Source organism: Hymenobacter arizonensis (assembly GCF_900115775.1).
Classification (GTDB): domain Bacteria; phylum Bacteroidota; class Bacteroidia; order Cytophagales; family Hymenobacteraceae; genus Hymenobacter; species Hymenobacter arizonensis.
The window spans coordinates 90111-256766 of the sequence record NZ_FOXS01000008.1 but is presented as its reverse complement, the minus strand read 5'-3'; the positions used below and the strand labels follow the sequence as shown (position 1 = coordinate 256766).

Annotated in this window: 132 protein-coding genes and 6 pseudogenes (1 of these 138 cut by a window edge); 49 read left to right on the top strand and 89 right to left on the bottom strand. The window is 55.4% G+C overall.

Going from position 1 to position 166656, the window contains the following annotated elements; translation table 11 throughout:
- The 3 genes from BMZ66_RS22455 to BMZ66_RS22445 all read right to left on the bottom strand — a co-directional run.
- Window positions 1-778, bottom strand: a 778-nt coding sequence (locus BMZ66_RS22455; protein ID WP_092678615.1) for a bestrophin family protein, incomplete at its 3' end; no start/stop codon positions are given.
- 71 nt (window positions 779-849) lie between these two features.
- Window positions 850-1461 carry a hypothetical protein gene (locus BMZ66_RS22450; RefSeq protein WP_092678614.1) on the bottom strand — a complete coding sequence of 204 codons (612 nt, stop codon included), beginning with the start codon at window positions 1459-1461 and terminating at the stop codon, window positions 850-852.
- Window positions 1462-1537: 76 nt separating this feature from the next.
- Window positions 1538-2068 (bottom strand): hypothetical protein, encoded by a 531-nt coding sequence (locus BMZ66_RS22445; protein ID WP_092678613.1) that lies wholly within the window; start codon window positions 2066-2068, stop codon window positions 1538-1540.
- A gap of 165 nt (window positions 2069-2233) precedes the next feature.
- Between BMZ66_RS22445 and BMZ66_RS22440 the strand changes: the two genes are divergently transcribed.
- The 4 genes from BMZ66_RS22440 (at window position 2234) to BMZ66_RS22425 (ending at window position 5727) form a co-directional block, all read left to right on the top strand.
- Window positions 2234-2473, top strand: coding sequence for a hypothetical protein (locus tag BMZ66_RS22440; protein WP_092678612.1), 240 nt, complete (start codon window positions 2234-2236; stop codon window positions 2471-2473).
- Complete coding sequence (locus BMZ66_RS22435) at window positions 2373-3167, top strand: BLUF domain-containing protein (protein WP_143080368.1); 795 nt, start codon at window positions 2373-2375, stop codon at window positions 3165-3167. Before BMZ66_RS22440 ends, BMZ66_RS22435 begins: the two co-directional genes overlap by 101 nt.
- A gap of 152 nt (window positions 3168-3319) precedes the next feature.
- Window positions 3320-4126 carry an AraC family transcriptional regulator gene (locus BMZ66_RS22430; protein WP_092678610.1) on the top strand — a complete coding sequence of 269 codons (807 nt, stop codon included), beginning with the start codon at window positions 3320-3322 and terminating at the stop codon, window positions 4124-4126.
- Between the two features lie 188 nt (window positions 4127-4314).
- The gene (locus BMZ66_RS22425; protein ID WP_092678609.1) at window positions 4315-5727 is read left to right on the top strand and encodes a C45 family peptidase; all 1413 of its coding nucleotides are present in this window, start codon (window positions 4315-4317) and stop codon (window positions 5725-5727) included.
- Window positions 5728-6132: 405 nt separating this feature from the next.
- On the opposite strand, the gene BMZ66_RS26505 is transcribed toward BMZ66_RS22425, so the two are convergent.
- The 4 genes from BMZ66_RS26505 to BMZ66_RS22410 all read right to left on the bottom strand — a co-directional run bounded on the left by BMZ66_RS26505 (window position 6133) and on the right by BMZ66_RS22410 (window position 9786).
- Window positions 6133-6390 (bottom strand): SDR family oxidoreductase, encoded by a 258-nt coding sequence (locus BMZ66_RS26505; protein WP_143080369.1) that lies wholly within the window; start codon window positions 6388-6390, stop codon window positions 6133-6135.
- A gap of 125 nt (window positions 6391-6515) precedes the next feature.
- A complete protein-coding gene (locus BMZ66_RS22420) occupies window positions 6516-7754 on the bottom strand; it encodes a family 1 glycosylhydrolase (RefSeq protein ID WP_092678608.1) in 1239 nt (412 codons plus the stop codon).
- 152 nt (window positions 7755-7906) lie between these two features.
- Window positions 7907-8815 (bottom strand): helix-turn-helix domain-containing protein, encoded by a 909-nt coding sequence (locus BMZ66_RS22415; RefSeq protein ID WP_092678607.1) that lies wholly within the window; start codon window positions 8813-8815, stop codon window positions 7907-7909.
- A complete protein-coding gene (locus BMZ66_RS22410) occupies window positions 8812-9786 on the bottom strand; it encodes an NADP-dependent oxidoreductase (RefSeq protein WP_092678606.1) in 975 nt (324 codons plus the stop codon). The genes BMZ66_RS22415 and BMZ66_RS22410 overlap by 4 nt, the downstream gene beginning before the upstream one ends.
- Before the next feature lie 188 nt (window positions 9787-9974).
- On the opposite strand from BMZ66_RS22410, the gene BMZ66_RS22405 reads away from it, so the two are divergent.
- A complete protein-coding gene (locus BMZ66_RS22405) occupies window positions 9975-10406 on the top strand; it encodes a (R)-mandelonitrile lyase (protein WP_092678605.1) in 432 nt (143 codons plus the stop codon).
- Window positions 10407-10557: 151 nt separating this feature from the next.
- Here the strand turns inward: BMZ66_RS22405 and BMZ66_RS22400 are convergent, their stop codons facing one another.
- Entirely contained in the window at window positions 10558-11163 is a 606-nt protein-coding gene (locus BMZ66_RS22400; protein WP_092678604.1) for an energy transducer TonB, read from the bottom strand.
- A 194-nt stretch (window positions 11164-11357) separates the two neighbouring features.
- Window positions 11358-11798: a contact-dependent growth inhibition system immunity protein gene (locus tag BMZ66_RS22395; protein ID WP_092678603.1), complete on the bottom strand. Its 441-nt coding sequence runs from the start codon at window positions 11796-11798 to the stop codon at window positions 11358-11360.
- Window positions 11799-11858: 60 nt separating this feature from the next.
- Here BMZ66_RS22395 and BMZ66_RS22390 point away from each other — a divergent pair, with 60 nt between their 5' ends.
- Window positions 11859-12386: a hypothetical protein gene (locus tag BMZ66_RS22390; protein ID WP_092678602.1), complete on the top strand. Its 528-nt coding sequence runs from the start codon at window positions 11859-11861 to the stop codon at window positions 12384-12386.
- Between the two features lie 529 nt (window positions 12387-12915).
- Here the strand turns inward: BMZ66_RS22390 and BMZ66_RS22380 are convergent.
- Entirely contained in the window at window positions 12916-14457 is a 1542-nt protein-coding gene (locus BMZ66_RS22380; protein WP_092678600.1) for a T9SS type A sorting domain-containing protein, read from the bottom strand.
- Between the two features lie 428 nt (window positions 14458-14885).
- On the opposite strand from BMZ66_RS22380, the gene BMZ66_RS25305 reads away from it, so the two are divergent.
- The 3 genes from BMZ66_RS25305 to BMZ66_RS22365 all read left to right on the top strand — a co-directional run bounded on the left by BMZ66_RS25305 (window position 14886) and on the right by BMZ66_RS22365 (window position 17246).
- Entirely contained in the window at window positions 14886-15257 is a 372-nt protein-coding gene (locus tag BMZ66_RS25305; protein WP_143080367.1) for a hypothetical protein, read from the top strand.
- A 117-nt stretch (window positions 15258-15374) separates the two neighbouring features.
- The gene (locus BMZ66_RS22370; RefSeq protein WP_143080366.1) at window positions 15375-16460 is read left to right on the top strand and encodes a PAS domain-containing sensor histidine kinase; all 1086 of its coding nucleotides are present in this window, start codon (window positions 15375-15377) and stop codon (window positions 16458-16460) included.
- Between the two features lie 372 nt (window positions 16461-16832).
- Complete coding sequence (locus tag BMZ66_RS22365; protein WP_092678597.1) at window positions 16833-17246, top strand: hypothetical protein; 414 nt, start codon at window positions 16833-16835, stop codon at window positions 17244-17246.
- 18 nt (window positions 17247-17264) lie between these two features.
- On the opposite strand, the gene BMZ66_RS22360 is transcribed toward BMZ66_RS22365, so the two are convergent.
- Window positions 17265-17504: a hypothetical protein gene (locus BMZ66_RS22360; RefSeq protein WP_143080365.1), complete on the bottom strand. Its 240-nt coding sequence runs from the start codon at window positions 17502-17504 to the stop codon at window positions 17265-17267.
- A 367-nt stretch (window positions 17505-17871) separates the two neighbouring features.
- On the opposite strand from BMZ66_RS22360, the gene BMZ66_RS22355 reads away from it, so the two are divergent.
- The 3 genes from BMZ66_RS22355 to BMZ66_RS22345 all read left to right on the top strand — a co-directional run bounded on the left by BMZ66_RS22355 (window position 17872) and on the right by BMZ66_RS22345 (window position 19692).
- Complete coding sequence (locus BMZ66_RS22355) at window positions 17872-18105, top strand: antitoxin VbhA family protein (RefSeq protein WP_092678595.1); 234 nt, start codon at window positions 17872-17874, stop codon at window positions 18103-18105.
- Window positions 18106-18381: 276 nt separating this feature from the next.
- Window positions 18382-18762, top strand: coding sequence for a hypothetical protein (locus BMZ66_RS22350; RefSeq protein WP_092678594.1), 381 nt, complete (start codon window positions 18382-18384; stop codon window positions 18760-18762).
- 96 nt (window positions 18763-18858) lie between these two features.
- Window positions 18859-19692, top strand: coding sequence for a DUF2971 domain-containing protein (locus BMZ66_RS22345; RefSeq protein ID WP_143080364.1), 834 nt, complete (start codon window positions 18859-18861; stop codon window positions 19690-19692).
- Window positions 19693-20165: 473 nt separating this feature from the next.
- On the opposite strand, the gene BMZ66_RS22340 is transcribed toward BMZ66_RS22345, so the two are convergent.
- The 4 genes from BMZ66_RS22340 to BMZ66_RS22320 form a co-directional block, all read right to left on the bottom strand.
- Window positions 20166-20558 (bottom strand): hypothetical protein, encoded by a 393-nt coding sequence (locus BMZ66_RS22340; RefSeq protein WP_092678592.1) that lies wholly within the window; start codon window positions 20556-20558, stop codon window positions 20166-20168.
- A 51-nt stretch (window positions 20559-20609) separates the two neighbouring features.
- On the bottom strand, window positions 20610-22007 hold the full coding sequence (locus BMZ66_RS22335) for a Fic family protein (RefSeq protein ID WP_092678591.1): 1398 nt from the start codon (window positions 22005-22007) through the stop codon (window positions 20610-20612).
- A 95-nt stretch (window positions 22008-22102) separates the two neighbouring features.
- Window positions 22103-22393 (bottom strand): antitoxin VbhA family protein, encoded by a 291-nt coding sequence (locus BMZ66_RS22330; protein ID WP_092678590.1) that lies wholly within the window; start codon window positions 22391-22393, stop codon window positions 22103-22105.
- An 880-nt stretch (window positions 22394-23273) separates the two neighbouring features.
- The gene (locus BMZ66_RS22320; RefSeq protein WP_092678588.1) at window positions 23274-23918 is read right to left on the bottom strand and encodes a hypothetical protein; all 645 of its coding nucleotides are present in this window, start codon (window positions 23916-23918) and stop codon (window positions 23274-23276) included.
- An 813-nt stretch (window positions 23919-24731) separates the two neighbouring features.
- Here BMZ66_RS22320 and BMZ66_RS22315 point away from each other — a divergent pair.
- Together BMZ66_RS22315 and BMZ66_RS22310 are read left to right on the top strand one after the other, a co-directional pair.
- Entirely contained in the window at window positions 24732-25211 is a 480-nt protein-coding gene (locus tag BMZ66_RS22315; protein WP_092678587.1) for a hypothetical protein, read from the top strand.
- 95 nt (window positions 25212-25306) lie between these two features.
- Window positions 25307-27523 (top strand): S8 family serine peptidase, encoded by a 2217-nt coding sequence (locus BMZ66_RS22310; protein ID WP_092678586.1) that lies wholly within the window; start codon window positions 25307-25309, stop codon window positions 27521-27523.
- 381 nt (window positions 27524-27904) lie between these two features.
- Here BMZ66_RS22310 and BMZ66_RS22305 read toward each other — a convergent pair whose 3' ends face one another.
- From BMZ66_RS22305 to BMZ66_RS22265, 9 genes and pseudogenes are all read right to left on the bottom strand, one after another.
- Entirely contained in the window at window positions 27905-28786 is an 882-nt protein-coding gene (locus BMZ66_RS22305; protein WP_092678585.1) for an IS3 family transposase, read from the bottom strand.
- Window positions 28783-29085, bottom strand: coding sequence for a transposase (locus BMZ66_RS22300; RefSeq protein ID WP_177204864.1), 303 nt, complete (start codon window positions 29083-29085; stop codon window positions 28783-28785). Before BMZ66_RS22300 ends, BMZ66_RS22305 begins: the two co-directional genes overlap by 4 nt.
- A 161-nt stretch (window positions 29086-29246) precedes the next feature.
- Window positions 29247-29921, bottom strand: coding sequence for an IS3 family transposase (locus BMZ66_RS22295; RefSeq protein ID WP_092678583.1), 675 nt, complete (start codon window positions 29919-29921; stop codon window positions 29247-29249).
- A pseudogene (locus BMZ66_RS26500) lies at window positions 29879-30010 on the bottom strand (IS3 family transposase); the annotation flags it as partial. The gene BMZ66_RS22295 and the pseudogene BMZ66_RS26500, both read right to left, overlap by 43 nt.
- 203 nt (window positions 30011-30213) lie before the next feature.
- Complete coding sequence (locus tag BMZ66_RS22285; RefSeq protein WP_092678582.1) at window positions 30214-30516, bottom strand: transposase; 303 nt, start codon at window positions 30514-30516, stop codon at window positions 30214-30216.
- 774 nt (window positions 30517-31290) lie between these two features.
- Window positions 31291-32034: a CRISPR-associated endonuclease Cas6 gene (locus BMZ66_RS22280; protein ID WP_177204862.1), complete on the bottom strand. Its 744-nt coding sequence runs from the start codon at window positions 32032-32034 to the stop codon at window positions 31291-31293.
- Window positions 32035-33822: 1788 nt separating this feature from the next.
- A complete protein-coding gene (gene cas5 / locus BMZ66_RS22275) occupies window positions 33823-34590 on the bottom strand; it encodes a CRISPR-associated protein Cas5 (RefSeq protein WP_092678580.1) in 768 nt (255 codons plus the stop codon).
- Complete coding sequence (cas7b, locus tag BMZ66_RS22270; RefSeq protein ID WP_092678579.1) at window positions 34590-35585, bottom strand: type I-B CRISPR-associated protein Cas7/Csh2; 996 nt, start codon at window positions 35583-35585, stop codon at window positions 34590-34592. Before cas7b ends, cas5 begins: the two co-directional genes overlap by 1 nt.
- The gene (locus tag BMZ66_RS22265) at window positions 35582-37570 is read right to left on the bottom strand and encodes a TM1802 family CRISPR-associated protein (protein ID WP_092678578.1); all 1989 of its coding nucleotides are present in this window, start codon (window positions 37568-37570) and stop codon (window positions 35582-35584) included. Before BMZ66_RS22265 ends, cas7b begins: the two co-directional genes overlap by 4 nt.
- Before the next feature lie 610 nt (window positions 37571-38180).
- On the opposite strand from BMZ66_RS22265, the pseudogene BMZ66_RS26495 reads away from it, so the two are divergent.
- The 5 genes and pseudogenes from BMZ66_RS26495 to BMZ66_RS26490 form a co-directional block, all read left to right on the top strand.
- Window positions 38181-38423, top strand: a pseudogene (locus tag BMZ66_RS26495) (transposase); the annotation flags it as partial.
- Between the two features lie 52 nt (window positions 38424-38475).
- Window positions 38476-39390 (top strand): annotated as a pseudogene (locus BMZ66_RS22255) (IS3 family transposase); the annotation flags it as partial.
- Window positions 39391-39751: 361 nt separating this feature from the next.
- Window positions 39752-42133 (top strand): alpha/beta hydrolase family protein, encoded by a 2382-nt coding sequence (locus BMZ66_RS22250; RefSeq protein WP_092678576.1) that lies wholly within the window; start codon window positions 39752-39754, stop codon window positions 42131-42133.
- Between the two features lie 903 nt (window positions 42134-43036).
- On the top strand, window positions 43037-45508 hold the full coding sequence (locus BMZ66_RS22245) for an outer membrane beta-barrel protein (RefSeq protein WP_177204861.1): 2472 nt from the start codon (window positions 43037-43039) through the stop codon (window positions 45506-45508).
- A gap of 310 nt (window positions 45509-45818) precedes the next feature.
- Window positions 45819-46697: an ABC transporter six-transmembrane domain-containing protein gene (locus tag BMZ66_RS26490; protein WP_092678574.1), complete on the top strand. Its 879-nt coding sequence runs from the start codon at window positions 45819-45821 to the stop codon at window positions 46695-46697.
- Window positions 46698-47962: 1265 nt separating this feature from the next.
- Here BMZ66_RS26490 and BMZ66_RS22235 read toward each other — a convergent pair.
- Together BMZ66_RS22235 and BMZ66_RS26565 are read right to left on the bottom strand one after the other, a co-directional pair.
- Entirely contained in the window at window positions 47963-50971 is a 3009-nt protein-coding gene (locus BMZ66_RS22235; RefSeq protein WP_092678573.1) for a glycosyltransferase family 117 protein, read from the bottom strand.
- A gap of 174 nt (window positions 50972-51145) precedes the next feature.
- Window positions 51146-51526: pseudogene (locus BMZ66_RS26565) on the bottom strand (transposase); the annotation flags it as partial.
- 1137 nt (window positions 51527-52663) lie between these two features.
- On the opposite strand from BMZ66_RS26565, the gene BMZ66_RS22225 reads away from it, so the two are divergent.
- From BMZ66_RS22225 to BMZ66_RS22215, 3 genes are all read left to right on the top strand, one after another.
- Complete coding sequence (locus tag BMZ66_RS22225; protein WP_092678571.1) at window positions 52664-53878, top strand: radical SAM protein; 1215 nt, start codon at window positions 52664-52666, stop codon at window positions 53876-53878.
- A gap of 52 nt (window positions 53879-53930) precedes the next feature.
- A complete protein-coding gene (locus tag BMZ66_RS22220) occupies window positions 53931-54800 on the top strand; it encodes a hypothetical protein (protein ID WP_092678570.1) in 870 nt (289 codons plus the stop codon).
- Between the two features lie 449 nt (window positions 54801-55249).
- Window positions 55250-55492, top strand: a complete 243-nt coding sequence (locus BMZ66_RS22215) for a hypothetical protein (RefSeq protein ID WP_092678569.1) — start codon at window positions 55250-55252, stop codon at window positions 55490-55492.
- Between the two features lie 107 nt (window positions 55493-55599).
- Here the strand turns inward: BMZ66_RS22215 and BMZ66_RS25295 are convergent, their stop codons facing one another.
- From BMZ66_RS25295 to BMZ66_RS22155, 12 genes are all read right to left on the bottom strand, one after another.
- A complete protein-coding gene (locus BMZ66_RS25295; RefSeq protein WP_143080362.1) occupies window positions 55600-55800 on the bottom strand; it encodes a Tn3 family transposase in 201 nt (66 codons plus the stop codon).
- Between the two features lie 27 nt (window positions 55801-55827).
- Window positions 55828-56808, bottom strand: coding sequence for a tyrosine-type recombinase/integrase (locus BMZ66_RS22205; RefSeq protein WP_234795206.1), 981 nt, complete (start codon window positions 56806-56808; stop codon window positions 55828-55830).
- A 778-nt stretch (window positions 56809-57586) separates the two neighbouring features.
- Window positions 57587-58285, bottom strand: a complete 699-nt coding sequence (locus BMZ66_RS22200; RefSeq protein WP_092678567.1) for a DUF2290 domain-containing protein — start codon at window positions 58283-58285, stop codon at window positions 57587-57589.
- 6 nt (window positions 58286-58291) lie between these two features.
- Window positions 58292-60412 carry a DEAD/DEAH box helicase gene (locus BMZ66_RS22195; RefSeq protein WP_092678565.1) on the bottom strand — a complete coding sequence of 707 codons (2121 nt, stop codon included), beginning with the start codon at window positions 60410-60412 and terminating at the stop codon, window positions 58292-58294.
- Window positions 60413-60609: 197 nt separating this feature from the next.
- Entirely contained in the window at window positions 60610-63393 is a 2784-nt protein-coding gene (locus BMZ66_RS22190) for an RNaseH domain-containing protein (RefSeq protein ID WP_092678563.1), read from the bottom strand.
- Between the two features lie 12 nt (window positions 63394-63405).
- A complete protein-coding gene (locus tag BMZ66_RS22185) occupies window positions 63406-66729 on the bottom strand; it encodes a pPIWI_RE_Z domain-containing protein (protein ID WP_092678561.1) in 3324 nt (1107 codons plus the stop codon).
- Entirely contained in the window at window positions 66722-67825 is a 1104-nt protein-coding gene (locus tag BMZ66_RS22180; RefSeq protein WP_143080361.1) for a restriction endonuclease-related protein, read from the bottom strand. Before BMZ66_RS22180 ends, BMZ66_RS22185 begins: the two co-directional genes overlap by 8 nt.
- A gap of 890 nt (window positions 67826-68715) precedes the next feature.
- Entirely contained in the window at window positions 68716-68991 is a 276-nt protein-coding gene (locus BMZ66_RS25290) for a hypothetical protein (RefSeq protein WP_143080360.1), read from the bottom strand.
- Between the two features lie 517 nt (window positions 68992-69508).
- Window positions 69509-69865: a hypothetical protein gene (locus BMZ66_RS25880; RefSeq protein ID WP_214607052.1), complete on the bottom strand. Its 357-nt coding sequence runs from the start codon at window positions 69863-69865 to the stop codon at window positions 69509-69511.
- Between the two features lie 12 nt (window positions 69866-69877).
- Window positions 69878-71224 carry an AAA family ATPase gene (locus BMZ66_RS26485; RefSeq protein ID WP_369407613.1) on the bottom strand — a complete coding sequence of 449 codons (1347 nt, stop codon included), beginning with the start codon at window positions 71222-71224 and terminating at the stop codon, window positions 69878-69880.
- A 398-nt stretch (window positions 71225-71622) separates the two neighbouring features.
- Window positions 71623-72114, bottom strand: a complete 492-nt coding sequence (locus tag BMZ66_RS22160; RefSeq protein WP_092678555.1) for a hypothetical protein — start codon at window positions 72112-72114, stop codon at window positions 71623-71625.
- A gap of 100 nt (window positions 72115-72214) precedes the next feature.
- Window positions 72215-73009: a hypothetical protein gene (locus tag BMZ66_RS22155; protein ID WP_143080359.1), complete on the bottom strand. Its 795-nt coding sequence runs from the start codon at window positions 73007-73009 to the stop codon at window positions 72215-72217.
- Between the two features lie 901 nt (window positions 73010-73910).
- Between BMZ66_RS22155 and BMZ66_RS22150 the strand changes: the two genes are divergently transcribed.
- On the top strand, window positions 73911-75458 hold the full coding sequence (locus BMZ66_RS22150) for a M6 family metalloprotease domain-containing protein (RefSeq protein WP_143080358.1): 1548 nt from the start codon (window positions 73911-73913) through the stop codon (window positions 75456-75458).
- A 1317-nt stretch (window positions 75459-76775) separates the two neighbouring features.
- Here BMZ66_RS22150 and BMZ66_RS22140 read toward each other — a convergent pair.
- The 13 genes from BMZ66_RS22140 to BMZ66_RS25640 form a co-directional block, all read right to left on the bottom strand.
- The gene (locus BMZ66_RS22140; RefSeq protein ID WP_143080357.1) at window positions 76776-78041 is read right to left on the bottom strand and encodes a hypothetical protein; all 1266 of its coding nucleotides are present in this window, start codon (window positions 78039-78041) and stop codon (window positions 76776-76778) included.
- A 14-nt stretch (window positions 78042-78055) separates the two neighbouring features.
- Window positions 78056-78949, bottom strand: a complete 894-nt coding sequence (locus BMZ66_RS22135) for a S1 family peptidase (protein WP_092678545.1) — start codon at window positions 78947-78949, stop codon at window positions 78056-78058.
- Between the two features lie 180 nt (window positions 78950-79129).
- Window positions 79130-79558 carry a hypothetical protein gene (locus BMZ66_RS22130; protein WP_092678542.1) on the bottom strand — a complete coding sequence of 143 codons (429 nt, stop codon included), beginning with the start codon at window positions 79556-79558 and terminating at the stop codon, window positions 79130-79132.
- Between the two features lie 707 nt (window positions 79559-80265).
- Window positions 80266-80754 carry a TIR domain-containing protein gene (locus BMZ66_RS22125; protein WP_092678540.1) on the bottom strand — a complete coding sequence of 163 codons (489 nt, stop codon included), beginning with the start codon at window positions 80752-80754 and terminating at the stop codon, window positions 80266-80268.
- A gap of 2 nt (window positions 80755-80756) precedes the next feature.
- Window positions 80757-82250, bottom strand: a complete 1494-nt coding sequence (locus BMZ66_RS22120; protein ID WP_092678538.1) for an SIR2 family protein — start codon at window positions 82248-82250, stop codon at window positions 80757-80759.
- 473 nt (window positions 82251-82723) lie between these two features.
- Complete coding sequence (locus BMZ66_RS22115; RefSeq protein WP_092678536.1) at window positions 82724-83365, bottom strand: Nmad2 family putative nucleotide modification protein; 642 nt, start codon at window positions 83363-83365, stop codon at window positions 82724-82726.
- The gene (locus BMZ66_RS22110) at window positions 83366-83860 is read right to left on the bottom strand and encodes a TIR domain-containing protein (RefSeq protein ID WP_092678534.1); all 495 of its coding nucleotides are present in this window, start codon (window positions 83858-83860) and stop codon (window positions 83366-83368) included.
- Window positions 83824-84828: a nucleotide kinase domain-containing protein gene (locus BMZ66_RS22105; RefSeq protein WP_177204858.1), complete on the bottom strand. Its 1005-nt coding sequence runs from the start codon at window positions 84826-84828 to the stop codon at window positions 83824-83826. Before BMZ66_RS22105 ends, BMZ66_RS22110 begins: the two co-directional genes overlap by 37 nt.
- A gap of 2 nt (window positions 84829-84830) precedes the next feature.
- Window positions 84831-85790 (bottom strand): nucleoside triphosphate pyrophosphohydrolase family protein, encoded by a 960-nt coding sequence (locus BMZ66_RS22100; protein WP_092678532.1) that lies wholly within the window; start codon window positions 85788-85790, stop codon window positions 84831-84833.
- On the bottom strand, window positions 85771-87204 hold the full coding sequence (locus BMZ66_RS22095) for an SNIPE associated domain-containing protein (protein ID WP_143080356.1): 1434 nt from the start codon (window positions 87202-87204) through the stop codon (window positions 85771-85773). Before BMZ66_RS22095 ends, BMZ66_RS22100 begins: the two co-directional genes overlap by 20 nt.
- 6 nt (window positions 87205-87210) lie before the next feature.
- A complete protein-coding gene (locus BMZ66_RS22090; protein ID WP_092678528.1) occupies window positions 87211-87645 on the bottom strand; it encodes an NINE protein in 435 nt (144 codons plus the stop codon).
- A gap of 1 nt (window position 87646) precedes the next feature.
- A complete protein-coding gene (locus tag BMZ66_RS22085) occupies window positions 87647-88090 on the bottom strand; it encodes a tellurite resistance TerB family protein (RefSeq protein WP_177204857.1) in 444 nt (147 codons plus the stop codon).
- A 409-nt stretch (window positions 88091-88499) separates the two neighbouring features.
- Window positions 88500-88667 carry a hypothetical protein gene (locus BMZ66_RS25640; protein ID WP_177204856.1) on the bottom strand — a complete coding sequence of 56 codons (168 nt, stop codon included), beginning with the start codon at window positions 88665-88667 and terminating at the stop codon, window positions 88500-88502.
- 367 nt (window positions 88668-89034) lie between these two features.
- Between BMZ66_RS25640 and BMZ66_RS22080 the strand changes: the two genes are divergently transcribed.
- The 4 genes from BMZ66_RS22080 to BMZ66_RS26480 all read left to right on the top strand — a co-directional run bounded on the left by BMZ66_RS22080 (window position 89035) and on the right by BMZ66_RS26480 (window position 93241).
- Window positions 89035-90597, top strand: coding sequence for a hypothetical protein (locus tag BMZ66_RS22080; RefSeq protein WP_092678524.1), 1563 nt, complete (start codon window positions 89035-89037; stop codon window positions 90595-90597).
- Window positions 90598-90778: 181 nt separating this feature from the next.
- Entirely contained in the window at window positions 90779-92500 is a 1722-nt protein-coding gene (locus tag BMZ66_RS22075; protein WP_177204855.1) for an ABC transporter substrate-binding protein, read from the top strand.
- Between the two features lie 137 nt (window positions 92501-92637).
- On the top strand, window positions 92638-92802 hold the full coding sequence (locus BMZ66_RS22070; protein ID WP_214607050.1) for a DUF3606 domain-containing protein: 165 nt from the start codon (window positions 92638-92640) through the stop codon (window positions 92800-92802).
- 253 nt (window positions 92803-93055) lie between these two features.
- Window positions 93056-93241 (top strand): DUF3606 domain-containing protein, encoded by a 186-nt coding sequence (locus BMZ66_RS26480; protein ID WP_092678518.1) that lies wholly within the window; start codon window positions 93056-93058, stop codon window positions 93239-93241.
- Window positions 93242-93422: 181 nt separating this feature from the next.
- Here the strand turns inward: BMZ66_RS26480 and BMZ66_RS22060 are convergent, their stop codons facing one another.
- Both BMZ66_RS22060 and BMZ66_RS22055 read right to left on the bottom strand, forming a co-directional pair.
- Window positions 93423-93857, bottom strand: coding sequence for a hypothetical protein (locus tag BMZ66_RS22060; RefSeq protein WP_143080354.1), 435 nt, complete (start codon window positions 93855-93857; stop codon window positions 93423-93425).
- A 183-nt stretch (window positions 93858-94040) separates the two neighbouring features.
- Entirely contained in the window at window positions 94041-94442 is a 402-nt protein-coding gene (locus BMZ66_RS22055; protein ID WP_092678514.1) for a helix-turn-helix domain-containing protein, read from the bottom strand.
- A gap of 974 nt (window positions 94443-95416) precedes the next feature.
- Here BMZ66_RS22055 and BMZ66_RS22050 point away from each other — a divergent pair.
- From BMZ66_RS22050 to BMZ66_RS22040, 3 genes are all read left to right on the top strand, one after another.
- A complete protein-coding gene (locus BMZ66_RS22050) occupies window positions 95417-95953 on the top strand; it encodes a hypothetical protein (protein WP_092678512.1) in 537 nt (178 codons plus the stop codon).
- Entirely contained in the window at window positions 95943-96869 is a 927-nt protein-coding gene (locus tag BMZ66_RS22045) for a hypothetical protein (protein ID WP_092678509.1), read from the top strand. Before BMZ66_RS22050 ends, BMZ66_RS22045 begins: the two co-directional genes overlap by 11 nt.
- A 602-nt stretch (window positions 96870-97471) precedes the next feature.
- The gene (locus tag BMZ66_RS22040; protein WP_092678507.1) at window positions 97472-97852 is read left to right on the top strand and encodes an IS5 family transposase; all 381 of its coding nucleotides are present in this window, start codon (window positions 97472-97474) and stop codon (window positions 97850-97852) included.
- Between the two features lie 10 nt (window positions 97853-97862).
- On the opposite strand, the gene BMZ66_RS22035 is transcribed toward BMZ66_RS22040, so the two are convergent.
- Both BMZ66_RS22035 and BMZ66_RS22030 read right to left on the bottom strand, forming a co-directional pair.
- Window positions 97863-100481: a relaxase/mobilization nuclease domain-containing protein gene (locus BMZ66_RS22035; RefSeq protein ID WP_092678505.1), complete on the bottom strand. Its 2619-nt coding sequence runs from the start codon at window positions 100479-100481 to the stop codon at window positions 97863-97865.
- Window positions 100478-100849 (bottom strand): hypothetical protein, encoded by a 372-nt coding sequence (locus BMZ66_RS22030; protein WP_092678503.1) that lies wholly within the window; start codon window positions 100847-100849, stop codon window positions 100478-100480. Before BMZ66_RS22030 ends, BMZ66_RS22035 begins: the two co-directional genes overlap by 4 nt.
- 1007 nt (window positions 100850-101856) lie before the next feature.
- Between BMZ66_RS22030 and BMZ66_RS22025 the strand changes: the two genes are divergently transcribed.
- Window positions 101857-102174: a hypothetical protein gene (locus BMZ66_RS22025; protein WP_092678501.1), complete on the top strand. Its 318-nt coding sequence runs from the start codon at window positions 101857-101859 to the stop codon at window positions 102172-102174.
- A 1243-nt stretch (window positions 102175-103417) separates the two neighbouring features.
- Window positions 103418-104602, top strand: coding sequence for a DEAD/DEAH box helicase (locus tag BMZ66_RS22020; protein WP_092678499.1), 1185 nt, complete (start codon window positions 103418-103420; stop codon window positions 104600-104602).
- Between the two features lie 593 nt (window positions 104603-105195).
- Here BMZ66_RS22020 and BMZ66_RS22015 read toward each other — a convergent pair.
- The 6 genes from BMZ66_RS22015 to BMZ66_RS21990 form a co-directional block, all read right to left on the bottom strand.
- Window positions 105196-105615 (bottom strand): hypothetical protein, encoded by a 420-nt coding sequence (locus BMZ66_RS22015; protein ID WP_092678497.1) that lies wholly within the window; start codon window positions 105613-105615, stop codon window positions 105196-105198.
- Window positions 105612-106376, bottom strand: coding sequence for a ParA family protein (locus BMZ66_RS22010; protein ID WP_092678495.1), 765 nt, complete (start codon window positions 106374-106376; stop codon window positions 105612-105614). Before BMZ66_RS22010 ends, BMZ66_RS22015 begins: the two co-directional genes overlap by 4 nt.
- A 768-nt stretch (window positions 106377-107144) precedes the next feature.
- On the bottom strand, window positions 107145-108359 hold the full coding sequence (locus BMZ66_RS22000) for a replication initiation protein (protein WP_143080353.1): 1215 nt from the start codon (window positions 108357-108359) through the stop codon (window positions 107145-107147).
- A 1356-nt stretch (window positions 108360-109715) separates the two neighbouring features.
- The gene (locus BMZ66_RS21995; RefSeq protein WP_234795205.1) at window positions 109716-110111 is read right to left on the bottom strand and encodes an integrase core domain-containing protein; all 396 of its coding nucleotides are present in this window, start codon (window positions 110109-110111) and stop codon (window positions 109716-109718) included.
- Window positions 110045-110500, bottom strand: a complete 456-nt coding sequence (locus BMZ66_RS25635; protein WP_177204844.1) for a hypothetical protein — start codon at window positions 110498-110500, stop codon at window positions 110045-110047. The genes BMZ66_RS21995 and BMZ66_RS25635 overlap by 67 nt, the downstream gene beginning before the upstream one ends.
- 36 nt (window positions 110501-110536) lie before the next feature.
- Entirely contained in the window at window positions 110537-111046 is a 510-nt protein-coding gene (locus tag BMZ66_RS21990) for a transposase (protein ID WP_092678487.1), read from the bottom strand.
- A 1006-nt stretch (window positions 111047-112052) separates the two neighbouring features.
- Between BMZ66_RS21990 and BMZ66_RS21985 the strand changes: the two genes are divergently transcribed.
- From BMZ66_RS21985 to BMZ66_RS21975, 3 genes are read left to right on the top strand one after another with little or no spacing between them, the layout of a single operon-like run.
- Entirely contained in the window at window positions 112053-114584 is a 2532-nt protein-coding gene (locus BMZ66_RS21985; RefSeq protein WP_092678485.1) for a hypothetical protein, read from the top strand.
- Between the two features lie 48 nt (window positions 114585-114632).
- Entirely contained in the window at window positions 114633-115229 is a 597-nt protein-coding gene (locus BMZ66_RS21980; protein ID WP_143080352.1) for a hypothetical protein, read from the top strand.
- A 52-nt stretch (window positions 115230-115281) separates the two neighbouring features.
- Window positions 115282-115677 carry a hypothetical protein gene (locus BMZ66_RS21975; protein WP_092678481.1) on the top strand — a complete coding sequence of 132 codons (396 nt, stop codon included), beginning with the start codon at window positions 115282-115284 and terminating at the stop codon, window positions 115675-115677.
- 360 nt (window positions 115678-116037) lie between these two features.
- Here the strand turns inward: BMZ66_RS21975 and BMZ66_RS21970 are convergent, their stop codons facing one another.
- From BMZ66_RS21970 to BMZ66_RS21960, 3 genes are read right to left on the bottom strand one after another with little or no spacing between them, the layout of a single operon-like run.
- Window positions 116038-116667, bottom strand: a complete 630-nt coding sequence (locus tag BMZ66_RS21970; protein ID WP_177204852.1) for an IS3 family transposase — start codon at window positions 116665-116667, stop codon at window positions 116038-116040.
- A gap of 12 nt (window positions 116668-116679) precedes the next feature.
- Window positions 116680-116919, bottom strand: a complete 240-nt coding sequence (locus tag BMZ66_RS21965) for a hypothetical protein (protein WP_092678477.1) — start codon at window positions 116917-116919, stop codon at window positions 116680-116682.
- Entirely contained in the window at window positions 116916-117218 is a 303-nt protein-coding gene (locus BMZ66_RS21960) for a transposase (protein ID WP_092678474.1), read from the bottom strand. The genes BMZ66_RS21965 and BMZ66_RS21960 overlap by 4 nt, the downstream gene beginning before the upstream one ends.
- 178 nt (window positions 117219-117396) lie before the next feature.
- Between BMZ66_RS21960 and BMZ66_RS21955 the strand changes: the two genes are divergently transcribed.
- Entirely contained in the window at window positions 117397-117591 is a 195-nt protein-coding gene (locus tag BMZ66_RS21955) for a hypothetical protein (protein WP_092678472.1), read from the top strand.
- Between the two features lie 232 nt (window positions 117592-117823).
- On the opposite strand, the gene BMZ66_RS21945 is transcribed toward BMZ66_RS21955, so the two are convergent.
- From BMZ66_RS21945 to BMZ66_RS21935, 3 genes are all read right to left on the bottom strand, one after another.
- Entirely contained in the window at window positions 117824-120064 is a 2241-nt protein-coding gene (locus BMZ66_RS21945) for a LysM peptidoglycan-binding domain-containing protein (protein ID WP_143080351.1), read from the bottom strand.
- Between the two features lie 952 nt (window positions 120065-121016).
- Entirely contained in the window at window positions 121017-121769 is a 753-nt protein-coding gene (locus tag BMZ66_RS21940) for a LytR/AlgR family response regulator transcription factor (protein WP_092678466.1), read from the bottom strand.
- Window positions 121769-122782, bottom strand: a complete 1014-nt coding sequence (locus BMZ66_RS21935) for a sensor histidine kinase (RefSeq protein WP_092678464.1) — start codon at window positions 122780-122782, stop codon at window positions 121769-121771. The genes BMZ66_RS21940 and BMZ66_RS21935 overlap by 1 nt, the downstream gene beginning before the upstream one ends.
- 457 nt (window positions 122783-123239) lie before the next feature.
- On the opposite strand from BMZ66_RS21935, the gene BMZ66_RS21930 reads away from it, so the two are divergent.
- From BMZ66_RS21930 to BMZ66_RS21890, 8 genes are all read left to right on the top strand, one after another.
- Window positions 123240-125774 (top strand): carboxypeptidase-like regulatory domain-containing protein, encoded by a 2535-nt coding sequence (locus BMZ66_RS21930; protein ID WP_177204851.1) that lies wholly within the window; start codon window positions 123240-123242, stop codon window positions 125772-125774.
- 86 nt (window positions 125775-125860) lie between these two features.
- Window positions 125861-126613, top strand: coding sequence for a GLPGLI family protein (locus tag BMZ66_RS21925; RefSeq protein ID WP_092678460.1), 753 nt, complete (start codon window positions 125861-125863; stop codon window positions 126611-126613).
- Window positions 126614-127706: 1093 nt separating this feature from the next.
- Window positions 127707-128600 (top strand): ABC transporter ATP-binding protein, encoded by an 894-nt coding sequence (locus BMZ66_RS21920; protein ID WP_234795204.1) that lies wholly within the window; start codon window positions 127707-127709, stop codon window positions 128598-128600.
- A gap of 16 nt (window positions 128601-128616) precedes the next feature.
- Window positions 128617-130182 (top strand): hypothetical protein, encoded by a 1566-nt coding sequence (locus tag BMZ66_RS21915; protein WP_143080349.1) that lies wholly within the window; start codon window positions 128617-128619, stop codon window positions 130180-130182.
- Window positions 130183-131122: 940 nt separating this feature from the next.
- Complete coding sequence (locus BMZ66_RS26475) at window positions 131123-131293, top strand: transposase (protein WP_092678451.1); 171 nt, start codon at window positions 131123-131125, stop codon at window positions 131291-131293.
- A 335-nt stretch (window positions 131294-131628) separates the two neighbouring features.
- Complete coding sequence (locus tag BMZ66_RS25870; RefSeq protein ID WP_214607049.1) at window positions 131629-131856, top strand: transposase; 228 nt, start codon at window positions 131629-131631, stop codon at window positions 131854-131856.
- Between the two features lie 583 nt (window positions 131857-132439).
- On the top strand, window positions 132440-133087 hold the full coding sequence (locus BMZ66_RS21895; RefSeq protein ID WP_143080348.1) for a hypothetical protein: 648 nt from the start codon (window positions 132440-132442) through the stop codon (window positions 133085-133087).
- A 92-nt stretch (window positions 133088-133179) separates the two neighbouring features.
- A complete protein-coding gene (locus tag BMZ66_RS21890; RefSeq protein WP_143080347.1) occupies window positions 133180-133965 on the top strand; it encodes an HTTM domain-containing protein in 786 nt (261 codons plus the stop codon).
- Window positions 133966-134266: 301 nt separating this feature from the next.
- On the opposite strand, the pseudogene BMZ66_RS21885 reads toward BMZ66_RS21890, so the two are convergent.
- From BMZ66_RS21885 to BMZ66_RS21825, 13 genes and pseudogenes are all read right to left on the bottom strand, one after another.
- A pseudogene (locus BMZ66_RS21885) lies at window positions 134267-134569 on the bottom strand (DDE-type integrase/transposase/recombinase); the annotation flags it as partial.
- A gap of 327 nt (window positions 134570-134896) precedes the next feature.
- The gene (locus BMZ66_RS21875; RefSeq protein ID WP_143080346.1) at window positions 134897-135130 is read right to left on the bottom strand and encodes a hypothetical protein; all 234 of its coding nucleotides are present in this window, start codon (window positions 135128-135130) and stop codon (window positions 134897-134899) included.
- A gap of 54 nt (window positions 135131-135184) precedes the next feature.
- A complete protein-coding gene (locus tag BMZ66_RS25630) occupies window positions 135185-135322 on the bottom strand; it encodes a hypothetical protein (protein ID WP_177204849.1) in 138 nt (45 codons plus the stop codon).
- Window positions 135323-136277: 955 nt separating this feature from the next.
- Entirely contained in the window at window positions 136278-136625 is a 348-nt protein-coding gene (locus BMZ66_RS21865; protein WP_092678435.1) for a hypothetical protein, read from the bottom strand.
- Window positions 136626-136851: 226 nt separating this feature from the next.
- Window positions 136852-137154: a hypothetical protein gene (locus BMZ66_RS25280; protein ID WP_143080345.1), complete on the bottom strand. Its 303-nt coding sequence runs from the start codon at window positions 137152-137154 to the stop codon at window positions 136852-136854.
- Window positions 137155-137630: 476 nt separating this feature from the next.
- On the bottom strand, window positions 137631-137879 hold the full coding sequence (locus BMZ66_RS21860; RefSeq protein WP_092678433.1) for a hypothetical protein: 249 nt from the start codon (window positions 137877-137879) through the stop codon (window positions 137631-137633).
- 434 nt (window positions 137880-138313) lie between these two features.
- Entirely contained in the window at window positions 138314-139063 is a 750-nt protein-coding gene (locus BMZ66_RS21855; protein WP_092678431.1) for an SDR family oxidoreductase, read from the bottom strand.
- A 123-nt stretch (window positions 139064-139186) separates the two neighbouring features.
- Entirely contained in the window at window positions 139187-139396 is a 210-nt protein-coding gene (locus BMZ66_RS21850; protein WP_369407612.1) for a GMC oxidoreductase, read from the bottom strand.
- A gap of 321 nt (window positions 139397-139717) precedes the next feature.
- Window positions 139718-140830, bottom strand: coding sequence for an aldehyde dehydrogenase family protein (locus BMZ66_RS21845; protein WP_234795203.1), 1113 nt, complete (start codon window positions 140828-140830; stop codon window positions 139718-139720).
- A 136-nt stretch (window positions 140831-140966) separates the two neighbouring features.
- Window positions 140967-141869, bottom strand: a complete 903-nt coding sequence (locus BMZ66_RS21840) for an IS3 family transposase (protein ID WP_092678427.1) — start codon at window positions 141867-141869, stop codon at window positions 140967-140969.
- Window positions 141869-142381 carry an IS630 transposase-related protein gene (locus BMZ66_RS21835; RefSeq protein ID WP_092678425.1) on the bottom strand — a complete coding sequence of 171 codons (513 nt, stop codon included), beginning with the start codon at window positions 142379-142381 and terminating at the stop codon, window positions 141869-141871. Before BMZ66_RS21835 ends, BMZ66_RS21840 begins: the two co-directional genes overlap by 1 nt.
- Window positions 142382-142445: 64 nt before the next feature.
- Window positions 142446-143966, bottom strand: coding sequence for a hypothetical protein (locus BMZ66_RS21830; protein WP_092678423.1), 1521 nt, complete (start codon window positions 143964-143966; stop codon window positions 142446-142448).
- A gap of 85 nt (window positions 143967-144051) precedes the next feature.
- Window positions 144052-146622 carry a hypothetical protein gene (locus BMZ66_RS21825; protein ID WP_092678421.1) on the bottom strand — a complete coding sequence of 857 codons (2571 nt, stop codon included), beginning with the start codon at window positions 146620-146622 and terminating at the stop codon, window positions 144052-144054.
- Window positions 146623-147076: 454 nt separating this feature from the next.
- On the opposite strand from BMZ66_RS21825, the pseudogene BMZ66_RS26470 reads away from it, so the two are divergent.
- Window positions 147077-147469: pseudogene (locus BMZ66_RS26470) on the top strand (restriction endonuclease); the annotation flags it as partial.
- A 12-nt stretch (window positions 147470-147481) separates the two neighbouring features.
- On the opposite strand, the gene BMZ66_RS26180 reads toward BMZ66_RS26470, so the two are convergent.
- Complete coding sequence (locus tag BMZ66_RS26180) at window positions 147482-147877, bottom strand: hypothetical protein (RefSeq protein ID WP_234795211.1); 396 nt, start codon at window positions 147875-147877, stop codon at window positions 147482-147484.
- Between BMZ66_RS26180 and BMZ66_RS21820 the strand changes: the two genes are divergently transcribed.
- The gene (locus BMZ66_RS21820; protein WP_234795209.1) at window positions 147785-151927 is read left to right on the top strand and encodes an NACHT domain-containing protein; all 4143 of its coding nucleotides are present in this window, start codon (window positions 147785-147787) and stop codon (window positions 151925-151927) included. The genes BMZ66_RS26180 and BMZ66_RS21820 overlap by 93 nt on opposite strands.
- Before the next feature lie 156 nt (window positions 151928-152083).
- On the opposite strand, the gene BMZ66_RS21815 is transcribed toward BMZ66_RS21820, so the two are convergent.
- Complete coding sequence (locus BMZ66_RS21815; RefSeq protein ID WP_092678417.1) at window positions 152084-156574, bottom strand: NACHT domain-containing protein; 4491 nt, start codon at window positions 156572-156574, stop codon at window positions 152084-152086.
- A 65-nt stretch (window positions 156575-156639) separates the two neighbouring features.
- Window positions 156640-157656 carry a metallophosphoesterase family protein gene (locus BMZ66_RS21810; protein WP_092678415.1) on the bottom strand — a complete coding sequence of 339 codons (1017 nt, stop codon included), beginning with the start codon at window positions 157654-157656 and terminating at the stop codon, window positions 156640-156642.
- 95 nt (window positions 157657-157751) lie between these two features.
- On the opposite strand from BMZ66_RS21810, the gene BMZ66_RS21805 reads away from it, so the two are divergent.
- The gene (locus BMZ66_RS21805; protein WP_092678413.1) at window positions 157752-158072 is read left to right on the top strand and encodes a helix-turn-helix domain-containing protein; all 321 of its coding nucleotides are present in this window, start codon (window positions 157752-157754) and stop codon (window positions 158070-158072) included.
- Between the two features lie 8 nt (window positions 158073-158080).
- Window positions 158081-159361, top strand: a complete 1281-nt coding sequence (locus tag BMZ66_RS21800; protein ID WP_214607048.1) for a type II toxin-antitoxin system HipA family toxin — start codon at window positions 158081-158083, stop codon at window positions 159359-159361.
- 272 nt (window positions 159362-159633) lie between these two features.
- Here the strand turns inward: BMZ66_RS21800 and BMZ66_RS26305 are convergent, their stop codons facing one another.
- From BMZ66_RS26305 to BMZ66_RS21790, 3 genes are all read right to left on the bottom strand, one after another.
- Entirely contained in the window at window positions 159634-159768 is a 135-nt protein-coding gene (locus BMZ66_RS26305; protein ID WP_262507614.1) for a hypothetical protein, read from the bottom strand.
- A gap of 15 nt (window positions 159769-159783) precedes the next feature.
- The gene (locus BMZ66_RS21795) at window positions 159784-160128 is read right to left on the bottom strand and encodes a hypothetical protein (protein ID WP_143080344.1); all 345 of its coding nucleotides are present in this window, start codon (window positions 160126-160128) and stop codon (window positions 159784-159786) included.
- A gap of 82 nt (window positions 160129-160210) precedes the next feature.
- Window positions 160211-160915, bottom strand: coding sequence for a recombinase family protein (locus BMZ66_RS21790; protein ID WP_092678409.1), 705 nt, complete (start codon window positions 160913-160915; stop codon window positions 160211-160213).
- Between the two features lie 143 nt (window positions 160916-161058).
- Here BMZ66_RS21790 and BMZ66_RS21785 point away from each other — a divergent pair, with 143 nt between their 5' ends.
- A complete protein-coding gene (locus tag BMZ66_RS21785) occupies window positions 161059-161742 on the top strand; it encodes a recombinase family protein (RefSeq protein ID WP_092678407.1) in 684 nt (227 codons plus the stop codon).
- A gap of 344 nt (window positions 161743-162086) precedes the next feature.
- Here the strand turns inward: BMZ66_RS21785 and BMZ66_RS21780 are convergent, their stop codons facing one another.
- From BMZ66_RS21780 to BMZ66_RS21770, 3 genes are all read right to left on the bottom strand, one after another.
- Window positions 162087-163232 (bottom strand): FG-GAP-like repeat-containing protein, encoded by a 1146-nt coding sequence (locus tag BMZ66_RS21780; protein ID WP_177204848.1) that lies wholly within the window; start codon window positions 163230-163232, stop codon window positions 162087-162089.
- 506 nt (window positions 163233-163738) lie between these two features.
- Complete coding sequence (locus BMZ66_RS21775; protein ID WP_143080343.1) at window positions 163739-164470, bottom strand: hypothetical protein; 732 nt, start codon at window positions 164468-164470, stop codon at window positions 163739-163741.
- Window positions 164471-164478: 8 nt separating this feature from the next.
- Window positions 164479-166656 carry the 3' end of a T6SS effector amidase Tae4 family protein gene (locus BMZ66_RS21770; RefSeq protein WP_092678401.1) on the bottom strand. The gene runs 3258 nt beyond the window's last position, so only the last 2178 of its 5436 coding nucleotides appear in the window; the start codon falls outside the window, past its right edge; its stop codon occupies window positions 164479-164481.

Sequence of the window (166656 nt, the reverse complement as noted above, 5' to 3'; positions counted from 1 at the left end):
TGCTGAAGGGGTCCTGCATGTAGCGGGCGGTGCGCTCGACCAGGAAGAAGGTGACGGCGAACATGAGCAGAATGGGCAGTTCCACCAGGCCGTTGATTTCGACCAGGCTCAGCGACAACGTCCCCAGAAACAGGTAGATCAGAAAATGCACCAGCCGCCGGTAGTTGGTGGGGAACACCGTGCTTTTGATGCGTTCGGCCCGCCCCATCGCGTCGCACAGGCGCACCAGCGTGGCGTCGAGCTGCACCTGCTGGAAGGGGTTGATGGCTTCTTGCTCGTACCAGCCCTGGATTTGCGCGGTGTGCAGCGCCAAAAGCGCCAACGGCTTATTGGCGTGGCGCTCGGCGTAGGCCCGCTCGTGCGCCGGCAGGTAGCGGGCCAGCGTGGCCAGCGGGTCCTGGCCCCGCAGGGCCTCGCCCAGGGCGTAGCACCACGCCATCTGCCGGTACGCCAGGCCGCGCAACGCCCCCGGCACCGCGTGCTCCTTCTTCACAAAGCTGCGCACCTGCAGCACCAGCGAGCGCGAATCGTTGACGATGGCGCCCCACACCTTGCGCGCCTCCCACCAGCGGTCGTACGACTGGCTGATGGTGAAGGCCAACAGCAGCGAAATCGAACTGCCCAGAATGGCCGGCAAGGACAGCGGAATGGGGGGCAAGTACTGCCCCACGAACACCTTGAGCACCTGAAAGACCACCGAGATGAGCAGCAACACCGCCACATCGGGCAGAATTTGTCGTAGAATAAAGCGAGCGGGCAGCTTGGCGTCAAGCAACATGGGCAGGGCGAAGAACGGTAAATCCTACCTGTACGTGCCCAAACGGGCAGCAGCCCAAACGAGGGTATGTTTTAAAAATCAAGCTTTTTAGGGTCATACCCGGGGCGTAGTATTGGTTTGCTTCCCCGGGGAGCATGCAAGTCAATAATATGTGGGGGAACCCTATTCCGTATTGCCCTGAATTTAGCCGTAGCCGGAGTAAAAAGCTCTCCCCCTTTGAAATAGCCCTTAAATTTCACAAAGTTTGGTTCTTTTTGGAAATTCCATCCCAAAAACTCTACGTAGTCGGCGAGGCGGCCTTGGTACATGAAGACCAGTAGATTATCATCATCGTCGACGTACGTATCACCGGGCCAAGGCGTGCCAATGGCGCGCGTAATACGCTCCGGCCCAGTGGTGCTCGTGAACATATAGAGCGTATCCCACGGAATGTCTACAATTCTAGCCATATCCACGGTGATGCTGTCGCCCACGGGCCGGTCCTCGACCGCGCGTATCGCTTGCACGACCTGCTGCTTTAGCCGCTGATTTTCCGGGGGAAGTCCGCCACAACCCGTTAGCAGGAACAACCCACACCCGGTGGCCATGCCCTGTCCCACCCTTCGGGGAGAGAAGTGAAAAGAGGCAACGGTACCGAACACCAAGGCAAGCAGGCAATAGGAGAGCACGTGTGGCAGGAGCATGGCTCAAAGAAAAAGGGAACCACCGACATCTGCGTGGCTGGGCTAACCACCGCATCAAGTTCACCTAAACGGTCGGTTAGCGGGGCCACTGGTTTCGGCGGCGGTGCCATTCGGTCCAGAAGAGCTCGTAGCCTTCCGCATCCTCGGCATCCGCGGGCACTTCCTTGGGCGCGCTGCGCTGGTAAAAGGCTTCGACTTCGTCGGCAAACGCAAGCACTTGCGCCCGATACGCCGCGAAGGGCAGCCGGACCGCCTCGCCCCCGGGGGCCGTGAGCTGGACCTGTTGGTCCCGGTGCTCGACCCACCAGTCGACGCCGCTCGGGCAGCCCAAAATCAGCACATTGTCGCTGGCGACGTCGGGCCACATGGTGAAGCCGCAACAGGGCAAGAGCTGGTCCCCAACCGGGAGCTCGGCCGTGTGGTCGCACGTCAGGGTGCGCAGCAGGAACAAGGCGGCCGCGCTCACCGTCCAGTTCGTGGTCTCATCGGAGAGCACGCGTTCGCCCAGCCGAGCCAGTACCGGACCGTGGGCGCACCGGTCTTCTGCGGCCGGCAGGGTATCGAGCCAGTGCAGGCCCAGCAGGCGCAATAAGAAAGGCTGTTCCATCAAGGCGGATAGCGGCTGCCAAAGGTTCGGATATAGTGGCGCAAGGTCGCCTTTTCATCCCGAACCACGGGTGCTTTAACGCACGTCGTTCAAAAAACGAGGGTTATTGACTTTTCCTTGTTTTATTCCCTCGGTAACGGCCCCTTTATGCTTACCTTGACGCCGATGACAAGCGCCCTCCAGCAACTGGTCCCGTTCCTGGGCGAGGAGTACCAGGCCACGGTGGTGCTGGGCGCCCCGAACGAAATCGCGGTGGTGCGCGGCGGGCGCTGCGTGGCCGCCATTGCGCTTACCGTGGCCGAGTTTGGGGTCCTCGTGCGGGCCGTGCCGGTCCCCCAGCAGTACCGGCCGGTCCGCGAGTTGCACCGGGCGCTGCACCTCGACCGGCTCCGCCACCGGCCCTGAGCCCCTGCCCGGGGGAGCGGGGCGGTTTAAGCGCCGGGCCCCCGGTGGCACCGGTCCCCTTTGCGTAGTTATTCGGGCCCATTTACGGGTAACTCGCCGGCCCCGGGCGCGCGTACACGTTCCCATGACCGACCCCGAGTCCCTCTCCGCCGCGCAACGCCGCCGCCTCGTGGCCATGGCCGTGGCCCTGACGGCGGGCACGCGCCTGGCGCCGGCCGCCTACGAACGCCGCTTGCTCGCCGACTTCGAGGCGGGGGAATTGACCTTCGCGCAGCTGGAGGACCTGCTGGACCGGCGCGTGCACCAGGTGCTTTACCACAGCCGGTTCGCGGCGCCGTGGGGGGAAGCCGACTTGGTGGCCCTGCTGGAATGGTCGCGGGCGCACAACGCCGCCCGCGGCATCACGGGGCTCTTGCTCTGCAGCGACGGCTGCTTCGTGCAGGTGCTCGAGGGCGCGGAAGCAGCGGTCAGTGACCTGTACGCCCGGATTCAGCGCGCCCCCCGCCACCGCGACGTGGTGACGGTGCGCCAGGGCTTGGGGCCCCGGCGCTTTGCCGGGTGGGACATGGGCTTCGGCTACGTGCAGTCCCCCGAAATGCAGCACGCCCTGGCCGCTCTGGACGCGCCGGGGCCGCGCCTCGCGCCCGGGGTGAGCGACCCGCAACTGCGGGCCCTGCTCGACGCGTTTGAGTAAGCCGGCGGAAGCCGGCCTGAGCCGTTTGAGACGGGGGACGGGCATACATTCCCTGCCCCAAACGGCTCGGGCCGGCGTTTAGCCAAACGGTGATTTAAGCAGGTTATGCAGCTGCCCGTTTGCCTATTGTACCCACCTTTTAACCAACGCCAATGTCCTTCATCTACCGCGAACAGTATGCCACGGCCCCGCTGACCGACGTGGTGCGCAAGGTCTGGGTCATGGACAACGCGCGTAATCCGCAGCCCTTTAGCAGTAAAACCGTACTTCCCAATGGCTGCTTTAACCTCGCGCTGGTGACCGGAGCCGGCCTGGACGTGCGCAACCGGCGGGGGCCCCTGGCCATGTCCGAAGGAATCTATTTTTGCGGACAGGCGCGGCTCAGCGTCGATACGACCATCCGGCCGTTTACCTCGGTGACGATGGTGCAGCTGCACCCGTGGGGCCCGGCCCGCCTCACCACGGCCTCGTTCGCCGATACGGCCGATGCGATTGTGCCATTGGCCGCTGTGTTGCCGGCGCTGCACGAGCTTCTGACAACCTGTTTGGGGCAACCGGAGACCGCGGTGCTGGCGTTCCTTCAAACCCACCTGCCACCCCTGATTGCCACCGACCTGCCCCTGCTGCGCCAAGCCTGCCTGCGTTGGCAGCACACCAACGGCACACTGGCTGTGCTAGAGCTAGCGCAAGAAGTGGGGTGCTCTATCCGGTCGCTCGAAAAGCAGTTTCGGCACGCGCTCGGCCTCACCCCAAAAGCGTTTGCGACGGTGCTGCGGGTGCGCGGGGTGGTGGACGCGCTGCAACGCCCGCACGCGTCCCCCTTGGCGCAACTGGCCTTGGAGTACGGGTTCTACGACCAAGCCCATTTTATTAACGCGTTTCGTAAAATGGTGCAACGCACCCCGGGGCAGTTCGTTCCGGCGGAGTACATGCTGCCGTTGATGGGCACTGGTTATTAAGGGGCACGCAATCGGTGCGCATTTTTCCAATCCTTCGGCCACCGAACCGACCTAGGTTTGTCGCGTCGTTACTTGTTGGTTGCCGCAGCGGTGGATGGCGGGGGTAACTAGCAGGCCAGTGGCACTGTTGAGCCATCACTCGTGACCCCGGCAAGGCGTTGACCATCCTTGCCTTCTTCAACCCTCCTATGAGAATACCCCTGCTGCTGCTGCTGCTCCTGCTCTTTTTGCCTGCAATCAGGGCCAGTGCCTGCACCATCGTTTCGGGAACAGACCGGAAGGGCCAGACGTGGGCCATGAACAACGAAGATTTCCTGCACACTTCGTCCACGTGCGTGAACGTCTTTCCCGCCAAGGAGAAGAACACGCTGGGCTACATCACCTTCACCTACGGCTCCCCGGAGAGCAGCGTGCAAGGGGGGGCGAATGCGGCCGGACTATTTTTCGACATCAACGCGTTGCCTCCGCCGCAGCAATACAAGCTGAGCACCGGCAAAAAGCCTTTTCCCCACGGCAACATGCTTGAATACATGCTCCAGCACTGTCAATCGGTGCCGGAGTTTTTGGCCCTGTGGGAAACGTACTACTTACCGGACCTGGGGGACCAAATTCATGTCGCCGATAAGTACGGCAACCTCGCCGTGATCGCCCCCGATACCATTGTCCGGGCGACCCAGCAGCTCACGTCGACGAATTTCAACGTGTGCGACACCGGCCCCCAAAAGCAGCGCTGCTGGCGCTACCCCATTGCGCAGCAGGTCTTGTCCACCGGCGGCATCAGCCACGCGAACCTGGTGAAGCTGGCGGACGCCACCTCCTGGCGAGAATTTACGACGACGGTCTACACCAACATTCACAATCTCTCCACGGGAGACATCTGGTTTTACCTGGCCGAAGACTTCCAAACGCCGTGGCGCACGAACATTCAGACCTTGCTCAAGGGCGGCAAACGCAGTATTTTATTGACGAGCCAGTTCCCGCAAAACGCGGGCGTGCGGCTCACCCAGGTGCTGACCAACCACGGCACCGCAAAGGCGGTGAGTGCTTTTCTGCAAGCGGGCCGGTTTAGCGAGGCGCAAAAAGAATCGATGCTCCGACTGACTTTTCTGCACCAGTTCTACATCGAGAAAGCGTTTGCGAAAGCCAGCCTGCTATTCCCCCTGTGGGAACGCTACCTGCCCACGAACAAGAAGGTGGACGGCACGGAGGTGCAGTTTACGAAAGCCGAGGTCTTGGCCACGCAGGGCAAGAAGGCCGAAGCGATCCGCGTGTTGGAAGCGGTACAAACGCCGAACTGGAAGACGGACGCGCTCTTGGCGAATTTACGCAATACGGCGCAGCCCAACGTGGTGCTCCACTTGAATGGCTTCTTGAACGCAAAGGCGGTCGTCGCGGAGGTCAAAGGCCACTACAACTTCTACTACTTCCTGCACAAGACACCGGCGGGATGGGCCCTGCGGTTAAAGTCCGACCAGACCGAACTGAAGTACTGCTTTTACGTCGACGGCAAGCGAACCGTCGACCCGGCCCAACCCGTCGTGGAAAAGCAAGAAACGGTCAAAGGCGATTTCGCGGCCTTTAACGTGTGGCGATTGAAATAGCCATTCGACTTGCCCAACACGCGTTGCCAAACCTCTTTTTTGGCACGCGGTGGCTTGGCCAGCGTTATCGGGGCCTTCCCTGGCCCAGGCAGCTGCGGTTGCAGGTGCCTGAGCTGCTTGTTTTATAGCAGCAGCAGTTCCTCAATTCGTTAAGAATGTTTATCCGACTCGCCTAGGAATCCGTGCCGTTTTCGGCTTCCGTCCGGGGCGCAGCCCGCGTGGTACCTTGCCGGGGACCACGTTCCGTTTGGGGTGTCTACGAAACTCATTCACGAGTTTCGGAAACGTTGCATCGCAGACAAGTTTTTAAACTTGCGCTGCGCTGGAACCTGGTGTTGAACAGTTGCTAGATGTTCAGCTAAAGGAGCCAAATACTAAACGATGTCGACCGACGGAACTTCTGCCTTAAGATTCGTTCTGCCGGAAGCGACGCTTTGCAGCGCGTAGCGGCAAGACAAGCCACCATGTCGAGGCGACCGAAGCGGGCCAGCGTGCTGGCGACGGTCGCCACCACGTCATCCTCCACGCCTCCGTCGCCCACACGTCGGGCGCGCCGGCCTGGGGCACCAGGTCGGCGGCGTGGGTGAGCTTGTCTTCGTGGCGTCCCACCAGCACGAGGCGGGCGCCTTCGGCCGCCAGGCGTTGGGCGATGGCTAAGCCAATGCCTCCGAGGCTCTACTGACAATGGCTACTTTACCTTGAAACTGCATGGGCAAGTGAGTGAAGGAGGTGAATGGATAAGCGGCCGCCCGCAGCGGGGGGTGCCCCGACGGCGGACGTTTTTACTTTTAGAAAGCACCAGCAGGCCTATCCGCGGGCGTCTCGTAGGGTTCTTGCGTGAAAAGACGCTGCGTTGGCAGCACGTGCTGCCAGTCCTGAATGATTTGCTTAAAAGCGGTGCCCACCGGCCGGATGTTACCGTCCAGGTCGTAGAGCCCCAGCGGATTTACGGTGCCGTTGTTTTCGCGCAGGGCCGAGTCCCAGTCGACCTGGTCGGTGAGCGAGTACCACGTAAAGCCGATGAGGGGCACGCCGTCGTAGCGGGTGCGCAGCACGTTGGCCCACTGCTTCCAAAGCCACTGCACGGCCTCGTCGCCGTTGGGGCCCTGGGCAAAGTTGGTTTCGGTGTGCATCACGGGCAAATAGTAGCGCTCGTGGTACTGCTTGGTGATGAGGTAGTAGCCGTACACCTCGCCCGAGGGCCGGATGGTGCCACCGGCGGCCACGCGGTGCTCGTTCGTGTTGTAGTAGTCGTTGCCCATCACGCAGCGCTCCTTGACCTTGTTGTGCAGGAAGAAGTGGTACTCCTCCCGGGTCATGCCGTTGTCGAGCAGGTACTCGTACATGCCCGAGTCCACGCGGTGGCCGTAATTTAAGTCCAGCGAGAGAAACCGTTTGTAGTTCAGGACTTCGGCCAACTTCACGGCCTGGATGTTCTCGGCGTGGTGGTACTCGCTGCTTTCGCTCTGGATGAAGATGGCGTCGGCCCGTACTTCCAAAATGGCGTGCATGGCCAGCACGTTGGCCTTGACCAAGTACTTGAGCGCCGTCACGAAGGCCTGGTCGTTGGTGAGTTGCTCGTTCCACCAGCCCAGTAGGGCCGAGAACTTGGCGCACACGTAAATCTCGTTGACCGGCGTGTAGAACTGAACCCAGGGAAAGCGCCGGGCGAAGGCGCGGGCGTAGTCGGCAAACAGGGCCGGGAAGTCGGGGTTCTGAAAGTTGCCCAGCCAGTCCGGTACCCCGAAGTGGCACAGGTCCACGATGGGAGCAATGCCACGCTGGCGCAGTTCGGCAAAGGTCTCGTCGGCAAACGACCAATCGTACTGGCCGGGTCCGCGCCACGTAGTGTGAATGGGTGGACCGTAGCGCAGAAACTGAATGCCCAGTTCCTGCACGCAGTCAAAATCCCGGCGCCAGTGCTGGTAGTGTCCGCACTTGGCCAGTTCGTCAACGCGCACCCGGCCCTGGTCGATAGTCGGATTGCTGTTCTCGATGCCCGTAGCAAATAAGAAAGGAAAGGCCATAAGAACAGGAAACGAGGTAAAAAGGAAGCGGAACCTTGGTCGTGCTGGGAGTCAGCTCATGCCGCCGTAAGGCTAGCCACCGAATGCTGGCACAAGCCCATCAGGCAATGGCGGGCAACCGGGTGGCTTCTTGGGAGTGGGGCCCTCTTTGGTCAATTAAAAGAGGCTCTGAATTCCTGCGGCGACAAGTTCGTCTTGGTTTTGAATAGCTTGCTGAACGAAGGCACGTGCTCAAACCCCAGCTGGTAGGCAATTTCGCTGACGGTCAGCGTGGTGGTCGATAATTTTTCCTTGGCTTTGGCGATGAGCCGGGCGTGGATGTGCTGCTGGGTGTTTTGCCCGGTGACCATGCGCAGCAGGTTGCTGAGGTACTTGGGCGACAGATGGAGGCACTCGGCCACGTACTGCACGGTCGGCAAGCCGGTTTCGAGGACATTATCGCGGTTGAAGTAGTCGTGCAGCAGCGTTTCTACCCGCTCGAGCACCTCGTGGTTGGCCTTTTCGCGGGTAAGGAACTGGCGATGGTAAAACCGGTCGGCGTACTGCAGCAGGCTTTCCAGGTGCGAGACGATAATCGGCTTGCTGAACCGGTCGATGTTGGACACATACTCCTGCTGCATGGCGAAAATGATGCTCAGGATGGTCGCTTCCTCTTTCGAGGAAAGGAACAGGCTCTCTTTGAGCGAATAATCCCAGAAGTCGTACTGCGGGATGGTCTTGGCCAGCGGCGTGTTCCAGATAAAATCCGGATGGAGGTAGACCACCCACCCGGATTTTTCTATTTTCTGGGCCGGGTCGGCCACGGCGAGGCTAAACACCTGGTTGGGGGCCATGAACGAGAGCACGCCTTCGTTGAAGTCAAACGGGTGCTGCCCGTACTGCCCGCGGACGTTGTGCAGGCGCTTGACCCCAATGGAGTAGAAATCAAAGACCATGCTCGTGGGCTCCTCGCCCTCCCGGGGCGGCAAAGTGCCTACGTCCACGACGCTGAGCAGCGGGTGCTCGGGCGGCGGCAGCTGCAAAAACGCGTGGAATTCGCCGATGGTGGTAAAGCGCCTCATGCCGGCTCGTCGTCTTTTCGTACTTCCAGCACCAATTTGCCCCGTACGGGCCCCGTCGGACTTTCGCGGTGGGCGTCGGCTACTTGCGCTAGCGGCAAAACCTGGCCGACCAACACCTGCACCCGGCCCGCGTCAATGAGCTGGGCCATTTCTTGCAGCCACGCTTGCCGGGGCTGGTTGGCCGATAGCTCGCCCGTGGCCTGCTGCTTCGCCAGCGCCGTGTGCACTGCCTCGTCGAAGGCAAAATCGGTGTTGACGCTGACAAAAATGCCACCCTGCTTCAACACACTGATGGCTTTCACCCGCTCGGCGTTGTCGCGCACCGAGGAGGCTTCCAGCACCATGTCCACGTCGCGCACCAGGTCTTCCACCGCTTGGCCCCGGTAGTCCAGCACCTCGTCGGCCCCCAGCTGCCGGACGTAGTCCAGCTCGCCGGCCGACGCGGTGCCGATGAGGTAGGCGCCCTTGGCTTTGGCAAACTGCACGGCCAGGCTGCCGACCCCGCCCGAGGCCCCCTGAATGAGCACGCGTTGACCGGCTTGCAGCTTCCCGAACTCAAAGAGGGCCGTCCAGGCCGTCAAGCCAGCCAGCGGTACGGCGGCCGCCTCGGTGAAGCCGAGGCTGGTGGGCTTTAAGGCAAACTGGCTGGCTTTGGCCGCGCAGAACTCCGCGTAGCTGCCGTTGCCGGGAAAGTTGGGCACCCCAAACACGGCATCGCCGGGTTGAAACCCGGTCACCTCGCGGCCCACCGCTTCCACCACGCCGGCCGCGTCCCAGCCCAGGGTCATCGGCAAGGTTAACATATATTTCAGGGCGGCGCTGCTGCCTTCCCGCACCACCCGGTCCACCGGGTTGACGCCGCTGGCGTACACCTTAACTAGGATTTCGTCGGCCGCCGGCACTGGCCGCGCTACTTCTTCCAGTTGCAGGACCTCGGGTCCGCCAAAGGCATGGATTCTAATTGCTTTCATAAGGAAGAAATTTCCGGGTTGATGACCCTGCAAAGGTCGCCCGGGCCGGGCCGGCAGAATTAGCCAAACTGCCAGTTGTGTTAGCCAAAACGCTTCGTCCTTTTGGCTAACACAACTGGCAGTTTGGCTAACGCTCGTTTTCACGGAAAGAAGACCTTTGTCTTATCAACTAACCGAAAACCATTCTAATGAAAGCACTTAGTATTTACCCACGGGGCAGCTTGCCGCCCCGCCAGGCCCCCGAGCAGAACTTCACCGGCGACGTCGCCATCACCGACTACTTTGAGCGCCCCGCGCCGAGCCGGTTGGTCAGCGCCACGGTCACTTTCGCCCCCGGCGCCCGTACGCCCTGGAAAGTCAACCCGCTCGGGCAGACGCTGCTGGTGACCCACGGCGTCGGGTGGGCGCAAGGCGAGGGCGAGGCAGTGGTCGAGATTCGCGCCGGCGACATCGTCTGGTGTCCGCCCGGGCAGCGGCACTGGGACGGCGCCACGCCCGAACATGCCCTGACCTACATCGCCCTGCAGGAGGCCCAGGACGGTCGGGGTGTCGTGTTTGGGGAACGGGTGACGGACGAAGAGTACCGCCAGGGGCCGTCCAGCGCCTCGTCGCAGCACTGACGGGCGCGCGAACGGCGGCGTTGCTGGCCGAATCAACGTAAAGCAACCCCTCCGCCGGGAGGGGCCTGACGAGTTCACAAAAACGGTATAAAAGCCAGACGCCTGTAACAGGTGCTACAGGCGTTTGGCTTGGTTAACAAGTGCTTCGGGCTTAGGATTTCACCTGCACCGGAATCGTCAGCTTCACGGGCACCGCCGTCCCCGCCACCTGGCCGGGGGACAGGCGCGGCAAGCGCTGAATGGCCGCCAGGACCGCGGCGTTAATCGCCGCGTCCGGGCCGTCCACTATTTTGGCGTGCTGCACCTTCCCGTCGGCATCAATGGTGAGCAGGGCGTACACACGCGTTTCCGAGCGGGGCGTCGCCTGCGTTCCCGGTGCGCTCGCCAGTTGCTGTTCGACGGCCTCAACGAGCGCCCCCATCCCGCCACCGGACGCCAGGGCGGGCAATTCCTCTACAGCACCTGCGGCCGAGGTTACGACGACGAAGCCGCGGTGGGGCGCCGCCGCATCAATTTTATCAATGCGCATCCGGTCCGGCTGGCGACCCGTTACCCGAGCGACGGAATCCGCTTCGCGCAGCTGCCTGGACACAACTTTCGCGAGCGTCGCACTCCGCCCGCCATCCAGGGCCGTTTGTAAAGGCGTTTGCGCCAAAGCAGTCCGGCTCGTGCACAGCAAGCCCGTGGCCACAAGAAGCCCGCAAAGGAACCGACGCGGCGATTTAACAACGGTGCGCTGGATGGCTATATAGATCATGATTACTAGCTTAAGTGTCGTTTTTTTGCTTTCTAATTTCCCAGGTAAAAAGCCTGCTGACTCTTCGTACCCAAGGTACTACGCCTCGTTGTTTTTTAGCTTCAAAAGATTAGAGAGATGCTTTTCGCCACCCGAACGCCGGTTTGGTTGGCTCTCAGTGACAAACTACTTCAGAGTTTAACTAAACGGTCCCATTAGTTGGCTCCTGATTTCGCAAAATCATTGAACCGGTTCGCCATTTCTACCCTCATATCTTCTGGCCACTCAAAAGTTTGAAGGCGTTCTTTTTGCTGGTTGTACAGGTCAATCAGGGTGCGCTTTTCGTGGGCATGGCTCGCCCAGTAAAGGGGGGAATCATTGATTTGCACGAGGGCGTTGAACAAATCCCCCTCGTAGTACTCGGCTTCGATAAACACATCGTTTTCGAGCACTTTCAGCGCCATCGGAACGAGGAATTCCAACGCCTCATTTTGGAGAATTAAAAATTTGAGCTCTTGGAGTTCCAGCTCCCCGATGGGTTTCTGGTGTAAGCGGTAATAGGTCCGGACGACGGTGGAATCCTCCGGGGTAGGGACGGGCTCGGTCCAGGTCCAGTCTCCCAGTTCACTGATGCTTTGGCGGAGAGGATTTTCCATGTGAGTAAACGGTCGAAAGGTAAACGCGGCAATTCAGTTTAAGGAGCGTTATTTTACGAGATGAAGCAACTGCTTTTTGTCTACATGTGCCTGGCGTGGTGCTTTGATGCGATGGCCCAATCTGCTGTCCCGCTGCCCTTGCGGCCCGCGTTCATCAATGTGAATGCAGCGGCCCACGGCCTCCCGGGGTATGATACGGTGGTCCGCTCCGGGGTACAGCAAATCCCCGGGCGCATGGCCTACGTGGGGCCGTACCGGGTGTGGGTGTCGGGGGCCGGTGAGGTGGCCACGCATGCCGTGGGAGTCCGAAATGCGCCGCACTTCGTGTATTCCCCTAGCAACGCGTTTGACTTTGCGGACTTTGCGCGTTGCTCCAGCGTGTACGGCAACAAAATCGTGTTTGTCAGCATCACCGACGGCTACGTGCAACCCCGGCGGTACCGGGTGGTGGAGATGTCGCTGGACCGCCAGGCCGTGGTCCGCCATTACCGCAGCCGCTCGCCGGTCTGCGCCACCTACTCTGCGGACGGCACCCAGATCGTGGTGGACGCGCAGGGGCGCCAACAGACAGTGCCTTCCGCCTATTAAACGCCCTTCGGCAAACCCCTGCTGCGACCCGACTACTCGAGCTCAGCCTCCTGTCCTTTGAGTCTACTGTAACGGTGCGTATAGCAAAACGAGGAGTTAGCTTCGCATGTCTTAACCAATGCAGCTATGCTACTGCCGGCTATCTTAATCTACTTATTGCCGCTGTTGCTTTTGGTGCTGGGTGTTAGGGCCTATAGGCGGACACATAATAGGTGGAAGCTCTATGCCATCCCTATTTATCTTAACATTTGCTTCTATGCCTTCTTTTTTGCCCCTATGTTTTTGGGAGGGTACTCAATGAATCGGAGCGAAATGCTTAAGTACGTTTATACTTGCTTATTCACTATGGCACTCACTACGGTTGTTTGGTGGGGGTTAATCCAATCTTTACGTGGAGCCGGGTGGATTTATAATCGATTGCGGCGCTGAGTCTGCAACCTATCTAAGTGTACAGCGAAAGGGTCCCAATCACCAAACGGGCTAACCGCGGCCGTTCCCGCCGGCGAGTGCCGGCCCCTGCAGCTTCGGCTTACCGCTTGAGGAGCTTGGCGCGGAAGGTTTGGGTGGCGAACGTCGCTTCGAGCTGGTAGAGCCCCGGGGCCAGGGAGGACACGTCGACGGGGGCGGAAAGCGCCTTGGCCACGTCCTGCTGGTGCACCCGGCGGCCGAGCGCGTCGTAGATCCGCAACCGGTAGGGTGCGAAGCAACTGCCCGGTACCTGCAGCTGAAACGCGCCGGCCGTGGGGTTGGGAAACGGCTGCAGCACCAGCGCTTCGCAGGGCTGCGGCTCCGGGCCGGTGCTTTCCAAGTTGTTGAAGGGGCTCTGCACCAGGTTGGGCAGGCCGCAACAGGTGTTGCCCCCGCCGGGAAACACGAACGCGCGGTACTGCACGTCGCAGGCAAAGCCCCGGCGGTTAGGGTAGTTGACGACGTAAAAGTTGCTTTGCCCGGGGGCCTGCGCCAGGGCCGGGTCGTCGTAGAGGCTGTTGGCGTAGAGCTTGCCGTCGGGCCCGAGCTGCAGGGGGTAAGCGCCCAGCGAGGTTTGCCGGTCGGTGCGAATGTTCGTGGCCGGGTTGTCCACGACGATGCTCATGCCCGAGGCGGCCACCGCCGCGTCGCTGCCCGCGGCCAGGTCGTACTGGCTGAGCACGTTGAACGCCCGCCCCCCCGGATGGCTGGGGCTCGGGGTGGTGCTGTAGTTTTCCACGTAGAGCTTGGAGTTGTCCGGCGAAAAGGACACCCCGCCCAGGCCGTTCAACGGGCCCAGCGGCCGGTAGTGGCTCAGCAGCCCCGTGCTGGCGTCGAAGTCGAAGAGGCTGAGCTGCGGCAAATCGGCCAGCGCGTAGGCGAGCCGCGCGCCGTTGGGGGACGCCTTCAAAAAGCCGTCGACGAACGGGAACCGCCCAGGGGCCCACGCGGGCTGGTCGGGCCCGATGCGCTGGGCGTGGGAAAAGGCCAGGCCCGCGCGCGTAAGCCGGTAGGCGTCGAACACGGGCGCGTCCCAGCGGCGGATGAGCACCCAGTAGTCCTGGCCGTTGGCGTGCGGCACGGCCGTGAACTGGTAGCCGTAGCCCCCGCCGGCGCGGCGGTTCTTCGTGCCGGCCACCACGTCCCCCAGGCCGTTTTGCAGGGCCAGGTCCACGAGCGAGTACGTGAGCTGGGTAGCGGGCGGGCCCACGGCCGGGTCGTCGCCCAGCGTGAAGACGTAGTACTGGCCGTCCTGGCCGGGGGCGGGCACGGCCAGGGCGGCCTGGGGCGCCCGGTTGAAGGCGCGGGGCGCCAGGGAATCGCCGTGGGGCATGGGCCGGTGGGCGCGGTTCCACAGGGTCGTGGCGTTGCCGTAGAAGCGCAGCTGCCCCGAGGCGGCGTCGGTGACCGTAAGGGCGGCGTGCCCATTGGCCGGCTGGGTGTTGCCGCTGTCTTCCACGGCCCGGACGGTGCCGTTGGCGAACACCAGCCCGGTGCGTTGCCCGAAGTACCACGTGCCGGACCCGGGTTGCGCCGTTGCCGCCAAGCTGCTCAGCCACAAGCCGGCCCCGAGAAAGGTTGCGACTAACCGTGGGACGTTCATAACGGGACGGGGTAACGACGAGGAAGACGTAGCGGTAACCGCCACGCGCGGCTTTTGGTTAGCGGGAGCGTCCGGCAGGCCCGGTCCGGATTCGGCGATGCCGCCGTTACCCCAGCGCTCAGTTCGCTGCAAGTTCAGTTAAACGGTGGGTTCGCCTAGTAAGCGTGCCGTTTCTTCGGGGAAGGACCGGGCTCGGATTCGGCCGTACCTTTCCGGCCATGAAAAAGTATGTGGTGTTAGCCGCGCTAGTCGTGGGGATGCCGGCCTGCGGGTTGCTCGGCAACGAATGCGGGACTCCCGGCCCCGACACGTACTACGACGTGCAGGGGCTCGAGGCCGGCCTGGCCCAGCAGCCCGTCGGCCAACCGCGGGAGATCGTGGCCGCCGGGGCCTCCGTGGCCAGCCGGGACCTGCGGCTCAGCCTGCGCTTGCATGAACGCCATTACACGCGCACCCCCGCGAACGGGCTGGTGTCGGCCGCTTATGCCTGCGACCAGGTGTTCGACCCCGGCAACAAGGGCTCGGCCGAGCGCGTGGACAGCCTGAGCATCACGAGCCGCTACGCCTACGACGTGCGGCACCCGGCGGGCACGTCCCTGGCCGACGTGGTGGAGCGGGAGGGGGGCACGCCCTGGCCCCAGCCGTCGCGGCAGGCCCCGCAAGCCCCGTTCCGCAGTGCGGAGCTGGTCTTCCGGGTTCCCCCGGCGGCGGCCGGCTCGCAGCAGTTTCGGGTCTATTACCGACAAACCAACGGGGAAGTGTACACCGCCGAAACCGTCGCGCTCACCCTGCGGCCGTAGGCAGGCACCTACTCCACTTGTCACCGCCCCAAGCGCGGGCTAGTCCGAACGTAGACGCTCTCCGTTCAAAATAAGGAGGCAAAAGGTGTACCTTTGCCAGGTATCTTATTGATTTTCATGTCGGACTTCGCCGCCTTGTTGATGGAACAGGCGGAAGCTAGTCCGCACGTGCAGTTTATTTATGATGCTGCCACGGCGCGCGTCGTGTTCGTGAATCCCGCCTATGAGCACGTACTGGGCGGGACCCCGGGGCAGGTCAACGAAGAGCTACCCGCTTTGCTCGCCCGCCTGCACCCCGACGACCGGCCGTACCTGGCCAAGTGCTGGCGGTTGTGGACGCGGGGCCAGCTCTCGGACGAAGTGGAGGTGCGCCTGCTGGTGGCCAACGAGCCGGACCAATGGTTTTGCCTGACGCCCTTTTGCCAGCAAAAGGGAACCGCCCCCGCGTTGCTGGCCGGCATGCTGCGCGACATTACCGTCAGCAAGCACTACCAGCAGAATACCGACACGTTCCTCGCGCGTAAGAACGCCATGCTCGAAATCCTCTCGCACGACCTGAGCGGGGGCTTCGCCCTGGTGCAGCAAATCGCGGAGTATTTACGGGAGGAAGTACAGGCCCCGGCCGACAGCCAGCTGCATAAGATGCTGGGCGTGCTCGAAACCACCAGCCGCGGCAGCCTGAAGATGATTCGCGACCTCGTCGACATCGAGTTCCTGAGCTCGGCCAACACGGACCTCAAACGCGAGCGGGTCGAAGTGGGCGCCGTGCTGCGCGAAACGCTGGAGCAGCTGCAGCAGGGGCAGCGCGTGTTGGGCTTCCGCTTGGACTACTCCTTGCCCAGGGAGCCCGTGTACGCCCACCTGGATGTGAACAAGTTTCAGCAGGTGCTCAACAACCTGGTCAGCAACGCCTTCAAATTTACGCCCGACGGCGGGCGGGTGGAAGTGGAGGTAGCGGCCTGCCCGGGCGGCGTGCAGGTGCACGTGCGCGACACCGGCATCGGCATTCCGGCGGCGCTGCAGCCGGTGCTGTTCGAGCGGTTCACCAAGGCCCGGCGGCCGGGGCTGCGGGGGGAGCCCACCACGGGGCTGGGGCTGGTGCTGTGCAAAACCATTACGGAGTGGCACCGCGGCACGCTTTCCTTTGTCAGCACGGAAGGCCAGGGCAGCACCTTCACCGTGGAGATACCCCAAGCCGTTTAGAAGTAAGCAGAAACGAGTACCCGTAAGCGGTCGTGACGTAAACGCGCGTTGTTTAAACGAAGAGTGTTACGCTTGGCTGGACCAACGCTTCTTTTTTGCCGCATCAATGTTCTTCCGTGTCAAACGCTACCTGTGCTCACCGAAGCCAAGCGCACGGCTACCTCGAAGGGCTTGGAGTAATTTCACCTGCTGCTGGGAGAAGGCCGAAAATGCTGGCCCTGCGCGCCAGCCGTTTCTTCAGGTTTCCTTGGCCGGAGTGGCCGCCCGGGCGTACCCCGGCGTCGCGTATTAACAGCCAATGAAATGTTCGAGCGGAATGCCGCGCTTGGGTGGGCAACAACCTAGCGTCGGCGGCGGACGTTTACCGCGCACATGAAGCGACTGACGGAGTATTTGGAGTGCGCGCACCGCCCCGAGACGGGCACGATGGTGTGCCGGTGGCTGCGCGAGGTAACCCCGGCCGAAATGCGGACGAGTTACGAGTACTTGCGGGTGGAGGCCCAGGGCTTGGGCGCCCGGCTCTGGCTGCTCGACATCCGGCGGCGCAACAACGAAGACCCGGAAACGGCGCAGTGGCTCCTGGACAACTACATGCCCCAACTGGCGGGCCTGTTTGGCGGGCCTTCCTTTCTGGCCTACCTACTCTCGCCCGCGCACCTGGTGCGCGTGGACGACCACGCCATGGACATCTTGCACGTCGCGCAGTTGCAGCGCTCGGTGCACGTCGCCCTGTTCATTGAGGAAGGCGGGGCCAACGCGTGGCTGGTCCAGCAAGCCGGCAAATAAGCCCCGACGACCCGATGCTTAGCCCGGCGCCGGTCCGGCATCGACAAGCTGCTGCAAGCGGGTCCGGGTTTGGGCGCCGACCCGGACGCTGATGGCGTAGAGGTCCACTTCCCCCTCAATGTAGCGGTGGTAGAGGGCCAGCAACTCGTCTTTGGCGTGTTGTTCCTCGGCCAGGGTAATGGCGAGGGCCCGGTCGGCAATTTCCTGGCGTTGCTGGCGGGTTTGCTCGGCCGGGCCGAAATTCAAAGGAGCTTGCACGGGGTGGCGGCTAAATGAATGTGTTTGATTACAGCCAACAAAGTACGTAACGGTTCCGCTTGTTTTGGCAGGGCTACCGGTAGGAGTCCGCCGAACGGGAAGAGGCCCCACCACCGGGAAAAGTCTACGCCGGGTGGCGCGGCCGGCCCAAAACCCTATTGATTCCCGGAAGGCGCTTATAAGTGTCCTGATGTTCAGGAAAACGGCCCGAAGGGAAACGCATCAGTTTGACGAAAGGAGCTAGGAGCTTTCGAAGGCGCTGCACTACGCCACGGACCGGAAGGGCACCGTGCGCGCAAAAAAAACATTTAAGCATTCAATTAGTTACTTATTTCAATGGTGGGCCTATCTCCGGTTACCAGTTCGAATGGAACCTTCTTTGCTACGTACCGAAGCCGGCCGCCAACGCGCCGTCGCGTTTGCGCTGGCCCTCACCGCCGGCACCCCTTTGTCTCCCGGCCCCGCCGAACGAGCGTTGTTGGACCAATTCGTGCGGGGCGACGTGGACCTGGACGCGATGCTGGCCCGCCTGAACGCGGTAGACGAAGGGGATGCCCGGCCGTGGAACCACGCGCCGGAGGTGTCCGCCGCGTGTCTGTGAGCGCTTCGCGGGAGGGGTTATCGATTCCGTACGAACCCGCCGCTCGCCCGGTACTTTAGGCCCCATAGCGGATTCCAATGCCGCACCGTGAACAGGAGGAACCGGCTGCTGTCGGTAAAAGCAGCGTTCAGTAAAACGGTCCGAAGGTAAACGAGGCCCGTTCAAAGTAAGGAGCGTATGTTTAACGCGCTATTAAGGACTTCTTCTAATGGGTCTTGCAACAAGTTAAGTGACGGGACGGTGCCCTGTCCGAGTGTGCCTCGACGCTTCTAACATATGATTGCCACCACTTTTTCCAAGCCAGCTTTATTCGTGGCTGTGCTGCTGCCCACTGTTTGGGCTGTGCACAAGCTGCACCGACGCCGGGGCGCTGCGGTCCAGTACTATGGCGTGATTGGGGGGGCGGGGCTACTGGCGCTCGTCGTCTGGAGCGTGCCGCATGACTTCTTGGACGACATGCCCGATTTGAGCTATGCTTTGCTTTTCGAATTCATCGTCCTTGCGCTTGTTTCATTTTGGCTCTCGATACGGGCGCTAGGTAACCCATCGCCCATCCCCTGGTGGATCGCGCTGCCCTGCGCGCTCGCGGCGCTCTTTTTCGTGCTGCTCATCTTTCTTATCTCAATCGGGATGGGCAGTAGCGGCATGGTTGGATAAGCTGACATCGCGAAACAGCTATTGGTAAAAGACGCCCAGGCAGACATCTTGAGTCAACGCGTGGGTATCTTTGAAATCAGCCGATTTCCTGCCCTAATGCACCCTGAAGCCGCTAAGCAATACCTTACCCGCCGTGTTCAGACGGGCGAATTTCCACGCTACCTCTATAAGTACCGGCCACTCTATGTAATTGACCGGGAACACCCTGAAGGATTTACGCTGGTTGATAACACAACCAAAATTATTACCACCGCAGCAATGTGGCACTCGGAACCGACAACTTTCAATGACCCGTTTGATTGCCAGATACCGTTGGATTCGCGGCGTTCAGCAGACATTGTACGCAGCGTGGCCAAACTGTACGAACGGTTGGAAAGCCACCGGCCTAGGCGGCGGGCAGACCGCCGACGTGGCTTGAACAATCTGCGTCAACACCCCAAGCTTACGGTTGAAAGGGCGCAAGTTTGGCTGAGGGACACAATGGCCCACATCGGCATCTGCTGTTACGGTACTCGCGGCGATAACCTACTGATGTGGTCTCACTACGCAGATTCCCACTGCGGCGTATGCCTAAAGTTCGACGTGCTGGCAGACCCAATCGCCTATTTCGATATGTGCCCGGTGACCTACAGCCGCGATTACCCGGTCTTAGCTCGCCTAGACGAGGAGTCGGTCAGCAAGGCCTTGTCGGTGAAAGCAGATGTGTGGGCCTATGAAGAAGAATGCCGGGTGTTTACCCGCTCCGGTCAAGGCAGCAAATCATTCGCTAAGAAATCGTTGGTAGAAATTAGCATTGGCGCCAAGGCCTGGTCAGCGCCGGTGGAAGCATTCATCGACCTATTAGATTCAGACGCAGATTACGAGCACGTGCACCTACGGCAAGCCCGGGTTAGCAACCGCTCTTTTTCCTTGGAGTTTACTGCCTACTAGGGTGTTGTTAAACAACCAAATAGATGAGATAGTCGCGGGGATTGCTTTCTCCTCTTGTTCTGTTATGGGCCTAAGCGGTCGAGTTTATCGCAAACTGCTTCAAGGTGGTCGAGGCCATACAGATAAGTCCGCTTCGGATACTCTCCCGTTATTACCGCAACTTGCCGGGGCCAACGTTACAGGCATGGCAACAAGCTCAGGTGATGCTATGTGCTGAGGCGTTGCTAGCGAGGATGATGAGGCAACCATTGCTAAATTAACTTAACTATCTGTTTGAATATTTTGAACCCGTAGCAGAAGTAAACCATACTTCTCTCCTTACTGAAGCAGGAACCGGACTACCCGAAGCCATTGCTTCTTATGCATCAAAAGCTGCAAGCGTATTGGATTTCACAGAGCGATTACAGCAAGAGAAGCATTAATAAAAAAGGCCCTGCTCGGACAAGCAGGGTCTTTTTATTGGTATCCGGGGGCTAAGGCAGAACGTAGCTGGCCACGGCCTGCGGATTAGGTCCGGGGCCGGATTTTGTATCAACCGTTTTTCCATCGAGTTGAATGACGCACGTTACGTTGGCCGTTGCATCGCCCTGAGCAGGGAAAGCGCCGACACTCAGAATGTCCGCCGATTTCAGGGTCCGCTTGAACGAGTAGGTTTTGGGTAGCGGTACGTTTTCCTCCGTAATCAAACTGCCGGTGTTATCGCGGTAGATGATGCGGGACTGCGCATAGTTTACGGCCGTAACCTGATAGGTCACCTGGTACTCTTTGGGCGTAGTATTCGGCTGGGGGTCCGAATCTTCTTGGTCACCGGAACAACTAGCCGCCCAGAAGGGCAACAGCAGCAGCGGAAGCAGTTTTTTTCTCATAGTCTGGTAGGGAGAAGGGGTAGTAAGGTATTAGCAAGGTAAGCGTCCGGGCTAACGTTTTGGCCCACGCCGCCTTTGTGGGGCGCTTGGCGCCTCCACCTGGGGAGTTGGGGCCTGCTGCACGGGCGGCTGTTGCTGCTGGGAAGTTTGAGGCCTTTGCTGCGCGGCGGCTTGTTCCATTCTCTCGCGCACGGCGGCCGGCAAGTACACCTCCACGCCCACGGCCCCGGCGGCATCGCGGTTTAGCTGGAGCTGCATGGGCACGTGCTGTGGCCCGCCCTGGGGGTTTGGCATCGGGAAGGGCAGGTGGTCGGTCCGCTGGCCCTGCAGAAGCTTCTCCATCTGGCCCAGCTTCCACAATTCCGCAACGGGCTTGCCTAGCCGGGTCAACTGGTCGGCGGGCACTTCCTGCTCCCGAAAGGCGGGGGTCAGCGCCTGGTTCCGGTCGAGCTCCGCACTGGCCTTTTTCACGTGGGCCAGGTGGGCCAAGGAGCCGCGGGTAATGCCGGGGTCGGCCTCTACTTGCTTCACCCGTTCGAGTAGCTGCTGGCGGAACGCGGGCCACGTCGCGGGCTCCCGCTGCACAGCCTGGGCACTGGCAACCAACGCGGCCTCCTGCGCCTTGGCCTGCTGCAGGTAGTCCGGCGACACCTTAAAATGATGCTTGGTGACGCGCTGCATCACCCGCTCCTCCGAAACCTCGCGGCTTCCCACGATGAGCGTGCGCAGGGCCTCGGCCTGCTGCATACCCGGGGAGGGCGCGGGCACCGGCCGGGCCAGGGCCGGGTGGCGCAGCTGCTCGGCCTGGGGGCCTTCAGCGGGCGTGGTGGCCAGGGCCAACAGTCGGCGCAACGGGGCAAGGTTTTCGTCCGGGTGGAGCCCGTTTTTGCGCAGAATGGCGGCATCGCGGGCCGGGTTGTACTCCTTGATCTGCTGCTCGGATATCCGCACGTCATACCCTGCTCGGCGGCCCACTTCGGCCAGTATTACTTGCAAGGTGCGGCCGTTGCCCTCGCGGAACGGATGCACGTAGTTGTACTGGTCGGCATAGTAAGTCAGCCGTTTGACAAACTGGTCCTCGTCGAGCCCTTTTAGCTGGTTTTCCTGCGTGAGCTGGTTGCCCAACAAATTCAGGCGCGCCTCAATCTGCTGGTAGGGAGCAAAGAACAAGCTGCCGTTGGGCAAGTGCTTCTGCCCTTGGAACTGGCCCCAGGCGCGGGTTTCTCCGGCCCACGGATAGATGTTGCCCAACAGCTCCTGGTGAATCTGTTTCAGATGGGCCGCGTCAAAGTCGCCGGGAATGGGTTTGATGCCTTCCACGAGCAGGGCCATTCGGCCCAGGTTCGCGCCTTCTGCCTCCCGGAGCTCCTGCTGCGTGGTAATGCCGAGCTTGTTTATCAATACTTCGTTATTCGGCCGACTGTGCAGAGGGTCTTGAAACAAATCCATCGGGGCTATCAATTCAGGCGGTAGTGGCCACCAAGTAAAAAGGCCTACTGATAACAGTAGGCCCTATAAGTAGTAGCTATCGGCAGTCGAAAGCATCAAGCGTGTACTGCTTGCTTTTGGTAAACGCTCATGGCCAGGTTAGTCGCCTGCTCTAGTGTGATTTCCCCGGCAATATAGCGGTTGTACGCGGCCTCGGTTTCAGCCGTAACAATGGCACCCTGCGCAATGCCCGCGGCAAAGGTCCGCTGCATGATGGCGCGGCGCTGGGCCTCGGTGGCTTCCTGGGGTAAGAAGGTGGGCTTTTCCATACCCGAAAAATACGTATTATTTCCAGTAAGGATGGGGCGCACCACCTGGTAGCGGTGCACGGTTGTGGAGGCGTGCATATTCGGACTAGGTGAGAGGCTAACGAGGGCACCAGACGACTACATCAGAATTTACCAAGGTGTGACCTGGCTCTTACTATATACGTTTAAGAGCAAGATTTGGCGCGATGAGTAAGCTATTCGTGCAAGGCTAATGAAGGAAATTCGGCATGTTCATTAAAAAGGCACTCTTGGTTGAACCGATAAAAGACATTTGCCACATGCGATTAACGGGTTCTTTCGTCCATTTGTAATGACGCTGGTAGAAGTCAATGTGGTACGTAGTGCTGGAAAATATCTTGTCAATACTTTGCTTATCCAAGGAAATGTCCATTTTAAAGCGACAGGTGGGAGGGGAATTGCAGGCCAACTTACTAGCACGTTTTTGGGCCTGTTAACCCAAATTGAGATTGATGTTTGAGTGACGCTTAATCAAGGCTAAAGCCGCTGCTAATTGTGAGCACCTTCACCGTCGGCCTCTGGTACCGGCCCGGCTTCGGGTTTGAGCAGATGGTAGTACTACACAATATTTCGGGAGAGCACTTGCGCATTTGCCATGCTGATGCCCAGCGCCGAACAGAGGATCCATCATGTCAGACTTCGCTTCATTGGCATGAGGGTTGATGGCGGCCAGAATTATATCATGGCTTTTCTTGCTGGTCGTAAATACATTACCTAGCCAATCCATCGCACAATTGCTTCAATGCGTGTTAACCCGTCTTCGTCACAGAGCAACAATAATCATGTAAAGCCTGTAATAAAGTAGCGCATCACAGTGGGTTCGCGCTGAATCGCTGGCACACATGCTGGCCAAGTCCACACCACCTGATACCAACCCAGCACACACGCCCCTCCGATGACAGAGGCGGAGCGGCGTATTTACAAATCCGCCGACTCGACGTCAGCCAGCCGGTCGGGGACCGTATTCGCGCGCCATCATGCCGCGGTCGTCCAATAGTAGCCAGTTTTTGCCCGTGTCGTCCAGTACGGCGTACAGCGCTTGCCTTTTCTGCTGGTTGCCATCAGCCAATTGTTGCGCAAGGGCATCGTTTTCTGCCGACTGGTAATTGGCGACCACTAGGCTTATCATTTGCTCTACGGCCTCCTCCCACTCCTGCTGCGAGAGTTGGTCGTCAAAAAGCACTTTCACTGTCTGGCCATTCTTTAGCTGCATCATCACCGAAATGACTTTGGACTGCCGATAGCCCGACTGTATCTTCTCTGTCGACTGACTAGCCGTTATCGTTCTCGACTTCAGTATCCTGGACTTTCCGACCAGTCCTTTCAGCCAGTTGCTCAATAGTTGGTAATGGTCTTTGCCTGCTTCCTGGAGGAATGATTCAAAATACGATTTTGAAACCCAGGCTACCACGCCTGTCATCAGCACCCACTCGATAGAAGCATGCGCCTCCGTGGGAACCCGCTCGACTAAAAGACCCACGGGACGCTCTTTGGGGCTTCCTAACATATCCTCCACAATCACGTCCGGGAAATAATCGGGGAACGCGCAGCCTATTTCCAAGGCTACTTTCGGCGAATCATTCATTTTAGCTTTAAAAAAAACCGGGTTATTTCTCGTTTAAGGCACCAATATACCACCCTGTTCAACGAGGAGGTTAATTGCTGATTGTTCCCGTGTCTGGGTGCCGCAGAAAAGGCCGATATGGCAGGCCTGTAACTCACCAGCAGCCATTGTAAAAACTCCTGGTTTATGGTTTACTGCTTAGCTCACACCCATCCTTTCTCCAATACAATCCGACTGATCGCTGATGTTTAGGCGGGCATCAACCCGGGTAAAGCGCGCTTAGTGTGTTGATTCGGCGCCTTAGTTGGGCCCATTATGGGGTTCCTATAATGTTTATTAAAAAGCAAATGGTATCATTAGCTTTAATAATTCTTTATTTGTTTGTTTACGCCAGCTTAGCCAACCTACTACCAAGGTGTTTGCCTTGCCTGGGGCCGTGGAACCCCAGAACCCCAATCGCTGCAGCCCCGGGCTGCGCACGTGCCGGGCACCCTGCTCTGCCAGGACGTTGCCGGTCCGCCTTGGTGGCACCCGCCGGTTTCCGGCCCATGCCATATCTACCCTTCGCGCTCCTAGCAGAAGCCTTCGCAAAGGATTCTTACTTTTTTTGGTTTCACCTCATCGGCCCCTTACTCCTGTCGCAGTGATGTAAAGGCGTGAAATTCGCGGAAACCGCTGCCTCGCTCAAATTAACTAAATAAAAATTAAATATTTAATTTTTATTTAGGGTTCTGACGGATTAAAGCCTTCGCGAAACACTGTGCCCGAACAAGGCATTTTAAATAGTACATTTTACCCTCTCGATTTCATTTTTCACACCAAACAACTCCTTTTATGAAAGCACTTCAAATCATCACGCTTGCGATGCTTGGTCTGTTGACCATGAGCAGCAGTTGTGAAAAAGAATCACAAAATGCTGTTGCGCCCGAGCCCTGCTCGCCCAGTATGGTCGCGATAACAGCCGTTCCCGGCTTAAGTGCCAGTCCTGCCTGTCTCGCGGATGCTACATTGGAAATCAGGCAATCAAGCAAGCAAATAATAACTTCGGCAGCTCAGTTTCGCACGGCGTACACCTGTCCCAATCCACCGGTGATCGACTTTGGTTCCTTTACGCTACTTACTGGGCAAACCAAGTTGCCGTCCGGTGGCCGCGTTATTTCGCAACAGATCACACGATCGTGTAAAGATTACAAATACACCGTGGTCGTTCAGCAAGGGACAGATGCTGCCGTAACCACAGCTAAATATCACGCATTAATACCACGAATTGCCACGGATGCGAAGGTAGAATTTGAAGTACAGATATTACCCTAAAGAGTCAACGGCACCTGTGGCGAGCGCCGGAATACGCACTCACCTCGGGTAACTGTACTTGGTAAATCACCGCACACTTTTAAACAAAAGAAACTATGTCTTCATCTACCCGTTTAATTCGTGGCATTTTCTTGTTTTTCTTTTTGCCAACAGCAACCTGCTTTGCCCAAGAATACGCCAGCTACCACAAAGGCAAAAAAGTGTACTATGAACCCAGCACTTCACAGGTACTGGTAAAATTTAAGGATGCCGCCACTTTGGCGAGGCGGGAAAAAGCCGCCCCTATGCTGGGAAGTAATGCAATGAGGTCTTTGGCAGCCTTGCCCGGCGTATCATTGCTAGATATAGCCCCTGGTAAAACCAAGGCCAGCATTCGAGATTTGGTGACACAATATCTGGCAGACCCCGATGTAACTCAAGCAGCTCCCATTCTGCTAGATGAGAAAGGCAAGCCTTTTGGAGCGGTTAATGACCAGTTTATTGTCAAACTGAAGCCTTCTACTTCAACGTCTGGTTTGCACCAGTTGCTGGCCCAAACAGGGACAGCTATTGACCATCAATCTGACTTTGATGCGAAAACTTACTACTTAAAGGTTGACAAGAAAAAGGGCGATGCCATGACACTGGCGAATCGTTTTCACGAAAGTGGTTTGTTTGAATACTCAGAACCAAATTTCGTGCTTTTCATTGAAAAAACTACGAATGACCCATTTTACGCGCAACAGTACGCGCTGAATAACACGGGCCAAATGGGGGGCTTTAACGATGCTGACATGGATGTGGCTGAAGCGTGGGGCATCACCACTGGCGATAATACCATTCGAATCGCGGTGCTTGACGACGGCGTAGAACTAAATCATCCTGACTTAAGGTCTAATCTCCTGGCTGGCTTTGACGCAACGGGACAAGGCACTGGCGGGGCACCCACCCAAAACGACAGCCATGGTACCGCGTGCGCTGGCATTGTAGGTGCGCAAGCCAACAACGGCATAGGAATCGCGGGGGTCGCTTACTCCAGCCGTATAGTACCCGTACGAGTGTTTACCGGGACCTCAACCATTTTTGACATTACCACTGCTGAATGGATGGCCTCGGGTATTGATTGGGCCTGGCAAAACAACCGTGCTGATGTACTAAGTCTTTCCTTCCGAGTTAGTGTCGGTCAGCAAGCTGTTATCGATGCACTTAACCGAGCGGTCACACAGGGACGAAACGGTTTAGGCTGTATTGTTCTGGCTGCTACCGGCAACCAGGACAGCCCTTTAGATTTTCCGGCTTCAGAACCCAGCGTGATCGCGGTTGGCGCTACAACCCATAGAGACCAACGTGCGAACTTTTCTAATTTCGGCACTGGCTTGGATCTCGTTGCCCCAGGCGAGAACATCTACACCAGTGACCGACAAGGAACTGCGGGTTATAGTACAACGGATTACCTATCAAATTTTACGGGTACTTCTGCCGCCTGTCCTAATGCGGCCGGCGTCGCCGCCCTGATTTTATCCGTTAATCCTAGTTTGACTCAATTACAGGCCCGCCAAATTTTAGAATCCTCGGCAGATAAAACCGGGGGTTATACCTACATCCCAGGCACTGGGGAAAACACTAGCTTGAGTTGGAACAGCGAAATGGGTTATGGCCGTGTTAATGCGTATAAAGCTACGCTTCAAGCACTATGCACTAACCCATCCCCTATTTCAGGCAATTGGCACTCCAGCACCAACCCTTACAATCAAACCACTCCTTTGCAAACTTCTCAAACCGTTCCGTCTGGCAACGTGACGGTACAGGTAGGTGCAAAGCCTAGTGTGGGCACCACGTACTCATTTAGTGCGCAACGAATTCTTTTCAACTCCCCTCCGCCCACTGTATACCAGAGTTCGCCCGGTTCTAACGTAGCCACGTTTGCCATTGGCCCTTCTGGAACCGCCAACGAACGGGTATACCTGGACGTGACTGCTACTAATCCCGATGCGTGCAGCAGTACGACCACCACGTTCTACTTTTTTGTGATACGGAATTACTACATGGTTTCGTCTAATCCCACCAGTTCGGATGTCATTCTGCAAAATACTGATCCTAACACCAGTCCGCAGATTGTGACAAGTTCATCACCAGCAACTAATGCAGACGTCCCGAACGATGAGTTGTTCGAGGCATGCTTGTACAATAGCTATGGTAAACTTGTCAAGACCGGAAAGAGCCAGAAGGGACGGGTAAAGTTCGACGTGCGCGACTTGCCGGAGGGCTTCTATATCTTGCGTGCTGGCAGTGGGAAGCAGACCTACACAGAGCACGTCCAGATCGCACATTGAGCCGTGCTCTTGTCCTTGGTTAACTTCTTTATCGCTTACTCGCCTGGCTTTAACCCTGTTGGGGGTAGAGAAGTTAGAACAGGCTTTGCCTTGTTTGATTTCAGCCGCTACAATACAGCGCCCCGAACCTGATGGACAGGTTATATCCTCGCGCCTAACGGTGAACCAATGAGTAAGGACTGCTCCTGCTATCGCTTAATTTAGGCCCTCGGTGCTTCGGCTCGGGGGCCTATTCTTGTGAGCAAGCGAGCGTGTGGGCAAATGATAAACCGAATTCTAGTATTATCAGGCCTATTGGACAGTTACTCGCTGCCTGTGGACAGACCCTGCGATATAAGTCTCCAGCGTCCATGCTCAGAACATTGTTTTGAGGTGGTCTAGCTAAGCCGGACAGAATTGAGACGTTGTTTTGAGTTGGTTTTCAAAGTGGTTGGGTGATTGGTAACCGAGGGCGGAATGCCTGCGTTCGGCATTGTAATAGGCGATGTGGTGGCTGATTTCGAGCTTGGCTTCGGCCAAGCCGGGAAAGTGGCCGCCGTCGAGCAGCTCGGCTTTGAAGCGGCTCCAAAACGATTCGGCGTGCGCGTTGTCGTAGCAGTTGCCCCGCCGGCTCATGCTCTGCTGAGCGCCGTTGCGGGCCAGTAAGTCCTTGAAACGGGTGGCCGTATACTGGCTGCCCTGGTCGGAGTGGACCACGAGCCCGGCCGGGGGCCGGCGCACGGCCAAGGCCCGGCGCAGGGCCTCGCTGACCAGGGCTTCGGGCATGGTGTCGCGCACGTCCCAGCCGACGATTTTGCGCGAGCAACGGTCGAGCCAGACGGCTAAGTACAGCCAGCCGCCGCCCTGGCGCGGCAGGTACGTGATGTCGCCGACCCACACCCGGTTGGGGGCGGTGGGGGCCGGCTGGCCGAGCAAGCGGTTGGGGGCCGCACGCACGGCCGGATCCGAGTCGGTGGTGCGGGGCACAAACGAGCGCGGCTGCTGGGCCCGCAGCCCGTGGGCTTTGAGCACGCGGCGGACGCGCCAGCGGCCCACCGCGTGACCCTGGGCCTGCACCTCGGCGCGCAGCCGGCGGGTGCCGTAACGCTGGCTGTGGTCCGCAAACGCTTCGCGTACGGCCACTTGCCAGGCCGGCTCGACCGCTGGCATCTGCCGGCGGCGCTGCCAGGCATAATACGCGGCCGGGGCCACGTGCAGCACGTGGCAAAGCTGGCGCACGGGCACCTGGGCCTGGCGTTGGGCAATGTGCTGATAGACGCTCACGGGGTCGGCTGGCCAAAGATGACCAAGGCTTTTTTTAAAATATCGAGTTCCTGCACCAGCCGTTTATTGGCCGCACGCAGGGCCCGTACTTCCGGGTCGCGGGCCACTTCCACGCTGCCGACTTCGGCCACGAGCTGCGCCTGCCGCCAGCGGTAAAGCAGCTTGGGGCTGATGCCCAGTTGCCGCGCCGCGGCCTGGGTGCTTCGGCTCTCGCCGGCCAGGCGCAGCGCCTCGGCCTTGAAGGCTTCGTCGTATTTACGCCGTTTGTCGGGCGACGCCCCGTTGGGTTTTGCTGCCATAACAGAAGAAATATACGTCCTTCTTCTGTCCGCCATTTCTAGACCACCTCATTTTGGTTAAAGGCATTAGCATTAAGCATCTTGGTTGCCCAATTCCGGCGATGCGGTGTTATCCATTTATTCCATGCCGAGGAAAAGCGGTTCACTATGAGGTGGTCCAACTAAGCCGGACAGAATTGAGACGTTGTTTGAAGTTGCGTTTCGAAGTGATTTGTGGCCAGGTAACCAAGCGCTGAGTGGCGGCGTTCGGCATTGTAGTAGGCGACGTGGTGGCTGATTTCGAGCCGGGCTTCTTCGAGTCCGGGAAAGAGGCCACCGTCGAGCAGTTCGGCTTTGAAGCGGCTCCAAAACGATTCGGCGTGGGTCGTACCCGGTAGGGCGTTGTCGTAGCAGTTGCCGCGCCGGCTCATGCTTTGCTGTGCCCCGTGGCGGGCCAGCAAGTCCTTGAATCGGGTGGCCGTGTACTGGCTGCCCTGGTCGGAGTGCACGACGAGCCCGGCCGGGGGGCGGCGCACGGCCAGGGCCCGGCGCAGCGCCTCGCTCACGAGGTCTTCGGGCATCGTGTCGCGCACGTCCCAGCCCACAATCTTGCGCGAGCAGCGGTCAAGCCACACGGCCAGGTACAGCCAGCCTCCGCCCTGCCGGGGTAGGTAGGTGATGTCGCCCACCCAGACCCGGTTCGGGGCGGTGGGGGCCGGCTGGCCCAGCAAGCGGTTGGGTGCGGCGCGCACGGCCGGGTCGGAATCGGTGGTGCGCGGCACGAACGAGCGGGGCTGCTGGGTCGTACCCGGAGGGCCCGCAGGCCGTGCGCTTTGAGCACGCGGCGGATGCGCCAACGGCCCACGGCGTGGCCCTGGGCCTGCACTTCGGCCCGCAGCCGGCGGATGCCATAACGCTGGCTGTGATAGGCAAACGCTTCGCGCACGGCCACCCGCAGCCGGCGGATGCCATAACGCTGGCTGTGATAGGCAAACGCTTCGCGCACGGCCACTTGCCACGCTGGTTCGGGCACGGGCTGGCCCTGCTGCCGACGCCAGGCATAGTACGCGCTGGGGGCGACGCGCAAGACGTAGCAGAGCTGGTGCACGGGCACGTTGGCGAACCGCTGAGCGATGTGTTGGTAGGTGCTCACCGGGTCGGCTGGCCGAAGATGACCAAGGCTTTTTTTAAAATATCAAGCTCTTGCTCGGCCCGTTTGAGCCGGGCGCGAAGCGCGCGATCTTCGGGGTCGCGGGCCACTTCTTCACTGCCCACTTCGGCCACGAGCTGGGCTTGCTGCCAGCGGTAAAGCAGCTTTGGGCTGATGCCTAATTGCCTCGTCGCGGCCTGCGTGCTGCGGCTCTCGCCGGCCAAGCGCAGGGCCTCGGCCTTGAAGGCCTCGTCGTATTTACGCCGTTTGTCGGGCGATGTCCCGCTGGATTTTGTTGCCATGACAGAAGAAATATACGTCCTTCTTCTGTCCGCCTTGCCTAGACCACCTCATAGCATTGTGGCGTTTACGCCAACGTGCCAAGTGCTCCAGTTGACGAGGTTTAGGCTAACCGAAAAGAAAAAATTATACACCATTCTTCTGTCCGCCTAGCTTAGACCATCCCACCACTACCTTTATTTTATTGGTAGTGCCGAAGCGTCGCCTCTTCAACTCTCGGGGATCAATCCAGACCAGAACGATCAGAACGTTTAGGCGGCCCTAGCCTTTGTAGGCAAATCGGTAATCCTGGTACCGATTTCAATCCGTCTTATTCTATTGGAATGCCTAGCCGGGTGAATCCGCCTTCACGTTAAAATAACCCAATAAGGTTGTTTGAGTTAGGGGTTCAGGATATTCATGCTTTGTTTCAATCCGCCTTTGCATCGGACTTAGTCAGCACGCCAGTGCATGATGCGCGTGCAATCTACGCATAAACATGTTCTGAGGCGCTTACGCATCGATGAGAAGTGCCCAAGGCAAGACTTCATTGATCTTTTAACTCTTTAAATTGTAGACCCTTGATCGTAACCCCTCATCAAAGAATGGAACAACAGCATATTACCCTTTAGCACCCAAGCTTTCCTCACAACGGCCCGCAATGAAGTTTGCATCATGCCTTTAAATCGCAGGAGCTTATCTGTGTACGGTTTATAAAAGAATCAGCCAGAAGAAAGAAAGGCAAGTGGAAAAGTCGAGGCCCGGGAGGCTGCCCAAAAAGCTTGTTGTTTCAAGTATCAGTCGAGCCGCTGCACGGACCCAAATCCCCGGGCTACGGACTTACCCAGCCCCAGGCCATCGGGCAGAACCACATTGGCTACAAATTCGCCCCCAAATCCCAACATGGGCTGGTTCTTGAACTGAGTTAACACCGGCTCGCTCAGGGCTAGGTGCACCATAAGGCGCGGCAACTGGGGTGCGTAAACGTTCGCCGCTTTGAGCAAGGCCAGTATGTTGTTTGTGAGAATGCGCGTGAGTTGCATCCGGCGGGCAGCGGGCTCCAAAGCCTGGTAATCCCGGTGGTTGCCCTGATTCAAGGGCAACCACCGAGTGACAAATCGATAGCGGTACAGTTCCGTGCCCAAGCCGATGGCTGCCGACTCGTGGCGGATGTGCTTGTCCAGTACCGGGTGTCGTTTCCCGGCCAGGTCTAGTTCCCGGATGTGCAAAAATAGCTGCACTAGGGGTGCCGCGCCTTCGTTTAGACCCACTAAGGTGGCCACTTCATTCAGAACTTTATACTGGACCAGCGGGTAGTGCTGGCGGTATGTACCGTCGTCGAAGTGGTTGTGCAGCAAAGGAGAATGATCCCGAAACAACCCGCCCAAATAGCCACGAAGCTTGTGCGCATCGCGCGGTTGTAAGCGAATGCCAGGGAAAGTAATGGTCGCCAAGCGTACCGAATCAGCGAGCAATGTGCTGTTTGAATTTGGCGTCAGGGTAGTAGCGGAGGACGAAGGAGAGATAGTGCGAGTATCCATATACTATTTGCAGTATTCAAATCATTAGTGGCCAGTACGCCATAGCTGGTAAACTTGTCTTGCTTTAACAACTCAAGCGGTATACTTAAGCTTCTGCTTGACATAACGTGATAGGGCACTAAAAAAATGGGCGGTCTCTAAGTGGATGTAATTCCTGTAGTAGTGGAATGATAGTCACAACTCAGTTATGCGGGCGGTTCGTTGGCAACCAAGTCCTCAAAAACTGCAGCAGCGACGGTCTGGCCAAGTCCGAAGCGGTTATGTAAATAAAGGAGAACCTCCGAGTCAGGGGCGCATGCTTTAATATTTCTAGCTTAAGGAATTGTTGTACAAGACTAAGGATGATGTTCCATCCTTAAACATAGCAAAACGTTCGTTTTTGCTATTCTATTTCCATAGCCTTAATGGGTACGCAAAATATCACTTTCGGCTACTATTACTGCACATTTGAGCCTTGTAGCAGTGTTAGAACTGTTTGGCTTCCCAGCCAGAAGTTTTACCATATCTGTTTAACAACACCCCAAGTACCAGTGCAAAGCGTGAGCAACTAGGGCTAGCCGTACCCGGCGGTCCTGGACGGGCGGCGCGTTACGTGCGGGTGGAAAAGCTCTAGGCCGAGCCCGACTCGCAGCCCTGCGTCGTGCGCGCCACGGGCATTTCGCGTATGAGCGTGATCAAGCTGGCAAAAAGCGCAGCAGTCCCCGCAGCCCTTGCCCCGCTTGCGGCCAAAAAGGGGCCATCGCCGCACGTGGAAGGCCTTCGAACTCGATGAAATTTGGAAGTTGGTGGGCTGCAAAGAACGGCAGGTTCGGCCCAGTCTGACTGTTGAGCGCGCCAGTCGGCGTGTCGTGGCCTGCGTGCTAAGCCACCGCGACGCGGCCAGCGCCAGGCGCTTATGGTAGGCCTTGACCCACCGTTATTACCGGCATTGCTGGTAGTTTACCGACTTGTTCCCGGCCTACGTGGGCTTGCTGCCGCGTTTGCAGCACTGCCGCGGTCCCAAAGACGACGGCGGCACAAACGTCATCAAAGCGGTGAAGTGTTCGTTGCGGCCTGCTCGTACGCAAGTCCTGCTCGTTCAGCAAATCGTTGACGAATCACTCTTTCAGCATTAAAATTATCATTGACAATTACAACCTCACCCTAATTTAGATAATCGCCAAAAAGTAAGTTAATGAGTCGCAACGTAAGCCATGGGCGCTTAGGTATCGCAGCGTCAACGGCAGTCAGCCCCTTGTTGACCCTCAGGAGCAAGTTAATGCCGCTGCTACCTGTGCACTGTAAGTGCTCAGCAACCGAAGCTCATTTCCAGAACGAGTAATGGTTGTTGTGCCCTGCGTCAGCTGCAGGGCTGTCGCGGACTCGTATATCCGACGCGATACGCGGCCTAACGGCGGTATATTATTCCTTCTGACGCTGGTAATGGCCGTGCGTTTGAGGAAGGCACAGAAGAACCTTGAACGGGTGATCGGGTAAGCCGGCCTCAATACTTTAACGCCTGTGCGTGGGACGATAGGGCGTGAAGCTGAACCGATGCGTTCTCTTAAATTGAGCTCAAACGGCATTTTCTCAAGAGGTTGAAGGAATAATTCTTGCCGCTGACGTCCACACTGGCCCCCATACCTTGATTATTACTTGCCCAGCTACTTTAAGACCAGCTTTTGATCTTATTTCTACTGGGACAAGCTTATTGCAAATACCTCACGCAGTATTAGTGCACTTGTGTAAACAAAGCACCGGCACTCATTGCTCCAAACAAAGACCACTGCACTGCGCAACGGAGTATCTTCATTCCATAAATACTAACCGCTGGATTTCATTGGTTCCGACCAGTTCAAAGTATTCGCCGCTTACCTGCGCCCGCAAGGGGTGGCCATTGGTGCTAAACAGTACCCGGTTCATGGCGACGAGTTCTCGATTCTGATTACTCAAGAAATCGGCCGGCATCAGTTCTTCGTCCAGCAACACGGCTGGCTCGCCCCAGACTGGTTCAGCTAGTCTTTTAACTCGTTCAGACGGTACCGCTGAATGAAATTCCAGTATTTCTTCACTGCTGGCGGCTTGCAACTGCGGGTATAAGCAAATATTCTCCAGTGTTGCCGAGAAATTAGCCGTGCCTAGTGATAAGGCAAAATGTGGTCCACTGCCCTCGGTCAGCCGCGTAACTAATTGGTCAAACATGACCTGATCAAGGGTTGCGGGGGCCACGTACACGCGGTAGCGAACAAAATCGCGGGTCAGATCATAGCCCGTTACGACCTCGAAAGGCAGTTGAATGTGCCCTCTGGAGCCGTCCAGATCACGGCCAGCTTCCACTTTTAAAAAATTGAGCCGATGAAAGCTCTTCTTGAGCGGAGTCTGCACCCCTACAGTTAACCGTAACCGTTGGCTTGAGAGGGCGTCGTAATAGCTGTCTCGCGGCATTCCCAAAATGGCGGCCAGCATTCCCATGAGCGTAGTACGGGGAGGTATACTAAAGCTCATGGCCGTGTTATTGGCGTAATATTTTCTGAAGTGCGCCATCTTTCCCACCAGTTCGAACGTCAGCATCTGCATCAGCCACGAGGTTTAGGGTTCGCAAACGTCAGTCCCACCCCAGTACGCACAACCGCATAATCTACTGCTTCGTTGGCCGAAATTGCCTCCGCCAAGGCCGAAAAATCTACGTTTAAGTCTTCCAGCCGGCGCACAGCTTTTTCGTCCGCAATGCTTGCGGCCCGCACGTAGCTGCGTAAGTCCCCTAGCTGCCCATTCGCGGCGCCATCTTTGTACACGACCTCCACATACAGCTTAGGGTATTGGTTAAGTTTGGAGCGGGTGGGTAGGGCCGGAATACTTTCCCATAGTGCCTTGCGGAACAACTCCACGTCCTCGTTCGTCAGGCCCGACGCTTGAGCAGCGAAGCGATTAATAGTGCCATTGAATGCCAACAGACTATAATGAACCCGGTGATCTTTGCCAAAGGTGCCGTTCTCGTCATTCATGGTGGAAGCAATTGTACTCGACTCCATCAGCTTTACCTGGTTAAGCGAATAACCCCAACTAAGTTGCACTGGCCCGGTGTAAGCCCGGTTGAATCCCTCCACGGCGAAGGCGCTGCCGAACAAACGGATGTCTATAAACTGCCGTTTCACCAGTTGCGCCAACAAGTATATGCTCAAGTCGCGGTTTTCCCTGCTTTGTAACTTCTTAAATATCTTGTCGGGATTCTGCTCGACCTCTGAGAGTTGTTGCAGTTGTCCCCTGAGTGACGGCTGTTCCGCAAACAAGCTATCCAATTGTGTTTCATCGGCTAATAGGCGGCCTACCACAGCTTGCAGTTTGGTGGTAGGACTAACTTTCGCGCCTGCTTCCCCATCCACAAAAATAGCGTGGCCAGTGGCTTTCAAATAGTCACGTACGTAGCGTTTTAGTCGCGTGTCCGTGACCAGATTGGTTTCGGTGTCATAGTCCATGCGGGGCTTGTTGTCATAATCGGGGTCGCCGTTGGGATTGCATTGCGTGGCTTCGTAGAGAAATAGAAAATCAGAACTTCGTTGAAGTAGGCTCATGGAATGAGAGAAGGAGTTGACTTCATTTTAGAAGTAAAAACATAACCTGATAAAATGAAAAATAAGGCCTCTTCGGGGGGCATACTCCATCCCGTACTTTTGAAATAGAGGGCAAAGCAATCAAGATCATTATCTGGATTGTTCTTCGACTCCGCGCTCAACCGAAACGAATGCCCCTTATCCGTCAACACTTTGCTCAGTTGTATGATAGCCTCTACATTCATGCCAGAATAGGTTAATTTATCCATTATCGGCTTTGACTTGAGTCCTTTTGCGTACTCTACCCGCGCTACTTTATTCAATGCGCGGCCCAAGTAAAACAGCGCCTTTTGGGGGCCCTGGTATTGCATTCGATCGAAGAACGCTCCCTTGGTTGACTGCGTTCGGAGGGTAGTAGACGTGTCAATAGCAGGTATATTCGATGGCTCTAAGCAATGGCGTTGGTGTAGAGGCAGCAAAAGCTGCAACTCAGTCAAAACAGTGAATAGGGCGAGGAACTGGTAGACCGCGCTGCGCACGGCAAAATCAAACGCTTGCGCCACCGAAAGCTGTCCGTCCGCGTTCTTGTCGTTCACGTTGCCATAAACGGCATAGTGTCTGTAGCGGTGGCACAGCACCAAATCGCGAAAATGCGCGCACCAAGTGCGACGCTCCGTGGGGCGGCGCTCCAATATCTGTTTGAAGAGCAGGAGCGCCGCATTGCGGTTTTTTTGGTCTTTCCGCACTGGAACCAAGCCGTACACGGTGAATAAGTTAAACCTCCGTGGCCCCATGATCTGCTGCCACGGCAAGTCGCCTGACTGCTGCCACGCGGCATCTAAATGCATGAATGAGGCCAGTAAAAGTGAAAAATACGGTTGGTGGACGTTGCCGATGTGGTTCGTTATTTTGAAAAAATTCCCATCCGATTCGAAGCCCAGAAAGCTAACCCACTGTGTCGCGGTGTTTACCTGATTTGGTTCGTATACGGGGCAAGTGGTTTTGTCTTGAAACTGAAACAGCAAATCAGCTTCCCGAAGCAAGCGTGGCAAATCAGTTTGCATCCCATTTTCACCAGCCGCTTCGCCGCCAAACGACCTAGGCAAGAGGACATGGTTGACACCCGCGATACGGATTTTGCAGTTATCCAACAATAATTTAGACCCACGTTCCAACAGAAGCTGAGCGGCATCACTTACTTGGTAGTTTTTTGCGAAACATTTTCTGGCAAACAAGGGTGCGTAATGCAAAGTCGATTTTACAAACGTGCCGTTAAGGCTATAGCGACTGGCAATGTCAAGCTCCATAACATCGGGGCACCGTTCACCAGTGGCATAGCACAAGCGAACCATACTGTCTCTTACCTGTGGTGGCTGAAACCGGGCCTGCACGAATTCTGCATAGCCGGAAATGGCTTGCATTTGGCTGGCTACTATCTGCACAAAAGGGGTGAATTCAGCGAGGCCTAATGCGGTGGCTTTTACTTGTGCGTAAACCAAGACCACTTGCCCGGCTAACTTGCGGTCCCCCGTGAGCTTACTTAATGTAATAATACCTTTCTCGTTAGCTGCTAGTGACAAATAAGCATTGCGCAACTCCGTAATTTGCTTTAGTACTTCGGCCAGCACGGTGTTGTTGAGTCCGGGATACTTACCTAGAGCAGCAAGCATTTCGCCTTGAACTTCCTTGGGATTTCGGCCAAAAAAAGTCTTGGTAAATTGCCCCATGTTCTTGCGGCCGTCCACGCACACATAAACACAGGGCGTGTTACCACTCGCTACCGCTAGGTTAAACCACCGGCGTGCGCTGTCCAAGCCCACATATTCCGATAACTTGCCTGTTGTCACCGTGCCGTTATCTAAATCGAAGCACACCGGCAGACAATAGTTCACCGGGAGCTCACCCTTTTTATTAAATTTTTTGACCCAGGGCACTTTTAGCAAATCATCCCATTTGCCGGAACTACCGCCAGCGGACTGACCCATCTTCAAGAGAGTCTGTAACATATCGGATAGCGTTTAGGGGAAAGCATGTTAACTGCTACAGTGGCCGCTGTACCCATGGTTGAGAACTTGCCTGAAGTGGATGCAGCGCGCGATTCGCCGCTACGCTTCGAGGCGTCATGATTATATGGTGCAAGAATCTTCGCTAATCTGCCGCTTTTGGCCCTAGCTAATGAACGCAGGGACGGCAGCATGAGGACGTGGTAGGCCGGAAAAACCTGAGCAGAAGGAAGAAATTCAAAAGAGGAACGAAGGAAACATCCTCTTGATTCAAGTAGAGAACGCGTAAAATTAGCTTTTAAAAGAATGTGGACTGCACCATCGGGGTAGGCCCGGGCGTAAGTGCTTACGTTTGGGCCGAGCCCTTTCCTTCGCGCTTTAGGATTAACGCCCGCCGCGGACTTGCATCCTCATGCGGAAGGCGTCAGCAGCTGAAGCGCTTTTAATGCGGCTACTTTGAGTTAGCTTGCAGGACGCAAATAGGAACAGTCCTGGCTTAGCAGTGGGAGCAGTTCAATGGGGATTCCCGTTACAAGGGGCGAAAAATTGCGGTAAGAATCCCTGAGGTGGTCTAGGAAAGACGGACAGAAGAAGGACGTATATTTCTTCTGCCATGGCAACCAAAACCAGCGGGACGTCGCCCGACCAACGACGCAAGTACGACGAGGCGTTTAAGGCCGAGGCCCTGCGTCTGGCCAGCGAGAGCCGCAGCACGCAGGCCGCGGCCCGGCAACTGGGCATCAGCCCCAAGCTGCTCTACCGCTGGCAGCAGGCGCAGCTCGTGACCGAGGTGGGAAGCGAAGAAGTGGCCCGCGACCCGGAGGTACGCGCCTTGCGCGCCCGCCTCAAGCGGGCGGAGCAGGAGCTCGGTATTTTAAAAAAGCCTTGGTCATCTTCGGCCAACCGACCCGGTGAGCACCTACCAGCACATTGCCCAGCGCCAGGCACAAGTGCCGGTACGCCAGCTCTGCCAGGTGCTGCGCGTAGCACCGTCCGCGTATTACGCCTGGCAGCGCGACCGGCGGCAGCCCACGGCCGAGCCGGCCTGGCAAGTAGCCGTGCGCGAAGCGTTTGCGTACCACAGCCAGCGCTATGGCACCCGTCGGTTACGCGCCGAAGTGCAGGCCCAGGGCCACGCCGTGGGCCGTTGGCGCATTCGCCGCGTGCTCAAAGCGCACGGCCTGCGCGCGCAGCAGCCCCGCTCGTTTGTACCGCGCACCACCGATTCCGACCCGGCCGTACGGGCTGCGCCCAACCGCTTGCTGGGCCAACCGGCCCCCACGGCCCCCAATCAGGTGTGGGTGGGCGACATCACCTACCTGCCCTACCGGGTACGACCCCGCCAGGGCGGCGGCTGGCTGTACCTGGCCGTCTGGCTCGACCGCTGCTCGCGCAAAATCGTGGGCTGGGACGTGCGCGACACGATGCCCGAAGACCTGGTCAGCGAGGCCCTGCGCCGCGCCCTGGTGGTGCGTCGGCCCCCGGCCGGGCTCGTCATCCACTCCGACCAGGGCAGCCAGTACACGGCCACGCGCTTCAAAGCCCTGGTTGCCAAACACGGTGCCCAGCAAAGCATGAGCCGGCGCGGCAACTGTTACGACAACGCCCTACCGGGTACGACCCACGCCGAATCGTTTTGGAGCCGCTTCAAAGCTGAACTGCTCGACGGCGGCAGCTTCCCGGGCTTGGCCGAAGCCAAGCTCGAAATCAGCCACCACATCGCCTACTACAACGCCGTACGACGGCATTCTTCGCTCGGCTATCTCGCCCCTAACCACTTCGAAACCCACCTTCAAACCACGTCCCAACTCTGTCCGGCTTAGCTAGACCACCTCAGGAGAAGGTGTACCTCTTTTTAAACGAGTTTTCGCCTACATTCACTCGTCTAATGCCCCGGTCAGAAGCAAGTAAGCGATTCGGCAGGAAAGAATGACATTAACGCCGGCCTGTATTAATTTGGACCCGGGTCGGTGACAAGCATATCTAATGCAGGTGATCTGGGCCGAAGAAGCTGTGGCTAATGTCGAAAAAACATGTTCCAGTATCTGTCAACCTGTTTGGTCTTTGAGTGACCTCGTTGCCGGTACGATCTTCTCGGCACCTCCAAGCGGGCTGCGTACTGCCTGCACTTGGGTTAATGGCTGACTGCACATATTGCGGTGGGCTTAAGATACGCAAAAGGTTATGCGTGAAAATAGCATTATTACAAATACTCAAAAAATGAATGAAATTCGTTACCAATTGCCTCCTATAGCAATAACTGAACTAGTCGACGCACCTGCACTGCCAATTGAAAGCGTATCTCACAACAAAAAATGGCTATTACTGAAATTTGTGCAGGGATTAAAGTCCCTTGCTGAATTAGCGCAGCCAGAAGTAAGAATTGCAGGTTTAAGAATAAATCCCCACACCAATGGTCCTAGTCGGGCAACGTTCTTTTCAACGCTCGTCCTTAAAAGCTTAGTGGGAGAAGACGAAATTGTGATTCAGGGCTTACCAGAACACGCCAAGATCGGTAGCGTGAGCTGGTCGCCCGACAGCCGTAAAATTGCTTTTACCATAGATAATGTTAGTGAAGGCCGTATTGAACTCTGGATGGTTGAACTAATAGTTGGAGTTGCTCAGCGCCTTTCGCATATTAAACTCAACGGAGTTTTTGGCCACCCATTTGAGTGGTTGGCAGACAGTGAAGGTTTACTCGTATTGGCCATTCCACCTAATCGCCAAATTCCACCAAGCAGATCCAGTATACCCCAAGGTCCAAACATCCAGGAAAATGAGGGAATAAAAGCTCCTTCGCGCACACATCAAGACCTTATAGCCGATGCTGATGACGAGGCACTGTTAGATTTTTACGCGACGTCTCATTTGATGCTGATAAAAACCGATGGGCAAACTCGGTCTTTAAGCGTTACTGATACGATACAAGAAATCGGGCCTTCTCCGGACGGGAACCACGTTTTGATCAAAACGAAGCACCGGCCTTATTCGCGTCAGTTGCCGGTTGATAATTTCCCCACCCGGATAGACATTCTTACCATCAGTGACGGCTCGATTAATAATGTAGCTAATTTGCCTTTGGACGAAAGCCTGCCTCTAAGTTTTGATGTTGTGCCGACTGGTCCGCGTAATCACGATTGGCGCCATGACGTCCCCGCGACGCTCTTCTGGGTTGAAGCTCAAGACGGAGGAGATCCCAAAAATTCGGTTGAGATTCGCGACATTGTATTCATTTTGGAGGCTCCATTTACGGCAACTCCCCAAGCGCTGGTGTCGCTGCCGTTACGCTATGGCGGAATCAGTTGGGGAACCAGTACCCTGGCGTTATTATGCGGGCTACGATGGGTCGACCGAAAAGAAATACTCTGGCGGTTCAATCCAACTCACCCCAATGAATTGATCAAATTGTCGGAGCGCTCCTTCGAGGACGTATACAGCGATCCTGGAATACCGGCGTTGGAGCGCAACATGTATGGCCGCGATATATTGCTTACCAACTCGTCTGGTGATTCGTTATATTGGATCGGAGCAGGAGCATCCAGCGAAGGCGAGAGGCCGTTTATTGACGAACTAAACTTAGTCAACGGCACGCGCTCCCGCTGGTGGCAATCGGCCGGCCCCTATTATGAGGTTCCTATTGCAATCATCGATGTTCAAGAGAAGGTGATTCTCACTTGCCGCGAATCCCAGCAAGATAATCCCAATTGTTTCTTGCGGAATCTTATCACCAACCAATTAGTTAAAGTTACCAATTTCCCCAATCCCTATCCATCGCTGTTTGGATTAAACAAAAAGATTATCCGATACAGACGAAGCGATGGGGTTGAATTATCGGCAAATCTTTATTTGCCAGTAGATTATAACCCGTCAGATGGGGCGTTGCCTACGCTACTAGAGGCTTACCCTTCCGAATTTAGGGATAGGGACAATGCCGGTCAATTACATGGGTCTCCTTATAAGTTTATAAATCTGTATTGGGGATCTTCCGTGTACTGGGTGACACAAGGGTACGCGGTCCTGGAGGACTTGAGTATTCCAATTGTGGGTGATGGAATCAGCGAGGCCAACGACACCTATATTGAACAACTGGTAGCAAGTGTTCAAGCCGCCATCGAAGAAGCCGTCCGGTTAGGGTTTGTGGACCCCGAACGGATCGGGATAATGGGCCATTCCTACGGCGCTTTCATGGTAGCTAATTTGCTGGCCCATAGCAGTATTTTTAAAGCCGGTATAGCTAGGAGCGGCGCGTATAATCGTACGTTGACCCCATTTGGATTTCAAAACGAGCATCGTAGTTACTGGGAGGCTCCTCACGTTTACAATCAGATGTCCCCTTTTAACTACGCTGACAAAATCAAGGCTCCCTTGCTGCTTATCCATGGGGAGGCCGACAATAATCCGGGCACCTTTCCGCTACAAAGCGTAAGATTTTACAATGCACTCAAGGGCCATGGGGCCACCGTGCGCCTAGTCATGCTCCCGTTAGAGTCGCATAGCTACACTGCGCGAGAATCAATAATGCACACCCTATGGGAAATGAACACCTGGTTAAATAAGTATGTGTAAAGTAAATAAATTGCGATCAGCCTTAGCATTAAGTCTACTGTAACTGCTCAGCCCGATCACTAACGGGCCCAGAAGGATCAAAGGAAGCCGGATCAAACAGGTTCTGAGGCGGAGCCATCGGCGAAGCATGGGCTCTGGACCTGAGCGGATGCGCCTGAAGCGCCAACCCTTACCTGGCGAATTTGTCACGTCTCCCGCACCTGTGTGTTGTAGCTTATGGGTGGTACGGGGGCGCCCAAAACTGGCTGCTTTACCGATACCCATGACGTGTCATACATGTGCTGCGGCGAATGATTCCACCAATATCCGTCTTTAAATACTTGACTTAGTATCTATCTAACTAAGTAGTTTGGAGTTAATACAGCAAACGGCCGAATGCCAACTGAAGGCCTAGACGATTTGGATGAGGCATTGTGGGGTCTGAGTGCGCCATGCTGCCCAAAAGAATGGACAAGACCAGCAAGCCTAGCCACAGGCAGGATCTTCTCAATATGCTCTAGGAGCACATCTGCCAATAGTTATTGTTGAACTGCTCATTAAATGGGAGCTCGGATATAAAGCGGATGTACTTTGCCCGGCCAATGCTAGGAGATGGCATTATCACTGCACCAAAAACCTACGTCCTACAAGTGCCAGTGCGAGCCCCCTTTTATCAACGGGAAGCCAAAAGCTTAATCAATGCATTCGTTTAGGCCCAAGTTTTACTCTTTGCCCAACAATGCCGCAGCTACTAACCCTGGGTTTCGGTTAGCAACCAAACTTTCATTGCGTAATTTTTAAGTTACTTTAGCTACTTTTTGTAACCACACTTTCTTTTTCTCTACATTCTACTAAGAGCCACTGAGGTTTATGACGAATAATTATTCTATAAATCGATTAGCCTCTAGCTGTAACGTATGGTGGGTGGTCTTCTTGCTCGTTGCGTCCACCACCTTGCGAGCGCAACCTATACAAAGTGGTCAATTACGCGGCACCGTCCTAGAAGCTTTAACTGCTAAGCCTGTGCCTTTTGCGGACATCCTGTTGCTTCGCCAATCAGATTCCACACTCGTAACGAGTGGTCAAACGGCAATTGATGGCACCTTTCTCATCACGGTGTCCACCTTGGGAACTTACCTGCTCAAAACTCAGGCGTTAAACTTCCGGTCTAACCGCAGGGTGATCAATTTGACCTTGGAAAATCCAAGTATATCCCTTGCTACGCTGTATTTAGAACCCTCTGCTACTCGATTGGATGAAGTGAAGGTGATCGCTCAAAAAGCTACCCTGGAGCGGCAGTTGGGCAAAGTGATCATCGATGTGGAAAAGGAGTTAAATAGTGTAGGGGGAATGGCCACGGACTTATTGCGTAATGTGCCATCGGTGGCAGTGGATGCATCCGGTGTGGTAAGCCTTCGGGGTTCATCCAGCCTGACGATCCTGATCGATGGAAAGCCGGCGGGGGTGAATAATGGAGGGATCGGCGGAACCCGACTTGACCAAATTCCAGCCTCGCAAATAGCTCGAATTGAACTGATAACCAACCCTTCGGCAAAGTATGACGCTCAAGGCAGCGGAGTTATTAATATCATCCTCAAAAATAATTCCAAACCTGGCGTAAACGGTCAAATCAATTTGACTGTTGGGACGCAAAGAAAATATTTTGGCGACCTCGCGTTGAATTTCCAACGTGGGCGGGCCAACTGGAATGTAAACTATAGCAGACAAGATCAGTCTTACAACGAGAGAACAGAGAACGGCCAGCGTAGCACGATGCCCACCGGCTTGGTGCAAACTACGCAAATAGGGGAGGGGGTCAGGCGTAGGCAACGCCACGATGTAAGAATAGGCCTCAATTATGCCTTAAACAAACAGCAAAGTTTCACTTTACAAGTAAATCCATCATGGGAACCAGAAAATAACGTCATCAATCAGCAGTTGACGACCTTGGAATCTGGTAAGCCCGAGCTCGCGCAGCAAAGCAAGCAGTGGTTCAACGCAAACCAAAAAGTCCTCCAAAACATAGCAACTTATCGTCATACCTGGGAAAAACATCAGGGCCGCGAACTAACTAGTGCCGCGGGATTGGTGCGTATTAACGCTGTGGCGCCCATAACTCTAGTACTAGACGGAGTCTCGCCCCTAGGCTGGCAACAAAACGTAGCGCTTCTGGCCAATATTTCCTTCATTCAGGTGGATTACGCACACCCTTTTGCCGCTTTAGAGGGCAAATTGGAGTCTGGTATCAAAATGCAACGCCAAAGCAGTACGGGTTCCTCCACTTTAAGCAACCAACTAGCGACTACTCCTGTCGAGTACGCGGTTGATTCAAGCCGCTCGTACACGTACCGCTACCGGCAGCTTGTCTCGGCTGCTTACGCTACTTACAGTTGCGGGAACACCGCTAAAGACTGGCAGCTTCAAGTGGGGTTGCGAACTGAGGACACCAACACCAAGGGCGAGGCCGGGGTGGCATCCGAAAAGCAAAATGCGTTTCAAATTAAATATTTAGAGCTTTTCCCGAGCCTCACCTTTGGCTATGGACTCGGCAGAGCAGATACGGCCAACGGCGGCATGAAGCCCCAACGACTTCAGGTGAGTTACGCCCGTCGCCTGTCGCGTCCGGAATTCTTACAACAGCTTGCCGTGCCATTCTATTCCGACCCCCGTTCATACCGGCTGGGCAATCCCGCACTGTTAGCCGAATTTTCACACAACTTGGAATTGAGTCACCAAGCAAGTTTACCGCATGGCTTTGACCTGACGACTAGCTTTTTTGCCATTTTTACCCAAAATGCAATCCAACGCCTCCGCTCAATTGATGTTTTGGCAACCAATTTAAATCCAGCTGCGGGGCTGGTAGTAGCTGAAACTTACCTCAACAATGGTAAAACGACGTCCCTGGGATTAGACTTATATATGAGGAAATCGCTAGCCGCGTGGTGGCAAGTTGAAGCTAGCGGATCCTTTTACAGATCTGAGGTGCGAACAAATTCACCAAGCATCGCTGGCCGTCGTCTTTGGACAGGTGATGCGCGCTTGAGTCAGAACTTTCGGGCGACCTCGAATCTTAATCTGCAACTGGTTGGGTCCGTGCGCTCGCGAGCGCTCACTGGTCAAGGTCAGTTACTGCCGTCAGGGGGAGTGGACTTGGCATTGCGTCAGCATCTGTTTGCCAATCAGGCCGATCTTACTTTTCGCCTGACTGATATTTTCAACACTCAGATCAGGCGCACCAATATCGAGACGCCCAGTCTAGCCGGTAAATATCTCAATAAGCAAGAGACCCGCGTGGCATGGCTGGGTTTCACTTGGTTTATTGGAGCCAATAAAGCCAAATCTGGAGAAATTGAAGCCTTGCCCAGTAGAGGCAAAGGGCTGGGAAGCGGGGATTAATTAGCTGTTATGCTTAAGTCCTTAGCACATGCTTTTCGGGGGGAGTAACGGAGTGAGTGCCGCTCGGGCAACGTCTCATTTCATTGTCGCGGGCCTACTTATAGCCTAACAGCAAATCTCATTTACTGATAAGCAACTCCGATTCTTTTTACTGCCCGCGCAAGGCAAGCAGTTCCTCCGTTCAATGAAAGACGACTGCTTACCTTGCTGTATTACTTTACTGGCGTATTCACGGTATCTCAAAAACGCTTACGAAGATCAATCATTAATACTCTTACCAAAGCAACATTCACTCCGCCTTTAGTTGATTATGGGTAACACACATATGTCATTGGAAACACACTGGTCTCCCGAAAAAATATTTAGTATTAATAGGTTAAAAATATTTTCCACATATGTTTTAACAATATTAGAAAACATATTTAATTTATTCTTTCCTTATGTAACTGGTCTCGCTATAAATGCAGCCATCGATCATGAATCATTTGGCCTACTATGCTTTGTAGGAGTATGGATTGCACACGCTTTGATCCGAGTAATTAGGTTACGTTATAACATTAGGATCTATTCTGCTATCTATAGAGATACGGCCACTGAGATTGTTTTGCAACAAAGGACTCTAAACGTCGATTCTTCCAAAATAATCGCTCGATCCAGTTTATCTCGAGAGTTTATAAACTTCTTTGAGCACGACATTCCAAGATCAATCACTGCTCTTTTCAGCTTTTTCGGGGCACTGTCTATGTTGTTTATTTATGACGTCCAAATAGCAGTTTATTGCTTTCTTATAGGCGTTCCCTTGTACATATTAAACAAACGTTACGCACGCCGGTCGCGTCAACTCAATAAAGGGCTAAATGACCAATATGAGCACGAAGTAGGCATCTTATCCAATCAGGGACGAGACGACGTTTGGGGCCACTACAATCATTTAGCTGATTGGAGAACAAAATTAATTGATGCTCAAGCAAATAACTGGGGAGTTATGGAGCTATTCGTAGTGATTTTAGTTGGTATCGTAATATTTCGAGCTGGCTCTTTACCAAATTCTAACACGGGTTCAATCTATTCTATTGTTTCGTACACTTGGAATTTTGTGTTTAGTTTGGACCAAGTACCCGCGTTAGTTCAACAGGTAGGCAGATTACAAGACATCAAACAAAGAGTTCTATCAACCATCAAAAACTAGCGCTAACTCCAATGATCAAGCCCTCTGATTCATAAAGTATCGATCCTGAAACAGAACAAATTTAATGCTCTCTATTGCTCCACTAAGGGCTTAGCAAATAGTAAGGGCATGGATATGCTGGTTATCCACATAACATCTTTGCGCTACTGACGTCGGTGGGCGCAGCTGGCGACGCAGCCTTGCCAAGTCAAAATAGGAAGCTTCTGGCAGTAGAACCCGCTATTAGATAGTGGCGGGATGGGCAATAGGTCAATGCCTGGTTGGTAAATTCGCTGGTAGAGAATAGTTCAAAGAGCAGAGTACGCCTTAGAAATATCCTGCGTGAGTGGGCGGCCAAATGTGCAAACAGAGATCGCGCAGCAAGACTACCCCCGTTCAGCCCCTAGCTCGGGGAAGGTCCAAAATCATTTAAAACCATAAAGCAAGGGTACCAGTGTCGGTTTAAAATGTAAGTTAGCGAGCCGCTCCATCTGCCCTAGCCGTGCGCACAAGGGCCCCTCGGGGCACCACGACGGCGCGCCTTTGTGCTGAAGCACTGCCTTTCATCGATTTGATCTCAAGGTTTCGGCCTTAATTCCCAATGACCATAACGCCATCCTTTGAAGAACTGACGGCACGAGCTTCAGTGCAGCCGCTAGGGCCGTGCTTAGGGAAGATGCCTCTTCCTTCAGTAGGTTTTTGATTCTTGTGCAGCAAAGGCAGTATACCATAAAGGTTTAAAGTGTTAGGGTTCTGTTTTAACCGGTGATACGCAGACTTGGTAGTCTCGGCAGAGGCCCCATGGTGAGCTTTACTCGCAGTTATCCATCGAGTTATAATGGTCAAGTTGACGTCGCACACACCAGTGTCATGGCTGAAAAATTGTGCTCCGTTGCCCACATAGGGTACCATTCAAGAAAGAGTTAAGGAACTCTGCGGATTTAGTAGGTTAAGAGCATCGACGACTCAAGCACGCACCAACCACCAAGCGATGTGTTCCTACGCCTATTTTGGGTTCCGCACAACATGCTTGATATCCCAGAATAATGTTGCTTATGAAGGGTGGTTGGCCTACTATATGGTTGCGTCCAGGTAGGAACGCTCGATTATTGATCTTAGCTATGCTCCTCGCTGGTTTAGGTTGTGCAGCAGTTGAATCTGACAACTTACGTTGCATTCTATAACCGGGAGACGTGCTCCTTAAGATGCTACGCCTCCCGGTATTAAGTCTAATCAGAGCGCTTACAAAGAAACTAGATTTAACGACCCAAGTCAGTCAGTTTACACTACCGCGGGTAGTAATGGTTCAGCAGTCCAATGGCCTTCTCGCTGCGGGCCTTATCGCCGCTGAGCTCGGCGGCGCGGTATACACTCTGTAGGCTAAGCAGGTAGCCGCGCTGGTCGTCCTCGAAGAGGCTGGCGTCAGGCCGGGTGGCGTAGTAGGCCAGCATTTGCTCTGAGCGACGGGTCATGGTGTCCATGAGCTCGTCAGCTTTTTGCTTTTCGCCGCCAGCCACCAACGCCGGCACCAGCTGAGGCGAATAGTAATCGTAAGGAATGGCTTGATTCGGCATCAGTTCGAGGCACTTAATGGCCAATTCTTTAGCTTTGGCCACGTTGCCTTCAGCCAAGTAGGCATTGGCTAGGCGGGCGAACTTTTCGCGGTAGTTGGCCGGGAATCGCAGGTTGTTCTCGTCGTAGAAAATGTTCGGGTTATTCAGGCCGCGGTACTTAAACGTGTTAACGAGAACGTTATAATTAAGCTCTTTTTCCACGTAGCCTTCGTCGCCGCGGGGGTCGTAGTTCGGGTCCTTCAGCGGGAGCAGGCGGTACGCCATGCCTTCGAGCTGGAAGTAGGGCTGCAGGTTCATGTAGTCGCTTTGCGCCACGGTGCTGCTGAAGTAGATGGGCCGCTCCCAGTTGTTGGTCGCAATCATGTCCAGTATCACCAGGTTTTTCTTCTCAATGGCACGCTTGCCCATGCTCCATTCCATGCGCGGTACCAGCTGCTTTTCGCGCTCTTTGGGGATGATGCCGAGCTTTTTCACCGCAGCCGTATCAATGGGCAGATAGAAGTTCGGGGTGGGGAACGACATCATGCCCGGGCCACCTTCCTGGTACTGCACCTGCAGCAGCGGGTTGTTGTCCTGCACCAGCTGAATAAACTCCTTCAGGTTCACGCTTTGCACCGAGGGGTTGGCCGCGAAAGGCAGCATGTCGTTGGTGCCCTGGGCGTACCGGTCGTCGCCCATGCTGATGGGGAACGGGGCCGACTTGTAGGAGCGGCGCTTCATCTGAGCAATGTACCAGTCGGTGTTCAGGTAGCTGAGCACGGCCACGCGCACGTCGGTGCGGATGCCCTCCACCTCCTGGGCATACCAGAGCGGGAAGGTGTCGTTGTCGCCGTTGGTGAACAAAATGGCGTTCTGGGCGCAGCTGTTGAGCAGGTTCTTGGCCGAATCCACAGAGTTGTAGCGGTCAGAACGGTCGTGGTCATCCCAGCCCTGGGCCACCATGATGCCGGGGATGAGCAGGCCCGCTGCCAGGGCCAGGCCGGCGCGCAGGCCGTCGGCTTTTACCACTTTGCCCAATAGCTCGGCTATGCCCAGCACGCCCAGGCCTATCCAGATGGCAAAGGCAAACGTGGCGCCGGTGAAAGTATAGTCACGCTCGCGGGGCTCGCGCGGCGGCTGGTTGAGGTAGAACACAATGGCCAGGCCGGTCATCAGGAACAGCAAGCCCGTTACCCAAGCGTCTTTGCCGTTGCGGCGGCTCTGGAAAAATAGGCCCACCAGGCCCAGAATGAGAGGCAGCGCCAGGAAGTTATTGTGCGCCGGGCTCTCGCCAATGCGAGCGGGTAGGGAAGAAGCATTGGGGCTAAATGGCCCCGCAACGCCCGCCTGCTGAATGTCGGACTCGCGCCCCACGTAGTTCCACATGAAGTAGCGCCAGAACATGTGCCCCATCTGGTAGCGGAACATGAAGCCCAGGTTTTGGCCCATGCTGGGCTTTGCGCCGTCCTGAATGTCAACCCACTTCTTGTAGTGAGCAACCTGGTCGGGCTCGTAGTTGTAGATGCGCGGCAGCAGCATCTTGTCGCTTTCGGGGTAGCCGGCCTGCTGCTGGCGGGGCAGAATTTCCTTGTAAGTGCCGGTTTTCTGGTCGCGGGCGTAGCGGGGGGCGCCTTCCTCGTAGTGGTCGGGCTGCGAGAACAGGTGTGGGCCGTAGAGCAGGGGCCGCGAGCCGTACTGCTCGCGCTTGAGGTAGCTCACAAACGAGAGTACATCCTCGGGAGCATTCTCGTTGATGGTAGGTCTAAACGAGCTGCGAATGGGAACAATGAGGTAGCTCGAATAGCCAATCATGATGAACACGAAGCACAGCATGGCCGTGTTCAGCAGCTGGCTGCGGTTCTTGTACGAAAGCCGGAACCCGAAGTAAATCAGGCCCGCGAAGAGCAGCAGGAAGATAATCAGACCCGAGTTGAACGGCAGGCCTATGGCATTCACAAAGAATACCTCGAAGCTGCCCGCCAGCGTGGGCAGGCCGGGAATGATGCCCACCATGATGGAGCCCACAATGAGCATGCTCACCGCCATCACAACGATGGCACCTTTGGTGGTGGGGTTGGCGGTGCGTCGGTAATAGTAGATAAAGCCCAGCGCGGGCAGTGTGAGCAGGTTGAGCAAGTGAACACCGATGCTCAGGCCAATAACGTAGGCAATGAGGATGAGCCACTTGTCGGAGTCGGGCTCGTGGGCCCGGGCTTCCCATTTCAGCATAATCCATACCACGGCGGCCGTGCACAGGGCCGACATGGCGTATACCTCGCCCTCTACGGCGTTGAACCAGAACGAATCGGAGAACGCAAAGGCCAGCGCGCCCACGGCACCGGCGCTCAGAATAAGCAGCGTTTGGGGGCTAGTGGGCTCGATGTATTCGGCCGACACGGCGCTGGCGGCTGCGTCGTAGCGCAATACCAGCTTGCGGGCCATGCGGGTGATAATCCAGAACAGAAACAGGACCGTGAAGGAACTGCTCAGGGCCGACAGCGCATTGATGAGCACGGCCACCTTGGTGACGTCGCCAAACGAGAACAGCGACATCAGGCGGCCCAGCAGCAGGAAAGTAGGCGCCCCGGGAGGGTGGGGCACCTGTAATTTAAAGGAGCAGGCTATGAACTCGCCGCAGTCCCAAAACGAAGCGGTGGGCTCCAGGGTGAGCAGATACGTGACGGTGGCAATCGCGAAAACGAGCCAGCCAACGAGGTTATTTAGACTTTTGAAGGAACGCATTGAAATTCTATATGATGCCGAGTTCAAGACCCGACGCAGCGAGCAGGAGGTTTGTGAACAAAAGTTGATGAGGCAGTCAAAGGTCAAAAGTAGGCATTTAAGGTTGCAGTGTACTGTCAGTTTAAATGATTTGAACCTTTTTAAGTAAGCGAACTGATCTGAAATCTACCACTGCCGCTTGGCCCCGTGATAGCCCGCCCGGTGCCCGCTTTCGGGCGTGCTCTGCAGCGTGCGCGAATCGAAAATCACGGCGCTCGGGTCGGTGGGCCGTGCCTCGTTCAAGCGCAGCACTTGGCGTAGGTCGTCGGTCAGAGCCTCAAACACGCGGGCATCGCGCCAGCGGGCTCACTGCTGGTAGCACGTAGCCCAGGGCTGCAAATCATGGGGCAAGTAGCGCCAGGTGCAGCCCGTGCGCACCACGTAGCGCAAGGCGTTGAATAACTCACGCAATCGGTACTGGCGCTCGCCCGCATATTCGCGTAGTAGCATCAAATACGGCAAGAGAAAGGCCCATTCGTCGTCGGTGACGTCGCTGGGATAGGCGCGGCGGGTAATTTACACACCCGCTAATTTCGCTCATAGGTGCATAACACCTTCTAGCTGTCAGAAAGCAATGTGGCATTTGCAAGAGGCTAATGCCTAAAGCTCACAACAGCTCTCGATCCGAACGGCGAGCTAACTAAGCGGCATGCTTGCCGGCAAACCCTTCCAGCGTCTCAGTTGATACATAATTAATTGTAGTGTCGGATGTTTCTTTTAGCTTGGTGCTTTGCTACACATGCCTTGTTGGTCTTAGATCATGTAAGTTTTGTTGACAAGGCTAGTTTATCCATTTTACTATTTTAACCCGCTCTGGCCCAGATAGCGCCAAGTATCCAGGCCTTTTTAGCATTCGCTTTATTATTTATTATAGGTGGTTCCACAATAAAGGATATTGATCAGGCCTTTCAACTCATGCCTGCAGTGCTTGTGCTGCCGGAACTCACGTCCAGTCTTGGCGCGTGTTAAGAGCAACGAATGGTAGCCGGTCAAAAAGCAACCTGAAGCAAACTACCGCTCTCGGTGGCCAGCTGAGCAGGATCCGCCCCCGCTTGGCAAGCCCAGCTTTAAGTACCAACACAGTTTTTTCAAATAATAGTACTTTTTCGCCGCAGCTCAACCTTGAATAATTAACTGAAGTTACATGATACGTTGGTGTCTAACTTGATTTGGCATGTACTTACTTCTTGCTACAAGTTCTTATAAAACAGAGTAATTGCAATAGAAAAGGCTCAGTTTAATTAAAAAAATTTATAACTTAACAGGTGTATATGTTGGGATAGGAAGTAATATTCATTATGTTTGTACAACCCTCAATAATGAGGACTTTCTAACCCACACACTACCATGCATACTAAAGCGAAAGAACAAGTACAAGTCGAAAACTCTTTGACTAGTAATGAAAAATTCAGCATTCTCTCCAAATTGCTGAACTCTGGCGAGGATTGCTACGGCATCTATCCTTATTCGCAAAGCACGTACGTACGTGGCCCTATTCGCACAGAGACTCGTACCCAGCGCTAAGCTGACGTAACAATAGCAAAAAATAAAGGGACATAAAATTTATGTCCCTTTATTTTTTGCTATTGTTACGTCAGCTTACCTTTTGTTTTGATTGATTGTTATCCACTCTTCCTTAAATCTACCTACTTTATGGAGCTCTCAGGCATTGTTTTAAAGATAGCCAGCCGTTGTAATCTGAATTGCTCGTATTGCTACATGTATAACAAAGGCGACCAGTCTTATAAGGCTCAACCAAAAGTGATGTCTAAGGAGACAATGGTTAAAGTCGTTGATAGAATAGAAGAGTATTGCCTAGCGAACAACAAGAGCGACTTTTTAATCATATTCCATGGGGGTGAGCCGCTGTTAGCGGACAAAGCCCTATTCAGGTACTTTGTTAATGAATGTCACAAGCGCACTTCCGTGGCCTTTGATTTCATACTTCAAACCAATGGAGTTTTAGTTGACGAGGAGTGGTGTTCCCTATTCAAAGAACTAAACATTGACGCCGGCTTCAGTTTGGATGGAACCCGGGCACTACACGATGTCTATCGCCTCTACCATTCCGGAAAAGGTTCCTACGATGATGTTATTCAGGGGTTGCAAACTTACAAGCGTCATTTCCCTGCCAATCTGACGGTTATAACCGTCATGAATGTTGACAATAATCCCATTGAGATATATGAGAGCTATAAATCATTGGGTATAAATAAGTGGAACATACTGCCACCTGACTTCACACACGATACCAAACCGGCTTGGTTAAAGAATCCTTACGAAACGCCATGGGCCGATAAAATCATCACCCTGTTTGAGCACTGGCTGGCGGACCAGAGCGACTCAAAGGTTCGAATTGACATTTTTGAGATTATGATCGCTTTGATCATTGGAATTGAGGAAGCGGGGAACGATCACTTCGGCATGCGAGAGAACGGAGTGCTAGTGATTGAAACCAATGGTGGTATCGAGGCAACCGATCCCATGAAAGCATGTGGTCATAATTTTACAAAGGAGGGCATGAGCGTGTACACTAACACGCTAGCTCAAGCTATGAAAACTCCTTTGGCGATAATGTACAGCGAAGGACACCAGCGCTTGTGCCAAGAATGCCAAGTATGTCCGGTCAAACAGGTTTGCGGAGGCGGCTATGTTGTGCACCGGTTCCGCCAGGAGAATTTATTCGATAACAGATCAGTCTATTGCTCGGATTTGCTGAAAATGATAACTTACATTCAAAATAGAATTCGGATCCTTGACCCATCACTAAGCGAACATTTGCCCGCGTTGGACTTTGAAGAGATTTTGGCCCGCATAAATAAAGATATGGTCCCGAACAACGATTCTTTCATATCCATTTTGAATTGACTCAGCAGGCAGCTGGATTTCTCAATCTATAACTTTCCCCAACTACTATCAAATGGCCTTGTTAGAAAGTGTAAAGCTTTACGCTCACGATAATGATTTTCTGGGAAGACTTGAGCTGAGTGTGGGCTCAGAGTTAATGCAGCACGTTGAATACCACAAAAATAGCTACGGCCCTATTAACAGCTGGGTCAAACCAAGTCCAGAAGACATTGCTATTTTGGCTGCCCCGGAAGATCATTTAAGCGATCAACTATACAACAAGACAATAGGAATATTTAAACTTCCTGATGAGATAATTGCTGTTTGTAAAAACATCGATTTTGACAGTGTGCTGTTTCGCAAAGACTTGCAGGAGAGATTCAGTAAAGAACCGACCGTTTTTCAAGCGTTTGAAAAGCAAATTGGAGAATACATTGAGCAGCTAAAAATAGAACAAGATTCGGATCACATTATTCATGCAATGCCGATCCTCGCGAATCCTCATATAACCATGACCAGGAAGTTTATCAGTGGTGTGGAGGATTACTTGTTTTGTGGTTTACACGTGGATGGTGATTCTGGCGATTCACTTGAGGAGTGTGCCAGCGCTGACAACCGGATATCAATTAATTTGACTAGTGAGCCCCGCGTCTTATTATTTATTAACATCAGCGTTGATGATATCCTCAATAAATATGCTCATACACTTCATTTGGATACCCTTCTGGCGGGCAATCGGGATGCATTGGTGCGCGCTTTTTTTGAGGCTAATCCCCATTACCCCGTGGTTAAGATTATTATCAAGCCTTACGAATTGTACGTGGCGCCAACGGATAACTTGATTCATGACGGCAGCATCGGGGGGCGCAAGCAGAAAGACGTAACGCTAGTGGCTTTAGGCCGATTCTCTCCCATATCTCCTGCATGGGCCAAAGCTAATTAGCCAAACTGGCTGGCCCGGTCACTGGGGATAGCGAGCACCTATAAACCACGTCGGCGGACACCCTTGCAGGAGGGCTTGGCTACATAGTTTAGGGCGAGGTTGATTAGCAGATCAAATGTGCCTTAAGCTCACTAAGATCAAGTTCTTAGGTGTAATCCTCCGCTAGACAGCGAACTGGGTAAAAAATACTGAGCCACTACGGTAATAAGCCTAACGGGCGGCAGTAACTCCTGCCGCCTGCTGACAATTCGCTTACCTTGGGCTAATGAGCCAGGTAAAGCCTGAACAAGCGAAATCACACGTTATCTGTGATCCAGATGTTCTAGTTTAGGCGGACAGAAGAAGGATCATCTCACTTCTGTTATGACAGCCAAAAAGTGCGGGGGATGCGCTGATATAGCGACCGGCCAAACCACCGCGGCAGTTGCAGAACTCAGGTTCGTAGAGGGATGATGCAAGGCAAGAAGCAATTTCTCGATGGCCAGTACAAAGCCGAAATTGCTGGCTTTACCTACGACGCTCCCACGGATGCCTACGTCTGCGCAGTAGGCAAGGTCCTGCCGTTTGGCAAATACGATACCACGCCCGACGGTAACTGGGGTTGCGTTAGTAACTGGACAAAGAATTACGGTAAGGGCCTCAATGTTCGCAGGCCATTGACCAGCACATCGGCTGGTAACTGGGAGGAATAGGGATCCAGGCGGTTTAAATGGGCAAAACTAGCGGGGGAGAGTTGGGCCAGGTGCTCGGGCAGCGCCGGCGCCCCCGCCGCCTGCTGGCGTTGCAAAGCCAACTGGGCTTAAACAGTGTTCCAGACGACGACGTTGGTCACCTCGTTGAGGCAGCGCATGACTTCCTGCTGGGGCTCTCCTTGCTTTCGGCGCAGCACGCCGTCGCCCCTAAACCAGAGCCAGTTGCGCAGCGCGTGCAACTGCTCGCCTTTATTGAGACGGCTTGCTGTAAAAAATTTATGACCACTGTAGGATACACGATTGGTCATCAGCGACTGCTTAAATTATGAGACCCCTCATAAACCCAGGTGCTGGGCGGCGTTGAACCGCTTCACGTCGTCGAGGCGGGCGTAGCGCTCGATCATGGCGTCGGTTTTCTGCTTGGTCTGGTTCTTAATCGCCTTGTTGGACTGCCCGGCCTCCACGGCCACCGTCACGAAGGCCGCCCGCAGGGAGTGGGCCGAGTAGGCCGGCCCGAGGTGGCGCTGCACCACGTCGTTGACGCTCTGGTCGGAGAGCCGCGCCTGCCCCGGGCGGCCGGTTTCGCCGGCCCGGCCGCGGTTCATGCGCGTGAACAGGGGCCCGCTGGGGCGGCCCAGCACCGCCAGCCAGTCCTGCACGGCCCGTACCGGGCAGTAGTCGGCCGTGGGCGAATAGAACACGGCCTTGTCCTCGGCCTCCCCGTACTGGTTGGTTTTGCTGCGCTGCAGGTGAATGACCAGGGCCTGCCGGGTCAGTTCCACGTCCTCCACGTTCAGGGCGACGAGCTCCGAGCGGCGGAAGGCCCCGGCGAACCCCAGCAGCAGCAACGCCCGGTCGCGCAGCCCAGTGGGGGTAGCCAAGTCCATCGCCCGCACGGCCTGCTTGAGCTCGGCGACGGAAAAGGCCGGGGCCTGGCGCTGGCGCTTGCCCAGCAGCCGGCCGATGCCGTCGAGCACGACGCCCAAGGCTTCGTGGGCCGTGGGCGACGGGTGGCCGCCGAGTTGGTGGAGCTTGGCGATGGCGGCCACGTGCCGGCGGATGGTGGCGAACTTCTTGCCCCGGTCGGCCAGCTGCGAGGCGTACCCGGCGACGGTGCTCACGTCGGCCGGCAGGTAACTCAATTGGTGGTGCTGGCAGTAATCTTCGAAGCTGCGCAAATCGGCGGCGTACCCGCGCTGGGTGTTGGCCGCGCCCTGCAACCCGGCTTCGGCGTAGCGCCCGACCGAAGCGGGCATCTCCACCAGCGAGTGGCTCCGGGTGGGGATAATCACCGGGAGTTGGGACGGGGTTTCCATGCAACGTATATATAAGGAGTAGACCGCCGAGTTTGGCGGGCGCCCAAAACTACAAACTCAGTACCGATAAATGTTAATTATCGGTAGTGAGTTATTTCAGCATCAACGGCAGCGGTTTTGAAGGAATTCCGGCAAGCCTGAGCTGATAGCCTACCCACCCGAGGACGTAGCCACGTTCACCGGCTTTCTTGAATCCAAGTAATGGAATGCCTGAGTGAGCACTAAGGGAAAAGAACGCTGTGCTGAACCTTGAATAGCAGATCACGCACCTCCAACGTCAAGGTCATGCATACCGACGCGGTATGCCAGTTCAATTACCGGGCCTTGTTAAGTGACTGGCAGAATAGGCGCGACATGCAGAATACCTTGAATGTTTAGCTAGCTCGCTCGGCTGCAGCATGTAGTGGAAGTTAGGCCTAGCAACAGAACGTCAAGCCCTGTCATGGGTTGGCAAAGTGTCATAACCCCCATCTGCAGCAGGAAGCCCAATGCCAAGTCGCAAAGCCGCAGCGGTGTTGCCTTTTTGCCGCAACCTGAGGGCAAGGCATCTTTAGAAAGAAAGATAATTTAATATTTATATAGTAACTGTACTTTAATAAAAGTAATTAAGTGGTTGATATTTGGAAGTATGAGCTTGGGCGAATTTAACGTTTATTAGATGAACGTAAAGTGATTAAGTTAATTCCACTTGTCACAAGAAACCACTGATAATCAGTAAATAACTAAAATAACACCTGGTATTAATGTATGTTGTAGACTTGCAGAATTTAGGCTGTTTTCATTTGCTATTTCGCCTATCTTTCCCTTGTTTTCTCTCATGAATTGCTTTTTCTACGAGAGCAGGAGATGAGGAATTGTTTTCGAAATTCAAATGCAAAACATTAAGCTCAGGCATTTGGATGGACTTTCTCATTTGCAAAGGGCAGACAATTGCCATATTAAAGCCTGTGGCTTCATAAAAGTCCATATAAAATGATCTTACAACAAAATCCACAAATCTATAGGGGCTTACGGGAGCACTGACAGGTATCCTGCACTTCTCATAATTCCCGAATGTTATGTGCGTATAAGGATGGCATATCTGCTTGTATTTCTTTGCGTCATAGTCGAAATCAAACCTTAAAGGAATAGTTAAATTGTTACTTTCGGAAACGCTTTCTTGGGCATGGCTCAAACTTGATATGCTAAAATGCGGGTAATAAGCTAGCCTATGACTGATCATTTCCTCTTTTTGAAAGGAATACATCATTTGCACAATACCACCGCCATTTAATATAAAATTGAAAGCCCCTCTCTCCAGCACCGTAGTGTAAATATCCTCGTAAGGTTGGTTCTTTAGAGCAAATGTTATATCCTGAAAACCCTCCCATGCAATCGAGCTGCCAACCAGAGTAGGATAATTAACTGAAGTAGCTAATCCGTTACTAATAAGATATCGTGTCACCTTTTTTATTTGCTCAAAAATTTCCTGTCGCATAACTTTTTAAACAAGATGTTTAAGGATTTCTTGTAATTCCAAAGGATAATCCTCGATGTGACTCTTTCCAATTTTGATTCGATTTATGATGTCTTTTATGTTGCTTAATGCATCCGAATCCTTCTTTATTATTTTCTGTTCATCAATTGACATGTCACGGTTGATAATATTCATTTTTTTGATAGCTTCTGCGGAAGGATATTCAAAATGAAGTTCAAATTTGTGCTCTTTAACTTTATTGTATTCATCAATTAACCCTGTCATGTTCGCACCTATACCGCATACTCGTACCCACGCTTTGCTGCGAGTTATTGCGGTAAATAATATATTGCGCTTTTTTATAAGCTCTTTGCCAGAAAAGCACTCATCAGCATTGATGATATATACCATAGGCACTTCGTTTCCTTTAGCCCTGTGAATACCTGTTAATGTGATTGAGTTGTATTCATAAAAAACATCTGCATTGCTTGCACCGGCGATATGAGAAGTTACCTGATTGTCGAAGAGCAAAGAGCGAATTATTGAAACATCTCTTTCTGTACTGAGAGTGCGGCAATTAATCACTACAATATCTTTGTGTAATAATTCATCTTCACTAATATTTTTCAAAATGTTGGCAGCGACCCACTCTGCCTGAGTGTTAGCGCTTGCAAATTTTTTGAAGATGAGCATGTCTTCAGAATCATTTCCAAGATAGCTTTCCAGGTAAGGAGGGCTTGAACGTTCTGTACGTCGAAGTTGCACATTTTCACCTGGACGCAATGCTCCAGCTTTAATTTCGTACCCTACGTCTTGCCACAGTTGAGGCTGGTCAAATAATTGAACGAGCTTATTAGGGTTTGGTATGTTTCGGTAGACACCAAACCCCAAAGCATGAGCAGTTACTAGAACTGGTTTGGAATTTCTGTAGCACTTATATAAAATAGTGTCGTGAAATTCACCTTCTTCAATTCCGAAGATTTTGGACGGGTTTCCTAATGAGCTGCTATCGTTGAGCCTTTGTAGTTCGTCGTATGCATATATTAGATTTTTAGGTGATTTAAGTATGGCATAACACATCCTCAAAAATGCTTCTGACAAATCTTGGGCTTCATCGATTAGGATAACATCGTATTTCTGTTTGATGGTGGCGGCGTCGGCTTCTTTTAAAGCTTTATCGCAAACAGCTTCAAATTCTGTCTTGTGCAGCATTTGTACAATATGGCTGCTCCGGTAATTCCTTGCAGCTGGGAAGTCATGATAGATTACGCCATTTTCCAAGCAGAAATCATAATAGATGCCTTCAGTTCTAGGACTACCCCAAGCATGGATAATATGAATGTTATCCCAGTCAGGCAAGCCACCTGTTTTTTCCGCGCAAAACCGCTCAATCAGTTCTTTAAATTGCTTTTTTAATGCTCTTGAATGGAAAGTGACAGCTATTTTTAAGTCAGGATTTTGTGCGTGTAGATATGCCGCTTTTAAAGCTATAACCACTGTTTTTCCTGATCCAGCCAGTCCTCTAATTCGTTGAACACCTTCGAAGTAATCTATTACGGCCTCTTCCTGAGTACTATCTAAATTTGCAATAGTATCTTCTAAACGCTTTAATTTTGAGCCTTTAGAATCGGCCTTAACAAGATTAACCCTTTTTACGCCTGAGCGAAGCTTGGTAATTGATTGAATTACTGAAACTACTTTGCTATAATGCGCAGAAGTGGACCAATCTTTTAGTTGCTGAATTAATAAAAGTAAATCGCTTTCATTTAGAGCATATTTAAATTCATTATCCTGTACTAAGAATTGGTTCCAAGCAGGAGCAAATGTGATGATTTCGATATCAACTGCTAAAGTTCTATTCTGCACTAACTCTTTATGGGGCATGAGCAACGCAGAGATCTTGCTAAACAAGTCATCTTGAATATCTTGCCTGTCGGAATAATCAGACTCTTCAATAACATCAAACACAATGACGCCATATTCTGGCGAAACCCATAGCGCATCTATAGTTGTGCTTTCACCGCCTGCATATATTATAGGATATCCGACATAGAATACCCCATTCAAAAAGTCGTTGCTTTCAAAGAAAGCTGTCAATTTCTGACTGGATGCATGCTTCCTAGAGATGCCTTTTCTAATTTGAACCATAATGCAGATTTAATAAAAAGTGTTTGCGGCGTAAAACTAGCTAAAATAAGGGGGCTTGCTTATTTACCCACGCTCCTTCCACACCTACCCTAACCCGCCGCTTAACTGCGATGGAATTGGTGCTGCTTCGGCTGATTCATGGCCAAGCTGTCCTCAGCGGCGTTACTGCTATTCACACCGCTAACTTGACGCAGAACTTAGCTTTCAACCGAATTACTGTTGTATTCATCAAGTTCGTAGTCAGGTACATACTCTTTCAGAAACGAAGCAAAATGTAGTGGTCCTGGCGCATTGGTCCAACTCCCATAATGCCCGTATTCGCTTCGTAGCGCTTCCACTAGGCGAGCCACATCGTCGGGATGGAAGCGTTGCCGCTGTGGATGCTGGGCCACCGTAATTTCGACTGCGTTAGGCGTGAGCCAGGTATCAGTCCAAGGGGCCTGCAACTTCTCCTCCCCCGTTTTCTCATTCACGTTGAGGATGGGCCGGTACACACTGGTGCCACCCACCGGCTTAAAAATGCGGCTGCCGAATGAGTAGTACGAAGGCAGTGCAGGACTGGTATTCGTGAGGCGAAACAAGTCGGCGTCACTGCGGCGCGCCGATGGCCGCACTTGACCCGCTATTTTTACCCGAGTCTGCGGGGTGTCCATGATTACCTTGGGCGCGTGGTCCTGCCGAATGCGGACAAAGGTGGCATTAGGAAAATCCTGCTCCGCATGATTTTCCTGGTTGAAGACAATGTTGCGCGGATCCAGGCGCTCATCCGCCAGCCAGGGCCAGACGCCTTTGAGCGTAACCGAATCCGCCAGCACCAGCACCTCGGGGTGCAGCTGGGTTCGCTCTACTAATGTTTCGTACAGGAACTGTTGCGTTCGGCGTTTGCGCTCTTCCCGAATACTGGTATCACTACCTTTATGAATTAAGTAACTGGGGCCGTTGATGGTGAGCAGTTGAATGGTCTGCGTCAGGTCCTGCATGGGAGTCGCCACCGGCGTGGCATTACCGGATTGCAGGAGCAGCGAGGCCTGGCACTTACCAGTTGTAGGATGCAGCTCGATGACGTAGGGAATAAAGCTGGCATCGTTCTGTAGCTGGCCGGTCCGGTTGGTACGGATGACGCCGAGTCCTAGGATGACGGGGACAGCGGCGCCAGCTGCCCGGTTTTGCAGGCTGCGCTCCAGCTTCTGGTCCAGGCTATGCATGGTGCCCAGGCTTTTCCACGCCATATCGCGCCACGCGTTCACAACGCGCATGCGAAAGCTTTCCTGCTGACGGGCATTGCTGATACCATCCAGCTTCTTTTCCATCGGCAGCAGGTACTGCACGACGACGCCCAACTCCCGGTTTAGGGTGATGCGGGCGGCTTGCTTATTCACGCTGTCGTCGGGGAATTTATCGTACCACTTATCCGCCAGCACCATTACCCCGCGCACCGGGTTCTGCTCGTGCTGCTGCGCGTGGGCGCGGATGGCGGCCAGGGCAGGTGCCCAGGCTTGTTCCCGTTGGGACGCCCGTTCCGGGGGCCGGGCGTCATTCGCCGGCAGCGTTCGCCGGGAACCGTGGACCCCCTCGGGCAGGGCCAGCAGGTGAATCACCAGCGATTCTTTCCCTAGCACATCCCAGAGAATGTCCCGGGCCCTGACGGCGTGTTGCTGTAACCCGTTGTAGTAGGCAATAACGAAATGATAGGCCCCGTTATAGTGCGCCTGCAGTCCGTCACGCGTTTTCTGCACCCAGGCCACGTAGCGCTCGTCCGGCTCCAGCAGTCCTTGCTCATCTTCCTCGGCGGGCGTATGGCGCCAGCCACTATCGGAATCCTGCTGCGCTTTATAGTGAGTAGGGATTTCCTCCAGAGTCTGCCAGGGAAAGAAGCCAACGGGAGCCAGCAAGTCGGTTAGCTGTTCGAAGGAAAGTTGCCGGTCCAAGTCGGTCACGCCTCGTCCCACCGTGTTCTTTTCCCCCTGCCCGTGGCGGTGCGTTATTACGACCGGGCACGCTTCAAAGGCCAATCCGGCGCTGCCATTTATTCCCAGATCGAGGGCCGTAATAGGTTCGCTGGTTTTAGGGTCGGCCAGTGGCAAGTCGTACTGCCGGGCAATGGCCTGGTACTGCACCGTCAGCAGCGCGTTGCGCTCTATTTCAAAGCGGAGGGCCCGGGCTTCCCCAGTCGGGAGCGCAAACCCGCTCAGCTTCTCGTATTTATTCGACGGTTCCCGTGCCCAGACGGACTTGCGGTGTTCAATGTGGACCACGGGGAGCGGCCGGCCAGGATAGGTTTCGACACTGACGGTCAGGCCCAGGCTGAACAGGGCGGTCTTGCCCGTGGGCAGCAGCACTTCGATGGGGTCGCTGAGCAGACGGGCTTCGTTTAATGTCATGTCGCTCGACACCTCCAACCGCATGGGGCCGGCCTCGGGGAAGACCTCCTGTCCCGCCAGCTTACTAGCAACGAAATCCGCTAAATCCGCGTACTGCGTACGAATGGTGTCGCTGGCTTTCACTGAATTGGTTTGCTGATTCTGCTCCCACTTGAAGACGGCCATAACCTGCTCTTTTGCTTCAACAGCCTCTCCGGCGAGCGCCAGTTCCCGCAGTCGCTGTCCCGCGGTCTGGTTAACAACGGCCAGCGTCAAGACCATCTCTTTCACCCACTCCGCCACCGCGGCATTAGCCGCCTGCGCCGCGACCGTTTCACTGCTGCTAGAAACCAGCAAGGTAGAGCCGCCCCACCGGCCCAGGTTCCTGTCGACCCGAATCACGCCTGCGTCGCGCACTTGTAGGCGCAGGCGCAAATCACGGACCGGTAGCTCCCGCTGGACCTTCAGGCTCTCATTCAGAACTCCTAGCAGCCCTTTGGCTTCGGACTTCCAGGCCACCCGGGTTACGGCGTATTGAGGATTTTCGAGGGCCTCGAAAGCAAAAGCCAGGGTTAGGGGATTGGAGCTGGCCGTGCGGGACTTGGGAATACGTTTCGTCATCGATTCAAGCGATTAGTCCAGGTCACCCGAATCATCGAGCGTACTGGAAGTGAAAAAATCAGGGTCTTCGTCATCCGGGAGGTCCGGCCCGTCCGTCTGCAGCGCGGCAATGTCCTCGAAAGCGCGCCCAAAAGGTCCGTAGAGCGCTTCCAGCACCGCCCGTCGGGCCGGGTCCGGGTCAGTCAGGTACTTGCGCAAGAGATTGCGCATGGTTACCAGCACGCTGGTTTTTTCATTGTCCGCCTCCCCCTGTGCGCTCTTAGGAGCCCAGGCCGCATCCACGAAGTAGACCTCGGCTGGCCGGCTTTTGCGGATTGCCCGGCCGATGGTTTGTAAAACCGGAATGAGTAGGTTGGCGCTGAAGGGCGCAAGAAAATCCGGGGGCAACAGGCTGGCGCTCTGGGGCCGCGTGAGCAGGCGCATCACGCGCGTGTGCAACGCGCGGCGGTCACGCAGGTACACGTCGTTGATTTCCCGCAGGCTGCTCGCGGGGTAAACCAGGCGGTCAAACGCCTCCGTCTCCTGAGCAATGCTTGACAACATCAGCTTCAAGTCACCGGCGACGGGGTGTGGACGGGTCAAGAAATAGACGCTGCCGATGGCGGCGGCCCCGTCGTCTTCGTCGTCGGTGCTGAAAACGATGTTGACACCCCGCCCCAGCGCCGTCATCGGGAACACGATAATCAACGCTTCGTCATCGTACCCTAACGTTTCTACCTGGCCGCGCAGCACGTAATGCTCCGCGGCCCCGGCCCCTTCGGGTGGTCGCTTGACTACGCCACGGGTCCGCGCCGCCAGGGCAGGGTTAGTCCGGACAATCTGGCGAACCACCAGTTGCACTTGGGCGTAGGAGTTGACGACTAGGGCGCACTTCCGGTCCCGGCCCGCTTCGGTGCGCAGTGCCCGGGCCGAGCGCTCCAGGGCCGAGTGGCCGGCGATTTTTTTAGTAGACAGCCATTCGGCCATCAGGCGTAGGTTTTCCAGTTGCAGCTTGCCGCCGCCACTGAACCGTAGGGCTTCGTCCCGCGTGGGCAGGCGGATAGGCGCGTAGGTGAGCTTAACATCAATGTCGGTTTGTGGGCGGGGGCTGAGCACGTACGTGGGGGTGACGTTGACGTGGTAAGCCGAGCTGTCCGGCATCCAGGAAGTCGCGCTGGCTAACAGAACGTTGGTGCCGAGTTCGTGCAGCCGGTGCAGCAGCAGCCGGGGCGTGCTGTCCAGCACCAGGTAGTCCATCACGATACCATCCCGGTCTTCGCGCTCCCGGTACCGCACGCTACTAAAAGTACCTAACAAACTGCGGGGCACCAGCCGCCGCAAGGCCTTACTGGCATCACTGCTAACGGCCGCATCGGGCAGAATCCCATAATGCGCCAGCGGACGGGTAATCCGCGCAAGTTTCTGGTAGGCAGCGACCGTAAAGCTCACCGCGACCAGTAGCCGCGCCCAAGGCGCTAACAGTTCGCGCTTGCCGGGAGCAATAAGGTGGGCAAAATGCGTGGTCAGCTCCTGCACGGCCCCCTCGACATCGTCCTCGTCGGCGAGGGCATGCAGGTAATTCCCGAACGCCTGTACCAACCGCTGCCACCGGTCCAGGGCCTCTGGCGCGCTTAATCCCAAGGGGGCCGCTAGTTCTTCTGCCTGCGCCCAAGGCTTTTTATCGCGAAAAAAAGCCGTGTAGAGGGCACTGTCCCAAAATGCGTAGAGGGCACTGCGGTACTCGCTTTTTAAGGTTGGCCTGGCTAGGAGCACCGCCTGCCGGATGAGGTAGTTGGTCGTCAGCAGACGGTTTTCCAGCTCCCGCCGCGTCTTGTCTTCCAGCGAATACACTTCCTCGTAGAAGCGAATCAGGTGGCGCTCGAAGGTATTGGCGGCGTAATTATGCGGATAGAGCAGCTGCTGGTCGCGGAAAGGCAGGGCCCCGGTGAGGGCTTGCCCCGTGACGCGCTGGGCCTGGATGTGAATACTTTCGGGGGTGCCGCCGAGTTCCAGCGTCAGCGCCCCGAGGTCGTCGAGCACCGCTTGGCTCTCGTCCACTTCGTCGACGATTACCAGGTCGAAAGTGGTGCCCAGCAATTCAAAATATTGCAGGCGCTCGGCGCTGGTGTGCGCGGGCACGGGCGTATCGGCGCTGCGCACGTGCCCCAGCCAGACATTGGCCGAAACCAGCGCGCGCTGGTTCTTGACCCGTCCGCACTGGCTCCACAAGGGACACAGACGGCGCGTTTTAGGCGAGTCTGACTCATAAAGGCTTTCGCAGGGCGCTTCCGTGGGCCGCCACTCGGCCCAGGCCGCCGCCTCATCGACGGCGAAAGCGGGCAACGGACACGTTTGGGCTAACAGGTCGGTGCCCGTACGAGTCTCACCAAGCCCGGCGTGGCCCTGCGTGGCAATCAGTTCCGCTAGCCCGTCGCTGTGCCGCCGGTGGGTTTCCGTGGAGCGGCCAACGAGCAGGGCCGTGCTGACGTGGTAGCGCGTGAGTTTCTCCAAGTATCCCCGGGCCGTTTCGATGCTGGTGAAGAAGACGGCAATCCGCTTATTCAAGCCAGCTAAATGGGCGCACACTAGCGAAATAAGCGTAGTCTTCCCGGCTCCGGGTAACCCGATTAGGTGCTTCAGGCCCGCTAAATCAAGTTGGGTCGAGTCGACCAGCCCCGTTGTCTGACTAAGCTGCAGGCGTATCTTATTCAAGCGAGAGACCCAGTTTTCGGCCTTCCAACGGCTGGTATTTTCCTGATCTAATTCGTCAAGCCGGGCTGCCGTCTGACGTAACTCTTCGAGGCTGACCGATAAGGCAGTATGGGGTTGACGTTGCAAGTCGTGCTGGCTCGGGGGCTCAACTGTGAAGCCGGTTAGGCGAAGCGACAGGTTGACTGGGTCCGTGTCTTCGTGCAGGCGCACGACCGCATCGCCCGGGACGGCCAGCCGCAAACCGTGCCGGGAACGAACGGAGGGAGCCCCCAGCCGGGTGTGGGCTTCAGCAATCCGAACATCCTGCCCCGGCGCGCGCTCGAAAGCCAAAGTCTGCGCATCGATGAGAAAACTCAGGTCGTAGCCTTGCTTGCTGGCTTGAGTCTGAAGGTCACGAACAGCTTTTTGCACGGCCCGCCGGGTGACCAGCGGTCCGACCAGCTGCCGGGCATTGTGGATTGCCCGCAGGTGTCCCGCCGTTTGATAACCCGTTTCGGGCGCGCGGGCGCCACTAAGCAGCAGGGTTAAAAATTCAAGGGTGGTTTCCCCCAGCATCTCCATGAGCACACAGCCCCACTGAATACTTTCCTGCCTACGCCAAACGGGGTAGCTGGTGGCGGTAATGGGCGCTTTTTTCTTACCCATGGCGTTGTTCCTCTTTTAGTATTTTCAACACTTGGTCCACGCTGAGTACTTGCAGGGTGCGGCGTAAGGGTGGTAAAAGCTGTTCCCGTAGCCGGTCCAGATACTGAGCTTGCCCCGCTCGACGGGTAGCCACGGCCAGAATTTTACGGGGATACAAGCGTAAGCCGCCGAGGCTATGGTTTAGCTTCCGGGCCAAACTCACCGGGTCCTGATAGTCCTTGACGTCGATACCGATGTCATCCCCAATGGCAACGTCACAGCGGTCTTGGTGGGGGTATAGCTGGACCGTATCGCCAAACAAGGTCCGGAGCCCGTTATAGAGCCGTAGCTCCTCTTGCGCGGGGTCACACCAGTATTTGCGGATTTCCGGGCGCGCCAGCAGGGCTTGCTTAGTGGGAACCGCTACTCCCTCCAAGGGATGCAGGTGGTGCATTTCGTGGCACGAAGCCAAGGTGCACGTGCCTTTGGCGGGCAGCAAGTTGCTATTGCAGTGGCCACAGCGTCGTACCCATTCGCCTTCCGCCTGGGCGGCGTGGGCGGGCTCGTACACCAAGTCAAAGAATTCTGCTACCTGCGCGGATAAGCGCGGACTATTACGCAATTCGCGGAGCTCCTCGCGGGTCACCAGGGGATGCTTGGCAATAAATTCCCGGACGAGTAAGTACGCAGCATCCCGTTCCGCTTCACCCAGCGACTCCAGTGCTTGCATCAACAGGCGGTAGAGTTGCTTCTCCACAACATCTTCCGCGTGGCTACCTAATTCCGCGATGGCCCCGCAGTCCTCGCTGGGCACCCGGTAAGCGGGGTCTAAGAGAACAGCGCTGGCAAACCGGTTGTCTTGCCGTACTACCGCAGGGGCCCATTCCGCCAGTGGCCGGGTACAACAAGCCAGTACCTCGTGGACACTGGCGAAGGTATCGGCTTGTCCTTGCTCGAAAGCAAAGCGGGCGAAATGCGCCTGGGCTTGTCGCAAGGGCAGGGGAATATCGGCGCTGATACCAACGGTTTTCCCCTCCCGAATTGCCTGGAACTGCCTCAGAACCCCGTGGGCCAATAGCACTACGGCTTTCTCCACCCGGATTGGGTCAACTTCCACTAGGGGAGCAGCCGGTGAAAGCAGCTGTTGGCAAAGATCGTTATCAGATAATCCACTCATCACCAAATTGATAGTACTTACACTCAGCTGAAGGGTGCGTTGATGAGCCACGTAGACTGCTTCTAAAATGTTGCGGCCGCTGAATTTATGACCGCTACGTGTGAGTAATCCCTCGCTACGCCAGTCGCGCATTACCCGTTCGGTGGGAGCAACTACGCTCGGGAACAGTTGATTCACTAGAATGGCTACTTCACGGCATGCCTCCTGAGGAGTGCCTTTCCAATGGCCGTATTCGGCGAGATTTATCAAAAATTCCATCTAAAGACAAATTTGCCATCTTGTTTTTTATAGTGGCAAACATAGACACTATTTTTAGTTTTCAACGCTTTGCTAATTGTAATTGCAAATTATACTTTCTAGCATCCTTTAAGCTGCTGATGACCGGCGCCGACGAGCTTCTTGCGGCATGGCCTTACAAAAAGGGCCCGACTATGCAGCCGGGCCCTTTTTGTAAGGCCATTATTAATCAGCCCTAACTGGTCAGTCATCCAGTCCTAGCACTTCTTCGGTAGGCACGTTAAGATGCTTATGGTTTTTCGTAGCTTGATGTCCCCATTGTTCCCTTCTCAATCTGCCATATTTAGCCTTTTCTTCGCCCTATGCCTAAAAGAACAGGTCTTTTCTAGTTGACGCAAATAGCGACTTCCGCTAGGGGAAACAGGCATACACTCCGCAACCCCTAACCACGGCATCGCTACCGGCGCGCAATGGGTATTTTCTTTGGGGCTTTCCAACAGTCAAAACACCTACCGTTTGAACTGCAGCACCTAGCAATAAAGGTTTATAGTATAATTACTTGACAGTTACTTGTGCTTTGGACTCCCGCTGCTCTACCAGCTTTCAGCACCTGGAACCAGTTGAAAAAGTGGGGTTGGTAGAGAGAGGCTAGTGGACTGGCGTTGCATTTCACGCCAGACAGTAATATGCTGTTTGCGAAGCAGTTCATCCCTCATTAGATGCAAATGCGGTAAGGAAACATTGTTTTGGCAAGCCAGATAATAGCTTTTCAAGCGGCCAGCAAAATCATGAAAAGCTCCTTTACGCGCTTTTAGTAAGGGGTCTTTATTTGTGTTTAGGACTTGAAGTGTGTAAAGAGCACGCGCCATTTCTTGAGGATTAAGGAATTGGCGCGGTTTGAACTCAAACGTGTTGGTTAGATCTAAAAAGAAAAAATTTAATGGCTCGTCGTGCCACGGATGCAGAAGCGCTTCTGGCCTGTTGGCGGAGGTACTGGCGGAGAGTTCCTTGCGCGATGTGCCAGTAGTAACTGTCCGAAGGAATTTACGGTAGCGTTGCTATTATTCTTAGGTCCATTGCAAGGCCCGCAAGCAAAGAGGTGGTTGGCCGCATCAAACGTTTGCTCAGGAAACCAACTTTTGGGTCGGATGTGTTCGATTTCATCCGCCATGGAGTCCTCGCAATAGCTACAACGTAAAGCTCCTAAACAAGTGCTTTCAAGTGCTTGCCTCACTCGTTGAAAGAGGGCGACCGGCTTGGTCTTCCATTTTTGAGCAGCTAGTTCAACTTGCGTAGCATAATCGGAGCCACTGTCAACTACCTGTTGAATGGTCTGAAGTGCTAGCTCGTCCGTGCTGTTTAAACCAAGGGGAGTTGTAAGCCGAATCATAAGTCACCTAAAAGCTTCTTAATGAATTCTTCGGAGTCACTTATTGGTAGCACTGCCCGCAATTCATCACGTGCTTGTTTTTCTTCGGCTGACAAGTGGTGATTCAACGCTTTTTCGTTCAACGCCGTTAATTGATGCGTTTTTTGTTGTCCCGATGCCGATTGGGTGGAAACGAGGCCAAAGACTTCGGTGCTATAGGCTTCTAATACATTTCCATAAATCAAGCGCTTCAATTCCGTACCCGATACCATGCCACCCTCGTCATCCGCTCCTGGGCGAGGCAACCGATAGACCGACCCGTATTCAGCAGCGTGGCAGACCAAGGGACTATGGGTGGTCACAAAGAACTGCATCAGCGGAAAGTGTTAGATTAGCCAGTAGCCCACTCGCTTTTGCCAGATGGGGTGCAAATGCGCATCAATTTCATCAATTAAGACAATTCCGGGTATTTGAACTCGAATTAAGTCCGGCTGTCCGGCCACGGGCACGGTTTCGAATACTTCCTCCTCGTATTGGCTCTCTAGCTGACGAAGCAACTCAAAGGCTAGGCTTAGGACCGACCGAAAGCCATCACTTAGCTCATCAAGACTAATTCGGGCATTATTAGCATCCTCGAAAAATACGCCTTTGGAGGAGACTTCAACCAGACGGGTACCATTTGGAAGAAAGTCAGGCTGGTTGATGAAAGCGATGAGCAGGTTAAGAAAAGTGGAACCGTGGGAATCCAAACTACTGAACTTGAGTTGCTTTAACCAGTTTAGCGCCTCGACCAAAGCAACATTTTCCCTAAAAAGCGATAAATGAGCAGCTAGCCGCTTGTGTTGCTCTCCATCGAATAGTTTGTGGTATTCTGCATCGCCATTAGTAAAGCGGCGAAAAGGTCCAAAGCCTGCAGAAAACCACCCTTTGTTGTTGGCCCAGGCAGTTTGGTACAATGTATCTTGTCCATCTTCCATGGGCAGTACTGAAAGGTCCTTTGCTTTACCGGTTGCCGCGGCAGAAAATACCAGTTGCAAATGATGTTTCTTATTGTCCTGCACATGAATAGGCGTAGCAGGCAGGTTGTCCATTAGCAACTGCGAGTTAGCATGGTCAACCTGTACGGATGCTGTAGAGGCGTCGAGAAACTCATCTTTTGCATTTGGAAAGCCTGATGCAATGATGGTCACTCGAATTGACGCGCCCAGCGTTTCATCAATACTGTGCCCGAAAATCGTTTCAGCGTCTTCCCCAGCTTTTTCTTGAATGAACTCCGTGATTTGCACCAACTCGTCCATGTCCAACTCAAGTTCGGGTCCTGACATGATGGAGAGTAAGATTCTTTGGGCTCCTTGAATATTGGTGTCATCCAGCAAGGGAGAATTGAGGGCTTCCTCAGCCGCACGTTGAGCACGGTTTTCGCCCGCAGTTACACTGCTGCCTATTACAGCGGCACCTCCTCCTTTCAAGACAAATTTCACATCTTCAAAGTCAACATGTACATCGCCTTTAGCCGCAATGATTCCGGTGATTGCCTGGGTCGCAATAGACATCACGGCATCGGCCTTGGCAAAGGCAGCACTCATCGTCAGGTTGCCATAAATTTCGGGCAGTCGGTCATTGAATATTACCAGAACTGTATCGCAATGCTTTTTTAACTCCTTGATGCCCTGCTCCGCTTGCAAACGCCTCTTTTTTCCTTCGAATAAGAACGGCATAGTCACAATGGCCATGGTCACGATGCCCCCAGGCGGTAGCGACGTAAAATTTGGATGGATTTGCTAAAGGGTAAATTAATCAGTAATACCATAGTGTACTTATTTGTGAAAAGCCGTCTGACAAGCCCTTTTTATAGTGGTGAGCATTTCACCAGCATTACTGAAATACCCGCTGGAAAGCTATTTGAGCCTTTTTTCTTTAAGGCTCCAACAAACAGGGACGTCCTGTCTCCTCCAGTCTATTCCACTTGCTAATGACCCGTCAAAGTCCTAAAACAGGAACTACCTGTTTACCTGCCTAATCTTCTTCATACTAGTTTACAAGTGCCATAAGCAAGAATTATCGGAACCTATCTGCGATGGCTTTCTCTAGCTCTGGGCAAGAGGGAGATGTTGTCCGCAACAGGAAAATTCTAAACCGCGAGCCCGATATCAACCGTGTCCAGATTGACTTGGGTTTGCTGCTGGGTGTCGGGCCGGTTAAGCGCTATATCGAAACGGCAGTCAAAATGGGTGGACCCCACGGGCAGTGCAATACGAAGAACCCGCATGAACCCATTCTGCCCCATTTCAGGCGGGTTTTGATCCCGAAAATCCTGAACCTCCTTGGCCCCATGTGCTGAGAAACGCACCCGCACGTACCCGCCTTTTGCCTGCAGCACAAAGAAGCGTAGGTCCAGCATAAGCGCAATGGGCTGGGTTAAGGGCTGCAGCAGCGGAATGTTCAGGGTACCCATCCAGGTGGTGACCAAGCCGGGTTTGCCGGATAGCAGCCCATACCCTGCAGAATCGAAGGAAATGGATTTCACCTCGCCAATGCCGGCTGAACCCAGGGGTACCTGCAGCCCGGTGCTGTGGTCAAGGAAGTGGGGGCTGCCCCAGATGGAAGGAAATACGGCGGGCATAGGGTCGAGACGTTATGGCCGGGGTGTTATATCTCCTGATGGCCGTTGAAAAATCAATTATTTTAACAGGAATTAGCTGACTCCTGAGCAGAGCCGTCGGTTAAGAAGCCAACCGGCGGGCCTCTAATCTGGCTTTTAATGCCGCACAAAGTTTATGGCGTCGAAGGCTGACGGGTCTTGATCCGTTGGCGCGATACAGATTTATCGCTCGGGCCAGACTGCCGGCCTGATAGGCCAGGTCGCACTGATTTTCCTCCGGGCAGTTGCAGGTGTGGCGCTGGCAGAAGGTATGCACCCGTTCGTGAATGATGGTCCCGGCAATGTTTCCCAGAGAGCGGTTCATGATCAGGTTTACGTTGATCTTTGGGTCGGCAACGCAGGTGGATGATCCGGTAACATCGGAGCCGGGGGCCCACCGGTAAGGCCTGAAATCTGTTATCGGGTTGAGCTGCTTCTGGATAAACTGTTCCATGATGTATGCCGTGGGGCGTGCCCACTGGTCCTGAGGCAATCGGCTATAGCGGCGCTTCGTGCCAGGAGCCCGCCAATCAATCTGGCCGCGATCCTGTAAATCCCGGAGGACCCCGGCGAACAGCGGGTCCTTGATGAGGCGGTTTGCCAGACGCAACGCTTCTGTTAACTTCTCTAACTGTTCCGGGGTGAAGCTGTCGGGCTTTGGCCACTCGGTTGTAAGGGCTGCTTGTCCATCTGCGCCATGACCCGTGTCGTCCGGATAAGGCAGGTGTGTCGTGTCCTCGGTGGCAGTCTCCTCCACAGATGGAACAACGCCCTGAACTGACCGGTCACGGTCCGGCTGCTTTACTTCCGATGACGGTTTTTCCTGTTGGCAAGCCGGCAGAAGTGCACAAGCTAACAAAGGGGACCAATATTTCATATGGCATCAGGGAATGGGCTGCGCATGATAAGCCAAAGCAATGGGCGCAGACAATGCCCCGCATCAGTGCCAGCACTGAATCCGGGGCAGATTCAGCAACCCCATTACCGTGGGCGACCGTTGGGCAGTTAGTCCCTTAAGCCTACTTGTTTATGGTTAGCCGTGAGGCAGAATGTGAGATCAGACTGAAATAGCAATCCCCGACGCAGCCTGCAACCGATTGATCCGACCACACCGCACGCTGAGGTCGCTAAGCCGGTAACGCTCCTCATTACGAGTAGGAGGGATTTTTGGGACATGCTCATCCTGCCGGAGAAGATTTTATTAATTCAGGTTATAATCGGCCCGAGTTGCAGAGCGAAGTTCTTTTCTGTCGAAGGACACTGGCCTACTCTAAGGTCTTATTCAGCGCTAATTCACGTGTCTTTCCGGTAACTATCCGTGGCACCAGAGACCACTAGATTGAAGCCGTTAATGGCCATGAGCCAGCTGCTCAGGTCGCAGGACGGCAGCTGCGAGTTGTTACATGGGCCGTACTAATTGTCGGTGCTGGCCCTTGTACCGTGCAATACTTTTGCTCCACTGCATAATATTCAGTGCCAGCACTGATGCACTAAAAATGATCTAAAGCAATTTTTGAACATTATTTCATTTTTAGGCCAAATCGCATGCCTATTCAATAGTACCTGATGCTTGCATCAATTTTATCAAAGCTTGGTGAAAGAATTCTGAATGGCAAAGGACTAAACATAGCCATTTCTTAACCTAGTCGACTGCATACTTCTCCTTGTTTGTCAATATGGGTTACTCCAAGGATCATCAAATATGTACTTGTCTCCTGGCACTATTGACAAGTGGCTAAAAAGCTAGTATTTAGTTTCAACAAACAGTTACTAACTATTTGGTCATATCCACCCCAAGATTCGGCTACCAGAGATTAACGAGCGGCTTTGTGATCATTTTGCTCTCCGAGCAGAGACGGTCGGCGCCGGGGAGACGCAAAGGCCAGTTTGTCTCCATCAAGCACTATACCCCCCGCAAAACCACAATGACAACCGCTGATTTACCCTTCGATTACCTGATCGGGCCAACCGCCTGCGTTGCGGCTCCGGACGTTGTTCGCAGCATCCGGCAAGAAGTCAAAGAGCAACGGGCGCTCTCCCTGGGCGACATTCGTCTCGCAACCGCGATGGGCCTCCTGTCCACGGACTCTTTGCGCACCATTGGCTTTAACGACGGCGTTTTTTATGCATTGGAGGAATCCGTTTCCCGGGCCCCGGCGAGCTTATCGGCGCCGACGGAAATGGTGCGGCTGGGAACTAAGAGCAAACAACGCACCATGCACGCCCTAGCGCTGATGGTTGATTTCAGCGACAACCCGGGCGTCCGGCCTAAGGCGGACTTCCAGGCCCTGCTCTTCGACGCCCAGAACCCCGATTCCATGGCGTCCTATTACGCCCAGCTCTCCGGCGGGGTGCTCACGGTGACCGGCGAGGTGATCGGGTATATCCGGGCCCCGCGCCCCTACAGCCATTACACCAATGGGCAAAGCGGCACGGGCGAGAACTTCCCCCAAAACACCCCGGGCTTGCTTAAGGACGTATTAGACGTCTACTGTCAAACCGATACGCTGAATCGATTTGACTTGAATCACGACGGCTACGTCGATGGCGTCTTTTTGATTCACGCCGGCGGAGGCGCAGAAGCCGAAGCCGACCCCAACCTGCGGCCGCACAAGATTTGGTCGCACAAGTGGGTGCTGCCGACCGCCTTTGAACACAACGGAATCAAGGTGTTCGCTTACTCCACTGAACCGGAGGACGGTCACGTTGGGGTTTTTGCCCACGAATTTGGCCACGTGTTGGGCTTACCGGATTTATACGACAGCAGCTACCGTTCCCATGGAATCGGGGACTGGTGCCTGATGGCGGGGGGCTCATGGGGCGGCCAGGGCGACCACCCCGTGCGCATGAGTTGCTGGTGCCTCGCCAAGCTGGGCTGGCTCAAACCGCAGCCGGTGCAGCACCCGATGGCGATCGAGTTGAGGCCCTTGGCCGAGGACCCTGCAGCCTGTTACCAAGTGTGGCCGAATAAAAAGAAAGGGCCAGAATATTTTTTGGTGGAGTGCCGTCAAAAAACCGGCCAGGACGCCGCCTTGCCCGGGGCCGGCCTGGCCATCTGGCACATCGACGAGACGCAATCCAGCAACAACAACCCCTTGGGCTACCAAGTCGCTTTGGTGCAAGCGGACGGCAAACGAGACCTTGAATACAACCGAAACAGCGGGGACGCCGGCGATTTGTTTCCCGGCACCAAAAAGGTCACCGCGATCGACGACAATACGGTGCCGTCCACGCGCGTGAACATGGGCGCGGCGTCGGGAATAAGCTTTCGGGGCATTGCTTACTCAGCGCGCCAGGGAAAGGCAACTTTCACCATTGAAGTCTGATCGCTGAAGTCTGATCTCGCTTACACGCGAGTGAGCGATTCCGCCACGGCGCGCCCCCCAAAAGGGCCCGCGGTGAGGTTGGCGTGGACTCGCAGGGACTCACCGACCTGAATTTTAGCCGGGTTAGCAGCGAATACGGTCACCACCGAGCCCGGAGCCGGACGTAAAAAATCCCGCTCCAAGATCGGCGACTCGTTCTTAGTCACGACCAAATCAATGTTCGCTCCCCAGCCGTCCTCCTCCGAGCGGATTGCTCGCACCCGGCCTTGAAAGACCGATTTATTTGGCTTTGCTAACATGGCATATTGATTCTAGGCTTTGCTGAATAAACCCCCGGTAACGCGTTTATGTTCACTATGTGTGAGCCGCTTACCGTAGCTTGGTTTCCCTTCTGGCAATATACGGAATCCGCCACAGAAAGGCAGGATCAGAGAGCATAGGCAGCCCGACCGGGCCGTACTGGTTGATTGAATAAGTCTGCAGGGCGCAGTGCCAGGCATTTCCCAACTGAAGACAAGCCGGGCGTAGGCACTTGACAACCCGCCCTAGGTTGATGAGCCCGGAACACTCAGTCCTGCTCTCTTTACCTCGGCGCCCAACCGCCGCCAAGCGGCCGTAACGAAACGGGGGATTTAGAGGTAGCTGAGCGACCAGTTCCTGAGGCCCTTGGCCGATGCTGCTTTGCATTAAGTACGGCGGCAAGTCCCTCCGGCTTCCGGAAAGAGGAAGTGACGCGCTTAATCGCCTTCTCTCCATCGCTGGGCTTAATGGCTTTTGCTAGGTCAAGGCGACTGTGCGCAAGCAACCCTAATCTCTTACCCCAGAATAGATTTAAGTGCGTCCTTTTCCAGGCGTGGACAATTAGCCCATAGTCCAACCATTGCAGAACCCTGCGACCGAGCCCGGAAACGAGCTCGGCCTGAGTACGCCGCTACGTGGTAACTCCTATCCGGCAAACCCCGTTTTGGGCTTTAGCTGGCGCCGTACGGCGGATGGCGGTCTAATCTAAATTCACCCGGGTTAGCTATCGCAGTTTTCAACGTCCCCTTTCAATACGCCAACCTTGGAAACAGGGCCGAGTTGTGCGATGCCGGATCAACCGGAGAACCACCGACTATAGTGGAAAATCCAGCCACGCTCACTGCCTTGTCCGCGGCGAAGCATCCCCGAACAGGGTTTGCTGATTGCCTAGACAGTCTTCTTGACCGGGCGCTTCTCCCCATAACAATGCCTCGTAGTGAGTTGCCTGCATTAGCCCGCACGCACAAGAGTTCCGCGTCCTACTAAGTCCACCTGAAAGGGAAAGGTGGCCCCTATTCACAGAGCGCTTATGTTCCCGAGGTCTGCTACTGAGTTTTTCGGGGGAATCCCATCTTTGTTGACGGTAAACTTCACAAAATTGGGCTTGAATTTCAGCTCTGCTTTGTCGCTGTTCAAAATGTGCAGGTAGATATCGCGGGCTTTGTCTGCGTACTGTTCATCCTTTATGATAATTGTAGTTGTGAACTCCCCGTTAGCATCAGTCACCACTTCGTTGCCGCTTAAATTTGTAATTGCGGTTCCGGAGTAAGTTGTCAAATCCGTTGGGTCAACGTGGGGGATGATGCTTAGCGGTTGTGCTTTGAGCACTGCGCCGGTTGCGTTCACCACCCGGCCTTTTACAATGGCGGAAAGATATTGAGTGCCTTCCGTTGCCGGGGCGCCGCCCTGTTTGCCGGTTTCCCACGGTTTTTTCTCGTGCCCCCCGTTGGCCCCGGGTTGGTTGCCGGTGCCGGTCCCGCTGCCGGTAACGATGAGAAGGCCAACCCGCCACACGGTGGGGCCTTGATCGGCCACGGCCATTTGGGCAAGTAGTCCCGTATTTCGGCCAATGGGTAAGACCCCGGTCAATTCCAAGCTGAACAGGTTTTTGTTGGTGAAGCCGGTGACCCGCTCGTAATCCTTGCGCTTCACCACCGTGACCACGGGCTCGACCGAGAAGCTGAGCGGCAGGTTCATCTCGTTGGCCTTTTCTTTCGGAAAAACGTCCACGCCCAGGCCCATCGAGAAGCGGCCTTGGTTCAAGTACACCAAGCTGGAATCTGCCGTTGCCCGGGCGGTATTGAGTTTGTAAACGCCGGAGCCGTATAAGGTGAACCGGGTAGCAATCTTTGATCCCTGATTCATTTCATAGCACGGGTAAAGCCCGAAATTGAGTCCCTGGCTAGTGGTTAGCAGCTCCGAGATGACTCGATCAGGATCGGTGTTCTTTGCGTTGGTTGTTAACTTAGAGATGTTGCCTATCAGGGGCAAACTTAGCCCTGCGGCCTGGCCAACAAAATCAAGGGCGTAAAACTGCGCCCTGCCGGAGGCAACCAAGCCATCGGCAAAATCGTCGTTTCCCGCGAATTTATACCCCAATTGGGCCCCGGCGACGATCCAGGGGCTGGTGGCCGGCAAGGACAAGGGGGCGCCGCCAGGGTCTTGAGTCTTGGTGCTGGGCGGTCGTAACCCAAGATGGGGAACCTGGGCAGCGCATTTTTGTGCCCAGGGGTTCATAATAAGCGTGAATCCGCAGGCGGCTCGCAGTAAAAGTGTTTTCATGGCCTTGGTAGCAATTAGGCGTGGGGTAGAAATTGGCTTATCCAGGCGAAATACCGGTCGACCCGCACGTACACCGTTCCGTCTCCGCACGGCCTGCTGGCATCTCCCACGTTTCTCGAGGTTACGCCGCTGAGCAACAAATTTCCTTGCGGATCCCTCGTGTAAAAAGGGCCGCCGCTGTCGCCGGTACACGCGTCTACCATACCTTGCGGGTGGATCGCCACCATTTCTTTGTTCCTGAAGCAGCGGTACTGCTGCGCATCGGCAATGCCATTCTTCACGCCCACGCAGCCGTTGGATACAATGGGAACGTGTCCCAGTCGCTTTTTCCCAAAGCCGGCCGTGCCCGCAACATCATTGTATCCAAAGCCGGCCACCAGCCCGGCGCTGGCGCCGTCGGTAAGGAAAGTGCTGGCGATGACTCTCGGCAGGACCGGCACGGGGTGTTCCAGTAACAGGACCATCAAATCATTTTCGTAGGTGTTCGGGTTAAACTGCTGATGGATACGCCGGTTAATTACCTTCATTACTTTCCCGCCACGATGGACATCGTCACCAAAAAAGACGAAGTCAGAATAGGCTGCCGCATGGGCTGCAGACAACACCACCCGGGGTGAAATCAGAACCCCGGAGGCCCCATATCCCCTAGTGTTAGACCCTAAGGCCACACAATCAGGAAGCGGATCAGGCGCAGGAATGTCCAGTCCGCCCATGACTTTAAAGGGCTGTTCCCCGAGCCGGGAGTCACGGGCGGACCGTCTAGCTGATGGGTTGGTTTCTAAATTGCTCAGTCCCGTTTCGTTTGGGTACTTAGTTTCAAAGCAACTCACTCGGTAGTAACGATTCCAATCGGGGATGGGCTTACGGTTGAGGCGTAACCGCTTTGCTTTACTGCCGGGAGTTTTCATTAGATGAAGTAATTAAATCCTAATTTTGAGTATATAAGTTACTTTTGAATTATGTATTCAAAGTACCTAAGTCGCCCTTCGTCAATTTGGGTTCGGGCTCGCCGATACGGCTTTGTACAGGGTTCATCCCCACGAATAATTCCAAAAAAAGAACGTCTAGTGAATGCAGCTACTGGGCAGTTAGAACCACGAGGACAAAAACTTCCGGTTGGGCCGCGCGGCTGCGGCAGTTGCCCCTGGCACGTTGAGGGGGCTGCGAGCGGCTCCCCCGCCGCTGGTATGCCCGGGATTGGGATTGCCAGGCAGACTGGTGATTCCACCGGCAGTGCTGTACACCAAAAAGCCGTTGAGCAAGGCCACTGTGCAGGCGGCGGCCGTAATAGGGCCACTCACCACCACCACCATCTCACAGACGGCAATCGCAATGGCCAAAGCCAACCACTTGGGGTTGTAGTCAAACGCCCGTTGGATGCCATTGGCGACCACAAACGTAATGGCCGTTGCGCCACCAAAAGTGGCAAAGCTTTCCGTGGTAAAGAAACTATTGACTACGGGAATGGCAGTAGCCGGAGTGGCTGCCTGTAACAACAAGGCCGACGCGTACATCATTAGTTCGAGGTTGAGGCGTTAACGATGGGCTATGAAAAGGCAGTAGTGCTTGCGCCAAACAGAATACTTGTTCGTGGAATAAATATAATAAAAAGGTATTACATGCAAAATTTATATCCGTTTTTTCGAAATCTCTGGTGTTAGACGCATCGAGCAGGTTACGCCAGTAAAGCGTGAGCATGACCACACCGCTTCTTTTATCTCTACTTATTGCGACAACTTCCTAATTGATGGTCCCTATTTTAATGTGCTAACTCCTGCTTAGCTAGAATTTGATACAAAAAAGCAAACAACTGATTGATTACCGCACTATTCCATTAAAGAACGAGCAGTCACGCGTAGAGATTTATCTGTTCGGAGGACACCTGAGGCACTCTCTGCAGGCGGAACGAGGCTGGGTGGTGCCCGGCAACGTGCGGCGATTCGCTCGGACACTCGTGGACGACGAGCAGTATCGTTTTTACAGAGTCGGAGGGGGCAACACCCGCGGCTGGTGGTCTCGATTCTGGGGGCCCGTAACGGGCGCTGACTGGCCAAACAAGCTATTGCAAGGTGGCGCAGACCACGCTGGAGCACTTGGATTCCAAAGACGAGCCAGATAAAACGAAGTTGTCACTTGAATTACACCGTGGTGCGGCCAAGGCAACGCCTTGTCGGAAAGATGTGTAAACGGAGTGTGATAAGCCTAGAGGACAAGAGACATCCCGCTACCGATTCACTAATTGAGCTGCTTGCTCAATCCACTCGTCAATGTTATTGCGCCCGTCGTCATGATTCCAGTGATAGGTGCGGTACTGTGCGAAGTTGGAAAGCGGTCTTTTGTTCGCATCACTTGCAGTGGTTAGTGGATTTATTCCGATGTAGTCAACCGCTTGCTGCAAATTCTTCATGCCGCTCATATCGATTGCAAGGATGCCGCGGCCTTCTCGATGCGCTTTCTCAAGTTCATATCGAACCCACGGGCGGGTAGCGGTCTCACGACCATAGCAAACCACGACAACTGACGTGCCGCGCATGTTCTCCTCAATCCAGTTCTCGATGGCCTTACGACCCTCAAGTTTGATTTCTTCCCATTTAGATTTTGTTAAAAATGGGGTAAGCGTAAAATGCTGCGAAACAGAATTGCACTCCCGAATCTGGGATACGCGATGAGAATCGCGGGAATAATGGAAGCTAAAAAATACCTTACGGGCCATGATTAATAATTTTGATTGAATTTTTTTATCAATTCTATCACCGTTTCGCGGTGCTGGTCCAGCGTTTTGGTTTCATCACCCAACGAAAGAAACTGCCTCTTCTGTTTTGGGGTCGAGTTTGGAAACAGGCTGTCATAAGCAACCTGCACTTCGGCCCATAATTCCTTGGCCATGCTGCCAGTTGCCCCTATTGGCACCAACAACAGCCCGAGTGACTTGGCAATTTCAAACTCCTTACGTACCCCACCCGCCAGCACGATTTCAGGAGTGGCAGGCTCTTCTGCGGTCGATTGCAGCTTGTTACCAAAAATGAAAATAGCGATGCCAGCAAACGACATCATCCGTTCGCGGTAGCCCTTCCATAATTTCTCAAGCTCGGTACGACCAGTTTTCACTTGCGGAAAAGGTCGCATTATCAACTGGTCTTCGCTGTAAAGCCTAGGAGCCTTTTCTACCGCCTCAAGAGCACCGTTTATTACGGCGCTTCCTACACCAACCCCGAAGCCATTAATTACTGAAAACTTATTTTCAACAAGCCCGCGGCTTAGGTCATGGATGAACTGTAGTGAATCCTGCTCTGGATACGGGGCAAAGTGCGCAGCGCTGCCCGAAATAAAGACCGTTTTACGCTTATAACGAGTTTCTATCTCGCGTAGCAAAAGAGGGATTTCGGTATAATCATTTACGTATACCGCGGTTATTTGAAACCGCTTCAAATCAGAAACCATAAGTTGCTGCCGTCGGGTTTTGTAATCAAAGTCAGCTTTCGATTTAATACCTTTATCGTGGCGTGCGACGCGCTTGATTAAGCAAAAATGGGGGCGTGAGTTGCCGTTCAGAAACAGACGTACGCGACTTAGAATATAATCCAAGTTTGGATCGGTGAAGCTAAACCCAACGAAGAGAAAAGTTTTGGAAACCAAGTCGGAGCTGAGGGTGGTAACAAACGCTGCATTCTTGCTGTGGTATCGCTCGTAATCATCCTTCGTGAGCGTGGCTTGGTCGGCGTGTTTGGCATCACCGTGCATTTTATACACAACGGCCTGGCGGCGATACATGGGGTTGCTGAGCTGACCGACCTCGTGCTTCGTGTCGACCCGCTTGCCTGCTGCTTCCAGCGCAGTTTCGATTAAGCTATCGTAATTGGTCGTCCAAAACGTGTTTATCGGCAGGCGGGCCAATATTTTATGGTTTTGCGTGAGTTCGGCTTTCTCCGTAAACTCCTCGATAATTCGTGCGTTAAGTTTGCCGCGGCCGCCGCGCTCGTTGTGATGAAACTGCGCGAGCGAGATGAGGTCAGTTTCTTGGTCGATTTTTAACCCTACATCCTGCGCGATGTCCTCTAAAAGCCCGCGCCAATCGACATAGCCAGCTCCTACCGACAGGCCAGCCCCAGCAAAGACGGCAGCGTCGCCATTAGCTACCTCCTTCAAATAGTCATGGATGAAGCTGTTTTGCTCAGGAGTGAATTGGTGCGGAGTAGTTAGGGCAGGCATAGTTTTTAAGTGAAACAAGCTTGTAAGAAAGCGCGCCGGCCAGTCAGCTACCGCACGAAAAAAAATGAAGAATAGCTGACAGCAAAGATGCCAACCATTTGACTGTTAATTCAAATGCACAAGTGATTTGCAAGTAACCGGGGTTATCCGAATCGCTAGAAGGGCGGCGCTATATGAAAGCACTCTGGAGCGCACAAGGGAGCATGCATGAAACCCGTAGTCACTTAAAACAGGCTCTTTTGTTGACTTGTCATTATGGCTGGCAGCAGGGCCAAGTCCATTAAATAGCATCCCGCAGTCGCTACCGCATTGCCGTGACTACAATCGGTAGGCTTCCCCACGCGTTTTTTGGCAATTGAATCGAATCTTTCCCACAGAAGCTCAGAAAGGAAAGTTCTTGCTTGGCCTTGCTCGTCCAGCCGCGGGCACGTTAGAAGCCGACTGCCGGTGGTCAACGTCAAGGCCACCCGCAGCTACGTCATTTGATTCGTTCGAACGGAATAGTGCGCTGAGCTTTTGTCAAAATTAAAAGGATCAGCAAGCACTTTATTAAAGGCCTCCGTGTGACGTTCAATCCACGTGATCAATTTGTTAGCTTCATCAAGCGGAAAAACCCTATGCCCTCGTCCGTTTTTGTAGCCCAGCGCCTGCAGTAAGTCGTCTGGTATATCTACTGCGGCACTGCCAAAGTAGTAAAACCGGGTGGAGAGCAATACCTGGGATGACTGCGTATCGCGGTCTAGGTTGTAAATATTTATTGTGCCGTCTACGTTACTGTGGTGCGAGGGGGCTTGGTGCCAAACTTGCTGCTGGTCAAGGAAATATATGTTGTCTCCCAGCATCATTTTTTTACTGCCATTGCGCACGGGTTTCTTGTCTTGGTAAGCGGGGTCACTCCAGTACTGATTGAAAGTAATTTTGGCAGTCACTTGCATCGCGTACACGCACCGGCCGGTCGCGTGCAGTCGGCCGCCGCCGACTCCCACGATCCAATCATTGATTTGGGCGGTATTGCGAATGGTTGGCTTGCACGTAGCAAGGCTACAGATGCCGTGATAAGGGTTTGGAGCAAAGCCTAAATCACGGTCAACCACGTAGATATAAACCCTGCTCATTTAGCAAGTGTAAGAACTGGCGCTGGTGGGCGGCACGCGGGGAGTACCGTTTGGCTGCTGAAATTCGTTTGTTCCGTCAATCGCCGCCATGATGCTTTTCGTGTTCCAACCCACGATGGCTGAACCATACTTCTCCAAACTTGGAGGAATGTCCGCTTCTGTACCACCACGCGCATACACTCCTATAATGCGCTTGCCCTGCTCATTTGCTTTGTCAATTTCCCAGTTGACCCACGGCCGGGCATGCGTGTCTTTGCCGATGAGCACAACTACGGCACTAGCCCACGTAATTTTGATGCTCAGAATGCGCTGAATAACTTTCTCGCTCACGCGCTTCTCTTCCATGCGGCGTTGATTCTCCGGCTTCAGGCGCACGGAACTGTTGCGCACGTCGTAGCCTTTGCCCGCCATTAATTGCGTGAGCTTGGAGACTTCCGCGTCGTCTTGATGGTGGTGGCTTATAAAAAGATGTCGTCGATTGCTGGTTGATTCCATAATGCGTTATTGGATTGATCTATCCCCCATTTCAGAGGAAAGCTATAGGTGAGAGGCTCCGTACTGGCTGTAAATCGCTGCTTTATTCGCTTTTGCCCGCCGGCGCTCACTGCTTCCGGATGAGTTGCTCGTAGATACTTGTCGACCTCGCAGAATAAGTTTTGACAGTCAATAAGTTGTAGAGGCCTCCCGCATAGCCTGGGGGGTGTTAGTCCTAACCTGGCGCATTCGGCTTCTTGTTCTTCCGCCATCAGCCGAATGACGTCTTCATAGCTGTAATCACCGAGTGAGGAAAAGCATTTGTGGATGCCATTGATGGCACCGGGGCCAGCCACGACAAAATCCATCTCGGAAAAATTAATGAGGGAGCTGTAGTTTAAGTCTATGGTGTACTGAAACGCTAAGAATTTGCCCAGTGACGGGTACGAAAGGAGCAGGTCATAGACTTCTTTCATCGTAGAGCAGGCCGATACCCGCTCATCCAACTTCTCATCTAGCATTTGCGCCAACAGTGCTAAGTGGTTCGTGTGCTTCCATTTGTGGCCGTACACCCGCCCCGCTGAGGGCATGATGTATGCTCCTGAATAGATAGCATGCCCTGTGGACATGCGGTAAGAGAGCAGTTCGTCGTAGCGTGCAACATCAAACGACTCTGCACGGAGTGGCCCCAGTGCTCGCTCCAGGTAGCGGTAGGTGTCGATTTTATTAAAAAGCTTGAAGAGAATCGTATTGAAGAAGATCTCTCTGTTGCTCTGCTGCTCGGCCTGTACTCCGATTAGGTACTGAGTTACTCGGTCGAGTGCTCGAAAAACGTTCGTGAACCGGTATTCATTCAACACTCGGTCACTAGTCCAAGGACCTAGTGGGTTGTGAAGACGCCTTAGAAAGACGTCTTGGCGGCTAGTCGCAAAGTGCCAGTAATCGTCGTATAGCTTGTTTTTTTGCGGCTTCTTTCGACTAATCAGCATAATTATTTACCTAAGTACTCCAGTCTCCTGTCTTTGGGAGAAACTAGGACGCGACCGCCCTTATTTTCGACAACTTGGTGAAAAACCTGGTAGGACGCGATGATAGTTTGTTCCCATTGGAAAGAGCTAACCTGCGCTACTTCCAAATCGACTACAAGCTGCTGAATGGTGTTCAACAAATCTGTATCGACTCGATCGCTTTTGCGTAGCATCTTGTTGCCTTTTGCGTAGTTATAAACAATAAGGGTTATTGCCTCTTCCGCCACCTGGGGTCGCCCCCGGTCTTCGGCATCTAGTGCGATTGGGTCACTTTTTCGCTTCAATTTCATCAAGTGACGCAGCACCGGCGACCAACCCAGAAAGGCTATATGACCTAGATGAAACACGTCGTGATAGCGGTACTGGTTCGGTAGCCTGGAATTGTCAGTTAACGGATCACCCAATTCAAGGCTACCTGCTTCGTTCTCCCATCGCATGCTTACGGTCAAAAAGCCTTCCTGCTGTTGCTCGACGAAGTTGACCACGAAAGAATCAGGGAATCGCTCATCGTATAGTTCGTCGAATCGAGGTAGTGAATTCAACTCGATCTCCTGGAACCTGTCTCGAACTTTCAAAAGGTTGCGGTGAGCGATTTCTTCCAAGCTTATGTCATTATGTGACGCTATGGCAGCCACGTACCACAGCACGTCCCCTAACTCTTCGGTGAGCCGGCCTGCAAAGCTGCCAAATCCCTCGCCATCTCGCATTAGCTTTTTCAGCGTCGTCAATACAGAGCCAGCTTCACCAGCCAACCCCAGATATCCTAGGAGATAATTTTCTTGGTCTTTAGACTTGTAGCGCTGCTTGGTGCAAGCAGCCTGGTTTTGGTATTCGCCCAGTTCCATAAACTTGGTTTGTTGTATCTCGGCACGGTTTTCACACGCCGTAGTTGGCTCAGTAAGGTTAAGGTCTATTTCTCCCATTGGTCACCTCGGCTACCAGGGCCACCGTCTTGCGGTACTCCTGGGCTTCGGCCTCGTGCAGAAAAGCAATCTCCCCGTGGTTGGCCAGCACCGCCTCGGCGATTTCCGGTAGCGTGACCCGGAAGAATTCCTTGCGCTCGTTGATGCGATTGACCCGGCGCTGGTGAAAGAGCCGGTGCAGGGTGTTCTCAAGCTTTGGGGCGTCGTCGCAATAAATCACCGCGTGCACGTCAAAGAGAAACGGAACGGATGCGTCGCCTAATTCTTTCACCCGGTCCAGCGGGTCGAGGCGGCGGGTCATGCCAATTTTGTAAACGTCCTCGCCAAACGAGCCGATGTTGGAGATGACGTACACGTGGCCCGAACGCGTGAGCTGCGCCTGGGAGATGGCCCGCTGTTTGTTCTGCTGGGCCAGACTCAATTGCCCTTGCAATGCCTCGATTTGGACCAATAGCCTCTGCTGGGCCTCGCCGGTAGCCTTTTGCACTTCCTGCTCGGCTTTGCGCAGAGCGTCGGCGTAGCGCTTCTCCTCCTTTTCGGCATCCGTTCGAGCTTTTTCCAACTCCCGCTGGGCCAGTTCCTCTTCGCGCATCTGCTCGCGCACCTGCCGCTGCACTTCCTTTTCCTCCTGCAGCTTTTCCTGCACCTCGTGGATGAGGTAGAGCTCGCGCAGACGCAGGTCTAGGTAAGTGGGGACAATGCTGCTGTGCTGGGACTTGCTGATTTTGTTGATGGCCTCGTAGGACTTGCGGATCCGGGTTTCCATCACCAGCACGTTGTTGAACTTGACCCGGGCAATGGCCGCGTCGCACTCGCCGTTGAAAGCCCGAAGAATGAGCTTGAGGTACTGGGCCGTTTGCTTGCGCCCTTCCGTAACGCTTCCGTTCACCTGCCACTCAATGGAGCAAGTCGCGGCCGTGCCTGCAGTGATGAGGTTGTTCTGGGCCGTGCGCGTGTACTCCAGCTTCTGCTGGTACTCCACGGAAGTGACAAAGTCGAACCGGGGCTGATAGAAGCCGAAGGACTGCAAGTTGGCCTGCTCGTCCAGGGCGGCGAATTCAGTCTGCAACTCGTCGATGCGCAGTTGCAAGGAGTGCTGCTCGGCCTGCTGCGCTTCTTTCTGTTCGGCTAACCCGGTAATGGCTTGGGTCAGCCGTTCGCGGCTACTGTTCAGCTCCTGGACGATGCGAGCCCGCTCGGCCGCCGCCACTTCAACAATGCGGCGGGCTTCCGCTTCGGCGTCCATTACGGGGCGAAAACGCTCCTCCAAGAATTTTTGCTGGGCGCGGGCGGCCGCCGTTTCCTGACGCGCGGCGTCTCGTTCCGCCGCGTGTTGCTGGGCTTTTTTCCAACACCAATACCCCGCCGCGGCCAAGGCCAAGCAGAGCAGGACCAGTACTAAGGTAGTTGTCACGCGGTCCTAGGCTAAGAGTTCTGCTTTGCGCACAAGGAACTCTTCTTCCGTCAACGCTCCTTTCTCTTTCAGGCTAAACAAGCGTTCCAATTCATCGGTCAAACTCGCCTGCGGGGCACCGACCGGAGCCTGCGTCGTTCGCGTCATGGCCACGGGAGCGGAGACGGCCGCTGGCTGCTGATAAGCCACGTACTGCATGGCAGCCGTTAGTTGGCTGCTGTTCAAGGCCGCCAAGTACTCGCGGTTGTACTGCAGGTTAAAGGCCTCATCCGATATGGTGAGGAACTTGATGACATGATAAAGGGCAATAAACGAGGGTATCAGGGTCCAGAAAAACAGGATGCTGGCGATGCCGGCCCCGATGCGTCCCAGGTAAAAGTACTGACCGCCAAAAGCGCCCAAGAAGAAGGCTAAAAGCGCGGCAGTGGTTCGATTGCGCATACTAGCCCTTGTTTTTAATAATGATCACCTCGATGATGGTGTGGCTTTCCGACTCGTCTAGAGCCAGGGCTTGGGCAAGCTGTTCCAGCAAAGCCTGTTCGGCCGGTCCGACGATGCCGTCGGCGGCCGCGAAGTCCACGCAGTTGGCGAACAGCGTCGCCCGCAAGTCCTGCGGGACAAAAGGCGCGGCGAGGGCTACGGTTTCCTTCCGAGCACCCAGCGAAACGACTTTCGGGGCGATGCGGCGGTACAAGTCCAGTACGCTCACCCCGCGAAAGAGGGCTTTCTGCTGCGTCAAGACCACAAGCGCATTGATCTCTTCGTTGTCGACGCTTCCGTCGGCCGACATGCAGGCGTAGAGGATGGCGAAAAAAGCCTCCCGTGGTTCGGTAAAGGGATTGTTTTGCACGGCTGGGCCGCCAAACACTTTGTCAAATAAGCCCATGGGTGGGATGAGTTGCAGAAAACAAAAAGATGATACTTTCAGGCGGAGGGTTGATGTCTCAACCATTACTTCACAGGCCCTCAGTCCCTGAGCCAGCCCGATGAATGAGGGTACTGCAATCGTTGTGATGCACTGAGGGGCGAAGCGCGCAGTCGCCGTCAGCCGGTGAGGGTTCTTGCTTGTGCCAAGAGCCTACTGGTCACAGCTGCAGCACCTGCGTTCAACTGCCTCCCGCATAGAAATGGTACTGGAATTTGCCGGACAGAGCAGTTAATCAACAATTCGAAATTGGCTTCGGGTAGAAAGACTCAATTCCTATAATTCCCCAAGGCGTTTATCCACAAATCCCTTGGCGGCAGTAATTATTGAAAAACAGAGTAGCGTTTGCTCTGCCCGGCATTGGTCCAGTTTAATCGTGGCCCCAGCCGCTGTCGCCGATTTGAAGAGGTGGATTGGCCGGCGGCGTGCCGTCGTGGGTCGTTGTTTCGGCGCTGGTAGTCGCCGCCGATTCAGCGGTGATAGGCGTACCAAAGAGGGTTGCTGCCTGCAGCAGCAAAAGCGTAATTATTTCGAGCATCTTACGACGTTAAGTGTTTGTGTGCTTGGATTTAACGACACAAAACTCCGCCTTCCCACCCCCCATCAGAAGGATAACTCTAAGCTTTTCTTAACTAATATTTTACCATTAAATAATTTAACATTATTAATAATTTAGTGAGTATTTAGACTCCTTTGCGGCTCAAGGCGCCTATTGTACTGGCCTCATTTTTGCCCAAAGCATCAGTTCATGACATTAGCGTCTTTTTGGGGACGTATTTCTCCAATTTCAAAAGTTGATATTTGCTGTCGTCGAGGAAAGGAAGAATTCAGTAATTCATGACACGTGTTTTTTCATTCAAAATCTCTTTTTTTAATCACAAAAGGTTGATAATCATAATATTGCTTTGAAAGAAATTACCAACTTAGCTCAAATTGTAACATCCCGTGGGCTGGCTAATCTGCCGCTGCTGGACCTGGCCAGCACGCAGGACACCAAGGAACTCCACCTCCTGCGCGTGTTGTCACATGGAACAGAGCTAACTGAAAGACAAATTGTTAAGGAAGTATACGGGATGTCTACGCCGGCTGCTTTGGCAGCCTTTCAACAGCTAAAGGCCCGCCTGCAAGCCAAGCTGCTCAACCACCTGTTCTTTCTCGACCACACCGATCCCCGCCACTTGGTGACCCGCCGCTACGAGATGGGCGTGCTGCACTTACTGCACCAGGCCACGGCGCTGACCCTGGAGGGCGAGTACGGGCTCGCCGAACAACGGCTGCGCCGCTGCTTGCTGCTGGCCGACCGGGAGGGCTTTATCGCGCACGCCGTGCAAGCCGCCCGCCAGTTGCGCACGCTCTACGTGACGCGTCGCAAGCCAGTCCGCTACCGGGAAACGGTAGCCGAACTGGCGCGGCTGCAGCAACTGCTGGCCTGGGAAGACGAGGCCGAGCACGTCAATGCGGAGCTGCGCGTGGCCGCGGGCAACTCCGTCGCATCGCAGCACCGCTTGCTGCCGCAGTTTCCGGACTACATCACCCAACTCCAGGCCCTGCACGACCAAGCCCAAACGTTCAACACGTATTGGTTGCTGTACCGGGCGCGGCTGTTCTACGAGGGACTGCGAGGCAACTTTTTGGAGGTGATGCACATCACGGCCCAGGCCGAGCAGGACCTGCAGGTGGGCCGGTTGAACGAGCGCCGCTTTGATCACCGCTACAACTACTTCATGGCCATTTACGGCCACCTCATGTCCCGCCAATCGCTTCGGGGACTGGAGTTGGCGCGGCAGTACTTGCCGGCGTTTCACGCCTCCTCCACCAACTGGTTTGTTTTCCAGGAAAACCATTGCCTGCTGGCCTTGCAGGCGGGTGACTGGCCCTACGCCCGCGCCGTGCTGGATGCGGTCACGGCCAACCCCTCCTACCCCAAGCAACAAGCCGTGGCCCGCCAGCGCTGGGACCTATACCGGACGTACCTGGAATTTTTATTGCCCGCGGGTCGCCTCGCCCGGCCGACAGTGGCGCAGTGGGCGCTGACGCTGCCGGACTTCAACCGCGACAAGCGCGGTCACCACGTGGCCGTGTTGATCGTGCAGCTTCTGTATTACTTACAGCGGCGTGACCTAGATGCGGTGATGATTCGCTTGGAACGGCTGCGCAAGTACCAGCAGCTCCATCTCCACGAAGAACAAGCGCTGCGCAGCCGCCTGTTCTTACGGCTCCTGATGTTGCTTCTGGAATGGGACTTTAACCCCCGGGTTTGCGCGCAGCGCGGCCAAAGCCTGCTGGCTAAATTGCAGGCCGCGCCCCTGCCGGGGGAAGCTTTCGCCGAAATCGAGGTGGTGCCCTACGAAAAGCTCTGGGATTTAACGTTGCACCTACTTCAGCAAGGCCCGCCCCTGGCCGCCAACGCTGCCCCCCGGCGTGGGCGGCCCCGCGGCAAGACTCGGGAAGCCACCCCGAGTGCTTGACCCGGGCAAGGCTTTGCCCAGGGCTCGCGCGCTCACTGCCCGAGCCCGCGCTAACCACCGCTATTCCCTCCCGTACGGCGCAATACCCCCACAATGAGGCGCGGACGGGCGTACCGCCCGCCATTTCCCTCCTGATTATCATTTCTTTCCGTTAATCATGCACAAGGTTTCGCGCGCCGCTATGAGGCACCTAATTGGCCGGGTCGGTATCCTACTGGGGGTAATGGCTTGTTCTTCGCCCCCGCCTAGCGCGAACGCGCCCGTTCGCATCCGGTGGGCGCAGGATCCCGAAGCCCTCGACCCCTTGCGCCTTTCGACCCCCCAAGCCATCGAAGCCGCTAACCTCATACACTGCGCCCTGCTCCAACTCAATTACGCGCTGCGCACGTTTGACCCGGCCCTGGCGGAAGCGTTTCCCCGTCGGCAGTTGGTGGGCGACTCTTTGACCCTGCTCACGTACCGCCTGCGACCGGCGGCGCGCTGGGACACGGGCCAGCCGGTGCTGGCGCGGGACGTCGTTTTTACATTGAAACTGATGGCCTGCCCGGGCCTCCCGAACGAGAGTTTGCGCATGGAATACGCCTTCATCAAAGCCGTCGCCCCTGATGCGAAAGACGCGCGCCGTTTCACGATCACCTGCGCCGGGCAGGCGCCGGAATACGCGCAAGCCTCGGGCAATTATCCCATCTTGTCCGAAGCCAGCCTCGACCCCACCGGTCGGCTGCGGCGCTTTTCCCTCGCTCAGTTGCAGCACTGGCCCGCGAACCGCGCCCCGGATACGGCGCTGGTGGCGTTGGCCCGGCGCTATGAATCGTTGAGCCAGGCGGTGCCGGGTTGTGGTCCTTACCGGCTGACGGCGTGGAATAAGGACCAGAACCTGACTTTCCGCCGCAAAGCCGATTGGTGGGCTGACCAGTTGCCGGCGCCGGGCCCCGTCGTGCTGCAGGCCCGGCCACGGGCGCTGCGCTTTGCCATCATCCCCAATGAAGGAACGGCCTGGCTGGCCCTTCGGCGGGGGGATATCGACCTCTACCCCCAGGTAACGGCTGCCCAGGCGGAGCAGCTGCTAAATTCCGACCAAGCTCGGCGGACAGTCTCCCTGCACACGGCCTCATCCCACAACGTGGTCACGGCCGGCTTTAATACGCGCCGACCCGTCCTCGCCGACGCGCCGACCCGTCGAGCCCTCAGCCGACTTTTTGACGCGAAGGGCCTGCTGCACGCCACGCAGCGCGGCGTCGGGGTCCGCACGGTGGGCCTTATAAACCCCGTGGACAAGACGCGCTATAACGATAGCCTCGAGCTCATTCCTTTCGACCCCGCCGGCGCGGCCGCCCAGTTGCAGCAAGCCGGCTGGCGGCACGTCGCCGGCGAGTGGCGGCGACCAGCAGGGAACCGAGGAGGTGTTCAGCACCTGCGCTTAACGTTGCGCTACCGGGCGGACGATGCCCTGTTTGCCACCATCGCGCTGCAGTTTTGGTCCAGCGCGGCCGCCCTGGACATTCCTGTGGAGTTGCAGCCCGCGGAAGCGGCCACGCTCAACCGGCTGCTGCTGGCGGGAGACTTTGATCTGTATTTGCGCACGCTCAAGGGCAATCCGTTCGTGTTCAACTTCGCCCCCATCCTGGGTTCCCAATACGTTGGAGTCAGCAACTTAACCGGGTTTGGCACCCCAGCCAGCGACCGATTTCTGGCCGAAGTGGCCGCCGCTACTTCTCCGCGCCGACAACGGCAGTTGCTGCGCCGGTTTCAGACCCTGATGCAGCGGCAGGCGCCGCTCGTGCCACTTTTCGTCCTGCCCACGCGGATTGCCGCGAATCGTGAATTATCCGGCGTCAGGGTAACGGATCTCAAACCCGGCTACGTGGTTACAGCCCTAGAATGGAGGCAACTCAAAAAATAACGCTCCCTCATTTCACTGGCTTATCTAAAGCAGCCAACTACCTATTTACCGCCGTAGGATCGGCGCTGTGCTTCGCTTTCGCACTGCAACGCTGCTAGCCCGACGTTAACCTTCTGTTACACAAATTTATATACGTTTTGACTTCTCCCCTTCCAGCTGACCCAGACCGTGTCAATGTAAAGTCCTCCGTGGAGGTGAACTACTGGTGCCAGACGCTCAACTGCACGGAAACTCGGCTGCGCAACGCCGTGCTCGCGGTGGGCCCGCTCATGGCCGACGTGCGAGCCCACCTGAACCGGTAATGCCGCCTCAACTCCTGCCCTCCTTAAGCAGCTGGGACTTGATTTGCCCACTAACCAGGGGACTTATTTCTTCCTGCTGCCCTTTTGCTGGCCGCCGGGCTCCTGCTTCGAAACGCCGGGCATTGTGACGGCCTTTGCCCAATAGAGCGACCCTGCTGGGTCACCTGGGATCTTCACCCAACGCTACCGGCGCTAACCGCCAGCTGGCGCAGCTGCTGACCATGTACAAACCTTTCTATTGCTTCTCTACCATATGCTCAACCCCTCCTCTCATAATGCCCGCCGGGAAGGCAACTACATTTGTTTAGACGACGACGAAGCAGTGCTCGAGTGGTGCGAAGCGCTCGGCTGCACCCCTAAGCGGCTTCGTCAAGCCGTATTGGCCGTGGGCCCCGCCCTTGCCGACGTATACCGGTACCTGCAGTCACAGAAGGCGTAGGCTTAGGTCTGCCTTGCCTCGCGACGCCTCTCGCCGCTAATCGTTTGGCCGCTAACTAGGGTATTCACTTCTTCTGCGCCCCTTCCGTGAGATTCGGCCCAGCGCCGCAAAATAATAGCTGGTTCTGGATGCGTTAGCCTTAGTCTGTGGTTAAGACGCGGACGGCGTGGCTTTTGATTGGCTATCGAAAGTGCGTAAATATAAGATTCCGGTACGCTTCCGCATTTTCGTGGTAATTACCAATTCGGGTACATCTCGCGGCGGCACCCGAACTCCAGTTGATCACCTCACCTGCTCGGTGTAGGGTGAACGGCTGCTCCGGTCCACACCACCCGTGACGAAGCAGGTGATAGCTGCGCCAATCGCGGGGGTCACCCACTGCAATCACGTCCAGTTCGTACACCGTGGTGCCCTGGTTGTCTTTGATGTTCGAGGCGAGTGAAACGGCGTGCTTCTCGCGAAAGCCAGAGTCGGCGAGCATCTCGTCGGAAACTGGAAAACCTAGTTGGGATGCCAACTGGCTGGCGCTTTTAATGTCCAGCGAGGCAGAGCGAACTGGCAGGCCCGGTTCAGAAATCTGAATCCAGACCCGCGCTTCAACATCCTTATTTTCCATAAGAAGCACGGGGGCGTTGGGCGAAAACAGGGACTGCCCCAAGGCAGGTCCGACAAAATAAGCTATAAAAGGTAAGTCCACCTTATCGATTCAGCCAGCCGAAACTGTGTCGGCGTGGGCAACCCAGGCCCTGTCCCTCGCTTGCTTGGCTGCGGGGCAGTGGCGCGCCGGGAAGCGGCCGGGCTAACCCGTAGTGGCAATCACGTCGTTGACAGCCGTGAGGCGCGCAACGGCGCGCTCCAACGAGGCCATCGTGCCATCTAATTCTATCAAGACGATAAAGGGGTGGTTTACTGGCTTTGTTGGCAGAGACGCTGTAGGCCGGCGGTTATTGCTTAAATAGTCTTTCCCTGGCTCTTCCACCTGAGCAACGCTGGCTGGCTTGGTTAGGTCCACGTTGCGCAGGTCCTCAATGCTGACGTTAAACACCTGAGCGAGTTTGGTCAGCGCTTCCAGCTTGGGGGTCGATTTACCGCTTTCATACCGGCTAATCGTATTGTAATCAGTGGCTATTTTGTCGCCTAAGTCAGACTGAGACCACTCGGCTCTACGCCGCAAAAAGCGCAGGTTTTTGGCAAAATACATACTTGAACGCTGAATTTAAGCAAAATTAAGCGCTTCTTACTCTGTATTTTACATCAAAAATATAGCATTTTGCTGTAATTATGTTTTGAACAGAACCTATTTATGCTGTATAATGCAATAGATTTTAGTTTTATACATCACAGGGGGTCGTATCAGTGGATGATATCCCGGTCCCAGCATCAACTTCTGTCGTTCAAATGGCATCCGCACCAAGTAATTCGCACAGATCCCTCATTTGGCAGGCCATGCAAGAGTTCGAGAATAACGACCGCGCCGACGAGCGTTACTGGTCTTCCCAGCGCATTGAGCGGGCCGCACGGCGTTCCGCCAAAAAACGCCTGCGGGACCAAAGCACTTCGCTCCCTCCAACGGCAGCGTCCCGGCCACTTTGAGGATGGGAAACGTCCAGGGCTACCGGTGTACACCTGCTGCGAGCCCCCGCTGCAAGGTTGCTGAAGCCAGGCAGCCTTCGCTGCTGATTTAACGGAAAGAGTTGGTGGTATGGGAAATTCATGAACTCGCGGAGCGAGATTTCCAGTCCCGGAGCCAGCGTGACCAGCACGTTGAGCGTCAGGGGGTGGCGGGCCGTATCCAGCCGGTAGATGGTTGGCTTGGACGCGTCGGCCAGCGCTGGTGACTCCAGCCCGTGTCTCGCGCAACCGCCGCAGGTGCTGGCTGAAGGCTTGCAAACCCACCTCGTTTTTTACTTCGGGAAACTAGACCCCAAATACATTCGCCTTGTGGTGATATACGATTACAACGACGCTTTTCCTGCGTCTGGCTGTCCTCTCCGCATCCCTTCTCCCAAGCATCGCTTTTGCAGCTGTCCCGGGCCCTTGTCTTCGTCCAGGAAGAAACGTAGGACCACTACCCCGGCCTGGATTGGGAAAGTTGGGCCCAGGCGATCCTCACGGTGCAGCACGACCTCTGGGTCACTGCAAACCGTTCACCTCGACAAATCAGGCCCCAAACGAATGGCGCGCTGCCTGTTTGCGCATCTGGAAACGGACGTCATCCAGCCCTATTTCATCGGGCCACTTGCCCCCTATTTTGCCCAGCAGCTGGTCGACCACCAAGACGACGCCATCGATGCCCTGACTGAAATTGAAGCGGCCCCGCTGGCCTGCAGTCCCGCTGCTTACCGCCTGGTCACTCGCGTGGCCGCGGGCAACAAGGTGGCCCCTGAGGTCTACGAGGCCACGGAACCAGGCCCGCACGAGCGTCCCCATAGCGCGGGATTGGAGCAAGCCCGCGCCGCCATCCCCGGGCGATTGCCAGCGTTGCGCGACGCCCGGGGCGAGCCGAACAGCTACCGGGGGCCAGAAATTCCCTTTTTTCCTGCTTTTCCTTTCTCAGCTCATGCTGGCCGCTTCTCACCACTTCTTCACGCCCTACCCGCTCCTGTTTCTCGCCAGCAGTTTGCGGCTCGCCAGTTGCTCGTCGCCGAGCCCAACCACTCTACCGGCGGCTTCAGCTTCGGCAACTTAACGTTTATCCCCGATGAAAATTAATGATTTGCCGCTTTCGAATGCCGGTCCCCGGCGCATTTCCTTTGCGCACGCTTCATCGCTGCTGGTGGCGCAGGCGCTGACGGAGGCCCACGCGCGACTGGAGCGCCACTTCCCCACCTTAAGTTGGGCAACGTGGGGCGACATGCTCCGACAACTGCAACCCGATGTGTTGGTCACCGGCAACGCCGTGACCTTTGATTGGTATTCCCTCACGCGTCGGGTCCTCCGCTTGGCCGCCTCCCCAGGAGGGTCGGCGCGGGACCAGCCGGTTGATTTAACGCCCCTCGCGTGGGAGGCTGAGGCACCCATAGCTTATCAACAGCAAGCCGTTCGAGCACTGGCTGAATTGCGAGAAAACCTGCGGGTGCCTAGCCCCCTCGCCCAGGCGTTGCTTAAGAAACTGGCTCAGGGTCCCGCGGTGCCACCGCCCTCGTGCAATGCAACGCCGGAAGCCTTTCAGTTACCGCCGAACAATGCGAGCCCGCCGGCCCTCGAACAGCCCGTGCCGATGACGGACCCTGCGGAGGACACCGTTGGTTCGCGCGACGAAAGGCGGGAGGGGTCCGACGGGGCCCCATCGGTGCCCGCGACGGGGCAACAGAATACGCTGGCCCCCGCCCCGCGTCGAAATGCGTCGCGGCGGCGTACGTTCCGCAACATCGTGCTGAAGCACCCGCGGGGAGATGGCAAGTTTGGGTTTCGGGTCCGCGAGCTCTGCGCCAAGCTGCGCATCAGTGCCGCTTCGCTGACGGAAGCGCGGGAGAACCCAGGCCGCCTGTCGGTAAATGCGGTTGTGGCGTTGGCGGAGGCGATGGGAGAATGCCCTTTGCAGGTCCTGGCAGACCTGGTAGCGGAAGCAATAACGAAGAGTAAAAATGGAAAACGCGGCCCCAACGGCCGGCGCGCAGCTTCTTAATGCATTATGCATTTCCCAAGCATCCGAAATTAGAACCGCAAAAGGGCCTGTGGACTATCTGAGAGAGGAATCTTTGCGCTATTCATCAATTCCCTGCGCGGGCATACCCTTCCTGTCCTGGCTGGCATCCCGTGCTTCGCGCAACACCCTTCGCCGCCTTGCCTTTCGTTGCTTTTCTCACGGCCCATCCGCCCTCCCCTCAAATCCAAATACAAACAGAAGCTGCGCGCTAAGCTTCCCAAAGAGTGTGCTTGGTGCGGCGCCACGCAGGACCTGACCATCGACCACATCACCCCCCGGTGCTTCGGCGGAACCAACGAGCAGTACAATCTATAAACCCTGTGCGCGCCCTGTAACACCCAGAAAAGCCATCGGGAGCAGCCGCGACGCCCCCAGCCCGCTTCCGACCCGCCCGTCCGGTCCAAGAAATGGATCAAGCGCCGGGAGTGGTTCCGCCGACAGGCCCAGCACAGGACCACCAAACCCGCTGACCTAATGGGCGGGTGATGGATTGTCAGTTCAGGAGGCAGCAGTTATCACGATGGGGTTACTGAACAAGGAGTTGCAGAAGCAGACTTGATGAAAAAGCGTAGACCAGTAAACTGCACGTCGTGGCCGACGCCCGGGGACGCTTGGTGCGGGGCTACCTGACGGCCGGCCAGCGCCCCGATGCCCCGCCAGCCTTGCCGCTGCTCGAGGGCCTGGCCCCGGCCCACCTCGTGGCCGACCGGGGCTACGACTCCGACCCGCTCGTGGCCGCGCTCGCGGCCCGCGGCACCTGCGCCGTGATTCCGCCCCGGCGCAAGCGCCGCCACCGCCGCGCCTACGACGCCGCTCGCTACGCCCAACGCCACCCTGTCGATCGGCTCTTCAGCCGCCTCAAGCAGTTTCGCCGCGTCGCGACACGCTATGACAAACTCGATGCGCATTTTTTAGCCTTCGTTCATATAGCCGCAACCGTCCTCTGGCTACGCGACTGTTAACACTTCCTAATCAATCACCTAGCCCGTATCCCACGCTTTTCCCGAGTGATTTTGCTGGCGGTTCTTCCCCGCCCCGCGCCGTCCTCGCGGCTACTGATTCATCCACCGTTATTCCGGGGCTGCGATACGCCAAATCATCGAGTGTCTGCGTAATGCTCGACAACTTGTGTCGCTGCGTATGATAATGCACCGTCAGCACGACCTGGCCCGGTTGCTCGCCCGCCACCTCCCGCACCACAGCGCCCGCGTCTCGCAAGCCAGCAACCGCCGGCGCTGCTCGCTCCGCGGCACTTCTCGTTTTGCTGTCTCCGATTACCACCGTGGCTTGACCAAACTGTCCCCCGCGGCTAGGCCAAGCCGTTGGGGGTTGTCCAAACCCCTCGCTTTGCTCCATAACGTGCGCGTCCGGCGAAGATCGTACCCTGGCTATCAAGTTGTTGACCGCGTCCAATTGCGTACCGCTCGTCTCGTGGGTGTAGGCGAGCACTGCCAGCGGCCCTAAACCGGGCCTCGGCGCTGGCGATTCAAGAACCTCGATTGTGACGCCCGCCGCGACCAGGTCCTTGCGAATGTGCTCCAGCCGTTCAGCGGCCGAGTGCGTAGCACTTGCATAGACGCCGATTCTGCCATGAATTAGGCTGGCCTGCCGCGTGGCCACCACCTCATCCACCTGTTCAGCCAAGTCCCGGCCAAAAGGCTTCAGTCCCGCCACTGGCACGGTCCGCTCGGAGTCTTTGTGACGAAGGTGCATGCCCCCATCCGCTCCCAAGGCGGCCGAGTACCCCTGCGGCTGCAACTGGGCGTTAAACGCCGCCCGGGTCGTGAAATCCTGCGCCACCAGCAGGCCTTCCAGCATCTTGAGCGTCTTTGCAGCGTACGCCTGCTGAGCCAGCACCTCCGTCACCTGCGCGGGCAAGGGCAAGGCCGCTGAACCGCCTGGCTGCACTTCGGCCAGGGTGAATATTTCCCCGCTGGCCTCGTGCTTAATCCTATGGGGCTGTCCGGTAACCAAGATAAATTGGTACCCCTGCTTGCGCACTCGGTTCTGATATTCCTGTGTACTGAGCAAGGGTGTTTCAGGCGCGTAAAGGGTCCGTGTTAAGACTTCTCGGATCTGCTCCTGCAACTGCTGCCGATCCTGCTCAGCAGCTTCGACCTGCGCGGCCAACCGGAGTCTTTCTTGCTCCTGCGCGTGCACTTCGGCCAGCAGAACACGCCCCGCGGGCGTGGCGTTTGCTTGCTCTTCGTGTGCGGCAATGCGCTGTTCAACCTCTTGGATAACACCGTAGCTTAACTCCGCGACCCGGGTGTAGGCACCGGCACGCTCGGCTTGGTCGGCTTCCTGCACCAAGGTTGCAAGCCGGGCCCGCTCCCGTTCAACACCCTCCAGCGCGTCGGCCGTGGCCTGCTCCGCCGCCGCGTTGCGCAATTGTTCCGCTTGCCGAGTTTCTTCCGGTAAATCCGCCGCTGGCCGCGACTGTTGGGCAACGGCTTCAACGGGTGGAACGTCTGCCGGCGGCTCTGCTGTGACAACACGGCCAAGCGGCGAGCGGCCAGCAGTTGGTTCACTAACCTCCTTCGAATCGACCGGCAGCCCAGCCACCACCACAGCCGGTGGCAGCACGCTCGCAGATACCGGCACCGGAAATTGTTTGTTTCCCTGCACCTCCTGCGGCAGCAGAGCCACGGAAACGGCGCGCTGCTGGGCCGCACGTTCGCTTTCGGCGGGCAGTGGGTTGCGCTTGCCAACTTCGTGGCGGCCGAGAACTTCGTCTATGGCCAAAGCCGGGGCTTGCCGCACGGGAACGTCCACCTGGTGCTGCGCAAACTTTTCCAGCAACCGGGGGGCCGTGAAATCCTTGCCCACCTCCCCCCCCTTGAACCGGTGCGCGCCCAACTCAAAGCACACGCCAAACCGGGTTGTGCCATCGGCCTGCCGGTGCTCGCTCACTACCTGCCGGATGTTGTGGGGTGCTAGTTTGGCAGCCAGTTCCGCGAAGCCACCGGTCTTGTCTGCCACGGCGACCAGCGCGTTCGCCACCGTGTGCCGGGCGCGCTGCCGGTCCGCAATGCGCTTTTCCCGGGGGGTGGCGGCGGCAACCTGCCGGTTCGTTTGCCCGTCGCGACGCGCCTGCGCCCGGCCCTGCTCCTCGGCTGAGAACAGGCCCAGCTGCTGCTCCACCCGCTGGCATGCCTCGCGGCAGTACTGGCCGATGAAGGCATCCGGGATAATGCTGCCCCGGTTGTCGACCCTGTTTAGCACCAGGTGCGCGTGCGGATGGGGCTTGTCGAAGTGCTGCACCAGCACCCACTGCGTTTGTAGCGGGCCAACCCGCTTCTCCTTTTCCAACTCCTTCATGAACAACCGGGCCGCTTTCTCCAATAGCTGGCTGACCTCCTCCGGCCTGCGGTTCTCCGCGTCGGCGGTGGACAACGAGAGTGGAATGTGCAGCACGGCCATGCCCAGGCCGGGCTGCAGTTGCCGTTGAAAGGTAAAGTCTTCGGCCATGTGCTGCGCATCGTTGGTGCGCACTCCTTCGGCTGCCAGAACCAGGGCGTCCTTGCTTTCCCGGCATATATAAAAGGAAACGGCCCGGAAGCTGTCGTTGGGGATCGCGTAGGCCGTCATTGCGTGGCCCCTTCGTTCAAAGTGTGCATGAACTGTTGCACCTGGTCGAGGGCCGCCTTTGCTTGTTGTTGGACAGCGGGCTCAAACTGCTCGGTTTCAGCGATGGTTTCTAAGTGTGCGACTAGTTTTACCATCTCCTTGTAGAACTCCACTGCCTGAACATTCCACTTCACTTTGGGTGTCAGGGGCAGCCCCTGCCACGCCCGTCGCAATAGTTCGGACCGATGGTGACCCGTCACCATTGCCTGCACCCGCAAGCGCTCCATGTCCTCTGGGGGCAGCGTAATGGTGAGCGATTTGGCGTGAACGGCTTGGGGACGACGCCCCGGCTTACGTTTCTTTTTTTCGGAGGCGTCGGCGTCGGCCATATGTTTAGCAGTAGAAAAGTTACCGAATCAAGAGAGCAGAGCTGATGAGAAAGACCTACGTAGGTAATTCGACACGGTCTGAACACTTCTTGCTAAGGAATTCAGAAGCTAGTTAGCAACTAAAATCATATTTTCATAATATTATTAAAATAAATTTCTGAGTTTATCAATTTGCTCAATAGCTACTCCAAAACCTCATACTATTACCCACGATGTCAGATAGTATCGGGCCAATCTATTCTATTAAAATCACAACTATGCACTAACTACAACATTACCATCCCAGCAGTTTTTAAATTGAGCGCCAATAATGAGGTGCCAAAAAAATTCCGTTCTCAACCTTATTTGGAATCGATCAATCAGCCCACTACTGCTTGAGTAAAGTTTACAAGAAGTTATTTTTTTAGAAAGTGGCCGTCTATGTATCTAGTAAGAATAGCATTCAGAAAAATTCTAGAGTAGCCGTACACGAGACTTCCTGAGTAACACCAATGCAAAAAAATTAATGATAATGGCTTTTATATTGATTTGGTAGTTTTAAAAGATGAGCAATTTACAGACAAGCACACGTTATAAGCCGAACCAAACTACCATAACCACTAGTCAACGTTTCTCAACGTAACTGGCTCAGGTACTGAAGTCAATAATTCACCTTTCTAATTTGCTTGGATTATTTAGCAACAACAATTGTGTTTATTATTTTTCTCATAACAAGTGACTTAACACTTTATTAGAAAATAGAGGGAATCCACGAGATGATTATCTACCGGTAACAGGCACTTGTTATAAAATTATTACAGTGTTAAGTCAATAAAGCACCATAGCAAAGAGTATTTAATTTCAGATTATTATAAATAACCAACATTCCAAGTTTTAAGATAATCTTTCAAATAAATCACCTTGTAAGCTTGTTAGCGAAATTCTTTAGTTGTTAACTTGTCATCATTGAGGGTTTTTCTTATTGTACCCTTTCGCATCTTTCCATACCAGCTTTTTTCTTCCATTTTATGTCTGAACAGTCTGATTCGCTTTCCCCTAAACCTGCTGTTTCCACCACCGCCGCTAAGTCGCAGAAAGGGGGCATGGGTAAAAGCATGCCCGGTGTCAAGTTTGGCAAACGTAAATTCTTCCTGCCTTACGATATGGAAAGAGCCTTACGCTTCGCTTCTTTTCAGCTGGAAGTCACGCCAAAAGCGGTGATTATAGAGCCTGAGGACCTGGTAATTGAAGCAGTGCGACGTCACTTGGACCTGTTGGCAAAACACATCACGTTCACCCCTGGAATGTGGCCGGTATCAAAAACGAGTTCAGAACCCACTACCTGATTGGCAAACACGCGGCCCTCCACGGCCCGTTTTACCGAGTCGAGCAGCGTAGACGAAGAGGCCATTTATTTGGTCACTATGGGCTACTGGAAAGAGACCCCTCACTTGTCGCAACCATAATGCGGCTGTCCGGCCACCCAGCCTCACGTTGAAGAAGATGGCATGAGTAGCCATTTTCTGATTAGCTCGATAGCCTCGTGGCTCGCTAAGCCTGCCTGCTCCAATAGTTGGCGCCAATTTGGAACCCGCTGCGCCCCATCCAGCGGGGGACCTTACTCCTTTCGCAGACGGAAGCGTGCTGGTGCTGGCTGAGGAGGCATTGAGTTATTGCTTTACGCCAACCTGCCGCAACAGCAGCAGGTGATACTAGCTGGGTAGAATAATTAGGCAAACCAGACGCGGGATTTGCTGCGCTCTTCAAACCACCGGCGCACCACTTGCAACACTTTACGCGGTCAGCATTTTCGCTGTCATACGGCCGCTTCTTGTAGAGTCCGTGCACTGCGGCGTTTGTCGCGGCTTTTGATCGGTTCGTGCTATCAGCCCGGATGGAAGCTGCTAGAGGAATGTTCGCCCTCAAACCAGCTGCAACGCCAGTGCAACGACGGGCGTGACGCGCACGAAGGAACCCGCAACGCAGAACCCGTAGAGACCGGTTACTGAATTGTACCGTATCCGCTTTTTCGCATGGGTACCTGCTAACCCCAGTCCCCTAAGACGAAGTTGGTTAGAAGTTTGGGGTAAATATTAAACAAGGTACTTTAGCACGGCGCGGTGGCATTTCCAAGTCGCGCATGTAGCGCTTGCCGGAACGGCTTGCTCCGTGAAGCCGGCCTGAAACGGCACAAGTTGGCTTTTTGCTCAGCACTGAGTAAAGCCGGAGGAACGCACATTCGCTTCGTTCGGGCAACCTGTTCAGCCCGCGAAACACTAAATTGTCTGGCTAAAGAAAAGCCGTGCATTGACCTCATAGCAGGCCACTTTGCGACATTAGCTGCTGGCCGCTGCCCTGATAATGTACTGCCAATGCTTAAGAGGGGATATTGAGAAGTGGGCCAATCAATCTGCATCAATTTCGGCATCAACCCCGCGAATGGGTTAACCAGTAACCGGACACGACGAAAGGCTGCCACCGCAGAGCTGATAAACCACTGGCCCTTTTATTTTTGTCGTGAACTTCGCTCTGCGCCGTTAATCCTGGTCCGCCAGCTACGTCGCGTTGGGCCCTACCCCTCCCCTGCTTATGAGCGCTTCCCCCGTTAGCGCCTCCTTGACGGCCCAGGAAAAAAAACAAGCATTGCAGGACCATGTCCTAACAGTAATCAACGGTCGCCAGCTCGCTGGGGCCGCGGTGGCCATGGGCGTTGGAAAAACGCTCATCGGCCTGCGTGACATGGCGCGCCTCCTCTCCGACCGCCAGCGGCTGGATCCCGCGACCAAACCCTTTTTGGTGGCGGCCCCTACCGGAACCGTTCTAGACTCCTGGCACCAGGAAGCCCGCAAGTTTGGACTGGCGCATCTGCTCGACGCCATCACCTTCACCACCTACCGGTCGCTAAGCAAAACCCTTATGCAAGGCCACTACTCCAAGCTTTACCTCGACGAGTGCCACGCCCTTAAAGACTCACACGAGCCCGGCCTGAGGGCCCACGTGGCGCGCAAAAAAAGCATCCTGGGCCTGACCGGCACGCCCCCCGCCCAGCCGGGTTCGGAGAAGGGCCGGTTGGTGGCCACCTATTGCCCCATCGTGATTGACTACACCACCGACGAAGCCGTGCTCGCGGGCCTGCTCAACGACTACCGCCTGGTCGTGCACCGCCTGCCGCTGAGTCCCGTGCGCGACCACCGGGTCTCGCTCAGATCCGGCCAGCAGTTCACCACCAGCGAGCGCGAGAGCTACCAGTACTGGAGTGGCCGGTTGGCCAACGCCGCCCAGGACGCGCTGCCCGTCGAGACGCTGCGCCTGCTGCGCATGCAGGCGTTGATGCACTACCCGGGCAAGGGCCGTTACATGGCGCACCTGGCCCGCCAGTTCGCGGAGAAGGTGTTGCTCTTCACCTGCAACCAGCAGCAGGCCGAGGAGCAGGCGGAGCACACCTACCACTCCAAAAACAAAAACAGCCCGGCCAACCTGGCCAAGTTCAATACCGGCGAAATCCAGCGCCTGGCCTGCGTGGCCCAGCTCTCGGAAGGCATCAACATCCCGAACTTGCGGGTGGGCATCATCTGGCACGCGTATGGCAACGAGCGCAAAGCTGCGCAGCGGATCGGCCGGCTGCTGCGCCTCAACCCCGAGCAGACGGCCACCGTGCACCTGCTCATGTACCAGGACACGGTGGACGAGTACTGGGTCGCGCAGGCCCTGGCCGCCTTCGACCCCGCCAAAATCAGTTATGTCGATGCCCGCCTGGAACAGCTTGACCACTAATTTAATGGCGATTTGTGCACTCATCACCGAAATTGGCCGAACCCATGAGAGTCGGCCGAAATGTTGATCCAATCGCTCGGCCACGCCTATGCCTGGGCCACGGCCCACTTGCCTTGGACCGGGTACCAGAGTCAGAGCCGAGCGAGAGAATGCCCGGGGTGCTGACAAGGCCCTCCATTACGTGCTATGGCCGGACCGGGAAGTCACGGTGCTCGCTTCACCAGTGGCCGCGGCTTGGATCAGGTGGCAGAGCACCCAGAAGGCTGGGGCAGAGTTGCGGCTTGGTACAAGTGGTTGCACAGGCGCCTGCCCTGTGGCTTGGCCAGGCCGCCAATCTATTTAAGGTACTCCTCCCGCCACGGTAACGGCCTGCTGTTCGCGGACAGAGTTCCTGGGGGACGCAAACGGAGCGCTAAACGAGAAAAAGTAAGCGACTAACTTCTTTACCGGGGGACCGGTCTCCGGCTGCTGTTGCACAGGTTGAACAATGCGAATTGCGCACGAAGTTGCTAGAGGGGCACGGCGGGATAAGCGTGAGCGGATTCATTCCTCTACTTTGCGGCTACTGCCCCTCCCCTATCCTTTCGGAACGGTTAAATGAAGGGGTACTTTTTTCGCAATACGGCCAAGACTTTGGGCGGCAACGGCCGGGCAGCTTCCTCCTTCCCCTCAAAATAGGCCGTCAGCGCTGATTCGAGAATTTCCTGAATGTTCTCGCCGCCGTACGTTGCCAGCTGCTGAAGCTTCAGGTAGGTAGCAGCCTCCAACTTGTTTGAAAAGATGATCTTTCCAGGCTTTACATCAAGACCATCTTTACTGTAAAGATCATCTCCTTGGTTGGCGGTTGGCGATGCCGGCGCGGGCGCAGGTTCCGAAGCTGCTTCCGGGGTCGCCGGACGAATGGTGCCCGCGTTAGGCCAGAGGGCTTGGTCGGGGTTGATGGCCGGTGACGGAACACCAGTAATGTCGGCCACGGCGGTGGCCGCGAAGCTGGGGCGGGGCTGCTTGCTCATTGGGCAATCCGGGTTAGTAGTTCTTGGGTAAGAGCCAGGTAGTCGTGTGCGCTGTTGGATTCGGGCGCGTGGGCGTGGATGCTTTTTTTCAGGGCCACGGCCTCCACCAGCTTGGCGTTGATGCGGATGGACGTGTCCGTGAGCAGGCCCTTAACACGCGGCTGCTGGGCCAGTTCCGCTGCGAAGTCGTGGTACACCTGCCCCCGGTAGCTGGGGTGGTACTGCGTAAGAAAGATGCCTTTCAACTCCAGAGCCTGGTTGAAATTGTCGCGCACCGCCTCCAGCATGTCGAGCAGCTTGTAAAAACCAGCGAACGCAAACGGGTCGGGGCGCATCGGAGCCAGCACGTAATGAGCCGCCGTCAAACTCATCACCGTCATGGGTCCCATGGAAGGCGGCGTGTCGATGATGATGTAGTCGAACTGGTCCTGCAAGCCCGCCAGTTGCCGGCGGAGCAGATTGGGGTGGGTCGCATCGGCTCCAATCATGCGTTCGAGCGGACTCAGTTCGGGCCGGGAAGCAATCAGGCTCAGGTTGTCTCCCACCGGCTGCATGACCTCGGCCAGGGTCGCCTCGCCGCGCAGGACCATGCACAGGTTGGGGGCTTGCACGTTGGTAAACGTGGAGGTGAGGTTGCTCTGCGGGTCGCAGTCAATGAGCAGCACCCGGTGCCCCAGTAACACCAGGGAATGGCCAATGCCGAGGGCCGAAGTCGTTTTTCCGACCCCGCCCTTGTGCTGAGCAATTGCAATGACTTTCATAAGGGTAATAATTAGTTGTACAGATTGTCTTGATGCAAAGATGACAAAGACAAGCTGTACGAGAAAGAAGTATTTACAATCTTTTTATCTATACCGTCTTTATTCATTCATCATAGCCTGTCAGCCTGTTGGTTATTGTCACGCTGAAGCGCACAAATGGTGCTCCTATGGCTTTTAAAGTTCTCTCTATAACTTTCTCTCTTTACATCTTTACGTAAAGTAAATAAAGATTTGGATAAACTCAAGTGGGTTCAGCGTTTGTGCTGGGGCCAAAACCTTCTGGATGTTCTCCCGGCTGGAGTCCAATTCAACCGGAAAACCCTGCACAGGCGGAGAGCAGAACCGGAGTACGGTGGGATCAGTCTGCGACTTGTCCACGCACTGGTGCACCACAGCGATGCCAGTTGCGCACGCGGCCGCGACGCCCGCGTCGCAAAGCGCTGGGTTGGGTCCTCGGCGGCGGTGCACCTCAACTAACCGCGCCGACTGTCGGATGAGCTCCTGCTTGCGCGAGGGGCGCAATAAGCAAGCATATCTGCTTGGCTGGTGGCCGCCGGGGAGGTCCCTTTGGAGGAAGATGACTAGGGAAGCAAGGGGTTGACGCTGGGCGCCGCGTTGGTCCGACTGGTGCTGCCCGGCCCGGTAGGGTAGGGGGCCGGGAATTCAGGAAAACATTGGTCCGTTGGACTGCGGCCCTCTTAGGCGCAGCTTGGCTGATTATCCGACCCGGCAGAAGGCCAGGTGGGAGGGTAGGCAAGCTTTCCGGGACTATTTCTTAACCAGCCATTCGATGCCCTGGGCGTCAACCTCCCGGCAAAAGCCCTGCGAGAGGTACACCAGCTGCAGATTCTCTTCGAATGTCGCGCCTTTGGCCAGGTTCTTCCGCTGCATCAGCTCATAGGACTCCCGCACCTCGGCCAGGCGGTAGCGTAACACCTCTACAGGGGCTTTGGCGCTCTTCCGGGCCGCGGTTTTTTGCTTTACGGCCACGGATTTGCGGTAGTCTTCCAACGAATGCCCCTTGGTAATGGCCGTGAACACCGCCCCCGCAAGACTGCTGACTTTGCCCTGGCTGCTGCGGCTTCGCTGCTGGTTCACCACGAACAGCACGTAAGCGGGGTCCACTTCGCCCTTTTCGATAAGCTCCCCGACCACTCCCACGCTGCTGGCGGCCACGCCCGCCTCCAGCAGCGCGGTTTGCCACTCGTTGGGGGTCTGCAAGGCGGGCAACAAGGCCTCGCTCACCACGGGTGAAAAGCGAAAACGAATTTGCTCCACGCTTTTACCCCCGCCCCGTAGCAGGTCGTACTCAAAAGCCAGGTTGGTTTGGGCCAACTCCTGTTGTGCCCGGTCCAGGACGCGCAGCTTGAATAACGGGAACTGCTTGTACTGGCCTTCCAGGCCCAACAACCGCTTGAGGTCTTCCACCAGGAGCGTCCGGGTACCGAAGCTGCCGAATTGCTTCAGCAACCAGTAGATCCGGTAGGAGTGAGCGCTCTTGAGCTTGAGCAGCTGCATGAGCTGGGCCTGGGTGAAGTTGCCCTCGTTGAGTTGCAGCAGGTGGTCGCGCACCCGGTCGTTGAACCGCACCACCAGCGAACGCTCCTCGCTGCTATAGTCCGCGTAGGCCATGAGCGGGGTATTGGAAAAGCTGGGCGTGTCCTCCGCAGCCTTGCTGGCCGGTTTCTTCTTGCTGGGCCGCTCGATGTACAACACCCGCGAAGCGAGCAGGGCACACATATCCTTGAGTTGCTGGTAATCGTTGCTACTGGGCCGCCGTCCCGAAAGGGCCACGACCTCCGTAGCCGGGATGCGCATCTCGCTGAACTCCGTGTCGTCGCGGTGAATGCGGGACAGCATGGCCATGAACAGGCGCATTTCTAGGGTGGTGAGCGCAAACCGGGCGTTCACCAAATCGTTTCTTTGCACGACCAACTTGCTGACGGTGTCGGGTTTTGGCGCGTCGAATAAGGAAACCTGCATGGCGGGGTAGGGGAGGAAGATCAGGGCTTGGAGTGGCAATAGTATTACAAATATTTTTCTTGTAATAGCCTTTCGTGCTTTTCGTAATAGGCTGAGCCGGCTGTTTCGTGCTTTTGGTAATAGGTCGTCGTGCTTTTGGTAATAGGTCGTCGTGCTTTTGGTAATAGATGATTCGTGCTTTTGGTAATAGATGACCCTTGGAACTATTTGACAACCATTGCGTTGCGAAACCTATAATATAGGTAATCTTTATAAAGAAGAAAACGACGGTTTATTTAAAGAGGCCGTCTTTATTTTGTTTTAAATCAAGGCTTTAACGAGGTTAGCTGTCCGCAATCTCTAATGGAGGGTGTTTGCGGCGGCCCGGCAATTCGTGCTTTTTGTAATAGCGCCACTTCATCCAGTATTGGCCAATTCTGAGACATTGACAATTTCAGATAACTTTAAGTAATATCGCGTAATAATATAAAATTTTCACAATAAAAACATAATATCATCTATTACAAAAAGCACGATTTAACACTAATTGGCGGCGACGTATGGGTTGTATTACAAAAAGCACGAATCCAGATGGACACTTGGGGTTGGACACTGATTGGCCCTCCTATGGAGCGGGAATTCGTGCTTTTTGTAATAGCTGCGACTATAGGAGGCAGGTGGCCACAAGTGCCGGTTAAAGAATGTTGTTAAGCATGAAGCGGTCTGGGGAAATTTGCACAGACTCTGGCAATTAATTAATAAGTGATTGAAAATAAATATTTTATAAGAGAATCCGGAAGTGCAGCGGTCGTGCTACGAACACAAGTACGGCCAACTGCTGTTACCAGCAAAAAGCTGCGGCCGGGGAAGATACCGATGCGGACCACCATGACCAGCTCGAAAGATTACCAGTTACAATGAGTCTCGTAGTAGAGATCGAAGGCTTTGTTCACCGGAAGAACAGGCCCCTACACGGGCCGCACGCCTTGGAATGCCGTGGCTTGGGCAACGGTTTTCTTCTGCACGCCAGCATCTTGCCAAAACGCTGGGTTTGCCAGCAAAAATGCAGCTTTTTGGGACATCCAAAACTTAGCATACTGAACCCAGTAATAGGGGGAAGAGCCAGGAAACAATTAGTGCCCGGCGAGGCGAGTGGCAGTGAATTGAGAGTATGCTTGGCCTCACTCTGTTGACTTAAAAAAGCGGCGTTAACCAGCGAGCTTCGTGCCTTTGGCGGGTGATGTCTTTTTTTCTCCGCTGCCTGAGGGGCCCCACGACCGGCCGCCCCACGATGGGTGGGGGAGGAGGTGGGTGCTAATGATCGGTTCATATTTCCGGGTCGGAGTTGGCAATGGCCGGGTTTTTGAGGTGGTCTAGCTAAGCCGGACAGGGTTGGGACGTTGTTTGCAGGTGATTTTCGAAGTGGTTGGGGGCAAGGTAACCGAGCGAAGAATGCCGTCGCTCGGCGTTGTAGTAGGCGACGTGGTGGCTGATTTCGAGCCTGGCTTCGGCCAGGCCAGGGAAACGGCCGCCGTCGAGCAGTTCGGCTTTGAAGCGGCTCCAAAACGATTCGGCGTGGGTCGTACCCGGTAGGGCGTTGTCGTAGCAGTTATCGCGCCGGCTCATGCTTTGCCACGCGCCGTGGCGGGCTAGTAAGTCCTTAAAGCGGGTGGCCGCGTACTGCAAGCCCCGGTCGGAGTGGTCAATCAGCGGCCGCTGGGGCTGGTTGCGCGCGGCCAGGGCCTGGTGCAGGGCGGCGAGGGTGCCGAGCACCGACAGGTCCGGGTGCAGGCAGACGCCCACGATTTTAGGGGAGTATACAGGTCGGTAATCAGGCTCAGGTAGCTCCAACCGCTGAGCAGGCGCACGTAGGTGATGTCGCTGATCCAGACCGGCTCGGCCCGGCTCACGAGCAGGTGCTCGATGAGATTCGGCCACCGAAATAAGGGCAGGCACGTGTGCGTAGTCACCACGCGCCGTTCGCGGCGGCGAATTAACAGACCATGGCCGGCCAGCAGGGCAAACAGGTAATCCCGGCCCACCCGCGGCGCGTGCTCGCCCAGTTGCGGGAGCAGCAGGAAAGACAGTTTACGCGTGCCCAGGCGGTGGCCCGGCGCTGGTGGTCGTAAAATGCGTTTCGGGTCTTGCCAAACAGTCCGCATAGCGTCCTTACGCCGAGGCGGGGTACTTCTGGCGCATCATTTCGACGGCTTGGCACCACCCTTTTTTCGGATGGCAATTTTATAAGCGGCCTCCGCTTGGTCGATGAGCGTGTGCAGCGCCTCGATTTGCCACTGCGCCTGCCGCAACTGAGCCGCCAGGAGGGCATTGGCATCGGCGGGCGTGTCCGGCGCGGCGGGTGGCACGGCCTCGCGGGCCCGGTAAGCGGCTACCCATTCGCGCAAGGTATTTTTCATCCGCAGCCCGTACTTGCGTAGGGCCTCGTCTTCGCTCAAGCGGCCGTCGAGCAGCACCCGCACAATCTGGTGCTTCTGGGTGGCGGTGAATAGTTTGCGGCGCATCTGGGAATATACCGCCGTGCCGTATAGCCGCAGCCACGCCCGCAACGTTGCGTGGCTGATGCCCAGCCGCTGCAAGACGACCCGCTGCGACAAACCCGATTCCACCAGCCGGACCGCCTCCTTGCGGAAGGCGATGGCATGATTCTCATTGTTGGCCTGGCGTGGGAACCGCTCGATTTCGGTCATCCATCAATCAGGTGATGTAAAGCACTCGCCGGACGAGACATGATCTCGCCCTAGTTTGACCCATTACCAAAAGTCTGTCAACAACATTTATTTAAAATGCCTATAGTAAAATTAGTTCCATTATGTTTTTGTGCGTTTGTTTGCGCCACCTTACTCAATCTGTCAGCAGGGTTTTCATCTTGCTGGGGGCTGTGGACCCCTAATTATCATACCCCTGCAGCCCCGTGCTGCGCATATAGCCGGCGCTCCTGTTCCCGGTTCGCACTGGTGGCGCCCGCCGGCTTCCGGCCCAAGCCATATCTACTCTTTGCGCTCCCAACCGATGCCTCTCCTGGGGGCTCCGTACCCGTTTTTTCCCGGTTCCCATTGGCGACTACCTTTCGCTCGTCGCAACGATGCGGTGAGAAGGACTTTGCGTACCAAAGTCGCCCGTCCTTCCGGAGAACCGCTTTTCCTGGGGCCGCGCTAGCCTAGGAACAAAAAACAAAGCCAAGCCCGCTCGAAGGCCAAAAACGGGCTGGTTTGTCTTTCCAAATCAGTCAACCAGGCAGAAATAAATGGGATGAGCCAAAATCACACTCCAGCCTGCTCACAACCTGTTTTTTCAAAAAAATGCCTTGATGATAGTTAAACGTGCCTTTCCCGAGGCACTGATCTTGCTCACAATCCCTTAGCGTCGCTTTTCATTCTTAATGTCGTGCGATCCATAAAGGAGACTTTTTGACTGATAGGGCTGCCCCAGTTTGCGAAAGGCCAGGCCCTTGAATTCGCTTCATATAGGTTTGAGGAGCGGATGTAATAGTTGCACGCCAGTTTATGATTTGCAACGTGCAACAGCGTCATCTAATTGAGAATCTACCACGGGTCCGAACCGAGGTAAACTGGTGCAGACAGTCAACGGGAATCAAACCGAGCGCTTTCTACTAAGCTATCAAGTAAGGCTGATAAGAAATGGGCTAGAAACGTTCGAACGAAAATGGCAGCATAAATTTTTAAATAAACACACATGAGCACACTTGCTACGGGCGATGCGTTTGCCGCAACACTAGATACTCTGAAGCAAACCCTTCAGAGTTTTGGCCCTATGGTGCCAACGGTTGATGCGGTTACAACACTAATTACGGACACCGACACGCTGCTGAATGACATCGGCAGTTTAATCTCTGCCGCGGATGATATCGACGATGCGCTTATGGCGTTGGGAGAGGTACTGGAATTTTTAGAACCTATCCCCATCGTCGGAGAGGTGGCCGGCCTGATGTCGACGGGTATTGAAACCGTAAGCGAAGCGTTCAAGGACGCCCTAACCACCGCGAAGGAAATCAACACCGAAACGATTCAGCCGGTCGCGAAAACCTTGGGCGACGTGCAAGCGGGGCTGAGTGATTTTCGGACCGTGGTGGTCGACGTCAGCCAGAAGATTCCTGGTTACATCAACACCATCGAAATTCTTTCCTACCTGTCGCAGATCGCCGCGCCTCTGGCGCCGGTATTAGTCGGAACGGAGGCTTCCGATAAATTGCTGGCCTTAATGAACACCTTCAATTCGGTGCAACAGGACTTAGGGCACGCGCTTAATGCACTCAACCCGGTCATTGCCGCAGCCCAAACAGCCGTGCACGACTTGAGTGGCGTGCTGAGCAGCATTCAACAAGCGGTCGGCGGCGGCGTGGGCTCGGCACTTACTGACATCAAAAGCGCGGCGGACGCCTTGGCACCCCTCAACAGTGGCTTTCACCGCATGGAGGAGGCCATAAAACCCCTTGCCTGGGTGCTGGACGCGCTAGCCTGCATATTCGACAAGATTTTAAAGCCGGTGATCGACCTGATTATGCAGGCAACGGGCCTCGACACGCTCGTGCAATCGGCTGAAACAGCAATCTTTAATAAGCTGGGCATTGGGCCGATTATGGATGCGGCAAAGTCGGGCATCAATCAACCCGGCATTAGCCAGGCCGGTGACGCAACGGGATCGGCCCAAGGGGACAAATCCCACCGGCTGTGGGACGCAGCCGAAACCGCCCTCGGCCAGTACCGTTCCGGCCAGGACGGAGGAACCAAAGCGGCCATCCTGGGGCTGATCAGCGCCATCACCAACACTCCCATCGACCCCAACAAACCGTCGGTGGCCCCTCCTTTTCCGGTCGCCACCCCCGCCATTACGCCCGCAGCCCCGGCGACCAACGGCGGCCCGGGAGCAAGCGCTGCTTTCTATCTGTCCCGGCCGTTAGCTCAGGTCGATTCCCGCGTGCTGATGGCGCTCAAATCTCCGGCGGTGAGGCCTCATACGCTTTCGCTGGCCGCGTTGGCCATTGCGCAGGGGGCCTCTCCGAATCTCCTGCCCCCCGTTGACCCCAGCGTGTGGCCAAATACCGCGGCTTTCATTACCAGCTGCGGTACGCTGGTGACGAACCTGGACGCCCTGGCGCCGGCTGCTACCAAACTGGAAGGAGCCCTGCTGTCCTTCACCGCCTCACTTGCCCTGCCCGCGACCTTTGCGCAGCAAGTCAATGACTTGTCACAACTGCTTGCTGACGCGGTGCACATACTTGATTTCCTCGCTACGCTCAACGTTGGGTTTGTGACTGCGCTGGTCAAGCCGTTTGATGACGTGGCACGCGACCAAAACGGTAAGATGGGCGCCGTGACCAACGCGCTGCCGGCCCTGCAAGCGGCCCTCGCCGCGCTGGAAGCGGCTTCGCAAAGCGTGGTAAGGAGCGTTCCGCAAACCGTCGTTGTCGACCAGGCCATCCACCGGGTGGAAGGGTGGAGCATGAGCATGAACCAGCTTATTCAACTTGTGGAGCAAGGCAAAGCCGAGGACGCACGCCAGGGAGGCAAGCAAACGGCGCAAATCGCGGCCTTTGCCGCGAAGCTCGAAGGGATTGCTACCGCCGTGTCAGTCAAGCTGGCCAATATGGCGGCCGAGGCGCAAACGCTGGCGACCGCCATCAATGGAATCCAGGGCGGTATTGACACGTACGCAATCCAGATGGATTCGATAACAAGCCATAGCACCTTATTGTCGAACAAGGCATTGCCGGTTGCCGGCCAGGCGGTGCACATCCTCGGGATTGTCAACAGCATCGTTGACCCGCTGGCGGGACTCTTGCAATCGCAGAATTGCGTGGACGCGGGTTCGCCAATGAAGAGTTATGCGGCCGACGGCCGGGACGCCATCAACAGCGTCGGACAGGCAGCCGCCACTGCCCAGCCCCAAGCGTTTGAGGATTTCGCTGAAAACCTGGCCGAGAGTGTCCTACCCCTGACGGACCTGGCCGCGGCGGTACAGGCCGCTTCGGCCTCAATATCCACCACATCCGTCCAGGCTTTCCAAAGCCATTCCAATAACCTGGAGACCGGCTTGGCCAACCTGGCGCTGGAGCTGACGCAGAGCGCCTCTTACACGGCGACCATTCAAACGCGGCAAGGCGGCACCCAAACCATCACGGTCAGCAACGCCCTTTTTACGCAAGACCTGCTGACGGAAGCAAAGCAAATTGTCAGCGCCCTGGCCCCGCAAGCCACGCCGGCTTAGCACCAGATTTTTCCATTTTCATTTTTCTCTTACCCCAAATCCAAAAACATGGCCAACGAGTGCGCGCCCCCCCAAGTCATTCCTCAACTCTCCACTTACCTGTCCGGCCAAACGATGCTCGCGGCCGTGCAGGCCGCCCCCCCGGCAGGATGCAGCACGACGCTGACCGGTGCGGACGAAACAAACTGTCAGATTTTCACAACCTGGACCCAATACACTGCGTCGATATGTGGCGCATTGGGCCTAGCTGCCCAGATCATCGACCGCGAAATCAGCGGTGGTATCTCGAAGGAAATGGTGCTCGCCATTGAAGCGTTGTACGATGGCATCAACGGCGTGAATACGCAGTTTCTGCAAGCCATTGTGGACATCAACAGCCACACGCCTTACGAGCCGTTGCCGACCCCCGACCCTATCCCGCCGTTTCCCATGCCGACCAGCGGCAGTGACGTGGAGCAGGCCGTAGTGCAAACGTGGGACATGCTGAAGCCCTGGATTGAAAAGAGTATGGACAAGCTTCCCACTGGTTCACCTTGGGTTAAAGTGCTGGAAGGAATCATCGACTCATCCGACAAGATGCTGGCGGACCTTCAGGCGCTGTTTGCCCAAATTACTGGCAACACGAATCCAGTAGCTTCGTCTTAAGTGCTTGCAATATGATATTATGAATCAAGTGCTTAACCCTGGCGTTTGACTTATGGCTTTTACGGATGCACAACTTGCCGGCGCGATGAAAGGTTTTCTTGTAACCTCGGAGTTGATGACCCAGCAACAACAAGACATTTTGCTGGAAAACTCAACCGAGTCTAACGTCGGTGAAACACTGTCAGCCCAGCAGCTGACGAATTTTGGTGCTTACTGGCAAGCCCTTGGCGCCTGGATGGCTGGGCAAGGCGGCAACATCGCCACGACTACTGGCACGAACGCCCCTGGACGGCAGGGGGGAAACCCCGCCGGCCTACAATTGATACCCCTATACAACGATACGTTCAACGACGTGAATGCCCACTTGAACCAATCGGGTTGGAAGCCGGGTAAAGCAGTTGCCAATCAACTTAGATTTGTTTCTGTTTTGGGTAATCCTCCCGCATAATTCTAAGTCGCTTAAGCAAAAAACCCGCTCAGATGTCTGAGCGGGTTTTTTGCTTAAAAATCGCTGTGAAGTGACAAGCGAAAATAGTCGGCTAACCTTGTAGCATGAACGTGTCCCTGACCGATTCGAAGGGCTAGCACTTGCGCCATCTGCAAAAGCAGCGGCGTGGCGAGGCGGGCTCTGTGCAGGTAACGGTCCGGTCCTACTGTTGGCTAAAGGGCAGGCGTCGGGGATCATCGCCGACGATTTGGGCTTGGACGAGGCGACGCTTTACCGCTATGCCCAGGTATGGCAGCGCCTGAGGCTGCCCTCGGCGGGGTTGGCCGCCCTGAGTTGGGAAGTCAAGCTGAGGTGGTCTAGCTAAGCCGGACAGAGTTGGGACGTTGTTTGAAGCTGGGTTTCGAAGTGGTTGGGTGAGCAGTAGCCGAGGGCGGAATGGCGCCGTTCAGCGTTGTAATAGGCGATGTGATGACTGATTTCGAGCCGGGCTTCGGTCAGTCCGGGGAAACTGCCGCCGTCGAGTAGCTCGGCCTTGAAGCGGCTCCAAAACGATTCCGCATGCGCGTTGTCGTAGCAGTTGCCCCGCCGGCTCATGCTCTGCAGCGCGCCATGTTGGGCAACCAGGTCTTTGAAGCGGGTGGCCGTGTACTGGCTGCCCTGGTCGGAATGCACGACGAGCCCGGCCGGGGGCCGGCGCACGACCAGGGCCCGGCGCAGGGCCTCGCTGACCAGGTCTTCGGGCATCGTGTCGCGCACGTCCCAGCCCACAATCTTGCGCGAGCAACGGTCCAGCCACACGGCCAGGTAGAGCCAGCCGCCGCCCTGGCGCGGCAAATACGTGATGTCGCCCACCCAGACCCGGTTCGGGGCGGTGGGGGCCGGCTGGCCCAGCAGGCGGTTGGGGGCGGCACGCACGGCCGGGTCCGAATCGGTGGTGCGGGGCACAAACGAGCGCGGCTGCTGGGCGCGTAGCCCATGGGCTTTGAGCACCCGGCGGATCCGTCAGCGGCCGACGGTGTAGCCCTGGGCCTGGACTTCGACGCGCAGTCGGCGGGTGCCGTAGCGCTGGCTGTGGTGGGCAAACGCTTCGCGCACCGCCACTTGCCAACTGGGCTCGGCAACGGGGCGGCCCTGCTGCCGGCGCCAGGCATAGTAGGCGGCCGGCGCCACGCGCAGCACCTGGCAGAGCTGGCGCACCGGCACCCGCGCCCGCTGCCGGGCAATGTGCTGGTACACGCTCACGGGGTCGGCTGGGCGAAGATGGCCAAGGCTTTTTTTAAAATATCGAGCTCTTGTGCCAGCCGTTTGTTGGCCGCGCGCAGGGCGCGCACCTCCGGGTCGCGGGCCACTTCCGCACTGCCCACCTCGGCCACGAGCTGCGCCTGCTGCCAGCGGTAGAGCAGCTTGGGGCTGATGCCCAGCTGCTGGGCCGCGGCCTGCGTGCTGCGGCTCTCGCTGGCCAGGCGCAGGGCCTCGACCTTGAACGCCTCGTCGTACTTGCGTCGTTTATCGGGCGACGACCCGCTCTTTTTTGCGGTCATAACAGAAGAAATATACGTCCTTCTTCTGTCCGCCTAGCTTAGACCACCTCAAGCAGACGCTGTGCCCCGACGTGTAGGCCGTTGGCGCGGCGCTGCGGTGCTATTGGGGCGTGGAGTACTCCGTGTCGGGCCTTGCGCAGCAGTTGCACTGGCAATCAGACCGCGTAATCAGGGCACCATGATGAGCATTGACGACCTGTTAATCCCGCGTCATCCCCTGCTACGACTGTTGGAGCAGCAGGTTGACTCGTTGCATCGGCTACCGGAGAAAGAACGCGCCGAGCAGGCGCAGTTGTTACGCATGGGCAATGCGGCGTATTGCTACCATCACTTAGCGGAGAGCCGCCTCACAAAAGCCGATTCTCAGCTGTGATTGGTCGGGTTGCCGCACCGCATGCGGCAGGCAATGGCGACCGCTGAATTCGCGGCTGCCGGCAGCAACAGCTGGACAAAGCAGCCTAACTTGGGTTCACCCCACGGGGACGAGATTTCCGGCGCTGAGCGTAGGATTATGTCCACTTACGAAAAGAACTCCACGTTGTACTTGACCAGATACAGCTGTCCGTTGGCAACCATTTTTTAATAAGGCTCATGCAAAGGCTTGGTTAGGCGTGCACGAAGAACGGGGGATGGATGTGGCCAAAGCCATTTGCTAATTGGCCAATATTGAAATTATGACCTCCCGCTTGCGCGATGGTAGGGCCCGCGTTCCCTACAATCCTTCCAGGACGCACAATAACGGTGTGGCCATGACCAGTGGGGTTGTCCCAGATTGCTACCGCCGGTTTGCCTTCATTGGCGTACTGCTGGGCCTTAGCGGCATCAGCGGGCTCCCAGCCCTGGGTTTTGATGCCGTGGTTTAGCATCCACTCGTACCCCGCGTCAATGTTGATTTCGAGGGCCCCCGGTGCTTTAGGTTCGGCAATGGCACCATCGCGCATAACCCAATGCGGGATGGCGCACCCCATTGCACGGGTGACGTCCCAGACGAAAATATTGCAGAAGGTGCAGCCATCACGTGGCAAATAACGTGGATTAACACCAACGGCAAATTGGTTGATGACTTGGTTGTAAAGGGCCGCGCTGCGGTGAGACTCCGTGCTGGTTATAGGCGGGAAAATCAACGCGGAACTGTCCAACAGGGTGGAGCCAGGAGCTGGCTCCTTTCCATTAAACTCGCCCGCAACGGGAGCCGAGGCCGTGGCGGGAGCGGGTATGTTGATACGTTCACCCACCTGAACTAAATTGGGGTCGGTAATATGCTGATTTTCCGACAGCAGCTCGGCTAAGGTCAGATGATGGCTACTGGCCACCGTGCTGAGCGTATCGCCTAGCTTGATCTGGTAGGTTTCAACTGGCGCTGAGTGAACTACCGGGACTGGCGCCGGAGCCGGAACTACCACTACCGGGACCGGGGCCGGGACCGGAGTGGGAGCCGGAGTGGGAGCCGGAGTGGGAGCCGGAACCACCACTACCGGGGCCGGGTCTATGTCAACCTCCACCGGTTGCAACGGCTGCGCCACGACTGGTACCGGGGAACCGGTCCCTTCCTGCGACTTCAAGCCCAGGTAAGTGGCGCTGCTGAGGGCCAGCAGCAGGATTTCGTTGTCGGTCCATTCGGGCAAGGCCACCGTTTTGTAAACCGTGCGCACGAAGAGGTACCCCATCAGCAAGGTGAAGGCTAGTTGCTGCAGCCGGTGCATGCTCACGCCCTGGTCGTCGGAAACCACGTCGGTCCACCACCCGCGGCTGGTGTAAGGCAATGCGCGCGCCTCTCCGTCCGGGGCCACGGGGCCGGAGTCTTTGCCCAGGGCGCTGCTCAGGCCGGCGGTGCCCGCACTAACGCCCAGCAAAGCCAGCGTGGTGGTGGAAACCGTGGGCTGCTCACCCGTGACGCAGTAAATGAGCAGGTACCCGCCCAGTATCAAAAATGTCCACCACGCGAGTTGGCATTTGGCGAGGCTGAACTCCAGCAGGTGCCCGGTGGGAATCTCGACTCCCTGTGCCGAGTCGCGCAGCATCCGCGAATGCCACCCCAGCCGCAGGATAACAAACCCGAGCAGGGCCACGGCCGCCAGCCCGGCATACAGAGCGATGGGGCGAATTAGCTTGATGCGCACGGGCTGTCCGCTTAGCGGATAAGTGTCGGTGATGACCCGGTCCGCGTAGCCCAGCCCGATTTTCCCGGGGTGCATGAATTGCCAGGGCGAGGCGTAAACCACGTTCCAATACGGATACGTGCTGGGGCGGCGAGTTAAGTGGAAGATAAGCTTGGTGAGGGTGTCGGCGGCGGTGACGGGCAGGTTATAGGCCGATTGCGGTCCCAAACCCACGAGGGGTGCATCGTCGATGTAGAGGATAAACGCGTTGGCTTTCGCGCGGGCCTGATCGGGGGTGAGCCCCTGGGCCCGCAACAGGGCTTCGTGGCGGCGCAGGTAGGGCACCAGGCCTGTCACTTCCATGGTCAGGTAACTATCCAGGGCAAATACGGAATCCTGGGAACGGTCGCCGGCCTCGTATAAAGCCATGATGCGGGGACGGGCCACGGGCTGAACCACGACGACTTCTTCCTTGGTTGTTCCAACCGGGGCGCTCGTTGGCAGGGCAGTGAATGGCGTAGGCGATGCAGCGGGTGCCAGCGGCGGAGTGCGTGTAGCGGGCAGCGATGGCGCAGCTTGCGCGGGATTTATACCTGGGGCTTGTTGAACCGCGGTGGCCGGCGTTGTCGCCGCGGTCTGGGCCAGGCCCTCATGCTTGGCTCCCAGCGTCAACAGCAGGAGCAAGGTGACGGGCCGTAGCGCACCGTAGCGCAGTTGGACAAGCCAATTAGAGTAGCTACATTTCATAAGCAAGGGAGAAGAGTAGATGGATAGACAAATGGAAAGTGCCGGCAAATAAGCGGGGCCTCTGGGAGCGGAAGCACAGGCTGGACCGCTCACGCCGAGTTTACTTTAAAGTCCCTTACCCGCGCGATGCAGGGGCCGTGCCACGCAATGCCGTGATTGGTCGCTAGGGCCAAGCCCCCCGCAGCACCGCCGCCCGCCTGGTTTCTTCGTCCGGCATGGAGAGGGAAAAGGTGGGCGGTAAAACTACGCCGCCGGGTGCATTTCCCCGCGCCGGTGCCCCGTGTGCTTCGCCGTAAAGAACGGGAACCGCCCCGCCTGTGGCCAGGGCGTTGGCCGGTCTTGCACACCCCATCTGCCGAACGAACCCGTCAGTTTGCGGGGGCGTTCAGTTCACACAAACGGTGGTGGCTGTTGCAGAAGTCCTTGTTGGCTTCTCAAATTGGGTTGTTGCGTTCGTAGCTGCCTAAAAACGGTGCTTTTCAGGCTTGGTTCTCCAGTTAGCAAGCGCTTAGGCGGCTGTGCTGGTCCTTGCGTTGACTTCTGCAACAGCCACGGTGGTTTTTCTAATTGCCTGGCCGAAATTATTGCCGTGGCGCGTAAGGCCTCTTACATAAGCAACTTGCTGTTATTCAGTCACCATGCTTGCTGCTCGTTGCCAGAACAAAGTAGTACAGACGCAAACCGAAGAGAGAATGTTCTGCGGGTTGCCTTGCCCCAAACCACTTCGAAAACCACTTTCAAACAACGTTCCAATTGTGTCCGGCTTAGCTAGACCACCTCAGCTGTTGCCGGACGAGACAAGAGCCGTCAGGCTGGGGGACGTACCGAACGCGAGTGATTCAAAGGTAAGCCCCGCGGTCGCCGGTTGCCTCCCCACTGCCTCACACTTTTTGATGCTCTCAATGTCTCTCCGGTACCTCCAATTGTAGGTTTGAAAGAACGTCGTAAACGTTTACGCGCCTGTTAAACGACGCAGCACGCCCTGTCGGTAGGTGCTGCCAATGGGCAACTCTCGGTTGCCCACTCGCAGGCAGTTACCCTGGATACCCTCGATGTGAGATACGTTCACTAAGTATGACTTGTGGACGCGCACGAACTCAACTGTGGGCAGTTGAGTTTCTAAATGTTTGAGAGTGTCTGCTGTAAGTATGATGCGGCCCGATAGCAAATGGCACTTAACAAAGTTGCCGTAGCCTTCAACAAATAACAGTTGGGTCAATCGTACCCGCTCGGCGCCGCTGTCCGTCTTGAGAAATAAACTCTCACTTAGTGACGCGCTGCTGATGGGCGTCATGGTGGGCGGCTGCGGCGCAGTACTAGCCAGCGCGGCCGCCCGCAAGCGCCCAATAGTCTTGGCAAACCGCTCGAAGCGAATGGGTTTGAGCAGGTAGTCGGCCACCGCTAGTTCGTAAGCGTCAAGAGCGTAGGTCGCGTGGGCGGTGGTGAGCACCACGGCTGGGGCTTCAGGCAAAGCTCGTAGCAACTCTAAGCCTGTAAGGCCGGGCATGTCCACATCTAGAAATAGTACGTCGACGGGCACAACCAGCAGGTGCTGCAAGGCTTCCGCACCGTCATAGCACGAGCCAGCCCAACTCACTAGGCCGGGTAGACGAGCTAGGTAGGAGCGCAACACGGTGTGGGCCAAGGGCTCATCATCGATGAGCAAGCAGCGCAGCGGCGCCAAAGTAGGCGTTGGTATCTGCATTAGAACAGCAGCGTCAGCGTGGCGGAGTAGTGGTTGTGACGGGCCTCAAGGGCGAGGTGATGGCGCGAACCGGGATAATATTGGGCCAGTCGAGCGCGCAAAGTAGGCAGCCCCATCCCCGAGGGGACCGGTCGAAAGTGTACCGGTATGCTATTATCGGTGCGCAGAGTCAAACCGGCTTCTGTTTGGGTGAGGCAGATGCGGATGGAATTCTGGCCACCCGGTCCTAAAGCGTGCTTAAAGCAGTTCTCGACTAGCGGCAGCAGCAGCAGGGGTACCAGCGGACGTTCGGGATGAGGCAAGTCTACGGTAAATTCGACGCAGGTATTGGCACGCAGACGCAGCTTCTCCAAGCCCACATAGTTGGCTAAGTACTCAGCTTCGGTGCCGACTGTCACCTGATTCTGACGAGTGCTGTCAAGCTGATAGCGCATCAAGCCAGCCAGTTGCAGCAGCGCCTCAGGTATATGATCAGGTGCAACCAAGCTCAGGCCGTAAAGGTTGTTAAGAGTGTTGAATAAAAAATGTTGATTCACCTGAGCTTTGAGCAGGTTCAACTCGGTCTCAAGCTGTTGAGCGCGCAGTTGCTGCATCTGCAAATGACTCAAGATACCCCGTCGGGCGTAACGTGCACTCGTGGCAAGCAGTACTCCCAACGCGACATTAGCTACCCCCAGCCCTATGGTTAATTCATGGCCCCCTTGGTCATGTAGGATGCGCTGCATGAGACGAGGGCTCACAGACAGCAAAACGCCACCCGCTAGGATGGCAGTCGCCGTGGCCACAGCGTACCATAAATAACGACGGCGGTCTAACAGGTAAGTAAGTAGCCAGAAATGGCCGTATATAACCAGGGCAAATACCCCTATACTAAGCAACGAATAGCTTACTCGCTCCCGGGTATGGAGTGGGTCAGCGTCCTGCCAAATCAGCACGCCTAGCATCGCCAGCACCAACAACCATCCTATTCCGTGGCGCACGGCCTGGAGATTCCAGAAATGTGATTTGCTCATGCTGCAAAGCTATGGGGTGGTGTAAAGCTTCTCAAACTAATATGACGAACGGCGTTGGTCCGCGCGGATGGGGCGTTGGTCACGGATGCAGGCCAATTGGTCACAAAAAAGATGAGCGTCGCTTGACCAGCCATACATTTGAGCTATCATCAGAGCCTAGTGTAATCTTCCTTACGCTTGTTTTCTCCACAGTTCACTTGGCAAGCATTATTCGGTACTTCTGCTATTAATTACCTGTTAAGTAGTTAGATTGTCAGCGGGCAACGACTTCCTAAACTTTCACTGTATGCTTAGTCACCCTCTGTTACATAATACTATTGTCCTGTATGATTTGCCGAATAGTGAGGAATTGTGTAGTTATCAACACGTTAAGAAATCATTGTAAAGGGGTGTGAGAATAGGCTCAATGAACACACCACGCACAGTTTTCCTGTTGTTCTTTTACCTGATGTGGTCGATGGCTGTTCGTGCTCAGTCAAATGCGGAGGTAGCAGGGTGGGTGCGCGACGCGCAAGGGCAAGCCTTGCCTGGAGCAAACGTAATCGTTTATGATGGGGCTCATAATATTATCGCCTTTGGGTCCAGCAGTGTGGATGGATCATATAAAGTAAATTTCGACACTGCTACTGCCCAGCGGATAGCGGCTAGTTTTATCGGTTACACAACAGTAGAATTGTCGCTGGACACACTCTTACTAGGCCAAAGTCGTGCTAACCTTTCCTTTTCTCTTTTGGAAGATGTAAATCTACTGGGAGAGGTCATAGTCAGACAGGAGAACGTGAGACAAGATACTGTTGGGCTAGACTTGAAGAACTTGAACCTAACTGATAACAGCAAATTAGAGGAAATATTAAAAAAATCAGTGGGTTTTCAATTAGCTGAGGGCGGAGCAATCCTTTACAGGGGAAAGAACATTGAAAGAATAATGGTGAACGGCAGAGAAACCTTTGTCCATCAAAACAGCCTGGCGCTTCAAAGTATCGAAAACAGGATGATAGAGGAAATGAGTATTATTAATAACCACAAGAATAAATTCTCATTAAACTTCGATGAAGCAGAGGAAACTGTGCTGAACATCAAGACTAAACAGGAATTTAAAGACATTGTAACTGGCTCTTTGCTCGTTGGTTATGGGCTACCCAATAAGTTTGATACGCAGTTGAGAGGATTTTACTTTTCAGAAAATGTTAATGCCTTCGTTTCAAGCAATAATAATAACATAGGCAAAAATCTGGTAGAGCTTCGAGACCTTGCGGCAATATTCAATAGCCAACAAAGCTTGTCTGATTTTCAGTTATACTCGCTGTCTAACGCATTTAGGATAAATGCCAATAGATTAAAAGATTTTCAATCAACAAGCAATCTAACATTGCGCAAAGAAAATGATAAGTTTAGGGTTAGTGCTGTTATATATTCGGTCAATCCGAATACACTTAGCAGTGTGATTACCAAAAACTCTACTTTGAGCAATCAACCTCTTCTAAATTCGAGCGAGCTTACAAGTGCTAGGACAACTTCTTTCTTTTCCGCTATCGATTTAGACTACAGATTATCCAGTAATAATATAATAAAATTTCAGTCTAGAACAGACAAAATATGGGATAGCGGAAGTAGAAACGCCCAAAATGATGTATTCGTGAGTAACGTATATAATAGCGTATTATATGACTACTTAAGCAATACCACATCATCACAAAATGATTTATTTTACAATTCCAAGCTGAGCAAGAAACTGCTTTATAATGCCTCTGTGTCTACCTACGTAGAACGCACCAAAGTATCAAATACTATTCTGGATAAGGAACTGGCTACGTATTTGTATGACCAGCATATCAAATTAGATACCGAAACGATTCTGCTGAGTAACTCTCTTAGCTACAACATGTCACGCCACTTGCTACCGGTATTGGGGGTGGTGGTGGGCACTTCAAAACAAAAGATAACTGACCTAAACCCTGTGGAGCATGATGTAAGCAGAAGAGTAACTGATGTCACTTTCTCTGCTTTGACAACGGGACGCAGTTTATCGGCTAAACTAGCTTATAGTGCAAGCCTAAAGGTCAATAAGTACATACTGGGCAACAGACAAGGCGTTTTCATGCCGTTTGCAGTTTCAGCCGAGTACGAAAACAGATTAAGCCGGCTTTCCTTTAGCTCGGAGCGCAAGAGAATATTGAATCCTTTGAGTTCAGCAATAACCACGAATAGACTGTACAACCGCATCATTAAGGGTAGCAAAGAGCTGCCTCAGGCAATTAGCTTTTCCACTATAAGCAAGGTGGACTACACGTATACCAATGTTTTCCAAGGCAGAGCTTGGGGCGTTAGTTTGCGTCTAGAAGACTTCAATAACAGGCTTAGCCAAAGTCTGCTTGAGGTTACCGACAGGGGGATCAATACCTTCCGATTGTTTGAAACGCCCAAGGCTTACGAGAGTCAAGCTACTCTTCGGGGCTCTAAAACCATTTTCAAGTATTTGTATCCGACCAAACTCGATGGAGAAGTAAGTTATATCAACAACAATTTTCCTACCATACTCTCGAACGCACAAGTAGACGTTAGAACAAAGAGAGTAGAAGTCGGCGTTCTGCTGGAAACAATTAGTAAGCATGTACTAAACTTTGAAGCGTCTAATAGAAATTCTGTTTCAACAACACGAGTTGGATCAACTGACCTTAGAACGACTTCTTTCGACAACACTCTATCTATACTCTGCTCAAAATCAATTTTTGAAAGTAAGCTATCATTTGTTTATAATATGAGCATACTCTTGGGACAACAGTACCAACGCAAAAACATTAATTGCCAAGCGAACTTAAACCTAAAAAAAATAACATTAGGTCTCGAAGGCAGAAATATTGGAGACCTAATTGGACTGTTCAACAACACGGCGTATGATTCACGCCTTTTCGTCAACGACGGCATAAGTAGTACTTACATCATGGACAGGGCACTGAATTATATGGTTGCAAGCGTGAAATACACCTTTTAGTAATCATAACTGGCCTACAATTGCATGACCGTGAGCACTCAGATATCACAAACCTCATTTCTTTTTCCCCTTCATTTTTTAAATTCATGAGAATCTCCTTTTTATTTGCCGTATCGGCTGCCCTTGTCTTGAGTAGTGAAGCGGCCTATTCCCAGAGTACCAAGCCAACAGTCATAAAGGTCTCCTACGTAACATCACCGCTTTCCGCAAAGATGAGCGCTATGATCAAAGGCCAAGTATCTGACCCTCAGCAATATGCGGCTATCATCCAACAGTTGTCGGATGTTAAGATTTACCACAGCCTCTACGTTGATATCAAGACCAACGAATCAGTGTATAAACTTGACTCTGTTAAGGAGGTCAAGGGCACAAGCATTGCTGGACAAGTCATATTTTGCCATAAAGACCCTTTAGGTAACTTCACGGGCCAAGAGACATTCACGGGGTCCGAGTACTACTTCAACGGCAAGGCACAAACGTTGCAGTGGGACATAAGTAAGGAAAAAAAGACGATTGGAAAGTATAGTTGCACAAAGGCCACATTAAAAAACTCACCCGATGTGAGTGTTTGGTTTACAACTCAGATTCCAATTGGCAATGGACCGGCATACTATTACGGCCTGCCTGGATTGGTAGTAGAGGCTGACAGCTATTTCGAAAGTTGCTCGATTTCACAATTTGAGTATGCAACTGACAAGGCTGTTTTTTCAGCTACTGTGGCAAAATATCAAGCTTTGGGTAAAGGCAAGACAACCATGCCGTTGGCGTTAGTCATTGCTTCCAAACAAAACTTTATCACGATGGCTGAAAACAAGATAAAACAAAAGCAGAGTAAGTAAAGGGCTTCTCAATGACGCGAACTCAGGCAGGCTTAGCGGGCGACTCCAGCCACTATTCGGTCCAGCTAGGGTGATGTGTGGACATTTTGGGCGAGCTAGTGCTCGAAGTATGGTGGTCTTGGTAGCGAACGCAGCCCACCAACGTTTCCCAGTGTATAGGCCCGCATTCGGTCTGTATCTGTAAGCGTGCGGGGCCGTGGCGGAGGGTGTGTAAGAAACCTGCTGCCCCACACAATAGAAAGTGGGAGCAATTTAGGTGGTTTTCTGCGCCAATAAAGACCAAGTTATGCCCACTGACACGCAGTGGGTGCGGCTTTTGCCTTTGTTGCTGGATCAGCGTGTCCGCTTGCGCAATTTATTAGCGCAGGTAGCTCGCGTCGTGGGCCTTACCGGTTGAGAGCTTGTCACAAGGCACCGGAGCAACAATTGATCGCTGGGACAACTAAGGCGCGGAAACAGTAGCAATCCACAGCAAGTTGGCCGCAAGCTGAATACAGGTTAGTAAACAGCTATCGCATTTGCCGTAGCGAGTGTCCAATCGGCGAGACTGCTTGACTTTAGCGTAGCTGCGCTCAACTACGTCCAACTGCTGGCCAGCGAGCAAGCCGCGTCGCCAGGCTACCGCTTAGCCTTAAGCAGAGCCTGCGTGCCGTGGGTCGCCAAGCATTAGAGAATGGCATGAGGGTCGTAGCCGCACTTAGCGATAAGCCGCCGGGGAAACAACTCACTGAGATCCATCAACACGTGGTGTAATATAATAATGCCGAGCGTCCACTCCGCCCTCTGCTACTTCGCCCCCAACAATTTCAAAACACGTCCCAATTGTGTCCGGCTTAGCTAGACTATTTAACATGTAGAACGGGCTCTACTGTTCCCACACCCCTAACCCCTCTACTCCCTCCCTGCGGTAACAAGGCCCAAACATAGGATTCTCTAAACTTGAGTGGCACTTAACGGTTAGGCTCTGTCGCTTAACTTGCAACCAGAGCCCCATCGATTAATCCCAAATATTTTTTGGCAAAATTTCGGGAATCATTAAGTTGATCAGCTTCTCATCGGCTCACGAGTGCACATATTATTTACCAGGCTCCCCGTGTCCACCCTGATTAGTTCTTCTGAAGCCTTGCTACAAATTGAATCTGTGGCTTTCCGTTATGGGAAAGGCCCAGATGTGATTGCTGGCTTGAACTTGGACCTGCATCCTGGTATCCTAGGATTGCTAGGGCCTAATGGGGCAGGCAAATCGACACTTTTACGTATTCTAGCTACGCTGGCTCGTCCCAGCCACGGGCGAGTCCTCTGGCAGGGAACTGACATAGCCCGAGAACCAAATAAATTGCGCCAAGATTTAGGATATTTGCCCCAGGACTTTGGCGTGTATCCAGCTTTGAGCGCGCGAGAGTTTTTGCACTATGTAGCTGCGGTGAAAGGGCTGCCAGCAGCCAGCATAACAGCTAGGGTTGAAGAGTGCTTAGCCTTAGTTGGCTTGTCAGACGTGTCGGACAAGCCGTTAGGCAATTTCTCTGGGGGAATGCGGCAGCGAGTTGGTATCGCCCAAGCTTTGCTTAACGACCCCAAGTTATTGATATTGGACGAACCCACTACGGGCCTCGACCCCACTGAACGACTACAGTTTCGTCACTTGCTCACTGACTTAGCTGGGGAACGCCTTGTGGTGCTCTCGACCCACATTGTCTCAGATGTGGAGGCCAGCGCTACCATGTTGGCAATCATGGCGCGGGGCAAATTTCACTTCCAGGGCACGCCTCAGGAGCTACTGAATCGAGCCAAGGGCAATATATGGGACTGGACTATTGCTGCAGATTGCTTAGCTAGCGTGCGTTCGCAGCACCAAGTTAGCAATTCAACAAGGCTGCCGGAAGGTATACGGGTGCGCATAGTAGCCGCTGAAGCCCCCGCGCCAGACGCTTTGGCCGTGCAGCCTAGTTTAGAGGATGCATATATGTACCTAAGTGTTCAAGCCTAGCACATTAGCAAGTAGCGTGATAATTACAGCAAGTTTTTTTCAAGTTTTCAGAGCTATTCTAATCGCCGACTGGCGTGAACGCAGTCGATCCAAACAATTCTGGGGCGTTTTAGGATTGTTGATGATAAGTAGTTGGTGGTGCTTCCCTCCCGCTAACGCATCTTACCTGACCCTGGCCTTTGATGGCGTGTATAGAGGGCAATACTCCAGCGCTTGGATTGGAATGGTGCTGGCTTTGGTGTACTCAACGTTACTATCGTTAGTGGGTTTTTATTTGGTTCGAGGCACGTTAACTCGTGACTTCGATACTAATGTATGGCAACTGCTAGCCTCTTCTTCACTAGTGCGCCCAGTGTACGTACTGGCCAAATGGGGCAGCCATATGTTAACGCTGAGTCTATTCGTGGGGATAGGGTTAGCGGTCGGCCTGGGGGCGCAGTTGGTACGCGGTGAGGACCACGTTATCGATTTACTAGAATTGATAAAGCCCGTGTTGTTACTGGGCTTGCCGGCTTTAGCAGTCACGGCCATGTTTGCAGTATGGTTTGATGTGTTGCCCTGGTTACGGCGAACTCGGGGTAATATTATCTATTTTATTATATGGATTTGTCTGCTAACGGGCTCAATACAGCAAACGGCTTCCCCTGTTTTAGACTTACATGGCTGGAAACGTGGTCCTGATGGTATTGTTAGTTTTTGGCGTGCTATTAAACGCGCCAACCTGCCGGAATTGGACTCCAAAAGCCAAGGAGTCCAAAATCTGACTGTTGGGTCAGCATCTAGAGAGGCGACTTTAGTACGCTTCTCCTGGACTAGCTGGCACCCCCAGATCGGCGACATTGTCGGAGCGGGGTTTTGGATTGGGCTTGCTTTATTAGGAACGCTGCTCACCAGTCCATTTCTAGATTGGGCAGCAAGCTACCCTACTCAACCTGAATTAGTTCAGGATTCCTTAGCCAATGGGCACCGATTACGATGGCTTGAGGTACTGCTCTCGCCCCTTCAGTTGACGGTTTTGGGCACCCTGCTGTCGATAGAGTTGCAACTGGTATTGCGGGCGCGGAAAACATGGTGGTGGCTAACTTTTGCCAGCGTGTTGACGGCACAAGCAGTGGGGCCTAAAGCTGTTATCAACTTGGCGGCACTGGCGGCGTGGCTGCTACTACTGGATGTTTTTAGCAATGCCCCAGTGCGTGAGCGCGACACTGGCACCGCCGCCTTCATATTTAGTGCTGCGAGAGCAAGTCGTCGGATTTTTCTAGCACGTTGGCTACTATTGCTTGTATTGGCCTGGGGGGGGACATTGATTGTTATATCGCGTCTGTTCACAACCATGCCGATGGCTGCTCTAGCTACGGTGGTAGTTGGGCTATCACTGGCCAGTTGGAGTTTAGCTTTAGGCGCGCTTACTCGTTCGGCACGGCCCTACGAATTGCTCTTTGTTGTGTTGGCCTACGCCAGTGTCCAGGATGCCCCAGTCCTGAATATATCCAGTGATTCTTGGGCCACGATAAGGTTGCACTTGCTTCTAATGCCATTAGCTGCCGGTGTATTCTTGCTATCATGGCGTCGACTACGGTAGCAGTGAGCCGGTAGTAACCCTACGGTCACCTGCCTACGGTCCTAAGCCACGTGTTTGAAGCGGAAGTACTTTCGGGGGTGTTCTCAGTTAGGTGGGTAATTTCGGATCATAAACGCAGACCGCACGTTGCTAATTGATTTGATTTAGGCGGAGTTGTCACCCTTGCTACCGGGCCAAGCACATTGTCGAGGCACAACGGCGTGCGATACGCGCGGCTTTGGAGCACGTGCGCAGTCTGACGGGTCGGGGCCCCTGCACCTAGGCCTCTTGCACAGGGTATACGTAAGCTTTGCGTGCTGGCGTCATTCGGGGGTGTGGGAGCGAGTCGCCCACTAGCTTACTGCCCACAACCGCCGAATCCCCCACCCATACCAGTGCCTAGTGCAACTCGACTCAACCAGCATATGCTTTCACCAGCACGCGGCCGGCGCGGCGAAAAAAAGGCCCGCAAGCCATCGGTCTCAGCCAGGGTGGGCGCACCAGAAAGCTTCGCTTAAGCGGCCATGGAGCGGACAATGCGCTAGGCTGGGTGCTGAAGCCGGGCTCCAGCCGACACGGCTTATGACAGTGATGCGTTGCGCGGTCTTATTACCGCCGGGGACATCGCCGTCATCCCACCGAACCAGCGTCGGCGGCAAGTGCCACATTATGACAATTGTGCCTATGCCAAACGCCATTATATTGAACAGGCTTTTAACAAGCCAAAGCAACTTTGGCGCCTAGCCACCCGCTACGACATACTCGACACCTCATTCCAAGCCTTTCTCTGCGTCCGCATCTGAACCCTATATCTCAACTGAGATCACGCGCTAGGCTTAGCATTAAGTCAACAGCATGAAGCCCAACCGAAAGGCTCATAGAGCGTGTTGGGGAATTAGGTGGGGCAAAAAGAAACGAATCAGTAAGTTGCGGCGGGGGTACCTAGGCTCCCGTACGCTTTATGGTTGACGGCTATCAACCCCTTACTGACCCGCAGTGGCAAGTTATGGTCCTGCTGCTGCCCCTGCCACGCAAACGCCGCCTCTGCTTGCGGCAAACTGTTGACGCCGTGCGCTATATCTGCCGAATTGGTTGTCAATGGCGCAGCCTGCCAACTTCCTTCCCCACCTGAACGGCGGTGTACTACTATTTTCGGCGCTGGCAGCACAACCGAACCTGGATACGGCTCAACGAGGGGGTAAATCGGGCCGACCGGGCCGCTGCGCAGCGGGCACCGTTGCCGTCGCTCGTGTACGTGGACAGCCAAAGCGTCAAACTGGCCCCGCGCATTTTCGAGCACCGGGGCACGGACGGCGGCAAGCGTGATAACGGCCGCAAACAGCGACTGGTCACCGACGTAGGCGGCCGCATTTTCGCCTGCCGCGTCCACGCAGCCAATGGCCACGGCGGAGTACAGGCCCAGGCGCTGCTGGCCAATGGCCTGAGTGGAGCGGGCGCTTGCAAACGGTGGTCACCGACCAGGGCTATCAAGGCCGCTTTGCGCGCCACCTGCGCGCCTGCGGATGGGCCCACCAATTGGGCAGCCGCCCGCCCTCGGCCCTTGGCTTCGTGCTCGTCGCCAAACGCTGGGTCGTCGAGCGCACCTTTGCTTGGCTCAACTACTGTCGCCGGCTGGCCATCGACTACGAACTCACGCCCGCCAGCCACGAAACATGGTTGCTGCTTGCCAACTAAACCATGTGCCTCAACGGGTTACACCCAAACTAAATGCCCACACGCTCTTAAGGAACAAAAATTATCTCATTAATTATCAGAAGGTTACATATAGAAATCCAGTTTTTCATTAATTTTTTTGCTATCGTTTATTTTAATATGTACTTTTCCGATGTGAACAACAATGTTCACAGTAAATCTACCCGCAGATGAAAGCTAAAGCATTTCTACTGACGCTAGTAGCCGCATGTGGCCTAGCATCCTTCTCCTCAAAAGGAGAAACGACTGTTGTCGTTACCGATGTTGTTAAGCATTCGGCCGTAAAGTCCGAGCTTGCCGTAACAGCAATGTCCAATACGTTCATTACGAACTGCTACGTTTACACTTGTGACAACGTACCCCCTGTTGTTGTTACACCCCCTGCTGCTCAATAAATCAATTATTTTTTACGTTTTTGACGGTAGTTCTTGCCTAACTCAACACATTTTCGACCTTTTAATGCAAACGTGTTAGGGGTTAAGACAGACAAGGCGTGAAATGAAAATCCCTCATCTAGTTAAAGATGAGGGATTTTTTATTGTTTTTCTCGCATAAATATTTCGATATGAAAAAGAGAATTGCTATTGCACTGTTCGCAATCTATGTCGTCAACGTATTGTACTTTTCTTTAAATACTTTTATCAGTGCTTCTCTATATAATAGAAATGGATATTACTACTTGTTCCCACAGTACAATTCATTTGTAAATGGAGACAACATAATTGGTAGAATTTTTTACACCTTGCGGCTCAATGCTGCATACTCTTTTTTTGGGAGAGGGCTAGCAGAATCCGTGGAGATTAATTTTAATTTTTATGATAAAAATGGTCTTTTAATAAAAAAAGCGAAGTTCGCACATGGGTTTGAAAGTGGTAGCGGGCAAATGAGAGGAAATACTCTTTCCAACAGACTCTCATTCTCACTAATTTCCAAAATTGAGTCGGGGAAAAACCAATTAAAATTTAAGAAGGTTTCTTCAGTCGAAACGCACAATATAAACAAAGAGATAAAGCGTAGCGATGAGATCCTTGAGGAATATCTTAAAAGAATGGGAGTCTTTGTCGGTCATAAAATAGGCAACTGGCACAAATTTGACGCAAATATTTATTTCATACTTCCGAGCAAAATTGGAACTTACAACAGCAAGGGAGGACCCAGTTTAAGAAAGCATTTTTTGTACAAAAGCGTAAAATTTACAAGCGTTGAGAAATGAATGTTGAACTTGAGGCCAGCGTCGAAACGCGCACTAATGCATCTAGAATTGGGTTCACCTCTTTCTTCAGAATAGGGGTATCCTTTCTATGTTTGACTCAGATAGTCAGTTATGGACAAGATTTTGATAAAATTTTCTCCGGTCACATTATCCCTTTAGACTTAATGTCCGCAGGAATAGGAAAACTGGATACAACCGTTAAAGATTTTTATGACTTTGCCTATAGTTCGGTAGGGAACAACAACACATTTTTATATTTGAAATATACTTATGTAATTTCTTTGTTAATGTTGTTGTTGGGTATACTAACAAGGCCTGCTGCGGTATTTGCGTTTATATGCAACTACTGCTTATTTTTTGGTCAAGAGCTTGTAACTAATGGCTACGACATATTTATGTCAAACTCCTTATTGTTTTGCAGCTTGTTTAGTGTGCATAGAGGGCTCTCTTTGGACCAATATTTTTTTTCCAGAAACAAGAATGCAGGTAAAGAGTCATACTTCTTAAGAAAAGTGCTGAGGGTGACTTTGTGCGTAGTTTATGTGTTTTCAGGGTTATCCAAAGCTTTTGATGGATTGGGCTGGTGGAATGGTGAAAAAATGCTAACTGCTTTGCATTTCAATTCATCTAAAAGCTCTTTTGAACTTATAGATTCAATAAGCAATTACCCCTTACTGCTCGTGGCTGGAGGTATAATAACTGTTTTATTGGAATTAGCTTATCCATTAATCTATTATGTCAAAATTCGTAAATACATGCTTTACTCTGTAATAGCTATGCATGTAGGGATTGCAGTTATGCTTAACTTAAACGCTTTTTCTATGATAATGATCATTTGGAATATTACAGCCTTCTATGATTTTGATGAGTTTGATTGATTGATTCTGTTTAGTAATGGGGTTAATGAAGGGTGATTTTTAAAATATTCTGCTCAATAGCTATTTTGATGCGGTGGTCGCTGGTTGGGTACTTGTTGAACGAGCGCGAGCGCTGCACGAGTACTCCACATCAGTGGCGCAGTCTGCCTTTGAGTACCTCAACCATTTACCCGGTTTGCCCACGACTTGGGCCGGGGCCGGCAGTACCTGCGGGTAGGCCCGCCAGGCATAGATGAAGTCGCGCGTGTGCCAAGCCCGGGAAGCTGCCGCCGTCAAGCAGTTCGGCTTTAAAGCGGTTTCAAAAAGACTCGGCGTGGGCATTATCATAGCAGTTGCCGCGTCGACTCATGCTTTGTTGCGCACCGTGGCGAGTGAGCAAGGCCTTGAAGCGGGTGGCCGTGTACTGACTGCCTTGGTCGGAGTGCACAATGAGTCTGGCCGGGGGCCGGCGCACGATCAGGGCACGGCGCAGCGCTTCGCTGACCAAGTCTTCGCGCATCGTGTCGCGCACGTCCCAGCCCACGACCTTGCGCGAGCAGCTGTCGAGCCAGACGGCTAGGTAGAGCCAGCCGCCGTCCTGACGCGGCAAATAGGTGATGTCGCCCTACCGGGTACGACCCACCCAGATCCGGTTCGGGGCCGTGGGGGCGGGTTGGCCCAGCAAGCGGTTGGCGCGGCGCGCACGGCCGGGTCCGAGTCCGTGGTGTGCGGCACGAACGAGCGGGGCTGCTGGGTCGTACCCGGAGGGCCCGCAGCCCATGGGCCTTGAGCACGCATCGGATGCGCCCACGGCCGCCGCGTGGCCTTGGGCCTGCACTTCGACGCGCAGCCGGCGCGTGCCGTAGCGCTGGCTGTGCCGCCCAAACGCTTCACGCACCGCCACTTGCCAAGCCGGCTCGTCCACCGGCTGCTGCCGGCGGCGCTGCCACGCTTAGTAGGCGGCCAGGGCCACGCGCAGCACCTGGCAGCGCTGACGGACCGGCACGCGGGCGGCCTGCCGAGCGATGTGCTGGTAGGTGCTCACGGGGGTCGGCTGGGCGAGCCTGCGCATTAAGCAGGCACTGGCCAAGGCTGTATTTAACATGTCGAGCTCCTGCGCCAGCCGCTTGTTGCCCGCGCGCAGGGCGCGCACCTCCGGGTCGCGGGCCACTTCTTGGCTGCCCACCTCGGCCACGAGCTGCGCATGCTGCCAGCGGTAGAGGAGCTTGGGGCTGATGTCCTACCGGGTACGACTCAACTGCCGGGCCGCGGCCTGCGTGCCCCGGCTTTCCGACGCCAGGCGCAGGGCCTCGGCCTTAAAAACCTCGTCGTACTTGCGTCGTTGGTCGGGCGACGGCCCGTTCTTTTCGGCTGTCATAACAGAAGAAATACACGTCTTTTTCTGTCCGGCTCCCCTAGACCACCTCAACTCATCGGCCCCCAGGGTATAATTCGGGTCCGCCAGCCCTCGCCCGTTCGGGCCGTCGCCGGGCCCTGCCGCGGACGCTCTGGGTTCGCGGCAGGGCCCGGCGACGGCCCGGCTCCCCGGCCTTCGGTAGCCGAGGGCGAACGGCAAGGTTAAGTTTACGGCGCGCGAGCAGTGCACCGCGATGCGCATCCGCGCCGCCTCGCTTACCGAAGCTCGGAGGAATCCGGGCCGCCTGTCAGTGAATGTACTCGTGGCGCTGGCCGCGGCGATGGGAAAGCCTCTTGGACGTCTTGCAAGACCTGCTAGTGAAAGCGTGCGCGAAGAAAAAAAGAAACGAAAAAACGTGCAACGCGGCTCCCACGGCCGAGAATTGAGGTGGTCTAAGCTAGGCAGCCGGGCTGCAGGAGGCGAAGCTCGCCAAGAGCGGGGATGCTAATCCAACGGAGCGCTATTTTAAAAGGTTTTAATTAGCACAAAACCCACAAAAGGGTCACTTTAGTGCCAAACCCTCAGCTATTTAAGTACTAATCCCCTTCAGTTTCTGAAGTGACAAAAGGCCGCCCCCGAATCAGGGAAACAAGGGTATAAAAAGGTTCTTGCGCAGTGGGAAAATGTGCTTTTTATTACTTATTATAAGGTGGTTAAATGATTTTTGTAGATGCGCGGCCAGGGTTAATCATTGCGTCCCGATTCATGCTGCAGGTGAATGGACCCATCGGGTACCTTGCCGCCGACAGCCCACACGACCTCGCGCAGTTGCGCTGCGTTGAACATGAGCACTCGGCTCTAGCTGCGGGCCTCGGCAGACGTGTCGATGTTGACCTCATCCAGTCGGATATGGGAGACTATATCTCTAAAAATTAGCCTGTTTGATGCAAAAATGGATAAAAAGATTTCAGAGCATTTAGTCCCGCGGAGCGACGGCGGAATTCTTTTGTTGCTCCAAATGCCGGCTCAGGCAACCCAGGTAGCAATTGAGCGCTGCCAGCAGCTTGGGCTTGTGGGTCGTGAAGCAGGAGTTGAGCCTGGTCGGCCCCACTGCCAGCAGGCGTTGCAGCCGCGTCACGGCCGTGACGTGGGGCTGGTACAGAGGATTTTCCAGCTTTGGGAGTTGCTGGAGGTGCCCGTAGGCCAGCACGGTATAGTCGCTGATGGAGGGCACGTCACGGCGCAGGGGCTTGGCCAGCACCAGCACCTTGTTGCGTAAGGCGAGCAGGGCGTGGTAGTTTTCTTGTAAACAAGCAAGGTCCATGGGGTAGATGGGAGTTGATGTATGCTCGGGCGGGAGGGCCGGGGAGGGTGAGGAAAGGACTACTGTAAGGGGTGGTGGGGAGCGGGCACGGTGCCGCTCGGTGGACCCTATCTTCTTCCTTCAGGCACCGGGCTAGGTTCAGGGAGATGGCTTATTAGGGCGAGGGTAGACGTGGTGGGCGAATCAAAACGATTGTTAAACTTTTGTTAGCCCTACCCCCGACCAACTATGGCAAAGGATAGTTAGACTCTCGTGCGTGAATACTAACTTTTTGCCGTTTTGTTGGGCCCACGCCTGTGTGGGCTACAGCATTATCCGCAAACTGACGCGCCTGCGCGGCAGTTAGGGATTGAGAGGTGCCGCAATACATGCCACTAGGCCATTGATAGTTACCTACAGCGCCCAAAGTTGTGGAATCTACGGTTGTTCGGTAACCCTGTTGTAGCATTTTGTCGTGCAAGGTGTCGTAAATGGCTTGGGATTCGGCTGGCAAAACGCCATGGAGTTCAACCCGGGTAAAAAACAGCATATTGGCAGAGAAAATGGATGAAGATGTGCGTTGCGATGAATTTGGTCGGTTCTACCTCCCATGCAGGAGGTAAGTGGTCATTTCGTTGAAAGCAGGGCTTCTGCCATTACCAACTGTTGGCGGAGAGCATTAATTTCTTGTTTGAAGAGCGCGAACTCGTGTTCAACGGCCTGCTGTTTCTGGTCGTTGTTAAGCGCTCAGGATCTGGTCACCTTTGATATGGACCTCATCGGCCACGTTGCCGGTCAGTTGTGGGGTGTTGCTGCACTTTATAACTAGCTATTCTAAAACTTTACAATAGTAAACCGTGCATCGTGAGCATTTAGCGATTGTTTGTGCGCTTGATGCGGAAAGTAACACAGCTGGCTGTGAAAGTCGTCCATCCTGATCAACGCTCCAACATCTGCCGTTGCTCTAATCGACCTTACGGCCTTGCTAGCTCAAACCTGCACCTGCACTACAGCCGAATGAGATAGTCACGGGCTTCCTTCGGCCACTGCCGGCGCTGGGCATCGGAAACCGCGCCCGCCGTCAGGAAGGGGGTACACCATGACCAAGCGATGCCGCTGCAGGTCCTGCGCGGCGTTCAGCGGAGCGGTCCGCAAGGACTGGAGCAGTTCCATGGCCGCAATGGCGGCATGGGCCACTGGGTCCTCCGGCCCGCTGGCTTCGAGCAGCGCGGTGTAGAGCGCGTCAACGCGGCTGACGAACTGGTAGACGCTCATTGCTACATAGAATAAACAAGCTATTCAAGCCTGCGCCTTTTCCCACTAATGCCCTGCTGGACAAGCAATACCCATTATTACTTTCCTGGGAGGTGTGCGAAAGTATCCCCGCCTCCTCGTGCGGTCGCTTTGATGCCGCCCGTCGAACCCGCGCAAGAAGACCTGCTAACCAGCATGCTGACAAGGCAAGGCGAAAGCTTGGGACATCGGCCCGTGCGGACGGACAACTGCGGAGACGATTGGAAACAATGCCCCCGAGGCAGTAGGCCAACGCGGCGTGGCCGCCGGGGCGTCGCACGGCCCAAAGGAGGGAAAGGCAATGCTCACACGGTGCGGACAAGCCCCGCATTTGTCGCTGTCCGAAGGAGGGCGCAGGCGATAGCCCAAGGTGCCTACTGTAAACCCTGGCGCGGGGCGCAGCCCCGCGCCAGGGTTTACAGCGTGCCCAGGCCGCCGGCGGCAATAATCTCAACACCCGTCACGAACGACGAATCGTCGGAGGCGAAAAAGGTGGCGACGGTGGCGATTTCCTGGGGCTGGCCGTAGCGCTTCATCGGCACTTGCTGGGTATAAGCCTGCGTAGCTTGCTCCTGCTGCTCGGCCGACATGCCCATCTTGCTCATAATGGGCGTGACAATGGGGCCAGGGCTGATGACGTTGACGCGAATGTTGCGCTCGAGCAGTTCCGTGGAGAGCGTGCGCGAGAGGGTGGTCAGCGCCGCCTTGGTGGCCGAGTACACCGACGATCCCGCCCCGCCCAGGTGAGTGGCGACCGAGGAATTCAGGATGATGGAGCCGTGGTCGTTGAAGAGCGGCAAGAGCTGCTGGATGGTGAAGTAGGCGCCCTTAACGTTGATGTTAAACTGCTCGTCGAAGAAGGCTTCATCTACTTGGGCGATGGGGGCGACGAAGGCCACGCCGGCATTGACGAAGAGCACGTCAATGCGCGCGTGGTGAGCTTGCACCTGGTCGGCTATTTTGAGCACATCGGCCATGCTAGCCGTGTCGGAGACGATGCCCACGGCCTGGTTGCCGAGTTGGGCAGCGGCCTCTTGCACGGCCTGCGGGTTGCGGCCGGTGATGACGACATGAGCGCCCTGGACAATAAATTCCTGCGCGGTTGCGAAGCCAATGCCGCTGTTGCCACCCGTGATGACGGCAACTTTATTCTGCAAACGGTTCATAAAAAAAGAAGAAAGTGGTGAGGGCCTCGGGCTCCGGCCGCGAGGAAAAGAGAAAACAAGCCGGGCCTTGCTGGACGATAAATTGCCGACTACTCCATTCCGGACTGGGGTAGGGCAAAAAAATCAGGCGTAGGAACGCTCCGGCGCGTTGCGCTGCCGCTCACCGACCAGAAACTGGTCGGCGGTGCGCGGGCTCAGGGCCCTGTTGGTCAGGACCGAGTTGGCGCCCAGCGCGCTGGGAAAAGTGGAATTGTCCGAGATGTAGAGGTTGGGCACGTCGTAGGCGCGGCCGTCGGCGTTCACCACGGCCTTTTCGTAGCAGCGAGGGGTCAAAATCACCCTAAGCTGTTCCGGACGGGGCTCAGAAAGCCAAACTTGTTAGCCTTGTGGTGTTGGCGGCGTTTTGGAATGCGTCGAGGTGTCGGACAGGGCCGACAAACCGGGCCAGAAAGAAACCGGCTCACAGCTTAGGGTAATTTTAGCTCCCCGCTGCTACGAACAGGCCAATTTAAACGAGCCGGCCCGCCGCAACATGTCGTCCCAGTGCTCGGCGGGGAGCCGGGCGTTGACGGCTTCGCTCTGAGGGCCGCAAGTCACAATTTAAAGGGGACACCTGGCGGGCGGCCGTACCCTGAGCACGGAAAAAACGGCCGCCTAGGTCATAGCAGGTAGCAGCGTGGCGTCGTTGTAATTGCCGAGCACGGGCTGACTGACCGGGCCCTGCGTGACGGCTTCGACCAGCAGCCGGCCGCCCACGAAGGCGCCCTTCCACGACTCGCCCAGGCCGCCGAACACCTCTTCCCGGTCGCCGCGCGAACGCAGCTGGTTAATGCCCACTTTAAAGGCGCGTACCTCTTTAGCCGTGCGCTTGGCCCACTTCTCGTCGTCCGAAGCCAGGGCCGCGACCAGGGCGCCGTTGCTGATGTTCATCTCGCCCACCAGTTCCTCGGCCCGGTCCACGAGCACGATGCTGTCGATGGGGCCAAAGGGCTCCTTGAAGTACAGCTCGCTCTGGCGCGGGAGTCCGACCAGGGCGCGCGGGGCGCGGTAGGCCGACCGGTCCTGGCCGGGCAAAAACAGGCTGTCGTCGAGCCGGCCATCGTAAACGGGCGTGGCCCCGGTCTTGAGCGCGTCGGCGTAAAGGCGGTCCAGGTCTTCGGCCTGCGCGCGGTTGATGACCGGGCCGAAGGCGAGCGCCGGCAGCGGGTCGGCGGCGTCCTCGACCAGGGTAGGATTGCCGATTTTTAGGCTGCGAATGGCCGCGGTGTAGGTTTCCAGAAACTGCGGAAACAGGCGGCGCTCGACGACAAAGCGCACGTAGGCCGTGCAGCGCTGCTTGCCGTAGTCGTAGCCCTTTTTGAGTTGGTCGGCCAGCGTGTCCCACTGCGAGTAATTCCAGATGCCGTAGGTGTTCACGCCTTCCATCTCCAGCAGGTAGCGCTTCTGGTTCTGAGCCAGCGCGTCGGCGATGTTGCGTCCGTTGTAGCGCCCGCCTACGAAGCTCAGGCAGTCCACGGCGTCGTGCTTGACCAGCACGTCGCTCAGCGCGCCGCCCGCGCCGCTCACCAGCGTGACGGGCAGGCCGCAGCGCCGAGCCAGGGCAAAGGCCAGGCTCAGCGAGATAAAGCCGCCGTCGGTCGGCGTTTTGGCAATGGCGGCGTTGCCGCACAGCACCTGCACCAGCACCGCGTGCAAGAGCACCGACATGGGGTAGTTCCAGGAGGCAATGTTGCTGACCAGCCCCAGCGGGGTGCGGGTGCCCAGCATGTCTCGTCCGGCTATAGCTATACAGATGAAATCGATAATCCGGCCTGCGCTTTACAGGCCCTGGTGGTAATCCGGATTGGACTTTACAAGTAGGGAAGTTAAGCATCAGATGTCGTTCCGCTGCTCGGACAGCGAGTCAGGGAGGAGCAGCAATAGCCACCGGCTGGTAGTAGTTTTTCCAGCGCCGCACCAGCGGCCCCTCTTGCTCGTGGGCCTGGCTCGGGGTCAGGAAGTCGCAGCTGCCATGCGGGCGCAACTCATTATAGACCCGCACGGCGCGCGTCACCAGCGCGTCGGCCTGCGCAAAGCCGGGCAGCGTACTGCCCAGGCCGAATTCGTCTTTCAGAATGCCGTTCACCCGCTCGGCCACGGCGTTTTCGTACGGGTCGCCGTGCAGGGTCATGCTCAGGGCCACGCCGTGGCTTTCGAGCAGGCCCACGTACTCGCGGGCCGCGTACTGCAGGCCCCGATCGGAGTGGTGAATCAGCGGCCGGTGCGGCTGGGTACGGGCCGCCAGCGCCTGCTGCAGCGCGGCGAGCGTGCCGCGCACCGAGAGGTCCGGGTGCAGGCACGCGCCCACGATTTTGTGCGAACACAGGTCGGTAATCAAGCTCAGGTAGCTCCAGCCGCTGAGCAGGCGCACGTAGGTGATGTCGCTGACCCAGACTTGTTCGGCCCGGCTCACCGTCAGGTGCTCGATGAGATTCGGTCGCCGAAATAAGGGCAGGCAGGTGCGCGTGGTCACCACCCGCCGTTTGCGGCAGCGAATGAGCAGGCCGTGGCCGGCCAGCAGGGCAAACAGGTAATCCCGGCCCACGCGGGGCGCGTAGTCGCCCAGGCGGGGCACGAGCAAATACTGGAGCTTGCGCGTGCCCAAGCGGGGCAGGTCCGCGCGGATGTCGGCCACCAGGGCCAGCACCAGGCCGTCGAGCAGGGCTTGGGCCGTGGCCCGGCGTTGGTGGTCGTAGAATGCGTTTCGGGTCTTGCCAAACAGCCCACAGAGCACCCCCACGCCCACGTGCGGGTACTTCCGGCGCATTATTTCGACGGCTTGGCACCAGCCTTTTTTCGGATGTCAATCTTATAGGTCGCCTCCGCCTGGTCGATGAGCGTGTGCAGGGCTTCGATTTGCCACTGCGCCTGCCGCAGCTGCGCGGCCAACGGGGCGCCGGTATCGGCGGGCGGGTCCGGCTCAGCCGTGAGCAGCAATACCTCGCTGGCCCGGTAGGCGGCCACCCACTGGCGTAAGGTCTTTTTCAGGCGCAACTCGTACTGGAGCAGGGCCTCGTCTTCGCTCAGGCGCCCGTCGAGTAACTCCCGGGCAATGTGCTGCTTCTGGACGGCGGTGAATTGTTTGCGGCGCATCTGCGCGTATACGGCCGTGCCGTAGCGCTCCAGCCACGCCAGCAGCGTCATGTGGCCCACCCCGAACTGCTGCCGGACGGCTTGTTGCGACAAGCCCGACTCGACCAATCGGACGGCCTCCTGACGAACGGAAATGGCATAATGGGCATTCTTGCTCCTACGCGGAGCCTGCTCGTTTATAGTCATACATCAACTGGGTGATGTATAGCTGTTGCCGGACGAGACAATAAGTATCAGTAAATTTACTCTATCAGCTGTAGTCGCTAGGCTTTCTCGTATTGCCTTCTATCACAACTAAAACCTGACGAGCAGGGAAGGCAGGCTCTGTTTCCGCAAAACCATGCATGTCAGGGGTTCCCAGCAGTATGTTGTTTTGAGGCGGTGCGGGAGCCTGCGGCTTCTTAGTCAAATCCAGCACACTCACTATGGATAAACGTTTGGTATTGGCGGCCGCGTAAGCGGCCGCCTGCTTGCCATACTTTTTGAGTAATTTACCACGGTCGGCAATAGTCTTTTCCGCCTTTAGCTCGGCGATGATGCCATGGAAGCTTATTTCGACGCGTCCCCCAGCCAGATGTCCCTCTTTGATGACGTACTCCCCAATATAGGGTAAGCCCACCAAGTGTTGAATCAGGTCGTCCCGGAACTCGTCTTCACTGACGCTATCCCGTTCTTTATAAACACCATGCTGCAAGCAGAATCCTTGGTAATTGGCAATGCCACTGAGCAGCCGAACAAAGTTTCCCAACTCCTGTGGGTCCAGGTCGGGCAACTGCTTTCGAATAGTTTGGGTGATAGTGAAAACGGCCTGATTCAGGGCCCGAAAGCCGGTGGGGAAGTAGCCAAGGGCAGGGTCAAGTACCTGGGCAACTAATTGGTCATAGCCCACAATTGTAGGCATAAGGCGGGCACCCTGCGCGTTCTCGTAATAAGCCAGCAGACGAATCACCATCGTATCCTCCACACTGCTTTGCGGAAATTTAAAGGCAATGTGCCCGGTAATCTCGTACTGGGCGACGGTCGGCAGCACCCGTATCTCCTGTATCTCCAGGTCGTAAAGAGCGCCACTGGTAGTAGACAGCGGTTTTAGTATTAGCCGGTTGTAACCGATAGGCCAGCGGTTGGGCTTGAGTGTGCCGCGCACAGTATAGGTTTCGGCTGGACGCAGCACCTGTGGGCTGGCCCACGGTTCGTCCTCGACCAGAAGCTCCACTGCCAGCAGCAACGGCGATTCTTCCAGGTCTGGCGCCTCGCTTGCTTCCTCTCTGATCCACTGTTGCTTAAGTTCCGCGAGCGGGTCCGTTTCCAGCGTATAGATAGTCGGAAACGCTAACTGGCAAAACGCCCGGGCTACGTCCTCCACCTCCACTACCTTGTCGCCAGAAGGTGTACACAGCGCTATAAAGCCCAGAAGTTGCACCTGAAAAGGCTCAGGGTAGCGGGCCGATGCGAATTGAATGCGACGCAGGTTGGCCCGCACGGCTTTGAACTGAGCTTCAGCGCCCGCATCGGCGTGCAACTCCTGATGAGCACCGCGCAGTAGGTGATAAAGGGCCCGGACTACCAGTTGATAATTTATGAAAAATAGCGCGTCCGTCGTGTCCTTAGTAGCTTCAACAAGCTGGCTTAGCATCTTCGCAACTACCGTTTCCCGTTCGAGAATGGGTGCTAGTCGAGTGCCATCCAGATGGAATAGCTGACTAAGCATCTCCCGACGGATGGTCAATTGCAGTTTGACTAATTCGTCATTATAGCGGCGCTGCTTTAACATAAAGGAAATGAGGCAAGATATGCTGCATCCAATCTGCCGGTCGCGACGGTATCTTCCAGTTGAGCAAATTGGGTGAAAGTCTGGTTTATGCTCCGCACACCCTCCGTTGCTTTAGTGGCGGGTACCCCTGGGCTAGGTGTTGGGTAAGCTCATACACCTGGGCGTGGAGCCCCTGTGCTCCGAATACAGCATACACCGAAAACGCGTCGTAAAAATGACCGGCAGCTATTTGGGTTCGGACAAACCTGGCTAATTCGTACTGCTGGGCGACTAACTCTGCGTAGGAAAGCTGGTGCAGTGCTACCAGCAATTCCCCGCGTAAGTCGGTAGGGGAGTAGGAAGGCTCGACCCGTATCAGATACTGCAGCGCTTGCGGTAACCAAGCAGGGCGCAATTCCGGATTCTCAGGCAGCAGGCGCGTCAGCCGTTTAAGGGCGTCTTCGGCAGTGTAAAATTCTTCGCAGGCGCAGTACTTTGTCAGATAACGCTCAGCCAACTCTAAAAACAAGGGTTTGGTATCACGGACAAGCCACAAGAGCGTACGAACCAACTCCTGGCTATAGGTAAAGTCCTGATTTTCGTAATAGGCACCTTCCAACGCCTGAATGCCCATCAGCAATATCTGTCGTTGCGATTCGGTCAGAAACGGTATCAATGCGTGAGCAGTAGCAACTGCTGCTTTGTGCAACGCAACCGTAGGACTGTGAATCGCTGCAATCACCTCCTTGAGCTGGTCCGGCGCTACCTCCTGGGGATACTGCCGCATGAGCGCACCGTAAGTCTGGATAGCTTGCCCACGGATAGGCAAATCGGAGTCTTGAAGCAGCGCCTTCACCGCGTCCAGCAAACTCCGCGTTACGCAGGCTGGCTGCTCGTCGAGCAAGTATTCCAAGAAGCGCAACGCTTCCCAGCGGACATCCCGGGCGGTATCAAACAGGCTGGCATATAGGACGGGAAGTATGGCGCTGATGCGAATTGGGTCAGGTAAAGAGTCACGTAAAACCTTAATTAGACGGGACTTAATAAAACCGTCCGTCTCACTGTTAAGGCCCGCGAATACCTCTAGTACAGTTGGTTGTGAGGCGATACTGTCAGCGTTGAGCAATTGTGACATCATCCGTTCCACCTCACTCACCCGACGCTGCTGGTGGACATCCAAATTCTGTATCTCTAAGGGGTGCTTGCCAAGGAGCGGGTTAAAAGTTGGGGCCGGGACGGAGGGATATTCCAGCTCAGCCTGGTACCGGCGTAGGGTTCGTAATTCCTTGACAACCGTCAGCAGGACTCCTAGCAGGACCGTAACGTGCGGAATAAAATGAGCCGGAGCCCGGCAGGCAGCCTTAACCACCAGATGAAGCCGCTCCTCCTGCACCTGCGTCGGTCCGCTGCCAGCCGCTAGGTCAGTCACCAGTTCCTCAGCCAGCAGGGCAGCGTGGGCTGGTAGCAGCAGGTCGCTATCTTGCAACGCGCGGCCGTAGAACTCCAGAATTTCGACTTGGCCGGGAGTAGACAGGGTGGGAGCCGTTTGTCGCAGCACTGCCAGTACCTGCTCTGGAGCGTGACGATAAAGCAGGGCCAGCGTGTGCCGGGTGGCGTGGTCTGCGGATTCTCCATAGCCATCCTCCGCAAAATCCAGGGCGCGCACAATAACATCGGTGAGCGGCAGCACAATGTCCGGAGCCGTGGTAATAAGTTCGCGCAATAGTCCCATTATCCGGATGCGGCTGCGCTTTTCGGGCAGGCGTACCTGCTCAGTCAATAACTCCTGGCAGGCACTGGCATCAGTCTGGGCGAAGCGGCGGACGAGTTCAACGACATGTGGATAAGCTAGTTCCTCCCCTTCTTCAGCGCGCATCAACCGGTAGTCGTACTCCAGGTGGGCTAGTATAGAGGCGAGTAGCGGCCCGTGCATCGGTAAGTCTGTCGGTGCTACGGCGGCGGTGAAAACACCCACGGCGGCATCCAACTGATGGCCACGTTGGATTATGGCCACGACTTGGTCCAAGGCAAAGGCCGGCAATTCGGCACCAGATAGCAGGACCTGTCGGATAGTGGCAAGCAGGACTGGCCCGACCGGGCCTTCCAGGTATAGGGTCAGGTAATTAAGGGCAGCAGCACTGAAGAATTGAGGCACGAGGTCGGCCGCTTCCCGAATGGTGGCAGCTGTGCTTGCGCGCCCGTCTGCGGCTTGTAGCTGCTGCACCAGGTTGATTACGGAGAGCGCCGTGATGTGCCCCTGCAGCTGCTCTTGGCGCACCAGCACCTCAATTTCCGCCTGTAGCTCTGCCCGGCGTGCTGCGTGCTCGTGCGCGGCGTGTTCAGCCTGGCGCTGCCGCTGCTTGTGCTGCGCCAACACGTCCCGTCCGAAATTGCGGGGCATGAGCTCGGTATGAAAGTGACACCCGATGCACTGCTCTTCAATGAAGTGGCGGGCATTCATCTCCAGGTTAGCCGACATAAACTCGCCAGTGGCGTGGGGGCAATACAGGGCTAGGTTTATGGGCAGACCGTAGAACTGCGCGACCATGCCACTGAGTTGGTCTTCGATAATCAGGTGGCTACACCAATTGCGTAACCGGGGAAGCAGCGCCTTATTTCGCTCGCCTAGCGCAATGGCTTCTTGTAGTCCCTCATCGATTCTGTCAGATTGAGCCATAGCTACAAAAATAAAGGTAAGCTTAACGGCTGGCAAGTAATTGGATGGTGCCGTTCCACCGAACCAATGCAATGTATACTGGTAAAATCATAACCAAACCCGGTATGAACTTGGCTGCCATTTACGTGTCCATCCTGCTGTTAGGCTCCAAGGGGCGAAATCAGCTCGACACGGAGTAACGTGAGGAGCGGGCAGCTTATGTACATCGAAAAGGGCAGTGTAACAGTACTGCTCAGTACAGCAAGTAGGCAGTGCGAAGCAACATTAGCATTAATACACAAGACATGGCAAATGCTCTTCCTTGTTATGCACAAACTATCTAACTGGTCAAGCTGAACTGCTCGGGGCCGAATAGGTGGCAGGGAGTATAGCCAATAGCTCTATCAGTACTTCCGTAGCTTTGGATGTTCCGCCAGCTCACTCCTTTTTTGCTGCTTTAGCAGACACTTATCCGATGCAATCCATTCCCGCTTATTTGTTGGTGCCGCCGGCAGCGGTAGCACCCCCGCTGGATACAAAGCTGCAAGAGCTCCCCCTGGAACAGTTGCCTTGGGAAGATTTCGAGCGGCTGTGCCTTCGCTTGGTGCAGACGAAATATGCGCTGGAAAATTGCGAGATATACGGCACGAAAGGGCAGGCCCAACAGGGCATTGATATTTTTGCCCGCAAGAATACCGGAAAATACGCGGCCTACCAGTGCAAGCGCTACCAATCACTGACGGAAGCAACGCTGAGAACAATAGTGAAGCTGTTTGTGGACGACAAATGGGCTGCTAAAAGCGACGAATTCGTGCTCTGCACCAGCGCAGCGCTCAACTCAGCCCCGCTTCAGGACGCGTTTAATACCCTGCGTGACGAGCTAGCCACTCAAGGAATTACGCTCGCTAAATGGGATAAAGCACAGCTCCAACTGCAACTTAAAACGGAACCAGCCATAGTTTACGATTTCTTCGGTGCTGCCTGGGTGCAGCTGTTTAATGGCGAGGCTGCCTATGCACAAGTAAGTGCCACCCGCAAGTTGGACAATCGCCTCGTGGCTGACTACCGCCGGGAGCTGCGCGCCTTTTATACGGTCGTCTTCAACCAGTATGACCCGGGCCTGCCCATTCAGGAACTGGATGGCAAGTCGCTTCGGCTGGAAGACCGCTTCATCATCCCCGATGTGTATGAGGAGCAGCCAACTACCCTGTATGCGGAAAAGCTGCTGGGTGAGGACACGCAGAAAGAGCAACGGGAAGTGGAGCGTCAGCAGCAACTATACACCCACCAGTTGTTGCAGCAAACCCCTCCGCTCATCGGAAACGCCTCCCCAGCGGATTACTATCGGCAGCCAACCAAATCCAGAGTTCGGGTAGACCAGAAGCTGGCGCAACAGCACCGGGCCATTATTATCGGTGACCCTGGCGCGGGCAAGAGCACGCTACTGCGCTACCTGGCCCTCGACATGCTCAGCGATACGCCCGTGTTGAGTACGGTGGCCCGGCAGTTGGGCGGGCGCTTGCCGGTCTGGCTGCCCTTTGCTTACATAACCAAGCAACTAAGTCTCAACGGAAATTATAGCCTTGCCGAATTGCTGCGTCTGTGGTTTAGTAGCTTAGGGAAAGAGCATCTTTTTGCCTTGGTACAGCAGGCTTTGGAAGACGAGCGCCTCGTGCTCTTGATTGATGGCGTGGACGAGTGGACCAGCCAAGCGGCGGCGGGACACGCGATTGCCAAGATTGAAATACAGGCCAATCTGCGAACCACGCCCATTATCTATTCCAGCCGTCCTTACGGGTATAACCTGCTGCGGGACTACCTACTGAATATTCAGCCCCTGGAACTCGCCCCATTTTCGCGCCGGCAGCAGTGGGATTTTGTGTATCACTGGTATCGGCGACGGCTACAGGCTATTGAACCAGGTAGCATGGACCGGGCCGCCACCGAGACCGATAGCTTCTTTGCGGAGCTGGACAAATCAGCCGACCTGAAGCCACTGGCGGAGAATGCTTTACTGCTTGGCATTCTCGTCAGCCAGAAACTGCGCGATTCAGTGCTGCCGCGCAATCGGCTGAAAGCCCTACAGGATATCACCGAAAACCTGATTAATCGCCGTCCCAAAAAACGGCAGTACGAAGCGGGCATCGTGGAGGAAACACCGAGTGAGTTCTTGCTGGAAGATGTTTTTGCGGAATTAGCCTTTTGCATACAACAGCGCAGCAACGACGGAACCATCCTGCGGAAGGATGCCGCCCGGGTGGCTGAAAACTATCTATCAACCCAAATGAGCTACGAGCCCGCCCGCGCAAAAAAGCAAGGCGCGGAGTTGATTGACCTGAGTGCTAACAGCCTGGGGATTATTATTGAAAAATCCAACGATGAAATTGCCTTCCGACACCGGCAGTTTCAGGAGTATCTGGCCGCTAAATACCTCAGCGACTCGGATAAGGATACTGTGAACGAGATATTACGTAACCACGCGGCCGAACAAACCTGGAACCAGGTGATAGTGAGTTTTTTCGCGCTCATTCCAAGCAAGCAGGTTAGCGCTTTTAGCGAGTATCTCGCGCAGTTCACTTACGAAGGTCCGAGCCGCGCCAAAACTTATTACCTCAAGCTGTTGCGCTACGATATCTGCCTGCGCCTGCCCAACGCACCTTTGCCCCTGGCAAAAGCAGCACTGGCTACTATTCAGAAAGAGTTCGAGCTGGAGCAGGATGAGTCTATCAAACAGCTCCTACTCAAGCTACTGCTAGGAGCCGCCGAAAATCCCCGCCTGAAGGCAGCGGTTTTTAGCTACTTGGGCACGTATTTTCCAAGCGGGTTCAAGTACAGCGACTCGCGCGTGCAAGCACTCCGGGCGCTTACGCCCGCGCAATTGTCCGACCGGCAGCAGACTTTCTTGCTGGGGGCGCTGCTGAATGGGAATGCTACCATCAAATTAAGCGCATCCATTACCCTTGCTAATTTTAGCTCCATACCAGCGGTTCATGAACAGGTAGCGGCCTTGCTTACTCCGCAGACGCGACCCGATATTCTGGCCTTCGCCCTCAATGTGCTGGCGACCGGCGCGTTCAGTCGCGAAAGTAGGCTAGCGGCCGTCGCGCAGTTTGCGGAACACGCTACTGGTGATATGCGCTTTTTCGTGACCAAACTCAAGGTTGAGCTAGGCACGCACACCGACCAGGATTTGACGGAGCTATTGGCTGTAGCAAACGACTTGGGCCATATAATGAGTGAGGAGTTGGTAAGCCTATTGGTAAAAGGGTGGCCAACCAGCGAAACGCTGTTCACCACCTGCCTAAAATGCACCGAAACCGGCTACATCGAAGAGCGGGCTATGCCATCCGATGTTGCCTGGAAGGTTCTATTCCTGACATTTAATAAGCACGAGCAAGTAATTGACCGCATAATTCAGGAGCTGGAAACGCAGGATTACCCCTTTAGTCAGGTGAGCGGCTATCACGGCTGGCAATACATTGCGCAGCACTTTCGAGATGAGGCCCGGCTGCTGCCTGCCATTGACCGTTGGTTGGTGACGCAAAAGTTTGCGGAGCCGGAAATTGCCTTTGCCAGCTTGGTAGGCCGGACGGCGGTGGCCCGCCAGCATTTAGTGGATACGCTACCGAATTCCAGTGCGCCGCATTGGACACTGATGGCGTTGCTGGAGGGGTGGCGCGACGATGAGTACGTGCAAGGATATCTTAAAGAGTATTTTCGCGGTACATCGCGGGGCAAACACTACGGGGCGCACTACCTGGGTCAGGTATTCAAAGATGATGCGGCTGAGGCAATAAGACTCTCGGAAGAGATGCTATCTAACCGCAGCCTGCTTTTCCGGGAGCGCGCCTTACAGGCGTTGATTGAGGTTGACCGGGCCTACGTGGAGCAGCACCTGCTGACCCCCTTTCTAGAGCATGAGCTGCCTCTGTTATCAAAAGGCTTTTTCGGTCAATATTATTCGGCCCTGTCAACGCTGTTGGAATACTTCCACACCGACGAGCGGGTGAAAGCGCTGGTATTTGATGAGAAAAGCTGGCCTGAAGGCCACACTCCCGACCTGCTCATCAAATACTATCCGGCGGCAACGGCTACTATTGACCGGGTAGTTGCTTATGCGACGCCCTTAGCAGCGCGCTACCGCTTGCCGATGGTGGAGAAGCTTGGAGAGCGCTTCGTCGTGGACGAGCAGAGCCTAGCCCAATTAGCCCAATTTGAACTGGAAGCCGACGAGCTAATCAGAGCCAAGGCGGCCGTGCTCTACTTTAAGCACGCTAAGGACAAGAACGCAGTTCGGGAGGCCTGCACCCAACTGGCCTTTAATCGGGGCTTTACCCATGCGGTCAATCGTCAAATTGCTTTTGTAGGCTTTCTGCTTTTGGATGAGCTGGATATCTATTTTTCGCTGCGCGACGAGCAGCAGCAACCCAACCCGGATTTTTCATTTAGCGAAGAGTACCACGCCCACGAGCCGCCGCTACTTGAAGTAGTGGCTGAATATTTCGACCGCTTTTACGCTGGCATCAAGGGCGACTGGCAGGCTGTTGCGCGGCAGCACTCAGCGGCTGATGAGCAAAGCATCTGGGGCGCTTTCGCGAGGCACGCGGCCGTCGATTCGCCTGCTATTCCGCACGTGCGAGCCTTCGTGCAGATGCACGCCAATACCATTGCCAACCCGGATTTGTTAGTCTTCTTGGCTAAGGAACTGCCGGGTAGCGATACGTTAAAAGACGCCGCTTTGCGCCTGCTGACCTCGAACCGCGAACCTGAGTTTATGGTTGCAGCCGAGCTCCTGAGCCAGCAATTTGCCGCGCACGCCGACGTGGAGACGTATTTGGATGAGAATATCCGCCTTTATCACGAAACGGGTAAAATCGTGGCAGCAACTCTCGGCTGGCCGACCTTGCCCATTCTGAAAACGTTATTTGACCGGGTAATTGATTACCAAGCTTCTGTTGCTCCGGCGGCGGGCTTTCAACTGAAGTTTCTGTTTCGGGATGTTTCGAATATAAGCGAGTTTCTGTGGAATGTTCTGGCAGAATCGGAGGACCGCCGCTACCAACATCGCTATTTTATAAAGCCCCTACTAGACCGCGTGAGGCGGGATGAGGACTTGCAGGCGTACCTGATGAACACCTTGCGCAGTAGTGAGCATACCGCTTATAAAGTATCGTGCTATGCGTTGCTAGCCCGGACTGGGACCAAGGCCTCCGAGTTGGCTGAGTGGAAAGACACGCAGCAGGAATACCTGGGTAGTTATGGCTATAACATAGTGGAAAACCGTGTCATGTCACTATCCGAAGTCGTGCGGGACGTATGGTATTAGCTCAAAAGCAATAGCGCAACTATGGCACACCGGTGTCGATAGTTATGCTTGATTGTCAGACCACGGTCGTAAAAAGCATTGACGTGACGGAGTAGCATCCTCAAGGTAAATTCTTGTGCCATTAGGAAGTAAGATGTGGTCGTATTCAACAGTTGGTTAGGAGTCGGCCCGAGTAAATTTGGTCATCAATCGGCTGACTTGGCGTATTATTGGGTCGAGGCTCATGCTGCCCGAACTAAAGGCGTCTGCTAGATAAGCCGCAGGCACTAGTGTTAACAGCGGGTCAGCCATTTCCAGTACCTGCGCCATGTCCGTTAGCTTGCCTGGCTCGTCGTTCGCGTACAGCTGCCGGAGGCCGTGCAGAAAGACGTACTGCGTGGCGGGCAATTGCTCTTCCGCAAAAGCCCAGTAAGCAAAAGCGAACAAGAAGTTAATGGCTGGTCCTCGACCCTGCGCAGACTGGGGCCAGGTTAGCTGACTTAAGTGGGTCAGTCCCTCGCGTAGCACTGGTACAAGGCTGGTACGCGCGTCGTCAACTCTTACAGTAGATAACCACCGGCAGAGATACTCAAACAATAACGGATGCAGGTGCGTTTGCTTCTTGGCAAATGCCCGGAACAGCGTATTTACTTGGTCGGGTAATAGGGTTCCGCGAACGCCAAGCAGTTCCAAGGCGAGGTGGGGCAACCAAATGGCTCCCTGTGTAAAAGCATGGTCGAGGTGCGCTACGTAAGCCGCAACGGCCTCCTCGTTGGCAGGCTGAGAAAGGAACTCGTGCCGGGCCAGTATCCAACTCCGCCGCAACCGTTCCTTGATAGCTCGATTGTCATCTTGGTGGTGAGACTGTAAAAAATCTTCGAGTAACGTAATCGCATCTGCCAAGCGGGCGGGCTGCCCGTAGCTGAAGCGTAGCGCTACCACTATTAGCTGTCCTGGCGTCCCCACTGCGTTCAGCTGCAGCAATAATTCATCCGCCAGGGGAGGATAGAACAAGAGCGCATAGATAGCAACTAGTATCTCGGAGGGCAGGGAAGAAGCCGTCCGGGCCAGGTCCAGTAGTTGCTCGAACAGGTCGGTTTGCGCCAGCAATCGGAAGGGTTCCGCCGCCCTGGTTGGCCGCGTCCAGCGACTTGACTGTTGGTGTAGGGCAGCTGGAATTTCGGGTAACCGGGCCAGCAGCGCCCGTGCCGCTACGCTGTGGTAAGACCCGTAATAAGAACGAGCGGATAGTTCCAGCGCTGAAGTCAGGGCAGCCGGGTCCAGACCTTCCAGGAACTCATCGGCCAGCAGCACCAGCCACTGTACTGGCTCCGCCGCCTCGTGGGCGGACCAGCGCTCAGAGGTAGTGCTCAGCCGGCGTGCTGCTTCCCCAATCGGCCTGCGGTACTCCGGGTAACGCCGGCCGATGGCGAGCAGCACCATCCGGTCCTCATCATCCGGCGAATGCCCGGAATTCTCTTCGTGCATAAATTCCCACACCAAGGTCTCCCACTGAGTAGGGTCATTTAGCGCGGAAGTAAGGCGACGCAGAAACGAAGGCTGGTTGCCCGCGGCTTCCGCGGCAGTGCATGCCCCCTTAATCGCTGCCATGAAGGAGGCATCGGTTCGCAGACGGTCTACGATGCTGAGCTTTTTGCGAGTCAGATAACCCATACCTACTTCCCGCACCAAGCAAGCCGTTTCCTCAGTGGGTGTTAGAGTCGTGCCATGATAGTCAAGCAGGTATGAAGCTGCTCGCTCGGACTGGCGGACATTTGGATTAGCCATCAATTCCAGTAGGACCGGCTTGGCTGCGGTATCGGCCAGTATAGTGCGGTCGAGACCATAAGAATTCAGGTGCCAGTTGTCGAGTTGAATGAGATTTCTAAATAGCTCGGTTTGTTCGCCAGGCGTCAGCGGTAGCTGCCGAGCATACAGAATGGCCAGCGCAAAAAGCCGGGCGACGGGGGTAAGCCCCGGTAGCGCCTGCTGCAGAGCGCGCAGCGGCTCCGTGCCCAGGCTGAGCGAGAGGCAGAATTGCGTCCATTCACCGCGGCTGGTATCTTCAAAGCCTTCCTGCGTTTGAACGATGACTAGCAGCGCCTCAACCTGGTGCTGCGGGTCGGTGGTAAGGAGCACCGCCGCCGCGCCCCAGCGCACGGCCGGGTCCTGGTGAGCTAACTGGTCTTGTAGGATAGCGGCCAATTCTTCTTTCCGGTCGCTCGTAAGTAGTTGCCGAAAGCCTTCCCGTACTTCGGGGTAGCGGGGCAGGGTGTAAATACCCAGGTTAATGAGGGTATCAGCAACCAGTTGCGGGCCATCAGGTAGGGAATGAGCAACGGGCAGCAGCAGGCGCCAGCAGCCGGTTTCCAGGCCCTTCTTCCAACTGCGCCCACTGGCTACCGGGCGGCTTAGCTGCTCAGCCAGCCAGTAGTAGGCCCGTTCGCCTTCCGCGGCCAATAACTCCCGTAAGCAGGACTCGATTGTCTCGTCGCGGTGCAGGTCATCGATGCCCGCTAGCAAAGCGCTGCCCAACAACCGGAAGTCGCGCTGACCAACTTGGTAGAGGGCCACCGCGGCTCCCGCAGCGACTTCGGCCCGGGAATCGGTCAGGGCCCACCGGGCGTGCTGTTGCCACGCCTGCGGCCCCAGGCGGGCGGCTACGTCGGCTGCCAGACTACCTGCTCGCTTTGGCATTCCTACGGCCGCAAATGCGGCTGCGAGGATAACCGGCGGTACTGAGGGGGCTGCTAGGTCGGTTAGTTCCAGCCAGAGGCTAGCCGCTTCCAGATTAAGCTGACCATATAAATTACTGTGGGTGAGTAGGCTCTTTAGTACAGGCGTGCGCTCCCCGGCAGCGCTTAACGTTCGCAGTGCGGCGGTTGCTCGTTTCTGAAAAAGCTGCTCGGCCCGCACGCTTTTGCACAACTGCTCAATACGCTCTGCTGGGGAAAAAGCAATTGGAAAAAGCAAAACCAGATACGGTAGCATATCCAGTGGCTGTGTCTGTCCGTACGCCTGATAGGGTGCGACTAGCGTTGATAGCGGGGTCAGGTCCAGGCCAGCAGCATTTTGCAATAGCAATTCAATCCAGTGGCCCAGTACTTCTTCGACCAACGCCAAGCCCATGGCGGAAAGCGGGTTGCGCGGATTTAGATATGTTTCGTACACCCACTCTACGCCCCGCTGCCCGGCCAGCCGCAGCAGCTGGGCAATCAGCTGGGCCTCGGCCCGCCGCTGTTCCCCGTGGTAATCATACTCCAATTGGTCAGAACTTGCGCGCGTCAGCGAGTCAAGCGCTGCCTGGGCGCAGCCTACATCCTGAAACTCCAGCACGATGGCTGCGACCGCCGGTAGGTAAGCCGGCGAAGTAGAAAGCAACAACTGCTGAAAGTCGATAAGAAATTGACGCACTTTCGTGGTCAGACTCCACCGTCGGGCCAGGCCGGCCGCGAAGGAAACTACGCGCCACTCCTCAACTGCTAGCAGGGCAGGCTCGCCAGGCTCGTGCAGCCATTCAGTGGCCAAGGCGACAGCCGCCAGTAATTCCGCCAGCGGCTGCGCCGTAAACTCCAGTTCCTGCCCGTCGGTAGTCAGGCCCCCACCACGTAAGTAGTCGAGCGCCTGGGTAGCTACTAAGAATTTATCCGGCGTGCCTGGATGGGCCGTCGTTAGATGCCCTACCAGCCAGCCGTGCGCATCAAGCAGCGGCAGCGTCTCAGTGCGCAAGCGATGACGAGCTAATTGGCCTAGGAGGGCAGCTTTGGCTTCTGCGCTGGGAAATTGCTGCTGAAAAGCAGATTCTACAGCTTCCCGCCCGTCGCGCTGTCCCCAACGTTCCAGCCGTTCTATAACCACTTCGAACAGCAAGCTGCCGAGCGTGAGATTCGCTTGGGCTGGGAACTGACCGGCGACTACTAGCTTAGGAAAGAGCAGCCGCATAAACAGCGGCGTAGTGGCGACAGCATACAAAGCCGGTAATGCCCGCAACCGCTGGAGCAGCCCGGCGGCCTCGGTGGCCGCTTCGTCAGGTGCTGTTCCGTTCGCCCGCAGCTCACTTTCCAGAATAGCCAGTCGCTGCGGGTCGCGCAGGGGCAGCGTACGTACCCGCTTCCATTCCTCAAAGGAAACGCCGGTTAGTTCCACCGGACGGGCCGTGGCAACTACCTGCAAATTAGTATACCAGTGCGCTAATTGCGCTAGTTGTCGTAACAGTGGAGCCGCCAGGGCCTTGGCCAGCTCATCCAAGCCGTCTGCTACCAGCAACACTTCCTGGCCCGCGCCCAGTAATTCGGGCAGGGTTGGCTGGTCGGCCCCGGGGCGCACATACTCCCGGATGAATTGGTCTACTGCCTCCAGTACGCCCACAGGGCTGAGGGGTAGGTGCAGGCGTAGCTCGCGAACTGGAACCAGGATAGCCACTGTCTGGTCGGTCCGTGCCAGGGTGGTGAGCACCAGTTCTGCCGCCAAGGTGCTTTTACCGCTGCCTAAATCCCCTAGCAGGAGCGTAGCCCGGGCCTGACGCACGGCTTCGTAGAGGGGCAGCTCCACAGTTGCCTGCGGTGGCGTTACCAGCTGCCCTGCCGCATCAAATTCCGGAGCCTGCGGGGTTACCTGCGTAGCTACTAGCTGCGTGGCCAGTACGGGCAGGGGGCCGTCGGGGCGCATGAGCCGGGATTTCGCTTCCAGCTGCCGGGTGGCGTGGGCGCTCCCCGCGGTCCGCAGGTCAGTTACTATAAGGGCTTTTTTTTTTCGGGTTCGGCCACCGGCAGTGTAGGTCGCAACTGCTGGCGCGGCACGCTTTGAACCGCCCCGGCTGGCCGCCAGGTTGGACTGTCAGTTCCCGCGTCGTACTCGTAGGCGCAGTAAGTAAATTGCTCCGGAGTAAGCCTAATCAGGCGAAAGCCATTGGGATGGTCACTGCCAGCGTAGGCGGCAGCTCCCGGAAAATGATAGGCCCCGGCGGCAACAGTATCGGGTCGGGCCATGCGGGCGTGCGTGTGCCCGGTCAGGATGAGGTGGCTGCGCTTGGCTACGTAATCGCGCGGGTTCGGGCGCTTGTCGTAGGTGCGCTGTTCTTCCGGCCGCAGAAGGTCGAAGGGATGGTGCATCAACACCACGGTCAGGGGCGTGGTAGCCGCTTCAATATCTTCCAGCTGCCCCTGCACGACCAGTGGCTGGATTTGCGGCAAACCCAGCCACAATTGATGGTCATCGTGGTTGTCCCGGCAGTACCATGAGGAATTCAGGGTTACAAAGCGGATGTCGTCCAGTATCCGTTCTCCCACCAAATAGGAAGTCGTTTCCTGAATGTGCATTGGCAGAATACCACTGTCCGTGCAGAACTTGGTAAACGGCTCAAAAGCATATTGGTAGGCCCGCCCGATGGGCAGACGCAGGGCTTTGTCTGCTTCAGCGCTCGTACTGGGCCGGGGAAAGTAAGTAGCTTCCTGCCGGACGATGTCGTGGTTGCCCGCGGCGACCAGCACCTGGCTGTAGTCGAGTTCGCAGCACGCTAGCAGCTTGTCCAGCCAAGCTTTAGCCAACTGGTAATCCGCCGCCGACCCTACCCAGGCGATATCGCCTGATAAACAAATGATGGTCGGCTTCCACTCGGCAGGCAATTCCTTAATAGTTTGCAGCAGCGAGTCCAGGGATAAGGTACGCTGCGTCGTTGCCGCCAAGTCAGTAGCATTCCAGCCGAAATGCAGGTCGGTCAGGTGAAGAAGTATGGAGGGCTTGGCGGGCATAGTCGGCAAAAGGGAGTACAAGTAGCCGCAGCCACAAGTTCGGTGTCCAATAGTCTGGGCGAAATTACATACTTTTGTACAAACTAACGAACATTATGCCGCGTGAAGCCCATTCGCTAGTGCCTCGTCTGCAGCAGTACCTAGTCAGCGTAGGTGAGAACATCCGGCTGGCCCGGTTACGACGCAAGCTCAGCGCGGCGCGCATTGCGGAGCGCGCTGCTATTAGCCGCACCACGCTGCTGGCCATTGAGAAGGGGTCGCCAGCCGTCAGCATTGGGCATTATCTGCAAGTATTGCTGGCCCTGGGGCTGGAGAAAACTATTCTGGGCATGGCCGAGGACGACACACTGGGCCGCAAGCTGCAGGACGCGGAACTACTCGTGCGGGAACGAGCCCCTAAATCTCCAGGTTTTTAAGCAACGTCATGGCCAAGAGCGCGATTCGCCGCCAACTGTTAGTATTTGCCCATTGGCAGGAAATGGCCGAGCCTCAATTAATGGGTACGCTGCTGGCAACTCCTGTGCGGGGTAAGGAAGTATTTGCCTTTGAGTACGCCCGGTCGTGGCTGGCTTCTCTGCACGCGCAGCGGCTGGACCCTAGTCTGCAACTCTACGCTGGTTTGCAGTACGTGCCTGCGGAGGACCAGGGTAACTTCGGCCTGTTTCTAGACTCGGCCCCGGACCGCTGGGGGCGGCTGCTGATGCGCCGTCGGGAGGCCGCCCTGGCCCGCTTAGAAAGTCGCCCGGAGCGTACGCTGCTGGAATCGGATTACTTACTGGGGGTATTCGATGCCTATCGGATGGGAGGACTGCGCTTCAAGAGCGACCCCGCTGGGCCTTTCCTTAACGACAACCAGGCGATGGCGGCCCCACCCTGGACCTCCTTGCGGGAGCTAGAACACGCCAGCCTTCAGTTAGAACGGGCGGAGGCGGCCGACGACCCGGATTATTTGAAGTGGCTGGCGCTGCTGATAGCCCCCGGCTCTTCGCTAGGCGGCGCGCGGCCCAAAGCCAGTGTCGTTGACCAGCAGGACAACCTCTGGATTGCCAAGTTTCCGAGTGGGCAGGACGAGCACGACGTGGGGGGCTGGGAAGCCGTCGTCAATGTGCTGGCGGAACGCGCGGGACTGGAAGTCGCAGTGGGCCGGGCGCAGCGCTTTGCCAGTCGGCACCATACTTATCTGTCCCAACGCTTTGACCGCACGCTCACGGGCCAGCGGCGACATTTTGCTTCCGCCATGACGCTGCTTGGCTACCAGGATGGCATCAATCACCAGGATGGGGCCAGCTACCTGGAACTGGCGGAATTGCTGATGGCCCAGGGTGCCCGCGTGGCCGAAGACCTGACCGAGCTCTGGCGGCGCATTGTGTTTAATATCTGCGTATCCAATACGGATGACCACCTACGCAATCACGGGTTTCTGCTCACGTCCGCCGGCTGGCAACTGGCTCCTGCCTACGACCTGAATCCCATTCCCTTCGGCCAGGGGCTCCGGCTCAATATCTCTGAAACGGACAATGCGCTTAGTCTGGACTTGGCGCGGGAAGTAGCTCCTTACTTTCGCTTAAAGCCCACGCAGGCGCAGCATATATTAAGCCAGATTGTGGCCGCCGTGCAGCCGTGGCGACGGGTGGCTGAAGAGTATCAACTTGGCCGGGAGGAACAAGAGCGGATGCAGCGGGCTTTTACGGCGGCTAGATTGTAACGACTCTATCCTACTTTGAACATAATCGCCGGTTCCCAACTTTCGCTTATAGCATCGACGTAGCTGATTTTGGCGGGGTCGAAGGCGTCCAGCGCCTGGGCTACCCACTGCTCATCGACTGTGTCTTAGTAAGCAAGCAGGTGCACGGTGGCTATCTGGTCAGGATTGAGGCGCAGCAGCCGGCCGATGTGATGGGCGGCCTTGCGCTCGTTGCCGAAGGCGTGCCAGATGATGCCCACCCGCAGATTCGGGATGCTGATGTCCTCCGAAAACTAGGCCACGCAGACCAAGCGCTGAATCTCCCTGGTGTTAAATTTGTCTGGATTGGCTTGGGTGTGCTTGTTTTTGAAATGGTAAGCGTGGGCGGCTTGCTCTTCGGCCTGCTGCTGGTTGCAGGTAAAGAGCAAGAACTTGTCCGTCTGCTAGTCGGCCAAATAGCGCATTAGCCCTTGCTGGGGTAGTTCATCAGGGCCTGTATGCGCAAGATGCGCAGTGTTTCGACCGGGAGCTGGCCATGGGCGACGTTGGCTAGGCTTGCTCCAGTAGGAATAGTTCTCACTTTCACTGGTGGTGAACTGGCTGCCGAATTTAGTGGTGAGCACGTAGTCGCGTTCCATGCGTAGCGGCAGCCGGTGCACGACCAAGCAGTGGTCGTTGAGCAGGCCCGCCAGCACGGCTTCGTCGGTGGTGTAGTCCACCACGATGGGGCAGTATGTGGTGTAGGCTTCCCATTCAAGCCAACTAGTTGGCAGTAGAGAAAAGCTCACCTTCGCAAGGAAGTAACACTACCTGGTTCTCTTGCTGAGCATCACCTTGGTTTAGCCTTTACCACTCAGCAGTAGCTATAAGTTACCCAGAAACCGAATTCTTATTGGCCGTTGGAAGCCGCTCGTAAAGCCGTTGGACTTGCTTTTGATTGAAAGTCCCCCCCCGTGGCGCCGTAAAGCCCAGAGCATTCAACTCCCCCGCCAACTGCCGAAAGCTCACCCCCTGTGCCCGACGCGAACTGATAAAGGCGGCCGCTTGCCGCAGGCCTGGGTGCTGCTGCACTTGTGCGCGCCGCACCAGGAGGCTCTGTTGCCGGGCGGCATCCGTTAAATTAGCCGGAGTTCCCAGGGTCGCGCCGCGGGCCTTCTTGGCGGCCAGCGCATCTTTGGTACGTTTGGAAATGGTTTCGCGCTCGTGCTGGGCAATGACGGCGAAGAGGCCGACGGTTAGGGTATTCGCATCGGGCATGTCACAGCAGACGAAGTCCACCCCCGAGTCGCGTAGCGCGAAGATGAAGCCCGCGTTCCGGCTCAGCCGGTCTAGTTTGGCGATGAGCAGTGTGCTGCCCACCCGCCGGGCCTCAGCCATGGCGGCGAGTAATTGGGGCCGTTGGTTCTGCTTGCCACTCTCTACCTCGATAAATTCTCCCAGCAGTTGGGATGGGTCCGCGACAAAGGTGCGCACTGCAGCTTGCTGGGCTTCGAGCCCGAGCCCCGAGGCTCCCTGCTTTTGGGTGGAGACTCTATAATAAGGAGTGTAGCGTTTGGCGGGAGCCGTCGGGGTCATGGTACAAAAAGCAAGTACAAAAATACCGGTTGGGCCAGTATCAGCGCAAAGATAACCCCTATAGTCATTTGTTAAAGGAGCGCGTTTACAACATGTAAAATGGAGTAGCTTGCGGGTGTTTTCTTCCCCACTGCCCTCTTTTCATGTCGCCGGCCCGCCGCTACACTCCTTATTATAGAGTCTCCACCCAAAAGCAGGGCAGCTCCGGCTTGGGGCTCGACGCGCAGCGGGCGGCGGTGCGGGCCTTTGTCGCGGACCCGGCCCAGCTCGGGAGCGAGTACGTCGAAATCGAGAGCGGCAAGAAGAACCAGCGCCCGCAGCTGCTGGCCGCCATCGCCGAAGCGCGCAGGGTAGGGGCGACGCTGCTCATTGCCAAGTTGGACCGGCTCTCGAGAAATGCCGGGTTCATCTTCGCCCTGCGCGACTCGGGAGTGGACTTTGTCTGCTGCGACATGCCCGACGCGAACACGCTTACCGTGGGCTTATTCGCCGTCATCGCCCAGCACGAGCGCGAGACCATCTCCAAGCGCACCAAGGACGCCTTGGCCGCCAAGAAGGCGCGCGGCGCCACGCTGGGCAGCCCGGCCAATTTCACGCCCGCCGTGATTGCCCTGGGCCAGGCCGCCATGCAGGCCAATGCCCGCGCCCACCAAGCCAACCGCCAGGCGGCCCGGCTCGCGGGACTGCTGCGCGCTCAGGGACATACATTGCAGCAGGTGGCCGACGAATTAAACCAGGCCGGTTACCGTACCCGCCGCGGCCGTGCCTTCCATCCTACCACTGTCCAACGGTTGCTACCGGGGGTAAGCGCGCCGCCTACACTTTAAAAGGGCTAGCTCAGGGCTGCATCACTAACCAATATTACTGGGGTCACTAAAATGGGCCGAGCAGGCTTACTCTCCGCAGCTGGAAACAAAGTTGCTCTAAATTATGCGGGTATCCCCTCTACCTGTGGGCGACAGCATCCGCTTACGGCTTACAGGGACGAATTGTGTACCCGCGGCCTACGTAAATTTGCAAAGCGTTACCGTAAAGGTTTTAGTCATGTGCACCTTCGGGCTTTTACCATCTTTGGGTAGGCCCGCGATCGCATTATCGCGGGCCATATCTCCTGACTGGATTGATTTTTAGCTCCGGGTTTGACGGAAATGCAATGAGCCATCTGGAGGGCCTATCGCATTACGATGCGCTGGCTAGAGACGCCCGCTGGGGCCGCGAGCCGTAGCACGTAGACACCGCGGGGCAAGTCCGCCACGGAAACGGTGCTGGCCGGTGCCGCCACCTCGGCCCGGCGGACCTCCCGTCCCAGGGCGTCGAACAGGGAGGCAGTGAGCGGGCCGCGCAACGCGGCCGGCCGCGCCACGGTCAGCTGCGTGGTGGCCGGGTTCGGGTAGGCCTCCACCCCGGCCAGTTGCGGGGCGCGCGTGCCCGTGGCCGTGGCCAGGGACCGGTTCAGGTACACGCGCACGGTGTGGTCGCCCGCGCACGCCACGACCACATCCGACAGGTAGTCCCCGTCCACGTCGGCGAGCTCCAAAGCCACCGGGTCGGCGCCGGTGGCCAGGGTCAGGGGCGTGCCGTACCGGGAGAGGCCGGCCGCGCCCGAGTGCGGAAACACCTGGAGCTGGTTGTCGGCCGTAAGCACGATCAGCTCGGGGTTGCCGTCGTTGTTGAGGTCCCGGAGCAGCACCTGGCGCGGGGCCGCGGACAGCGGGTAGGACGCCTGCGAGCCGAATTGGCCGTTGCGCAGGTTCAGGAACAGGGTGATTTCGGCGCTGCCTTCGTGGGCAATGGCAATGTCGGGCAGGTTGTCGCGGTTGACGTCGGCCGTGGCCACGCGCACAGGCCGGAGGCCGGCGCTGGCCTGGCGCTGCACCCGATTCGAGAAATGCCAGTCGGGGGCATCGGTGGCCGGGTTCGGGTTGTCGGCCAGGACGACCGAGAACTCATTGGTCAACAGACTGGTCACGACCAGGTCCGCCACCCCGTCGCGGTCAAAGTCCTCCAAAGCGAAGGCCGAGGGGCGGAAGTTGGGGCGGAAGAAGTTCCGGAAGCCGTTGGCCACATAGGAACTCGAGTTGAGCCGTTGCCAGTACACCCCGCTGACTACGGGCGCGGTGGGGTCGTCGTGCAAGTAGACGAAGTCGGCCCAGCCGTCGCGGTCCAGGTCGCGGACCTGCAGTTGGGGATTCAGCGAGGTCTGCGAAGCGCCAAAGAAGTTGAAATTGGGGCCGACTGTTACGGGCGTGAAGGTGCCGCTGCCGTCGGTGTTGTTGGTGAGCAGGGTGTAGACGGAGCTGGGGCCGCTGATGGCCACCAGGTCGTGGGGGGCGCGCCCCGGGCAAGGCCCCCCACGACCTGGTGGGGCCTTGCCCGGTGGCGTAGGTACCCGCCGCCGGGTTGGGGAAGTCGCCGTTGCCGGTTTGCAGGTACACACCCACGGAGTTGAGCCCGCGTTGGCACACGGCGATGTCGTTGCGTTAGTCTTGGTTGAAGTCGCCAAAGGCCACAGCGCTCGGGGCGGCCCCAGCAGGGAGGGCGATGACGGCGCCGGGTTGTAAGTTAACTGGAGCAACGATTTGGGCGTGGGTGACCGAGAACGGAGTTAGTATCAAACAAGGTATGTGCTTATATATATTTATTTTGATATTTGGTATTTAAATGAAAAAACACGCAATGGGAAGCTTAAGATTAAAAGTTACTCGATCCTATTCAACTCGAGTGCTGGGTTAAATAGTAATTCTGTTTACGTAATGACTGCTATTTGTCAATTGGGAGCAAATATTAATTATTGCGAGTTATAAGTTCGCGAAAGTATAAATGTTAATTGATGCGTTCTAATAGTATAGGTTTGCTTATACCATCTAATCGAATCTCATACCATAAAAACGTTTCATCGAAAATCATGGTACCCATAACCTTTATATTATTAGGATTAGTGACTGACACCCTCGCTTTTATTGACGGGTCTTGCCCAGTGAACCAGTTTATAATTTCTATGCTTTTTATATGATTGTTGCTGCTGAAGGCATAATCATTGTTTAAGCTAGCAGTGGTCGTGACTTTATCGTCTTTCAGGCTTATTCTAAACTTGCCTATAAATTCAAGTTGTAGTTTCAGTAAGTGGGGATCGATGATAAGACGGTTATTAGGGAGAAACCTAGTAATAGGAATATTAAAATGTTTGCCTTCAAAAGTGAAAGAATAAGACGTATAGTTTCCACTGAAGTCTTTATTTAAGTAAAAGTCTACTTTAGAATACTTAGATAATTTTCCTTTTGATGGAAAACGTATATAATTTATTTTCATGCTACTCTTATCCTTAGTGGGGGTTAAAGATGTCGCAATAAAATCATCTCCATAGATCATAATGGATACCCGTTTGTCATCTTTCCTAATCCCAGCGATTGGTAATGAATGCTGACTGTTTAGTTGATATTCATTTGATGCCTTATCAATCTCATAATTAGGGACCCAGCAAGTAGCAGTTTCCTTCCTTTGAAAAAAATTCAGGGATGTTACGAATATTAGTATCGACAATATGAGAGTGTTCATGTTGAATATCATTTAATTAACCAGATCCAATATTCTTTTCCAGCATATACCCCTGAACCGGATCTCTCGTTCCAAAACAGATCAATATGGCTAATCCCAGTTGGATCAGATTCAAAAAAGATTCCTCTGAAACCACTTCCCTTCACGTTATATATGCTATGAAAGTCATCTGGTGATACCTTGGTTGGTGCTCCTAATACTTCGTCTCTACTGAGCCAAGTTGCTAAACCAAACGCACGCAAGGCCCACCCTTCTGCGGATACTGGATTTCTCTCATTTTTAGTCGGATCCTTAAGTTTACTGAAAGATGACATATCAAATCCTGCTCCCATTAGCGCTACGCTTAGCCTAATTGCGCACTGATTTTCATAAAGCGGGTTCATGCTAGGTCTCTGATGTATTACATTACCTTTTGCATCTGTAAAATTCTTAGGGTAAGCTTGCCATAATGATACGAATAACGAAGGGTTGTTTTGGATAAAAGAACCAAACCCCCCTTGTGTCGAGGCAGTTAATGTGTTCAGTGTTTGAAGGACTTCAAGATTATATGTAGCAGATTCCCTACTTGTTGCAAAGCCGTTTTGTCCCCAAGCACCAAAACGGTCCAAATAGTTTGCCCCAACCGCAAATGCTTGGTCATCCGTTCTATAACTGGTATAGGTGCCACCATTAGCTGAACTCCAACCTCCTCCAGCTGCGCCAAGATGGTCCACCGAAATTGTCCAAGTATTTCCATTCCTCACTATCGCAGGGTCATCCCCATAAGGGTCATTAAAATTCGTTGGGTCGTTGAAGCTAAATGAATAGGGGCTGTCACCCGCGTACTTAATGGCCATTGGGTCAATGCCCTGAAAGCGCCCAATGGTTGGGTCATAATTACGGTAGAACGTGCTGTAAATGCCATTATCGGCTCCTAGTAGTTCGTCCTGCAACTCCGAGCCGCCGTTGTATTGGTTTTTACTCACCTGCGGCTGGGCCGTTGTGTTCACCGCTACCCCGGTCAGAGCCATGCCAAAAGGGTAGTAATGATTTTCCTGCGACACCAAGGCTTGGTCTTGCGGATGAGTGATCGTGAGCAGGTCAAAGTATACTGGCAGGCTGGCCTCGTTGAGCTCCTGCAGGCGCAGCGAGCCGGTGCGCGCGTCTTCGCTGGACAAGTCAATGTCCAGGGACAAATCAAGCGAGTGCCACAGCCCATCGGCATGCACGGGAACTGGTACATGGCCAGATCGCACCACCTGCCCCTTTGCGTCGTACAAGGTCCACGCTAATTTGGCTTCAAGGGATGAGGTGGCGGCCCCGATTTGACTGCTGGTGGCCTCCGGTATTAATAGCCGTTTGGCGGTTAAGGCGCTCAGCAGACCCGTTACGTTGAGCTGCAGCCCCGGTGTGAACTGCGTAGAAGGTCGGCCATCGGGTGCAGGCGTGCGACCAGAAGGCAAAAACGTCGGGGCCAGTGCTAGGGATACTTGCGGTGCCACCCGCAAGGCCGAAGGAGTCTGGGTGGCGTTGTTCTGTACGCCGTTGGGTGTCTTGCAAAATACCCGTACCTGCAGGTGGTCGCCGTGGGCCACGGGCACGTTGATGAACGGGCCAGGCGCTGCACGGGTAACGGCGGCGACTTGGCTCTCGTGGTAGGCCGAGGAAGACGGCGTGCGCGTCAGGGCGATGTTGTTGAATTTGGGGTAGTCCCCCTCCGCTTCGCTGGTTTCCGACGAAAGCCGCAGTTCCTCGGTGCCCGCTTGGGCGCGGAAGGCGACCCGTAAGTTGCCCAGGTGGTCGCGCAGGTGGTACTCGTAGGTCAGCTTGGTATCGGCTTGCTGCACGGCCAGGGCCCGGCCCTCCGGGGTGGGCACCGAGCGCAGCCCGGTGAAGGAGGGCGAATCCTCGTACACGAAGCCGTCGACGTAATACTCGTTCTTTATTGTCGCGGTCGTGGTTTCCTTACGCACCACCGCGCCGCTCGCGTCGTAGGTGAAGGCCAAATTGCTGGTGCCCACGGTTTGGCGCTCGGTTTTGTTCAGCGCGTTGTAAACATAGGAAGTGTTTTTATTAACGTCGCGGGTGACGCTACCGTTGGCATCGTAATCGTACTCCACGTAAGCGAATCGTTCCTTGAACCCCCGGTTTACATCGGCGTTGTCATCGGCCCACGTCGGCCGATTACCATCGTAGCCAAACTGCAA

Bases quoted from the DNA above. Each gene is read 5' to 3' on its own strand.
- BMZ66_RS22450 (WP_092678614.1), bottom strand. From the start codon at position 1,461: ATGCTCCTGCCACACGTGCTCTCCTATTGCCTGCTTGCCTTGGTGTTC.
- BMZ66_RS22445 (WP_092678613.1), bottom strand. From the start codon at position 2,068: ATGGAACAGCCTTTCTTATTGCGCCTGCTGGGCCTGCACTGGCTCGAT.
- BMZ66_RS22440 (WP_092678612.1), top strand. From the start codon at position 2,234: ATGACAAGCGCCCTCCAGCAACTGGTCCCGTTCCTGGGCGAGGAGTAC.
- BMZ66_RS22430 (WP_092678610.1), top strand. From the start codon at position 3,320: ATGTCCTTCATCTACCGCGAACAGTATGCCACGGCCCCGCTGACCGAC.
- BMZ66_RS22425 (WP_092678609.1), top strand. From the start codon at position 4,315: ATGAGAATACCCCTGCTGCTGCTGCTGCTCCTGCTCTTTTTGCCTGCA.
- BMZ66_RS22420 (WP_092678608.1), bottom strand. From the start codon at position 7,754: ATGGCCTTTCCTTTCTTATTTGCTACGGGCATCGAGAACAGCAATCCG.
- BMZ66_RS22415 (WP_092678607.1), bottom strand. From the start codon at position 8,815: ATGAGGCGCTTTACCACCATCGGCGAATTCCACGCGTTTTTGCAGCTG.
- BMZ66_RS22410 (WP_092678606.1), bottom strand. From the start codon at position 9,786: ATGAAAGCAATTAGAATCCATGCCTTTGGCGGACCCGAGGTCCTGCAA.
- BMZ66_RS22405 (WP_092678605.1), top strand. From the start codon at position 9,975: ATGAAAGCACTTAGTATTTACCCACGGGGCAGCTTGCCGCCCCGCCAG.
- BMZ66_RS22400 (WP_092678604.1), bottom strand. From the start codon at position 11,163: ATGATCTATATAGCCATCCAGCGCACCGTTGTTAAATCGCCGCGTCGG.
- BMZ66_RS22395 (WP_092678603.1), bottom strand. From the start codon at position 11,798: ATGGAAAATCCTCTCCGCCAAAGCATCAGTGAACTGGGAGACTGGACC.
- BMZ66_RS22390 (WP_092678602.1), top strand. From the start codon at position 11,859: ATGAAGCAACTGCTTTTTGTCTACATGTGCCTGGCGTGGTGCTTTGAT.
- BMZ66_RS22380 (WP_092678600.1), bottom strand. From the start codon at position 14,457: ATGAACGTCCCACGGTTAGTCGCAACCTTTCTCGGGGCCGGCTTGTGG.
- BMZ66_RS22370 (WP_143080366.1), top strand. From the start codon at position 15,375: ATGTCGGACTTCGCCGCCTTGTTGATGGAACAGGCGGAAGCTAGTCCG.
- BMZ66_RS22365 (WP_092678597.1), top strand. From the start codon at position 16,833: ATGAAGCGACTGACGGAGTATTTGGAGTGCGCGCACCGCCCCGAGACG.
- BMZ66_RS22355 (WP_092678595.1), top strand. From the start codon at position 17,872: ATGGAACCTTCTTTGCTACGTACCGAAGCCGGCCGCCAACGCGCCGTC.
- BMZ66_RS22350 (WP_092678594.1), top strand. From the start codon at position 18,382: ATGATTGCCACCACTTTTTCCAAGCCAGCTTTATTCGTGGCTGTGCTG.
- BMZ66_RS22345 (WP_143080364.1), top strand. From the start codon at position 18,859: ATGCACCCTGAAGCCGCTAAGCAATACCTTACCCGCCGTGTTCAGACG.
- BMZ66_RS22340 (WP_092678592.1), bottom strand. From the start codon at position 20,558: ATGAGAAAAAAACTGCTTCCGCTGCTGCTGTTGCCCTTCTGGGCGGCT.
- BMZ66_RS22335 (WP_092678591.1), bottom strand. From the start codon at position 22,007: ATGGATTTGTTTCAAGACCCTCTGCACAGTCGGCCGAATAACGAAGTA.
- BMZ66_RS22330 (WP_092678590.1), bottom strand. From the start codon at position 22,393: ATGCACGCCTCCACAACCGTGCACCGCTACCAGGTGGTGCGCCCCATC.
- BMZ66_RS22320 (WP_092678588.1), bottom strand. From the start codon at position 23,918: ATGAATGATTCGCCGAAAGTAGCCTTGGAAATAGGCTGCGCGTTCCCC.
- BMZ66_RS22315 (WP_092678587.1), top strand. From the start codon at position 24,732: ATGAAAGCACTTCAAATCATCACGCTTGCGATGCTTGGTCTGTTGACC.
- BMZ66_RS22310 (WP_092678586.1), top strand. From the start codon at position 25,307: ATGTCTTCATCTACCCGTTTAATTCGTGGCATTTTCTTGTTTTTCTTT.
- BMZ66_RS22300 (WP_177204864.1), bottom strand. From the start codon at position 29,085: ATGGCAGCAAAACCCAACGGGGCGTCGCCCGACAAACGGCGTAAATAC.
- BMZ66_RS22285 (WP_092678582.1), bottom strand. From the start codon at position 30,516: ATGGCAACAAAATCCAGCGGGACATCGCCCGACAAACGGCGTAAATAC.
- BMZ66_RS22280 (WP_177204862.1), bottom strand. From the start codon at position 32,034: ATGGATACTCGCACTATCTCTCCTTCGTCCTCCGCTACTACCCTGACG.
- cas5 (WP_092678580.1), bottom strand. From the start codon at position 34,590: ATGCAGATGCTGACGTTCGAACTGGTGGGAAAGATGGCGCACTTCAGA.
- cas7b (WP_092678579.1), bottom strand. From the start codon at position 35,585: ATGAGCCTACTTCAACGAAGTTCTGATTTTCTATTTCTCTACGAAGCC.
- BMZ66_RS22265 (WP_092678578.1), bottom strand. From the start codon at position 37,570: ATGTTACAGACTCTCTTGAAGATGGGTCAGTCCGCTGGCGGTAGTTCC.
- BMZ66_RS22250 (WP_092678576.1), top strand. From the start codon at position 39,752: ATGCGTGAAAATAGCATTATTACAAATACTCAAAAAATGAATGAAATT.
- BMZ66_RS26490 (WP_092678574.1), top strand. From the start codon at position 45,819: ATGGGTAACACACATATGTCATTGGAAACACACTGGTCTCCCGAAAAA.
- BMZ66_RS22235 (WP_092678573.1), bottom strand. From the start codon at position 50,971: ATGCGTTCCTTCAAAAGTCTAAATAACCTCGTTGGCTGGCTCGTTTTC.
- BMZ66_RS22225 (WP_092678571.1), top strand. From the start codon at position 52,664: ATGGAGCTCTCAGGCATTGTTTTAAAGATAGCCAGCCGTTGTAATCTG.
- BMZ66_RS22220 (WP_092678570.1), top strand. From the start codon at position 53,931: ATGGCCTTGTTAGAAAGTGTAAAGCTTTACGCTCACGATAATGATTTT.
- BMZ66_RS22215 (WP_092678569.1), top strand. From the start codon at position 55,250: ATGATGCAAGGCAAGAAGCAATTTCTCGATGGCCAGTACAAAGCCGAA.
- BMZ66_RS25295 (WP_143080362.1), bottom strand. From the start codon at position 55,800: ATGACCAATCGTGTATCCTACAGTGGTCATAAATTTTTTACAGCAAGC.
- BMZ66_RS22205 (WP_234795206.1), bottom strand. From the start codon at position 56,808: ATGGAAACCCCGTCCCAACTCCCGGTGATTATCCCCACCCGGAGCCAC.
- BMZ66_RS22200 (WP_092678567.1), bottom strand. From the start codon at position 58,285: ATGCGACAGGAAATTTTTGAGCAAATAAAAAAGGTGACACGATATCTT.
- BMZ66_RS22195 (WP_092678565.1), bottom strand. From the start codon at position 60,412: ATGGTTCAAATTAGAAAAGGCATCTCTAGGAAGCATGCATCCAGTCAG.
- BMZ66_RS22190 (WP_092678563.1), bottom strand. From the start codon at position 63,393: ATGACGAAACGTATTCCCAAGTCCCGCACGGCCAGCTCCAATCCCCTA.
- BMZ66_RS22185 (WP_092678561.1), bottom strand. From the start codon at position 66,729: ATGGGTAAGAAAAAAGCGCCCATTACCGCCACCAGCTACCCCGTTTGG.
- BMZ66_RS25290 (WP_143080360.1), bottom strand. From the start codon at position 68,991: ATGGCGCGTGCTCTTTACACACTTCAAGTCCTAAACACAAATAAAGAC.
- BMZ66_RS25880 (WP_214607052.1), bottom strand. From the start codon at position 69,865: ATGCAGTTCTTTGTGACCACCCATAGTCCCTTGGTCTGCCACGCTGCT.
- BMZ66_RS26485 (WP_369407613.1), bottom strand. From the start codon at position 71,224: ATGGCCATTGTGACTATGCCGTTCTTATTCGAAGGAAAAAAGAGGCGT.
- BMZ66_RS22160 (WP_092678555.1), bottom strand. From the start codon at position 72,114: ATGCCCGCCGTATTTCCTTCCATCTGGGGCAGCCCCCACTTCCTTGAC.
- BMZ66_RS22155 (WP_143080359.1), bottom strand. From the start codon at position 73,009: ATGAAATATTGGTCCCCTTTGTTAGCTTGTGCACTTCTGCCGGCTTGC.
- BMZ66_RS22140 (WP_143080357.1), bottom strand. From the start codon at position 78,041: ATGAAAACACTTTTACTGCGAGCCGCCTGCGGATTCACGCTTATTATG.
- BMZ66_RS22135 (WP_092678545.1), bottom strand. From the start codon at position 78,949: ATGAAAACTCCCGGCAGTAAAGCAAAGCGGTTACGCCTCAACCGTAAG.
- BMZ66_RS22130 (WP_092678542.1), bottom strand. From the start codon at position 79,558: ATGATGTACGCGTCGGCCTTGTTGTTACAGGCAGCCACTCCGGCTACT.
- BMZ66_RS22125 (WP_092678540.1), bottom strand. From the start codon at position 80,754: ATGGCCCGTAAGGTATTTTTTAGCTTCCATTATTCCCGCGATTCTCAT.
- BMZ66_RS22120 (WP_092678538.1), bottom strand. From the start codon at position 82,250: ATGCCTGCCCTAACTACTCCGCACCAATTCACTCCTGAGCAAAACAGC.
- BMZ66_RS22115 (WP_092678536.1), bottom strand. From the start codon at position 83,365: ATGAGCAGGGTTTATATCTACGTGGTTGACCGTGATTTAGGCTTTGCT.
- BMZ66_RS22110 (WP_092678534.1), bottom strand. From the start codon at position 83,860: ATGGAATCAACCAGCAATCGACGACATCTTTTTATAAGCCACCACCAT.
- BMZ66_RS22105 (WP_177204858.1), bottom strand. From the start codon at position 84,828: ATGCTGATTAGTCGAAAGAAGCCGCAAAAAAACAAGCTATACGACGAT.
- BMZ66_RS22100 (WP_092678532.1), bottom strand. From the start codon at position 85,790: ATGGGAGAAATAGACCTTAACCTTACTGAGCCAACTACGGCGTGTGAA.
- BMZ66_RS22090 (WP_092678528.1), bottom strand. From the start codon at position 87,645: ATGCGCAATCGAACCACTGCCGCGCTTTTAGCCTTCTTCTTGGGCGCT.
- BMZ66_RS22085 (WP_177204857.1), bottom strand. From the start codon at position 88,090: ATGGGCTTATTTGACAAAGTGTTTGGCGGCCCAGCCGTGCAAAACAAT.
- BMZ66_RS25640 (WP_177204856.1), bottom strand. From the start codon at position 88,667: ATGCTCGAAATAATTACGCTTTTGCTGCTGCAGGCAGCAACCCTCTTT.
- BMZ66_RS22075 (WP_177204855.1), top strand. From the start codon at position 90,779: ATGAGGCACCTAATTGGCCGGGTCGGTATCCTACTGGGGGTAATGGCT.
- BMZ66_RS26480 (WP_092678518.1), top strand. From the start codon at position 93,056: ATGCTCAACCCCTCCTCTCATAATGCCCGCCGGGAAGGCAACTACATT.
- BMZ66_RS22060 (WP_143080354.1), bottom strand. From the start codon at position 93,857: ATGGAAAATAAGGATGTTGAAGCGCGGGTCTGGATTCAGATTTCTGAA.
- BMZ66_RS22055 (WP_092678514.1), bottom strand. From the start codon at position 94,442: ATGTATTTTGCCAAAAACCTGCGCTTTTTGCGGCGTAGAGCCGAGTGG.
- BMZ66_RS22050 (WP_092678512.1), top strand. From the start codon at position 95,417: ATGGCGCGCTGCCTGTTTGCGCATCTGGAAACGGACGTCATCCAGCCC.
- BMZ66_RS22045 (WP_092678509.1), top strand. From the start codon at position 95,943: ATGAAAATTAATGATTTGCCGCTTTCGAATGCCGGTCCCCGGCGCATT.
- BMZ66_RS22035 (WP_092678505.1), bottom strand. From the start codon at position 100,481: ATGACGGCCTACGCGATCCCCAACGACAGCTTCCGGGCCGTTTCCTTT.
- BMZ66_RS22030 (WP_092678503.1), bottom strand. From the start codon at position 100,849: ATGGCCGACGCCGACGCCTCCGAAAAAAAGAAACGTAAGCCGGGGCGT.
- BMZ66_RS22025 (WP_092678501.1), top strand. From the start codon at position 101,857: ATGTCTGAACAGTCTGATTCGCTTTCCCCTAAACCTGCTGTTTCCACC.
- BMZ66_RS22020 (WP_092678499.1), top strand. From the start codon at position 103,418: ATGAGCGCTTCCCCCGTTAGCGCCTCCTTGACGGCCCAGGAAAAAAAA.
- BMZ66_RS22015 (WP_092678497.1), bottom strand. From the start codon at position 105,615: ATGAGCAAGCAGCCCCGCCCCAGCTTCGCGGCCACCGCCGTGGCCGAC.
- BMZ66_RS22010 (WP_092678495.1), bottom strand. From the start codon at position 106,376: ATGAAAGTCATTGCAATTGCTCAGCACAAGGGCGGGGTCGGAAAAACG.
- BMZ66_RS22000 (WP_143080353.1), bottom strand. From the start codon at position 108,359: ATGCAGGTTTCCTTATTCGACGCGCCAAAACCCGACACCGTCAGCAAG.
- BMZ66_RS25635 (WP_177204844.1), bottom strand. From the start codon at position 110,500: ATGCGGACTGTTTGGCAAGACCCGAAACGCATTTTACGACCACCAGCG.
- BMZ66_RS21990 (WP_092678487.1), bottom strand. From the start codon at position 111,046: ATGACCGAAATCGAGCGGTTCCCACGCCAGGCCAACAATGAGAATCAT.
- BMZ66_RS21985 (WP_092678485.1), top strand. From the start codon at position 112,053: ATGAGCACACTTGCTACGGGCGATGCGTTTGCCGCAACACTAGATACT.
- BMZ66_RS21980 (WP_143080352.1), top strand. From the start codon at position 114,633: ATGGCCAACGAGTGCGCGCCCCCCCAAGTCATTCCTCAACTCTCCACT.
- BMZ66_RS21975 (WP_092678481.1), top strand. From the start codon at position 115,282: ATGGCTTTTACGGATGCACAACTTGCCGGCGCGATGAAAGGTTTTCTT.
- BMZ66_RS21960 (WP_092678474.1), bottom strand. From the start codon at position 117,218: ATGACCGCAAAAAAGAGCGGGTCGTCGCCCGATAAACGACGCAAGTAC.
- BMZ66_RS21955 (WP_092678472.1), top strand. From the start codon at position 117,397: ATGATGAGCATTGACGACCTGTTAATCCCGCGTCATCCCCTGCTACGA.
- BMZ66_RS21945 (WP_143080351.1), bottom strand. From the start codon at position 120,064: ATGAAATGTAGCTACTCTAATTGGCTTGTCCAACTGCGCTACGGTGCG.
- BMZ66_RS21940 (WP_092678466.1), bottom strand. From the start codon at position 121,769: ATGCAGATACCAACGCCTACTTTGGCGCCGCTGCGCTGCTTGCTCATC.
- BMZ66_RS21935 (WP_092678464.1), bottom strand. From the start codon at position 122,782: ATGAGCAAATCACATTTCTGGAATCTCCAGGCCGTGCGCCACGGAATA.
- BMZ66_RS21930 (WP_177204851.1), top strand. From the start codon at position 123,240: ATGGCTGTTCGTGCTCAGTCAAATGCGGAGGTAGCAGGGTGGGTGCGC.
- BMZ66_RS21925 (WP_092678460.1), top strand. From the start codon at position 125,861: ATGAGAATCTCCTTTTTATTTGCCGTATCGGCTGCCCTTGTCTTGAGT.
- BMZ66_RS26475 (WP_092678451.1), top strand. From the start codon at position 131,123: ATGGTTGACGGCTATCAACCCCTTACTGACCCGCAGTGGCAAGTTATG.
- BMZ66_RS21895 (WP_143080348.1), top strand. From the start codon at position 132,440: ATGAAAAAGAGAATTGCTATTGCACTGTTCGCAATCTATGTCGTCAAC.
- BMZ66_RS25630 (WP_177204849.1), bottom strand. From the start codon at position 135,322: ATGACAGCCGAAAAGAACGGGCCGTCGCCCGACCAACGACGCAAGTAC.
- BMZ66_RS21865 (WP_092678435.1), bottom strand. From the start codon at position 136,625: ATGGACCTTGCTTGTTTACAAGAAAACTACCACGCCCTGCTCGCCTTA.
- BMZ66_RS25280 (WP_143080345.1), bottom strand. From the start codon at position 137,154: ATGCTGTTTTTTACCCGGGTTGAACTCCATGGCGTTTTGCCAGCCGAA.
- BMZ66_RS21860 (WP_092678433.1), bottom strand. From the start codon at position 137,879: ATGAGCGTCTACCAGTTCGTCAGCCGCGTTGACGCGCTCTACACCGCG.
- BMZ66_RS21855 (WP_092678431.1), bottom strand. From the start codon at position 139,063: ATGAACCGTTTGCAGAATAAAGTTGCCGTCATCACGGGTGGCAACAGC.
- BMZ66_RS21845 (WP_234795203.1), bottom strand. From the start codon at position 140,830: ATGCTGGGCACCCGCACCCCGCTGGGGCTGGTCAGCAACATTGCCTCC.
- BMZ66_RS21840 (WP_092678427.1), bottom strand. From the start codon at position 141,869: ATGCGCCGGAAGTACCCGCACGTGGGCGTGGGGGTGCTCTGTGGGCTG.
- BMZ66_RS21835 (WP_092678425.1), bottom strand. From the start codon at position 142,381: ATGACTATAAACGAGCAGGCTCCGCGTAGGAGCAAGAATGCCCATTAT.
- BMZ66_RS21830 (WP_092678423.1), bottom strand. From the start codon at position 143,966: ATGTTAAAGCAGCGCCGCTATAATGACGAATTAGTCAAACTGCAATTG.
- BMZ66_RS21825 (WP_092678421.1), bottom strand. From the start codon at position 146,622: ATGGCTCAATCTGACAGAATCGATGAGGGACTACAAGAAGCCATTGCG.
- BMZ66_RS21815 (WP_092678417.1), bottom strand. From the start codon at position 156,574: ATGCGCCCCGACGGCCCCCTGCCCGTACTGGCCACGCAGCTAGTAGCT.
- BMZ66_RS21810 (WP_092678415.1), bottom strand. From the start codon at position 157,656: ATGCCCGCCAAGCCCTCCATACTTCTTCACCTGACCGACCTGCATTTC.
- BMZ66_RS21805 (WP_092678413.1), top strand. From the start codon at position 157,752: ATGCCGCGTGAAGCCCATTCGCTAGTGCCTCGTCTGCAGCAGTACCTA.
- BMZ66_RS21800 (WP_214607048.1), top strand. From the start codon at position 158,081: ATGGCCAAGAGCGCGATTCGCCGCCAACTGTTAGTATTTGCCCATTGG.
- BMZ66_RS21790 (WP_092678409.1), bottom strand. From the start codon at position 160,915: ATGACCCCGACGGCTCCCGCCAAACGCTACACTCCTTATTATAGAGTC.
- BMZ66_RS21785 (WP_092678407.1), top strand. From the start codon at position 161,059: ATGTCGCCGGCCCGCCGCTACACTCCTTATTATAGAGTCTCCACCCAA.
- BMZ66_RS21775 (WP_143080343.1), bottom strand. From the start codon at position 164,470: ATGAACACTCTCATATTGTCGATACTAATATTCGTAACATCCCTGAAT.